The sequence below is a fragment of the Trichocoleus sp. DQ-A2 genome (assembly GCF_039961915.1).
Lineage (GTDB): Bacteria > Cyanobacteriota > Cyanobacteriia > Cyanobacteriales > FACHB-T130 > FACHB-T130.
Genome location: NZ_JAMPKD010000014.1, coordinates 1 through 175334, shown reverse-complemented (window position 1 = coordinate 175334; position 175334 = coordinate 1). Strand labels below are relative to the sequence as shown.

At 46.6% G+C, this 175334-nt stretch carries 139 protein-coding genes, 1 tRNA gene and 2 pseudogenes; 78 read left to right on the top strand and 64 right to left on the bottom strand.

The genetic code is table 11. The features are described 5' to 3' along the window. A partial coding sequence (locus NC997_RS16140) for a transposase (RefSeq protein WP_190524156.1) occupies window positions 1–100 on the top strand: 100 nt, incomplete at its 5' end. Window positions 101–124: 24 nt separating this feature from the next. Beyond that, window positions 125–727 (top strand): annotated as a pseudogene (locus NC997_RS16135) (IS1634 family transposase); the annotation flags it as partial. 33 nt (window positions 728–760) lie between these two features. Here the strand turns inward: NC997_RS16135 and NC997_RS16130 are convergent. After that, window positions 761–3988, bottom strand: coding sequence for a glycoside hydrolase family 15 protein (locus NC997_RS16130; RefSeq protein WP_190530009.1), 3228 nt, complete (start codon window positions 3986–3988; stop codon window positions 761–763). Window positions 3989–4190: 202 nt separating this feature from the next. On the opposite strand from NC997_RS16130, the gene NC997_RS16125 reads away from it, so the two are divergent. After that, window positions 4191–4346 (top strand): chlorophyll A-B binding protein, encoded by a 156-nt coding sequence (locus NC997_RS16125; protein ID WP_190530007.1) that lies wholly within the window; start codon window positions 4191–4193, stop codon window positions 4344–4346. Between the two features lie 146 nt (window positions 4347–4492). Here NC997_RS16125 and rpoD read toward each other — a convergent pair whose 3' ends face one another. Both rpoD and NC997_RS16115 read right to left on the bottom strand, forming a co-directional pair. After that, a complete protein-coding gene (gene rpoD / locus NC997_RS16120) occupies window positions 4493–5695 on the bottom strand; it encodes an RNA polymerase sigma factor RpoD (protein ID WP_190413446.1) in 1203 nt (400 codons plus the stop codon). Window positions 5696–6354: 659 nt separating this feature from the next. After that, window positions 6355–7041 carry a polysaccharide deacetylase family protein gene (locus tag NC997_RS16115; RefSeq protein ID WP_190530005.1) on the bottom strand — a complete coding sequence of 229 codons (687 nt, stop codon included), beginning with the start codon at window positions 7039–7041 and terminating at the stop codon, window positions 6355–6357. Between the two features lie 89 nt (window positions 7042–7130). Between NC997_RS16115 and NC997_RS16110 the strand changes: the two genes are divergently transcribed. Beyond that, complete coding sequence (locus NC997_RS16110; RefSeq protein ID WP_190413766.1) at window positions 7131–7619, top strand: hypothetical protein; 489 nt, start codon at window positions 7131–7133, stop codon at window positions 7617–7619. A gap of 76 nt (window positions 7620–7695) precedes the next feature. Here the strand turns inward: NC997_RS16110 and NC997_RS16105 are convergent, their stop codons facing one another. Both NC997_RS16105 and NC997_RS16100 read right to left on the bottom strand, forming a co-directional pair. After that, window positions 7696–8475 carry a hypothetical protein gene (locus NC997_RS16105; protein WP_190530003.1) on the bottom strand — a complete coding sequence of 260 codons (780 nt, stop codon included), beginning with the start codon at window positions 8473–8475 and terminating at the stop codon, window positions 7696–7698. A 145-nt stretch (window positions 8476–8620) separates the two neighbouring features. Then, window positions 8621–9205 carry a hypothetical protein gene (locus tag NC997_RS16100; protein WP_190530001.1) on the bottom strand — a complete coding sequence of 195 codons (585 nt, stop codon included), beginning with the start codon at window positions 9203–9205 and terminating at the stop codon, window positions 8621–8623. Window positions 9206–9426: 221 nt separating this feature from the next. Between NC997_RS16100 and NC997_RS16095 the strand changes: the two genes are divergently transcribed. Both NC997_RS16095 and NC997_RS16090 read left to right on the top strand, forming a co-directional pair. After that, complete coding sequence (locus NC997_RS16095) at window positions 9427–9654, top strand: hypothetical protein (RefSeq protein ID WP_190667755.1); 228 nt, start codon at window positions 9427–9429, stop codon at window positions 9652–9654. A gap of 354 nt (window positions 9655–10008) precedes the next feature. Beyond that, window positions 10009–10908, top strand: a complete 900-nt coding sequence (locus NC997_RS16090) for an alpha/beta hydrolase (protein ID WP_190529999.1) — start codon at window positions 10009–10011, stop codon at window positions 10906–10908. 54 nt (window positions 10909–10962) lie between these two features. Here NC997_RS16090 and NC997_RS16085 read toward each other — a convergent pair whose 3' ends face one another. After that, complete coding sequence (locus tag NC997_RS16085; RefSeq protein ID WP_190413433.1) at window positions 10963–11490, bottom strand: DUF4330 domain-containing protein; 528 nt, start codon at window positions 11488–11490, stop codon at window positions 10963–10965. A gap of 176 nt (window positions 11491–11666) precedes the next feature. After that, complete coding sequence (locus tag NC997_RS16080; RefSeq protein WP_190413431.1) at window positions 11667–11864, bottom strand: hypothetical protein; 198 nt, start codon at window positions 11862–11864, stop codon at window positions 11667–11669. Window positions 11865–12314: 450 nt separating this feature from the next. Between NC997_RS16080 and NC997_RS16075 the strand changes: the two genes are divergently transcribed. Further along, window positions 12315–13166: a M48 family metallopeptidase gene (locus tag NC997_RS16075; RefSeq protein WP_190529997.1), complete on the top strand. Its 852-nt coding sequence runs from the start codon at window positions 12315–12317 to the stop codon at window positions 13164–13166. Here the strand turns inward: NC997_RS16075 and NC997_RS16070 are convergent. Next, window positions 13163–13924: a metallophosphoesterase gene (locus tag NC997_RS16070; RefSeq protein ID WP_190428811.1), complete on the bottom strand. Its 762-nt coding sequence runs from the start codon at window positions 13922–13924 to the stop codon at window positions 13163–13165. The genes NC997_RS16075 and NC997_RS16070 overlap by 4 nt on opposite strands. A 673-nt stretch (window positions 13925–14597) precedes the next feature. On the opposite strand from NC997_RS16070, the gene miaE reads away from it, so the two are divergent. Both miaE and NC997_RS16060 read left to right on the top strand, forming a co-directional pair. Next, entirely contained in the window at window positions 14598–15197 is a 600-nt protein-coding gene (miaE, locus tag NC997_RS16065) for a tRNA isopentenyl-2-thiomethyl-A-37 hydroxylase MiaE (protein WP_190530026.1), read from the top strand. A 13-nt stretch (window positions 15198–15210) separates the two neighbouring features. Further along, complete coding sequence (locus NC997_RS16060) at window positions 15211–15690, top strand: GNAT family N-acetyltransferase (protein WP_190529995.1); 480 nt, start codon at window positions 15211–15213, stop codon at window positions 15688–15690. Window positions 15691–15693: 3 nt separating this feature from the next. Here NC997_RS16060 and NC997_RS16055 read toward each other — a convergent pair whose 3' ends face one another. The 3 genes from NC997_RS16055 to NC997_RS16045 all read right to left on the bottom strand — a co-directional run bounded on the left by NC997_RS16055 (window position 15694) and on the right by NC997_RS16045 (window position 20611). After that, window positions 15694–18507, bottom strand: coding sequence for a response regulator (locus tag NC997_RS16055; protein ID WP_190529993.1), 2814 nt, complete (start codon window positions 18505–18507; stop codon window positions 15694–15696). 289 nt (window positions 18508–18796) lie between these two features. Further along, window positions 18797–19183 carry a response regulator gene (locus NC997_RS16050; protein ID WP_190413421.1) on the bottom strand — a complete coding sequence of 129 codons (387 nt, stop codon included), beginning with the start codon at window positions 19181–19183 and terminating at the stop codon, window positions 18797–18799. 15 nt (window positions 19184–19198) lie between these two features. Beyond that, window positions 19199–20611, bottom strand: coding sequence for an adenylate/guanylate cyclase domain-containing protein (locus NC997_RS16045; protein WP_190529992.1), 1413 nt, complete (start codon window positions 20609–20611; stop codon window positions 19199–19201). 325 nt (window positions 20612–20936) lie between these two features. On the opposite strand from NC997_RS16045, the gene NC997_RS16040 reads away from it, so the two are divergent. Beyond that, window positions 20937–21101, top strand: coding sequence for a hypothetical protein (locus NC997_RS16040; RefSeq protein ID WP_190529990.1), 165 nt, complete (start codon window positions 20937–20939; stop codon window positions 21099–21101). 118 nt (window positions 21102–21219) lie between these two features. After that, entirely contained in the window at window positions 21220–23730 is a 2511-nt protein-coding gene (locus NC997_RS16035; RefSeq protein ID WP_190529988.1) for a diguanylate cyclase, read from the top strand. Here NC997_RS16035 and NC997_RS16030 read toward each other — a convergent pair. The 3 genes from NC997_RS16030 to NC997_RS16020 all read right to left on the bottom strand — a co-directional run bounded on the left by NC997_RS16030 (window position 23727) and on the right by NC997_RS16020 (window position 26358). Beyond that, on the bottom strand, window positions 23727–24479 hold the full coding sequence (locus NC997_RS16030; protein WP_190529986.1) for a DUF1995 family protein: 753 nt from the start codon (window positions 24477–24479) through the stop codon (window positions 23727–23729). The genes NC997_RS16035 and NC997_RS16030 overlap by 4 nt on opposite strands. 241 nt (window positions 24480–24720) lie before the next feature. Further along, window positions 24721–25911, bottom strand: coding sequence for a cysteine desulfurase family protein (locus tag NC997_RS16025; RefSeq protein WP_190529984.1), 1191 nt, complete (start codon window positions 25909–25911; stop codon window positions 24721–24723). 66 nt (window positions 25912–25977) lie between these two features. Then, window positions 25978–26358, bottom strand: coding sequence for a hypothetical protein (locus NC997_RS16020; protein ID WP_190413403.1), 381 nt, complete (start codon window positions 26356–26358; stop codon window positions 25978–25980). A gap of 296 nt (window positions 26359–26654) precedes the next feature. Here NC997_RS16020 and NC997_RS16015 point away from each other — a divergent pair, with 296 nt between their 5' ends. Both NC997_RS16015 and NC997_RS16010 read left to right on the top strand, forming a co-directional pair. After that, window positions 26655–28394 (top strand): phospholipase D-like domain-containing protein, encoded by a 1740-nt coding sequence (locus NC997_RS16015; RefSeq protein WP_348257806.1) that lies wholly within the window; start codon window positions 26655–26657, stop codon window positions 28392–28394. Window positions 28395–28499: 105 nt separating this feature from the next. Further along, window positions 28500–30131, top strand: a complete 1632-nt coding sequence (locus NC997_RS16010; RefSeq protein WP_190529982.1) for a cyclic peptide export ABC transporter — start codon at window positions 28500–28502, stop codon at window positions 30129–30131. 160 nt (window positions 30132–30291) lie between these two features. On the opposite strand, the gene NC997_RS16005 is transcribed toward NC997_RS16010, so the two are convergent. Beyond that, window positions 30292–31761 carry a hypothetical protein gene (locus tag NC997_RS16005; RefSeq protein ID WP_190529980.1) on the bottom strand — a complete coding sequence of 490 codons (1470 nt, stop codon included), beginning with the start codon at window positions 31759–31761 and terminating at the stop codon, window positions 30292–30294. A 524-nt stretch (window positions 31762–32285) separates the two neighbouring features. On the opposite strand from NC997_RS16005, the pseudogene NC997_RS16000 reads away from it, so the two are divergent. The 7 genes and pseudogenes from NC997_RS16000 to NC997_RS15970 form a co-directional block, all read left to right on the top strand. Further along, window positions 32286–33302: pseudogene (locus NC997_RS16000) on the top strand (aromatic ring-hydroxylating dioxygenase subunit alpha); the annotation flags it as partial. A gap of 254 nt (window positions 33303–33556) precedes the next feature. After that, the gene (locus NC997_RS15995; protein WP_190529976.1) at window positions 33557–34405 is read left to right on the top strand and encodes an SDR family oxidoreductase; all 849 of its coding nucleotides are present in this window, start codon (window positions 33557–33559) and stop codon (window positions 34403–34405) included. Beyond that, window positions 34402–35319 (top strand): ferritin-like domain-containing protein, encoded by a 918-nt coding sequence (locus NC997_RS15990; RefSeq protein WP_190529974.1) that lies wholly within the window; start codon window positions 34402–34404, stop codon window positions 35317–35319. The genes NC997_RS15995 and NC997_RS15990 overlap by 4 nt, the downstream gene beginning before the upstream one ends. Before the next feature lie 29 nt (window positions 35320–35348). After that, a complete protein-coding gene (locus tag NC997_RS15985; RefSeq protein WP_199306308.1) occupies window positions 35349–36551 on the top strand; it encodes a P-aminobenzoate N-oxygenase AurF in 1203 nt (400 codons plus the stop codon). Window positions 36552–36676: 125 nt separating this feature from the next. Next, window positions 36677–37684 (top strand): aromatic ring-hydroxylating dioxygenase subunit alpha, encoded by a 1008-nt coding sequence (locus NC997_RS15980; protein ID WP_190529972.1) that lies wholly within the window; start codon window positions 36677–36679, stop codon window positions 37682–37684. Window positions 37685–37842: 158 nt separating this feature from the next. Then, window positions 37843–38142: a 2Fe-2S iron-sulfur cluster-binding protein gene (locus NC997_RS15975; protein WP_190435637.1), complete on the top strand. Its 300-nt coding sequence runs from the start codon at window positions 37843–37845 to the stop codon at window positions 38140–38142. 55 nt (window positions 38143–38197) lie between these two features. Further along, entirely contained in the window at window positions 38198–39220 is a 1023-nt protein-coding gene (locus NC997_RS15970) for a Rieske 2Fe-2S domain-containing protein (protein ID WP_190435634.1), read from the top strand. 33 nt (window positions 39221–39253) lie between these two features. Here the strand turns inward: NC997_RS15970 and NC997_RS15965 are convergent, their stop codons facing one another. Then, complete coding sequence (locus NC997_RS15965; protein WP_190413389.1) at window positions 39254–39439, bottom strand: hypothetical protein; 186 nt, start codon at window positions 39437–39439, stop codon at window positions 39254–39256. A 139-nt stretch (window positions 39440–39578) separates the two neighbouring features. Between NC997_RS15965 and NC997_RS15960 the strand changes: the two genes are divergently transcribed. From NC997_RS15960 to NC997_RS15950, 3 genes are all read left to right on the top strand, one after another. Continuing rightward, window positions 39579–40310 (top strand): sterol desaturase family protein, encoded by a 732-nt coding sequence (locus tag NC997_RS15960; RefSeq protein WP_190529970.1) that lies wholly within the window; start codon window positions 39579–39581, stop codon window positions 40308–40310. Between the two features lie 59 nt (window positions 40311–40369). Continuing rightward, window positions 40370–40978, top strand: coding sequence for an acyl transferase (locus NC997_RS15955; RefSeq protein WP_190413385.1), 609 nt, complete (start codon window positions 40370–40372; stop codon window positions 40976–40978). Between the two features lie 144 nt (window positions 40979–41122). Beyond that, the gene (locus NC997_RS15950; RefSeq protein ID WP_190530019.1) at window positions 41123–42667 is read left to right on the top strand and encodes a GH3 auxin-responsive promoter family protein; all 1545 of its coding nucleotides are present in this window, start codon (window positions 41123–41125) and stop codon (window positions 42665–42667) included. Window positions 42668–42726: 59 nt separating this feature from the next. Here the strand turns inward: NC997_RS15950 and NC997_RS15945 are convergent, their stop codons facing one another. The 6 genes from NC997_RS15945 to NC997_RS15920 all read right to left on the bottom strand — a co-directional run bounded on the left by NC997_RS15945 (window position 42727) and on the right by NC997_RS15920 (window position 58886). Continuing rightward, complete coding sequence (locus NC997_RS15945) at window positions 42727–44709, bottom strand: diguanylate cyclase (RefSeq protein ID WP_190529968.1); 1983 nt, start codon at window positions 44707–44709, stop codon at window positions 42727–42729. 15 nt (window positions 44710–44724) lie between these two features. After that, window positions 44725–46698: an adenylate/guanylate cyclase domain-containing protein gene (locus tag NC997_RS15940; protein WP_190529966.1), complete on the bottom strand. Its 1974-nt coding sequence runs from the start codon at window positions 46696–46698 to the stop codon at window positions 44725–44727. A 4-nt stretch (window positions 46699–46702) separates the two neighbouring features. Then, window positions 46703–52309, bottom strand: a complete 5607-nt coding sequence (locus NC997_RS15935; protein WP_190529964.1) for a PAS domain S-box protein — start codon at window positions 52307–52309, stop codon at window positions 46703–46705. A 218-nt stretch (window positions 52310–52527) separates the two neighbouring features. After that, window positions 52528–53301, bottom strand: coding sequence for a DUF928 domain-containing protein (locus NC997_RS15930; RefSeq protein ID WP_190413370.1), 774 nt, complete (start codon window positions 53299–53301; stop codon window positions 52528–52530). Between the two features lie 471 nt (window positions 53302–53772). Beyond that, entirely contained in the window at window positions 53773–56271 is a 2499-nt protein-coding gene (locus tag NC997_RS15925; RefSeq protein WP_348257805.1) for a CHAT domain-containing protein, read from the bottom strand. Window positions 56272–56588: 317 nt separating this feature from the next. Then, window positions 56589–58886 (bottom strand): filamentous hemagglutinin N-terminal domain-containing protein, encoded by a 2298-nt coding sequence (locus NC997_RS15920; RefSeq protein WP_348257804.1) that lies wholly within the window; start codon window positions 58884–58886, stop codon window positions 56589–56591. A 742-nt stretch (window positions 58887–59628) separates the two neighbouring features. Between NC997_RS15920 and NC997_RS15915 the strand changes: the two genes are divergently transcribed. Beyond that, a complete protein-coding gene (locus tag NC997_RS15915; protein WP_190435600.1) occupies window positions 59629–60036 on the top strand; it encodes a ChuX/HutX family heme-like substrate-binding protein in 408 nt (135 codons plus the stop codon). 86 nt (window positions 60037–60122) lie between these two features. After that, the gene (locus NC997_RS15910) at window positions 60123–60869 is read left to right on the top strand and encodes a DUF6816 family protein (RefSeq protein ID WP_190529957.1); all 747 of its coding nucleotides are present in this window, start codon (window positions 60123–60125) and stop codon (window positions 60867–60869) included. A 31-nt stretch (window positions 60870–60900) separates the two neighbouring features. Here NC997_RS15910 and NC997_RS15905 read toward each other — a convergent pair whose 3' ends face one another. Next, window positions 60901–63993 carry a CHAT domain-containing protein gene (locus NC997_RS15905; RefSeq protein ID WP_190529955.1) on the bottom strand — a complete coding sequence of 1031 codons (3093 nt, stop codon included), beginning with the start codon at window positions 63991–63993 and terminating at the stop codon, window positions 60901–60903. Between the two features lie 350 nt (window positions 63994–64343). Further along, on the bottom strand, window positions 64344–64778 hold the full coding sequence (locus tag NC997_RS15900) for an SRPBCC domain-containing protein (protein ID WP_190413358.1): 435 nt from the start codon (window positions 64776–64778) through the stop codon (window positions 64344–64346). A gap of 152 nt (window positions 64779–64930) precedes the next feature. Between NC997_RS15900 and NC997_RS15895 the strand changes: the two genes are divergently transcribed. Then, window positions 64931–66322: a malic enzyme-like NAD(P)-binding protein gene (locus tag NC997_RS15895; RefSeq protein ID WP_190529953.1), complete on the top strand. Its 1392-nt coding sequence runs from the start codon at window positions 64931–64933 to the stop codon at window positions 66320–66322. 177 nt (window positions 66323–66499) lie between these two features. Continuing rightward, window positions 66500–67390 carry a hypothetical protein gene (locus NC997_RS15890; RefSeq protein WP_190435590.1) on the top strand — a complete coding sequence of 297 codons (891 nt, stop codon included), beginning with the start codon at window positions 66500–66502 and terminating at the stop codon, window positions 67388–67390. A gap of 163 nt (window positions 67391–67553) precedes the next feature. Here the strand turns inward: NC997_RS15890 and NC997_RS15885 are convergent, their stop codons facing one another. Beyond that, window positions 67554–68255: a peptidoglycan-binding protein gene (locus NC997_RS15885; protein ID WP_190529951.1), complete on the bottom strand. Its 702-nt coding sequence runs from the start codon at window positions 68253–68255 to the stop codon at window positions 67554–67556. A gap of 384 nt (window positions 68256–68639) precedes the next feature. Between NC997_RS15885 and NC997_RS15880 the strand changes: the two genes are divergently transcribed. From NC997_RS15880 to NC997_RS15845, 8 genes are all read left to right on the top strand, one after another. Then, window positions 68640–70055, top strand: coding sequence for a hypothetical protein (locus tag NC997_RS15880; RefSeq protein WP_190529949.1), 1416 nt, complete (start codon window positions 68640–68642; stop codon window positions 70053–70055). 291 nt (window positions 70056–70346) lie between these two features. After that, window positions 70347–70565, top strand: a complete 219-nt coding sequence (locus tag NC997_RS15875; protein ID WP_190413348.1) for a hypothetical protein — start codon at window positions 70347–70349, stop codon at window positions 70563–70565. A gap of 107 nt (window positions 70566–70672) precedes the next feature. Further along, entirely contained in the window at window positions 70673–71134 is a 462-nt protein-coding gene (gene rimP / locus NC997_RS15870; RefSeq protein ID WP_190413346.1) for a ribosome maturation factor RimP, read from the top strand. Between the two features lie 118 nt (window positions 71135–71252). Beyond that, window positions 71253–72581 carry a transcription termination factor NusA gene (gene nusA / locus NC997_RS15865; protein ID WP_190529947.1) on the top strand — a complete coding sequence of 443 codons (1329 nt, stop codon included), beginning with the start codon at window positions 71253–71255 and terminating at the stop codon, window positions 72579–72581. 49 nt (window positions 72582–72630) lie between these two features. Continuing rightward, window positions 72631–72975, top strand: a complete 345-nt coding sequence (locus NC997_RS15860; RefSeq protein ID WP_190427456.1) for a YlxR family protein — start codon at window positions 72631–72633, stop codon at window positions 72973–72975. Between the two features lie 275 nt (window positions 72976–73250). After that, window positions 73251–76313: a translation initiation factor IF-2 gene (infB, locus tag NC997_RS15855; protein ID WP_190529945.1), complete on the top strand. Its 3063-nt coding sequence runs from the start codon at window positions 73251–73253 to the stop codon at window positions 76311–76313. Between the two features lie 112 nt (window positions 76314–76425). Beyond that, complete coding sequence (locus NC997_RS15850) at window positions 76426–77091, top strand: low-complexity tail membrane protein (protein WP_190529943.1); 666 nt, start codon at window positions 76426–76428, stop codon at window positions 77089–77091. A gap of 337 nt (window positions 77092–77428) precedes the next feature. Further along, window positions 77429–77635: a hypothetical protein gene (locus tag NC997_RS15845; protein WP_190413336.1), complete on the top strand. Its 207-nt coding sequence runs from the start codon at window positions 77429–77431 to the stop codon at window positions 77633–77635. A gap of 61 nt (window positions 77636–77696) precedes the next feature. On the opposite strand, the gene NC997_RS15840 is transcribed toward NC997_RS15845, so the two are convergent. Next, window positions 77697–78251, bottom strand: coding sequence for an alpha/beta hydrolase (locus NC997_RS15840; RefSeq protein WP_190529941.1), 555 nt, complete (start codon window positions 78249–78251; stop codon window positions 77697–77699). 170 nt (window positions 78252–78421) lie between these two features. Here NC997_RS15840 and NC997_RS15835 point away from each other — a divergent pair, with 170 nt between their 5' ends. From NC997_RS15835 to NC997_RS15825, 3 genes are all read left to right on the top strand, one after another. Further along, window positions 78422–78568, top strand: coding sequence for a hypothetical protein (locus tag NC997_RS15835; protein ID WP_190427467.1), 147 nt, complete (start codon window positions 78422–78424; stop codon window positions 78566–78568). Between the two features lie 87 nt (window positions 78569–78655). Further along, window positions 78656–80314: a DUF1565 domain-containing protein gene (locus NC997_RS15830; protein ID WP_190529939.1), complete on the top strand. Its 1659-nt coding sequence runs from the start codon at window positions 78656–78658 to the stop codon at window positions 80312–80314. Between the two features lie 117 nt (window positions 80315–80431). Next, window positions 80432–80503 (top strand) — tRNA-Gly (locus tag NC997_RS15825). Between the two features lie 891 nt (window positions 80504–81394). Here the strand turns inward: NC997_RS15825 and cobS are convergent. Further along, window positions 81395–82195, bottom strand: coding sequence for an adenosylcobinamide-GDP ribazoletransferase (gene cobS, locus NC997_RS15820; protein WP_347276162.1), 801 nt, complete (start codon window positions 82193–82195; stop codon window positions 81395–81397). Between the two features lie 324 nt (window positions 82196–82519). Between cobS and NC997_RS15815 the strand changes: the two genes are divergently transcribed. The 3 genes from NC997_RS15815 to NC997_RS15805 all read left to right on the top strand — a co-directional run bounded on the left by NC997_RS15815 (window position 82520) and on the right by NC997_RS15805 (window position 84584). After that, on the top strand, window positions 82520–82969 hold the full coding sequence (locus NC997_RS15815; RefSeq protein ID WP_190432259.1) for a hypothetical protein: 450 nt from the start codon (window positions 82520–82522) through the stop codon (window positions 82967–82969). Between the two features lie 114 nt (window positions 82970–83083). Further along, complete coding sequence (gene tgt / locus NC997_RS15810; RefSeq protein ID WP_190432257.1) at window positions 83084–84196, top strand: tRNA guanosine(34) transglycosylase Tgt; 1113 nt, start codon at window positions 83084–83086, stop codon at window positions 84194–84196. A 250-nt stretch (window positions 84197–84446) separates the two neighbouring features. Further along, a complete protein-coding gene (locus NC997_RS15805) occupies window positions 84447–84584 on the top strand; it encodes a photosystem II reaction center protein K (protein WP_190413748.1) in 138 nt (45 codons plus the stop codon). An 88-nt stretch (window positions 84585–84672) separates the two neighbouring features. Here the strand turns inward: NC997_RS15805 and NC997_RS15800 are convergent, their stop codons facing one another. Both NC997_RS15800 and NC997_RS15795 read right to left on the bottom strand, forming a co-directional pair. Then, on the bottom strand, window positions 84673–85230 hold the full coding sequence (locus NC997_RS15800) for a glutathione S-transferase family protein (RefSeq protein ID WP_190426881.1): 558 nt from the start codon (window positions 85228–85230) through the stop codon (window positions 84673–84675). A 10-nt stretch (window positions 85231–85240) separates the two neighbouring features. Then, entirely contained in the window at window positions 85241–85705 is a 465-nt protein-coding gene (locus tag NC997_RS15795) for a hypothetical protein (protein WP_190413324.1), read from the bottom strand. A gap of 465 nt (window positions 85706–86170) precedes the next feature. Here NC997_RS15795 and NC997_RS15790 point away from each other — a divergent pair, with 465 nt between their 5' ends. Continuing rightward, on the top strand, window positions 86171–86887 hold the full coding sequence (locus tag NC997_RS15790; RefSeq protein ID WP_190413322.1) for a tetratricopeptide repeat protein: 717 nt from the start codon (window positions 86171–86173) through the stop codon (window positions 86885–86887). 50 nt (window positions 86888–86937) lie between these two features. On the opposite strand, the gene NC997_RS15785 is transcribed toward NC997_RS15790, so the two are convergent. Together NC997_RS15785 and psaM are read right to left on the bottom strand one after the other, a co-directional pair. After that, on the bottom strand, window positions 86938–87327 hold the full coding sequence (locus tag NC997_RS15785) for a hypothetical protein (protein WP_190413320.1): 390 nt from the start codon (window positions 87325–87327) through the stop codon (window positions 86938–86940). Window positions 87328–87569: 242 nt separating this feature from the next. Next, window positions 87570–87665, bottom strand: coding sequence for a photosystem I reaction center subunit XII (psaM, locus tag NC997_RS15780; RefSeq protein ID WP_190413318.1), 96 nt, complete (start codon window positions 87663–87665; stop codon window positions 87570–87572). Window positions 87666–87919: 254 nt separating this feature from the next. Between psaM and NC997_RS15775 the strand changes: the two genes are divergently transcribed. After that, on the top strand, window positions 87920–88639 hold the full coding sequence (locus NC997_RS15775; protein ID WP_190413317.1) for a TerC family protein: 720 nt from the start codon (window positions 87920–87922) through the stop codon (window positions 88637–88639). A 75-nt stretch (window positions 88640–88714) separates the two neighbouring features. Here NC997_RS15775 and ndk read toward each other — a convergent pair whose 3' ends face one another. The 6 genes from ndk to NC997_RS15745 all read right to left on the bottom strand — a co-directional run bounded on the left by ndk (window position 88715) and on the right by NC997_RS15745 (window position 95089). Continuing rightward, the gene (gene ndk / locus NC997_RS15770) at window positions 88715–89164 is read right to left on the bottom strand and encodes a nucleoside-diphosphate kinase (RefSeq protein WP_190413315.1); all 450 of its coding nucleotides are present in this window, start codon (window positions 89162–89164) and stop codon (window positions 88715–88717) included. A 232-nt stretch (window positions 89165–89396) separates the two neighbouring features. Continuing rightward, window positions 89397–90527, bottom strand: coding sequence for a D-alanine--D-alanine ligase family protein (locus tag NC997_RS15765; protein WP_190529937.1), 1131 nt, complete (start codon window positions 90525–90527; stop codon window positions 89397–89399). Between the two features lie 122 nt (window positions 90528–90649). Continuing rightward, window positions 90650–91258, bottom strand: a complete 609-nt coding sequence (locus NC997_RS15760) for a hypothetical protein (RefSeq protein WP_190529935.1) — start codon at window positions 91256–91258, stop codon at window positions 90650–90652. A 29-nt stretch (window positions 91259–91287) separates the two neighbouring features. Continuing rightward, entirely contained in the window at window positions 91288–92652 is a 1365-nt protein-coding gene (gene miaB, locus NC997_RS15755) for a tRNA (N6-isopentenyl adenosine(37)-C2)-methylthiotransferase MiaB (RefSeq protein ID WP_190413310.1), read from the bottom strand. A gap of 69 nt (window positions 92653–92721) precedes the next feature. Next, window positions 92722–92871 carry a hypothetical protein gene (locus NC997_RS15750; protein ID WP_190432246.1) on the bottom strand — a complete coding sequence of 50 codons (150 nt, stop codon included), beginning with the start codon at window positions 92869–92871 and terminating at the stop codon, window positions 92722–92724. Window positions 92872–93655: 784 nt separating this feature from the next. Continuing rightward, entirely contained in the window at window positions 93656–95089 is a 1434-nt protein-coding gene (locus NC997_RS15745; protein ID WP_190529933.1) for a carotenoid oxygenase family protein, read from the bottom strand. Window positions 95090–95285: 196 nt separating this feature from the next. On the opposite strand from NC997_RS15745, the gene NC997_RS15740 reads away from it, so the two are divergent. Next, complete coding sequence (locus NC997_RS15740; RefSeq protein ID WP_190529931.1) at window positions 95286–96017, top strand: carbonic anhydrase; 732 nt, start codon at window positions 95286–95288, stop codon at window positions 96015–96017. A gap of 300 nt (window positions 96018–96317) precedes the next feature. On the opposite strand, the gene gloA is transcribed toward NC997_RS15740, so the two are convergent. Further along, window positions 96318–96749: a lactoylglutathione lyase gene (gene gloA / locus NC997_RS15735; RefSeq protein ID WP_190413304.1), complete on the bottom strand. Its 432-nt coding sequence runs from the start codon at window positions 96747–96749 to the stop codon at window positions 96318–96320. Window positions 96750–96995: 246 nt separating this feature from the next. Between gloA and eno the strand changes: the two genes are divergently transcribed. The 3 genes from eno (at window position 96996) to NC997_RS15720 (ending at window position 99371) form a co-directional block, all read left to right on the top strand. Further along, window positions 96996–98285, top strand: a complete 1290-nt coding sequence (gene eno, locus NC997_RS15730; protein ID WP_190529929.1) for a phosphopyruvate hydratase — start codon at window positions 96996–96998, stop codon at window positions 98283–98285. 110 nt (window positions 98286–98395) lie between these two features. After that, entirely contained in the window at window positions 98396–98983 is a 588-nt protein-coding gene (locus tag NC997_RS15725; protein WP_190425659.1) for a hypothetical protein, read from the top strand. Between the two features lie 175 nt (window positions 98984–99158). Next, complete coding sequence (locus NC997_RS15720; RefSeq protein ID WP_348257803.1) at window positions 99159–99371, top strand: hypothetical protein; 213 nt, start codon at window positions 99159–99161, stop codon at window positions 99369–99371. Here the strand turns inward: NC997_RS15720 and argC are convergent. Both argC and NC997_RS15710 read right to left on the bottom strand, forming a co-directional pair. Further along, complete coding sequence (gene argC / locus NC997_RS15715; protein WP_190529927.1) at window positions 99345–100406, bottom strand: N-acetyl-gamma-glutamyl-phosphate reductase; 1062 nt, start codon at window positions 100404–100406, stop codon at window positions 99345–99347. The two genes, NC997_RS15720 and argC, sit on opposite strands and share 27 nt — an antisense overlap. 869 nt (window positions 100407–101275) lie before the next feature. Continuing rightward, entirely contained in the window at window positions 101276–101497 is a 222-nt protein-coding gene (locus NC997_RS15710) for a helix-turn-helix transcriptional regulator (protein ID WP_190413297.1), read from the bottom strand. A 162-nt stretch (window positions 101498–101659) separates the two neighbouring features. Here NC997_RS15710 and ribBA point away from each other — a divergent pair, with 162 nt between their 5' ends. Continuing rightward, window positions 101660–103369, top strand: a complete 1710-nt coding sequence (ribBA, locus tag NC997_RS15705; protein ID WP_339380239.1) for a bifunctional 3,4-dihydroxy-2-butanone-4-phosphate synthase/GTP cyclohydrolase II — start codon at window positions 101660–101662, stop codon at window positions 103367–103369. Between the two features lie 174 nt (window positions 103370–103543). Continuing rightward, window positions 103544–104608 (top strand): tetratricopeptide repeat protein, encoded by a 1065-nt coding sequence (locus NC997_RS15700; protein WP_190529923.1) that lies wholly within the window; start codon window positions 103544–103546, stop codon window positions 104606–104608. A 179-nt stretch (window positions 104609–104787) separates the two neighbouring features. On the opposite strand, the gene NC997_RS15695 is transcribed toward NC997_RS15700, so the two are convergent. Further along, window positions 104788–105264 (bottom strand): GNAT family N-acetyltransferase, encoded by a 477-nt coding sequence (locus NC997_RS15695; protein ID WP_190529921.1) that lies wholly within the window; start codon window positions 105262–105264, stop codon window positions 104788–104790. 231 nt (window positions 105265–105495) lie between these two features. On the opposite strand from NC997_RS15695, the gene NC997_RS15690 reads away from it, so the two are divergent. Further along, window positions 105496–106998 carry an NAD(P)/FAD-dependent oxidoreductase gene (locus tag NC997_RS15690; RefSeq protein WP_190529919.1) on the top strand — a complete coding sequence of 501 codons (1503 nt, stop codon included), beginning with the start codon at window positions 105496–105498 and terminating at the stop codon, window positions 106996–106998. Between the two features lie 41 nt (window positions 106999–107039). Here the strand turns inward: NC997_RS15690 and NC997_RS15685 are convergent, their stop codons facing one another. Genes NC997_RS15685 through NC997_RS15675 form a run of 3 tightly spaced genes read right to left on the bottom strand, consistent with a single transcriptional unit; the run spans window position 107040 to window position 107678 of the window. Then, a complete protein-coding gene (locus tag NC997_RS15685; protein WP_190529917.1) occupies window positions 107040–107387 on the bottom strand; it encodes a type II toxin-antitoxin system PemK/MazF family toxin in 348 nt (115 codons plus the stop codon). Further along, window positions 107374–107559 (bottom strand): hypothetical protein, encoded by a 186-nt coding sequence (locus tag NC997_RS15680; protein ID WP_190529915.1) that lies wholly within the window; start codon window positions 107557–107559, stop codon window positions 107374–107376. The genes NC997_RS15685 and NC997_RS15680 overlap by 14 nt, the downstream gene beginning before the upstream one ends. Next, a complete protein-coding gene (locus NC997_RS15675) occupies window positions 107556–107678 on the bottom strand; it encodes a hypothetical protein (protein ID WP_348257802.1) in 123 nt (40 codons plus the stop codon). The genes NC997_RS15680 and NC997_RS15675 overlap by 4 nt, the downstream gene beginning before the upstream one ends. A 102-nt stretch (window positions 107679–107780) precedes the next feature. On the opposite strand from NC997_RS15675, the gene NC997_RS15670 reads away from it, so the two are divergent. Continuing rightward, on the top strand, window positions 107781–108608 hold the full coding sequence (locus NC997_RS15670; protein WP_199306301.1) for a hypothetical protein: 828 nt from the start codon (window positions 107781–107783) through the stop codon (window positions 108606–108608). Window positions 108609–108691: 83 nt separating this feature from the next. Here the strand turns inward: NC997_RS15670 and NC997_RS15665 are convergent, their stop codons facing one another. Then, window positions 108692–110266 carry a Na+/H+ antiporter gene (locus NC997_RS15665; protein ID WP_190529913.1) on the bottom strand — a complete coding sequence of 525 codons (1575 nt, stop codon included), beginning with the start codon at window positions 110264–110266 and terminating at the stop codon, window positions 108692–108694. 169 nt (window positions 110267–110435) lie between these two features. Between NC997_RS15665 and NC997_RS15660 the strand changes: the two genes are divergently transcribed. Beyond that, window positions 110436–111113: a uracil-DNA glycosylase family protein gene (locus NC997_RS15660; RefSeq protein WP_190529911.1), complete on the top strand. Its 678-nt coding sequence runs from the start codon at window positions 110436–110438 to the stop codon at window positions 111111–111113. Between the two features lie 72 nt (window positions 111114–111185). Here the strand turns inward: NC997_RS15660 and NC997_RS15655 are convergent, their stop codons facing one another. Both NC997_RS15655 and NC997_RS15650 read right to left on the bottom strand, forming a co-directional pair. After that, the gene (locus tag NC997_RS15655; RefSeq protein ID WP_199306300.1) at window positions 111186–111536 is read right to left on the bottom strand and encodes a hypothetical protein; all 351 of its coding nucleotides are present in this window, start codon (window positions 111534–111536) and stop codon (window positions 111186–111188) included. A 455-nt stretch (window positions 111537–111991) separates the two neighbouring features. Beyond that, window positions 111992–112444, bottom strand: coding sequence for a PPC domain-containing protein (locus NC997_RS15650; RefSeq protein WP_190529909.1), 453 nt, complete (start codon window positions 112442–112444; stop codon window positions 111992–111994). Window positions 112445–113001: 557 nt separating this feature from the next. Here NC997_RS15650 and NC997_RS15645 point away from each other — a divergent pair. Beyond that, the gene (locus tag NC997_RS15645; RefSeq protein ID WP_190529906.1) at window positions 113002–116262 is read left to right on the top strand and encodes a CHAT domain-containing protein; all 3261 of its coding nucleotides are present in this window, start codon (window positions 113002–113004) and stop codon (window positions 116260–116262) included. Window positions 116263–116329: 67 nt separating this feature from the next. Here NC997_RS15645 and NC997_RS15640 read toward each other — a convergent pair whose 3' ends face one another. The 3 genes from NC997_RS15640 to NC997_RS15630 all read right to left on the bottom strand — a co-directional run bounded on the left by NC997_RS15640 (window position 116330) and on the right by NC997_RS15630 (window position 121370). After that, entirely contained in the window at window positions 116330–118294 is a 1965-nt protein-coding gene (locus NC997_RS15640; RefSeq protein ID WP_242031500.1) for a ShlB/FhaC/HecB family hemolysin secretion/activation protein, read from the bottom strand. A gap of 1046 nt (window positions 118295–119340) precedes the next feature. Then, window positions 119341–120171: a DUF928 domain-containing protein gene (locus NC997_RS15635; RefSeq protein ID WP_190529904.1), complete on the bottom strand. Its 831-nt coding sequence runs from the start codon at window positions 120169–120171 to the stop codon at window positions 119341–119343. A gap of 233 nt (window positions 120172–120404) precedes the next feature. Then, window positions 120405–121370, bottom strand: a complete 966-nt coding sequence (locus tag NC997_RS15630) for a DUF928 domain-containing protein (RefSeq protein WP_190529902.1) — start codon at window positions 121368–121370, stop codon at window positions 120405–120407. 559 nt (window positions 121371–121929) lie between these two features. Between NC997_RS15630 and NC997_RS15625 the strand changes: the two genes are divergently transcribed. The 3 genes from NC997_RS15625 (at window position 121930) to hisA (ending at window position 125829) form a co-directional block, all read left to right on the top strand. Beyond that, the gene (locus NC997_RS15625; protein ID WP_190529900.1) at window positions 121930–123624 is read left to right on the top strand and encodes a transglutaminase domain-containing protein; all 1695 of its coding nucleotides are present in this window, start codon (window positions 121930–121932) and stop codon (window positions 123622–123624) included. A gap of 409 nt (window positions 123625–124033) precedes the next feature. Next, the gene (locus NC997_RS15620; protein ID WP_190529898.1) at window positions 124034–124978 is read left to right on the top strand and encodes a hypothetical protein; all 945 of its coding nucleotides are present in this window, start codon (window positions 124034–124036) and stop codon (window positions 124976–124978) included. Between the two features lie 77 nt (window positions 124979–125055). Next, on the top strand, window positions 125056–125829 hold the full coding sequence (gene hisA, locus NC997_RS15615) for a 1-(5-phosphoribosyl)-5-[(5-phosphoribosylamino)methylideneamino]imidazole-4-carboxamide isomerase (RefSeq protein ID WP_190529896.1): 774 nt from the start codon (window positions 125056–125058) through the stop codon (window positions 125827–125829). 235 nt (window positions 125830–126064) lie between these two features. Here hisA and NC997_RS15610 read toward each other — a convergent pair whose 3' ends face one another. Then, entirely contained in the window at window positions 126065–128311 is a 2247-nt protein-coding gene (locus tag NC997_RS15610; protein ID WP_190529894.1) for a PAS domain S-box protein, read from the bottom strand. Window positions 128312–128354: 43 nt separating this feature from the next. On the opposite strand from NC997_RS15610, the gene NC997_RS15605 reads away from it, so the two are divergent. Further along, entirely contained in the window at window positions 128355–128504 is a 150-nt protein-coding gene (locus NC997_RS15605) for a hypothetical protein (RefSeq protein WP_190413262.1), read from the top strand. A gap of 565 nt (window positions 128505–129069) precedes the next feature. Here the strand turns inward: NC997_RS15605 and NC997_RS15600 are convergent. Then, a complete protein-coding gene (locus NC997_RS15600) occupies window positions 129070–130038 on the bottom strand; it encodes an Hpt domain-containing protein (protein ID WP_190529892.1) in 969 nt (322 codons plus the stop codon). 519 nt (window positions 130039–130557) lie between these two features. On the opposite strand from NC997_RS15600, the gene NC997_RS15595 reads away from it, so the two are divergent. Beyond that, entirely contained in the window at window positions 130558–130713 is a 156-nt protein-coding gene (locus NC997_RS15595) for a hypothetical protein (protein ID WP_190529891.1), read from the top strand. Here NC997_RS15595 and NC997_RS15590 read toward each other — a convergent pair. Together NC997_RS15590 and NC997_RS15585 are read right to left on the bottom strand one after the other, a co-directional pair. Further along, the gene (locus tag NC997_RS15590) at window positions 130688–136804 is read right to left on the bottom strand and encodes a CHAT domain-containing protein (RefSeq protein ID WP_190529889.1); all 6117 of its coding nucleotides are present in this window, start codon (window positions 136802–136804) and stop codon (window positions 130688–130690) included. The two genes, NC997_RS15595 and NC997_RS15590, sit on opposite strands and share 26 nt — an antisense overlap. A 242-nt stretch (window positions 136805–137046) precedes the next feature. Beyond that, complete coding sequence (locus NC997_RS15585; RefSeq protein WP_190529887.1) at window positions 137047–138192, bottom strand: cob(I)yrinic acid a,c-diamide adenosyltransferase; 1146 nt, start codon at window positions 138190–138192, stop codon at window positions 137047–137049. A gap of 368 nt (window positions 138193–138560) precedes the next feature. Here NC997_RS15585 and fraC point away from each other — a divergent pair, with 368 nt between their 5' ends. The 5 genes from fraC to larE all read left to right on the top strand — a co-directional run bounded on the left by fraC (window position 138561) and on the right by larE (window position 144700). Beyond that, the gene (fraC, locus tag NC997_RS15580; protein WP_190430429.1) at window positions 138561–139097 is read left to right on the top strand and encodes a filament integrity protein FraC; all 537 of its coding nucleotides are present in this window, start codon (window positions 138561–138563) and stop codon (window positions 139095–139097) included. A gap of 106 nt (window positions 139098–139203) precedes the next feature. Then, window positions 139204–140202 carry a DUF5357 family protein gene (locus tag NC997_RS15575; RefSeq protein WP_190529886.1) on the top strand — a complete coding sequence of 333 codons (999 nt, stop codon included), beginning with the start codon at window positions 139204–139206 and terminating at the stop codon, window positions 140200–140202. 169 nt (window positions 140203–140371) lie between these two features. Then, window positions 140372–141199: an ABC transporter permease gene (locus tag NC997_RS15570; RefSeq protein WP_190529885.1), complete on the top strand. Its 828-nt coding sequence runs from the start codon at window positions 140372–140374 to the stop codon at window positions 141197–141199. Between the two features lie 110 nt (window positions 141200–141309). After that, window positions 141310–143586 carry a GAF domain-containing protein gene (locus NC997_RS15565; protein WP_190530010.1) on the top strand — a complete coding sequence of 759 codons (2277 nt, stop codon included), beginning with the start codon at window positions 141310–141312 and terminating at the stop codon, window positions 143584–143586. Window positions 143587–143881: 295 nt separating this feature from the next. After that, complete coding sequence (larE, locus tag NC997_RS15560) at window positions 143882–144700, top strand: ATP-dependent sacrificial sulfur transferase LarE (RefSeq protein WP_190529883.1); 819 nt, start codon at window positions 143882–143884, stop codon at window positions 144698–144700. Window positions 144701–144859: 159 nt separating this feature from the next. Here larE and NC997_RS15555 read toward each other — a convergent pair whose 3' ends face one another. Then, complete coding sequence (locus NC997_RS15555; protein ID WP_190529881.1) at window positions 144860–145036, bottom strand: hypothetical protein; 177 nt, start codon at window positions 145034–145036, stop codon at window positions 144860–144862. Between the two features lie 197 nt (window positions 145037–145233). Between NC997_RS15555 and NC997_RS15550 the strand changes: the two genes are divergently transcribed. After that, window positions 145234–145638 (top strand): hypothetical protein, encoded by a 405-nt coding sequence (locus tag NC997_RS15550; RefSeq protein WP_190529879.1) that lies wholly within the window; start codon window positions 145234–145236, stop codon window positions 145636–145638. A 286-nt stretch (window positions 145639–145924) separates the two neighbouring features. Beyond that, window positions 145925–146611 carry an SAM-dependent methyltransferase gene (locus tag NC997_RS15545; RefSeq protein WP_190529877.1) on the top strand — a complete coding sequence of 229 codons (687 nt, stop codon included), beginning with the start codon at window positions 145925–145927 and terminating at the stop codon, window positions 146609–146611. Window positions 146612–147052: 441 nt separating this feature from the next. Here the strand turns inward: NC997_RS15545 and NC997_RS15540 are convergent, their stop codons facing one another. Beyond that, a complete protein-coding gene (locus NC997_RS15540) occupies window positions 147053–147253 on the bottom strand; it encodes a hypothetical protein (protein WP_190413235.1) in 201 nt (66 codons plus the stop codon). Between the two features lie 388 nt (window positions 147254–147641). Between NC997_RS15540 and NC997_RS15535 the strand changes: the two genes are divergently transcribed. The 6 genes from NC997_RS15535 to NC997_RS15510 all read left to right on the top strand — a co-directional run bounded on the left by NC997_RS15535 (window position 147642) and on the right by NC997_RS15510 (window position 152500). Then, on the top strand, window positions 147642–148022 hold the full coding sequence (locus tag NC997_RS15535; protein WP_190430189.1) for a histidine kinase: 381 nt from the start codon (window positions 147642–147644) through the stop codon (window positions 148020–148022). Window positions 148023–148229: 207 nt separating this feature from the next. After that, window positions 148230–149675, top strand: a complete 1446-nt coding sequence (gene ffh, locus NC997_RS15530; protein ID WP_190430190.1) for a signal recognition particle protein — start codon at window positions 148230–148232, stop codon at window positions 149673–149675. A 151-nt stretch (window positions 149676–149826) separates the two neighbouring features. Next, window positions 149827–150087, top strand: coding sequence for a 30S ribosomal protein S16 (gene rpsP, locus NC997_RS15525; protein ID WP_190413229.1), 261 nt, complete (start codon window positions 149827–149829; stop codon window positions 150085–150087). Beyond that, window positions 150050–150499, top strand: a complete 450-nt coding sequence (locus NC997_RS15520; RefSeq protein WP_190413227.1) for a KH domain-containing protein — start codon at window positions 150050–150052, stop codon at window positions 150497–150499. Before rpsP ends, NC997_RS15520 begins: the two co-directional genes overlap by 38 nt. Before the next feature lie 476 nt (window positions 150500–150975). Next, a complete protein-coding gene (locus NC997_RS15515; RefSeq protein ID WP_190437647.1) occupies window positions 150976–151932 on the top strand; it encodes a PhoH family protein in 957 nt (318 codons plus the stop codon). A 193-nt stretch (window positions 151933–152125) separates the two neighbouring features. After that, window positions 152126–152500 carry a hypothetical protein gene (locus NC997_RS15510; protein ID WP_190529875.1) on the top strand — a complete coding sequence of 125 codons (375 nt, stop codon included), beginning with the start codon at window positions 152126–152128 and terminating at the stop codon, window positions 152498–152500. 13 nt (window positions 152501–152513) lie between these two features. Here the strand turns inward: NC997_RS15510 and NC997_RS15505 are convergent, their stop codons facing one another. Then, window positions 152514–153431: a phytanoyl-CoA dioxygenase family protein gene (locus NC997_RS15505; protein WP_190529873.1), complete on the bottom strand. Its 918-nt coding sequence runs from the start codon at window positions 153429–153431 to the stop codon at window positions 152514–152516. Window positions 153432–153643: 212 nt separating this feature from the next. Between NC997_RS15505 and NC997_RS15500 the strand changes: the two genes are divergently transcribed. From NC997_RS15500 to NC997_RS15490, 3 genes are all read left to right on the top strand, one after another. Next, window positions 153644–154837: an NAD(P)/FAD-dependent oxidoreductase gene (locus NC997_RS15500; protein WP_190529870.1), complete on the top strand. Its 1194-nt coding sequence runs from the start codon at window positions 153644–153646 to the stop codon at window positions 154835–154837. 265 nt (window positions 154838–155102) lie between these two features. Next, window positions 155103–155750 carry an HAD family hydrolase gene (locus NC997_RS15495; protein ID WP_190413217.1) on the top strand — a complete coding sequence of 216 codons (648 nt, stop codon included), beginning with the start codon at window positions 155103–155105 and terminating at the stop codon, window positions 155748–155750. A 204-nt stretch (window positions 155751–155954) separates the two neighbouring features. After that, window positions 155955–156446, top strand: a complete 492-nt coding sequence (locus tag NC997_RS15490; RefSeq protein ID WP_190413215.1) for a hypothetical protein — start codon at window positions 155955–155957, stop codon at window positions 156444–156446. A gap of 143 nt (window positions 156447–156589) precedes the next feature. Here the strand turns inward: NC997_RS15490 and NC997_RS15485 are convergent, their stop codons facing one another. Then, window positions 156590–157315 (bottom strand): DUF4079 domain-containing protein, encoded by a 726-nt coding sequence (locus tag NC997_RS15485; RefSeq protein WP_190529869.1) that lies wholly within the window; start codon window positions 157313–157315, stop codon window positions 156590–156592. Window positions 157316–157339: 24 nt separating this feature from the next. Continuing rightward, window positions 157340–157588, bottom strand: a complete 249-nt coding sequence (locus NC997_RS15480) for a DM13 domain-containing protein (protein WP_199302826.1) — start codon at window positions 157586–157588, stop codon at window positions 157340–157342. Between the two features lie 413 nt (window positions 157589–158001). On the opposite strand from NC997_RS15480, the gene NC997_RS15475 reads away from it, so the two are divergent. Then, entirely contained in the window at window positions 158002–160275 is a 2274-nt protein-coding gene (locus NC997_RS15475) for a glycosyltransferase (RefSeq protein ID WP_190529867.1), read from the top strand. 280 nt (window positions 160276–160555) lie between these two features. After that, the gene (uvrA, locus tag NC997_RS15470) at window positions 160556–163558 is read left to right on the top strand and encodes an excinuclease ABC subunit UvrA (protein WP_190529865.1); all 3003 of its coding nucleotides are present in this window, start codon (window positions 160556–160558) and stop codon (window positions 163556–163558) included. A gap of 349 nt (window positions 163559–163907) precedes the next feature. On the opposite strand, the gene NC997_RS15465 is transcribed toward uvrA, so the two are convergent. Further along, window positions 163908–167915: a PAS domain S-box protein gene (locus NC997_RS15465; RefSeq protein WP_190529863.1), complete on the bottom strand. Its 4008-nt coding sequence runs from the start codon at window positions 167913–167915 to the stop codon at window positions 163908–163910. A gap of 486 nt (window positions 167916–168401) precedes the next feature. On the opposite strand from NC997_RS15465, the gene alr reads away from it, so the two are divergent. After that, the gene (gene alr / locus NC997_RS15460) at window positions 168402–169640 is read left to right on the top strand and encodes an alanine racemase (RefSeq protein WP_190529861.1); all 1239 of its coding nucleotides are present in this window, start codon (window positions 168402–168404) and stop codon (window positions 169638–169640) included. 110 nt (window positions 169641–169750) lie between these two features. On the opposite strand, the gene NC997_RS15455 is transcribed toward alr, so the two are convergent. Further along, the gene (locus NC997_RS15455; protein ID WP_190529859.1) at window positions 169751–170320 is read right to left on the bottom strand and encodes a GNAT family N-acetyltransferase; all 570 of its coding nucleotides are present in this window, start codon (window positions 170318–170320) and stop codon (window positions 169751–169753) included. A gap of 54 nt (window positions 170321–170374) precedes the next feature. Between NC997_RS15455 and NC997_RS15450 the strand changes: the two genes are divergently transcribed. Beyond that, window positions 170375–171163, top strand: coding sequence for a mechanosensitive ion channel family protein (locus NC997_RS15450; RefSeq protein ID WP_190413201.1), 789 nt, complete (start codon window positions 170375–170377; stop codon window positions 171161–171163). A gap of 29 nt (window positions 171164–171192) precedes the next feature. Here NC997_RS15450 and NC997_RS15445 read toward each other — a convergent pair whose 3' ends face one another. From NC997_RS15445 to NC997_RS15435, 3 genes are all read right to left on the bottom strand, one after another. Further along, complete coding sequence (locus NC997_RS15445) at window positions 171193–172842, bottom strand: ATP-binding protein (protein WP_199299568.1); 1650 nt, start codon at window positions 172840–172842, stop codon at window positions 171193–171195. 589 nt (window positions 172843–173431) lie between these two features. Next, the gene (locus NC997_RS15440) at window positions 173432–174712 is read right to left on the bottom strand and encodes a glycosyltransferase family 1 protein (RefSeq protein WP_190529857.1); all 1281 of its coding nucleotides are present in this window, start codon (window positions 174710–174712) and stop codon (window positions 173432–173434) included. A 377-nt stretch (window positions 174713–175089) separates the two neighbouring features. Beyond that, the coding region (locus NC997_RS15435) for a transposase (protein ID WP_190529855.1) at window positions 175090–175334 on the bottom strand (245 nt) is incomplete at its 5' end.

Below are 175334 nucleotides of genomic sequence, written 5' to 3'. Positions count from 1 at the left end.
ACTCAAACAGTATCGAGCGCTCGCTACACGCTACGACAAGCTGGCGGAGAGTTTCCTGGGCGGTATTTATCTAGCTGCTACGGTCATCTGGCTTAATTGATGACACGCCCTAGAACACACCTGGCGCTATCATTGTCTGGCTCAAGTGACGGTCGTGGAACACCCTACCAAAACCCAACACAAACGCTCCCAACCCAACTGTGACCGGCTGAGCCAACTGCGCTTTGGCATACAAGCCAGCGTGGTGGAAGATGCTACGGCAATTGCCATCGAAACCCGACGCTCAGGGCGTTTCATTCTTGCTACCAATGTCTTAGACTCCTCTGAACTGAGCGATGAAGCGTTGCTCACACAGTACAAAGCGCAACAATCAACCGAACGTGGCTTTCGCTTCCTCAAAGACCCGTTGTTCTTCACCGCCAGTGTGTTCCTTAAATCCCCCCAGCGAGTAGCCGCACTGGCGATGGTGATGGGGCTGTGTTTACTGGTCTACAGTTTAGGGCAACGCAAGTTACGCCAAGCCTTGAGCCAGTCCAAGCAGAGCCTCAAAAATCAACTCAAAAAACCGACTCAAACGCCAACCTTGCGTTGGATCTTCCAATGTTTTCAGTCGGTGCATCTAGTAGAGATGGACCACCTCCATCAAGTGGTCAATTTGACCGAGGAACGGCAGCGCATTCTCCGCTTCCTGGGGGCGGCTTGCCAGAAATACTACCTACTGGTTTGAAACCTGCGGAATGTGGGTTCAATCTAAGCAACTTTATGCAGCACTGCGTTGCCCAAATTGAGTCAGGAAGCGGAACGCTTTGACAATAGAAGCCGCACAATCTCTGGGAGAAGTGCCGTAAAAGGCACGCCATGCAGCGGCTTTATACTCGTCATAGCGGTCTGCTCTTTCTGGAAATTTTTCCAACCAAGCCAAGCGCACGGCATGACCAATTAGCACATCTAGCACAATATATTCTTCTACTTGTAGCTCTGGATTCGCTTGAGCAATCGCTGCCAATTCCATTAATGCCTCAATATTTACCTTTCGGTATTCCGGTGCCTGTATTTTATTGAGCAAATGCTCGATTCGCAGGGCAAAATTCTTTTCTCCTGGCGTCATTTCTGACAAAATTAAATGGCTATCCAAACGATTGCGACGCTCTAGCTTATCCCCAATTACTACACCTTTGCAGTGTTTCAGCAATCTCCAAACGCTGGGATAAAAATCTTTCGGGACTCGATTGAGCGCCCCGTCCAATTGTCGCTGTCGCAACCAACCCCCAGCAGTGGGTGCCTCTTCCTCATCGGGTTCCACCGGCACCACCCACTCAATCTCCTGTTCCTGCTGTTTAACGTGTAAAGATTCTTGCTGACGCAGCACTTGATTCATCCCCTCATACCCAGCCAATACTTGGCGCAGCCGCATTCTCACTTCAAAAGGACTTAACTGCATCAAGTGTTCGTAAGCTTCATCCTGAGTCAGGCGTAACTCGTGCGCCAATTCGCTAGTCAACAGCAGGATCAAATATCCCACCCGTAGCGTTAGCAAACCATCAAATAGCTGAGGTTCCCCCTTGATCAGCAGACCTAGGTAAATTAGGATTTCTTGAGTGAAGACGCGATCGCGAATATCCTCCCCACAGAACTCGCGGATCTTGTCCATAATTTCTGTATAAGACATCGGGCGTGCCATCAGCGACGCCTCAGTATACGCCTTGCCCACCGTAATCTGCTTGCCCCGCACCAGGATATCCGTCACCGCATCCGACAAGCCAATATCAACCTTATTCAGTAACCCAGCCGCATGACGTACCACCGTCCAGTGGGGGGACGCTTCGCTGGTGCCTGCCTTGGTGTAAACTTCATCCAGCAAATCCGCCACTGTCACTCGCTGTTCCGGCCCTCCAAAGCCGGTATCAAAATCCAATCCCTGCAACCGCACCAAGGTATGCAACAACTCGATTTGTTCGTAGATGTTTTCCGACTCCCGCAGGCTAGAGAGCAATAACCCCAAATTGGTTTCGCACTCCAGCATAAATTCTTGAGTATTACCCAGCGGCCAATTTTTATCAGGATGGCTGGTCAGGTAGTACCGTCGTGTCGCGGCATCTTGAACCGGCGATTGGGTAAACTCAAAGTCGTGTAGAAAATCAATTCGTTGTGTCCCAGATGTCAGCATCAGCTGATTCAGCCGCCCCAATTTCACTCGAACCCCATTGCATAAACCATCTTTTAGCTCCTGCATCAGTTCCAGAAGCGCCTCTGAGCCGGTTTCCAGCATTGCGTGGGTCAGCAACAACGTCATGGTAGGACGCCCTAGCTCAAACCAATTGCGCTGAATATAAGCAAGTTCGCTCTGAATTTCAGCAACTAAGAAATGGTAGTCAAGGGTCAGGTAAAACTGCTGTTGATCCAAAAATGACGGTAAGAAGACAATCGTCTCGCTGCGAATACGAAAAATCCTCGATGTTGTTAAAGTCCGCAACCGGCGCACGGGCCTGCCCGTGAGTCCCAGCTTGTCGTTCCGCCCAATTTGGGTATAAACCGCTGAGAGTTCTGTTGCTTGACGCACCTGAATCGGCTCCAGTTGTTGCGGCGTCTGGGTTGCAATGCCGTGGACTGCTAATTCAGCCTGTAACTTTTCATCTTCTGCCAGCAGCGCAATTTGTACCATCGGGTTTCCTTCCCGACCCACACTCAGGTGCCGTCCCAGCGGGTCAATATCTCCCACCGCGATTAACTTTTCACTCAGCATTTCTCCTAGCAGGTACAAGCTTTGCGCCCACACCAAGGGGATATTTTCATTCGGCAGGCGCGGTTGGGTGTGGGGGTTCTGTCTCTCCGCCTCAATCTTTTCCGCCGGGACATAATAAAGCTCCGGTAGCAGCCGCAAACCGTCCTGCTCAATCAGCAGAAACTCCAGGCACTCTTGATAGTCCTTAACTTGTTCCATGTCTCCTCGAAACAAGCCATCCAGAACCAGGTAGGTGAAAAATAAAGGCCATTCGCACTCAATATGCTCAAATTGCTGCAATTCCCAAGGTTCGTAGTGCAAGCGGCTGGTATCTTCCAAAACAGTTTGGTGTCCATCTCGCAAAAAGCGTTTGCAGCCGTAGCGTCCCTCCAGCTTGTCGATGATTTTCTGTCGAGTGCGTTCCATCAGCTCCATATTTTCCACCGCAAAGGCTGGGAAACTAATGACGCTTAAGCTAGCCGCATCCACTTCTTTGGAGCTAGATTCTCTTGGTAACAGGGATTTCAGGGTCATGCGGGCGCGAGCAATTTCATCCGGCAGCACGTGAATTACAGAAGCCTGAGAACCTCGCACTCCAAATAAATCCAGTCCGCTAATTGCTTCTAAAGCGGCTTTTGCCATCCCGACCGAACTGGCATTTAGTTCTGGATTCCCCCGGTTTATCTTATTTCCTCGCTCCCAAATCCCATAATCGGGGGTTCGGTAAGTTCTGCCAATGTAATAGACCAGATTTTGGACAAAGTTGACTTCGTCAATGGCGTAGATGATATGTAACCCCGATGCCGTCATCTGAGCCAGCATCAGCAGAAATAGCGAGGTGGCATCCAACTGCAAGTGTCCCCAAGCGTCATCGCCGACTACGACATCACCGCTGCTGGTGTTGTATTTGGCGTGCAGGCAGTCTAGGAGGGATTGGCTTTGTTTAAATTGCTCAACTTTGTGGCTCTGTCGCATCATACAGAACAACAGCCCGCGCATCAGCTTGACGACGCTTTGTTCTAGCTCGTAGGTGCGCCCCTTATCTTCATCGACTTTGCGGTAAGCTAGCGCCAATCCCCAAACGGCGAGAATGCTGTAAACGTTGTCGCGTACCCAGGCATCGGTGTAGTCGCCGTGGGCGTTAATTGCAGTACTGGCGGGCAACAGACCCGTAATCGGATTTTGACGGTTGAGAATGACAGCCTTGATCTGGTGGTAGTAATCGTCTAGGCGATCGCTTAGCGGTTGTGAGGCGTTTAGCAACATATCATTCTCCTAAAGAGAGGGGTGCTGGGGGTCGTCCCCGGCAAAACGAAGAGAGTGTCAGAAATCCAGCCCAAGTGCTTTTTATTTTCGCACCAAAGCTAAAATTCATCTGCCTCGCGAAGCAGATTGCTGCGCGTTCACAATTCTTTAGTTACATTCTTGTACAGATGGTAACAAAAGTTTATTTTACAGAGTTAAGACTATGCAAACTCAAGACCGCAACGATGCAACCAAGATTGGCTTTACGCCCCAAGCTAAAAATTGGAATGGGCGTTTTGCCACGATCGGCTTTTTCATTGCCATGATGATTGAACTCACCACAGGTCAAGGCGTTCTTCACTTCTGGGGTCTGATGTAATATATTTCAATTTTATAAATTTGGTCAATTTCAAAAGCTCGCTGGGAGTTTATCTAGGAACTCCCAGTTTTTTGTTTCCCAAATAATAGTAGGGGCAGGTAAAGAAACCCGCCCCTACTATTATTTATCTCGCTAAAAAGGATTGTCTAGCGAATGTATTCTTTGAGAATACTGTTGCGATTGGGATGCCGCAACTTGCGGAGAGCTTTCGCTTCAATTTGACGAATCCGTTCGCGGGTAACGTTGAAGATTTGACCGATTTCTTCAAGAGTTTTCATGCGTCCATCATCCAAACCGTAGCGCAGACGCAGCACATCCCGTTCGCGGGGGCTGAGGGTGTCGAGGACGCTTTCTAGATCTTCCCGGAGGAGGTTTTTAGAAACTTGATCTTCGGGGGTTTCACCATCTGCTTCGATGAAGTCACCCAGACGGGAGTCTTCTTCTTTACCGATGGGAGTTTCTAGAGAAATGGGTAACTGAGCTGATTTAGCAATGAATCGCAGTTTCTCGATGGTCATTTCCATGCGAGTAGCGATTTCTTCTTCAGTGGGTTTGCGACCCATTTCTTGGGATAGAAGCTTGGTAGTTTTTTTGATCCGAGAAATGGTTTCGTACAGGTGAACAGGTAGTCGAATGGTGCGAGATTGATCCGCGATCGCTCTCGTAATTGCCTGACGAATCCACCACGTCGCATACGTGGAGAATTTGTAACCTTTTTCGTGGTCAAATTTTTCAGCGGCTCGAATCAAGCCTAGACTGCCTTCCTGAATCAAGTCTTGGAAGGATAAGCCGCGATTCATATATTTTTTGGCAATCGAAACCACCAAACGCAGGTTTGACTGCACCATTTTGTCTTTAGCGCGGCGACCTACATAGAGGCGATGTCGGAACGCTGGTAGGCGCTTCTTCACCTCTTTAGACCACTCTTCTTGTTGGGGTTCTCGCCCTAGCTGAGTAGCGAGTTGTTCCCAGACTCGCTCAGATTTCAGCACTCCCTCAGCCCACTCTATATCCTGCGGTTCCCGCTCCAGATTTTCGATCAGTTGCTCGCGCAAACGCTCTAATTCTAGTAAGTCGGCTATCTTGCGTGCGAGTTCAATTTCTTCATCGGCTCTTAAGAGACGAATCCGACCAATTTCTTGTAAATAGAGACGAATCGAATCCTCAGTGTAGTGTTTCTTTTTCGTTTGCACCCGACGACGGGATCTACTGACCTTACCAGGCTTACCTTCGTCTTCATCGGGCGTTACGTCTACAAAGTCGTCTTGATCCGCGTCTTCATCAATTAAGAGATCCAACTCGCTCTCAGGCGGAGTGATGATTTCGAGTACGTCGTTGGCCTGGGTCATGCCGAATTCCTCATGCTCCTTCAGTTAAAGACCAGAAGATGGTGTTAGTTAATCTACAAAACAAGTTAGCCAGTCGTTATACCTTGCCAGCTTTCAACGCTTGCTGACTGGCTCAATGAGAGAAAAGAGAGAATGCGCTTGCGTGCAACGCCAGCGTTCGATAACCGCGTTGAAATAGGTGTTAATGCTGGTAGTGTTCAAAACCTTTCCGATTGTAGCCTTTCTCACAAAACTTGCACGCTTTTGGTTTATTTAAACCTTCAAATATGAAGTTAATGTCAAGGCGGCTTTTCCCAATGGATAATCCGATTGGAATTGATACACCCACTCCGATCTCATCTCCTTCAACTAGCTTGTACAGGATTTACCAGCAACACTCGCTGGTTGATTTGGTGATGCCTCCAGCCAGTTGAGCGCTGTCTTTCTATAAATAGCCTATAGTTAAGCGTCAAAGGTTTGGGGAGAGTAGCACTAAGCAGTAATGAACGTTTAGGCAAAACTAGAGAAAATATTGCTTGATTTCGCATTTTGCTTAAATGCAACTCTATCCTACTGACGCTTGATGGGCGATGGGTTGCGACAAATGGCTGAATTCTATTCCGTCATTCTAATCAACAAGAGCCAAAATGTGACAGAGAAAACATCAATATATTTCCCTTTTAGGTTAAAAAGGTCAACTGACTTTGCTGCCACAGCGCATCGATGGTAACAAATTGATATCCTTGCTGCAATAGTTTAGGCACTAGCTGGGCGGTCGTTTCAGCCACATCTTGACCTCCATAATAGCCATCATGCAAAACAATGACCGAACCATTTTGGACTTGCCGCAAAACTCGCTGTACGACGACGCTAACCCCAGGCTGTACCCAGTCTTCCGGCACCACGCTCCACATGACAGGTCGATAGTTCCACTGCTGCAATAAATCTAAAGTCTGGGGTGTAAACAAACCATTAGGGGGTCGAACGTCACGAACAAATTGTGGATCGAGTTGACAGGCTTGTTGGATCGCCTGCTGTGTCTGTTCCATACTTTGTTTGAGGTCAGATGGACTCAGCTTGGGAAAAGCGCGATGATCGTACCCATGCAGCCCAAGCCAGTGACCTCGCCGGTAGACTTCTTTGGCAGTTGCTGGTGCGCGGTTAACGCAAACACCCAGCCAAAAAAAACTTGCGGGTATGTTGTAGTGGTCTAGCACTTTCAAGAGTTCGGGAGTGTATTGGGGATGGGGACCATCATCAAACGTGAGAGCGATCGCTCGTGAATTTCCAGTACCCGACCACAGACAACGGGGAAAGGCAGGCTGAAGAATTCGGTACACAATAGGAAATAGCGGAGCTAGCTGCATTTGCTCTTTGATGTCGTTTTTCTAATGGGTGTCAACAGACGGTGAGTCTCAAAGGTCAATTTAAACAACAAAGCCCATGTTTTGCCATACTGGCGGGAGCTTCTCTTTTATTTGCTCTCTCTGGGTGCAGCACCGTAACCACTAACCAGTATGAAGCAACCGCCCGGACAACTTTAACTTGGAAAGTCGGTTACTCGACTAATCCGGGTCGCAATCAAGAGCGAATCGAAACTTTTGGCTCTACTTCCTTACTCAACCGCAATGGGGAGAAGCCAGAAGGCGCGGTAATTGGCCCCGACGAACGGGAACTTTGGTGGTCTGCACTGCCACCACGACCCACGCTTGATGAAATTGAACAGCGACTGCAACCTGCCGAAAAGGCAAGCCAGCCAGAGATTTTGCGAGATGTGAATTACCAAATTACTTATCGCAGCAACGGGCAGAGTGTTACCTTGCCGACGAATTACGATGTCTATCGAGAGGTTGTCAAGGCATATCCTTCCCAAACGCCTTTAGAGCTGACGCTAGGAGTCAATGATTCCTCTGTGGAGAAAGCGGAACCCAAGTTTGAGAATTAAAAGAGATATTAAAAAGCAAAAATTAAGGCGGGGGCGATCGCTTCTTCCCTGTCTCTCGGCTCCTCTGCCCCCCTGCTTAATTCTTCCTGCGGACTTTAGCCACAGAGCGCTTCAAAACAACAGGCGTCTTTAACGGTTGACTAGCTTTAATTAACGGCTGGTTACTCTCCAATGCTTGCAGGCCATCGAGAACCGCATCTCGGATCGCCGCTTCCGGTTCTTGATTCAGCATCAGCCGAAAGTATTCGGCAACACTACGTCGATGCTCCCGCTCTAACCGAGCCTCTGTGACTAAGGCACAAAGTCGGCGAACCGCAATCAGACGCTTCAGGGGGTCTACCTGCGTCAGCTCCGTTAACCAATGGTTCAGGTTAGCTTCATCCCGATTCAGTTGACGGCTAATAATTTGCCAGACCAAGAGGATTAGGGTTGCCAGAGTGCCCAGACCTTGAAGAATTGCACCAGCAGCAATCCAGGGACTGTCAGAGTCTACCCAGATGGAAACTGCCATATAGGTGCTGAGGCTGGCAATGCCGCCACTGCCAACGGCAAGCGTTAATTGCCGGTTGGAACCACTAAAAAACCGTTGCAGGCTCGACCAGTGTACTTGCCAGTCCCACTCCTGCATCAGGTAAACCAGCAACATTACTAACACACCAGCGCCGGTAGCCAGTAGGAGCTTCCAGTTCCAGAACAGCATCACCACCACAACGGCGCTCACCACCAGCCAGCTGCCCGATCCCTGACTTGGGTGCCGGGGAAACAGCTTGAGGACTGGCATTTTTAATTGTTTCTGCGACAGAGCCAATTGGATCTGGTTTACGAGTTGTTGTCGCCAAGACGACGCCTGTGCCACGAAAGTTTCCTGCTTAAGTCAGATAGATTATACCTAACGAGTTAACTATCGTAATACCTTTTAGTCCTAAGCTCGTAGCCCGTAGTCATTCGTCCTTTGTTTTACCAAGTTGACCAATGACTACGAACCAATGACCGATGACCGCTCACAAACCAAAGCTCAAGTCATCGACGGTCAGACAGCCATCAAAAGCGTAGAAGGTGATCCGATAGATATTTGGTACTGCGACGCTCAGCTGACTGTTCGGAGGAATATTGGAATCCGTTCCGGCTAGATTTGGCTCTGTTAACTCCGAGCGTCCCAGGAGTTGGTTTTGCTGGTCGTAGGCAGATAAAATTGTTCGCTGAGAACTGGTGACAAAGCCGCTGACAAAGCGAACCGGAAACTCAAAGGAAATTTCTATCAAGCCGTTTTTAGGGGCACCCATGAGGACGGTGGTGCCAGATCGAGGGGGGAAAGCGGGGTTGGAGGGATGGAGAGCGATCGCATTTCTAAACGTGAGACCCCATTGCTGAAACTGGCGCTCCACCACGTCAAAGCATTTCAAGTCTTCCATGTTGAGGCGAACGCAGGTTCCCTTATGTAAGGGGAAGCCGGAGTCAGCGCTAGCCGGCTCCTCGCTAGGAGAAGCGACAACGGTGGACCCACTGAGCGACTCAATTGTTGGTGCGGATGCGGATGCGTTAAAGTCGCTGATTTCATCCCACGGAAGACTGCATTGCTTTGCCATAACATTCTGTGAATGTACTTTTTCAAGAACTGGATCGCCGTTTATTACTCCGACGCAGATATCTCCAGACTTGACGGAGCTATCACTTGGGAGTGACGACCTGAAGCTACTAATCCCCCCTCTGTTCATTCAGCCTCCTTGACTTATGGGGCGTCTTTTACGATCTGATTCCGAGTAATGCTTCTTCCCTCAGGCAAAAAATTCCGCATTTTTAATTTCTTGTGAGGGAAGTTTTAGAAGAAATGTTCCAGTCATCAACATTGGCTGATGACCGATTGCCATCGCGATCGCACACACCCTGTTACTTAAATACGCAAAAACCCGGTGAGGGGTTTCACCCCCTACCGTTTGGATTATCTCTGATTTTTTCTAATTTGGCGGAAAAAAACCAGCGGCTGGATTGGCATAGCGGAAAGTCTTATCAACCGGCTGATGTATTTTTACCTTAATTTACATCTGCCTTTAGGGATAACTATTTGCAAAATCTTTAATTTCAAGACGGTTGTTTTATCGTTTCTTTAAATTGCGGATAAATTACAGGATCGTTGCTCCAGTTAGGCTGGGCGCATTTGCTGCTAGATCGTTTGGTCTGACGCTACCCGATGAGAAATTCTGAAACCACCTATATGCAAGCGTTTCATCGTTCAAAGTCTAAAGCAAAAATCTAAAATAGTATCAGTCACCAGCTCAACTGAGCATCGCCGATTGAAACTGGGTGTTAGGAATCAACCAGTAGTCAGACGTTCTAACACTCAACAATTCGCGACAATGAGCGCTCGTGGCGATAACAATGAGGTTTATTCATGATTCAGCCACCCGGCTTTGAGATGCAATCGATTGTCACTTCCTTGGGAAGAGTGGTGTACTACACCCCCAAGGGGGCACCTTGGCGCTCGGCGGATGCAGCCATGTCAGAGAATCTGCCCACGTTGGTTTTCCTACATGGCTTTGGTGGTGGGTCATCCGCCTACGAATGGTCGAAAGTCTATCCAGCTTTTGCAACCGATTATCGAGTGATTGCACCCGACCTAATTGGTTGGGGTCGGTCTGACCACCCCGCACGCAATTACCAGATAGATGACTACATCAACACAATTATTGAGTTCATCGAGCAGACTTGTAACGAGCCAGTACCCGTCGTGGCATCTTCTCTCACGGCTGCTTTTACAATTAGAGCTGCGATCGCTCGCCCCGATCTCTTTAAGTCCCTGATTCTCACCACACCGGCGGGTCTGTCTGACTTTGGGGAAAATTACACCCGTAGCTTCTTTGCCCAACTCGTTGCTACGCCCATTCTGGATCGCTTGCTCTATAGCACGGGCGTTGCTACGGAGGTTGGCATCCGTAGTTTCTTAGAACAGCGACAATTTGCTCGTAGCCGTCGCGTATATCAGGAAATCGTAGACGCTTATTTGCAATCTGCCCAACAACCCAATGCGGAATATGCAGCGCTCTCTTTTGTTCGGGGAGATTTATGCTTCGATCTATCCCTGTACATCACTCAGCTAAACGCGCCTACTGCCATAATGTGGGGGGAAAAGTCCGAGTTTACGGGTCCGGAAGTTGGCAGGCGGCTGGCAGCTTTAAATCCGCAAGCTGTCCGAGTTTTTCAGGCGCTTGATGATGTGGGATTGACGCCCCAACTGGAACTGCCTGCGGTGACAATCGGCTTCATCCGGCGATTTTTAGACTTGCTGGACTAGAAATGTCAAAGAAACCCATTATTTTAGAAAATAGTGGGTTTCTCTACCGCAAGATTAGTCTGGGAACCGGATATCAATGACTGTGGAATTGAAGTTATAACCTGAGCCGTCTAGTTCTACTGGAATGCCAATTTTGAGTTTGGTACCGCCGACAACCGGCCCATCTTTTGTGATTTGGGCTTTAGTACCGAAAGTCATCAGCATATCGGTACTGAAAGAATCAGGTCTAGGATCGGGGAGCGCTTTGACAGAACCATCCGGTTGCGGGACGGTTACGCTTCGGGGCAGGATCTTGATGGATTTAATCTCCATCTGTCCGGCGGGTTGATTGCGGATAATAATATTCGTTTTTTTGTCCTTCTGGAACTGGTCGATTAAAGCCTGGGGATCTCGCACATTTAAACCCCGGACAATCAAATCCATTTCTACGGGTTTTGTGGTAACGCCGACTTGGGCAACCGAACCGGAAGTGCCGGGAAAAAAGAAGATTCCTACAATAACTGAGAGAATCACTAAGGCAGCACCCACATCTAAGATGCTCACCTTGCCGAATAAGCGACCTTGAGAATCCAAAATCTTCATGCAGAATTGTCCTGGCTCTAGCTAAAAAACTGGGGAGATTCAGTAACCTCTAACTCTACAAATCACAAGGTAGATGATACTTAATCCGGCAGTCTTTTGTCAGAGTACCATGAGTGTAGCCTAGAGAGTGCTGGCAGATGGCTGGTTGTAAAGCCTTCCTGAAAAGACTGCCTAACTTAGTCTACGACACGGATGTAGCCTTGCTTCAGGCTGTCAAATACTCGGTTGACTTGGATCTGCTCTTCGGAGCTGAGAGCGGTCTTCGATAACAGCGCCGCCATCAGCCGTTGTTGGTCATGGCGAGTAATTCTGCGCGTAGTTAATAATTGCTCGACTAATTGAGCGATCGTTAGGGAGAGGCTTTGAGCTTGCATCTGGTTATCGGGGCACAGGATTCTATTTAAATTTTCGGTAAACTTGTCCTCCAGTTCATCAGGACATTCACCGAATCTAGTGATGAAAAATGGCTAAATTTTCAGGAGTACCGAATCAGTATTGTACGGGGATCGATCTTAGTTTGAGGCTCTGCCCAGGCTTGAGCGATCGCAAAATATCTCGATTGCGGTTGAAGCTGCAACTTAGAATTCTCAAATCACGTCTGTTTGTTTCAGACTAATGAAAGTTGTTGTCACATTTACGCGGAGCGATCGCATTCTATAAGATTCTCTTTCTCTGGGCTGATGCTTGGGAAGAAGAACAAGAACCCGAAATTGTGACTTAAAAAATGTAGTGTTGCCTCGCCTGCTTTCAGGGTAGGGAGTGTTGAAATTGTCAAGACTGGTCGCCGATCGCAACTGTCGATTTGATTATCACTCGTATTCGCTATGAAGTTGAACCCCTTGTCATTTTTTTCTCGTCGTTCCTCCCGCCGCTGGTTCTATCCGTTCCTCTCATCTGTAGTGGCGCTGTTTATTTGTGTCGGTTTGCCTCAGCCTGGGCAAGCGATCTCGTTGTTTGACTTGATTTTGCGCGGCGTTCAGGTAATTCAGCTGTCGAGTATTTCTGATAAACAGGAAGTCCAAATTGGTCGGGCAATTAATAACCAGCTGGTCAGTCGGGAGATTCGGCTGTATCGCAATCCGCAAATCGTTCGCTACGTTGAAGAGATTGGTCAGCGGTTGGTGGCGAAGAGCGATCGCCCTGATATTCCTTATACGTTTCAAGTCGTTAACGATAAGGGTCTCAATGCCTTTGCGACAATGGGAGGCTTTGTCTACGTCAACACTGGCTTGCTCACAGCAGCAGATAATGAAGCTCAGCTAGCGAGTGTCATGAGTCACGAAATCGGTCATATTGCCGGTCGTCATGCAATTGAGCAGATGCGAAAAAGTGCGCTAGCTCGCGGCGTAGCGGCAGCAGCGGGGTTGGATCGTAACCTAGCCGTTCAAATTGGCGTGGATTTGGCTCTACGGCGTCCGAACAGTCGGCAAGATGAATTCGAGGCGGATCAAAAGGGACTGCAAACCATGATTAGGGCAGGCTATGCTCCCTCTGGAATGGTGGCTTTCATGGAAAAGCTGCTCAGGGCAAATTCGGTGCCTACATTCTTAAGTACCCATCCGGCAACCTCGGATCGGATAAAAGCTTTGGAACGTGCCATTGACCCGGAAGATGCCAACGTCGGTGATGGGTTGGATAAGCAGGCTTATAAAGCGAAAATTCGCGCCCTGACTTAAGGTTTGAGCATTTGGCGGCGCATCCGACTTACCTGGGATGGATCGATTTGCGTCACTGCTTCTTTCAGGGGTAGTTTGCGAACGCGACGCCGCGCCACATTGACTTGATAAACCAAGTTGTTCGTGAGATCCAAGCCTGTCAACCAGCCACTTTTCTGGTGATAGGCACCCGTATCGATGTCAAGCCAGCCGTTGCCTTGAGCAAGTTTTCCTGGTGCAACTCCAGGCAGGGTAAAGGTGATGGTGTGACCTGTAACGATCAGTTTATCGGGGAAGTAGGGCTGGGGAATGCTGTGAAATTCTTCGCGAATCCAGCAAAATTCCTCAGCGGTTTGCTTCTCGAAGGGAATTTGCGGATGGACGCCTGCATGAACCAACCAGACATCGCCTAAGTCTAAATATGTGGGTAGCGATCGCATCCACTCGATATCCTCTGTTGGAATACCCGCTTCCCCATAACTGTTCACGGTTGCATGACCGCCACTGTAGAGCCATCCTTGCAGCGCTGGGCCGTAAATTTGTCCATCGCCCAACACGTCTAATAACATTTGCTCGTGGTTGCCCAACAAACAATGGTAGGAATTTTGCTTGACAAATTTAACAACCTGAGCGCTGTGAGGCCCTCGATCGATTAAATCCCCCAAAAAATAAACCGAGTCATTTGAGGAAGGAGCGATCGCTTCCAATAAGGTCATCAGGCCTTCGTAGTGGCCATGTACATCACCAATCACAATGCGACGGGGGGTCATTTTGCTCATCCTCAATCCGATTACTCACAACCTTAGATAGCGCCTCAAAGTAAGACACCGAATCACTGTCGATCAAAACTTATACACTCATGGACATCCCTAGTCATGTCGCCCAGGTTATAGCGCGGGTGGGGGAGTGACTTTCAAACGCAGCACAGTATCATCAAATTCCAATGTCTTACCAATAAGCCATTGGTAATATGTTTGTTGCGTCTGCTCCGTTACAGCTAGATGCAACTTATAGCCCGTTAAAACTGATAACCACGCTAAAACTGGGTTGATTAGTAAGTCAATCAAGTAGGAGAATGTCAAAAAAGGGAATGTCCTTGTATTAAGAGTTTCACGGAGCGGATGCACAGCCTGAATAGGGAACACCAAAAAAGCACTGGGAAAACCAACTAGAAATGGGAAGTTAAAAGTCAAAGGTATATTTTTAAAGCTGACTTTTAAGTTCTAAATTCTCTTCTAAGTGGCGGGATGTATCAAATTGTAAGTATGGTAGACTACATTATTAATCATATCTCGCCTAGCTTGAGTAGAACCTTCTGGGATCGGGAATCTCTCTGAAGGCGGTCGAGTGTTGGGTGAAACAGAGCGAGACAATCAATAGAAAAATTCTCTCGCTATCGTTAAATGTCAGGGTTTTTTACCTTAAAGTTCCTTGCCTCCTGTGTCTTCTACTGTGTCTTCTGCTACGCTGCCAGTTATTATTGCCCTGAAACAAGCTAGTAGTATCGCTTGGGTAAATCAGGCGAGCGCTAACGTGGATACTATTCTGCTCGATCATTCCCACTGCGAACGGAAAGCAGCGGGAGTTGCTTTGAATTTGATGTTTCGCTACCCTTCTTATACTCAGTTGGTGCGGCAGCTCACCAGGATCGCCTGCGAAGAACTGGAACACTTTGAGCTGGTTAATCAGTGGCTGGAACGTCGTGGCATCTCCCTCGCTGCCCTCTCTGCGCCTCCGTACGGTGCCGGGATGAAGACGCAAATCCGCGCCAAGGAGCCAGAGCGGTTATTAGATTCATTGCTAGTTTCTGGGTTGATTGAGGCTCGAAGTCACGAACGGCTGGGATTACTCGCCACCCACTTACCCGATCCAGAGTTAGCCCAATTTTATGGCAGCTTGATGGCATCTGAGGCACGTCACTATGGCGTTTATTGGGTGCTTGCCGATACTTACTTTGAGCGTGCTGTTGTCAACCAACGGCTGGAGGAATTAGCCGTCGTTGAGAGTCAGTTGCTGGAAACGCTGCATCCAGAACCGAGAATTCACAGCTAAAGGCAAGAAGCAGATGAAGGCTCAATATCAGGATTTTGTGATTCGTGGCTGGGATAAGCGCGATCGCACTTTTGCAGCTGATGTCATCCATTCGGTGTTAACCGAGTATGGCTTGCCTTGGCAACCAGAGGAGGCAGATAGGGATGTTCTAGAGGTAGAAAAATTTTATCAAGATCCTGGGGGTGAGTTTTGGGTAATTGAAAGAGAAGGGAAAGTGGTAGGGACTGGCGCGTATTATCCAGTGAAACGCGGGAACAGAGCGGTAGAATTACGCAAAATGTATTTATTGCCAGCTGTGAGAGGGCAAGGACTGGGTAAGTATTTGTTAGAACAACTCGAAAATGCGATCGCTTCTCGTGGTTTTCAGGAAATTTGGATTGAAACCGCTAGCGTTCTCAAAGAAGCAGTCAAATTGTATGAAAGTAGTGGGTATGAACCAGAAACAGGTGTTGAGACGGCAAGATGCGATCGCGTCTACGTTAAATTCCTGTAACCCTCACGACTGATTTAGACCATTTACATTTCCGTTTGCGACTAAAAAAAACAAAACATTCTCCAGCCCTTTCTCAAATCGCAATGTTTTGGCAAGATTGTCTCGCTTTGAAAGGATTGAATCGATGATAATCATATCGGGCTTGGCTGAGATTGCCTTTTCAAGACATTCCTGACCGTTAGAAGCTTCAACAACGCTGTAGCCTTTTGCCTGTAACACATCAGTAAGTATCTTGATTGTTGATTCATCTTCATCTACTACCAAAACTTTTTTCTTTGAGGTTTCTTGAGCCAGAAGCGATTCAATAGCATTTAGAAGTTCTTCCTGGTTAATTGGCTTTGCCAAATACCTGTCAATTCCTAAACAATAGCCTCTATCTTTGTCTTCTATAATTGATAAAATGATTATCGGTATGGTTGTAGTTCCAGGGTCATTTTTCAGTACTGCTGCCACATCAAATCCATTCATGGCAGGCATCATCACATCCAGAATAATCAAATCAGGATGTTCTTTTTTAACCTGTGTAATGGCATCCATACCGTCTTTAGCTTGCCTAACAATATAACCTTCTGCTTCCAATTGCTGTGTGAGAAGTTCTCTAATAGATGCTTCATCATCTACTACCAGAATTGTTTTCTTTTGTTTATTAGAAGAGGCTTTAGAAGTGATTACATGACCTTTTAGTTGTTTTAAAAGCGTGTCTAAATCAACTTTTTCAAACTCAAAATTTCCGCCTGTACTGATAGGTAAGGTGAATGAAAAGTTGCTTTCTTTACCCAATTTACTTTCTACCCAGATTCTACCCTGATGATGTTCTACGATTTGCTTGCAAATGGGCAGTCCTAAACCAGTTCCTTTAGGTTTGTCTGTTAATGTATCACCTACCTGCTTAAATTTTTCAAATACTTGCTCTTGGTCAGCCTTGGCGATGCCTATACCACTATCAATAACGCTGATAATAACCTCGTTGTTGATTTTTTTTGCTCTGCAAGTTATGCAGCCTTCTGGCGTAAATTTGACAGCATTGGAAATTAAATTAATCACAACCTGAACGAGTCTATCCTTATCACCCACTAGCTCAGGTAGTTCATTTTCGATATCCTTAATTAACTTTAGCGGCTTCGTTTCAAATAAGGCGGATGTAGCCGCTGTTGCCTGTGCAATTATTTCAGATATATAAATTGGTTCTGTCTTCCACTCAATCTTTCCTGCTTCTAACTTTGCCAAATCAAGGACACTATTGATTAAATTTGTTAGTCTTTCCCCTTCAGACACAATGATGTCAAGGTTTTCTTCTACTTGCTTGATGGTTTTCCGAACTTTCTTATCTTCACTTTGAACTTCAGGAAATATAACGGAATCTAGTTTTTTCTTGATAATTTTTGCGAATCCCAAGACAGAGGTAAGAGGTGTTCTTAACTCATGGGAAACAAGAGATAAGAAATCTGACTTGGCACAATTAGCAACTTCAGCGGCTTCTTTAGCTTGTTGTAACTCTTGTTGCGTCCGCTGGCGCTCGGCAATCTCGCTTTGCAAATTCTGAATAGTATGATTCAATTCAAGAGTACGTTCTTCTACTCGAATTTTTAACTCTTCCTCAGACTTTTTCAGAGTTTCTTCTACCAACTTTTTATCAGTGATGTCTTCATAGGTACCTAGAATACCTACAACATTCCCTGCATCATCATGGAGTGGAATCTTATTCGTTTCTGCCCAAGACTGTTTTCCATCGGATTGAAATTGAGTTTCAACGATGTGATATTGGGGCGTATCTGCCTCCATGATGCGGTTGTCACACTCGCGGTACCAGTCCGCCTCCTCCTTATTCCAAGCCAAGTCGTAGTCTGTTTTGCCAACAATGCCTTCTGGCGTATTAACCCCTGCTACTCGCGCAAAGTTGTAATTGCAACCCAGATAAACAGACTTTCTATCTTTCCAAAAAATTAACTGCGGGATGTTGTTCATCACTAGCTGTAGCATTTGCTTACTCTCTCGTAGTGATGCCTCTGCCTCTTTAGTAGGAGTAATGTCTTCTACTGTTCCCACAAAACCGATGAGTTCGCCTTTATTGGAAAGCAAAGGAGATGACCGAATGTAAGCCCAACGTACAATTCCCTCTCGTGTTTGAAAGCGACATTCGTGCGAATATTCCTTCCGCTGACGAGTGTAGGTATACCATTGTGCGATGACGCGATCGCTATCTTCCGGATAAACTGACCGCAACCAACCATCTCCCAAGCTTTCCTCAAGTGTAAAGCCACAAATTGCTTGACAGCGCGGGTTTGTATAAGTGCATTTACCTTCAATATCTGTCATAAAAATGCCGACTGGCAAACAAGCACTGAAAGAACGAAATTGCTGTTCGTTTTTCTTAAGTTCTGCATTGATGGCTTCCAAGTCCAATGCTTGTTGTTTTACCTGTGCTGTATTCTTAAACAGGTCAACAAACATCGATACTTTTGAGAGTAATATTTCCGGTTCAATCGGCTTAACCAGGTAATCTATCGCGCCTAGGGAATAACCTGTGAATATATTAGTGTCGCTTGTGCCGTATGCGGTTTGGAAAATAATTGGAGTCTGGCGCGATCGCTCTCTAGCTCGAATCAGCCTTGCTGTCTCAAATCCATCCAGTTCTGGCATCTGGACATCGAGCAAAATCACAGCAAAATCCTCATTTAGCAAACATCTTAAGGCTTCCATCCCCGAATTTGCTTTGACTAAATTCTGCCCTAAGCTACTCAATACTGCCTCTAACGCCAGCAGATTTTCTGGATGGTCGTCAACCAAAAGGATATTTGCTTTCGGTTCTGACTGCATATTTTACCCTCAACGTTTAGTGACAAAATTTGATTAAAAAATTAATATTGCTAAATATTTTTGCGATTGATATTACAGGCGCTTGAGCTAGCTCTGTAGGCATTCAACGCCATTTTGATTTTTGCAAAAAGCTTGATTACAGTTACTACTGTGCTATGGCAATCCTACATCTTTTTCTTTTCCTAAGCCCAAAGTACGGGCTACGGCAAGGCGCTCTGATAGCGCGATCGCTACCGCCCAGGCTACACCTACCTACACTTATATAGTTCAACTACATCTATTCACAAAATTAAGCTCTCTCAATTTCTAGAATATTCGATGCTTTTGCCACTACCTCATCTGGATCGAAAGGCTTTGTCATATACATATCCGCCCCTACTTCATTTCCCTTCTGCTTATCAAATTCTTGCCCCTTAGCAGTCAACATGATAATGTAAACGTCCTTAATATCTAGTTCATTTTTAACCGCATTACATACATCAAATCCATTCATTTTAGGCATCATTACGTCGAGAAAAACAAGAGCTGGCTTCTCCGCTTTAATTGTCTCCAATGCTTCTTCACCATTAGTTGCTGTTAGTAACTCCACGCCCTCATCTTCAAGATCCTCAAGGGTTTGTTCTAACAAAAGTCGAATGTGAGGCTCATCATCAACAATTAATATCTTCGGATTCATTCTGTTTCTTACTATTTAATAAAGAACTTCAAAAACTTCTACAGCTTCTTTTTTTCCTTTTACTTGAACGCTCCCAATCTCCTTAAATTCAAATAGATGTTTTGTACTCTCATAAATAGAACGACTAACTAGGATCTGCTCACCCTTCGCCATAGATTGCAGCCTAGACGCTATATTAACTTTATCTCCTATTGCTGTATAGTCCATGTGTTGTGGAGAGCCAACGTTGCCAACAACTACCTCTCCCGAACTTATTCCAATCCCGGTAAGAAAATTATCCCTAATCCAAGCAACTGGGATTGTTTTTATGCGTTTTTGCATCTCAATAGCTGTTTCAATAGCTCGTCGTTCGCTATCAACAAGAGTTGAAGGTGCGCCAAACATGGCAACAATCATATCTCCAACAAACTTGTTCACAGTACCCCCGTGGCTAAATATCACCTCTACCATGTGAGTGAAATATTCATTCAGATATTCTACAATTGCTTCTGGTTCTAACTCCTCGCATTTAGTGGTAAAGTTTCTAATATCAGAAAAGAGAATGGAAATGTCTTTTTTAGCAGGAACTAAAGAAATATCTTCTTGAGGATCTAAAATAGCTTCAACGACTTGTGCAGGAACATATCTTTCCAAATTACTTTTAATCCGCGCTTCTCTAAGTTTATTTTCATGGAGCAGAGCGTTTTCGATAGCTGCTGCGGCTTGGGATGCTAAAGCAGTGAAAAGTTTTAAATCTTGTGCTGTATAATTGACTAATTCCTTGCTACTCAAATTAAGCACGCCAAGAACTACATTTTGTGTCTTAAGTGGGGCGCAAATTAGAGATTTTATCTTATTATTACCTGGAATAAATCTAGAATCTGACTCTACATCATTGACTATCTCTGCGTTTCCTAAATGAAACACGCTGCCAGCGATACCTTCACCTGGAAACAGGGTAGTTTTATGCTGATATTCTTGACCAAAAGCAGCAATAATTTCAAGCTTTCCTGTTTTTTCATTCAGTAACATCGCTGAAGCATTGGTTGTTTTTATAAGTCTCCTAGCTTCATCAATCACTAATTTAGCAATCTCTTTAAGATCCAAGCAAGCTGATAGTTTCCCGGAAATATTATAGAGAAGGTTTATTTCTTTATATCTATCCAGTACTTCGCGGGCAAGCGTCTTTTTTTCAAGCTCTTTTCCAGCTATATAGGTAAGCAACGATGCAAGACTGGATGCTTTGTCTCCGCCAAATACCCATCCAATTACTTCCTCTGAAAGCTGTATAGGGAATTTATTTGATGAAGAAAAAATACTATTCCCGATTAGTAGACTACCGTTGACATCTATAATACTTACAGAGCTATCCAATGTCTCGATTAAGTCAGCGATGAGCGAAGAAATTTCTTTTTTAGAAATCAGCTTTTTTAAACTAATTAGAGTCATAAAATTTTTTGTCTGCCAATGCTAGGAATAATATAGCAACATTAAATGATTTATGAGGGCTAAATTCTCGATTTAGCGAAGAATCGGAGAGCTGAATCCCTGATTTAAGAATAAAATAACATTGCCATTCCCTAGCGAAAAGAATTTAAATCACAATGTTTTAAGAAACATAGCTAGTGTTTCTAATGCCGATTTGTCACCCTAAGCTTAGAATACCCATCAAGACTATGAAAATTCAAAAGAGTATTTTTTTACATTCGTGTTCAGAAACGTGCCTCCCTTGATACATCCACCGTTTGCGCTAATCGTTGAACCACGATTGCCTATGGGATCGCTTCTTCAAGAACGCCGCTACGAGGAAGCCAGCAGCGCTAGGACAAAAATCTGCATCCAAGGGCTAACCCAAGCGATCGCATCCATCCAGCCGCCTCAACTTCAAATTTCAGCCGCCGCTCAGCGAAAGATTAATAACATTTTATGTTTTCTTTAACGATCCTTGGGGCGGATGTGTAAACCTATGGTATGGCATCATTTGCTCAGGGGATCGCTTGGCTACTGTTCTTGTGGAGAGGGGTATTTTTGCGCCAATGGTATTAGGAGTGTAGGAAATGAACCCTCATCAATTAGTACCCTGGGATGACAGTTCTCAGGCAACAACTCCTCGCGGACAGTTAGAGCATTTTGAAGAGCTAGTTGCAGCATTAATAGATCAACCGATCCAGCCGAAGGAACAACTCCAAAAAGAGATTCTCTCACGACAAAGGTTTGAAACAGCGTTAAGCGAAAGTGAGAGACGATTCCGCGCTATTTTTAATCAAACATCCCAATTTATCGCGCTACTGCAATCAGACGGGATTGTCCGAGAAGCCAATCAGACGGCGCTAAACTTTGGTGGAATCACTGCAAGTGATGTAATAGGTTGTTTTTTTTGGGAAGCGCCGTGGTGGAGCGTTTCGCCAGAAATCCAGGAACGTTTAAAATGCGCGATCGCTCAAGCAGCAGCCGGAGAAATCGTGAGTTACGAAGTTGAGGTGCGAGGTGTTGGAAATACTGTCGCCACCTTTGACTTTTCGTTGAAGATTTTGAAGGTAGAAACAGAGTTTGTTGAGGCACAGCATACGCTACCTTTATTGATTGCCGAAGCTCAGAATATTACCGAGTGCAAGCACTCAGAAAATCAGCTCACCCTGTGTAATCTAGAACGGCTAACGCTATACAAAATTTCAGAAATCGCGCAGGGGACTCAATCTCTTCACGCCGCATTTCAAGAGATTGTTGAAGAAATTAGTATTGATACTGGTTTTCCGATTATCACCATCGAACTTTATGACGAAGCAAGGCAAATGATGGTGTTTGCAGGGCTAAAAGGAGTTCCCTTGCTTGCGGATACAACTGTTCTTGAGGTGCCAGTAGACCAGACACTTTCGGGGAGTGTGGTTCGCACGGGTCAACCTGTCGTGAAGACGGATCTTTCGCAGTCAGCCAAGAATAGTAACTTTAATAAAATATTCTCGCAGTCAGAGATTAAAACTTTCATTTGTATGCCGATGATCGTCAACCAACGGTCGATCGGAGTTTTAAGTTTAGCCCATCGGGAAATCGTTCAATGCAATGATTCATTCCTGAAATGGATTGAAAGTTTGGCTAATTCTATTGCTTCCCTAACCGAGCGCAAGCAGGCAGAGCAAGCACTACGGGAAAACGAAGCGAGGTATCGTCGAATTGTCGAAACTACCGTTGAAGGGATCTGGGTTCTCGATCCAGAGGGGAATACAGCTTTTGTGAATAACCAGATGGCACAAATGCTTGGACTAACAGCGGCTCAAATGTTAGGCAAGCCTTTGTTTGCTTTTATGGATGACGAAGGTCGCGCGATCGCAAAAGCTTTCATGGAGCGTCGCCGCCAAGGAATTAAAGAACAACATGATTTTAAATTCTGCCGTCAGGATGGCTCCGATCTATGGGCAATTGTTTCTACCAATCCCATCTTCGATCAAGTGGGAAAATATGCGGGAGTCCTGGGAATGGTAACGGATATCACCCAGCGCAAAGCCACTGAAGAGGCATTGTTGCAGCAGGCAAAGCGGGAGTCGTTGATTCGGGTAATTACTCACCAAATCCGTCAATCTCTGAAGCTGGAGGAGATTCTCAACACGACAGTGACAGAAGTGCGACAATTTCTTGCCTGCGACCGGGTAGTCATTTTCCGCTTTCATCCAGACTGGAGTGGCGTTATCGCAGTTGAGTCGGTCGATTCTCGGTGGACGCCAATTTTAGGATCGACGATGACAGACCATTGCTTTGCACAAACTTATGTGGAGCCTTACAAAAACGGTCGGATTCTAGCGATTGAAGATATTTATACGGCAAAGATAAGTCCGTGTCACATTGATTTACTGGCTCAGTTTCAGGTGAGAGCAAACTTGGTGGTTCCCATCCTCCAAGGGGAGGATTTGTGGGGATTATTGATTGCTCATCATTGTTCGCAACCGCGACAGTGGCAGCAGCTAGAGATTAATTTACTCCAAGAATTAGCAACACAGGCGGGAATCGCGATTAAACAAGCCCAACTTTATCAACAGTTGGAGGAAGCGAATCAGGAGTTGCAGCGCCTTGCCGTTTTAGATGGCTTGACTCAGGTAGCGAATCGCCGTTGCTTTGACCAGTATCTGAATAGTGAGTGGCAGCGGCTGGTGCGAGAGCAAGCACCCTTATCATTAATTTTGGGCGATATCGATTTTTTTAAACTCTATAACGATACTTACGGTCATCAAGCGGGAGATGAATGTTTAAAGGCAGTGGCGAGTGCGATTCGGCGTGCAGTGAAGCGTTCGACGGATTTAGTAGCTCGTTACGGCGGAGAAGAATTTGCGATAATTTTGCCGTATACCGTAGTTGAGGGAGCAATCCGAGTTGCTGAGCAAATCCGCGCTGAAGTGAAGGCGTTAGCGATCGCGCACGTTAATTCTCAAGCCAGTCAGCAGATCGCGCTCAGTTTAGGCATTGCTAGTGTAGTTCCGACTTTAGAATCCTCACCAGCAATGCTGATTTCCGCAGCAGATACCGCCCTCTATCAGGCAAAAGCCGCAGGGCGCGATCGCTATTACGCACACAATTAACGGCTCAGGGTACGAATGAACCGTTGTAAATTGGTGAACAATCCAGGTTTTTTCGGCGCTGGGGTTTCGCTGCTGCGGTTGCTGGGATTGGCAGCGTCCTTAGCCTGAGTTGTTCCTGCCAGGATGTTGTCAAGTTCTTCGCCCACGGGTTTTGTAGAAACTTCGGCAATCAGCTGATAGTTGTCCTTGGTTTCCTGCCAAACTTGCCAGGGGGACGGGTAGCAGCGAAGCACCGCAGCACCGTCGAGGGGTCTGAGATAGTAGCTAGATTCCAGGGTAGTCAGGAAGCGATCGCGCAATTGTCGTCCCGCGTAGCCAATGCCAATAATAGCGGCGTCTTCTAGATTAGGGTTGAGGAGAACAACCGGGCGATCGCCTGCTGCTTCGCACAGTTTTTCCACTTGCAAGACTTCTACTGCGGAAGGTTCAACGAACAAGAAAACCCGATCTTCTGGGTGAATTTTCTCATCTACCGACGCTCGGCTACTGCCAATATCTGTAATTTTAAAGGGTACTTGTCCCCAGTCGCGGCGGGCAAGGGCAGCTGCCCCGGCGTCGGGAAAGAAAACTTTCAACTCCGATGCCATCTCCTCAAAGGCTTCGATAAATTGCAAGGCGACGGGCATCGGTTTGAGTTCTGGGAAGACTAACTCGACCTTGATGCGGGTGTAACCATTGGCGATCGCAGCTTGGGTTGCTTCACGGGATTGCGCGATCGCTTCTTCTAGTGATTTAGGAAGTTCTGCCATCTCGAAAATTGTTGAATTTAAGTGGATTCAGCCAAAATGTCAAATTGATTAAAAACCTCTCCCTAACCCTCTCCTAAGAGGAAAGGGGACAAGAGAAAGAATGTTTTAATTATGTCGGGATTGCTGCTTGCCTCCGTTAGGGAAGTGGCGCGGAACGCGCAGTACGGGAAGGAGGTTGGGGATTAGGTTTAATGTTGTCGTTGATGATTCCCACCTACTGATTACTGTGAGTCGTTAGCATTCAAAATTCTAAACTCAAAACTCGCTCCGGCTGAAAGCTATTCTTGGAAACAGGCATCAATCGCTCTAAAACTTGCTTCAGCACCATTGCCGCCCAGTCTACATCAGCTTCCTCTGTGTCCCGTCCCAGAGTGAAGCGAATGCCTCCCAAGGCAACTGCATCGCTGTATCCCATTGCCAGCAAGATGGGGCTGGGGCTGAGTTTGCCGCTGTGACAGGCGGAACCCGCACTGATGGCAATTCCAGCTAGGTTCATCTGCCGCACCAAGGTTTTTCCGGTGACTTTTTCACTTTCACCGATGAAGCTGAAACTGACGTGGTGGGGTAGCCGATGAAGTCTGTCGCCAGTAGGGATGAGGTGGGGAACATCCGCTAAATGGGAAAATAAGCGATCGCGCAATTTTATCAATCTCGGTGTCTCTGTTCCCAATTCTTGCGCCGCTAACTCAGCCGCCACGCCAAAACCAGCAATGACAGGAACAGCCTGAGTTCCGGAACGCAGTTTTATTTCTTGCCCTCCCCCGCACAATAAGGGCGCTAACTCTACACCAGGGCGGACATAAACCGCACCCGCGCCCTGAATGCCATAGATTTTGTGGCTGGAAAGAGAAAGCATATCCACCGGCAGCTGCTGCACGTCAATCGGCAAGCGCCCAGCCACTTGGACGGCATCAGTGTGAAACAACACCCCGTGGGAGTGGGCAATCTTGCCCAATTCCTCAATCGGTTGCAGCGTGCCGACTTCGCTTTGCCCGTAAATAATCGAAACTAAGACTGTATTCGGTTGCAGTGCCTTTTCTAAATCGGTGGGATTCACCCTCCCTTTAGTATCTACCGGCAACCGCGTCACCTGCCAACCCCACAACTCTAATAAACGCGCCGGTTCTGACACGGCTGAATGCTCGACGCTGGAGATAATGATATGCTGGGGCGTCCTGTAGCTGCGGGCAACCCCCATAATCGCCAGATTGTCTGCCTCGGTGCCGCCAGAAGTGAAGATAATCGACTCAGCCGGTGCGTTAATGAGTCCAGCGACCTGAATTCTTGCCAGTTCCAGAACCGTTGCTGCCCGTTGCCCCCACTCGTGCAAGCTGGAAGGATTGCCCCACTGCTGGGTGAGGACAGTTTGCATGGTTGCGATCGCTTCTGGGCGAGTGGGCGTAGTAGCACTATAATCCAGATAAATTTGCATGGTTGATTAAGCGACAGGCTGTCTCTTCTTTCAGCATATAGCGCCTCTCGCTAGAGCGTCTCTCACCTAACTACCCGGTTTACAGACGTTATATTCTTCGTGAGACATGACTTCTTCTGGCACCAGCTTTGTCCCGCAGTCGCGGCAAATCATCCGGTAGTCGCGGCTCAAAGGGATACTAATAATCAAGCGGTTGTGGCGCATCCGCTTGCCCCGAAATTCGATATAGTTCCGGCTACCCTCCAATCTAGCGATGATGGCACGCGCCTTCACTACCAAATGAGCGGGAAGATGTCTTAAATTAATCGGATCGAGTGAAAAAGATTCTTCCCACTCCTGTTTTTCCTGTTTTCTTTGAATCCAGGTGGCGCGTTCTTGAACGCAGCGATGGCAGGTTTGACCATGACCTTTGTGACCGCACGAAAACGTTTTTTTTCTGGTTGGCATAAAAAATAGTGGTGTGGCTTGGTGCCTCCCACCCCCACAAAGCTTTTATCCTGTGGAAACTCTCCGCCGTGGGCGGTTGGACAAGATCGAATATTTTGTCCGCTTGCAGTTTATGTTAATGCAAGAGGGGCAAGTCTTTGAGAATCGTTTTCGCTTGCTGACGAAAAATCGGTGATGACACCACGAATCCGTCAGGTTATCGTGTGGGTGATGAAAGAAATTTATGCTTCGATGACGTAAAAAAGGGATGGCGAGTTCGCCTATCCTCTCTTATCTATCAGCGAATCCAACTTCCCGTGCATCTTCTTTTTTCCCCGCCGACAATCCGTCTGGGCTTCACGTTACTGCTGGCGCTAACTCTCGGCGCGTGTCAGCGAGTGCAGTCGCAGAATTCCCGTCTCACGCCTCTGCCGCAAGATCCTTTTGTTCAGGTATATTTCAACCACGCCCAAACGGCAGAATATACTGAGCCGTATCGCCAGCAACGACGACAGGGAGATGATTTAGAGCAACAGATTGTCGATGCGATCGCGTCTGCGAAATCCAGCGTTGATGTGGCGGTGCAGGAGTTGCGCTTACCGAAGATTGCACAGGCGCTAGTGGATCGCAAGAAAGCTGGGGTAAAAGTTCGGGTAATTTTAGAAAATACCTACAGTCGTCCTCTCAGTGCGATCGCTTCCGCAGAGTTGGCGAAACTGCCGCAACGAGAACAGCAACGCTATCAAGAATTTCTCAAATTAGTAGACCGCAACGGCGATAATCAGCTCAGTCCAGCGGAAATTAACCAAGGAGATGCCTTGGTCATGTTACACAATGCGGGTATTCCGACAATTGACGATACCGCTGACGGTTCCAAAGGCAGCAGCCTGATGCATCACAAATTTGTGATTGTCGATAACGCAAAACTTATCGTGACTTCCGCTAACTTTACAACGTCGGATATTCACGGTGATTTTGCCAAGCCTAGCAGTTTGGGCAATGCCAATAACTTGCTAAAAATCGATAGTCCGGAGTTGGCAACCCTTTTCACCCAAGAGTTTAACGTGATGTGGGGCGATGGGCCAGGAGGCAACCCTGATAGTAAATTTGGCATCAAAAAGCCCTATCGACCCCCACAGCAAGTCAAGTTGGTCAATACCACCGTCACCGTCCAGTTTTCCCCAACTTCGACCACTCAACCCTGGAATCAAACCAGTAACGGCTTAATTGGCAAAACCTTAAGTACCGCCGCCCAAAGTGTTGATATGGCGTTGTTTGTCTTCTCCGATCAGCATTTAGTGAATATTCTAGAAACCGACCATCAAAATGGGGTGCAGGTAAGGGCTTTAATCGACCCCGATTTTGTCTATCGTCCCTACAGCGAAGCGTTGGACATGATGGGACTTGCCTTGGGCAATCAATGCAAGTATGAAGCTGATAATCGCCCCTGGCAAGAACCGATTACCACAGTTGGCGTGCCTGTGCTGCCAAAGGGCGATTTATTGCATCACAAATTTGGGGTAGTGGATAAAAAAAACGTCATCACTGGCTCCCACAACTGGTCAGAAGCCGCCAATAGCGGCAATGATGAGACGGTGTTAGTCATTGAAAGTCCGACTGTTGCTGCCCATTATGAGCGCGAATTTGACCGCCTTTATAAGAATGCTGTGTTAGGTGTTCCTGATGGGATTGGGCAGAAAATACAGGCACAACAGAAACAATGTTCCCAGCAAACAACAGCTTCTCAACCCTCCCAAACCACTCCAACTGCCAATCCAAAAGCCAAACTTCCGATCCAAAAGGCGCAACCACCGAAAAGTCTCTCTAATTCTCCTCAATCCTCGATTCCTAGCCCTAAGTCCGGTCCCTATCTGGTCAACCTCAATACTGCAACTCAAGAAGAAATCGAGGCATTGCCCGGAGTCGGGCCAAAATTAGCGCAACGCATTATTGAGGCGCGTCAGCAGAAATCTTTTACCTCGTTACAAGACCTTGACAAAGTGCCAGGAGTTGGCCCCAGCTTGCTCGAAAAATTAAGCGATCGCGTGACTTGGTAGCAACTGCTCCTTCTTTCCGGATCGGGACAATTTGCCGACGCTAACGACAATTGGACTAGCATCTGACAGGATAGTGCTGGTCTTAATGTACTGGGGTGTTATGCCATGAAGCTAATCCGCCTTCTCCTCAAAAATTCTTGGGTAACAGTCATTTTGGCTGCATTGACGGGTCTTCTCAGTGGTGGGAGTAGTGCGGGTCTAATAGCCCTGATTAACCTCACCTTAAGAGATATTCAACTACCAACAACGACCCTGGCTTGGAGCTTTGTTAGTTTGTGCTTTCTTCTGTTTGTGACCATGACTGCGTCCCAAGTCCTGATTGCCCGATTAGCAGAGGAGGTCATCTTCAATCTGCGAATGCTCTTAAATCAACGCATTCTGGCTTGTCCCTTGCGTCATTTAGAAGAAATTGGTTCCTCCCGGCTTCTAGCGACCCTCACAGAAGATATTGAGGTAATTTCTAGTGCCTCTATTTCCGTTTCTGGACTATTTGTAAATCTCGCCATTTTAGTGGGGTGCCTGCTCTATTTGAGCTGGCTATCTGTGCCTCTATTCTTTTTCATCCTAGGCTTCATGGTGTTGGGAATCTTTAGTCATACTTTACTGATGACGAAGGGTAGGGATTCTTTCAAGCTTTCCCGTGAAGTGCGAGACAGGTTATACGAACATTTCCGGACTACCACGGAGGGGACGAAGGAACTCAAGCTGCACCACTCTAGACGCCAAGCGTTTCTCTCTCAAGACCTCCAGTCTGCCGCTGCGTCTTCGCGCCATTACCGAGTTGCGGCGATGAGTATTTTCGCTTTTGCTGGAAGTTGGGGGCTACTGCTATTCTTCGTTCCCATTGGGTTAGTGATTTTTGGTTTACCCCTGCTAAGAAATATTCCTGTTGCCGTTCTATCCGGCTATGCCTTAACGATCATCTTTATGATTACTCCGTTGCGGGGGATTTTAAACACTCTTCCCGATTTAAGTAGAGCGAATGTTGCTTTAGATAAGATTGAATCGCTTGGCTTATCGTTGGTAGCCCAGAGAACTGAAGAGCATCTGACGACGACCCTAGATTCACAATTTGAGTGGAGTTCTTTAAAATTAGTGGGGGTGACTCATGCTTACCGTGGGGAACGGGAAGAACATCGCTTCATTCTAGGGCCACTCGACGTAACTTTTCATCGTGGAGAATTAGTGTTTATTGTCGGTGGTAATGGGAGTGGCAAATCTACTCTTGTGAAGCTGCTAGTTGGACTTTATATTCCAGAATCGGGAGAAATTCAGTTTGACGGTAAAGCGATTACAGATAAAAATCGCGAGTGGTATCGCCAACAGTTTTCAGTTGTTTTCTCTGACTTCTATCTCTTCAACCGTCTTCTAGGATTAGACACTCCATCACTAACTGACCAAACCCAAAAGTATTTAGAAAAGCTGGAATTAGATCGTAAAGTGCAGGTAAAAGACGGTATTCTTTCCACTACTGCTTTATCCCAAGGACAGCGCAAGCGTCTTGCTTTATTAACGGCGTATTTGGAAGATCGTCCTATTTATATATTTGACGAATGGGCGTCAGACCAAGACCCAGTATTCAAGGAAGTTTTTTACACGCAACTGTTGCCAGAGTTAAAAAGTAGAGGGAAGACGGTTCTGGTTGTTACTCACGATGACCGCTATTTTGAAGTTGCCGATCGGATTGTGAAGTTGGATTATGGGAAAGTGCAATATGATAAAAGCTTACATGGTTGATGAGATTTTTTCTTAAACCCTTACTTGTAATTCGGAACCCCATCTCAGCCCTCCCCGTTAACGGGGAGGGGAAAATAGCAGGGGAGAATTGATTTTTTTTGTGAATAAAAGGTGATTTTGAAATTTTATTTTATAATTACCAATTACTATATTGGCTTATTTATCCTGTGACAATACCTCTTTGTTTAATAGTTTTTTCTGTGTTCTGAGATAAATTAGGCCAAGGTAAGAAATTCAGCCGTAGAATACGTTTATTCGGAACGTTGTCCCAAGCGCTAAAAACGCGCTTCCAATCATCAAGAAATTCGGGTTGAACTTGCCCTAAGGTTTTTACTAAAGAGTAATAGACGCGATCGCTTACTGCTTCATCGGAGGTGACACCTTGCCGAACTTCTAAATCGAACTCTAGATACTGTTGGTCTTCTTCATAAAGAATTCGGGCGCGGTATAGTCCGGTGAGAATATCATTGAGTTCTTCGCATTTTACCGCTGCATCCAACATATATTCGGTCAGATTAGTCCCTAAAAGAATTAAACAACTATCTGAGCGACCCGTGACTGCTAAAATATTTGGAAGCCAAGGGCTAGATTTTGCAATAATCTTAACTAAAGCTTCATCCTGAGAATCTAGCTTGTCCGAAATAAGAATTGCTTTTCTTAATTTCCTCCAATTATATAACGCAACACGGTCGTAGAGAATGTAGCGCACTAGCGGAATTCCTTGCCAACGAGTTACGCAAAAGTGACCATCAACAAGTTCCACAAAAGTGTCAGAAGCAATGAAATGAAAGAAGTGAGGAATGGGAGATTCTAGACCTAGCGAATTAGCAAGTTTCTGGTTACGATACAGTAGTTTTCGCAAAGCGATCGAAGCGAGAGATTCAGTTCCCAGTCCCCCAGTATCGGCGCTGGCGTACATGGAAAACATAAATGGAATATCTTCTGCTATCCCCGCCCGATTTTGCAAAGAAGTGCGGATACTTTCTGGAAAAGGTTCACCAATTACGATGTATCTTAATTTTTCTAATGGAAGCGATCGCTTTTGCTCACTTGCCTTTAGATGAAGATGCGCGATCGCAGATGGTACAATCAATAAAATAATCTGATCTACAAATGGGTTCATCTTGCAGATCATCTCGATAATATCATCTTGCTGTATACCTGGACAGAATACCCAGAAAGGATAAGGCGTATTCGCTGCCATATTATTTAACGCCCAGGAAAACGATACTCCTCCGAGAGAACTTCCTAAGCTAAGTCCAACAATTGCCAGCGTTTTTTTCTTGTGTACAGCAAAGGTTCGTTCCAGAAATATCCGGGTTTTAAGACCGACAAAACGGCTATTTGATTTTAGAATAGGCCAATAAAATGAGTTTCCGGATGATCCGGAAGAACGAGCGATCGCATAAATTTTATCGGCATCATCCGCTAGTAGTTCCTCAAATGGATAAGCTAAGGCGTAGGATTTTTTGTCTGACAAAGGTAGCTTGTTAAATGGAACTCGTGCTTTAATTCCTTGAGTTTCTAAAAACTGTTTGTAAGCGGGTACGCCTCGTTGGGCACGTTGATATATTTTTTCAGCTAATCTTTTTGAGCCTAAAGATTTTTTTATAAATGATTGAAACTTCATAGGGTAGTGCTAAGGAAGTTGTAAACTTTTTTTACAAGCCGCAAAGGTGCGAAGTATACGAAGGAAAGAGTGAATAGAATAATTTATTAGTAAATTATGGATGGACAATTTATTTTTACGTATACATATTAGTTAATAAATGACGGTTTTTTACATTTGCAACCTTAAACGCAGATTCCTATAAGACCTAATAAAGGGCAAACAAATTTTTAGGGGAATCTTATTTGAGTCGTGATATACCAGCGGTTCAGATACACAACTTTTTAGAGAAGTCGGGTATCTCGCCTTCACGAACCATTCAGGGCTGCTATAGATGTTAATAAATCAAGAATTAACTCGAAACAAAAATTTACTAAATTAAGTCATAGATTCCAGAGCTTTGCGAATTCTTAGTGTAATAAAGAAATAGGAAATCCAAACTAATTTTAGGGGTGGATGGAGGGGGGAAACTTCCCTATGTCAAGCTTTCTAGATCGGCACATTCACGCAGGCGTGAAGTTTTGAACGTTACTACTATATAAATTATGGTGAATCTTAATTTGCAAGCGTCTAATTCTCTTCGCAAAACCCAAACTTTTAACAATCCCGATCGCTTTATTGAGGGATGGTATTGGGCTATTCCCTCTCACAATCTCAAGGTGGGTGAGGTGAAGCCTGTAACCCTTTTGGGAAGGGAACTGGCGATTTATCGGGGCAAGGATGGGAAAGCGATCGCTCTTGATGCATATTGCCCGCACATGGGCGCACACCTTGCCGAAGGAAAAGTCGAAGGCAACGGAATTCGCTGTTTTTTCCACAATTGGAAGTATGACCAAGTGGGGAAGTGTATCGATATTCCGTGTTTGGAAAAGCCGCTTCCAGCAAAGGTGCAAAGTTGGCCTACGGCGGAAAAGTACGGGATGGTGTGGGTTTGGACTGGAGAAGCGCCACGACAGCCTTTGCCGTGTCCTCCAGAACTCAAAGATGAAGAATGCGATGCGGCGATCGCGTCTTGCTTCGTGAAGAACTGTCACCCCAATGTGGTGATGATCAACGCTATCGACGCCCAACACTTCAATACCGTTCACAACCTGCCACTGAAAATTGTGTTTGAGAAGCAGGAAGACGAAAACGCGATCGCCTTCAGTAACACCACGCGGGGAGGGGACGAATCTCTGTTTGTAAAACTAATCCGCCCCTTATATAAAAATGAAGTTACTTATAGTATGTGCTACTGGTACGGCAGCACTGGCACTGTGACACTTGGGCCAGACTTCCTCCATTTCTACATCATGTTTGCCCTTCGCCTCACCGAAGCCGGAAAAACTGAAGGACAGACTTTATTAATTACTAAGAAGCGTCCGGGTGTACTCGGCTGGATGTTTAACCGAATCGTACTTTGGCTGACGAAGATGGTGGGGAATTACTTTGCCAAAGGAGACACCCAAGTTTTCCAAACGATTAAGTTTGACTTTCAGACTCCGACGAAAGAGGACAAGTCGATTATCCAGTTCATCCAGCACGTCGAGAAACAGAAAGCGATCGCTTGGGGAACTTGGGAGGCGGCTTTGCCGGAGGAGGAGCAGCGGCAATATGATTTGGATAAGGCAGTCCTAACCCCCCAACCCCATTCCCTGCAAGGAAAGGAGGTGCAGGACTCCCCAATTCTCGCAGCAGAAGGTCAGGGAAGCCGAGAGGTAAAGGAGAATTCTTCCTCAGTCCTCAGTCCTCCCTCCTCAGTCCTCAGTCCTCCCTCCTCAGCACTCAGCCCTCAGTCCTCAGCACTCAGTCCTGTCTCCCTAACCACGGAGGCGAGATGAGTTCTGTATTGATTACAGGCTGTTCGTCCGGCTTTGGTCGGGCTATGGTTGATGAGTTTCTTCGGCGGGGTTGGCACGTCATCGGGACGATGCGGAACGCACCGCATCGACGGGAAATCCTCGCGGAATCCATAGAAAAATATAGCGATCGCTTGACGATTCTCAGCCTGGAAATCACCGAATCCAGCCAACGAGATGCCGTAGTTGAAGCAGTTCGCCAAAGAGGGCGGCTGGATTGTTTGGTAAATAATGCAGGCTACAGGTTCTACGGCGCTTTGGAGGATTTGAGCGAGGAGCAAATCCGCCGTCAATTTGAGGTAAATTTCTTCGGTGGCGTGTTCCTGACTCGCGCGTTGCTTCCGTTGATTCGGGAAGTGCAGGGAACCCTGATTTTTATCTCCTCCACCTTCGGCTTTACCGGCTTTCCCTTAACCTCGGCTCATTGCGCTAGCAAGTATGCTCTGGAAGGCTTAGCAGAGAGTCTTTATTACGAGCTTGAGTCCCACGGGGTTCGTGTCGCCTTGGTAGAACCTGGAGCCAGCAAGACGACGAACAATGGCAAGAATATGAGCTGGGGGGAAGGGAACGCTGAAACTTATCGAATCCAGACGGAAAACTACCGGAGGTTGAATCAGCGAGTTATCTCAACGGCTCAGGATAATACGCATCTGGTCGCCAAACGGGTTGCTGATATTGCCGAAGGAAGCGATCGCCAACTCCGCCGTCGAGTCGGCTGGGATGCCCATTTTACCCATATTTATCAACAAATCTTGCCAGATAGGTTGCGCCTACCGTTATCAAAAATGATTTATCGACGGCTATTTATGGGGAGACAAAGCCGATGAATCAATACCAAAAAACAGCAGGCTTCGATTTGCCCCATATCCCATCTGACGACAAGCTGCATCGCGTACTCTCCTCAGCCTTGAAGAGTCGGCTGGGTGACGATCCGATTTCCCCAGAATTTATGAGCAATTCCTACTGGGACGCCGCTCACTTTGGTCTTGAGAAAGTCAAGATTTTCCAAGATTCTAGCCAACAAGAGCAAGCAGAAATCCTGCGGCGATGCAGTAGCGGGCTTCTAGAAGAAGCCTATTTCATCGAAAAAGCCGGAGTCGGTTACATGGCAAAAATGGTGCTGCTGGCAGAAACCACCGAGGAGCGAATGCTCTACGCACTCTTCAGCTCCGACGAAGTGACTCACCTTGCCCAGATTAGTCGCTTTTTGCCGGAAAAAGACCTCGTGGGGACAGACGACCCCTTCTTACGCTTCCTGGCAGATTTGGTGGAAACCCAGGATAAAACAGTCCTGCTATTTGTGCTTCAGGTAGTGCTAGAGGGTTGGGGTTTGAGCCATTACAGAAGCCTCGCCAAAGACTGTGTAAATCCTCAAATGGCTGCAATACTTGAGGGATTTTTGCAAGACGAGAGCCGTCACCACGGCACCGGAGTCACTCTGTTCAACCAGATGTCTGTCTCCCAAGCGAGTCAAGCAACCATCATCGAAACCCTAGCCCTATTTTTGCAGATGGTTCGGGTAGGGCCTCAAAGCGTCGTCACTGCCATTGAGCAAGTGAAGGGTCATTTGTCCCGCCAACAAAAGCTGAATATCTTCCAGGAACTCGACACAGAGACTCATAGCGGAATCCGTCTCAATCTCCTGCGTTCCCTGATGCGGGGAGAAGAGGCGGGAATTATCGTTCAAGAACTAGAGGATCGGGGGGCGTTCCAGCCTTTCCCCGCAGAAAAATGCGTATGAATAAAACACTAAACGAACCCAAAGACAACATGCTTCTAGAAGACCCAAAGGTTTACCAACAACTTCAGATTAACGAACCGAAAGGCAATACCCTTCTAGAGAACTCAAAAGTCTATCGCAAGCTTCAGATCAACCACACGCGCAATAAACAGCAGGATCATACGCAACTGCTCGACGAAGCCGCAGCATCTTTCCGATATGAAGACTGCAAAGATGAGTATTGGAATCCGGAAGAATTTTCCTTACTCTACGGAACTCCGCTGTGGGAACAAGCGAGCGTAAGCCAAAGAGTAATCTTAAACCAACTTTATTGGGTGGCTTACTATTCGCAGATCGTTTCCGCAGAAATTGCCACGATTTACTTTAATCAGACTAGCGCCGCCGGACTTTACGCCCAGGAAGACTTCCGCCTAGTTTGCGATACGCTCGACTTAGAATCTGCTCAGGAAAGGGCACATATCAGCGCCTTCCGAAAAATCTCTAGCGAGGTGGAAACACAGCTTTTTGGCAAGCGCGTCTTCAGCTATCCTATGCGCGGGCCGTTTGCAGAGACAATGATTTTTGCTGACACCAACGCTCTCAAGACGTGGTGGAAAAAACTCCAGTTGCAAAGCTTTGGAATGCTCTCAGCAGGCAATACTTTCCTCGCTTGCCAATACTTCACCGTACGGGGTATCCGGACGTTAAACGGTAAGCTGGTGCAGCATAAGCTCAGCAACTACTACCAAAAACATCCCAACTCAGAAAACGCTCCCATTCCCTCGAAAATTTCCTTTTATCACTTCATGGATGAGAGTTTTCACTTTAACAGCTCTACGATTCTTTCCCATAACGTGGTGAAGTGTCTTAAGCCGCCAACTGCTTTCGAGAAGTTAGTGGCCAACTTGGGGATACGCGGCTGTCAGAGAGATCACTATCATTTTTCAGTCGCGATTAACGGTATCTTTTGGTACGACCCCGCCCTCTATTCGGCGATTTACGAGGTATTGCGATCGCCTATTTTTGGAATGAGCGACCCAGAAGCCAAAGAAATGATGCGATTGTGCTTCACAGAGGAATCTGAAGGGCTGCACCTCAGCTACAAAACCCGTACAGAAGCGATGGATTCCTACAAAGTTTACCTCGAAAAAGTTGACTACGCTTGGGCAAGTAACCGGGAGATGTCCATCATGGCTGCTAATTCTATTCCCCAGTACCTCGCTACTCAAAAGAAGGCAATTGGTAATTGGTAATTGGTAATTGGTAATTGGGCTTATGAAAAATTTTACCCATTACTGACTTGACAAATAACCGTGCATATTTCCTACTTTTTCATATGAACGAGTCTCAAAATCTAAACACGCAACCCCTTTTGAAAATGAAAATATTTAACAATTGGGATGTTGTTGCCAAAGGCTGGTATATTGCTTGCCCTAGCCGAGAACTTCCTCAAGGCAAAGCAACATCCTTGGAAATATGCGGACAAAAAATTGTTGTCTTTCGCGGACAAAATGGGAAAGTTCGCGCTTTAGATGCTTATTGTCCTCACCTGGGAACCGATTTAGGAATTGGGCGCGTTGATGGAAATCTCATGCGCTGTTTCTTTCATCATTGGGCGTTCGATGGAGAAGGCAATTGCCAAGATATTCCCTGTCAATCGGCGATTCCTGAAAAAGCTCGCCTTCAATCTTATGCTACTGATGAAAAATACGGTTTGATTTGGGTGTATCCAGATTCAAAAGCACCAGAAGGTGTAGCAGAATTTGATGAACTTAAAGGCAAGTCAATTGTAACAGTATACGACAAAGCATTTGAGCGGAATTGTCATCATCACATTTGTATGATGAATGGCATTGATGCTCAACATTTACAAACTGTTCACAAAGTAGATATCAATATGAATCTATCCTTGCATCAGAATCAATCTGGCAATGTGATAGATTTTACCCTTCAAGGGGAGTTTCCTAAAACGACTCGGAGAGAACGGCTGGGACGAAAAATTGTCGGCGATACTTATGAGTATTCTATGAGATATGCCGATGGCTGCATCGGACTTTTGACGATGATGAAGAATGTTCGGCTTTTTCCTTCACTGCACATGATCTATGCCTATACTCCAGTTGCGCCTGGAAGAACCCGCATTCAACCGATTTATGTAGCAGAGAAAAGAAAAGGAATGTTTGGGTGGTTGGTGACGCAACTATTACTCTTATTCACACGTCTAGCATACTATGCCTTGAAAGGGGAAGATGGGCAAATTTATGACAATATTCGTTATAATCCCAACGCACTTCTGAGTATTGATACGCCATTGGTTAAGTATATGCATTATGTGAATCAACTTAAAGTTTCTCTATGGTCTAAAGATTTTAATATTACAAAATAAACGGTTTTAAATATAGTAACTTTGTTAGCTACAACAACATTTTGTTTACGAACCGCCAAGGACGCGAAGTACGCGAAGGAAGAAGAAGAGAAAGAAGAGGTTAGTTATTATTTTTATTGTTATCAAATTAAGCTTTAATCCCAAATTTTGAATTAAATATGAATGAGCAATGCTGTATCATCCGCTTTCCAGGGACAGATTATTCTCCCCTAACCTTGGAGAAGCACTCTAATCTTTCGGAGCATCTGACGGTGCAAAATTCTCCGGTACTCTTTGGATGTCGTACCGGGATTTGTGGGACGTGCCTTGTAGTTATAAAAGGGAAGATTCCTGCTCCAAGTGAAGATGAAAAGGAGGTGTTGGAAACTCTAGCGCCAGGAAATAATCAAGTAAGGTTGGCTTGTCAGTTGGATCTCAGCAGTGACCTTGAAATCTTTGCTTTTGATAATAAAGAATGAAGCCAAAAAATCTTCTATTTCTTATTGTTAATTTTTAATTTATTGTGGAGGATTAGTGAAATTTGAAGATTTCTGGTATGTTGTGGCACTCAGCGAACAACTAAAGCCGAATACTGTGCTAGAACGCACGGTTTTGGGGGAATGGCTGGCAGTTTTTCGAGGAGATGACGGAAAACCAGTGGCATTGCGCGATCGCTGTATGCACAGAAATAGCCGTCTCTCTAAAGGAAAAGTCTGTCAGGGAATGCTCCAATGTCCCTACCACGGCTGGGTTTACGACAAAACTGGGAAGGTAGTCGCTGTCCCCGCAGAGGGAGAAGATTTTAAGGTGACTCATGCTCGTCGCACTCAGCATTATGACACTAGAGAGCAGGATGGATACGTCTATGTGAGGCTGGCACAAAAGCCGAGTGAGGAGTTTGAGCCTTTTCAAATGCCTTACTACGGAAAGCCTGGATGGGAGACGGTACGGGTTATTAACCGTTTTCGGAACAACGTTACCAACTGTGCGGAAAATTTTATCGATATTCCTCACACCGCCTCGGTTCACCCTGGGGTATTTCGCACCTCTCGCAAGCAAAAGCTGGAAATGATGGTAGAGAGGCGAGACGGCTCAGTTTTCGCAGAATACCGCAACGAAACGACAAATCTCGGCTGGTATACCCGCTTTCTAAATCGGAAAGGTTACGAGATCCGGCACACAGATAGCTTTCATATGCCAAACGTTACCAGCGTGGAATACGATATGGCACCGAAAAGAAGGCTTTTTATTACTAGCCAATCGATTCCGGAAGCGGAGGACTCTACTCTCGTCTATACCGACGTCACTTTTAACTACGGCATTTGGAACAAGATTGCGCGTCCGTTTGTTCGCTGGACTGCCCAATATATTATCCGTCAGGATGTGGAAGCGCTTGGTATTCAGCAAGAGGTAATCGAAAAGTACGGCACCCAGTTTGCCAATACGCCAGCTGACACAATCCACGTCCTAGTTGAATCGATTCGGAGCAAGATTGAAGCAGGAGAAGATCCTAGAACTCTCTTGGATAAGTCTGTTCAAGTAACCTTCTGGGTTTAATTCGGTGGAAGTATATCAATGCTTGTAAAAACATCACTTGGCATCCGGAACCCCACCCCAACCCACCCCGTTAACGGGAAGGGAGAGATCGTACTTCCCTCCGTTAATGGGAGATAAGGGGGGTTCTGTGCAAATTTTCACAATTGAGATGCTCCCAATCCGATTTTGAATTTTGGATTGGGAACTATAAGAGAGCGATCGCGTTTTTTCGGAAGTCATCTCAAATTCGTCGAAGAACCTCACCCCGCCTCCGGTACCCCTCTCCGTTAACGGAAAGGGGTTGGGGGTGAGGTTCTAAATAATGAAGATTCAAACGAATTCAATATCAGGCAACATTCCCTAAATTGAGTGATTAGCGATGGGAGTATTCTTGACTTTTGCGGTCTTAATGACGCTGACTGTGGCGAATCAGCGCAGTTTTACCGCCTTGCGAATGAGAACCTATGAGGACTGGATTTTAGATGCTGTTGGTCTGTTTTTTCAGGGTGTTCTCATCCCAATTCTTCAGCTCACAGTAGTTTACCATCTGTACCACTATCTTCTACCCAGCGATCGCGCCTTGCTTGCTCTGCCTCCAGTCGCGGCATTCTTGCTGAGCTTCGTGTTTGTGGATTACATCTACTACTGGAACCATCGCTTGCTACATAATCGGTGGCTCTGGTCTCTCCACGCGGTTCATCATACCAGCACCGAAATGAATGTCTTGTCTACTTCTAGAAATACTCTGTGGACGAGCTTTTTGATCGTCTACTTATGGGTTCACGCTCTATTTATTTATCTGCTGCAAGATCCCACATGGTACATCGCCGGTGTCAGTCTTAGCTCAGCTTTAGACTTGTGGCGTCACAGCACCATAACTCCAACACCAAACTCTTCGCTGTATCGCTGGTTATCGACTTTGCTGATACTACCTCAAGATCATGCTTGGCACCATGCGAGTAGCTCAGTTTGTGGCAATTACGGAGCCAACTTTAAGCTTTGGGATTGGATGCACGGAACGTATTACAAAAGCGATCGCGTACCGGATTCTTTGGGGGTCAAAATCAACCTCACCTTAACTCAGAAGCTACTGTGGCCTTGGAAGAATTAGCAACTAAAAATTAAAAAATTGGTTTCTTCATTTTTAATGCAAGCATTTTTAATTTCACTATGACTTTCCTCGGCACAATCCTCTCCTGTTTTCCCGCCTTAGTTATCCTGATTGCGATCGCGTCTTTTCTGGGGATCTGCTTCTTTCCAGGAATCTTCAGCATCTCGGCTCTTTTCCTTTCTCTGTACGGGTTTCCCCTGTTGGTGTATCGCCTCCACGAGCGTTTTTACCCAGTCAAGGAAGGGATCAGCTATCTAGGCAGCAAAGAGTATTCACCCTGGTGGGGAAGTCACCAAATCCAAGTTATCTACATTGCGTTTCCAGCGCTGGAAACTCTGCTACGCCTGATTCCCGGTGCTTTTTCTCTATGGCTGAGACTGTGGGGAGCCAAGATTGGTAAAAGCGTTTACTGGACGCCACAGTTAGAAATTGCCGATCGCGGACTGATTGAGGTAGGCGATCGCGCAGTTTTCGGTCACGGAGTAGGCATCTACCCCCACATCATCAAACCTAGAAAACAGGACTTGATGCTGTATGTCAAAAAAGTGAAAATCGGCAGCAATGTCTTCCTAGGAGCCTGGAATCACATTGGCCCCGGAGTTGTAGTTGAGGAAGGAACCTACGTTCCGGTTGCGACCCACATTTATCCCAACAAGAAATTCAAGTGATATCCAACCTGAGACAACGAACACACCGCCTCCGGCTCCCTTTTTGACTCCCGAAGCCCCTCTTGACTTCCGGCTCCCCTCTCCGTCAACGGAGAGGGGCTGGGGGTGAGGTTCCAAATTAATCCCCCAAACAAATTTGATATGATGCGCCCTATTGTCAAGCTTTTCGGACAACTTCTTTCCCCCTACGCCAAGGGCTTCTTGCAAGCACTAGAAAATCCTGAAAGAACGCAGCAATCCGTTCAAGAGGAAATTGTAGACAATCTTGCCAAGAGTGAATATGGCAAATTTTTAGGTATCCGATCGGTTGCAGATTGGCATCGCATTCCGATTGTTAACTACGACGATCTCAAAGAGTGGATCGAGCGGCAAAAAACAACCCAGCAGCCAATCTTGACACCAGAATCGATTCTCTTTTACGAAAAGACTTCCGGAAGTAGTGGCTCGGCAAAATCCATTCCTTACACCAAATCTCTTCGAGCTACCTTTAACCAGATGTTCTGTGTTTGGGCACATGATCTGATTCAGCATGGCCCAGGATTTTCTACGGGTAAGATATACTTCTGCATCTCTCCCCGGCTTGATACTGCAAGCCCAAATAGCATTCCCGTCGGATTGGAGGATGATTCGGAGTATCTGGACGAATGGTTAATGTTATTTCTTCGTCCTTTTCTGGTTTCTCCTCCCGGATTGAATCGCCTTCGCAATGCAGAGGAATTCAAGGAGAAACTTGCCCACGCGCTCCTACTCGAAGAAAATCTGGAAGTTATCTCGATTTGGAGTCCAAGTTTCCTTCGCGTACAACTCGACTACATCCAGACGCATCGAGTACGACTGTGGAAAGAACTCAAAAACAAAATGTCAGCAAAGCGCTCTAAACTCCTCTTGGAGCCAGAGATTCCGTGGAAGCTGCTTTGGCAAGAATTGAAGCTTATTTCCTGCTGGGATAGCGCGAATGCTGCGGATGGTGCAGGATTTTTGCGATCGCTGTTTCCGGGTGTCATGGTGCAGGGAAAAGGACTCCTCGCCACCGAAGCACCGATGACGATTCCCCTAATTGAGGCAAAGGGATGCGTCCCGATGCTCGATCAGGTGTTCTTTGAGTTTGAGGATGGAGAGGGGAAAATCCACCGACTCCACGAGATTGTGGCGGGGATTGACTACGAGATAATTATTTCTCAGAAAGGGGGATTATATCGCTACCGAATTGGCGATCGCGTGCGCGTCAGCCACTTTTATCAAGGAACGCCGTGTCTGGAATTTTTGGGGAGAAATCAGGCGACAAGCGATCTCGTGGGTGAGAAGCTGCATTCTGAATTCGTGCGTTCTGTCATTGAGGATTTGGCGCTAGAAAAAACGTTTTTCAAGAGTTTGGTGCCTGTCAGAAAGCCGGTGGATCGTTATATTCTTTTGCTCGACACTGCCAAAGAATCACCCGATGCGATCGCGCAACGATTAGATGATGCTTTGATGCGATCGCACCAGTATCGACAAGCTCGACTTTTAGGACAGCTGGCTCCAGCGCGGGTGCTGGTCTCAAGACAAATCCCGGAAATTCTCACCCTGTATGGGATGCGAGCTGGCAAGAAATGGGGAGACTTGAAACATCCTCTGTTAGCGATCGCACCCCTTGAGGAAGAATTACTCGTCGAACTAGAAAAAGCCTCTCAGAACAATTGTTTTCGCTGACATCTTCTCTAGAGATTTTGAGTCAGGAGTTGCATACAAAGAAAGGAAAAACCGAGTGCTTACACTCGCGCTACGCGATCGCGCCCCTCTTTTTTGGCTGCATAAAGTGCCGCATCAGCCGCATTAATTATATGTTGCGGCAACAGTTCTAAATTGGGTACACTACTCGCCACGCCTAAACTGACGGTTACATAGCCGCACACTTTAGACTGACTGTGGGGAAGCGCCAAGTTACTGACTGCCTGTCGAATCGCCTCTGCTACGAAAACCGCTCCTTCAATATCAGTATTGGGAAGAATTACGGCAAATTCTTCTCCACCATATCGCGCCACTAAATCCGCTGGACGACGGACAACACTTTTAATCGCACCAGCCACCTGCCGCAAACAATCATCCCCTGCCAGATGACCGTAAGCATCGTTGTAGCGTTTGAAAAAATCCACATCTAACAAAATCAAAGACAGCGGTGCTTGTTCCCGTCTTAGTCGCTTCCAGTCAGTATTCAGACACTCATCAAATCGGCGACGATTCGCAATCTGAGTTAAGCCGTCTAGGTTAGCGAGTTGCCGGAGTTCCCGATTGGCAGACTGCACATATTGGTAGAGTTGGGATTGATGAATTGCGATCGCTACCTGATTTGCCAACTGAGACAACAAATCCACTTCAAATGGCTGCCAGTCACGAGGAGCAGCACACTGGTGAGCAATCAGTAACCCCCACAGACGTTCTTCTTTCAAAACCGGCATTGCTACAACAGCTTTGACCTGATAGCGTTGGAAAAACTCAATCCCATCACCTGTAAAATTAAACTTTTCAATATTGTCCAAAACGATTGGGAATCCCTGAAAAAAAGTGCTAAAACCTTCTTGAATCCAGGATGGATTCACAGTCTGTCCTAACATGTGAGGGTAGTTTTTACCAACTGATTCTGCTACAAAGGTGCCGTTATTGTTAGCGGCGAACTGGTAGATAGCTACCCGATCCGAAAGCAAACACTGTCGAATGCTGTTGACTGTCGCATCCAGAATCTCGTCTAAATTCAGCGATTGGCGAATTTGTTGAGTAACTTCAGCAATTAGCCGTTCCCGTGCTGCTTGTTGTCGCAACACTTCCTCTGCTTTCTTGCGCTGAATCATTGAGCCTAATTGGGTCGCGACTGCATTGACGAGTTGGAGCGATCGCTCATCCGGCGTGATTTCCTGCTCATGAAAAAATATCAAAACTGCCAACACTTGATGGTCGAAGGCGATTGGAATTCCTAAGACTCCTTTAAGTCCCGCTTGCTTGGCAATTTGACTCCGCAAAAAAAGGGTCGAGTTCTCCTGCGTTATGTCTGCGATCCATTCCACTTGTTGGGACAGCCACACTCGTCCTGGCAATCCCTCCCCAAGAGAAAAACGAAACGCCTCACTCTGGCGTCGAAATTCATCAAAACGGATATCCTGGTACCAACATCGACAATATTCAAGTACAGTCCCCTTCGAGGAAGGCATCCATACTTCCCCAATATCCCAACCGAGATTTTGACAAAGATTGATTAAAATGACTTCTAATGCTTCTTCTACATCAGCAGCAGAACTAATTGCTTGAGTTGTAGTCAGTAAAAGTTGTAATTGTGTATTCTGAGTTTGCATCTGTAACTGAAACCGACGCAGCCGTAATTGATGTTCAATTCGTACTAAAACCTCAATCGGCTCAATCGGTTTGGTGACGTAATCTACTGCCCCTAATGTAAAAGCATTCACCTTATCAAAGGTTGCATCTAAAGCACTGATGAAAATAACTGGGATACTACAGGTTTGCTCTGAGGCTTTCAACTGTCGGCAAACTTCATACCCATCCATATCCGGCATTTTGATATCGAGCAAAATCAAATCGGCAGGGCTTGCCTGAACTGATTGCAGCGCTAGCTTACCACTCAGAGCAACACGCACTTTATATCCATGATTTGACAAAATTTTAGTTAACAAACTAACATTTGCTGGAGTATCGTCTACTACCAGTATTTTCTCTTTTAATTTTAAATCTTGACCCTGATCCATAAAGTGTTTTTATCGTTATTTTTGACCAATCAACAGATAAGTCATCATCTCCCCCTTCCCTTTTATTGAAATAGTCCCTCGTTCTTGGAAAAGGAACTGTTCTTTTAAGCGTTCGTAAACGGCAGCCGTTACCTGAGTTTGACCAGGAATCCCACTTGACTCCATCCGGGAAGCCACATTCACGGTATCTCCCCATAAGTCATAGCTGAATTTTGTTAAACCAATTACTCCAGCAACTACAGGTCCAATATTAATTCCTATACGAAGACTGAACTTTTCATTAATTTGGGTATTGAATCTAGCAATAAAACTTTGCATATCTAGCGCTATTTTGGCAATTGATGAAGCATGATCCGCTTTTGGTATTGGTAGTCCTCCTACTACCATATATGCATCTCCAATTGTTTTTATCTTTTCTAATCCATGTCGATTAGACAACAAATCAAATTCAATAAAAATTTGATTGAGAATTTCTACGAGTTCAGTTGGAGTCTTTGTAGATGCAAAGTTAGTAAACCCTACTAAATCAGCAAATAAAACACTAACATCAGAAAAACTATCGGCAATAACTTGCTGCTTTTGTTGTAACCGCTCAGCAATTGGTTTAGGTAATATATTTAATAAAAGTTTTTCTGTTTGTTTTTGAGCCAATTTTCGCTCTGTGATATCAGAAACCGTTCCCTCGTAATAGAGAAGTTTTTCTTTTGAATCACAGACTGAACGCGCGTTTTCAGAAATCCAAATAATTGTCCCATCTCGGCGGTAAACTTGAGACTCAAATCCCCTGACAGCATGATTAGAATTCATTTCTTCTATAAATTCACGCCGTCGATTCGAGTTAACATAAAGTTGTTCTTCAACATTTTGACTACTGTTTATTAATTCTTCTGGAGATTCATACCCATAAATTTTCGCCAGTGCTAAGTTAGCGCTCAAATAACGCCCGCAAGGTGTTGTTTGATAAATTCCTTCTACTGCATTTTCAACAATACTGTGATAGCGTTCTTGAGTAATTCTGAGAATTTCTTCAGTTTGCTTGTGATAGATTAAAGGACTTAATTGTGTAGCTACGGCGGTTACTAAATTAATGGTATGTAAATTAATCGGAACCGAACCTTTTTTATAGAAAACCAGAATAGCTAATACTCGTTCGTTTAGTATAATGGGAACTCCAAAAGCAGATGCTAAACTAGCATTTCCTATTTCCTCGCCTAAAATCGGCAAATCTCCGGAATTTAGAATCTTTTCTACCCATTCTGGTTTTTTAGAAACAAATATTTTACCTGGTAAGCCTAGATTAGAAGCCAAGGCAACTGTTCTATTTTGTTTTTTGAAATCCCAGAAACTAGCGTGGCTAGAATACCAATTCTGACTGCATTCTAAAATATTATTATCTTCGGTGGGCAACCAAGCTTCACCATAATCCCATTGAATTGTTATCCCAACTAAGCGCAGTACAGCTTGTAACACGGAAGGAACATTATTTTTGCGACTAATCGCTTGAGTTGTTGCGAGTAAAAGACGAAGTTCAACTTCTGCTTTTCGCCGTGAATCTAGGTGTTCTTGCAATAACTTATTTTGCTCTATTAGTTGCATTTTTAGCTCTCGAATGCGTAGCTGATTCTCGATTCTGGCTAATACTTCTAAACGTTTAAAAGGTTTTGTGATATAGTCAATACCACCAACTGTAAAGGCGTTTACTTTGTTATTCGTATCATCTAAAGCACTAATGAAAATAACTGGAATGTCGCGAGTTTTCTGAGAAGCTTTTAGACGTTGACAAACTTCATATCCATTCATTTCTGGCATATTGATATCAAGCAAAATCAAATCAGGAGGATTTGAATTGCAAGCGTTGAGTGCGAGTTGACCGCTAGGTGCAACTCGCACTTTGTAAGACTTTTCAGATAAGATGTGGAAGAGAAGTTTTAAATTTGCAGGATTATCATCAACTACTAGGATATTAGGTCTAGCGATAGATATTTCCATTGGATTATAAGTCTTTCACAGATTGAATCAATATCAACAATTGCTCAAACTGGTATTGATTAACTAATGTCATTAAAGTTTTTGACAAAACATCATTTTTGGGATGCAGTTCCTCAATCAGTGTAACGATAATTTCTAAATCTCCCTCAACAAGAGCCTGATAGAAATCTTCTAACCAATTTTTAGGTAAATCAGCCAAGTCGGCAGTATTTAAGACTGGCAGTTCCAGTATTTTTTTCTCAGATGTAGCAGCCATTTCCTCATAAGTAAAAGAGACATCTAAATGCTTGTGGAGAGCATTAAAAATATCTTCTTCTCGAAAAGGTTTGCGAATAAAATCATCACAGCCAGCTTCAATAACAGATGCTTGATCTTCATTTAAGGCGCTGGCAGTCAGGGCAATAATCGCGGTACGAGAATTGGTTAATGTCTTTTGAACTGAAGGTTTCTGATTCTCTCGTTTTCTAATCTGTTTAGTGGCTTCATAGCCATCCATTATCGGCATTCGTATATCCATCCAAATTAGATGGGGTGAACTACGTTCCCAGATTTCTAATGCTTCTTTGCCATTAGAGGCTTCTAGTAATTCAAAGCCAAGAGGCTGGAGGAGTTTAAGCAGCAGTTGGCGATTAAAATCGCTATCATCTGCGATTAGTATTTGATAGCGAGGTTGCTGGGGTGCGAGTGCAATAACGCGGCGGTTTTGGAGGGGGATTGCAATCTCGCTGGTAGCAATAATATTTGCTTGAATGTTAAATTTAAACGTTGTTCCCTTTGCAAATAAAGCACTTGTATCGTCACTAAATTCCCTGATGGGGGTTCCCGGAGTGAAAACTTTGCCACCACTAATGAGGGTGATTTCACCTCCCATTAAATGGATAAATTGACGGCTAATTGTCAATCCTAAGCCAGTTCCTTCTTGTACTTGTTGACCGGCGGCTGTTTGCTCGAAAGCTTTGAATACTTTGTCAAGTTCGTCGGAAGCAATACCGGCTCCCGTATCGGAAACTTCAAAAATAATAGAGAAAAGGGTAGAGAAAGAAGGAAATTCGGAATTTGTTGTCCCTAATTTCACTTTAACTAAGACTGTTCCGGAATCGGTAAATTTAACGGCGTTACTTAGTAGGTTAATCAACACTTGACGCAACTTGACTTCATCTGTGCGGAGGTATCGGGGAACATCAACATCACAATCAAATTTTAGGTTTAAGCTCTTTTCTGTAGCTTTCAAAGAAAACATCGCTTCGACATCATTTAGCAAACTGTAAAGATTGAAGTTATTTTCACTCAGCGTCATGCGTCCAGCTTCAATTTTGGATAGGTCAAGGACTTGGTTAATCAGTGTCAGCAGGTGTTCTCCACTGCGACGAATGATCGTGAGATTTTCTTGCTGTTCTGTTGAAAGATTGGGGGCACGACTCATGAGGTGGGAAAAGCCTAAAATGGCATTGAGGGGGGTTCGGAGTTCGTGACTCATGTTGGCGAGAAAGATGCTTTTGGCGCGGTTAGCAGCCTCAGCGGCTTCTTTGGCTCGTTCAAGTTCAGCTTCTACTATTTTACGAGTGGTAATATCGACTCCGATTCCTAAAACGCAGACTTTATCGCTTGCAGGTGGATGCAGAGGAATCTTTTGCCACTGAAACCATTTATCTTGGTTATTTGCGCCTGTCACTTTTTCTTCGGGAATAAATAAGGCTTGACCCGTTTCAATGATAGAGCGGGTTTCTTGGAGGAAATGCTCAACATCCTCTAAGAATGGATGGAAGTCTACATCCCGTTTACCCACCAGTTCTTCGACAGTCGTGTTGTAGAGCTTGGCAGCAGCTTTGTTAAGCAGCACAAAGCGTCCTTCCCAGTCTTTTACAAAAATGGTGTTGGGGTCATTATCAATTACCTTTCGCAGGAACTCTTGTTGCTGCCGAAGAGCTTCTTCAGCAATTTTGCGATCGCTAATATCTAGAAGTACCCCCCGCCAAATTATGCTGCCATCAGCTTGGGATTCCGGGCGAGAGCTAGCTGCCAGCCAACGAGCGCTCCCATCTGGGTGTAGATACCGCCACTCATAATAGAAAGGCATTAAATTGTCGAGGCTGATTTTTAAAGCGGCGTTATAACCAGGGAGGTCTTCTGAGTGATATCGAGCTAATATGGCAGAGAAATTTTCCATCGCCTCGTGAGCGGAAATCCCTAAAAGTTCGCCACACCCTTCACTGATGTAGTCTAGAAAATGTCTGCCGTCAGCACAGTAAGTGTAGGTGAAAACCGCACCGGGAAGGTTATCGGCAAGGCTTCGCAAGCGAGCTTCGTTCTCCCGTAAAGCTTCTTCTATTCGTTTGCGATCGCTAATATCGATAGCATGACCGACGACTCGAAGTGCCTGTCCGTCTGCATCTCGCACAACCACCCCATAATCCACCATGTGAGTGTAGCGATCTTCTCGGTGACGGAACCGATATTCAAGCATATACTCATTTTGATGAGCGATCGCCTGGGAAAACGTTCGCGAAACCTGCGGCAAATCCTCCGGATGGACGCGATCAACCCACCACTGACCTGTGAGTCCGGCTTCTTCGGGACGGTATCCACTCGTTTCATAGAGTCCCTGCGTCCGCAGAACAATATTCTGCTTCAGATCCCAGTCGTAAACATATCCTTTAATTGCCGATGCCGCTAGCTCAAAACGTTCGTTGCTCTCTTTGAGCGCTTGCTCTGCCCGTTTGCGCTCGGTGATGTCAATCGCCACACCTCCAACAAGGCGTTCTCCAGAGAGGTTCGCCAGCGGAAACTTGTATACCAGAAAATCCCCGATTGTGCCGTCCGTTCTGGGAGCTTGTTCGATCGCCTCTACTGACTGATTCGTTTGGATGACTTTCCGAATGTTTTCCAGATACTGTTGCGCGAATTCATCACTATAAAGCTCTGTAACAGTTTTTCCAACTACATAGCCGTCTGGGATTTGGAGTATCTGGCGGTAGGTTTTGCTAGAGAAAACAATTCGCCCATTTTCATCCGTGATCCAAGAAGCCGCCGGACTGTTATCCATGAACCCATGAAAACGGGCTTCGCTTTCTTTTAATGCCAGTTCTGCCTGTTTGCGAGCCGTAATATTCGCGAATGAAGATACCACTGCATACGGCAGAGATTCGCCAGCCCGAAATAGAGGTTGGGCGTTAATAGAAATCCAGGTTAAGCTACCATCTGGCTTGTAAACTCCCATCACTACATCAGAGCAAGGTTCGCCAGTTCGTAGCGTCACCATTGCTGGGTGTGCCTCTCCTGGGAAGGGCGAACCATCTTCACGAATGGCTCGCCAGCTGGGATCGAGGGAAGTTCGCCCCATCATTTGCTCGCGAGACAAGCCGAGAATTCTGTTAGCACTGGCATTACAGGTATGGATAACACCGTTGGCATCCTGCAAAACAATGCCTTCTGCCATCGTTGTCACGACTGAACGATAGCGTTCTTCGCTTTCCTCTAAAGCAGCCGTGAAACGTTGGCGTTCTGTGATATCTCGCACGATACAAACCACTTCATCAGCACCACTTTTGACGATGCGTGTCTCGTAGTTGTGAATGCCATCGGGTTTTTCCACCTCGTGTTCGTAGGTTTGTCGCTCTCCGGTTTCAACTGCTACCCGAAAATACTCTAGCAGGTCATTTTTAACCTGTTCGGGCAACGGTAAATCCCATAAGTTTCTGCCAATTAAAGCTTCAGGCAGCATCTGAAAGGCTTCTTCGCCTGCTTTTACGTCTAAATAAGTGCCGTCTATCCGGTGCCGGAACATTGCATCGGGAATCGCGCTCAAAAGCGCCTGCATTCGTTCTTCATTCTGATGCAAGGCTGCTTCTACCTGCTTTCGTTCGACAATCTCCTGCTCTAGCTGGGCATTGGTTTGGGCTAGTTTAGCAGTGCGCTCTTGTACTTGGCTTTCTAAAGTACGGTTGTAGTCGGCTAGCAGATGTTCTGCTTGCTTGCGCCAGGTGATGTCAACGAGCAAGCCATCCCAAATAATGTCACCATTGGCTTGCTGTTCCGGGCGGGAAGTGGCTTGCACCCATTTCAAGTGACCAGAAAGCGAGGTAATGCGACCTTCCCAGTACCAAGGCTGCAAGTCTCTAGCAGAAACTAGGATGGTTTCATTTAGCAAAAGCAGGTCATCGGGATGCACCGCATTCCAGGCAATCTGAGGATTTTGGACGATCGCTTCTGGTTCATATCCATAGATATCACGAGCGCCAGAACTCATGTAAGTAAACTCATGGCTGCCGTTTGGATGGAGGATGTACCGGAAAATTACGCCCGGTACATTTTCCGCGAGATGGCGAAACTTCGCTTCGCTTTCCCGCAGCGCGGCTTCTGCTTGTTTGCGCTCCAGGTTTGCTATGTGCTGGTCTTCCAGACTGCGATAAGCGATCAGCGCAACCGCAGAGCCAGTCATGCCGATTAGCGGGGCAACGACAGGGAGCCACCAGCTGGCTAAAAAAGCTAGGTAACTGCCACTTGTCAGAATTCCCCCGATTAAGCAAATGCTAACCCCAGAGACGATCCATCTGGCAGCAACATTCTGTTTCAAGGGGTTGAAGCGAAGTAACGTCCAACTCACTCCACCACCAATCAAACACCAGACCAAAATCCATAAGGCTTCTTTTGGTTGAGACCAAACCTGGATCAAAGGACGACCCTCTAAAGCACCACTCAAAATTTGACTGATTAAATTGGCATGAATGACGACGCCCGGTAATCGTTTGGGAGTCGCAAAGAGACTACTACTATAAGGGGTGAAGGAAAGGTCATTGAAGCTAGAGCCGATTGCGCCGATTAAGACAATGCGATCGCGTAAAAGATTGGGCGGGATGCGGTTCTCTAGAACATCCGTCATCGATACCGTGGAGAAATTTTCTAACATCCCCCGGTAGTTCAACAAAATCTGGTACCCACCAGAATTGGCACGAACGTAACCGCCTTCATTTCCCGTAAATGGGGTAAATACAGCGTTCCCTAATCGCAATTTATTAGCACCAATGCTCTGGAGGCTAATCTTTTCTTTTTCCAGATACATTAAAGCCAGCTTTGCGCCTAAGCTCAGATGGGTTTTACCATCAGATGTTCTAATAGATAGCAACCCTCGACGGACTTTGCCATCTGCATCTAACACCAAATCCGCGAGTCCCACTTGGTTCAGACGATTCAACGCTGGGGGTGGAGCAACCGGATTTCCTACCGCTTTTTCGACACCCACTAGATTAGGCGTAGATTCAAATACTTTCACCAGTGCTTGATGACCAGGAGGGACTGGCAAATCTCGATAAATATCCAAGCCAATGGCTCTGGGTTGCTGAACTTTCAGTTTTGCGATCGCTTCAGCTAACAGAGCATCAGAAATAGGCCATCGTCCGACTTTTTCAATATCTGATTCATTGATAGTAATAATTACAATACGGGGATCGATTGGTTCGCGAGGTCGCCAGCGAAAAAATTGATCCAATATCGCCAAGTCAAATATTTGCAGGACGCCTAAAGAACTTGTAGCGATGACTGTGCAAGCCACAATCGGAGCTGTAATCAGTAGCCCGCGCCATTGCCGAACTTGGTTTTTAAGTTTTTGTACCATTAATTTATGAGCATCAAAAATAAGAGGAAGGGGAAAAGGAAAATGCTTCTTCTTTCCCCATTCCCCTTATCGATTTTGGCAATTGATTGATGCTTGAATTTGATTTGGCAGCATCCGACTCAACTCGCCTGCTTTCCGTCCTACGTATATTTACTGAACTAATTCAATCCTTTTCTGCCCTACTCTTAAATCCTCAAAACCTTAGATTTTCCCATAGCCTAGTTTAAAAGTGGCTTGGTAGCGATCGCTTGTAGTCCAATTGAGTTTAACAATTCCTGCCATGTTGAAGCCAAAGTTGCTTCACTCGGCTCTAAGCGTCTAGCTTCAGCTAAACTTGCTACGGTATCGAACCAAATCCCGTGTTTTCCATACAGAGCAGCACGCTCTAGTAGAGGTTGATTCTGAAGCTGGCTCATTACCTCGGAAGTGAGTTTAACTCGTCGAATTTCTCCTTGTACCCCAGGACTACCGGGTCTGAGTCCTTGTTCGCCAATGATGATAAAAGTCCACCGATACTTCTTGTCAATTTCTAGAGGTGGCGCATTATCTGGAAGTTTGAAACTAAGAATGCCTTCTTGACTCGAAATCGGAATTTTTGCTTGGTAATGAAAATTGTTATTTTCGTCTACTAATCCAAAAAATATTTCCTTAGCAGAAGTTGGAGGTACATAAACTAAGAATGTTGGATGCTCTGCTACTGTCAACTTGCTTGTAGCTATTGGCACCAGCGGAGTCACGCACTCGCCTGTAGCGATTACTGCTTGAGGACATTCATCACCACGAGATGCACCTCCTGCGGTGTCATCTGGTTGTCCACTTCCTGGAGGTTCAAAGGTTACGCGACCTATCGAAGTACCCGCTAGAGTTTGAGATTGGTTAACCGACTCGGATTGGGCGATCGCTTTAGTCAAAAAGCTAGGAGCAATAATCAGTCCTAGTGATAAAAAAAATGCAACTAGCGTTTGAGTGGTAAAAGATTTGTGCTGTACCATTTTCTTACCTCAAAAAAAATATTGTACTGAATTTACACCTAATTATTACTGTAATAACACGTAGATTTCTTCAGTAGAAATACTTGGTTGTTGTAAGAAGTTCCCCAGCGAACAGTAATCATGTTTATGGACTTTTAGAGTTTCTATCGAAAGTTAAGGCTAAAAATAGGCAGATAAAGGGTTCGTGAATGCGAAATTCCTGACTTGGTTAAGAAGTTCGGAATCTGAACCGCTAGCTCATAACTCCAATAGGATTGCCATCAATACGGTTCAATTAGTAGAAATATGCAATAATTTTCGCTGCCTAGAGACAAGGCTTATCGAGGCTTTTTAATCTATTGCTGTTTAAGGAATCATCTTATCCGAACCGTTTTGCGATTGCTATGTTACCTGGGGGTAACTCTCTGTTAGCCTTATAGAAACAGAACCTCCAAAAATTGCAAAGTAAGTGGACGGAAAACTCCTACCTATTCAAAGCCAACTTCCTACTAAAATAAAAGATGACCAGTAAAAAGGATGAGCATATTTTGGCTGTTTTAGCAGAGCTATCTGTGCCTGACGAAGGGCTTTAACTTTGCTTTCTCCTTGTAAGAGTTGCTGATAAAATTCGCCCATAAGCTTAGCCGTGGATTCATCTTGCACTGACCAGAGAGTTGCTAAAGTACTGCGTGCGCCAGACCGCACGGCTACTCCTGCTAATCCTAATACCGCTCGCTTATCACCAGTTGCAGTTTGGCAAGCACTCAGAACTAATAGTTCAATCGGATTAAAAGTACTCGGATCTCTAGAACGTAATAAATTCTCGAATTCTTTGACATTTATCCTACCATTCCACGTCAGAATAAATGTAGAATCTGAGCTAGAGCTAAACTGCCCGTGAGTAGCTAAATGAACAACCGTAAAAGAATTTTTATTCAGATAGTTTTGTAAGTTTACTTCGGTAAAATCCTCATTTATAAATACTTTGGAAGGAACTTCAGACGCGATTTGGCTGACTTCAGCTCCTACTCCTGGCAATGCTGGAAAACCTTGTCGAGCTTCGGTAATTCCGCCTGCTAAAATTTTGTTTCGCTTTTGGGCAAGTAACTGGCTTAACGACGCACTTCCCACTCGTGGTGCAACCAACTGTAAACCCGGAGCTACTACTATATTGTATTTTTCAATGAGATATTGTTTACCGTCGTACAGCGCTGCCATTGGTAAACTTCGCAACGAACCGTCTAGCACAAATACTAAAGTGGCGATATTACTTTTAGTTAATTCTGTTTCAACAGGTTGGATTAACCAGCGATAAACTTGCTGAGACAGACGCAAACGAGCTTCACTTGAAAAAAATGGATTAAGAGATTCTAATAACTGCTCCAGCGTTTCTTCAATATCATTTTTCACTAGCCTAGTCGAGTAATGGCTGAGAGGTTTTCCGGGTAAAGATAAGATTACCTCTAAACGATTTGACAAAATAATAGGGTAGATGACTGCTGCTTGAGGATCGAGTTGATCGATTTGCTGGGGTTGAACATCTAAACAAGCTTCTCGAAAAAAGTTATCTAATTCTGCTAGATGTAGCGCTTCAATGACTTCGCGAGCTTGTTTAATATTGGTTTGGCTGGGATTAGATTCTAACAGTAACTCTACTAACTCACGATAAATGGGTTCGACGTTTTCGCGAAAGGAAAGTTGAACGTCGGGATTCAGCGCGATCAAGTCGCTGCGGAGGGATTGTAAGGTATTAACAGCTTTGGTGTAAGCCGCGATCGCATTCGGAATATCGCCTTGCTGTTTGAGAAGTTTGCCGAGTTGTCCTTCCCAACGAGCCACAATACTAAAAGCATTAATTTCTTGCGCGATCGCGAGTGCTTGTCTCGTCAGCTCCTCCGCTGGTTTCCATTGCTGCGTTTGTTCGTACAGGTATCCGAGTTGACCCAGCGCGTAAGATTCAGCACGCGAGTCTTTAAGCATTCGCGCTTGTTCGACAGCTTTTGCTAATATCTGGGCAATCTCTTGAGAATTGACAATCTGCGATCGCTCTCCCCGATTTCCCAATTTTATGAGAGTTCTAGCCAAGTTCACTCGACTGTAAACAGCAGCGCGACTAGGTAAGATACTCTCTAATTGAGACTGGATTTGGGGTAATAATGCTTGGGCTGCGGCTGGTTGTCCAGTTTCTACTAAAAGGCTTAATCGGTTCAGTTGGACTTCTAAAACTAAAGAATTGGGAGAACTCTCTACTATCTTTCGGTAGATTTCCAGCGCTTCCCTCGGTTTTTGTAAAGCTCTAAGAGTATTTCCCAAACTAAATAAACTGGCATTAATTTCTAAGGGAAAGTTTAGCCTTTGGGCGAGTGACAAACTTTGTTCTAAAACCTGCTGGGACTGAGTTAAATCTCCGACTACTTGTAAGGTAACTCCCAGACTTCGCAATCCTGATACTTTCAGCGAGGAATCTGGCAAGTTTTGCAACTGAGTATTTAATTGTTCTAAGTTTGTTTTAGCTTGTCGGTAGAGTCCTAATGCTTGCAAAGCTTGAGCTTGGTTTATCAAACTGCCTAATTTCCCAACGTCGTCGCCTGCTGAACCGTAAGCTTTTTCAGCTTGTTTCCATGTATCTAAAGCCGCTTCCGTTTGTCCCAATGCTAGCTGGAGGCTGCCTTGAGTATTCAAAACTTGGGCAAGAGTGGCTGCATCGGGTTGGGTTTGCAATAAGTTGAGACTTTGAGCGATCGCGTTTTTCGCTTGCTCCCATTGACCCAATTCTTGATAAGCGTTCGACAGATAGCTTAAAACGAGGGCAGCGTGGAGGCGATTGCCCTGCGCCTCCAGGTTTTCGAGCGCTTGTTGCCAGAATGCGATCGCTTCATTAAATCGTCCTGCTTCATACAGGGTTCTGCCTTGTTCTAGTACAAAGGCATCATTCTGTTTAGATTCTGAAGGAGCATCAGAATCCGGAATATTTTTAACAATTGATACCAATTGTGAATCAAAATAAGAAAATTTAAGATTAGTCTGCGCTAGTGCCGGTAAAAATGCTGTCACCAAAAAAAGTGTCAACAAGCTTAGCAAAATCCGATAATGAATACTTTTTATAAGCCACCTTATTTTTAGCATAAAAGTTTTTGCAAAATTAAAGGGTTATTCATATTTCTCTGTTTTTATCTGCGGTTCAAAAGATAAAACTTCTTTTGCAATAAGTCTCTAGCAATCTAAAGTTAGTTTTAAAATTTAATAAACCGCAAAGGACACTAAAGAAAAGAGACGGAAGATTCCATGAATAATTGAAGATTGTTATATTACTTAGAAACACTGCAACTAGCAATTTCATCCCAGGAACTTTGAGCCACACCATTGATAGATTTGGAAACCAACTCTACCTCACCATTAGAATTTTTTACCCATCCAGTTGCCTCCACCATTGGAGTACGTGCAGAGGCAGTCTTGGAAACGGGGACAGGTAAGGAGGTATTACCCCTAGGGAGGCGCAAATCCCGCCATACTGTACTTCCTAACAAAGTTTCATTGGGATCTGCTGGCAAGCCGCCGCGTCCAGTGACAACAAAACTATTCCCCCTAGAAGCCAAACAACCTTGGGAAATTTGTTTGCTAATGTCAGTAAAATTTTCTGGTAGTGCAACTAAGCCAGAAGAAGGGTTCACATCAGCAGTATTAATTTGGACAATCCCACTGAACTGAGTTCCTCGACTAGAAGTGGCGGTGATATCGCTATTTGAAGTTTTAAAGATGCCGCTAGCATTGATTCTTACTTGACCCCCAAAGCTTTGTTGAGCATTGGCAGTAATATCGCTATTTTCTAACGCGACTAACGTTTTTGTATTAATAATGATGTTGCCACCATTGGTACTGATATCATTATTTGCAATTGTCTGACCCGTATCAAACAGGATGATGTTACTGGCATCAGTCGTAATTAGGCTGTTGCGCCACAATCGCAAATCTTGAGATTCAATCGTAATATTTCCCTGTTCCGCCTGTCGCTGAGTCGCTCTAATAATCGAGTTATTATCTAGCTCAACTATGGCAGCGCGAATATTAATATTACCAGCATTGCCTTTCCCAAAATTAGCAACATTAATTGTTGCCCGCTCCCGAAAGCTCAATCTGTTAGCAATTACTGTTACGTTGCCCGAATTTCCCGTCAACGGCGGTGGAGAACTCGCAATATTGCTTAAGCTAGTCCTAGCATAAAAACCGCTACCAATTCCCCCAGTTGCAGAAGTTCCTCGTATTTGTACGTCATTGGCTCGAACTGTTATGTTGCCACTTTGACCTGCGCCAAAGGTAGACACAGAGATCACCGCTCCATTTTCAAGAGATAGTTGTTTAGCATCAATAATCACATCACCGCCAACTCCAGTTGAGGCAAAAGTAGGATTAGAAAAAATACCCGTCAGACGCGATCCATTTGCTGAAAGACCGCCCAAGAGAACATTCCTCGCTTGCACTCGTAAGGTACCAGAATTCCCTGAAGCGTTAGTCCCCATACCAATGGATGCTCCATCTCTTAGTAGCAACCGATCTGTTGTAATTGTTAAATTGCCGCCTTTTCCCTCACCATTCGTCTGAACAAAAAAGCCGCTACCGATTCTGCCATCGGCTGTTCTACCAATCAGTTCTACAGTATCCAAAACATTGATGGTGGCGCTTCTCCCCGGTTGAGATCCTTCTGTGAGGGATACGATGAGCGAACCTTGTTCTAGTTTCAGATTTCGGCTTTGTATCTGAAACGAACCTCCCTGTGCGCCGCTGCTATCCACTGAAGCAGCACCCGATAAATTAATACTTCCTAATTCTGCAAGTTGTTGTTCATTGTTGAAGTTGATTTGTTCGCTGCTGACTTGCATTGGCAATGAGCCACGAGTAACTGACCAAAGCTCAATTGCTCCCGACTCAGCTTTTAAATTACCGCCCTCTAAGGCGATTTCTCCCCCGACTAAAGCTAAGGTTTTCCCAGGTTGCACCGCTAGACCCTCGGTTTTCGTATTCGGCTCTAGTCCGCCTGTTTGTCCGAACCTGAAATTGTGTCCCGATCCTTGAATGCGAATAACTCCTGCGTTTGAAGCGTTAAATTGTAAGCCTATCGGAACATTTATCGTTAGCAATGGGGGGGCGCTAGGCTTGGTAGCGCTAAACTGAGTTCCATTGCTAAATTGAATGCTGTTAGCAGTCGAGGCGAGAAAGGAACCACCTATATTGAGTTTGGCATTTGAGCCAAAAGTAATGCCGTTGGGATTGATAAAAAACAAATTAGCTGTGCCGTTGGCTCGAATCAATCCATCAATATGAGAAAGATTGCTACCTGTAATGCGACTGAAGATGTTTTGAGTGTCTAGGGCATTGTTGAAGAAAGCTTCAGTATTTATAGGAACAGAAAATTCTGTAAAGCTATGAAATAGATTGCCGCCTACTTGCGTGCCACCCTCAATTCGGATGGCGTTCCCTTCTGGGATAGTAATAGTATTATTTGGCAGCGTAGCATCCGGAATAATTTGTGCTAAGGTGCAGCTAGAATTATTTAACCATAAAAGGAAAATCGTACCAGTCACCCAGAGAAAATGACCAGGCTGGCTCACAGTTTTTAAACTCAAAGGTAGCGCTTGCCTACAGTATACGCGATCTACAACTTGCCCTAGGGAAAATACACCCTAAACTTCTAGGGAAAGGTAGATTGTAATACAAAATGTGGGATGGATAGCTCCTATAAAATAGTTTATCATTACCGTGTTTTCCTGAATAGATGACCTATTAAAAAAAGGGATTTGCGCTCAAAGATTACAACAACAGGAATTTAGATGGAGAGGTTTAAGTTGTGTTAGTCAAAAGATAAATAGACGGATTAGAGAGAATGTTGGCAATTTGGTTCTGGCTAAAACCGAATTGGCTGAAGCTATGGAAGAGATTCGCCTTGTCGCCTGAAAGAGTACCGCCAGTGATGTCGAAGTGAACCGGAAATCGTCTTTTAGGACATCGCCCTTCTATATAATATGGATGCCAGTGCCATCGGTCACAGAGACAATCGACTGTGCCTGTGCCGCTGCGCTGAATGCAAAAGCATTCCCATGCAAAAGCTAGAACAAGGGTAGAAGGAAAACCGAAAACAATTGTGCTGGGTTTTAGTTGCTTGGTGGCTTTGTTCGGAGTTTCAATAAATAGCTAATTTGATGTGTGGATGATTTTGTATGCTTTAAAATGAGGGAAATTGATTATCTAACATGAGGTTTTTGCCAAAAACCTCAAGATTACTTAGAGAATCAGTCATCCTAATGTCACATTAATGTCAACAAAGCTTTACTTTTTCCAACATTCAAATTTACCATGAAAGCTAACCTGAAAGAATTTTTAGAAGCCTGCGAAAATTTAGGAACACTGCGTCTGATTGTGACCAGCAGTGCTGCTGTTTTGGAAGTACGCGGCCCGCTGAAAAAGCTGTTTTATGCAGAATTACCTAAGGGTAAGTACGCTAATATGCACGCTGACATATTCGAGTTTCACCTGAATATGGATGCTATTAAGCAGGTAAAATTTGAGATGGGCGAATCAAAACGCGGTAACTTTACTACCTATGCTATTCGCTTTTTAGATGAGAAAAATGAACCCGCCTTGAGCGCATTTCTCCAGTGGGGCAAACCAGGAGAATACGAACCAGGACAAGTAGAAGCATGGCAGTCTCTTCAGGAGAAATATGGAGAAGTTTGGGAACCAGTACCCGTTGATTCGGTGTAGTCGAAATGCTTGAAAACCCGGTAAGTTGAGGATATTTCTGTGTTTAAAAGCTATCTAAACCGACAAACAAACCGACGCTTACCGTGATGCAACGAGTCTTTTGGGGTTGTTTCCTAATTTTGGGGTTGCTGCTATGGGGAGGGGAAGCGCAGGCGGGGGTTTTAGCTGACCGTTTGGCGCAGTTTCCTCACTGGGACAGTAAACCACTCGTCAGCGCCGCGAAGGGTGACTTAGTTTATCCTGACTGGATGGAAGGTACTTGGAACGTTACCAGTACGTTAGTGGATTTAGTGGCACCCTTAGCGCCAGAAATTGTGACGCCTGGGTTTGAAAGTAATCGTCGCCAGCTGAATCAGCCCGTTAGTTTCCCCGTGCGATTCAAAAATCAAGACGCGATAACTGTCTCAACAAAAGGCAAAAATCAGCCGGTAGTGGCAGATCGGGCGTTTAACGGGTTGAGTATCGGGAAGGCATATTTAGGCGATCGCGCGATCCTCTCGGTCAAAGTCGATCCCAATTCTCCCAATCGTCAGGTGACTTTACTGCGAGGCGATCGCCAGCTAGTCTCAATTGTCACGAGTCGAGGCACCGAAACACTCGCCCCGGATCGATTTATTGCCACAGAAGTGTCTCAGCAAGTCTTTCGCGGCACCCCTCAGCCGTATTTCAATACAGTGGAAACCACAACTGCTTATCACCGGATTCACTCATCCATTGAAGCCGATCAAGTAACAGCAATTTACCTCTCGCCTCAAGATCCAGACTATTTCAAAGCTGTCGATCGACCCGTTGCACTTTATCGCTATCAACTACAACTTTTGCCAGTTCAATAGCCAAACGCGAGAAATAGCCTCTTTTAAAACTTTATTGTGCTTCGCCAATGAGGGTAAATGCAGCCCAATTTTTGGGATCGGGGTGTTGTTTCATTGTTGTCAGCATAGCTTGACGGAGTGCAGTGGCTTTGTCAGAATTTTGCTGCATTTGGCGATAAAATTCGGTCATCAAGGATGCTGTGGGAGAATCTGGTACCGACCATAGGGAGACAATTACGCTGGGAACTCCTGCGGAAATCAAAGAACGAGATAACCCGATGACGCCATCACCAGTAATTTTGCCTCTTCCCGTGTCACAGGCACTCAGGACGGCTAATTCGGCGTTTAGCTTCAAGTCGAAAATTTCAGCAGAAGTCAGCAAACCGTCATCTGTTCCCGCAGGTGCCAGCGCGATCGCCCCCGGTACGCCCAACCCTTTAAAATCATCTAGTAGTCCGTGTGTCGCTAGATGAATAATCTTAGCTTTAGACATCTGTGGCAAGATAGCGGCTTTGGTGGCGGCATTGCCGATAATGGGTTTGGTATTGAGGAGTTGCGCGATCGCTTGTGCTTCTTTTTCTGCACCCGGTAGCTGAGATAATTGCTGCGGCGGTTCTCCTACCTTGGGCGAAATTTTAGGCATTGTGGGATTTCCGACCACCAGCACCTGTGTTCCTGAAACCTCTCGCCGTTGTTGCTGTGTTAGCTGTAATACTTGAATTGCCGGTGCTGTCACTATTGTGTGTTTTTCGATTAAGTATTTGCCATTGGCATCTTGGAGTGCTGCGAACGGCACCAAAAATAGGGATTCTTGGGGAATGAAGATAACGCGATCGCTAGGATTAGTGGGGAGGAATTGCGCGATCGGTTCTATCAAGAGTTTATGCAGTTGCTGTAAGCGTTGAGTTTGGTCTGATTCAGGCTTAGCAACTACGTCTACATCAAAAATGTTACGACCTCTGACGCCGATGGAGTTACGGCTGTTGGTAACAAGGTCTTCTAAGGAGCTTTTTAGCGATTTAAGGTCAACTTTCTTAAATGCTACTTCTCCTGTAGGCTTGATGACCCAAATGTAAAGTGCTAATTCTAAGACTTTTTGTCTATCTTCGAGATCAACAATTGAATATTCAACTATGGTGGCATTTTGTTCTTTGGCAATTTGTTGAATTTCTTTAATACTAGGTGGCTTAATAGTGACTTGAGCAGTTGGATTAGAGGCTAATCGATTAGCCAATAACTCCACAAATGCCCTTGCTCTACCCCGTTCGGCAATTTCTATAGCAGCTTCAGTCTTATTTTGAGCGATGAGGGCTTTTTGCAAAGCCATGTAATTGTTAACCTGCTTTTCAAAAATCGCCACTTTATCGGCATCACTTAATTGCGATCGTACAGATTCCATAACCTTAACTGTAGTAAGTAGAGTTTCTGTTGCTTCTGCAAAATTGCCAGTTAGAAGGTGTACAAAGCTTATAGCTCTGAGGGTTTCTGCTTCGTTAGGCTTATTACCGACTTCCCTGGCAATAGCTAAGGCTTGCTGATAGAATTCTAGCGCTAGTGGATACTGACTTAGAGTGTAGTGGTAAATGTCCGCAATCTGTGTGAGAGTAGAGAATTCTCTCGTTTTGTCGCCGACTTTTCTGGCAATGGCTAAAGCTTGCTGCAATGGTTCCAGGGTTTTGGAATTTTGACGTGAGATTAAGTAAATATCACTAATCTCTCGGAGAATGGTTGCTTCTTCTAATCGGTCGCCAACTTCTCTGGAAATGGCTAAAGCTTGCTGAATTGATTCCAGGGCTTTGGAATGTTGACCTAAGGCTAAGTAAATAAACTCAATACCCTTGAGAGCTTCAATTTGTGCTGACGTGTCGCCGACTTTTCTGGCAATGGCTAAAACTTGCTGACTTGATTCCAGGGCTTTGGAATTTTGACGTGAGGTGACGTAAATAGCCGCAATTATCTTGAGAGCTTCAATTTGTGCTGACGTGTCGCCGACTTTTCTGGAAATGGCTAAAGCTTGCTCAGCTAATTCCAGGGTTTTGGCATCCAGACGTGGTGGGATGTTAATTTCCCCAATCGGGAAGGGAGAGCTTATCTTTGCAGCTTGCTGCTCAAATTCCTGGGCTTTGGAATCCCGACCAAGAGTTTGGTAAACCCAGGCAATACGGCTGAGAATTGCACTTTCGAGGAATTTGTTGCCAACTTCTCTGTTAATGGCTAAAGCTTGCTGAAGTGATTCCAAGGCTTTGGCATACTGACCTATATCGCTGTAAATTTCCCCAATATCTAGGAGAGTGTGGTACTCATTAACTCTGTTACCCAATTCTCTGAAGATAGCTAAAGCTTGCTGATGAATTTCTAGGGCTTTGGGTTTTTGACCTTGCAAACTGTAAATTCGCGCAATAATGCCAAAAGTTTCTACTTCGCCAGTCTTGTTATTCACTTCTCTGTTAATGGCTAAAGCTTGCTGAAGTGATTCAAGGGCTTTGGAATACTGCCGTAGTTGGAGGTACGCCTCCCCAATATTGTTGAGAGTTACCGCTTTGCCTTGGCGATCGCCAATAGCAATGGCTAAAGCTTGCTGAAGTGATTTCAGGGCTTTGGAATCCTGCTCTAGTTGGAGGTACGCCTCCCCAATATTGTTGAGAGTTACCGCTTCGCCTTGGCGATCGCCAATAGCTCTGACAATGACCAAAGCTTGCTCAAATGTTGCTAAAGCTTGCTGAAGTGATTTCAGGGCTTTGGAATCCTGCTCTAGTTGGAGGTACGCCTCCCCAATATTGTTGAGAGTTACCACTTCGCCTTGGCGATCGCCAATAGCTCTGACAATGACCAAAGCTTGCTCAAATGTTTGTAACGCTTGTTGAACTCGAAACTTCCTTGTATTCAACTGCCGAACACCTAATGTTTGTAACGCTCGTTGAACTCGAAACTTACTTGTATTCAACTGCTGAACACCTACCTGGTTCAGCCGCAACGCTTCGGCTTTTCGCTCTTGAGTTGTTTGTACCTGTGCTGATGCTGGTAGGGGTGCATAGGGATGGGATGAACGCCCATCAATGGATGAATTCAGGCAAATGAGAAGTGTTGCAGCGATTGTAGAGACAAGAGATATCGCGTCTCTACCAGATTTCAAACGTGGGTACATGGGTAGACTCCACAAGCAAGCTAGACAATTTCTCGCCTAATCTAGCCCTACTGCTTCCGTTCCGGGAAGTCCGTACCTAATATTCCGTGCCTAAACATAAAGTAAAAAACCGTGGGAGTTGGAGTTCCACGGCTTCTGAAGGAGTCTTATCTTAAAACAATCTTATTCGGCAGCAACTTGTAGAAAAGGGCTGGTAACAGTTTTTGTAACCGAGTTGCCCCAGCGAGTAGCAGCTGCGGCTATATAGCCAAAACCCGGATGGTGCGCGGGTTTTAATTTCATCAGTCCGCGACGGGGACTGAGTTTATATCGCCGCAATTTTTAATCGCCAAGGCAGGCGTCCCCAGAATTTACATCCGTTCCACATAACGCTTCAACTCCCGCGCCATCCGCTTGATGCCTTGCTGCTCATCATCCCGAATGAAGGGCATAAATACACGAGTCAGCACCCCTGAGAACGTGTTGCGGTGGAAATATTTAGTCCGTCCAATACCAATCTCTTGCAACTCAAAGACATACTCATTCTTAAAGCCAGGAATCGAGGAAACCCAAGCGAGGCATAGTCCAGACTGCACTCTAGTAATCAACGGCTGAAACTCTGTTTCCTCCTCACCCGGTACGCGCCGCACAGAGAGTAAAACTTCTTCCCCCTGCTTAAATGGCACCGTTGGATCGAGGTCAAATAAAAAAGTGTTCCACTTGTACCACTTTTCTTTTTTCAACAGAACCTGCCAAACTTCCTGCTTCGGAGCATTAATTTCAATTTCGGTATAGAGACTCGCCATTATTGCGGCAGCTAATCCGGTAGTGTAACTGGGTACAATTGGAAACTTGCAGCTCCTTTAGGCTAGGAGCGAACAATTTTGGATTTTGGAGGAAAGGATTTTAGATTCCCAATCCAAAATCTATCATCTTAAATCTAAAATCCTTAGTCAGCATGGTCAACCTAACACCCAACTCTAGCTTCAGTTTAACGATTCGCCTCCAGATTCCCAATCGCACTGGGATGTTAGCAAGCATTACCACCGCGATCGCTAGTGTCGGCGGTAACATCGGTCAAATTAGTTTAATCGAGCGGACTCGCAATATCGTGGTGCGAGAAATCACCGTCGATGCTGCCAGCACGGAACACACCGAACAAATTGTGCAAGCCGTGAAAGGATTGCCAGATGTCAAGGTAATCGATGTCTACGATTGCACCTTTAACTTGCACCGCGGCGGCAAAATCGCGATGCAGAGTAAGATTCCGCTGAAAAGTCAAGCCGATTTAGCAATGGCTTACACTCCCGGCGTCGGTCGCATCTGTATGGCGATCGCATCGGACCCGGAACAGGTTCACACTCTCACGATTAAACAAAACACGGTTGCGATTGTTACCGATGGTAGCGCTGTACTGGGATTGGGCAACTTGGGCGCAGCCGCATCATTGCCGGTAATGGAAGGCAAAGCGATGTTGTTTAAAGAATTTGCCGGGATTGATGCCTTTCCGATTTGCCTAGATACCCAAGACACAGATGAAATTATCCGCACGGTAAAAAATCTTGCCCCAGTCTTTGGCGGCGTTAACTTGGAAGATATTGCTGCCCCCCGTTGTTTTGAGATTGAAGCGCGACTGCGGCAGGAACTCGATATTCCGGTGTTTCACGACGATCAACATGGCACCGCAATTGTTAGCCTTGCCGCATTGATTAACGCCCTCAAGTTAGTGAAAAAATCCTTAGCGGATGTCCGAATTGTGATCAATGGGGCGGGTGCTGCTGGGGTAGCGATCGCTCGTTTGCTCAAGAAAGCGGGCGCACAATCCATCTGGATGTGCGATTCTAAAGGCATTCTGTCCAGCCAACGCACCGACCTCACCCCGGAAAAGCAAGAATTTGCTGTCGAAGCCAGCGGTAACTTGGCAGATGCCATGCAACAATCTGATGTCTTCTTAGGCGTCAGTGCGCCTGGAGTTGTAACGCCGGAAATGGTGCGTTCGATGGCAAAAGATCCGATTGTCTTTGCAATGGCGAATCCCATTCCTGAAATTCAGCCGGAATTAGTCACAGAAGATGTCGCGGTCATGGCAACCGGACGCAGCGACTACCCGAATCAAATTAACAACGTCCTCGCCTTCCCTGGCGTTTTTCGCGGGGCGCTCGATTGTCGTGCAGAGACCATTACCACCACGATGTATCTAGAAGCCGCTTACGCGATCGCTTCTTTAGTCAAACCCTCCGACCTCGACCGGGAAAACATCATTCCCTCCGTGTTCGACCCGCGCGTTGTCAATGCCGTCGCCGGTGCTGTGCAAGCCGCCGCCCGTCAAGAGGGCATCGCCCGCCATTAAGCGAGAAAAGCAGCTGGTTCCAGGCGCAATCTATCGCGTCTGGAACTGGAAAGCGGGGAAGCGACCAACAATCGACTCCCCATTTTCATCTTTGAAATAGTTTGCTCTACAGATAGAGTTTCAATTTTCTAGATATTGGAAGAATAAGGGGAAATACTGCGTTCTTGCTAGGGAATAATGAGCTTTAGTTTCTTTGACCTCTTCTGGGTATTTCTGGCTGTCAGCTCGATCTTGCCCGCCTTCCAACAACGCCGCTTGGCTTTTCAGCGAGTGCAAGCCTTGCGGAATTTCGAGCGATCGCGCAATAGTCGAGTGATTTTGCTAATTCACCGGCAAGAATCGATTAGTTTCTTAGGAATTCCCATCTCGCGCTACATTAGCATTGAAGATTCAGAACAGGTGCTACGGGCAATTCGCCTCACACCTCCCGAAGTTCCCATCGATCTAATCTTGCATACCCCAGGTGGTTTAGTGCTAGCAACCGAGCAGATTGCTCGAGCGTTAATTCGCCACCCTTCCAAAGTCACCGTGTTTGTACCCCACTACGCCATGAGCGGCGGCACCATGTTAGCTTTAGCATCTGATGAAATCGTCATGGATGCCAACGCTGTCTTAGGCCCAGTCGATCCCCAGTTGGGAAATATGGCAGCGGCGAGTGTCCTCAAAGTCATCGAACAGAAGCCAATTAGCGAAATCGACGACAACACGATCATCATGGCAGACCTCTCGCGCAAAGCGATGGATCAGGTGCAGCGCTTTGTCCGAACCCTCCTAAAAGACAATATTCCCCAACCGAAAATTGCTCCCGAAAACATCGAACGGATTGTGGACGCTATCACTACAGGGCGCGTCACCCATGACTATCCGATTACAGTCGAAGAAGCCACAGAGCTTGGTATGCCAATAACGGTAGGGCTGCCAATGTCAATCTATAACTTGATGGATTTCTATCCGCAGCCCCAAGGCGGACGTCCAAGCGTGCAGTACATTCCCATGCCCTACGAACGTCCCCCAATTTTACCCCCAGCGCCAAAGGGCAGACCAATCCCAGAGAATGCAAAGTCTTAAGCTGCCCTGAGATTGAATTTTCCCAGAAGTTGAGTCTGGATAATTGTCAGTAGTCAGTAGTCATAAGTCTTTTAAATAATGATTCCTAACCACTGACTGATTATCCATTCCCAACTCAGCGCGATCGCTATGCGATTTAGACCCACAGCACCTTAAAGATTTATCAGCTGGAAGGCGATGGACTTGGGCTGGGAGCCGGGGATGGGCTTGGACTCGACGTTGGTCTTGGCGATGGGCTAGGACTCGGAGCCGGTCTTGGGGATGGCGATGGACTCGGACTCGGCGTTGGGGTGGCGCGGGGCGTTGGCGCGGGACTCGGTGATGGCGATGGCGCTAGTGTTGGTTCTGGCGCTGATTGGGGTGTTGGTGTTGTCGCTGGCGCTGGCGATTGCTGTTCAAATCCGAGGATTCTTCTTGCTTCTTGGTCGAGTCTCTGACGAACTGGTAACGTAGCAATGCCAGTTACCGGCAAATTAAATTGTCTCTGAAACTGCCTGATAGCATCTTCAGTGCGCGGACCATAAAACTGGTTACGGGGAAGGGGCGGATTTGGCTTAACGGCAAGATTCAAGTTTGCCTGAAGAATTCTAACGATATTTGCGGCATAATCCTGTGTCTTCGGCCCCGCTGTAGCATCAACAGGTGTTAGCTTATATCCCTGCTGAAACTCGCGGATAGCCCTTATCGTGGCTTCATCCGTCAGAGTATCTCCAACTGTGACGTTATACCCAAAGCCGCGCAACAAGGAACGAAATTCCCTTGGCGTGTAATCGCGGCTGCGTTCGGCTATAGCTACTTGATAACTAACTAAGCTGGCGGTTATGGTTATCACCGCAGCTAAAGGCATTCCAAACCTATTCCACATAGCTCAATCTCCTCACTCACTCACTGATTAAGCGCGATAGCGATTTGAACAGTTACAGTTTAAGCTGAATTGGGCATTCTACCGTTTATTTTTCGCAAGCGATCGCCATAACAGCTAATTGCGATCGCGTCGCGTGCGCTACCGGGTTCGACCTTTCAGCGTGCTGATATCCAATAGAATCCTTCTATTTTGAAGGCAACATCAGCAATTGGTGAACAATTAGTGGTATCAAATATGACTGAAGCTTCAGAGGGTCTGTCAAGCTGATAATTGGTAATTGAAAATTGTGATGGATGCTAGCTAGGTAGTAGGTAGCAGCTTTTTCGCCATTCCCTTTTTTTCCATTACCGATTCCCGATTACCAATTACCTCATCTTCCTTTCCATGTCACCTCAAAAATTGGCAAAGACTCCCCAATCCCGCCGGAACTTGTGGTTTGAACGTGTGATGGCACTTTTGGCAGTGGCTAACTTGGGCTTAGCGCTGTTCGACTTAACTTACATTCCGCTGCGCGATTTCTACCTGCGGGAATTTCGCAGCATTACCCGAATCTATGACCCCATCAAAGGTATTGAACCCCATCGAGAAACCCAGCAGTACCTAGAGACAGTAGAAAAACTCAAAGCACAGCTGCAACAGACAGAAGGATTGCAGTCGCCAGAGGTGGCAACTTTACTGGAGGAACTGCGCCAACAAAGTGTGGAAATGATTGAGACAAACCCGTTTGCAGAGGCGAATAAGACAGGGACTCTGGAAAAAATCAAAAATCGGATGCGTCAGCGCGTTGGCAATGTCTCTGCCAAACAATCTTTTAGCACCTTTTGGAGTCTGCCTTATTTATCCCAAGCTGGCGTGGAAAAAGAAATTACCTTTTATAACCAAGAAATTCAGCCTTTGATGGCAAGAAATTATTTTCGCCCAGTTGGGGAAACAGGTAATTTCGTTGACTACTTCTGGAAAATCGATCTCTGGTTTATCATTTCCTTTGGCATTGAGTTTCTACTTCGTACCTACTATATCCACCGACGTCACCATAGCCTCACTTGGCTCGAAGCAATGATGTGGCGCTGGTATGATATTTTCTTGCTGCTACCTTTTTGGCGGTGGCTGCGCGTCATTTCAGTTTTCATGCGCCTACACCAAGCACAATTATTAAATTTAGAATCAATCCGGGTGCAAATTAACCGAGGATTTGCGGCAAACTTTGCAGAAGAATTGGCAGAAGTTATTGTGATCCGGGTAATCAACCAGCTACAAGGGTCGATTCGTGGCGGAGAACTGACTCGGTGGTTATCAGGACGGGAGGCTCGTCCTTATGTTGACATTAACAATGTTAATGAAGTAGAAGCGATCGCTACTTTACTGATGAAAGTAACTGTCAATCAAGTGTTACCAAAAATTCAGCCAGATCTAGAGGCAATTCTACAGCACAACATTGAAAAAATTCTCAGCCAATCTCCCCTCTATCGGGGACTCCAACAAGTACCTGGAGTGGGTACTATCCCCACACAGATAACTGAAAAACTGGTCAAAGAAATCTCACTTGCAGCCTACAACACCCTCACCGCCTCTCTGGAAGACGATCCGGTTGGCGCAGAACTTTCCAAACACCTGATAGAACACTTCACTGAAGCCTTAGGATCGGAGGTGCAAAGACAGCAGACTGCTCAGAAAATTCAATCTTTACTTTTCGATATGTTGGAGGAAATGAAACTCAACTACGTCCAACGCTTGTCCGAGCAAGATTTGGAGCAAGTGTTAGAAGAAACACGGGCGATCCGTCAGATTGTCAAGCAATAATTTGAATTTGTATGTCAATTGCTGATGTCAATCTCTAACTTGAACTCCTTATTTAGGATTCAAATTTAGTCTTGGCTTGTGCTAGGACAAGACCGAGACTGTTGAGCTTGGATACGAAGATGTTTGAACAGTAGTATTGGCATCTGGGAAGGATTATTTATTTAGTAAACTACCTGCCACAAATTTTGATAGATTGTCGCAAAAACGCCAAATTCCCGATAGATAAGGAGTGTCATAACCAATTTTTCAGACATTCTCTACCAATCTCAATTTCTAGCATTTCTTTCATAGATGTTTCTAGAGAGTTTCCGATCGCGATCGCGCCGCCACCCAGAAGAAAAATTGTTCTTCTACAGAGTCTTCATCCCGCGCTTGCACGCGCCTACGTTAATAATCCTCAGTCCAATTTTCCTAGCCCTTCAGGCACCGAGCATCGGTGCCTATCTCTTTTTTCTTATCTTCCCTCAGCGCTCGGTTGACGACTCGCCACTGGCATACCGCTTGAGTTAAACTCAAAGTTAGGAAGGCGAATCCATCAGGATTCGTCCAGAGACTTCTTGGAATATAGTGTTCGCAGGAAGTGGGGCAGCACCCACTTTTTTTATTGGAGTTTTCCAATGACTCATCCCCTGATTCCACAAATTATTGATTTAGCAGCGCCAGTGGCAGAAGCCTTGGACTTGGAAGTAGTCGGGGCGGTTTTTCACACCAACCAACGCCCACCCGTGCTACGCGTGGACATCCGGAATTGCAACGCTGACACAGGGCTGGATGACTGCGAACGAATGAGTCGGGCATTGGAGGCTGCTTTGGATGCAGCGGATTTCATTCCTGATGCCTATGTCCTGGAAATTTCTAGTCCCGGTATTTCGCGTCAGTTGACGACAGATCGGGAATTCATCTCCTTCAAGGGATTTCCCGTAATTGTCACCACATCCGAACCCTACGAAGGTCAGCAAGAGTGGACAGGGCAACTGATTCGTCGGGATGAAGAGGGTGTTTACCTCAACCAGAAAGGTCGAGCGATCGCCATTCCCCGCCAAATGGTCAGCCGAGTGCAGCTGGATGAAAAACGGTAATTGAGCTGTCAGCTTAGTAGTTAGTCGTCAGTGGTTCGCAAGGAAGTTGCCACTTGACCACTGACCGATTACCAATTACCAGTTACCAATTACCAATAGCAATTAGCGAGGTTTTTTTATGTCAATGGTTAGTCTACGCGGACTTAAAGAGCTAATCGATAAAATTAGTGTAGAGCGCAATTTACCCAAAAGTGCCGTACAAGCAGCCCTACGAGAAGCTTTATTGAAAGGATACGAGCGATATCGTCGTACCCAGAACCTCGACAAACATCATTTTGATGAAGAGTACTTTCAAAACTTTGAAGTCGAACTCGACCTAGAACAAGAAGGAGAAGAAGGCTTCCGCGTTTTGGCGACCAAGACCATCGTTGAAAAGGTGAGTAGTGGCGATCATGAAATTGGTCTAGAAGAAGTGCAGAAAGTCGCGCCTGAAGCAGCGATTGGCGACACGGTGGTTTTAGATGTGACCCCCGATCAAACTGAGTTCGGTCGCATGGCAGCAATTCAGACCAAGCAAGTGCTATCGCAAAAACTGCGAGATCAGCAGCGCAAACTCGTCGCAGAAGAGTTCCAAGAACTGGAAGGAACCGTTTTGCAGGCGCGGGTACTGAGATTTGAGCGGCAATCCGTGATTCTAGCTGTCAGTAGTGGGTTTAGTCAGCCAGAAGTAGAAGCCGACTTACCGAAACGGGAACAGCTACCCAACGACAATTACCGTGCCAATGCAACCTTCAAGGTATTTCTCAAAAAAGTACGCGAAGGCCCAGCGCGGGGGCCACAATTGCTAGTGTCTAGAGCTGCCGCAGGTTTAGTCGTTTATCTCTTTGCCAACGAAGTCCCAGAGATTGAGGATGAGGTGGTGCGGATTGTAGCAGTGGCGCGGGAAGCAAATCCTCCGTCTCGTCACGTTGGCCCGCGAACTAAAATCGCGGTCGATACCCTGGAGCGCGATGTGGACCCCGTCGGAGCTTGTATTGGTGCCAGAGGATCGCGGATTCAAGTGGTAGTGAATGAATTACGTGGCGAAAAAATTGATGTAATTCGTTGGTCGCCCGACCCATCTACTTATATTTCCAATGCTCTCTCGCCCGCACGAGTGGATGAGGTGCGTCTGATTAACCCAGATGCTCGTCAGGCTCATGTTTTGGTAGCGGAGGATCAATTAAGTTTGGCGATTGGTAAAGAAGGCCAGAATGTCCGTCTAGCAGCCCGCCTGACTGGTTGGAAAATAGATATTAAAGATATTGCCAAGTACGATTACGAAGCGGAATCTCGGAACATGGCAGCGATCGCAGCCGCTCGGCAAGCCCAAGAAGAAGCTGAATATGACGAAGCCGACGATGAACTCGAAGAACTGGAAAGACCGGCAGCAGTTTCTAGCTGGCAGCAGAACGGTGACGATTTTGATGATGTAGATGTAGATGAGGTGGAAACCACGGAAGTTTAGATTTGAGATTAAATCTTCAATCCAAAATCTACACTCCCCATTGCTTGAGATGGAACCAAACTACCGCCGTTGTGTGAGTTGCCGCCAAGTCGCGCCAAAATCGGCGTTTTGGCGAATTGTCAGAGTCTATCCGTCCCAGCAGTTACAATTAGATCGGGGGATGGGGCGATCTGCCTATCTTTGTCCCCAAGAAAGTTGTCTGGTAGCAGCTCAAAAAAAAAATAGGCTGGGCAGAGTGCTCAAAGTACCTGTTCCAGAAGCACTGTACCAAACCCTGTGGCAGCGCCTAGCTACTAAACTTGAAGGCTGCGATCGCTCCTTGTCAAGAAGCGAATCCAGCCCTCAAGAACGTTGCCTCCCATCCGCATCAGACCTAAAACAGCCGTCCGAATGAGATATTGTAGGAAAGAAGCCCAAAAAAAGCGACGTGCCCCAAATTGTAAAGATTTGTGCAAAATTAGAAATAGAAGTGTTTCACTATCCTTAGGGATAGGGAATTTACTTGGTGATAAACAGACTTCCCATAAGTAGCTTGGATATCATTAGTAGAAGTATAGGCAGCAAGTTAAAGCTTCACACCCATTAGGCAGTAAGCAAATGATCAACAAGTTGTCGTTCAAGCAGATGGTTATGGTGTAAAAACTGGTAGGATTCGAGGGGAAAGACTGGATGAACAACGGCAAAGTAAGAATTTACGAGTTATCGCGGGAATTGGATTTGGAGAATAAGGATATTCTAGGAATTTGTGAGCGGCTCAATATTGCAGTCAAGAGCCACAGCAGCACAATAACTGAATCGGAGGCGGAGAGTATTCGCTCGGCGGCAGAAAAACAGGCAGCAGCCCGACCAGCTTCACGTGCGCGGGCTCCAATGGATCAACGTAAAACAGCACCGCCAGCCGCTCAATCGGTGCGACCCCGGCTAGAAAACAAGCCGCAAATTCTGGAGATTCGTCAGCATAAATCTGGGTCTGGTTCTAACGCACCACAACAGCCGGGAGAACAGGTCGCGATTCCTCCCCAACCACCAGTAAGACAGCAGACGCCATCACCCATGAAGCCGACAAGTCTGAATAAACCAGTGCGTCCTAGCCAGCGGGATAATCCTCCTGTAGTAGAAGTAGTAGAAGCAGAAAAACTACAGGTAGACCCAGTAGAGGCTCCTCCTATTCCAGCTCCGAAAGCTGTTGAACCAGCTCCCCATCTGGTTGAACCTCCCATGCGACAAGCAGGGGAGCGTCCTGCGCCAAGTAATGTGGAGCGGCCTGTATTAAAACGTGCCAAGGTAGAAACAGCTACTAGCTCGCCTGTCAGCGCACCCCAAAGAGTAGGACCAGCGAGCGGGGCACCCGAAAGAACTAACGCCTCGGCTCCTCCGGCCCCCGTCAGAACGGAGCGACCTGCTGCCCCGGCTCCACCACGAGTTCCAGAACTGCACTCGCCCCCCCAAAGGCCAGTGCGACCTTCCATGCCTGTTGGTAGACGCCCAGGCGGTGCTGGTGACACGCAACTAGAACCTGGTTCCAGTCGCTCGAAGCTACTACGGGACGAAAATGATGAAGGTTTGGGAACGCCCGATACTCTGGGAGAAGAGGCAAGAAAACCGAATCCCCCCCGTCTCGTCGGTCCCAATAAGCGAAAACCTGAGTGGGAAGATGAGGAAGAAGAAAACCCAGATAAAGCAGGCAAGGCAGGTGCTAAAGCCAAGCGTCGGGTTCAACCCCTCATTGATGACGACGAAGACTTTGACACGGATTTAGAGGAATTGCCAGCAGCATTACAGGTGAGTCTATCTGTGGCTCGTCCTCCCAAGCAGCAGAAAGCTCGTCCAGCCAGCCCAGTCGTGGTGGCAGCGGAAAGAGAGAAGCGGAAGCCTCAAATGCAGCGCGGCGAAGGGCAAAGCAACGATCGCGATCGCCGTCGCGAACCTGCTGCTAAAGCAGAACGTCCGGAAAATCTGGTGTTAACGGGCAGTATGACCGTTCAAGAACTTGCTACGGCCTTAGCAGTTCAGGAAACAGAGATTATCAAAACTCTGTTCTTTAAAGGCTTTGCGATTAATATCACCCAAACCCTAGATATCCCAACCATCACAATGGTGGCGAAAGAACTGGGCGTAGAAGTGGAGACGCAAGAAGAACAAGCTGCGGCGACAAAAGTAACGGAGATGGTGACAGAGGAAGACCTCGATCACCTGCAACGCCGTCCGCCAGTGGTGACGATTATGGGTCACGTAGACCACGGGAAAACAACTCTGCTCGATTCCATCCGCAAAACCAAGGTAGCGCAGGGAGAAGCTGGGGGAATTACTCAGCACATCGGTGCCTACCATGTGGATGTGGAATATGAAGGAAAAACTCAGCAAGTTGTGTTCCTAGACACCCCCGGTCACGAAGCCTTTACAGCAATGCGGGCGAGGGGAACGCGAGTCACCGACATCGCTATTCTGGTGGTTGCAGCCGATGATGGCGTCCAACCCCAGACAATTGAAGCAATCAGCCACGCGAAAGCTGCTGAGGTGCCAATTGTCGTGGCGATCAACAAAGTTGATAAACCGGATGCCCAGCAAGACCGTGTGAAGCAAGAGTTGACCCAGTACGGTCTGCAACCCGAAGAATGGGGCGGCGATACCATCATGGTTCCCGTGAGCGCCATCAAAGGGGAAAACTTGGATACCCTGCTGGAAATGATTTTGATCCAGGCCGAAGTTTTAGAACTCTCTGCAAACCCAGACCGCGCAGCTAAGGGTACGGTAATTGAAGCCAATCTAGATAAGTCGAGAGGCCCAGTTGCTACCTTGCTGGTGCAAAATGGTACGTTGCGAGTTGGTGATGTCCTGGTAGTTGGCTCAGTATTGGGCAAAGTCCGGGCGATGATCGACGACCGGGGAGATCGGGTAACGGCAGCGGCACCATCGTTCGCGGTGGAAGTGTTGGGCTTGAGCGATGTCCCAGCGGCTGGCGATGAGTTTGAAGTCTATCCAAACGAAAAAGAAGGTCGCGCGATCGCAAGTGTCAGAGCCGACGAGCAACGCCAGTCACGCCTGCAACAGGTCATGGCATCCCGCCGAGTCACTTTGAATACCCTCTCAGCTCAAGCGCAGGAAGGCGATCTCAAAGAACTCAACTTGATTCTGAAGGCAGACGTTCAAGGTTCCGTAGAAGCTCTTCTGGGCGCGCTCGGACAGCTGCCACAAAATGAGGTACAAGTTCGGGTGCTGTTAGCGGCTCCTGGAGAAGTCACCGAGACAGACGTTGACTTAGCGGCTGCCAGTGGCGCTGTAATTGTTGGATTTAATACCACCCTTGCCAGTGGTGCGCGGCAAGCAGCGGATCAAGCAGGAGTCGATGTGCGCGAATACAACATCATCTACAAACTGCTAGATGATATTCAAGGTGCAATGGAAGGTCTGCTAGAACCGGAGCAGGTGGAAGAGCCTCTGGGTCAAGTCGAAGTCCGGGCTGTCTTCCCAGTCGGTCGTGGCTCCGTCGCTGGTTGCTATGTGCTGTCGGGTAAAGTGGTTCGTAACTGCCGAGTGCGGGTGCGCCGCAACAGTCAGATAGTTCATGATGGCGTCTTAGATTCCCTCAAGCGGATGAAAGAAGATGCCAAGGAAGTCAATGCTGGATACGAATGCGGCATCGGAGTCGATCGTTTCAATGCCTGGGTAGAAGGCGACATTATCGAAGCTTACCAAATGGTTAGCAAGCGCCGTACCCTCTCGCCAAATTAAGGCAAAAGTCAAAAGGCAAAAGTCAAAAGAAAGAAAAAAGGAAATAATCTCCTTTGCCTTTCTTCTGACTTTTGCCTTTTATTTTGCTTTTTGCCTTTTTACTACTTGTAATATGCGCTCTTTTTGGTTGGAACCGTTCTTGTGGATTCATCTTGCTGGTCTGGCGACAGTTCCCATTTGGTTGGAACTATGCTGGCTGGGTTTGGCAGTTGGCGATCCCGTGTTGCCGGTGTGGTTGGAACTTTTTTTGGTTGCCACTGTAGGTATTGCACCCATACTGTGGATGCAGTTGAGCCGTCCTTTTAACATTTTTAGCATCCTGGCAGTGGCCTTGAAGCCAAGTCAACTGACGCTTAACCAGCGACGCCTGTTGTCACAGTTCAAGTCCCCTACGAACCAATTATTAGCCGTTCTGGCAGCTGGTTTCATGCTGTGGGTATTGTGGCTAATCTATCAAGCAGCACCCCTAGCGGCAACTGTTACACCACTTCCCCCAGAGTGGCGGTTCGCTGGACTGCTAGTAGCGTCACTGGCATTTCTGGCAAGCAATTTGTTCTTGCAGATACCGCTGAGCGTGGCGCGAGTCCTTTTGACTAACGAAGCGGCATTTTCTGCTACGCAACCCTGTTCAGCAGAAGAAATTCCGCAACAATTTACAATTCCGGGACTACAGGTAAATCAAATCTTACCTTCGGAAATTTCCGAGACATCGGCGATATCAGCCAACTCTGTAGAACCAATAAATGCAGGAATAGAAGCCCCAGCGTCCTCCGACTAATCTAAAAAAGAGATTTTTCTTCAAGGTTCTTGGTTTTTCAGCACATGGGTGTCTATGTAGAAAAGCTTTCAGCAACTGGCGTACCCCAAAAAGTTTTGGCTGGTTGACTAGCAAGATGTTACTGACAGCACAAATCCCCCCAACCTAACTGCGTTATCCTAAGAATAGACATAGAAATTTGTTAAATAGTCATCAGCGGGCAGTCAATTTTAAAGATTAGATTTAGAGATTAGATTTTAGAGTGGGTTGTCAATCCATAATCTAAAATCAAAATCTAAAATAGAATTGCTGAAGGCTGATAGCTGAAAACTCCTTGTTCCCTTAATTTAAGGTGCATATGATCAGGTTTCCTGCTTCATCAACCAGCCAATTCTCCGGCAATACCAAAATCTGGGAAAGCCTCAAACAAGCGATCGCATCCAGTTCTGGGTTTCAGCGCTGGGAGATAGAACACCCGTTGGATAACGACCGCCTTCAGGAGTTCAACCTTGATTATCGGGTTCGCCGGTATCTGCGCGAAACCCTAGAAACCCTTGCTTATTAGTCATTCATTTGGCATCAGTCATTCGTTTAGTAGTGAGGAACGAATGACTGATCACCAACCGCTACTGACCAAGCCTGATTAAATCACTTAGATTGGGCAATCCCTGTCCCAATCGCTTGAGTTTGCCAAAAACCTCAGCAAGGCGATCGCCCTCCACATGAACTTCTGAGGTTGGGTAATTTTCTAAAATTTCAATCAAGGTAATCTGATTGTCTGGAAGCGCTGAACTCATCACAGCTCCTCGCAAAGACTGAATGTTTGCGCCATTTCCGGGAGTATGAACCACGTCACTGACTTGACCCAAGACTAATTCCCCAATCTGGTTATTGAGTACCCGATCTAAAATGAGGGCATTCACCTTAACTTCTTGCGTTAGGGTTTTTCGCAAATCCTCAGGTTTTCTTCCTGCCATAGCCAAATAAGCACGTAGCGCTGGCGAAAGTTCACCCGTTTCAGCAAAAGTTGTGAGTTCGGGAACAGATACCGATTCCCTTAGAAAGCGGTACTTCAGCACGACTGTATTGGCAGCATCCGCACGAGAGGGGCTAAACAAAATACCCGTAGCGGCGGCTAAAGAGAACACGAAAGGTAGCGATCGCAGCAGTAGAGAGCGCATAAGGAACCTGAAAACAGCTTAGAGATAGCACAACTGTGCTATCTCTACTTTGACGATACTGGATGCCGATGGGTTGCATCCTCCTGCTCAAGTAACAACTGCTTTTGAATCATCCCTCTCGCCTGGATTAGCCTAAGCCAACGCTCTTAAATTTATAAAACCTCAGCCCTATGAGCATTTCAGGGTTTACATCGCCTGAATTTTCTTTGCAGGGGCAAGTTGCCATGTTGGGAACTGATAATATTCGCAACTTGTCATCAAACGTAATTGTGAATATTAATATTAGCGACGCAAGTGCATACACCAAGTATGTATAGCTTCCAGCGTAAAAAAATATCCCAATTGGTGAGTCTCTAAGTTACTAAATCGTACAGTTAATAATGCACATCAAAAGCATCAAACGTATGACACCCCAGGGTTTTCCCGATCGTTTCTCCCATTCTTCTAGCATCCGTTTCGCCAAACGTTTCGCTGGTGTCGTACCCGTCCGGGCGTCCCTGCTAAGCGCTTTGTTACTTTGGTCTGGCGGGGTCATGGCACTTCCTGCGGCTACCCTTACCCCGCCATCAACGCAGATAGCTCAACTTCCTGCAAGCGCGAACGTTGTCTACGTCAACCAATCCACGGGCAACGATACTGCCAGTGCTGGCACCAGTGAAAACACACCCTATCGCACTATCACCTACGCCCTCCAGCAAGCCCGCTCTGGCACAGTCGTACAATTAGCTCCAGGTTCCTACACGGCTGATACGGGTGAAGTTTTCCCCCTCCTTGTCAAACAAGGCGTCATTTTGCGCGGCGATGAGCAAAGCAAAGGGCAGACTGTAGCGATTATTGGCGGCGGCGGCTATGTTAGTCCCACCTTTTCCGGTCAGAACATTGCAATACGAGCAGAGAAAGACAGTGAAGTCAGAGGATTGACCATCACTAACCCGAATCGTCGGGGAACTGGACTGTGGATTGAATCTACCAATGCAACAGTCAGCAACAACACCTTTTCGAGCAACGACCGGGAAGGAGTTTTCGTCACCGGGACAGCTACCCCCAAAATTGAAAGCAATATCTTTACCAGAAATAAGGGGAATGGCATTTCAGTCGCTAAGACAGCGCAAGGAGAAGTCCGCAACAATCTGTTTCAAGAGACGGGGAATGGGATTGTCCTAACTGAGACGGCATCGCCTTTGCTCGCAGACAACCGCATTGTCCAAAACGTTGATGGAATCGTCGCCTCCAACTCCGCTGCCCCAGTCCTGCGTAACAACATTATTGAGGCAAACACGCGGTATGGAGTCGTAGCAAGCGGAGATGCCCAGCCCAATTTAGGGACTCAAGAGAATCCTGGGCAAAATCGGATTCGCAACAATGTTCGTTTCGATGTTGCCAACCTAACGCGCACGAATACTATCATCGCGGTCGGCAACGATATTGATTCTAAGAAGATTTCCGGGCGCGTGGATTTTGTGGCGACGTCGATACCTAGCGGTGGTTTTGCCGATGTTCAAGGGAACTGGGCGCAAGCCTATATCGAAGCTTTAGTTGCTAAAGATGTAATTGCTGGTTTCCCTGATGGGACTTTCCGCCCCAACGAACCTGTCACCCGCGCTCAGTTTGCCGCGATTATCAACAAGGCTTTTTCACCAGCACAGATACAGCCTGGGATTAATTTTGTCGATGTCAAAACTAATTATTGGGCTTATCAAGCGATTCAAAGCGCTTACCGGGGAGGCTTTTTGTCTGGGTATCCGGGTCAAGTTTTTAGAGCCGAACAGCGCATTCCCAGAGTGCAGGTTTTAGTTTCTTTAGCGAGTGGTTTGAAGTTGCGCTCTGAGGATACAAATGTACTGTCTGTTTACAACGATGCCACCCAGATTCCTAGCTGGGCCAGCACAGCGATCGCTGGCGCAACTCAGAAACAGCTGGTGGTCAACTATCCCACACTGGCTCAGCTCAATCCTAGTCGTGATGCCACCCGTGCTGAAGTCGCCGCTTTTGTCTACCAGGCGCTGGTGAATGCCGGTCGTGCTGAGGCGATTTCTTCACCTTATCTAGTCAAGGCTCCATAATCGCGACTCAACGTTAAGATGTATCGCGCCAGTTTTCCAATTACTGGATGCTGGCGCTCGATCGGTCGTATAATAAAAGTTAACCATCAGTAGACTGCTGATCGTTAACCTCAAAATGCGGGTATAGTTCAGTGGTAGAACGTCACCTTCCCAAGGTGAATGTCGTCGGTTCGAGTCCGATTACCCGCTTTTCTTGTACAGTGACTAATTAATTGTCATCAGTGACAGATTGCTGTCGTTGTGACTAATTGTGTGTCGTTGTGACAAATTAATGTCGCTAAAGTAGTAGTGACAAATTAGTGTCGTCTTGATGCATAAAAACACCTGAACAAAAAAATGCCAGATTGGGAAGCTGACGTTCCTTTCAATCCACTCTAGCACTTGTAAGTTTTGTTAAGTATAGTTGTTAAAACCATGAGTAGGAAGAGGAATGGTTGCATTAAAAATTATCAACCCACCCCTAGGTGGGATGGTCGTTGAAACTTCTGGCTGTTGCTGCCAACCCGCAACTGTACCATCCTTTCAGCCCACCCCTAGGTGTGATGGTCGTTGAAACTAGAAGAAAAGCTTGCCTATACCCAAGGCACTTTAGACTTTCAAAGCACCCCTAGTTGGGATGGTCGTTGAAACTCGAGTGTGGGCGAGGAGTGGCATTTTAACTCGGTGTCTTTCAAACCACCCCTAGTTGGGATGGTCGTTGAAACTTCGCCTTTTTGAACTTGGCGAACTTCTTTGATGACTTTCAAACCACCCCTAGTTGGGATGGTCGTTGAAACCAAGGAAAGTGCTAAGGCAACAGAAGAGCTTTATAACTTTCAAACCACCCCTAGTGTACAGTGACTCATTAATTGTCGTCGTTGATAGATGAATGTCGCTTTGACAATTAGGGATGTCGTTAAGGCTAAATCATCCAATTTGCCGAAATGATTCGCAGTGGCTTGGGCAGTTGAGGCAGTGGCAGGCATTTTTACAAGGCGACTTGGAATATCGAAAAAAACCTCAATTGGGATTCAAGTTTTCTGACGCCGTTGGCTGAAATTGGAATTTCTATGTAAGGCTTGGCAACTTGCGACAGAGAACTTAGCCCGAAAAGTGAGAGTAGAGGCTAGCGATCGCGCACAATAACAAAGCTTCTGTCCACTCTACAACTGCCCCGTAGGTATCGCCGGTATGACCGCCTAGCTGGCGGTGAAACCAGACTCCTGTTAAAAACGCGATCGCGCATCCTGCGGCGGCTGTTCCCACCGCTGCGGGCCACCGAGTCGGCGATAGGACGATCTGTAATCCCATCAGGGCAAATAGCACCAGCAATCCCAGCAGGATGTCTTGAGGCGTCCGAATGGATTCTTTATGGAAGGCACCTTTACCCTCCGCTTTGAGGTAAGGATAGCAAGCGATCGCTACTACTTGTCCCCAGCGCCCCCATCCAGCCGCTACCATTAGCGCCGACCACCGATAAGATTCTAAATCACTCAGAGCAGATGTTTTTAATAACAGCAGCGCGATCGCTGCCATCGCCCCAAACGCACCCATGACGCTATCTGCCATCACCTTTAGACGCCGCTGCCGTTCGCGTAGCTTGTCCGAAGAAAAATCCTGCACTGCCAGTCCATCTGCTGTATCCATAGCCCCATCCAGATGCAGACCCCCGGTGAGGGCAATCCAAGCAACAACGACCATTGCAGAGCGAGTCAGCATTGGGACACCCAGCAGTTGAAAACAAGTATCCAGAAGAGCGAGTAACCCTCCAATAAATAAACCCACCAAAGGTGCCCAACGCGCAATGCCGCGAAATTCTAATGTCCATCCAGATGGAATCGGAATACAGGTGTAAAACGCGATCGCACCCAGAAATCCTTTCCAAAATGAGAAAATTTGCACCACAAACAAACTTAATGACTTTTCAATAACAAATTCAGCAGATTAGCGTATGAACAGGGGAGAAATGTTGGGCTAAGATTGTCTCGTAGCAGTTCCGATTGCCATAGGCGTATGCCGTTAGGCTCCTCGCGCTTTGCTGAGTGTTCGCGTTCGCCATAACCGTCGAATGCGTATGCCGTAAGGATTCGGATTCTTGCCCAAAGCGCGTATACCATTAGGTTATGAAAGCTACCTACTTCCCTAAGTAGTGTATATCGCATTATTCTGTTGCATCTACGCAGCGACCAGGCAAGATCGGGCTTGTTTGAACCAGAGGCTGTTCCCATGACTTATGACCAATCTCCGCCCCACTTACCGGCTCCATGTATTATTGACAGCGGCATTATTGTTAATAAACAAGATATGCGACGACTGTTGACCGATCTAGGTCGCGTTCGCTACATCCACACCCTCGATGGCAAAGTTCAGAGCGAGGGCGAAGGATGCGTACTGGACGTATTTGCTGAACCACAGCGGTCTACGATGATTGCTAACCAGGCAATCTATCTTAACGTCCATAGTTTTGATTATCTGCAACTGCACCAGTCGAGCGAACAGGAATCTTATTTTGACTTGATTCAAGATCATCGTCAGTTACGTTTGATACCACTTTCTAGCCCACTCCAAGAGCAAAGCACGCCGATCATTAACGCCGCTGCTTTAGAGGCAATGGTGACACAAGTTCTGTCTGCTAAGTGGGATGTCCAACTTGACGACGACGATTGCTTATTCTAAGTAATCTTTAGTTAGGAAGTCGTTAGTCATCAGTCATTAGTCAATAAAAATCGACTAATCATCTAAAAACTAAAGACTAAAGACTATTGTTAGTAGGACTCGCAGCTAAAGTAAGTGGGATTTTCGTTTCAATGTCAGGCGCGTTGTCGCCATACGCAGGCACGAGCCGGGACTTTTTTGACACCACATGGCTTAGTAGAAACACCTAAGTTTATGCCGGTAGGGACGCTGGCGACTGTCAAATCTGTGACAATCGATCAGCTGGAGGCAACGGGTGCCCAAATGGTTTTGGCGAATACCTTTCACCTCCACTTGCAACCTGGAGAAGCAATTGTGGCGGGTGCAGGTGGGCTGCACCGCTTTATGGGCTGGAAGAAGCCGATGCTGACAGATTCTGGCGGCTTCCAGGTGTTTAGCTTGAGCGAGTTGCGGAAAATTACTGAAGAGGGTGTAACTTTTCGCTCTCCCCGCGATGGGCGGATGATTCATCTAACGCCGGAGCGGTCAATCCAAATTCAGAACGAACTGGGAGCAGATGTCATTATGGCATTTGATGAGTGTCCGCCTTATCCAGCGGAGCGCTCAGAAGTCATGGCGGCAACAGAGCGGACTTATCGGTGGCTGGAACGATGTATAAATGCTAACCAACGTCCGAATGAGCAAGCTTTGTTTGGGATTGTTCAAGGTGGCGTTTACCTGGATTTGCGAGTTGCGGCTGCTGAGTCATTAGCGGAGTTAAATTTGCCAGGATACGCGATTGGCGGCGTCAGCGTGGGAGAACCGGCGGAACTGATTCACCAGATTGTGCGGGCGACTGCGCCAGTGTTACCCGCCGAAAAGCCTCGTTACCTGATGGGTGTGGGCACTTATCGAGAAATGGCACAAGCGATCGCTGCGGGTATCGATTTATTTGACTGTGTGATACCCACTCGCTGGGCGCGTCACGGTACTGTGATGGTACAGGGAGAACGCTGGAATTTGAAAAACGCTCAGTACAGAGAAGATTTCAGTTCCCTGGATGCGAGTTGTCCTTGCTACACCTGCCAGAACTTCAGTCGCGCTTACTTGTGTCATTTAGTGCGAACGCGAGAAATCCTCGGTTACACCTTACTCTCAATTCACAACATTACTGAATTGATTCGGTTTACCCAACGAATCCGGGAAGCAATTTTAGGCGATCGCTTTGTCACGGAATTTGGTCACTGGCTAGACACTCCAACAGAATAATTAAAAATTAAAAAACTTTAAGCATGAGCGTAAACGTCTTTCGGATCGAGTCGGCCTTTTTAGAGATAGCGATCGCAATTTTGGGGAATTTTAGCGATCGAGGATCGTTAAGAGCGATGTTAAGAGCGATCGCCACCGTTTAGTAAAAGTAAATTTTCCATGTAGGCTGAAATCGCGTCCAGCTAACAGCCGAGTCATGTTAAGATACTTGTCAATTCTTAAAACTGTGTTGGAAAGGTGGATTTTAAATATGGAAGCAGCACTGCTGTTGGCAAAACTGCCGGAAGCTTATTCCTTCTTTGACCCCCTGGTAGACGTTCTCCCGATCATCCCCGTGTTCTTCTTGTTGTTGGCTTTCGTTTGGCAAGCATCTGTGGGTTTCCGCTAAACCCGAACTGCCAAAAAATTGAAAGGGCACCCACATGGGTGCCCTTTTAGGATTCAGGGTAGGCACAAAGCCGCTTCCTAAAACTTGTTTAACCCTGCGATCCCATTGCTTTCTGAAAGGCAGGACGTTCCGAGAGTCGCTGGATATAGGTAACAACTGCTGGATATTCGCTCAGGTCGAGCTTCAGCATCATGGGTATATAAGCCAGAATCGACCCTACTGCTACATCGACGACCGTTAGTTCCTCGCCTAATAAAAATGGTTGCCCTGCCAAAATTTCATTCAGCGGTGTCAGCAACTTAGGCGTTTCGCGTTCCCGACTTGCTTCCACAAAAATCCCTGGTCCCAAAGTGGCATTGCCAAATATTACCCATTGGGTGGTTTGTGCTTGTTCCTCCAGAGTGGCTGGCATCTTGCCGTACTTTTGGGCGAGATACAGCAGAATCGCCCCTGACTCCCAGAGTTTAAAATCTCCATCAACAATTGCCGGGACTTTTCCGATCGGGTTAATTGCCAGAAACTCTGGTTGGAGATGAGCGCCTGCCTGCATATCGAGCTGGACGAATTCGTAAGGAACGCCCAACTCTTCAAGATACCACTTAACAATGGATGCCCGACTACGGGCACCGCCATACAGTTTCAACATCGCAGATATCCTAAAGGACTTTATGGGTGTGAGAGTGTTGTTTCACGTTGTCTTCTTTGCGGACAACGCGCTGAGCATTCAGTACTCGCTTGCGTTCGACGGAATAGTTAAAGTCATTGCGGGTAGTGCCCAGAGGAATATGAGATTTGGCCTCTGGTTTGTTCTTATAGGTGCGAACAGATGCGATCGCCCGAAAAGTGAACTCATCGCTAAATTGCGCCTCTTCTGGAAAATCTGCTGGCTTGTAGAGGTTATCGCCGACGATCACTGCACCCATTGTGGTCGCAACAGCCATCTTGTAGGAGGTCGGAATCCCTTTCAGAAGTGCTTCCAGAGCAGCTGATGGGATGGGTTCAATAATGTTGACTTCTTGGACTTCGCCATCTTCCTTGAAGAAACAAGTGGCTAAGCCAAGTAGCAGGTAGTCATTTTCGCTGAGATCGGGAGCATTGGGATAAGAAGTTGCAGTTGTCATAAGACCGTTTTAAGGAACGATTGCCAAACACCGACGGGAGCGCGTAAGTATCGCTTGCATTCTACCAGCATCCATTCAGTTGGGGCAGTGGGGAGAGGTGTAATGGGGAGCATCGCTTCAATTTTCCCTGCTCTTTTGCACCTTTGCATGGTTGTAGGATTTTCACCCCTCGCATCCCCCGCTCAAAATCCATAATTTTTTCCTATGCCAATCCTGCAAGCTTCACAGTCGTCAGTTCTCCTAGACGGGTAAATACGAGATTTAGGGAGTCTCTACAGATAGTTTCAGTAATGCTCTGGATTGGGGCTGTAGATTTCCTAAAGGACATCCAAACCGAACTGAAGGTATAGGAGATCGCTCCAGTGCTGGAAGACGCTTTAAGCAGTGACACAGAACACCCCGGCAACGAATAGGAAGCCGCTAAAGTAGATTCCAGAGAAGTCCAAGGTACCCTTGAGGATGATTATGAACGCTCGCGCAATCAATTTTCAAGACCAGGCAAAACACCAAAACGGTTCGCCGGTTTCATTGACCACCGGCACAGTTCCAAGGCGTTTTAATCTAGTCACCTCGGTATCTGGAGGACACCAGAACCAATCCCTGCGCTCTCTACGCGCTTTAGCAAAGGAAAAAGCTCAACATGGCGATCGCAACGGCGCGATCGCTATCCTGACGACTCTCATCGAACTGAACCCCAGCAGTGCCACTGACTATAACAACCGGGGGTTGATTTATTTCCAGAACGGTCAAAAGGAGCAAGCGATCGCCGACTATAACACGGCGTTGGAACTCGATCCCCACTTGGACAGTGTTTACAACAATCGCGCCAACTACTACGCTTCTTTAGGACAGTTGGCAGAAGCGATCGCGGACTACGAGATGACCCTGGATCTCAACCCTGGCAACGTTCGGGCTTGGATCAACCAAGGGATCACCTTTCGGGATCTGGGACTTTACGACTTGGCGTTAGAAAATTTTGACCTAGTGCTGAGATTAGGTCAGCTACAAGGGAATATCTACGCAGAGCGGGGTCGTACCCATCATCTGCACGGCGACTGGAACTGCGCGATCGCTGATTATCAAAATGCTTTGGCTGTGCTTGCTCCTTTTGGTTCTGCCGGACGCTTGCGCTTGCAAGTCGAAAATTGGATGAACCAACTGCTGAAACCTATCAGCGCTTGAGGAACCATTTAAAATTCAAAAAAATTCAAAATTCAAAATATTTTGAATTTTTACTCATCAGTCGTATTGTTATCCAGCCACACAACTGGACGCTGAGAAGGGTCAACTCGATGGCTTTGTTCCTGCATCACGCTTTTGGCTTGCTGGGGATCGAAGTAGCGGCTGAAGTTATTACTTAAACGATTGACTCGTTTTTCTGTGCGCTTCACTTCTTGTCGGATTTCTCCTAGCTTTGCCTGCTGGGACAGGTGATAAGGCAAAAGTTGCACGAGAGCGGCGATCGCTGCCGATGAAAGCACTACATTTACTGCTAATTTAGCTGTCGTTTCTATTGCGATCGCTCGGTTAGGATGGCGTCGCGGTTGTCGCCGCGTCCGAGGAACTATCCGGCTGTTTGGTGCCGGTTGCTGATGAGGTTGTGAGGGTTCAATAGCATTCATGGTGTCAGGATACCACTCTGGACGCAAGCGCCACTATGTCTGTCGATAGATGTCAAAGGCTTTAAGGGAGGTACCCCTGCCTAGAGTTGCTGCAAGTGAATTAAGAAGCTAGGGATTGGATGCTAAGGACTAGAAACCAGGGGAAGAGGGAGCGGGAGAAGGGGAGCCGATGTGTACTAAAGCCCTCTCATTCCCTCACTCTCTCTTGCCATCAGCGGCTATTCCCTAGCAAGGGGTGACATCTACTTGTACAGTTCCGTTGATAGCCGGAATGCCATGATGCCAGCAAACAGCGCCACAACTAAAGCAATATACACTTGGGTATCGGATATCGACATCGTTTACCAACTCCTTATTTCAGGTTTATAGTTCAACAATTTCGGCTAAATTATGCCCAATATAACCATCTTGTAACAAGATGCAACACAGCCGCGTAAAAATTCTAGCTCCATTGTTTGGCTTGCTTAATGGAATTTTCGACTAAATTTTCCCGACAAAGGTTAAGCTTAATTAAGACAGCAATCATTTTGGCACAATTTAGCCAGTTAATTTTTGCTTTTAGTTTGATAGTTCCAGTTTGAAGCTTGCGTGAATGCTAGACCAAATCCTGAACTCTCCGCTCAATCCGGGACTTGAAGCTCCCCTTGTACTGCTTGTTCTAGTTGTATTAGAGGCAGTGCTGTCAGCGGATAACGCGATCGCCCTAGCAGCTATTGCCCAAGGCTTAGAAGACAGCACGCTCCAGCGTCGCGCCCTCAACTTTGGATTAGCAGTTGCCTACATCCTCCGAATCACTTTGATTCTGACAGCAACCTGGGTAATTCAGTTCTGGCAGTTTGAGTTATTAGGGGCACTCTATCTGCTTTGGCTGGTGTTTCAGTATTTTACTTCTGATGAAGGGGAAGCTCAGGAACATCATGGGCCGCGATTTGCTTCTCTATGGCATGCAATTCCGATAATCGCCGTCACCGATTTAGCTTTTTCCCTCGATAGCGTCACTACAGCGATCGCAATTTCTAAAGATACCTGGCTGGTTCTCACCGGAGGTACGATTGGAGTGATTACGCTGCGGTTTATGGCTGGCTTATTCATCCGTTGGCTGGATGAATTTGTCCATCTTCAGGATGCTGGCTATATCACCGTTGCCCTTGTCGGATTGCGATTGCTCTGCAAAGCGATTCAACCAGATTTAGTGCCGCCAGAGTGGTTAACCATTGCCTGTATTGGGGTGATATTTGCCTGGGGATTTTCTCAGCGCGTCCCCGCTGAGCAAACCGCAGAGATTCAGCAGAAGGAAGAGCAAAAGCGTTAGGCAAAAAAAGATTGAAAATGGCTAATCGCCGATGGCACATTGTTTAAACGCCGTTCGCGATTAGCCGTTGGTGATTTACTCGTAGATCCAGGAAGTCAAGCTCGGCTTCCAGCTCACCAGTTCTTCATCTTTAAACCACAGAGCAATCTCGCGCTGCGCGGTTTCGATAGCGTCGGAACCGTGGATGAGGTTGCGACCAATACTGACTCCATAATCGCCGCGAATTGTACCCGGTTCAGCGGTCAGTGGGTTAGTCGCCCCAATCATTTTTCTAGCGGCTGCGACCACTCCATCGGCTTCCCATACCGTCGCGACTACTGGGCCAGAGGTGATAAACTCGACCAGACCCGCAAAAAACGGTCTTTCTCGGTGTACGTCATAGTGCTGCTCTGCCAGTTCCCGGCTCACACTCATCAACTTTAAGCCAACCAGAGTAAAACCTTTGGCTTCAAAGCGCCGGATGACCTCACCCGCGAGGTTGCGCTGTACACCATCAGGCTTGACCATGACAAATGTCCGTTCCAAGTTTATCTCCTTTAGATTTTACAAACTGATACAAAACACAGATTAGACTAGAAGGCTTTTTAACGCAAAGGGCGCAAAGGTTTACGCAAAAGGATAAGAAGATCAACTTTAAGTAAATTCCCACCGCGTTGACACTGCCAAATTGAGCATCTCACCCAAATCCCCCTTGGCGTTCCTTTGCGGTTTCCTTCGCCTACCTTTGCGTTAAAAGTTTAAATGGATTGCTGCCGATCTACCCGTTATGACGTTCTAAGGCTAATTGAATCAGTTGATCGACTAATTCTGGGAAAGCAACACCCGTCGCCCCCCAAAGTTGGGGATACATACTCGTTGCCGTGAAACCAGGCATGGTATTAATTTCATTAATCAATACTTCGCCAGTGGCTTCAACGTAGAAAAAGTCCACCCGCCCCAAACCAGCCCCATCAACTGCGGCAAACGCTTGAAGAGCCATTTCTTGGATTTGAGTGGCAACGGCATCTGGCACTCTCGCGGGGATCGCTAAATCCGCGCGTCCCTCGGTGTACTTCGTTTCGTAGTCGTAAAAATCACTGTCAAAGGTAATTTCTCCAACGACAGAAGCTTTGGGATTGTCATTCCCCAAAACGGCACATTCTAACTCCCGCGCCACCACGCCTGCTTCCACAATTAAGCGACGGTCGTAGCTGGCAGCGTTATCGAGGGCGGTTTCTAACTCAGCACGCGATCGCACTTTGGAAATTCCCACCGATGAACCTAAATTCGCCGGTTTCACAAAACAGGGATAACCGAGTGTCGCTTCAATTTGTTCGCAAAGCTTGGGGAAAACACAGGGATTCGACCACACTTGCGAGCGATTAACGGTGATGTATTTCACTTGAGGCAATCCTGCATTGGCGAATGCCATTTTCATGGCAATTTTGTCCATTCCCATCGCAGAACCTAAAACCCCAGTCCCGACAAAAGGCACTTGCATTAATTTAAGCATTCCCTGAATGGTGCCATCTTCCCCATTCGGGCCGTGGAGGATGGGAAACCAGACATCTACCTCAGCAGCTTGGGGGGGAGATTGCCAACGATTGAGGCCTGGCGATGGGATTGTAAGTTCGGTATTCGGTGATGCGTTTTCGTTACTGGGTAATTTTTGCGGAGAATTTTCTGAGGCCAGTTGGGATTCCGGGGGTCTTCCAGATGCTAAAACTTGTTGAGCCACTTCCCCGGCTTGCCAACGTCCATCTTTGTGGATGTAGAAAGGCAGGAGTTCGTACTTAGCGCTGTTTTGGTCGGCACTCAAAGCTTGCGCGATCGCCCGTGCCGAACTTAGCGAAACTTCATGTTCTCCCGAACAGCCCCCAAACAGCAATCCCACCCGCATTTTATTCATTTCGGATATTCCTGACACTGCACACCGCCGATAGTTTACTACAGCCTAGAGGCGTGAGACGAACTCCGATACGGAAACTCCCTCAACCCTCTTTGTTATGATGCCAGTGTTATTTGCCTCGCTCAGGAGCGGACAACGAGTTTCCAGGGACGTTGGACAGTCATCGCTTCTTCCGGCTCCAGCACGGCAATCCGCCATCCTCTGCCCCAAGGTCGCGCCAGGACGACCCGATCGGGATTTGCTGCTTTGACCTTTTGAGCCGCCGTAGTGGTCAACTCGCTCAGTGCGATTTTTTCCACGGCTAGAGGTGCGCGAGCGACTGGCGTCAGGTCTGGGGGAGCCTGAATGGTGGGTGTTGCCGTGGGGACTGGGGTTGTGGCGGTGGAAGCCTGGATGCTTGGTTTAGCGGTGGGGAGGGGTGCCGTGGCGGTGCCAGTCTGAATCGCCTGAACCGGGGGTTTTTTACCCTTGAGCTGAAGCGGTTCCTGTTTAGGAAGAATCAGTTGACGAGTGCTAACACCGAGTAAGTAAGTAAAGCGGCAAGTCAACCAAGCAATGCTTCCCGTAGCAATTGCCGTCCAATACACCAATATCAGCGCGTTGTATAAAGTGTAAGCAATGCGAGGGGGAAGATAAACCGCTTCTTGCAAGTCTCGCCGGAGGAGTGGGAGGCGGGAGCTTACTTCAAGTTTCCACAAGGTGATAAATGTTTTCATAGCAGATGCTAGCACCGCGAAATCCTCCGATCCACCTAAAAATCTTATACCGGCACTGGCTGATGCACTTCCAATGGTTCCCCGGTCAAACTAAACGCGCGAACTTCGGTGATTTTGACTTTCACCACTTGACCTTTGAGTTCGGCAATGTTGCCGGTAAAGAAGGTGAGACGGTTGCCCCGCGTACGTCCCATCACCTGGGTGGGATCTTTGGTATTTTGATCTTCTACCAAGACTTCTTCGATGCGACCGAAGTAACGCTGGGACGCTTGAGCCGCTTTAATTGAAACTAAATGATTGAGACGTTGAAGGCGATCGCTTTTTACCTGTTCGCTCAGCTGATTCTCCCACAGGGCTGCTGGCGTTCCCGGACGCGGAGAATAAGCAGCCGTATTTAACAGGTCAAAACCAATATCTTCCACCAGCCGCAGCGTATTCTCAAACTGTTCCTCGGTTTCTCCAGGGAACCCGACAATCGCATCCGCACTAATCGAGGCATCTGGCATATACCGGCGAATCGTGTCAATGATGCGGCGATATTTCTCGTGGGTATAACCCCGTCCCATTGCCTTCAGAATCTCGTTATCTCCTGACTGGAAGGGAATGTGGAAATGTTCGCACACGTTGGGCAATTCGGCACAAGCTCGAATTAACCTTTCGGTGAAATAGCGCGGATGGCTGGTTGCAAAGCGAATCCGGTCAATTCCCGGCACATCATGAACGTAATAAAGCAAGTCTGTGAGCGTATTCTGGTGACGCCCTTCTGCCGTGATTCCTGGCAAATCCCGCCCGTAGGCGTCGATATTTTGCCCCAGCAGGGTGATTTCCTTATATCCTTGCCGCGCGACTTCCTCCATTTCGGCACGAATCGCTTCTGGAGTCCGCGATTGCTCGACGCCGCGAACGCTGGGAACCACGCAGTACGTACAGCGTTCATTGCAGCCGTAAATTACATTCACCCAAGCTGTCACTTTACTGTCGCGGCGCGGCTTGGTGATGTCTTCAATGATATGAACTGCCTCAGTCGCCACTACCTGATTGCCGTTGAAAACTTGTTCCAGCAAATCTTGGAGGCGATTGGCGTGTTGTGGTCCCATGACTAAGTCTAATTCTGGCACCCGCCGCAACAGTGCTTCCCCTTCCTGCTGAGCGACGCAACCCGCAACTACCAGTGTCAAATCTGGTTGTTCGTGCTTGCGCTTCGCCTGTCTGCCTAGATAGGAATAAACTTTTTGCTCGGCGTTATCCCGAATGGTGCAGGTGTTGTAGAGGATCAGGTTTGCATTTTCAGGTTCTTCTGACCATTCAAAGCCCATATTTTCCAGGATGCCAGCCATACGCTCTGAGTCGGCTTTGTTCATCTGGCAGCCAAAGGTGGTGATGTGATACCGGCGGGGAGAAGTGGTCATGGACGGCTACAACAAATCAATGAAAATAATCGGAACTGTATATCTATAGTACCTATCTGGAGAATACAGCTATCGCGTCTTTACATCTAAAACTGCCAGAACTGCCCGTAAGCGTTGCCAAAGTTCGAGAGCGATCGCTCTCACGGTGCCCAAGCACCCACGATCCAAGCACCTATAACCCAAGCAGCGGTGAGTCAGCGTTCTTGAATCTTCAGGCAAGCCTATATTTTCTGACGCTTGTAAAAAATTGCGGGAACAAAGTAGGACGTTTATTCTACGAATTCCGCAATAAATTACAGCATCCTAAACTCAGTTATTCAAATTGTTTTGCAATTTTATCCTGATTATGCATCAGAGAGTCCGAATCAGGCAATAGAAGCTCTGACGAGACATCTACTATGCGCCTTTACAGCTCCCTCTTCTTATCAAGCCTATTAGTTACTGGCTTCGCGGTGAATTTACCAAACCTTCGGGATCGCTCGGAAAATTTGCACCAAGCAGATTCAACCCAAAAACACTTATTTACTCATGATTCAAGGCAGGACAGTGCCCATCGCGGTAGCGGACGAAGAGGAAGAGGAAATTCTGAAGCCGCTTTGAGGGGGTTGTTTCATCTTGATTTGACATAGAATCGCAACCCAGCTTCCCCTAGTTCTACAGGTCGGTTTTTCTATTTTCTGTGAGGATTAAAACAGTCAACATCAGCCAAATAATCGCCAAATTTTAAAAGCCCGTTTTCTTGAATAAAGCGGGCTTTTTATATTATCTTTTTGAATTCGCCTACTTTGCCTTAGTTTATAAAAATCAGCTAATTACTTAGCAAAAAAATTGTAGATGTAACCCTGGAAATTAGCGAGGCGGGCGATCGCTCTCTGGGTTGATGAAAAAGTCGCCAGATGATAAAAAAAGGCGAGATTTCGCGCCTTAAGAGTCTGTAGAGGCACTCTTGCTTGCGCCCCTACAGAGGACTTCAAAGAGACTTCAAAACAACGTTGATAGACTCCTAAGCTGGTTTCCAGGTGCCGTGGAAGCTAGGGGGGATGACACTGGGTAATCCCAAACGACACGCAGGTTGCTCCGAAAGGCGATCGCTATTCAGAATCCAGACTTCGCTAGTGTCGGTGTTGCCGTCATACACCACCGTTAACACCCAACCCTGTTCGGGATTCAGGGCATCAGGGGCATAGATGGGTTCTGAGGGATAGCGATTCTCACCCAAATCGGCTTCCTCTAGGGTGCCAGTTTTGGCGTCAAAACGAGCGATCGCGCCAAATTGTTCTTGGCTAATCTCTACACCTTGCCGATGTACCGATAGATAGGTTTGGGGCGAAGCTTGACCAACCAGATGCTGTGGTACAACCGGGAACTCACAGTGCCGATCTAAGACTTCTTTGATGCTTGTTACCTGGCTAATTGCCGGGTTGAGATGGATTTGCCACAGCGTACTCTTGGCAGGAGTCCGAGTTTCACCCGTCGCGACTTCCTTGAGATACTGATTGGTCTGAAAGTCTTCGTAGCGGACAACATCCACAATCACTGACCCGCTGGCATCTACATAGCCGTTCGCAAAGTGCCACTGATACCAGGGTTCAGTTTCGCCACGACTCACCAACGACAGGGTTTCGCGGTCAAAAACCAAAAACTGAGTACCGAGGTTTGGTTGCCACTCCAGCGCATCGCTATAGCTGCTCATGCCTGTTAGCAACGGCAGCACGTTCACTCGCACTGGCGGCACGAAAAAGACTAAATACTGCCCAGCGAGGACAAAATCATGCACCATTGGGATGCCATCTAGTTGAACTGCCCCCTTTTGCAGAATTTTGCCTGTAGAGTCACTTTTATAAATATTCAGCGTTGCATTCCGTCCGGGGGAAACCCCAAAGTTAAAAATTTCCCCAGTTTGGGCGTCGCGCTTGGGATGAGCGGAATAATGTAATCCGTCACTCAGTCCCGATAAATCATCTAATCCCCAAGTTTCCAGGGTTTGCAGGTCGAGGGCGTGGGGTTTGCCGCCTTCCCACAGTGCCAGCAGTTTATCCGGCAAAGCGAGTACCGAGGTATTGGCGGCATTTTTAATCGGTTTGAACCATTGATTCCAGATGGGGCCTGGTGCGGTCATGCCATAGTTGCCATAGAGCAATTGATTCGCTTTGGCTTCCTCTTGGTATCCCTCTGATTGAACGTAGCGATAGACACCAGAGGCACCAGCATCGCTGAAATGCACCCCTAGAATCGCACCATCCCCATCAAACCAGTGTCCCACCCGGATGCCGCCACGTTCTAAGCGGGCTGGGCCGTTGCGGTAGAGGGTGCCGCGCAAACCTTCCGGTATGTTGCCGGAAAGGAGTGGGAGGGGAGTCAGGGGAAATTCTTGTGCAGGTTGGGCGATCGCATTTGCCCAAGCTTTACGGGTTGACGGTTTCGTGGCTGTGGTCATAGTTCAGGAATAGAAAGCAACAGAAGAAGGGTAAAATTAAGAACTGTTAAGCAAAGTCTTTCTTGAGTGTGAACGATTTTGCGGGAATGTTGGGATATCAGAGGAAGCGCGATCGCGTAGCGCCGACCTGTGTCTCGCGCTCTCCTATGATTTAGAGGGAAGGGATCGCGATCGCTAGAGCAAAAATTGGCTTTATATGAAGAAACTGATTAGAGGGCTGCGTGAGTTTCAAAGTAACTACTTCAGCGAACACCAGGAATTGTTTGAGCAACTCGCTCACGGTCAGAAACCGAGGGTACTGTTCATCACCTGCTCTGATTCTCGCATCGATCCGAATTTGATTACTCAAGCGGCTGTCGGCGAACTGTTTGTCATCCGTAATGCTGGCAACCTGATTCCGCCGTTTGGGGCAACGAATGGCGGCGAAGGCGCAAGCGTTGAATACGCCGTTCATGCTTTAGATATTCAGCAAATTGTTGTCTGCGGTCACTCTCACTGCGGTGCAATGAAGGGACTGTTAAAATTGGACAGTTTGGCGGCAGAAATGCCCTTGGTTCACGACTGGTTAAAGCACGCAGAAGCGACACGTCGGCTAATTAAAGAGAACTACACAGACCTTTCAGGTGAAGAACTTCTGGAAGCCACGATTGCTGAGAATGTGTTAACGCAAATTGAAAATCTGCGGACTTATCCAGCAATTCGCGCTAAACTTCACCGAGGCAAACTGTCTCTCCATGCCTGGATTTATCACATTGAAACGGGAGATGTTTGGGGATACGATCCGATTCGTCAGGAGTACCTGCCACTCTACAGTCAACTTTCCACCAATCAGGATGAATCTGTAGAGCCTAAACCTGAGCGAATTGCCTCAATGCTGTTATCTCCGGAGCAAGCAGAACGAATTTACAGGGGTTCTGCCGCGAGATAAAGGTGTGGGTTATCAAGCGTTTATCTGCTGGTATCTGCAATTTCAATTATTAGGAACCAGCAACCTGAAAATCCTTGCCTCTAATAGGGGTTGGATTTTTAGGTATTTTTACTTTCATTTGTGCAATGGTAATTTGTAGCCTCCACATTAAGGGGGCTATCGGCTTCAAAATTACGCCTCACGGTCTTGATATTAAAAAGGAATTTGAGATCAAAAATTCCAACTTGATCGGCGTTAAAAGGAAATCTGCGATCGCACGTCTCAAAGGTTTAGAAATATGCGATCGCTTACTTTTAAAACCTACCGACTTGCTGCTTCAGCGGTTTCTGACTTCTGGGCAGATCCCTGAGTTCCTAGCTGAATTAGCTCAATCTTGTAGCCATTTGGGTCTTCCACAAAAGCTATCACCGTGGAACCGTGCTTCATTGGCCCCGGTTCCCGCGACACTTTGCCGCCACGCGCCTTGATTTCGTTACAAGTGGCGTAAATATCATCAACGCCAAGAGCTATATGACCGTAGGCATCTCCCAGGTTATACTGCTCTACGCCCCAGTTGTAGGTTAGTTCCACAACTGTATGGTCAGATTCGTCACCGTAACCCACAAATGCCAGCGTGAACTTCCCATCCGGATAATCTTTGCGGCGCAGTAACTTCATGCCCAGCACGTCGCAGTAAAATTTCAAAGACTCTTCTAGGTTGCCGACTCGCAACATCGTATGTAGCATTCGCATCGTTTTGATCCCGAATTCCTTTTTAATATGACGTTTGAGTGTCCGCTCAGGACGTATTCTATTTCAATCCCCGATCGGGATCTTTACACAACAACCCACGCCACCATAGAAACCATATTACATTCAGCCACGCTAGGTGTTTTCGACAAGGGATGACCACCGCTATAACCAGCTGGCTAAAAAGCCTATCTAAGGTTTGCTGATGTGTGAGACACTTGCAATTTTGCTACTGAAGGGTGAAACGGAATGATTAACACGCCAGATACTGCCATCGACGCCATTGTGGCTCGTGAAATTCTCGACTCGCGGGGGCGTCCCACAGTGGAAGCCGAAGTCTATCTGATCAACGGTGTGATGGGATTGGCTCAGGTTCCCAGCGGCGCTTCTACAGGGACTTTTGAAGCCCACGAACTGCGGGATGAGGATGCCAGCCGCTACGGTGGCAAAGGCGTCCTCCAAGCCGTCCAGAATGTCGAGGAGAAAATTGCTCCTGAGTTGTTGGAGATGGATGCGCTCGATCAGGTTTTGGTTGACCGCACGATGATTGAGCTGGATGGCTCGGAAAATAAATCGAATTTGGGAGCAAATGCCATCCTCGCCGTCTCCCTGGCAACTGCCAAAGCGGGTGCAGCGGCTCTGGAATTGCCGCTCTATCGCTATCTTGGGAGTCCCTTATCGAATGTGCTGCCGGTGCCGTTGATGAACGTGATCAATGGCGGTGCCCACGCGGATAATAACGTGGATTTCCAAGAATTTATGATTGTGCCAGTCGGGGCGTCTTCGTTTAAAGAAGCGCTGCGTTGGGGTGCCGAGGTGTTTGCGGCTCTCAGCAAAGTTCTAAAGGACAAAAACTTGCTGACTGGCGTTGGCGATGAAGGCGGTTTTGCTCCTAATTTAGAGTCCAATCAAGCGGCTTTGGAACTATTAGTGGCGGCGATTGAAAAGGCTGGCTATAAACCCGGACAAGACGTGGCGCTGGCGCTAGATGTTGCTGCCAGTGAGTTCTATAAAGAAGGGCAGTATGTCTACGATGGCTCATCTCACTCCCCGGCTGACTTTATTGAGTATCTGGGTAAGTTGGTAGGACAATATCCGATTGTCTCAATTGAGGACGGACTGCACGAAGAAGACTGGGAAAACTGGAAACTATTAACCGAGAAAATGGGCGATCGCGTTCAACTCATCGGCGACGATTTGTTTGTCACGAACCCCATCCGCCTGCAAAAAGGCATCGAGCAAGCCGCCGCTAACTCGATCCTGATTAAACTCAACCAAATTGGTTCTCTCACGGAAACTCTGGAAACCATTGAACTCGCTACTCGCAACGGATTCCGGTCAATCATCAGCCATCGCTCCGGCGAAACTGAAGACACCACGATTGCCGATTTAGCCGTAGCCACGAGAGCCGGACAAATTAAAACAGGTTCGCTTTGTCGCAGCGAACGGGTGGCAAAGTACAACCGACTGCTGCGAATTGAAGATGAATTGGGCGATCGCGCAGTTTATGCCGCTACCATTGGGCTAGGCCCCCGCTAAAGCGGATTAATTCGGGCAGTTTGTGCCAGATAATCGGGTGGCTCGTTCAGGAATTCAGTCAATTTGTCTGTTGTCTATAAAAGGATTGACCGACTTTTGCACAACTCAATATGAAACTAAAAATCCTAGCGATCGCCACCCTATTTGCTCCCCTGTCTGTGTCAGCAGCCGTCCGCGCCGAAGCAGTTAGACCATTACTTCAAATCCAACCCTGTAATAACTGTCAGCTCATCGGCGCTGCTGAAACGACGCCAGACGCTCAAGAGGATTGGCAGGAGTTTTCTTCCTCTGAAGGAGGCTTTGTGGTGCTAATGCCGGGAACCCCAGAGGAAGAAACACATACCGAAAAAGCTGAAGAAGGTGACGTTGAGCAGCATTTGTTTACAGCCGCTACGTCGGATGGTGTCTTTTTAGTCTCCTATGCTGACTTTGCCAACGAGATCGATCGGCTAGAGGCTAAAGAACTCTTGGATGCGGCGACTGAGGGTTATATAACGGATGGCGCGAAGTTAATCGCTCAGCGCCCAATTTCACTGCATGGAAGTCCCGGCAGAGAAATTAAGTATAAAGATTCGGACGGTTCTATTGGTCAATGTCGGATTTTTCTGGTGAACAAGCGGCTGTATCAAGTCAGTACGCTTGGTTCAAATACCAAGGATGTTCAAAAGTTTTTCGGCTCATTTCAATTAGTGCCGTAATCAAAGCATTTGGAGTATTTTTTCACATAAACTCATTCACATTTTGTAGGGGCGTGTTTGTGCCATGCCCCTACACCAGGAATTAGGGGTGAATAAGTACTACAACCAGCGATCGCTGTTTGCCAGCCAATTATTTTAGATACCCGTTTTCTAGACTAGAAAACGGGTTTTTGGTATGTACCTAGCGATCCAATATTTTATTGGGCTGCTACTGAGTCGCGCGATCGCGTCAAATTTTTTCTCGTCGCAGCTAACTTCAGTAAGCCCCTCTGATTGCCAACACCAGCCGCTCATTCGACGACTCCGAAAAAACGATCCCTCAGCCATCCAACTCAACACCCAAAAATCTAAAAGGCGATCGCTACGGGTAAAAACCGAGTTGAGGTAACCCTAGGGTTTCTTCCATACCCAGCATCAAATTGAGACATTGGAGAGCTTGACCAGCTTGACCTTTGATTAAATTATCAATCGCTGACATGACAATGACCCGATCCGTGCGGGGATCAACTTCGATGCCGATATAGCAAAGATTAGTCCCGCAAGCCCATTTCGTTTGAGGGTAGATGCCGCCTGGTAATATTTTCACAAAAGGCGAAGCACGGTAGAAAGCTGAAAAGATGGTAATTAAGTCTTCTCGCACTAACCCCGGATCGCGCAAGTTGGCATAAACGGTTGATAGAATCCCGCGCACCATTGGAATCAAGTGAGGGGTAAACTGCACTGTAACTTCGTGACCGGCGAGATCGCTACAAACTTGCTCAATTTCGGGGGTATGTCGGTGCCGTCCGCCAACACCGTAAGCTCCTAGCGTATTATCTGCCTCAGCCAGCAACAAATTGGTTTTCGCTTGCCGTCCGCCGCCGGAGGTGCCAGATTTGGCGTCGATAATCGCAGTTTCTGGTAAGACTAACCCTTGCTTGAGTAGCGGCGAGAGTGCTAGCAAACTGGCGGTGGGATAGCAACCCGCACAACCTACTAACTGGGCGTCGGCAATGCGATCGCGGTATAGTTCCGGTAAGCCGTAAACCGCCGTAGTTGCGAGTTCTCGGTCTTGACGTTCTCCCCCGTACCAAGCTTGATAGGTTTCCGGGTTGGAAAATCGGTAATCGGCGGATAAATCCAGCACTTTGCACCCCTTCGCCACTAGCGTCGGTGCCATCTGATAGGCAAGACCATTGGGCAAAGAGAGAAAAACGGCTTGACAGCGATTGGCAATGGTATCTAAATCAAGCGGTTCTATCTTTAAGTCAACGCGATGACCTAAATGGGGGTAAAGGTCGGAAAATGACTTTCCAGCGCTACTCTCACCACCTAGGTAAACCAGTTCGACTCCTGGATGCTCCATCAAGAGTCTTACAAGTTGCACACCACCATAGCCTGACGCGCCAACAATTCCAACAGGCACGCGCCCTAAATCACCCATGATGCTTGTTCCCTAAAAAGTTTAAATTTTAAACGCTCAGCGGTCAGCAAAGCGCAGTCAACCAAAGTCAGTACTGAGCGATCAGGATACGGCATTGCCACGTCCCTAATGGTTGCTGAATAGAATTTCTTTGTCATTGCTTATTCCTCAGTCCTGCTAAAAGCTGATGGCTGAAAGCGACTTTTGCTGCATTGTAGTATTAAAACCAAGATTTGGTGGTAGAAATATCAGCGTCATCATTTAGGGTTACAAGGTTAGCTGCGGGGAATTCAAGGTTGGCTAGAGCAACTGTTCGGGGAGTGACCGACTCTTTTGGGAATTTATCCTTATAGAAAAGCACCGCTCCAATTGATATTTTGGGCGGTGCTGCGTGGTCTAATTAGCGTTATAAATCAATATCATGACATATTGCGCTTCTCACTTGAACCAAATGTGGCAGAAGAACCTAACGCCCTAACTCTCTTTTAGGCAAGGTGCGAGGGAATCCTTCTTTCCCTTAATTCCTACTTATAGCAGTCATAAATGATTCGTGAAGGCGAGATCCTCGACAACTCTTACAAATTCGGGGAGCTGAAGGGCTGACATCACACAACTCAATTTGGAGCGCTATAGCAGTCCGAGGGGATTTCTACGAGATATTTTAAACGAATCGTCTTAGCGATCGAGCATAGCTGAGGGCGTCCGCGCTATAGAATATAGAAGATAAAAAAAATCAGTTTTTTTAAACTACTATCTATGAATCTCAATTTAGTTATTTATATAATCATTTTCTAAGCTTATATTTTAATCTCAAAACGGTAATATTTTGTATTTCAATCGAATTACTTTCATAGAGATAACTTTAAAAAAACTAATAATGTGAGATTCATTTATTCAATTTGTTTTAACAACTCGGAGGGAGATACGCTTAAAGCTTTTGCTAAACGGACGATATTAACAAGGGAAACATTTCTCTCGCCCCGCTCAATACCACCGATGTAAGTGCGGTGTAACCCGGTTAATTCTGCTAATTTTTCCTGGGAAAGTTCGCGTGTCTTTCTTAATTTTCGGAGTTGTTTGCCAAATTTTTCGAGTTCGGGATTAGCCGCCATAATTGAGAAAGAAGGTTGTTTTAGATAACGATAAGTCTACAGACGATAAGTATCAATTTGAGCGATCGCCGTCGAATTCGCGCGATCGCGCCGCTGGGGGCTGCCCACAGGCTACTCTCAAAAAGAGATACTGGATCTATGGTTTATTGCGCTAATTAATCTGTGGAATTGTCTCAAAGCAAAGAGGCGCAAAATCGCGCTTCTTCAACCCAACCGTTTAAATTTGACGCGATTGACGCCGCCTTGGCAGACCTGAAGGCTGGGCGGGTGGTCGTGGTAGTAGATGATGAGAGCCGGGAAAACGAAGGCGACTTGATTGGCGCGGCTCAGTTCGCCACGCCCGACATGATTAATTTTATGGCGGTGAATGCAAGGGGTTTGATTTGTCTGGCGCTGACAGGCGATCGCTTGGACGAACTGGATCTGCCCTTGATGGTTAGCAACAACACCGACAGCAACCAAACTGCCTTCACCGTCAGCATCGACGCCGCACCGAATATGGGAGTTCGTACCGGCATCTCAGCGGAGGATAGGGCGGTGACGATACAAGTCGCCCTTAACCCAGCAACCCAGCCGAATGACTTGCGCCGTCCCGGTCACATTTTCCCCTTGCGGGCGCGGGAAGGAGGCGTCCTGAAACGAGCCGGTCATACAGAAGCCGGTGTTGATTTGGCAAGATTGGCGGGATTGTACCCGGCTGGGGTGATCTGTGAAATTCAAAATCCCGATGGGTCGATGGCGCGGTTGCCACAGTTAATCGAGTACGCCAAGACTCACCAACTGAAAATTATTAGCATTGCTGACTTAATTAGTTACCGCCTCAACCACGAACGGTTTGTCTGCCGGGAGACGATTGCTGAACTGCCGACTCAGTTTGGGAATTTTCAAATTTACGCCTACCGCAACAGCCTGGATCAATCCGAACACGTCGCAATTGTCAAGGGAGACCCAGCCGAGTTCTCAGACCACTCAGTGATGGTGCGGATGCACTCGGAATGCCTCACGGGTGACGCTTTGGGTTCTATGCGCTGCGACTGCCGCATGCAGTTGCAAGCGGCGCTGAAAATGATTCAGAATGCCGGGTCGGGGGTTGTGGTTTACCTGCGCCAAGAAGGACGGGGAATTGGGCTGGTTAATAAATTGAAAGCATACTCGTTGCAAGACATGGGGCTGGATACCGTCGAAGCAAACGAGCGCTTAGGTTTCCCTGCTGACTTGCGGGATTACGGGGTGGGGGCGCAAATTCTCAACGATTTGGGAGTGAAAAAAATTCGCCTGATTACGAATAATCCCCGCAAAATTGCAGGTTTAAAAGGTTATGGCTTAGAGGTGGTGGATCGGGTGCCGCTGTTGATTGAGGCGAATGATTATAATTCCATCTATCTAGCGACCAAAGCGAAAAAGCTGGGTCATATGCTGTTGCAGACGTATTTAATCACCGTAGCGCTGCACTGGCAGGATGAGCCGGAGTCAGTCACGAAGCGCTACGAACGATTAGAGAAACTACGGCATTTGGCAAAAACTCACGATTTGTTGTTGCAGGAAGAAACGCGACCTGTTGGGATCGCTCTGTTCGGCACGCCATCGTTAACCGTTCACTTAGGTTTTGACCAACCCAATCTGGCGTCACCGGATTGGTATCAGCAGACAGGACATCCTTATGTGCGAGCGATCGCGCAAATTCTGGATGCTTTGAGCGCGTGGCCTCAGTTGCAATATCTAGAATTTATGGTTTCGACTGGAATAGACCCCCTGACAGGCTTACAAATCCAGCTAGACCGGCAGAACTTCCCCGCAAGTACCCTGCCTTCGTCAGTTTGCCATCAGTTAGAAACCCAGAAAATCTACAGCTTTCAGAGTGGTGAGGGCTAAGTAGAGTGAGGACTGAGTAGAGTTAGGAAGGTTTTCAGCTAACGTTTGTGAGCTTTTACTTGATGAGCGTCTAAGTAGATTGGGATAAATAAACTTAACGGATAGGACTGTTTATCGCTCATGGAAAATTGAAAATTACCATGAACAATCAACGATAAACGGGCTTATTGAGTTATGTTTATTTTCACCGAGTTACTTAATTCCGTAATTTCTAGTAATGAAGCGATGCACTACAGATATAAAGCTATCACCGTTATAGGAACTGCCGCCTTACTTAGTGGAGGGACGACAGCTATCTATGCACAGGCTCAGCCCCTACTCTTTCCTCAGCACTCTTTCCCTAGCACTCTTATAGTGGCTCAGTCGAGTGCAGAGGAATTATTCAATCGGGGGATGGAGAAGTATAACCAAGAAAACTATAGCGGCGCTTTCAATGATTTCACCGCTGCAATTCGCCAGGATGCCAACCTGACTAAAGCCTACTACAGCCGAGGGTTGGCAAGGCGGAAGCTAGGAGATAATCAGGGAGCGATCGCAGATTACACGGAGTTGCTAAAGCGAAATCCCCAGAATGCCGATGCCTACCTCAATCGGGGTGTAGTTTATGCCGACCAAAAAAAGTATGGGGAAGCAATTGAGGATTACACCAAGGCGCTGAATCTCGACCAGAAAAATGCGATCGCTTATTACAACCGGGGGAACGCTCGCAGTGCCCTAGGAAATCCTAGAGGAGCCGTTGAGGACTACAGCAAAGCGATTCAGCTTCAGCCTAGGGATGCCACCGCCTACGTGAATCGGGGGAATGCTCGCGTTCAACTGGGAGAAACCCAGGAAGCGATCGCTGATTTTACGAAGGCTCTGGGTCTGAACCCTAATCTAGTAGAAGCTTATTACAATCGCGGGATTGTCCGGCGGCGGCTGGGAAATATCAAGGAAGCGATCGCGGATTATGATCAAGCCATCCAGCGCGATCCCAACAATGCAGCAGCTTACTACAATCGAGCGATCGCTCGTCAGCAAATAGGCAATCCTCAAGCAGCCATTGCCGACTATACCGAGGCGATCTCTATTTCTCCCAACTTTGCTAAAGCTTATGGCAACCGGGGGCTGCTGCGCTACGAAACCGGCGATGCTAGAGGCGCAATTGAGGATTTACAAGCATCTGCGCGACTTTTCTCCGAGCAAGGATTAACCGCTGACTCTCAAAAGGCATTGCAATTGCTGAGACAGTTAAAATAGACCGCCTCCGTCATCGAAATGAGCCAGTGCCCATCTTCTGCCAGATCCCAACCACGTTCTGAGGTGAAAGTCGGTCAGGGTTGTTATTTTTCGCAAACACCGCTGGAATTTTGTACACCCTTTTTCAGAGGAGATAGGGTAGAGATCGTGTGCCGCTTCGCAAGGATACGTCTCTTTAATTACAGCAAATCCAACCGCATCTCATTACTTTCGCTAAAGCCAAGACTAGAGTAGACTGGCTTACCTGGTGGGGAGGCGTGTAGGATAACCCTTGTGCAGTTAAGCGATTTTAGATGGTCGATCGCACAAAGCGTAAGTTTCTTGGCAAGTCCCTGTCTGCGGTGAGGCGGTTCAACGTAAACTCCCCAGATGTATCCATATTTGCGAGATTCCGGTTTGAGGATATGCGGGTAAAGACCAGCAAACAGCTGACAACTTGCTGAAGCGATCGCTCTCCCATCAATCTCCGCCACAAAAGCTTTGTAGCATCCCTCTTTTCGAGCGCCTTCTATAAACTGGAGCGTAATGTTGAGCCAGTCAGACTCAATAGAATCAGAAGGAACATGATTATCCAGCCACATTTGATAAAAATGTTGAGCAATTAGAGAATCTTCCTCTGGAAAAGCCTCTCTGATATGGGTTTCTTTCTCCATCATGTGTATTATCTGAACAAAGAAGTTTAGCAATTGTTAGTAATCTGGTTTCTGGATTGTGCCATACCATAAAGAGCTGCTCCACAAGCTATTAATAAAATAATCTAAAGGATACTCCTAAATCAATCAAATTTCTTTAAAAAATCAGCTCTTGTCTCTTCCTCTATAGTCTCAGTATTTCGGCGGTTGTTCAAAAGAAATAGTTTTTATAAATCAAATAGAAATTACCAAAAAATGAGTTTCGATGTAATTGTTATCGGTAGCGGAATTGGCGGATTAACCGCAGGGGCGTTACTTGCCCGTTACGGAAAACGAGTGCTAGTGTGCGAAAGTCACGCGATCGCTGGTGGTGCTGCACACAGTTTCTCGCGGCAGGGATTTCATTTTGACTCTGGCCCCTCATTTTATTGCGGACTCACCCCTGAAAGCGGTCTAAATCCATTACAGCAAGTGTTAGAAGTTCTGGGAGAGTCGTTGCAAGCTGTTCGCTACGATCCTATGGGTCACTATCACTTTCCTGAAGGCACTTTTCCCGTTTACAGTAATGCTGAACGGTATCGGCAAGCTGTTGCTGAAATTACGCCTCAAGGTGCAAGAGAATTAGAACAATTTGAAAAACGTCTACTACCTCTTTACGAATCGCTGCGGGGGATTCCTACCATTGCTTTGAGAGCAGATTGGCAGATAATACCAGTAATTTTGGGGCAATATTTACCATCTGTATTGAAACTGCTACCGCATCTGAGAATCGTCCAAGGTTCTGTTGGCGATGTGATGGATCGAGAGGTGCGAGATCCTTGGGTGCGGCGCTTAATTAACTTGGAATGTTTTCTACTTTCTGGTCTTAAGGCACACGGTACAATTGCCCCAGAGGTGGCATTTATGTTGGGGGAACGTTCTCGCGCCGGTGTCGAGTATCCTGTTGGGGGAAGTGGCGCAATTGTGGATGCTTTGGTGCGCGGTTTAAAGCGTTGGGATGGGGAATTAAAATTGAACGCTCATGTTGAGCAAATACTAATTCAATCGGGAAAAGTAACAGGCGTTAAGTTAAAAAATGATGAAGTTATTAACGCGCCCGTAGTAATTTCTAATGCTACTCTTTGGGATACTTATACTAAGTTATTGCGCCCCGAAGATTTGCCGCAATCTTATCGTCAGCAGTCTTTAGAAACCCCGGCGGTTGATAGCTTCATGCACTTACATTTAGGCATCCGTGCTGAGGGTTTGGAAAATCTAACGGGACATCATGTGGTAGTTCACGATGCGAGTAAAGATATTACCGAACCGGGGAATGCTTGCATGATTTCTATCCCGTCGGTGTGGGATGCTAATCTTGCACCAGGGGGACATCATGTAGTTCACGCCTACACGTTGGAACCTTATGAGGGATGGCGGCGAGATGAAGGGTATGAGGAGAGGAAAAAAGAGCGATCGCAATCTCTATTCCGTGCATTAGAGAGAGTGATTCCGGATATACGCGATCGCATTGTATTAGAACTTATTGGCACACCGTTAACTCACGCTTACTACTTACGCCGCTATCAGGGAACATATGGCCCGGCAATTGCAGCTGGTAAAGGGATATTTCCAGGCACACAAACGCCGATTTCGGGATTGTATCGCGTGGGGGATAGCACAATGCCAGGAATTGGCGTTCCCGCTGTTGCTGCTTCGGGAATTTTGTGTGCGAATACTTTAGTAACTCCGCAAGAAACAGCAAATTTATTAAAGTTATGAAATACACAAACATATTTTTTCATGTTTAATTTAACGAGACTTTAAAAAATACAAAGAGCCTTTTTCAGCGCTTCGTGTACTAACATCAGTATGTCTGATGGTAAAATTCCCAACTGCCTCTGAAATACTGATTCATGGACAGTTGCAATCTTATCAGCCCTAATCAAAGATGTTTTTTTCAGACCTACTTGTAAAAACTCCGGATGGTCTTCTTCAATCACAACCCAAGTTTCACGCAAAGCATCGACAGGCATTTTTGAGAAAATACCCAAAATAATCAACTCTTCTCTATGAACTGCTAAAACAAGAGCTGGTCTAACTTTTGTGGCAGTTAGATCGCTAAATGGGAAGCGCACCAACCACACTTGTGCTGGCTTAGGCTTCGTCATTATAGATATCTTCCTCTGGGTCGTTCCACTCCTGAAAACCTGTTTCTGCCAGCTGCATCATCGTAACGGTTTCCACTCTTTCTTCAATATCTGCCATCAGTGCTACAAGTTCCTCCACTGGTAGCTGGAAGATCATGGCTTTAATTTCTTCAACATTTTGATTCGATGTCATAAAGATCCTTCTTTGAAAACGGACTTTGTTTGTGTAGAGGCGATCGCACCTTTCCCCAAAATGCGATCGCGTTTTGAGAAATGAATCACTCCAGGCGCTCCAGAAATTTGCACAATCACCCGTATAACTGCAACTTTAGTCGTAATTAGTGCGTCTTTGCCATAGGGAGATACACCTACAATATCTTACCTGAAAGGAAAATATATTTTTCAGGAAAAGCTATGGAACAACTCTCGAAGCGGCAAAAAGAGGCTTTGGCTATGGCGTTGTTGATGAAGACAACTGCTAACAGAGATCCGCGTTTTGAGCGTCGCCTGAAGCAAATATTGTTACGCGGTTATGTTATTTATAAAAGACGCGATCGCTTAGAAGCAACCATTTTTTATCAATATCAATGCAACTTAAAGCGCCGATTAAAAGAGTGTCTGGAATTTCAGACCGATACTACCGAAGTTCCTTATTATTCGTTCCTATTATTAAAGGAGCAGTTTCTAGCCCCTAGTGATATGAACTACGAGTTAACCGTAGGTGCGAGTCAAGTTAATCAAAAATATTTTGATCTTGATAATCAACACAAATTTTCTTTATTTCGATATCATATCGCGTGGGTAAGGTTGTGTTTAGCAGTATGCACAACAAATCCTCTAGTTGTCAGATTAAAGAAGAAACTTGGCTGTATTAGCTTAATTCCGATTAAAGTAAGGAAAGAGCCTGTGAAAGTCCGAAATATTCGGATTCATTATCACGATTTATACCATCGTGAGGTTGCTCAACTAGAAAGAATCCAGATGGGAAGATACATGGTAAGCGGCGTTCATGGAATAAAAGCGCCAGTGTTTCATGATTCTCCGATTTTACAAGAGTATTACGGATTTCTAGATGAAGCTAGAATTGCAATTTACGAGTGGTTAACTCGACCTACAGCTTTTAGTAAAATTAAGGCAATTTGCTGGATGAGTTTGCTAATATTACACGGCATCAATCCTTTTGCAGTTGTCATGCGTCACGTTAAGAGTATGAAGAAAAAGCAGCAAGAATTATGGTGCTGATTCGATTTTAGAAACAAACCACAAAGCGGGAAGAAAAAAGGGTAAAAATGGTTTTGTTTGGGGTGCGATCGTACCCCATTTTATTACCTTTCATCCTCCGTGGATTCAGCTAGGATTTCCTGCAATACGGGCGATAGTTGATTATTCAAACGTCCTGCACGGATAAGTTCAGCGTAGGTGTCGGCTTCAATATCTAAGAGTTTTTCTCGCAGTTGTTGCATATTAAGCGATCGCAACTCAGGATATTGATTTTGCAGCTTCTCAATTTCCTCCTCAATACTTTTGAGTTGTCCTTGCACCAGATTTAACTCGTAACGATAAAACTCCGGATCGATTTCCGATTCTTTGCCAGCTTCCAATAAATAATTCAACACTCGATTTAAGGCGATGCGACGGGCAATTGCCTCTGAATATTGCTGGCGTATCGGCTGATCTCCAACCAGTCCTAATCTTTCCAAAAACCACTTAGTTGTCAAACCTTGAACTAACAAAGTAAACAACACAACGCCAAACACCATATCAATAATTTCGTCTCTTCCTGGCAAGATAATGGGCACGCTTATCGCCAAGGCAATTGAAACTGAACCTCTTAAGCCACCCCACCAAAGTATTGTTTGATCTCGCCAACCTATTTGAGATTTAACTAACCAATTGCTCAAGGCACTGAGTCCATAGATAGCAACTGCTCGCGTTACCAATACCGCCCCAATTGTCACTGCAATCAGACTAAAATTCTCTACCAGACGGGAGTAGTGGATTTGATCGCCAATCAAAAGAAAAACGATCGAATTGACAAAAAATGCTAAAAATTCCCAAAATTCAGACACCAATAACCGGGTGCGCGGGTTCATGCCAATGCGAGAGCCAAAGTTACCCAAAATCACGCCAACCGTGACAACCCCAATTACACCAGAACCACCCAACTCTTCTGTTATCAAATAAGTGCCGTAAGCAGAAACAAGCGTAAGTGATTGTTCTACTAATGGCAAGTCAAAACGTTGTGTAAGGTAGGAAATTTCAAAACCAACTAAGCTGCCAATTCCAATCCCAACACCAACAAATACTAAAAAACTAGCAACTGTAGTGTCTAGTGCAAACTCATTGGTTCCCAGCGGGATTCCCACTAGCAACGTAAACGCCACCACCGCCACGCCATCATTAAATAAACTCTCTCCCTCCATCAACATTGTTAAGCGTTTGCCAGCACCCAGTTCCCGAAACAAAGCTACTACGGAAACGGGATCGGTAGCAGATAAACAAGCACCGACCAGGAGGGCAGTTGTAAGAGGAAGTCCAGTCAGCCAATTAAGGGGAAATGCAATACCAACAACGGAGATGATGACACCGACGATGGCAAACAAAGTGACGGGAAATATATCATCTTTCAAGTCTCGCCAACGGATATTCCAGGCAGCTTCAAATAGTAGGGGAGGCAAAAAAATCTCTAGAATTAATTCTGGCGACAGATTCACCAACCGCACATCTACAAATGCTAAAAATAACCCAACAATTACCAGCAGCAATGTGTAGGGGATTTGGCGTAACCAACTGAAAATACGCGAGAGTGTCGCCACACTCAAGGAAATAGACAACACTAGCAGAAATTGCTCCAAGCTTTGCTTAATGGAAGCTTCATCTAGGGTGGTTTCTATCGCCATAGGAAACTCCAAATCGTAATTAGTCGTTAAAACACTGTAGCTTTTAATTTGCCTTTTAATCTAGACGTTGTATAGGATAGTCTCTTAAATTGCCAACATCGTATCATTCAATAGATTTGGTGTTTGCAAACATAATTTATTGCATCTATCTTAAGTAAGATAAAACGTTATGTCAGACATTAAACAGTTAATTGCAGATATCCAGCAGGAAGCGCAACGGGAAACATTTCCCGTTGATGAACCTGTGTATCTGGCAGCGAGTTTGGAGCCTACGCAGCCAATTCTCTATGCAGGCAATCTAGAGAGCAAGCTATGCTTTTTTGCCCGCGATTTGGGAAAAGATGAAGTACGGGCACGTCAACCGCTTTGCGGTGCTGCTGGTGGCTTTGTGCGTCGGGGTTTGTACCGTGCGATCGCAGCCACCGAACCCAATAAGGATACCGATTTACAGGTTGTCCTCGATCGCGTTTTACTGACAAATACCGTGCCTTACAAACCACCGGGTAACAAAGCATACGCTGAGGCTGTGAAAAAACGATTTCGCCCCTTTTTAGAACGATTATTGGTATTGCATTGGCAAGGGGATAAAATTATCACTTTGGGAAATGAAGCGTTTAATTGGTTTGCCCCTTATGCGGCTAAGGGTGAATTGAAGCAGTTTTTTACAAGAAGCGATCGCTACTCTGCCAGCATTCAAGTTACGCTTCAGGCGAAGGACACAGAAGGCAATATACATCAACGTTCAGTGATGCTACTGCCACTCCCTCATCCTTCCCCACTCAATCAAAAATACTACGCCCAATTTCCCCAACTGCTTCAGCAACGCCTCGCTGAAATAGTGCCGTAACACATTAACCCCAGCTATCGAATGGTTGAGAAAAGCGCTCTGTGTATTTATTTAAAGGGGGTATATATTCAGTTAATCATGATTAATGTAGCGTTTTTTCCCTATTACTTTGCCTTCTTTATCAAAAGACATTTCAAACGAAATCCAAACAAAATCACCCCAAAGAGCTGCACCATCTACACCAGAACTCCAATTGTCACGATCGAGGCTATGTTCGGGAGCAGGTAAGATTTTTAAAATTTCATCTTTGCCCATTCCTAATTGGATACTAGAGAATTTTTCTTCTGAAAAGCCTAGAGGTAATTTTGTATCAATTAAAGGATAAGGCAGAACATAACTCTCGGTATGGCAAACAAACCAGGCTAAAGTAAAAATTCCGATTCCTGCAAAAAACAAAGAGTCGATTCTAAGAGGGGATTTCATGGATTTCCTCAATTCATGAATAGACATATTGAGGATATCGGAATTGATGACTCCCCTGACTACCCTATAAAATTTAATTTCACAGAACCAAAGTTAATTAGTCTCCGCTGAATTTTGGATTTCTGTTAGTTCCTTGCACTTAGAAGATTAGGGGCGAGATAAGTAGCGATCGCGCTTGGGTTGGAAAACATGGCAAACGTATCGAAAATTCAGACGTACCCATCTCTCCATCATCCTTCCCTCTACTTCCTGATGACTCATTCCCGCTACCAACTGATAAGAAGTTCTAACAGTTTGGCTAAACTTCCGTTAGATAGGTATTGTCAGACTTGCCGGGGAAAAGCAGGCTAAATGTTGAGCGAATTCGAGAAGCATAAATTATAAGTATTGAGTTAGTGTTTAAATTTAAAACTCAACACTTATAATTCAAATAATTCAAAACTTCTGCTTTCTACTCACATCGGTTTTAGGCGAGTTACCTTGAGCTTAAAAGAACCGCCGCTTGTTTCCCCAAAAGCCCGAACCCGAATAATATAATCACCCGGCTCAGTAATGCGGGAAAATAAAAGCGAGTTAGTGCTGCCGTCGGGACCGTCATCATTTTCCGCCACAGTAGCGCCATCCGACGACATTAGCGTCACAATCGTGTCAAAACTATCAGAGATCAAGTCAACCGCTACCTGATCTCCAGCATCCAGACTCACCACGTAATCACGAGCAAAACCTCCCTCACCAGTCGGAATATCTTTTTCAGTCAGCGTGTCGGAAACTTCGTTGTTTGCCGGTACAGGAATTGGGCTGTACACCTTATTTTGCGCTTTGGCTGATATAGTGGTCAGACAAAGAGCCAGCAGCGTGGCAGGAACAATCAGGGTGCGGTGCCATCTAAGGGCAAAAGCGTCAGTCATAAAAATTTCCGCTGGACACCCTTCCCTTTTGAGGGTTGGGGGAAAGCGGGGCGGGGTGTACCGCTTCCCAAACAAAGAATGTTTCTACTATTTATTGTTTACTTTCTTTGGCACCCGGAAGCGATTCGATAGAAGCGATCGCTTTGCTTTACGCAATTTGTGGATAGTCCGGCACTTGGGAAGAAACCGGAAAATCCGATCGGTAATTGCTCTGTCCGTGTTACCGCCCGACTTGAGCTTTCTCCAGATGGGCAGGCTGGAGCTGGCTAATTCACTAGCTTATCTCCTAAAAGCGATGAGTTGGCGCTCAAACTCCTGTTCATTGATTGAGTGGTGGTGAAATCCATTCTTTTTATATCCTTCCTAATTAGTTTTGGCGGACAGGACGATACGGCAATTTACCGCAGAGCGAGGACTTCTCCCTTTACACTGTCCAAACACTATAAACAAAAGCCTGTAGCCATTTCAACACTGCCTCTAGCGCAAAAGTTGCCCCAAAAGCTAGCGTTGAAAAATCTAAAGACTTGAGGAACGTGTTTCCTTTCAGGAGCGGCCTTATGAAATCAATTGTCAAAAGAATTAATTTGTTGCTAGCACGACAAAAGGGAAAAGTCAAAAGGAAAAGGTCAAAATCTATCGCCTTTTTGCTTTTTGCCCTTCCACATCTGGCGTTGGGAATATCCGTTTGCTTTCTGAGCGTGCAGGCACAATCGATCGTCCCGGCGACTGACGGCACCGGCACCATTGTGAAGCCCAATGGAACCCAATACGACATCCAAGGCGGCACGACATCCGCTGATAAGACCAATTTGTTCCACAGCTTCACCCAATTTGGTCTTAGCCAAGGTGAGATTGCCAACTTCATTTCTAGCCCCTCCATTCAAAATATCCTGGGGCGCGTTACGGGGGGCGATCCTTCAGTCATTAATGGGCTTCTCCAAGTCTCTGGCGGCAATTCCAACCTCTTCTTGATGAACCCCGCTGGGATCGTTTTTGGCGCAGGAGCTAGTTTGAACGTACCTGGAAGCTTCACCGCTACCACAGCGACTGGAATTAAACTTGACTCAGGATGGTTTAATGCCATCAGTTCTAATAGCTATGCGGCGCTGGTAGGGACGCCGAATACCTTTGCCTTCGCCACCCCTCAAACTCCCGGAGCGATTGTCAACGAGGCACAGCTAGCCGTTAAAGATGGGCAGGATCTCAATCTACTCGGTGGCACGGTTGTCTCCGTCGGTAATCTCTCGGCACCTGGGGGGAAGATCGCGGTTGCATCTGTACCAGGTGAAAAGATGGTTCGCCTTTCTCAGGCGGGAAACCTGCTGAGTTTAGAGATTCAACCTCTCTCGCCTTCTCTCCCCCTCTCCATCGCTTCTCCTCTCTCTTTGCCGCAGTTACTCACAGGTGGAGGCGCTAACAATGCGACAAAAGTAACGGTTAGCGGCACTGGGGAGGTGAAACTGTCTGGAGCTAACATCCAGGTAGACGCTGGTGATGTCGTGGTGCAGGGAGCCACTTCTAAAACTTCCTTGCCCTCCCTGGGGAGTTCTGTGAATTTGGCTTCTGCTAACAACATTACAGTCCTCGGAAAAATCGATACCTCTGCCACTTTTTTAGGGGCACATGGGGGTTCTGTAACGATGTCCGCTTTTAAGGATATTAATATCCTGAGTTCGCCCTTAGATGGGATTTTGACAACTTCTGATTCAGGTAATGGCGGCAATATTTTTCTAACGAGTACAGCAGGTTCAATTAACATTAAAAGTTTTTTAAATTCTTCATCAAATCTTGGGAATGGAGGTGCAATTACTCTTTCTGCACTTGACAAAATTAACCATATTACTTCACCCAATAGTCCGACAGGGACAATTAATATTGCTGGTTCTATCAATTCCTCGTCCAACGCTGGAAACGGCGGTGCGATCGCGCTTTTGGCTCTGAACGAAATCAACGCTGGAGTCATCAACTCTAGTTCAGCCATTGGGAATGGGGGAGCTGTCACCCTCGATCCGCTTGGAGATATTCAAGTTGCCTCCATCAATGCCCAAGGGGGAACGAATGGCGTGGGGGGAAACGTTAACATTGCAACTGGTCAATTTTTCAAAGCCACGGGCACTTTTCTAGACCAAGATGGGATCTCTGCCAGTATTTCTACGTCCGGAGGAATTGGAGGAGGCGCGATCGCTATCCAGCATAGTGGCGGCAACAATTTAGTTCCTTTTTTAGTTGGAAATCCCACAACGAACGGGACAGCCGGAGCGCTGAACAATGGACAATTCACGATTCCGACCTTCCAATCTTTTCCTGGGCCAGACACCCAGGGAAATATTCAATTAATTACTGCCGATCCCGATCAAATAATCGATCCCACAATCTTAATCGACGACCCAGAAGAGGAGCCACCCACAGAACTCCCGCCGGATATCCCGGCAATTGAAATTGACGCGGTCGTGACTGAACGCGAAGAAATTTTTACCCGTCAATTTGCCGAATATTTCGGTCTTAATAATCTTCCCACTCGTGTTAATTCTCTGCTTGATGCTCGTCAGACTCTCGCAAGAATTGAAACAGAGACGGGAGTCAGACCAGCGCTGATGTATGTTGCTTTTGTTCCCAAAACTATTGCCCCAGAGGTGCAGGAAAGTAGGAGAGTACAAGGGACTGAAAAATCCCTCTCACTCAACACTCAGCAGGGGCAGGAAACCCCAGCCTCTACAGCCGTTAGCCCTCAGAGCGACGAGCTGGAAGTAGTGCTGGTAACGGCAGAGGGTCCACCCATCCGCAAGCGGTTATCGGGAGCCGTGCTAGGAGCGCAAGGCGCATACGCTTCGCGAGGAGCGCAAGGCGCATACGCTTCGCGAACGCAAGTTCTCAAAGTCGCCGAGCAATTTCGCAAGGAAGTCATTCGGATCAGACGCACTCCCACTTACCTAACCTCAGCCAAGCAACTGTATCAGTGGCTAATCGCTCCGCTAGAAGGCGATTTACAAGCTAGAGGCATCCAAAATCTCGTATTCGTGCCCGATAGTGGGTTGCGTTCTGTACCATTTGCTGCTTTATATGATGGTCAACAATTTCTGGTGGAGAAATACAGCGTCAGCTTGATCCCCAGTCTTAGCCTAACGGACACTCTCCAACGCAACCTAAAAAACTCTCAAGTTTTGGCAATGGGAGCATCGGAATTTCCCGACCAAGACCCGCTTCCCGCTGTGCCAACCGAGTTATCAATCATTACACCTGAGTTGTGGCCTGGTAAATCCTTCCTCAACAATGCTTTCACTCTCAAGAATCTCAAGACTCAGCGCCGTCTACAACCGTTTAGAATTGTTCACCTGGCAACCCATGCAGAATTTGAACCAGGAGATCCGAGTAACTCCTACATTCAGCTATGGGACACGAAGCTGTCCTTGAACCAACTGCCACAACTTGAGTGGAATGACCCGCCGGTGGATTTGTTAGTCTTGAGTGCCTGCCGCACTGCGCTGGGTGATGAGCAGGCGGAGTTGGGTTTTGCTGGGCTGGCAGTGCAGGCAGGGGTTAAGTCAGCGCTGGCAAGTCTTTGGTACGTCAGCGACCAAGGCACCTTGGGACTGATGACGGAATTTTACCAAGAATTGAAAAAAGCCTCCGTGAGAGTGGAGGCACTGCGGCAAGCACAGGTAGCGATGCTGAAAGGGCAAGTGCGAATACAGGGAGGTAAACTGCAAACTCCCAGAGGGGATGTGGTTCTAACGCCCGAACTCGCGAAGCTGGAGAATCAAAATTTATCTCATCCTTATTATTGGGCAGCTTTTACGATGATTGGCAACCCGTGGTAATCCATGCAAAATGCAGAATTAAAAATTAAAAATGAGGAGTTCTTCAATTTTTAATTTTTAATTCTTTCTAAAATTGATAGTTAACGCTGAAATAAAATCCCCGATCTTGGGCATTTTCGCCACGGTCTTCAATATCAACCAGTGGAATGCCATAGTCTAGTCGTATATTTAGCTTGGGCAGAGGTTGCCAGATTAGCCCTAAGCCAGCACCTGCTAAAAATCTTTCATCCTGTAACGTGGCATCGTTGGGATTATCAGACACATTCCACACCCAACCCACATCCACAAAAGGAGCAAACTGCAATGTGGCGGCACCGGCTTCATCTCGCTGAACGGTAATGCGATCTTCAATTGAAAGTCGCACTCCATTGTCACCAGCACGCACATTTTGTCGGTAGCCGCGCAACGATTGACCGCCGCCAATTACAAACTGTTGGGAGGGTAATAAGCCACTGGTTGATAGCTGAATATCTCCTTGCACAATTAAGAAATTATTGTTATTCAGGACTTGAACTCGCTGCACTTGGCCCAGCCAGCTTAAGAACCGACCATCGGGTATGGGGTCGGGATTGATGGTGGCATCCAATAAGCCAGTGCCAAGACTGAAAAGCGATCGCAATGCCCAAGCACCCTTAACATCCCGACGCAGATAGTCTTGCCCAAATTTAATCACGCTGGTGCGGCTGCGACCTTCTTCGTCGGGGCCAAAACCAAACGGGGTTGGCCCTGCAAAAGTAAAAGTCTGACCATTCTGGTGAGTAAAGCCTAAAGAAAGGGCAAATTCTTCACGCGGTGAGCGGATTAACGGCTGTCGATAACTAATTTCATAAAGCTGCGATTCTCCCCGAATGTCGAAAACTTCAAAAGGGGCTTGGGTGACTCTATTTCGGTTGGGAGCATATCTCAGTTGCAAGGTGCCGTTCATGGCGTTGAGTGGCACCCGATAGTTTAAGTCAAGAACATCAGCGCCGCCTGTGGTCGTATGGTAGTAGGAGCCAGCAAATTCATCTCCAATGCCGGTGAGGTTGCGATAACCCAGATTGATCCCCAATCGTTCTGAACCAACGCTGGGAGGCGAGTAGTTATCGACGCCGAAGCTGCCATAAAAGGGGTTGGCTTCGGTAACGCGAACGACGAGAATACTTTGACCCACCCCGCTCCCAGAGCGGAGGCTGGCTTCTACATTTTTAAATAGGGGATCGACGCGCAATAGCCTTAATTGATCTTCTAGCTTGCCCGTATTGAGCGGTTTGCCAGCCCCCAAACGCACGCGCGATCGCACGTAATTTGAATTCAACCGGCGCGTTCCTTCTACCCTAATCTCTTCTAGGCTGCCTTCAATGACGCGAATCTGGACGACACCATCCGTAATGGCTTGGTCTACCAGGATGGCTCTTGAGGTGATGAAGCCTTGATTGAGGTACAACTGGGTAATCGCATCGGCAACGTTTCTGAGTTCTTCTAGGGTGACAGTCCGCCCCTCTACAGTTTGAGTAATCGAGTTCAACTGTTCTGCCCCAAAGATGGTGCTGCCAGTGACTTGAATCTTTTTCACCTCAAGCGTGTCTGAGGACGGTGCAGAATCGGGCGCTGGTGTTGGGGGCGTCAGTACGGGCGACGGTGACTCTTCCGGCAGAGGTTCTGGGAGAGGTGCAGGCTGCGGAAAGCGATCGCGGTTAGGATCGGATTGGGGTTGCAGGGGTTGATTTAGCTGTGGTTGGTTCTGCGGTGAAGCAGGTAGAGTCTGCGCTTGCAGCCGTCTATTTTCAGACCTCTCTGGCTCAGGCTGAACAACTCCCACGCGCTTTTGCTGTATGCCCTTTGACGGGGCAACTGAACGCCTAGCGGGTTCTTTTTTTGCTCTCTCGTCGCTGGAAAACGCTTTCATCGTTTCCATTTCGCGATGAAAATTCAATCCATTCAGATCGGGCGTTGCCGGTAGTGTTTTGGCATTAGCACCGCTGGCAGAGACACAAGCGATCGCACCCTCAATTAACACTCCACACCAAAACCATTGAAATTTTGAACGCATGGTAGCTGTGTTCTCCACGGGTTGAATTGTCTAAAAACTTCAATTAATACAATTTTTTTGTATCCAATCCGTATTTTCTTTACTTAATTCAACTTTTTTCCTTTTCTCTCTCCAAAAGTAACATTCTCGCTTTTAGGAGCGAGAATGTTACTTTTGCAAGCAAACGAGCGGCATGATTTTGCGATTTTCACCAAAATTGCATCTATCTGAAGACTCAATTTTATGTTTTCATTATGCCATCATCTGTCAATGGCGTCGCCTCTTTGCTAGTTACATTGTGCCTTCGGAAGGCGAGCTAATTTGCTCGCGAACAAGATCGGTTTGCTACCACACTCAAACGCCCAATCAATGACTTTTGCACCTGACTTTTGCACCTGATTGCACGCGCACTCTCATTTCAGACTGGATTCGCGATCCCCAAGACAAACGGATCGATATCACCTGCGGCACTATTATTCAGCCAGGGAACGTATTTTCCTGACAGCTTTACCCAGTTTGGGCTAAACCAGGAGGGAATTGCTAATTTTCTCCCCTAGCCTGCTATCCAGAATATCCTGCTGAGAGTACGAGGTAATAATGGCGAGAGGGTAAAAGTGTGATGCGTCCCTCTATAAGATTTGAAATTTTGAATTGCCGATTTTGGATGGTACAAGTCTTGCCAGTAGCCACTTTCAGCAATCTATTTTAGGCGATATTAAGGTAAAAGGTTATAGTACCATTTCACAAAAGATGGTACATCAGAGACCCCAATCCCTGCAAAGAGAGTGCATCTGCGCCACAACGCGATCGCTAGAAAAAAGGGCTGCGAGAATTAAAGTACAGCCCCAATAAAGTGAATTGGTATAAGCCGGGACACTTGTGGAGTTTAGATATCCAGCCTTCAGCTTTATCCTGTCCTTTAGCTGTTCATTTCATATTTACAGAAAATTGCAGTGCTAAGTGGTAGGGGCATAGGCTTTTTCCCTGCCCCATTGCCTGCTGAGTCTTCAAGGATGAGAAATTAAGTATATTTTCATCCTTAAAGTGAGGGAGCAGTTCATTCAAAACTATTGATTTTCTCTCAAGCGCTGAAAGGGTGTCGTTTGGCTAGCAGATGTCGTCATACTGGGAAGCAAAGGCTCTTTGGCAATGTTGTCCAGTCCAACTGCCTTCAAGAGTTGTTCCCACTCAGCAGAATAAGCGGAATTGTTCGGATTGGAGCGGCGCAGTTCTGCCAGAGTAGTTAAGGCATCAAACCACATCCCCGCCTCTGCATAAACATCTGGGCGCTTATTCGGTGTAGCCACCCTCAACTGATTATCAAGCTGCGCGGTTTGTGGAACCCGCTGAATCGAACCTTGTACAAAAACATCGAGCGATCGCTGTTCGGAATCGCAAACCATCGACAAGAACCACTGATAATTCTTACCGACTTCCAAGGGTGGTAATCCAGCATAAGTCGGAAGACTTATGCTGACAATACCCCCCTTTCCCATAGTCATGAAGGTTGTTGTATAAATCTCTCGATCGTTTTTTTCATCCTTTAGTACGAACTCTAGTACCAGTGGCGACGCTTGGGCAGGCACTGGAGGGACGTAGAATGAAAAGCTCGGATATGCGGCGACGGTAAACCCAATGTTATTGGCAGGAATCAGTGCAGTGAGGGGCTTGCCTGCCGCCGGACAACTTCCAGGACTGCGAGTTCCGCCCCCTTCTCTGCGCCCTGGGGCCCCAACGGTTTTAGGTGGATTATATCCAGCAACTATCCACCGATCGGGCATTCCTTGGGCGAGTAGTGTTGGTGGTGTCCCTATCAGAGTTGAGAAACCCGTGAGCAGTGCCACTTCCATAGAGATAGCTAAGGCTCGTTTTAACCTAGGGGACTTCATCCAGTCCATAGCAGAACTGCTCCAAAGAGTTTTGAGTTTTGAATAGATAGGTGCGGTTCAACCAACAAGATTCGATTGTCCCGCCCTAGATTGACTGACTACCCAACCCCTACATCGTTTTCTTCACGATCCGAACTCGGCTTTCTGCCTTCATCGAGTCGCATTTTGGAGTTGAAAACTCTGAACAAGTGGGTCAAATATTCCTATTTTTAGCAGATATAACAACCCAAAGACTGGTTGTTTTAGTTTGAGCCAGTCGTTCTTCGACTAGCTGCGCTCTGAACTAGAGGCTCGCTCGCAACCTTGTTCAGTTCAACTGACAGTAACAGCTTTTTCCAGTCAGATGCCAGGGTAGAATCGTTAGGATTCAAGCGGCGTAGCTCCAGCAGGGTAGCGAGTGTCTCATGCCAAAGGCGAGCTTGTGCATAAAGACCAACGCGCTCTTGTAAAGTGGCTCGCTGGATTTGTCTGACTAAGGCTGAATCTGGTGCGATGCGCTTGATCGCACCCCCTACGACCATATCTTTCTCCCGGTTGTTAGCATCACAAATCACCGAGACGTCCCAATGATATTCCTTGTCCTGCGCCAAGGGTGGTAAATTGGCGGATGGAGGAAGGTTGAGGCTGTAAATGCCAGGTTTTCCGGCGAGCGCAAACTTCGCTTTGTAGACTTCTCGATCGTTTGCATCCCTCAGCAAAAATTCTGCTTCCCGAGCTGACGTTTCAGCCATGTACCATGAGAAAGTTGGATACTCTGCAACCGTTAACCCAACATCCAAGGGTGTTAAGGCAGCGAGACTAGCACTTTTAGGTGCCAAGGCGGGATTCTGGCAACCGCCGCGGGTTGCACCTCGTTCTCTGCCATCAGGGGTGCCTCGCTCTGGCGGCTTGAAGTTTAAATTATCTGGTAGTAGGCTGCGGCTGAGTGAGGCAGGCTGTGCCTGTGCCTGGGAAGGCACGTTCAGAACCAGTCCGAGCGTTAAGGAAACAGCCAGTGTTGTAATCTGTGAGTAGCGTTTCATCCAAATCATGCTAGAACTGTTTTCTGTTGACACTCCCCAGAACTTAAGCTGTGGGATTTTTACTTCAACGAGTCTACTTAAAAAATTGAAATTGGGTTGAATTTTGCCAAGGGTTTCTCCTTTAGGGAGCGTATCGCGATTGATCCCTAATTTTTGCGGCACTGTAGTTTCTTGTGTAGACCTCATCGATCCGGTCTCTTTCAATTTCCAGACCTTTTCAAGCGGAGTGCCTGAAGATTTTGCCCATCCAGACAGTTGTGGATGGCTCTGCACTCTGACACTTTTGAAGGTTCTGTTTAACAACCAATCGCTAGATTGATATCGCTTTGGAGCAGCAAGCTCGTCCGATCGCGTGTCCATAATTATATATCAAACTCATGTACGGAAAATTTGTTTTTCTATTCGGACATCGAGTCATGAAGTCTGCCCTTCTGCAAGAATCCCCAGAGGGGGCATCTAAAGGCAATGGGTCGGCTCAATCCTTAGTTGGGTCATTAATTAAAGAAGTCCTAACCGTTGTTAGAGTTCCCGGCTGACACAGACAAATAAGATCGTACTCAAGTTCGTATAAAGCAGTTGTCTTGGTTGCATTTTTGGTAACTTGGGCTAAGACTAGGTCAAACCAATTTGAGAGTGGCGATCGCTATTCTAGATTGACTAAATCCTCATAATCCCAAATCCCAACTTTCAAACCCCTCTGCCTCCCTGGGTATCCACTTCTACATAAACTTCACTGAGATTTGAGATGATTCCTGATTCAGCGGCTCTACCACTCAAAGAAAATCCTTGGCATCGGACAATTAGACCGATTGCAGCTGCTGCCATACATGGCATTGCTTCTCAGAAAGATACACTTATCGCCATTGACGCCACTAACGGGTATCTGCTGCAAATCGATCCGAAGAGTGACAACACTACTATACTCAATGCCAATCATCTGCCAGATTTTCTGGGCGTGACTGGGTTAGCTCTTTGGGAAGATACTCTTTGGTGTACCCAGGAAAATGGTATTTTCTTTTGTCCAAGCGCCATTAATGGCATCTCTACCACTGATTTGACGCCTCAGTCTTTTGTCACCTTGCCCTACCTAGCAAATGGGGTTGCTGTTTGGGAATCAACTGTTTACGTGACTTCCCAGAAGGCGGGATATATTCTTGTTTTTAGTCGTGAGACAGGTCAAGAGATTACCCGTTTTTATGCCCCTGGAGTAGGGGTAGAAAATATCACAGTCAAGGGTGAGGAACTCTGGGTTTCCGATAGCATTGAGCAAACAGTTTACTGCCTTGACCGAGCTACGGGTGAGATCAAATTCAGCGTACTGACGCCTTTTGAGTGCCCGACAGGGTTAGCTTTTTACACAGATCCTCAGACGGGGAAAGATATTCTCTACGTAGCTTATGCGGGTGAGGAGCCTTACCTGCGCGATAACCCGAACGCTGACCCGAATTACGAATTACAGTACCGCGATCGCACGTTTATTCACCCGTTGTATTTTTACTACAACGAGGCTGAACGCTACGCTCTCTCAAATGGTTATCTGATGGAAATTTCCTACGTCGAGGAACTTTCCCCCCTCGACGAGGTGGATTTAGAAAATGTGGAGTGGCGAATTGCTCTACCCTCGGAGACTCATCGACAGAAGATCAGAAAAATTGAAGCGGTCGGATTGCCTTTCACGGAAGAAATTCAAGACGGACAGCGGGTGGCTGTATTTAAATTTAACAGCCTCAAAACTGGCGATCGCTATATATTTGGCTGGAAAGCCCTGATAGAAGTCTGGAGCATCAAATATCGCCTGACGCCCAGAGATGCCGAAAAACTTCCCGACCTCCCGCCTGAGTTACGCAGCAAATATCTGACGGATGATGATGATTTGGCAATGGACACCGATATCATCCTCAAGGCCGCCAAGGAAGCGATTGGCAGCGAAACGAATATGCTGCGGAAAATTTTCAAAATTCGCAACTATGTCTATGACCGTCTTTCCTACGGGATTAAGCCCTACATTGACCCGCCAGATGTCGCCTTAGAAAGGGGTGTTGGTTCCTGCGGTGAGTACCTGGGGGTTTTACTTGCCCTGGCGCGGCTGAATGGCATTGCCTGCCGCACGGTAGGTCGCTACAAGTGCCCTCCCCATCCTGAATTGATGAATTTGCCCCTGCAACCTGATTTTAATCATGTCTGGATGGAGTTCTACCTGCCTGGATTTGGTTGGTTGCCGATGGAATCTAATCCGGATGATGTGGTCGAAAAAGGCCCCTATCCATCGCGGTTTTTCATGGGTTTAGCTTGGTATCACGCTGAAATGGGCAAAGGTATCACCTTTGAAAGCTTGATGAGTCATGGGGAAAGAGTCAATAAGCAGTCCGTTTCTATTGGAGAATTATCTCTAAATCATGTGAGATTTACGATTTTGGAGGAACTAGCACCGTCCTCATAAGGGTGAATAAAGTCAGAAGGGTGGGCACTGTCCACCCTTTTTCACTGGGTACTCATTGCTAATTGTCCGCTATTCCCTAGTAGGTCGCTGCTTAAACTGTCACAAGCTGTTCTCCGTTTTTACCAGAAAGCAGCAGTTTAGGGAAAATGGTATCTATCGCCTATTAAAGTAATTGGAAATCGGTTAACGATCGCTAATTTAAGACTTTCACAGTAGGTCAATATTTTAACTGTCACAAAATTTAGAAAAAATCCGGATTGCTCTTCGATACTAAATTTGTCCTAGAAGCATCAATCTTTATCAAGAATCTAAGCTTTTGAATATCAGAATGCTGTTACAAAGATACTTGCTAGAGGGTTGAATAGGTACTTATTAATCAAGGCTAAAGCAAGAAGGAAGCACTGAATCTATGAATAATTCTAGCATTAAAGAGCGCTCGGTCGATCTAGCTGGATATCAATATCCCCAGCCGCATTATTTACAAACGCGATCGCGCATTAATTATCTGATTGAGCGCTATCTATCGTTGGAGATTCTCCAGCAGAACCTGTCAGACTTACCGAGACAGTTTAAAAATCCTCATCAGCGCCGCTGGGAAACGATTGATTGGCAAGCAATTACTTCTAATCAAATTATCGGTGTCGCTCCCGAATTATTTATTGCAACAGTTGCAAATGCGGTGGAGATTGAAACGCCGATTCGCGCTTATGCGATGGAAAGCTGGAATTATTTGCAGGCAGCCCACTTTCCAATGGCGCGATTTGTGGGCGGTACCTTTGCAGCGGATGGCACGATGCTAGAAGTCGGAATATGGGAGAAAGAAGAACGGCAACACCGCCCCACTTTTAGCAAAATCTATCAACAATTAACGGGTGATAAACTACAATCCCATCCGAACTCAGTAAAAGGCTATGAATCGAGTGGAAATCTACGAGAAGATGTTTATAAACACGCGATCGCCCGGATCGCAACCGAGTGGGGAGCAACGTCTGTATATCTCTGGTTAATGGCTCATTCGACGGGGGCATTGCAACAAGCGATCGCGCAACCCATGCAAGACGAAATCAATCACCTAGCAAAGTTCTGGGGGATTAGCCGTTGGGCGTTTGGAGATTCCTATCTCACCCGCTTGCAGGGCACCACTAAAAATTTAATGGGTCTTCTCAAACATCACCAGGGCGAACGCCCGAAAGGGAACGATGTCTTGCAAATTGGCTATGCCTTATACGCGGTGGAATTAGTTTTCACATTTGCCCGACTCATGGTGCAGCTGCGTCACTGGAACCAAATGCTTACGCCTGATTATCTCGAAGAGTTGTTTGGGCTGCCGCCACAACAATTAGCTGCTAGCTGATAGCTGTTAGCTGATAGTCTGGACTGAGTAGGGGGGCGCTGCCCACTCTACTCATTTGATTATTTGAATAGCTGAAGATGAATGTAATTCCAGCGATTGATTTGCTAGAAGGTCGGTGCGTACGGTTATATCAGGGAGACTACGCGCGATCGCAAGTTTTTGATAACAACCCCGCTAATATTGCTAAACAGTGGGTAGAACAGGGGGCAACCCGGTTGCATATCGTAGACCTCGACGGTGCTAAGGCGGGTCAACTGGTCAACCGACAGGCAATTGAGGCGATTTTACAGGTAGTGCCGGGAGAAATCCAAGTAGGGGGCGGCTTGCGCGACAAAAGCTCAGTCTCTCAGCTGCTAAACATGGGTGTGAAGCAGGTAATCTTGGGAACCATAGCCGTAGAACAACCCCAGTTGGTCGAAGAACTTTGCCAGGAATTTCCAGGGCAAATTATCGTAGGAATTGACGCCCGGAATGGACAGGTTGCCACAAGAGGCTGGTTAGAAACGTCTGAAGTTGCGGCAATCGACTTGGCTAAGCAAATGCAACAATTAGGGGTTGCTGCCATTATCTACACCGATATTCATCGAGATGGCACGCTTTCTGGCCCTAATTTAGAGGCATTAAGAGAACTCGCCAATGCTATTTCCATCCCCATTATTGCCTCTGGCGGTGTTAGTTCGGTTACTGACTTGTTGAGTTTACTAACACTCGAACCTTTGGGAGTTAGCGGTGTGATTGTGGGTCGTGCCCTCTATACAGGTGATGTTTCGCTCAAAGCAGCCCTGCAAGCGATAGGGTCGGGACGTATTCAAGATGTCCCGCCAGATTTGGGCTTTTCCACTTTTGCTTGACACTTCAACGAGCTAAAGACGCGCAGTTGCGCGTCTCTACATTTCCTTCTTTTTATCCCCAAAACTAGAGGTTTAGTTAATTAGCCTATAATAAGCCCGGAGGTTGGGTTGAGGCTCGAAAACTAACATCTAGTAAGTTTAGCGAGTAATTTGGTGAATCATAGTGAAACCCAACCAACAAATTACTTTTTCTGTTTAAGCTTTTTATGCTTAAGTAAGTGCCATTCGCTAATTTTTACACTCCTTCCGGCTGGGGAAGATTTACGGGCAGCTCGATACAGAATTCCGTTCCTTCTCCCGGTGCCGACTGACACTTCAAGACGCCGCCATGTTTTTCTACAACAACCTGGTAGCTGATTGACAACCCCAAGCCAGTACCTTGACCGACTGGTTTAGTAGTAAAGAAAGGGTCAAATATATGTTGCTGCACTTCCGATGGTATGCCAGGGCCATTATCAGTAATCTGAATGACCACCTTATTGTCATTTGCCAGTTCGGTGCGAATCCGGATAGTAGGAATGTCAGTTGTTTTTCTACTGGCAACTGACCATTCACCATTAATGATTGACTCTTCTAGGGCATCAATCGCATTACTCAGAATATTCATAAATACCTGATTGATTTGCCCAGCATAGCAATCTACACGAGGCAGGTTGTCATACTCTTTAACTATCTGGATCTCGGTGCGTCCTGCTTTCGGCTTCAAGCGATGTTGTAACAAAAGTAAAGTGTTATCAATTCCATTGTGAAGATCGAAAGGCTCTCTTGCCGCTTTATCTAGACGAGAGAAGTTCCTCAAGCTCAGAACAATTTGGCGAATGCGTTCAGCTCCTACTTGCATTGAATTCATCAGTTTTGGAAGGTCTTCACTGAGGAAATCTATGTCCAGTGCTTCTGCTGCTTCTTGAATGGCGGGTGTTGGTTGTGGATATTCCTGCTGGTAGAGGTGAACGAGGTGCAGCAGGTCTTGAGTATACTCCGTCGCGTAGGGAAGATTACCGTAGATAAAAGAAACTGGGTTGTTAATTTCGTGAGCAACACCAGCGACTAACTGCCCCAAACTGGACATTTTTTCTGTTTGTACCAGTTGACTTTGAGTTTGTTGCAGTTCGTATAAGGCTTGTTCCAACTGAGCTGCTTTGTCTCTCAATTGTGCTTCCGATTGAATTAAAGCTGTCTCAGCCAGTTTGCGATCGGTAATGTCCCGAGAGTTCACAACAATACGAACCCCTGGTGCATCCATTACCAGATTGCTGTGGGTTGCTTCGATATAACGCCACGAGCCATCTTTGTGCTGAAACCGGAACTCAATGGATAAAGCAGTTGTTGAATTTTCGAGGACGCCTTGAAAATCGTTTTTGACTAAAGAAACATCCTCTGGGTGAACAAGGTCAAAGGTATTTTTGCCAATTAATTCTTTTTGCTTGTATCCTAAAATGCCCTCAATGGCAGGGCTTGCGTATTTGATGGTGCCATCGGCTTCCAAAATGGTGATCAAATTGGAGCTGTTTTGCAGTAGCGATCGCCATTTCCCTTCGTTTTGCGCCCACACCACTGCTTCCCTCTTGCGTTCCTCTTCTACACCGATCGCCGCAGCCATGATCCCGATCAGCTTCTTATCAGATTCTGTGGGAACAAACTGGTTCTGATAGACCACGCAAAGCGAGCCGATATATTCACCCGCGCATCTAACTGCTTGTCCAACGTAGGTTTGCAGTTGGTAAGGAATGACCCAAGGATCTCTCTGTGCGTAGGGGGTGTTGGGTAAATCCTGAACGACATAGGGCTGGTTGCTTCCCTGCTGAATCACGTCATAACAGAGATGTCCGTCCGGATCGCCTACATTTGGGAACTCCGACGGCGTTTGCCATTGACCCCAAGACCACAGTAAGCCTTGATGCAGTCGATTGTAGACTGCCCAAGCACCGCCTAGTAATTCCCCTGCGGATGCCGTGATGCGGTTAATATTCTCATCTGGGTCGGAACCAAGACCCGAAAAACATTCATTGATTTTTGAAAATTGTTCGCTTGCCTTTTGGTTGGTGATTTCACTCAGCGTACAGACGACTTGCTCGACGCAACCGTCTGGATCTAACTGCGGTTCGGTGTTAACAGATATCCAAATGCGATCGCGCTTTGTCGGTCTATAAACCCCTAGCACCAGGTTTCGCAGCGATTGTCGGGTCGAAAGCAGCAACAATGCTTGCTTTGCCCGGACTGGTGCCGTGTGGAGTTTCATCTGAAATGGCGTTCCATTCTCCTGGATGACGTGCCAAGCGGGATCGAGCGGCGTTTGATCCAGCATCTGGTCTGCCGTTAAATCCAGCAAGTCCAGTGTCGCCTGATTCGTAAAGCGTATTTCCCCCTGCGCTCCCATCACCAAGACGCCAACTGCTAGTTCGCTCAGAAGTGCCTGAGGGAGGGTATCCATCCTGGGCGCTGATTGGGCAGCGCCTTGCTGATTCGCTTGTAAACTTCGCATAGCTTTCAATCAAGGCACTGGCTGAGTACCTGGAGTTTTTATTATGGCAATCTTTGTTAACTCGTTCAGCCGTTGGACTGGATACACCCTTTTGTCTCTACTCTGGTATAGCCTTTCTAGCTGTGGAGCTGCATACACCCTGAGTCGTAACTTTCAGACTATTTTATTTAAGTCTTTGAAGCCACCAGATTAACAAGTTTGTCTACAAATAGATAGATGCTTATTTTTTCTAAAAGTTACACTCTAATCACTGTAGCTAAGGGTTTTGAGTTTGTATTGGTATCAGTTTTAACAAGTAATGAGAATTTCTGGCCTAAAAGGAGTTATTTTCCTAAAACTCGGTTAAAAAATCGAATAGGATATTTAGATTTCTGTATATATTTTTAAATATTTAAATAATACTTGTCTTTTCTTAATGTCCAAAAAGCTAAATTGTTGCTAGTTGTTCTCTGGAATTAACCACAAGGACTATTCCTAAGGATTAATCGGTTATTCGCCAGTCAGTATTCGTTATTTTTTACACGCAAACATACTGAAAGTTTTGACCTAATCAAAAATTAAAGTAAAAGGAAAAAGCAGTTTTTATACCTATTTTTGAATCGCAAAAGACAGCTTAATGATGAATGTTCGTCTAATTGCAAAAAAAACGATGGGGCAGTGCTTCGGGGACTGCCCCATCGTTTTATTCTGTAGCTGGTTGAGCAAAGGAAAAGTATCCGCGTGCTTTGTGCAACAGCCGCGTTTTGTGGTAGAGAGAATCAGCGAGAAGCTTGGTGGAGTAACTTTGCTAGCAGCAGCAGTTGCTCTTTATTAAACACTTGAGCCAAAACCTTTGCCGCCGCCCTAGGTTCTACAGGCACGGCGATTTGTTTGATGGATGTCGGAGTGGGTTTTGACTCCGTTGGACTGGGTGCGCCTTCCCCAACTGTCACCTTTACCGTCGGAATTGGGGCGGTAGTTGCTTCTGGGGAAGCTGCCAACAGCCGCAAACTGGCACTCGGCGCGATCGCGTCAGTTTTTCCGTGTGGCAACAGATCGCTAGCCTGCTTGAGTTCCTTAATTACAATCGGTGCCAAGGTGGCATAAGTATTTTTGGGATTAGCGATCGCTCGATTTGCAGTTCTTACCAGCACTTGCCAGGTTTTTATTTCAGCACTCATCTGCACGAGACGACTGCACAAAGCGCAAAGTTGTTGACGATTTGCGGGTGTTTCTGCTTGTTTAAACAGCGGCAACATTTGTTTTAGCACCCCAGTCACCTGAGCAGAAATATCTGGAGTTGACGTTTTGCTCGCTTCTGGCGCACTTCCTGCCGCCCCAAGCAGGCGGTTAAGGTGTGCCTGTAACTTAACAAAATTAGGTTCTGCTGCTTGCACGATTTTCTCGCCTTCCTCTTCTCGGAGACCAAATGGCCCCTGAAGCTGGTCAACTAAGTGCTTAAGGGTGTCATACCCTTCTAAAAACATGGACTCCAGATCGCTATCGATATTGACTGGATGTTCCTTGAGGAGCTTGAAACAATCCTCAAACCGATGGGAAACTTTTTGAATACTGTTAAAGCCCAGCATCGCTGCCCCTCCCTTGACAGAATGGGCGGCGCGGAACATTTCATTAATCCTTTCTTGATCTGCCATTACGCCTCGCAAATCCAGTAGCCCTTTTTCCAGGGTTTCGAGGTGTTCTTTTGCCTCCTCGATGAAAAAGCCTAAAATCTTTCCCGACTCCACGGCAGCATTCCTCAAAACAACAATTTTGTGTAGTCACCTGGTTATGGGGGAGTCGTTCCTGGCAGTGGATTTTTCCACTAGGCACTGTTTACCCCTGTTCCTGTCGGCACGCCTCAGGTTGAAGCGCAGCTAAGTTTGATATACGTTGGAGACTGTTCCTAAAATAGCCGAAACCACCAATTTAAAGCTTGGTAGCAATACTTAAATTAGCAAGTGCTAATTTTGCCATTGCGTGAAAGTATTTTATAACTAAGCTTCAAAAAGCTGAAAGGCGAACCAGTGGCTTCTAAAACAAACAACACTTCACAGTTACCTGTTGACGGGCGAAGTCACCGGGTTCGATTGTCGCCTTCCTTGTGTTTTCCAGAGAATACCAGTGCATGGAGGGCGAACCCGTAACCTCTGGCGAAGCCGATAGCGGCGCGGATTCGCTTAGTCGTGCGCTGTCTGGGCTATAGGACGCATAGAAACGTAGAAAAAAATAGAGTTTCCAAATCAGTTACGAATGCGAAGGGCTGAATGCAAGTACGATTTTCTCTGCCTCAGTCCTCAGCCCTCAGTCCTCAGTTCTCAGTCCTCAGTCCTCAGCCCCCAGCCCTCAGTCCTCAGTCCTCAGCCCTCAGTCCTCAGTCTTTACCCCTTACTCCTCTTACCAAGGATTGCCAATCATCGTGAAAGCTGCCCAGTAGTAAGGATGCGTTAGCTGCGTGTCGCCCCGGTTGGCGAGTTCGGGTGGCAGCTTGATGTTTCCTGTGGGGAGGTGCAGTTCGCCCGCCTCCAAGCGTACCTGCCCCTTGAGCATTGCTATCTGCGCTTGCCGTAAAGCTTCTGACTTGATCGGGGCTTTCTTCAATTGGGCATAGAAATCCGCCATCAATCCTTGAGTTCCCTCGTCGCTGACATACCATAAACTGGCTACAACTGATTTCACCCCTGCCAGCACTGCTATGCCCCCAAAGCCTAACTCTGCTTGTTCATCTCCCAGGGCGGTGCGACAGGCACTCAGTACCAACAATTCCACTGGCGGGTCATTCCAGCCCAATTGGCGCAGCTGGTTGAGTCGTAGCTTGGTATCCCATAACTGAATGTAGGAGTTTTCGATTTTCCCAGGTTTAAATTCGCCATGCGTTGCCAGGTGGATAATTCCATAAGGCTGTTGCTGACGCTGTGCCTTGAGATTTCCTAGCGTAAATTTCTCGTTGAGGAAAGATTTCCCCGACCACAGCGTCGGAGTGATGATAGATAATTCAATCGGCACGGCTGGTAAGGAATTCAGTTCGGTAAACTTTGACGCGCCCATTGCCAAAACTTGAGTGTTTTTGATATTCACGTAGCGGGTATCGGTGAGGCTGAGACTGGGCATCATGCCGATGCTGTAGTTTTCCACCAGGAACTGTTGACCATTGTGGAGGGCAGCCATTGGCAGCGATCGCAAACCTGTATCCATCAGAAATACTAGGTTTTGGATACCTCTAGCTTGTAAATCGGCTTCTAAAGGTGCCACCATCCACTGATAAAGTTCCTGAGATGGTACCAGGTAGCCATTGGGTTTTTTAAGGTTAGTAACTTCGCTGCGGAATTGTTTAGCGACTGTCAGAATTTCCTCGCGCGTTGTCCCCTGCACCCGTTTGCGAATTGGTTGACCCTTGGCAGTGATGACAACTAATTCGAGTTGGTCGTTGTCTTGGGCGGGGGGACTGGTAGCGGGAGTAGCGGCGGATTGCGGGGATGCTTGGCTGAGGGCAAAGCCTTGGGGATTAAACTGCCAAAGGATGTCTGATTCTGGCGATGTTGCAGGTAATAGAGTCTTATCGGTAGCTGAAGCAGGTGCCGCCGTGGCAGGAACAAAAGTGATGTAGATAAGTGCCGGTTTTATCCCAGTCGATTTTTCAATGTTTTGAAGAATATCGCGGGCTTCGGTGAGGGTTCTAATCGGAGTATCCGCACTTCCACTAAAATATTGCTCAAACTGGCGCGTGAACGGTTCGTCTAGGTCAGCGAACAAGGTGTCAACTTCCGCGAGAGCCGAACTGGCAGACACCGACAATTGGGGCGTTAGCGTTTCCTGTGGAGGCTTGATTTCCTCTGGCAGGGGACTCGGTGAAGACGGTGTATCAGGTTGATCGGCTTGATCGGCAGTAATGAGCTGAATCTTGCCCTGAGTATAGCTGCCGGGGAAAGATCCTGAAGCAATTGTATTGCCTGACCCAGTTGTCAAGACTCCGGCTGTGCCGTTATTACTAGCGTTGCTGACAACGAAGGGAACGTTTTTGGAACCGCCTCCGTGGCGCAGGATGATGGAACCTTCACTAGCACCCCCAGCGGCGGAAATACTTGCTTTTTGCCCATTTTGGTCAGTGAAGGTGCCCGTAGCTCGAAACAGACTTTCGGTGGTAATGTCAACGATGCCCCCTTTGCCTCCCGTTCCGCCTTGGGCATTAATGAAGCTAACTTGAATGTCGTTTTCGGGGTCAAGGGTGACATTACCAGCATCTCCGAAGCTAGCGCTGGAATTAATTCCCAGCGTTGTAATGCTGTCAATGGCAGATACAAAGATATTCCCGCCTTTCGTGGTGCCTGAGGCAGTTAAATTTCCGGTTTTTATCGCGGCTGTTTGGCTGATGAGGGTAATATTTCCGCCAACCCCATTATCAGAATGAGAGTCGATGTTAGCAGTGGCAAGGTTGTTTTTAGCAGTCAGAGCGATCGCGCCCCCATTTCCCGTCGTCTTGCTAGTATTGAGCGAACCTGTACTGATACTATTGTTCGCTGTTATTTTAATCCCGGTAGCCGTAATATCTTTTGCGATGACATTGTTGCCGCTATTTACTGTCAGATTATCTAGAAAATAACCATTTCCTCCCACTGCATCCTGGAAAGTGACATCACTGCTGACACTGATAGTTAGGTCGGTAGCATTGCCGCTATTAGCGAGGATACCGCCAAAGGTAATCGAGTCAGCGCTACTGCTGAGTTCTATCGGGTTTTGACCGACGAGGTAAACATCGCCGCCATAGTTTTGAATTCCACTGGTGGTGACATTCCCGCCGATGACGCTACTCCCCTGTATTGTCACGCTGGCTGCATTGACGCTGCCATCCAAGCTAGTGAAGCCACTGGTGTTAGCAGTTAAGGCTCCGATGGAAGTGCTGTTGCCCACTGTATCAGCGATTTTAAGGTTGCCGGTACCGGCAGTTAAGGTGAGGTTTTGACCGCCTGCGCCCGTTCCATTCGTCTTCCCACCGAGAGCAATATCACCACCCCCTTGAGCGCCGGTACTGAGGGTGATGTCTTTACCCAGAAGCGTATCGCTGTTGATAGTAATGTTTTGATCGGCGGTAGTGATATCTGCGTTGAGGGTAGTTAATCCAGCATCAAGGGTGATGGAGGCGTCCCCCGTGCCTGTCATGGCTCCATTCACCGCCACTGAGCCAGAGGGTGCTTGAACGGTGAGAGGATCTTTGAAGGTGACACCTGCACTGTCGATTGCAATGGCACCACTGCCGTCAAGGCGTCCAATTGTAATAGAGCTAAAGCCATCTTGCAATTGTCCCAACTTTGCGGCGGTCAGATTCAAACTATCGGTTACAGGAGTCGCATTCCCAACCTGAATATTTTTCGATGCTGTTGCGGGTGCCAGTCCAATTTGGTATCCCGCACCGCTGACTGCCCCATTAAAGTTAATCTCGTCTGCGGTTAGGGTTGCATTGTTACTCAGCGTCACAGGGGTATTGAAACTGAGGGTGCTGCCGCTGGTTGTGGTAACGTTGCCGTTCAGGGTGAGATTGGAGGCACTATTGACGCTCAAATTTCCAATAGGTGTAATATTGCCGACAGCGTTCCCAAATGTAATGTTACCCGTGTCTGCATTCAGCGTCAGATTTTGATCGCCTGCACCCGTGCCATTGACCGTTCCGGTGATTTCGATGTTACCGTCCCCATAACCAGAACCATAACCATAACCAGTACCACCGATTGTGGTGAAGGTGGCGTTGTTACTGAGCAAGACATCGCCAGTAAGGGTGATAGCAGATCCGGAACCATAAGCACCGCCAGAGGAATTGAGATCGCCTCCAATTGCGATTTTGCCACCTGCACTCGTTATCAGGTCAATATTTCCACCATTAAAAAAAGTAGAACTGGCGTTGAGGAAGCCTGTAGTAATGTTGCCAGTAGCATCAATGTTGATATTCCCGCCTTGGGTGGTAATGGTAGTAGCGCTACTGTTGAAAGTGTTGCTCAGGCTACTGAAGTCACCGCCGTCAGTGTCAATCAGACCATTAATTGTTACATTGTTTGCTCTAGTTCCCGCACCCCCTTGACCTCGAAGCACGACATTTAGGGCGTAGCCATTACCGCCGATAGAGCCATTGAGGATAATGTCATTGGCTGCCTCAAGAGTAAGAGTGACAGGACCACCAAAAAAATACCCACCGCCAATCGCTGCATCAGCATTCTGCGTAATATTGCCTACCTGGGTGCCAGAAGGATTATTCGTGGAGATGATTACGCTACTGCCAAAGTTGAGGGCGTTGTTGATTGCGCCATTACTAATCGTAGAATTGTCGGCATTCGCCGTGAAATTTGGTGAAAAGCTGTCCAAGCTACCGCTATAACCGCCGCCATTGATGATAGTGATATTCGAGGGATCGAGCAGCCAAGTGCCGGGAAGACCTTTGGGGGCGCTGGCATCCGCTGCTTTGGTGACATCCAGGTAAACTTTCCCGGAAGTTTCGATAAATCCGCCGTTACCACCTTGTGCGCCGCCACGGGCGCTAATGGTGCCATAGGTACGAGTGGCTTGATCTGACCAGACAATGACTTTACCGCCATTGCCATTAGTAATGGCATCGGCATTGAGTGTCACATCTGCGCCGACAAAGGTGAAAGCAGCATTGGGTACGCTACCTTTGCCCAGATAATCTCCGCCAATCAATACTTGACCGCCGCCTGCATCTCCGGAGGCATTCACGCTGGCGTTCCCGACTAAACCAACTTGATTACCCAATACAGCGACTGCGCCGCCAATACCGGCTTGAGTGTTGGCGGTATCCAGCTTCCCGGAGACAATTGCAGTTCCCGGTTCTGTGGGAATGGTAATACCCGATCCGCTTAGCACCACTTGTCCGGCACTGTTGACGGTCATTTTGGTGGCATTGGCGACACCTCCACCGGAGAGTAATTGCGGCAGTGAGGGAGGATTTGATAACTGGGCATTAAAGCTGGAAGGTAAGACGGATGGCTGAATTTCTAAACTCAGCACGTTTCCCGCTTGCGAAATCTGTACCGTCTTCTTGCCCGGTACGGCGGCTACGGTGATATTACCTGCTGGTGCTTTGAGTTCTCCGGTGTTGACGATAGTTCCGCCGATAAGAGTGAGATTTTTTCCCTCTCCCACCGTTAAATTCCCAGCGTTGATAATGCTACCCGGCTGGGATGTGGTAAAGGCAAAGAGATTGGGCGTGCCTACCAAGTTGGCGTAGTTATTAGGATCGAAGGCATTGAACCAATTGTCACCAATCCCTATTCCGGTGGCGGTGGTGGCGGTGAAGCTTCCTGGTACGTTCAAAGTGGCACCCGAACCAAACACAATGCCAGCCGGGTTCATCAAGTATAAGTTGGTGGAGTTGCTGCCGGAAACTTGGATAAGTCCGTTAATAATAGAAGGGTTGCCACTCGTGACGCGACCCAAAATATTGTGGATAGATGGGTTAGAAAGAAAGTTGGCAATTTGATTTTGTTCTAAGCCAAATTCGTTGAAGCTGTGGAAAAGATTTCCTCCATCGGCTGAAAGTTTTCCACCAGTAATATTGAATTGATTGCCAGAGGTGGTGACATTGGTGTTGGTGCCGTCAGGTGCGGTGGTAATTGATTGTGCTTGGGCAAAAGTTGGAGAAAGGCTACAGGTGAGGGCGAGAAGGCAAGAGGCGATGTTTTTAGCAATCGGTAATCGAGAATTAATAATTGAGAATTGGTAATCGAGAATTGATTGCTTTTTGCGAACTAATAGGACTTTAGAGTTGAAAGGGAAATGGCTGAGGATGTGCAGTTTTACAGAGAAGCGATCGCTTAATCCTCTCCTTTGCAGTGCCCGCGCGATCGCTTTGCAGGCGTTTTTCGCCTGTTGCTTGGTATAGGTGTGCGAGTCACTCGCCTGATGGCAACGATAGTAGTAAAGTGGCTTGTTAATATGCCGTACTTCGGCAACTTCTGACAGCTTCAGGCACAGATCGTAGTCTTCAACGTAGTCGAAGGACTCTTCGATTCCCCCTACTTGGTCGAAGAAACTGCGACGGATCAACCGGAAGTGAAAGGTCATAAAATCGAGCAAAAGCCGCTCTTTTGAGTAGGGAATGCGACAGCGCTTCCCGTAGTCGATGACTTTGCCGCTTTGGTCGATGTCGATGTAGTCAGTGTAGACAAAACCTACCTCCGGGTTCGCCTCCAGCACGGTTGCTGTCTCTTGCACTGCTGTGGGGGCAAGCAAATCGTCACTATCTACCAAACCGATGTAAGTGCCGGTAGTCTGCGCGATCGCTGCTTGCAAGGCGCTGACTCGTCCTTGATGTTCTGCTGCAACTACCCGAACTCTGCGATCGCGGGCTTCGTATTCACGGGCAATTTCTACAGTTCTATCTGTAGAACCGTCATCCCACACCAGTAGCTCAAAGTCTTGCCTAGTCTGCGCCAGAATACTTTCAATCGTGGCAGCGAGATAATGCTCCCGGTTGTATGCCGTGATAACTAAGGAAATAGGTACGAGCATGGGAAGACTCCGGAGGTGCTAACTCTCGTTGCCGAAAGTCATGCGAGTGCTAACTAAATTATTTTCTTTTCTAGAATACTCCTATGGATAGTTGCCTTGGTGAAATTCTTAATACAATTCCGCGTGGAGATTTACCTTGCATCATGCTCCGGGCGGGCGGTTGAAACCGTACAGCGACAGCAAGCACACAAACGAAACCTGCCGGGAGCAGGTTACATTTGTATCGATCGATCGCTGAAACTCTAAAAATCTACGCCACGCTTCAAGTCCACCCCTCTGTCAGCGTAATGCTTATGGCAAATCATCTCTGAATGGACGCTGGCAAGGTCAAAATACGCCGGACGATTTAGACAGCGCCCCGTGATAATCACTTCCGTGTCGCGGGGTTTGCGTAGCAGTGCGTCTACGATTGGTTGTTGATCCAGCAGTTCTAAGTCAACTGTGGGATTGAGTTCGTCCAAGATAATTGTCTTATAAAGCCCAGACGCGATCGCTGCCCTAGCAATTTCCCAACCGCGTTCAGCCTCCACATAGTCTAGTTCTTGCTGTTGTCCGCGCCAGACAATCGCATCTTGTCCGCAGCGCTGATGATCGACTAAGTTTGGGTAACTTTGTTGCAAAGCTGCGATCGCGGCATCCTCAGTATATCCAGTCCCACCTTTGAGCCACTGCATAATCAGCACTCGGTGCGACTGATCCTGACTAATCCCGCGCCCAATCGCCTGCAATGCTTTACCCAATGCGCTAGTAGACTTGCCTTTACCAGCACCCGTGTAGATTTCTATCCCCTGTAAAGGCAGAAAAACCCCGTCCCTACCTTCGGTAATCGGGTGGTGCGGCTTCATCTCAGAGTGCAAATCCGCAATTTCTAGCAGTTGTTGGGGGGCAGCCCGACCTGTAACAATTACTTCCAACTCCTGCGGTTTATGCTTGAGCGTCCGAACCACTTCCTCCACTGGCAACAAACCCAAGTCCAGTAACGGGTTCAGTTCGTCCAGAACTAGGACAGAATAGAGGTCAGATGCGATCGCGCCTTTTGCCACATCCCAACCGCGCTGCGCCTCCTGTCGGTCAAAGCGCGTTATTTCCTCCGCACCAAAAAATTCTGACCGCCCTGTGCGAACTTGGTCAATCAAGTGAGGGAAGCCCTGTTGTAAGGCTGCGATCGCCCCATCTTCATCGTAGGAGCGTCCCGGTCCTTTGAGAAACCGCAACAGCAGCACTCTCGTTGCTAAATCAGTATTAATTCCCAGCCCAATTGAGCGTAACACCACGCCCAGCGCTGCCTGGGACTTTCCCTTCCCCGCCCCATCGTAAACATGAATCTGACCGACGAGACGCTCAGAACGCACTTGAGCCGTGCGAATGCCGATCCCCATTCTACTCATAATTCTCATGAATCTTAGCTGTCACAAACTGTTAACAATAGCAGCTTAGAAGGGTAAAGTGAAAAGAATCAAGAGTAGCCGTTCCACAAAAGCTAAAGTTGAGACTAGGAATAGGTAGTAGGGGATAGGGACTCAATTATCCATCATTCAGTTGTCAGTTCTTTTTTCTCTTCTACTGAGTTATTTTTCGCGCTAAACTACCCATCCCTCTACTTAATTTATGAGTATTTCAAATATGCTTTCTTTACATAAAAGGTTTCTTGATATTCCCAAATTCGCAGGATAATAGAAGTAAAGAACAAGCTGCCATCAACAACATCAAAATTTACGTTTAAACTTAATTAAACAGGTGTCAGAGAGACAACCTTATGCTTGCAAATGTTTTCCCGCTTCAAACGATTTTATTTCAATTTTTATTGCTGTTGGTTGGAATTGCAATTGAATCATTCATTTTATACCGACAATTAAATCTTAGCCAAAGAAGAAGCATTGACTATGCCATTTCGATTAATTTATTTTCAACAATTTTGGGTTGGGTAGTTTTCTTTTACGTACATCCTTGGCTTCCCCGGTCACTGAAATCTCAGTTAATCAGTTATATCTTTTTTGATCGATTCTTTCCATTTGCTCAGTCGTCCAATATTGTAACAGAACTAATCTTAAGTGGCTTTGTTGTCTTCTTTGCCACCTTTATCGTTAAACTAAAAGGATTAGAACTTTTACAAATGTTACTGGAAACACCGTCTTATGGGGAAAGACAAAACCAAGAAAAGTTTAACCTACAAGATTTTCGACTTCTTACTTTTAATTCCAACCCTCTTTTAACTAATACTATTTTTCAGGCTAATATCTACAGTTTTGGGGGATTCGTGTTGCTTCTATTTATTCGGACTCAATTTAGTTAAACTACAAACATTTTTTGAGTTAATCATCTTTTGATAGATGAATTTAAATTTTAGTTGCGACCAATTTATCAAGTTAGGCTTAACTTAATAAAGACTTACAAAGAATATGGCATCAATTCTTGACTTTTTTATTTTCAAATACTTAATCAATACTTTTAAAGTATTATGGAAATCCCTAGCTCCTTCCCGTGCTTATTCCTGGAAAACGTTTATTTATCTCAGTTTCTTTTCTTGGGTGATGTCATTTTTTGCAACTGACTTAGTACATGATATTATCACTCATTGCGGTTGGTTATTTTTAATTATTGGAGTGAGCTGGGCTACAACAGAGAATCCAATAAAAATTTGGGGTATTCCGATTGGTCCTTGGATTACGGGTGCCTTAATCTGTATGTTTTTATTTGGCGATTGGACTGGGAGTATCCCACCGATCGCTTTAATAGTTTGGCCTACGCTTTCATCAGTGATTGCTGTGTTTCCAACCTTTTTTGATGAAAGATTTAGATTAAAAGTACCGGCGCTGCAATTTCGTCAAAGAAGTGTTATTTTGATTGGCAGCAATATGGTAATTAGCTGCTGGATTCAATTTTATTTTATTAGTCAAGATTGGTTAGAACAATATCCTACCTTGCTGTCGGATCATTTTGGGAAAACCACGATGGTATCCCAATCAGCATCTCAATCAACAAGGACTCTTAGAGGTACGGTTATTTTAGAATTTATGGAACCCTTGATCGTACAAGAATTAGAAAATAAACCTTGGTCGGAAGTGGAGCGATGGCTGCTAGAACCACAACCGCGTATAGAAGCAATTCGGGCAGAAGCCGCAAAAAAAATTCCGCTTGTGGAAGAAGATTTTTGGTGGCGTTATACCTATAATATTGGTTCGATTAACTCAGGATACAATTTACAATTACGCGCAATTTGGCAAGGTCCTCGTTCGCAAACCGAAGCATATTATGTGGAAAAAAACTGTCAAATTACTCAAGGCTATCAACCAATAGTAACTGGAGCAAGGACGACGTCTAGCCAGACAGCAGCACAAAATATTGCGGTTGCACAAGTCAATTGTCAGCCTATCAGCGAACTAAAAAGCTATGAATGATGAAGACTCTCTCTAAAACTTATCAATAGAGCTAGGAAGTGGCTGCTCGTGGAAGATAGTTGAGCGCATAAAGAATTAACTATTAGTAACAAAAGAGTTATTTTGTATTCGTGCAAAGGATAAAATATAAATCGTTGAGAGAAATCATCAATGATGATTTAGAAGGACGATGAGTTTAAGCACAGTAAAATCGAGGAAAATAAATGTGTTTCGGGCAGCGATCGAGAGTTTAAAGAGAATTTGGGCGATCGCAGTGAATGGGTTTCGGGAAGTCATCCGCGATCGCGTTCTCTATATCATCGGTTTGTTTGCGCTGTTAATGGTGGTGGCGTGGCGACTGTTGCCAGAAGTGGCAGCAACAACAGAGGATAAAATTCTTAAAGATGTTGGATTAGCAGCAATGGATGTACTGGGAACCATTGTTGCTGTATTTGTCGGGACTGGATTGATTAACAAAGAAATCGAAAAGCGCACTGTCTTAGTGTTAATTCCCAAACCGCTCAGTCGCGCCGAATTTATTATTGGCAAACATCTGGGGCTATCAGCCGTTTTAGGCGTCTCGCTCGCTGCTATGACGGCAATTTATCTTGGCATCCTCAGTTTAAGTAAGATTTCTTACCCGCTAGGTAGCATTCTGATTTCGGCGCTGTACTTGTTTTTTAAGCTATCTTTACTGACTGCTGTCGCGTTGATGTTTGGCGTCTTTACAAGTTCGCTGTTAGCGACCTTGTTTACATTTGCAGTGTATTTGATGGGACATTCCAGCCGAGATTTAGTAGAGCTGGGAAAATTAAGTCGGAATGTAGACATCGAACGGATCGTAAATGCTTTATATGTGGTACTGCCAGATTTATCTCGGCTAGACCTCAAAAATCAGGCGGTTTATGGTCTTTTGCCTTCTTCCTCGGCGCTCCTAACCGATGCTTTGTATGGTTTGGTGTATACCGTCCTCCTCTTAGCGATCGCTATCATAATTTTTTCGCGACGTGAGTTTTGAGCTGCCTCGCGATACAAACTAGCTAGAAGAAGCGCGAAAGTAAAAGAAGCAAACCCGTCCCTAATCCTTCGTCCGTTACTCCTTGTTTCCAGCTCGTACTTCGCCTCGTGATGCCACAACTGCAACAAGCTCCGTCCCCAGATGCCCTCCGCCTCTTGATCGTGATAGCTTCAAGCGCGGATGTCGGGCTGATTACAAATCCACTGCGGGAAGCGGACATTGATTTTACTTACGAAATTGCCGCTACATCTGCCGCTTGTCGAGAACAATTGCAGCAAAACACCTACGATGCAGTGTTGTCAGTCCAGGGGAGCGGGGATGCTAGCTCAATGACAGATAGGAAGGCTGGGAGGCAGGGAAAACTAGAAAATTCCCCTTCTCACCCCCTCACAGATGCCCCAAGCTCCTTAGAAGCATTGGAGTTAGTCCAACAATCCGGGCAGTTTATTCCTTTGATTGCGATCGCGCCGGAAGCTGAAATCGCCGATGCTGGCTCAGAACAGATGAAACATCTGCCAGAGATTTTGATGCGATCGCTCCACGAATTTGAACAACACCGAATCGAGCGCGATCGCATTGTCAAAATTCAGCAGCAAGCTCAGCGAGAGGCAATTATCAACCGCATTGTGCAAGCAATGCGAGAAACGCTGGTTCTGGAGGAAGTGCTGCAAACCACCGTCAATTTGCTGCACGAAGCGCTCAACCTCAGTCGGTGTCTAATTTTTCTGCCCGATCCCAATCAACAAATGCAGGCTTGCCTTGCCAGCGAATCTACCCCTCAAAGGCAGAGCCTGATTGGCGTCTATTGCGACTTCTATTCCTATTACCATTCCTCCCTTGCTCAAGGTGAGCCGCTGATATTCAACCAAATTGACGACCGCATCCCGCTCAAACTGCAAGAATTAGCCAGAGAGTATGAAGTTTGCTCCATGCTGACGATGCCGATGTTGTATCAGCAATCCTTGGTGGGGGGGATTAGCCTGCATCAATGTGTTCGCGAACGGCAATGGACAGAAGATGAAATCGCTTTGGTAAGTGCGATCGCCAATCAATGCGCGATCGCCATCCACCAAGCGCAGCTGTTCGCTCAAGTTCAACAACAAGCAACGCGGGAGCGATTGTTAAATAATATCTGTCAGAGCTTAAATTCCAGCCTCGATCCACAATATATTTTGCAGGAAATTGTGAATCTAACTGGAGAGTTCTTCGGCGTTGATCGAGTCGCTATCTTTGCCTTAGAACCAGAGGAAATAAAGATTCTCAAAGAATGGCGAGTCAGCGAACAAGTGGTTTCTCTGTTGAACCGCAAATTTCCTCTATCGAAAAACCGCGATGTATTAGATCCTGCCTCCGAGTATTCGGTTCAGCGGGTTTTCCATGCTCCCAAACTCGCAGACGTTCCTTCTTCTTCCACCCGCCAAGAGCAAATTCAACAGTTACAAATCCTGTCTATGGTAAGAGTGCCAATTTTTATTCGCGGTCAGCTTTTTGGTGGCATTTCGTTACAATCCACAACCCGTTACCGAACTTTCACCGAAGACGAAATTCACCTTCTCGAAAGAATTGCTGACCAAGTGGCGATCGCGCTTTACAATGCCCAAAGCTATGAAGCAAGCGAGCAACTTGTCAAAGAACGTACCCAACAATTAGAGCAAGAAAAACAACTCTCAGAAGCCGCGAATCGTGCCAAAAGCGAATTTATCGCTACGATGAGCCACGAACTGCGAACCCCTCTAACTAGCATTTTGGGGCTTTCTCGCCTGCTAGTCGATCAAATTGTCGGATCGATCAATGACAAACAGCAAGAATATCTTACTTTGATTACATCCGGCGGCGAACATTTATTGGAACTGATTAACGACCTTTTAGATTTATCCATGATTGATGCCGGTCGAGAAGAATTCAGCCTAGAAATCCTGTTAGTGGAGGAAGTTTGTCAGGCGTCCGTTTCCGCCGTGCGCGAACAGGCGCAAAAGAAAGGATTGCAATTAATTGTAGAGATTTCCCCAGACATCACCACCTGCGTAGGCGACCATCACCGCTTGAGGCAGATTTTAGTCAACCTGCTCTCTAATGCGGTGAAATTTACACAAGTTGGCTCAGTTACCCTAAAAGTGGAAAAAACCGCAGACACTATCTTATTTTCAGTGATTGACACCGGAATTGGCATCGCCAAAGCCAATCATGCCACCCTCTTTGAACCGTTCCTACAGATAGATAGTGGTTTAAATCGTCAATATGAAGGAACGGGTCTCGGCTTAGCTTTATCCCGCAAACTGGCATTCCTTCATGGCGGCAATATCACCGTAGATTCAGAACTGGGACAAGGCAGCTGCTTTACTTTACACTTACCGATCCAGCCACCAGACGAATTGAATAAAGCTTGAAATTCGTTACGATCTGGAGAGTGCTGAGGACTTAGGACTGAGGACTGAGGGAAGGATGAAAAACTTCTCCCCATCTCCTCTGCACCATTTGGAGAGTGCTGAGGACTGAGGACTTAGGACTGAGGACTGAGGGAAGGATGAAAAACTTCTCCCCATCTCCTGTGCACCATTTGGAGAGTGCTGAGGACTTAGGACTGAGGACTGAGGGAAGGATGAAAAACTTCTCCCCATCTCCTCTGCACCGGAAGCACCTGAAGCACCTTTGCGTCCTCTGTGATTCGATTTTAAACAAACCATGATAAAGCAGAAACTTGAGCAACTAAAAACCCTCTTTGCAGAAATGGATCGGGCATTAATTGCCTATTCTGGGGGCGTCGATAGTACCTTGGTTGCCAAGATAGCTTACGACGTTTTGGGCGATCGCGCTTTAGCCGTTACCGCCGTTTCTCCCTCCCTCCTCCCGGAAGAACTCGAAGACGCCCAAATCCAAGCAGCCGCGATTGGAATTGCCCATCAAGTGATACAGACGCACGAAATGGACAATCCTAATTACACCTCGAATCCTGTCAACCGCTGCTATTTTTGTAAAAGCGAACTTCACGACAACCTTAAACCCCTGGCACTTCAACTGGGTTATCCCTATGTTGTAGATGGCGTGAACGCCGACGATTTGGGGGATTATCGTCCGGGAATTCAAGCGGCAAAAGAGAGGGGTGCGCGATCGCCTTTAGCAGAATTAGGCATTACCAAAGCTGAAGTCCGCCAACTTTCTCAACACCTCGGACTTTCCTGGTGGGATAAACCCGCCCAACCTTGCTTGAGTTCCCGCTTCCCCTACGGCGAAGAAATCACCGTCAGCAAACTGCAACGAGTCGGACGCGCAGAAATCTATCTGCGTAAATTAGGATTAAAAAATCTCCGCGTTCGTTCCGAAGGTGATACCGCCAGAATCGAGTTACCGTCAGAACAAATTAAAGAATTTGTTCTTACCACCGATTTATCCACCCTGGTTTCCGCCTTTCAAGAATTCGGCTTTATTTACGTCACCCTCGATTTAGAAGGCTACCGCAGTGGCAAACTCAATCAGGTGTTACCGCTGGCAGTAAAAGCCTAAAATTCTGGCGTTGTACAAAGTTAAGTTGTACAAAGTTAAATAGATTCTAGGGGATGGGGACGTGTCTACCCCCTCAACGCCGATCGAGATTCCGATCCCCCATCCTCTCAAAAGTTGCGATCGCTTCTAGCAACTAAATTAGGTTTTAATACAAATCCATCAACAATAATCACTCATGCCATAAGATAGTAGTTTTCTTGCAACATGGGCACGACGCCCAAGAATGCGAACAAATGGCATGAAAGCTTCGGCTTTGTCTACATCATCTTCGATCGAGAACGAGCGATCGCTCTGACAAGCAGAATCAGCTTGGAATCGGGAAGTATTGTACGTCAAAGTCTGACTTCTCAATTTACAACTCAACCAAAAAGTAGGGGTACCTGATTGCCGTACCCTTAAAATTGAAATATACGAGGCGAAGTGCGGCGACGATACTACCCGATTATAAGCTTAGGCAAAAAGGCAATTCCTGCCAAACAACGATTCCTCATGAGTTAGCTGTGTGGCAACCAATGGAGGGCAAGGCTAGGGCAATGCATAAACTTTCAGAAATGGTATATTCGACTGTATTTTGGTTAATTTCCGGCTTACTTGTGTGGCTGGTAGTTCTGCCCGCAGCACTCATTACTTTACCCATTATCTTACTGGGAAAAGTAGTCAAACAGCTACTTTTCAAGATACCTCAACAAAATCTGACAGAGGTCGAAATCTCATTAGAAAATCACTCCGAACAGAAACCTAAAAATGCAGGAGAATTGCTTTTGACTTCGTTGCTCATGACAACGCTTGTGGGAGTGCCCGCTCTACTCGCATCAGCCATTTCTTTGCAGCCAATGAGAGTTATTAAAAGAGAAACAGAACTTACCCCAAAGCCTCCGCTACAGCCAACAACAGCACAGACAACCTCATGGATAGAGACTGAGGAAAGTGAAACTTAAACTAGAAAGGCATCAGTGACATTGCCAGACACAGAAAAAATGCTAGTCATCTTATAAATTGGAAAGTCCAGTTTGAGGTACGGAACCCGGCATTTCCTGTATGAGGATGGCACAAAAACGATCTACTCAAAATCTCTTATATTTATTAAAATTTTGTGCAGCAAATTTAAATAACTTACTCAACTATCTAACCATCACCAAGTCAATTTTCCATCTTAGTTGGTTGATTACAGAGCTTTCAGTCATTTTATAATCAGCCAAGGAAAGTATGCGCTCGCTCGAAAAAATGGGATTAAAACTTGAAAGCGTCATTCCTTGGGGACGTTCCCTGGCAGAATACATCAGGATGTTCAACTTAACGCCTGACGACCTCCAGTTAAAAATTCTAGATTGTGGCGGTGGCCCTGCCAGCTTCAATATTGAGATGACACGCCTAGGCTACAACGTCATCTCTTGCGATCCGGTGTATCAGTTTTCCAACCACGAAATTCGAGAACGTATCCAGAAAACCTATCAAAAAGTGATTGATGGACTCCAAGCCAACCTCGATAGCTACGTTTGGCAGGAGATCCAGTCACCAGAGGATTTGGGGCAAATCCGGATGTCAGCCATGCAGCAATTTTTAGAAGATTTTCCACAAGGAATTCAACAAGGACGCTATCTAACTGCTGAGTTACCTGTTTTACCCTTCAAGACTCAGCAGTTCGATTTAGCCTTATGCAGTCACTTGTTGTTCACCTATTCGGATTTCTTCTCAGAAGATTTCCACCTCGCCTCCATTGTGGAATTGTGCCGCGTTGCTGCTGCGGTACGGATTTTTCCTCTCTTAAATATTTCTGGAGAGGTGTCGCCAGTCCTTCAGCCAGTAATGGAGAAATTAAAAGCGCAAGGCTACAGTGTAGAAATCCAGCCCGTACCCTACGAATTCCAAAAAGACGGCAATCAAAGGTTGCAGATAAAGTCAGTCGTGTAAATATGTACTGCAATCTGTCGCTCCTTTGAACCTAGATGATTCAAGAAGGCGAAATCCCCGACTTCTTAAAGAAGTCGGGAATCTGAAGGGCTAGTATTTCACAATTTAAATAGGATTGCTGTATATGCCTGCTACACATCATGCAGGTTAGCGGTAATGGATAAAAGGTCATACGATAACGTGAAATGGTATAAGAAACACTTTTTTCTCTAATTACCTATTCCCAAAAACCGATGAGTCGCGCATTTAGAGAGAAATCCTCAAAAGGAGATACTATTTTTTCAAAAAAAAAGTTTCAGGGTGTTCTTATTGAAAAGAACACCCTGAATTAGGTTAATTATTTATTTAGCAGCCTTTGATATATCAAATAAAGCTGCTACACCACTATGCAAGCGAGATAATACAAAAAACTAACTCTAGCCGGTTAACTTTAGCTCAAACCTAGCTCAGCGAGGCACCGCTGCGGTCGTAGCTAGAGCGGAAGCTTGGGTGTGGTTGTCCTTGAATGTGATTCCAGTATTCAGATGATTCAACATCTAGACCCACTTCAGCAGCGGCGCGACCCAGCATAGACTGCTGACGGTTCTTGATGAGGTGATGATGACGCATCATGAGGGCGCGAGCTTGTTCTTGAGTAGACATACCAGGTTTCTCCGTACTGCTTCAGTGATGTTTGACTAACTTATTTTCTCTTACCTATTTAATATAACAGAAAATTCTGTATCTAAATTTACAAAATGCTTTTAAAAACAAAACTTTACAAAAAAATTAAGGTTAGGTGCGGCACTCATCCGATAGAGCGATTCTAAATGAGGAAAAAATCGGAATTGCTGATTCCAATTTTGCATAGGGGATAATAGCCAGACGCAGAAACTGTAAAATTTGACAAACATCCTGAAAGTTTAAACGGCTACATCCCCCAAAAGTGTGATTTAGTAGTTGCCTTGGGCAGGCTAAAAGCATCATGGATGATGTGGAGTTCGTGCGCCAATCAAAAACCAAAAGAGACAGCCGACCAGGAGATAAAAAAATGGCTACCCCCTGTCACATTCTTGTAGAAGGCAACCCGGTCATCATCTATGCTTCCCGGAATGGCAGCCCTAAAAAAGTTTTGCCTATCCTCAATCGCTTTTTAGAGAAGTTTTGGCAAGAGAGAGAAACCTGCGGAGAATACTGCGATACACCTGGGTGCTTAGTGGCTCAGATTCTGGTTCGCTTTGGCTACGAGATATGCGAAGATGATTTTTCTAACCTGCGAGTGGGAGTGAATTTTGACTCAGCGGTGGAATACATCTACTGGGTTTCTTTGGATTACAAAGTGAGTATCTGGGTTCCAGAGGTGTCCTACCGCAATAATCCCTCTTTGGGACTGCAAGGCTGTCGCCAGGATCTCGTTTTGAGTACTCTCTAAATACTGCGTGCGCGATCGCACATTTTGTTTGCATTTTATTATTTGCACTCCTCACCCCCATTCCTGACCTGGCTGCACGCCAGATAACAGCGAAAACGACTAATCTGTATACAGATGGATAAGACCCACAAACTCACAAATGTGGGCTTTCTTCAGCCGATTTTGATAAGCAGATAACTATCTAGCCGCCCAAAAGATACACATATTATGTTCGACGCACTTGCTGAACGCTTAGAATCTGCCTGGAAAAGCCTGCGGGGTCAGGACAAAATTTCCCAATCCAACATTCAAGATGCCCTGAAGGAGGTTCGTCGCGCTTTATTGGAGGCGGATGTCAATCTCCAGGTCGTCAAAGATTTTATTGCCGATGTTGAAACCAAGGCACAGGGAGCCGAGGTCGTTTCTGGGGTGCGCCCCGACCAGCAGTTCATCAAAATTGTCTACGATGAGCTAGTCCAGGTGATGGGGGAAACTAACGTCCCCCTGGCTTCAGTAGATAAGCCGCCCACGATTGTACTGATGGCTGGGTTGCAGGGAACGGGTAAAACCACAGCTACAGCAAAGCTAGCTTTGTACCTACGCAAGCAAAATCGCAGTACCTTGCTAGTCGCAACCGACATCTATCGCCCAGCCGCCATCGATCAGCTAGTGACGCTGGGACAGCAAATTGAGGTGCCAGTGTTTGAACTCGGCACCAATGCTAACCCGGTAGAGATTGCGCGGCAAGGGGTTGAGCGAGCTAAAGCAGACGGCATAGATACAGTCATTATTGATACTGCCGGACGCCTCCAGATTGACCAGGACATGATGGCGGAATTAGCCCGCATCAAACAAACCGTCCAGCCGCACGAGACGCTGCTGGTGGTCGATGCCATGACCGGGCAAGAAGCGGCAAATCTCACCCGAACTTTCCACGAACAAATCGGGATCACGGGTGCCATTTTGACGAAGCTGGATGGCGATAGTCGCGGCGGTGCAGCCCTATCAGTGCGACGGATTTCCGGTCAGCCGATTAAATTTGTCGGCGTCGGAGAAAAAGTCGAGGCGCTGCAACCGTTTTATCCAGAGCGCATGGCTTCCCGAATTCTGGGCATGGGAGACGTAATCTCCTTTGTAGAAAAAGCCCAGGAGGAAATAGACCTGGCAGATGCCGAGAAGATGCAGGAAAAAATGCTCTCGGCTAAGTTTGACTTCAGTGATTTCCTCAAGCAGATGCGGCTGCTGAAGAATATGGGTTCTCTGGGGGGAATCCTGAAGATGATTCCAGGGATGAATAAGATTTCCGACGAACAGCTGCGCCAAGGAGAAACCCAGCTAAAGCGGGCTGAGGCGATGATTAATTCCATGACGAAGGAAGAACGCCAAAACCCAGACTTATTAGCGAAGTCTCCCAGTCGTCGTCGCCGGATTGCTCGCGGTGCTGGCTATCAGGAAACGGATGTCAGCAAGCTGGTAACTGATTTCACAAAAATGAGAACCGTCATGCAGCAAATGGGTCAAGGCGGTTTCCCCGGTATGCCCGGAATGGGCGGTATGCCCGGAATGGGTGGCGGCAATCGTCCTTCCCAAGCCGGTTGGCGGGGCTACGCACAAGGAAGTCCCGGCAAGAAAAAGAAAAAGGAGAAAAAGAAGAAAGGCTTCGGCACTCTCTAGCTGGAACCGTTAATGCAATTAGCTTTTAGCTTGGAGGGGTAGAACTTGATGCCAAAAAATGGTACAATCAATGACTCTGCGTCTAAAGTCTAAAAGCTAATCGCTAAAGAGCTGATGGCTTAAAATCCAAACAGGAACATTCTTCATCAACATGATCAAACTGCGATTAAAGAGATACGGCAAAAAGCGGGAAGCTAGCTACCGGATTGTGGCAATGCAAAGCACTTCCCGCCGCGATGGGCGTCCTTTGGAAGAACTGGGCTTTTACAACCCCAGAACCGATGAAGTCAGACTAAACGAGCCAGCACTCACCAAGCGCCTCCAACAGGGAGCGCAGCCTACGCCAACGGTGCGCCGGATTCTTCAAAAAGCTAATGTCTTGGAACAAGTCAGTGCCCCAACTACCGCATGAGTCCGAGTTGGATTCCCCAGATTCAACCAGCCAGCCTGTAAGGTCATCCCACGGGAGTTCCCTACCGGATTATGCTGCTCTGGTGAAATTTTTGGTGCAGCCGTTTTTAGAATCACCAAAATTGCTGAGCGTGGACTGCGAAATGTCGCAGGGAAATACTAAAGCGTGGGTGCGGCTGGCTTTTGAAGGCGAAGACAAGGGAAGAGTTTTTGGTCGGGGAGGACGTAATATTCAGGCAATTCGGACGGTGATTGAAGCGGCTGCGAAAGCTGCCAATCAATCTGTCTACCTGGACATCTATGGGAGTTCGGCGCGATCGCTTGAAAGTACGTCAGGAAGTCCAGAAGTTGCGAAAAAAGATCCACCCCGCCGGTCTTCCCCAGTATCTGCTCCCAAATTCCGCTCCCGTTAAAACTTTAGACGGTTAGCATTGAGGAGGTGATGGATCGCCTCCGATTATGAATATCTCCTAAGTAAATCGCCTGTTATCTTTGGCAAAGGGGGCTATCAGCTTAGTATTGGCACTAACCAAAAGCTAGGGTTGATGGTTAACTTAAGCAAAAAACAGCGAGTGGCTGCAAGTCCGTTTGGTTGAACACAAGTTGATTAACTCGGCGTGAAGATGCAATCAACCAGAAAATCTAGCAATGCGGAATTTTCTGGGGTTAAATCTTGCCAACGGTACGAAAAGCCGAGTATTCGTCGAAAGCGGAAGCCTCCCGTCAGCGCCTACGCTCTCATTGAGGATCTGTAGCCAATTAAATTGGGACGCCTGAGCTGTTATGGAAAGTCATATATCGGGCGTCTTTTCGCATCAAAGGGACGGATTTTACTAATTAATTCCGTCCTCTCACCGACGAATGCTGTAAACTCGCCCATAATATTACGATGACCGAGGCATTTAAAACAATACATCTACCAAATGCTAATAGCGCGATCGCTTTAGCAGGCGATCGCGAAGAAAACCTCAAAACCCTGGCAAAAACGACTGGCGCAGTTCTAGTGTTGCGGGGTCAAGAACTGATGGTTTCTGGGACTCCTAAACAAGTAGATCGCACCAACGATCTGGTGAACGCCCTCAAACCTTTCTGGAAAGACGGGAAGCGGATCTCCAAAGTAGATATCCGCACGGCTTGCCAAGCCCTGGATACGGGACGCCAGGTGGAATGGCAAGCAATGCAAGAGGAAGTTCTAGCACGAAACCGTCGCGGCGAAGAAATTCGAGCTAAAACATTTCCTCAGTTGCAGTATATCCAAGCAGTACGCACCCACGACCTCACCTTCTGCATTGGCCCAGCAGGTACCGGCAAAACCTACCTAGCAGCCGTTCTGGCAGTTCAGGCGCTGCTTTCCGATCAGTACGAACGACTGATTCTCACCCGTCCAGCAGTGGAAGCTGGGGAAAAATTGGGCTTTTTGCCTGGGGACTTACAGCAGAAAATTGACCCGTTTCTGCGTCCCCTTTATGACGCGCTCTATGAATTTATCGATACAGATAAAATTCCTAGTTTGATGGAACGCGGGGTGATTGAAGTTGCTCCCCTGGCTTATATGCGGGGTCGAACTCTCAACAACTCCTTTGTAATTGTGGATGAAGCCCAGAACACCACCCCAGCACAGATGAAAATGGTGCTGACTCGCCTAGGGTTTCGTTCTCGCATGGTTGTCACGGGTGACATTACCCAGACCGATTTACCACTCAACCAACAATCTGGGTTAGCCGTTGCCCAAAAAATTCTCCAACGGGTTGAAGGCATTGCCTTCTGCAATCTCTCCAAAACTGATGTTGTCCGCAATCCGTTAGTTGAGCGAATTGTAGCGGCATACGAAAATGATGCGTTGTGAGGGATGAGTGAGGAGAACTCTTCGGATTTTCTAACCAGGAGAATGTCGGTTCGCAAACTATTTGAAAATTTGCTCGCAGTTCTCTACCCAAACAATCAGGGAAGAAGTTCTCGAATGCGTGCGTTGAGACTAAAGATAAAACTAGAAAATTTTGCCTTTTTCAGCAGCTGATAGAGGTAAAAAAAGTAAAAGAATGAACGATACCACAGTGCTATTTCGTCCGGTGGGTCAAAAAGAGCTAGATTTAATCGGAGAAAGCGGCTACACTGCCTTTCCACCTCGGCTTCCCTACCAACCGATATTTTATCCAGTGCTAACTGAGGCGTATGCCGTGCAGATTGCTAGAGATTGGAATACGAAAGATGAAGCTTCTGGCTATGTAGGTTATGTCACCCGCTTTTATGTCAAAACGGAATTTCTAGCACAGTATGACGTGCAGACGGTGGGTAGTTCTCAACACCAAGAGTATTGGATACCGGCGGAGGATTTAGCCGAGTTCAACCGGAATATTGTTGGGAAGATAGAAGCGATCGCTAAATTTCAACCCAAACCAGAAACCGCATCATAAAATGTTTTTTGTCTTAGCAGATACGACCTCGCTTCCCTGCGGCTGAGTGACCAACAGGGTTGCTCCCCACCCATCTTTCATCCACGGGTTCCGAAGCTAGCTGATAACGGCTATCTGAAGAAAGCCGAATTTGCTGGGAGTGGTTATCTAAGCTGGCATGAATTGTAAACATACCGAAAATCAAAACATCTCCAGCTTTGAAATCGGCGGTTAGCCAACGTCCTCCGTATTTTTTTCGCAGAGAAACTGGATTTTTTGATAACGCCCCATTCCACCACTTTTCACCAAATGCATACAATTGGGCAGTCTTTCGGTTGGAACAATAACTATCTACATCCTTGCGCCCATAATCGTTTTTAATTCTTTCCAGGCAATGAGAGTTTTCCAAAATGATTAACCCTCCCATTTCCAGAGATACATCACCTAGCGGTGTCCAAGTTGTGTAAAGGTCATGAGTTCCCCGCCCCATGTACACGATATCGCAGTGGGCATAAGTACCATGACCGGGGGCAACTGCCCTTAACCAGGTGTAATCGAAAGGTCGAACATCTCCGCCTAAAAAAACTTGATAAAATTCCATCATTCGACCGGAATAAAGCAGTTTTTTAAGCGCTTGACTTTGGGCTGCTAAATCGGGTCTAAAATGCATTTTCAATCCCGGTTTTGCCACGCATTCTAGAATCGGGTGTCCGGGTTTGAGACAATCTTCTGCGGCTAAGAGTTCGGCAATTTCCTGACGACTTTGCCAAACTTCTTGGGGATTTAGAAGTGCCCGAAGGTATAAATACCCGTCCTGTTGCATCCGCTGGCGCAGTTTTTGGGGCTGATTGAGTAAATTTGAAGAATCGCTTAAATAACCAAAAGCTTCGCTGCTGCAATCGAGTTCGTAACCTAAAGAAGTGAGGACGGTTTTCTCAGGTAAGACGATCATCACTCAGTATTTAAAGTTGCTATTCTCACATCTTATTCTCGTTATCAGGCAGCAGCCCAGGAACGAGAGGTGCGAGGCTACTGCCGCCCCAGCGCCAGCGATTAGACGAACGTTATCAAATCACATAATTGGACAACCCACTTGCTTGAAGGATTGTATTGCTATCCTGTAAGTTAGTTGCCCTGCGCTTGAATCGCCCACTCACTAGAACCATGACCCAGCAACCTACACGCATTTGTATCCTCGGTGGCGGCTTTGGCGGTCTCTACACTGCCCTGCGCTTGAGCCAGTTGCCTTGGGAAAAGTCGGAACGTCCGGAAATTGTCCTGGTGGATCGAGATGACCGCTTTTTGTTCACACCGCTGCTGTATGAACTACTCACCGGGGAACTGCAAACTTGGGAAATTGCTCCACCGTTTCAAGAGATTTTAGCGAACACGGGTGTGCGCTTCTGTCAGGGTGTTGTGGCTGGAATAGATATCCAAGAAAAACTGGTACATTTGCATGATGGCCCTGCCTTCTCCTACGATCGCTTGGTGTTAGCCCTGGGTGGAGAGACGCCGCTAGATATGGTGCCGGGGGCTGCCGAATATGCGTTTCCTTTCCGGACGATTGCTCACGCCTACCGCTTGGAAGAACGGCTGAGAATTTTGGAAGAGTCGGAAACAGATAAAATTCGCATCGCCATTGTGGGGGCGGGTTATTGTGGGGTTGAATTGGCTTGCAAGTTGGCGGATCGCCTTGGCGAACGAGGTCGCATCCGGTTAATTGAACAAGCTGATATGATTCTCCGGACATCGCCAGATTTTAACCGGGAAGCGGCGCGAAAAGCTTTGGAAGAAAGGGGCGTGTGGATCGATTTGGACACGGCAGTGGAGTCGATGTCACCGACTACGATCTCGCTAGTGTACAAAGCACAGGTAGACCCAATCCCAGTGGATTTGGTGCTATGGACGGTGGGAACGCAAATGGCAGAGGCGGTGCGATCGCTCGAACTCAAACACAATCAACGCGGTCAAATTACCACTACGCCGACTCTACAAGTGGTTGACCATCCAGAAATCTTTGCCCTTGGCGACCTTTCGGACGCTCGCGACGCTGACGGTCAGCAAATACCGGCAACTGCCCAATCTGCCTTCCAGCAATCAGATTATACTGCCTGGAATATCTGGGCATCGCTGACCGGGCGTCCTTTGCTTCCCTTCCGCTATCAGAGTTTCGGCGAAATCATGACCTTGGGGACGGATAACGCTACTTTCACCGGCATGGGAGTAAAGCTGGATGGTTCCCTCGCCTATCTCTTCCGGCGTCTGGCATATCTGTATCGGATGCCAACGCTCAACCATCAGTTGAAAGTCGGATTCAATTGGATTGCCCAACCTCTGTTGGAAATGTTCTCGAAGTAATCCGGAATGCAGGGTTATCGGCTTGGAGTCAAAGGTGGGCAATGCCCACTTATACAGTTTCACTATATTTATCTCTTAGATTCTCATGTAGGGGCGCGAGGCTTTGTCTCGTGCCCTTACGTTTAGGAAGGAATTGACGCTCCCACGGCTTTAAGGAAGTAGAGCTGTGGGAGCATCAATACTGAGATAGGATTTATGACATGATGATGAATCTAATCGCTGGTTTTGTTAGGTTTGCGATCTTGAGATGGAACGCTAAGGTAGCATGAAGCGCCCCAAAGTTATTTTTCTCGATGCCGTGGGCACCATGTTTGGTGTAAGAGGTAGTGTAGGAGAGGCGTATAGCGCGATCGCCAGTCGGTTTGGCGTCCAAGTCTCTGCTGAGGTGGTGAATCCAGCCTTTTACCAAAGCTTTAAAGCCGCACCGCCGCCAGTTTTTCCAAGCGCAGAACCCCAAGAAATCCCGGATCAGGAATTTGAGTGGTGGAAAGCGATCGCGCTTTCCACATTTGAACAAGTTGGCGTCTTGCCCAAATTTTCCAACTTTCCCAGTTTTTTTAACGAACTCTACGCCTACTTCTCCACCTCTGAACCTTGGTTTGTTTATCCCGATGTTCTTACAGCTTTGGAACAATGGAGAGAAATGGAAATTGAGCTGGGTGTATTGTCAAATTTCGATTCGCGTATCTATTCGGTTTTGCAATCGCTGAATTTAATCGAATTTTTTACTTCTGTGACCATTTCCTCGGAAATTGGTGCTGCCAAACCCGATCCAAAAATTTTTGCCGCTGCGTTGGAGAAACATAACTGCTCGCCTGAGGAAGCATGGCACATTGGCGACAGTCATAAAGAGGACTATCGAGGAGCAAAAGCAGCCGGACTCAAGGGCATTTTTTTAAAGCGCACTGAGTAGAGGGTTGGGACATGATGTAACAGTGTAGTTGTGGCAGCGAAAGGCCACGTATAGCGCGATACGGCCAGCGATGGTTTTTCTCAAGTGCTACTGCCTGTAGTTTCACCATCGTGACTCAAGAGCAACTGTGCTAATCGAGCCATGCTACTGCATCATTTCTACTTGCTTGGAGCGATCGCGTAACTCGTCAACAAGGAGTCATAGATGTCTTTTCTACCTTATGAAAATTTCACTATTACAACTAATCTAGATTCAGAAGAAGTCAAGAGAATATTGGCTGATGTCATTGAACCGCCTAAGACGTTTAGAAATTCTTGGTCTTCGGCATCAAGATCGCATAAACCCTATGAAGGTAAAATTTATGATGATAGTTTCCAAATATCTAGAATTATCCATACCCGAAATTCATTTTTACCAATTATTAAAGGCAAAATTTCCCCTCAAGTTATTGGTTGCTCAATCAATATAACGATGAAATTGCATATTTTTGTATTAATATTTATGGGCTACTGGTTGAGTATGACTGGCAGCATCGGAGTAGGATTTCTATTGGCATTGCTATCAGATAGTCGAATGGGCATAGCTGGTTTGATGCCCCTTGGGATGTTTGTATTTGGTTGTCTTTTATGCATAATTCCTTTTAAAATTGAAGCCAAAAAATCTAAGGAGTTTTTATACAAGCTGTTCAGCGCTTAGTTTACATAAAAATCACACGACAAAAGTATCTAAGAAAAATCCTTCGTTCCATTTGACTAGGAAGAAAGAGCATCGACCAACATTCAAGCAGTTTGATGGGAGCGATCGCGCTAATTTTGTAGCCAGATTAAAACTTGAGTCACTTAATTTTTTGCAGGTGTTACTTGGATGATGCAAGGCTGACTGTTGCACTGCTGGATGTAAAGCCGATCCACATAAGGTTTCTGCCACCTTAAAGGAATCTCTAGTAAATCTCGCGTACCAGTCATGCTTTGTCCTACAAACATTAAGAGTGCAATGCAGCTCAAAATGATGTGAATGGTGCGCCAGCGATTTAACCGATCTTTGTAGATATCTTCAATAATTGCTAACGAAAAAATCATCAGCATTGCCGCTGCGATGCCGATGTAGTAGTGAGACACCAACCACTCGTTGTCCCGACGATAGACGCCTTCTTGGAAGCCGAGAATAATTAAACCTGCGCCGGTTAAGGTTGCAAAAACGCCGCGCCAAAGCCGCTGTTTGGCTTTGTAGAGCAATACTAAGGAGCCAATGGTAGCCGCAAACATTAGGACGATAAAGACAACTTGAAAAGGTTTCTGGCTCCAGATTTGCTTGCTCAAAATATGCTCAAAAATTGGATAAGCAAGTCCGATAAGGGTAACTCCAACAATGGCACCAGAAAGCCATTTGCCTAATTGGACGTGTTCTTGCCCAACTACTAGCGGAATTTTACTTTTGCCTTCTAAATTTTGCAAGCGGCGTTGGCGAGTCTGCCAAGCGCGGTTGACGACAATGCCAATCAGAGGGAAGACGACTGCAATTGCGATCGCAGGATGAATTAAAGCCGCCAAATCTGCAATTTCCATAACAACCTCAGTATGCGTTGATTTTTAACTACTGAAAGGGGCAAAGCCAAAGGTAGGGTTGAATAAGCGACACCAAATCACCACCGATCCAAACTCTGCTGGATTGACACTAGCAGGAATAGCATAGCGTTGAGCACCACTTATTTTTTGCAAGCGACCGATACTTGCATAATCTTTCTCTTTAATGCCATTTGTTGGAGGTTTTTCAGAACGATACAGAATGACGAATAAATCCAGGCCATTGTCAGTTTTGAAAGCTCGATCTAACTCCAGATAGCGTTTTCAATTTTCTATCACCAAGCGCACAGTTCCTTGGGTATGATGTTCTGATCCCTGAAAAGTCCCAGATTTTGTAGGCGTCTGTGCTACCGATGTAGCAGATGAGCCAGTTAATGGTGCAGGCTAAACATTTGGCTGATTAAAATTGGTTTCTATTGTATTACCTTTTAGCTTCAATGATTACTAAGCTTATCTGGTGCTTAAACAGTCTTATTAACCCCCAGTAATTAGGTAAAACTTTAGAGCATATATAAAAGTTGTAATTACTATAAAGATAAACAACATTACGTATTGTCTAATATTTTTTTTAGTTAGTGCATAATTGAAAATTAGTATATTACTTTTAATTTAAAAAAAACCTATAATTAACTGATTATCAAACAACTTTGAATTAGGAAAGTACAGCGATGACGACTTCATACATTAAAAATAAAATCTCAAAGCGTCAAGTCCTAAAACGAATTTTCCGCCTTCGGATGGCAACGCTGCTCATGGTAGGAATTGTTGTCTTCGCAGCTGCGATCGCTACTGCGTGGTTTGCGGGTGAAGGGAAAATTAGTCAGCTGTTTGCCGAACTCAATACTTTACAAGAGAATCCACCCCTGTGGCTGCAAGCGCCCATGAAGAGTGAATACTTGCTAGTTCCTACGGTTGCTCTGCTAGTAATTGTTTTGATAGTAATGAAAATCTCTCCAAAAACCGACGCTTGGTCTCGGTTTCTTGTAGTAGGGATTTTGCTGGGGTTAACAGGTCGATATATTGTATGGCGATCGCTCTCTACTCTGAATGTTGCCGACCCTCTGAATGGTGTCTTCAGCTTGGGGTTATTTTTCATGGAAATGTTGATGTTAAGTAGTAGTACGATCCAGCTTTTTTTGATGCTAAACGTAAAGGAGCGACATCGTGAAGCTGACCAGATGGCGAAAAGTGTGATTGATGGCAGCTTTCTGCCAACTGTTGATATTTTTATTCCTACTTACAATGAAGCTGTATTTATTGTTAAACGCACAATTATTGGTTGCCAAGCTTTAGATTATCCCAATAAAACAGTTTATTTGCTAGATGATACAAAACGCCCAGAAATGCATAAATTGGCTGAGGAGTTGGGCTGCGAATATAAAACTAGACTTGATAATAGACATGCAAAAGCCGGTAATTTAAATCATGCATTCCCTCAAACAAGTGGAGAATTAATTGTTGTATTTGATGCAGACTTTATTCCGAATAAAAACTTTCTTACTCGCACTGTAGGTTTTTTTCAAGATGAAACAGTTGCCCTGGTACAGACACCCCAAAGCTTTTATAACTCCGATCCAATTGCCTACAATTTAGGATTAGAACACGTCCTAACGCCAGAAGAAGAAGTGTTTTACCGACAAATTCAACCGATTCGGGATGCAGCTGGTAGTGTTATTTGCTCTGGAACTTCTTTCATTGTTAGGCGTAGTGCTTTAGAAGCAGCGGGTGGCTTTGCCACCAACTCCTTAAGCGAAGATTACTTCACCGGCATTTGTTTATCTGCCCAAGGCTACCAATTAATTTACCTAGATGAAAAGTTAAGTGCTGGATTAGCCGCAGAAAATATTGCCGCTCATGCTACTCAGCGACTACGGTGGGCACAAGGCACTTTACAAGCGTTTTTTATTGAGGAAAATCCGTTAACGATTTCAGGACTTAGTCCTCTGCAAAGGCTGGCTCATTTAGAAGGATTATTACATTGGTTTACCAGTTTGTCGCGGGTTTATTTCCTGTTTATACCCTTGGCTTATTCGTTTTTCGGTGTTATTCCTGTTCGGGCAATGATTGGTGAATTATTATATTATTTTTTACCTTACTATGTCGTACAACTTTCAGTTTTTTCCTGGTTAAATTATCGTTCTCGATCAGCTTTGCTCACGGATATTTACACGTTGGTGCTTTGCATTCCTTTAGCACTAACTGTACTTCAAGCAATGCTGAAGCCTTTTTCTAAAGAGTTTAAGGTAACGCCTAAGGGAATATCACGCGATCGTTTTTCTTTTAACTGGAATTTAGCATGGCCTTTGATTATTTTGTTTATAGCAAGTGTTGTCAGTTTGTGGCGAAATTTAGGAATGTGCATAATAACGGGTAATTGGCAAAGGCTAGAAACTTACGGAGCAACTGAAGTGTATAAAGGTATCGGTTTGGGTTGGATTTGGAGCGGTTATAACTTGTTAATGATTGGCATTGCGTTGTTAATTTTATTAGATGTCCCTAAACCAGATATTTATGAATGGTTTGATTTACGAAGGGTAATCCGCCTGAATGTTGCTGGGCAGAAGTTTTGGGGCATTACTACAATAATTTCGGAAGCAGGTGCCCAAATTGCCTTAACCCACGGAGGCCTAGCGAATGATACCAGTGAAATGTTGCCAGTGACATTAGAAATTATGGAAGAAAAATTAGAATTGCAAGGCAAAATTATCCACACAGGATTTAGAGATGAGTATCCAACGGTGCAAGTGGCTTTTGAGAAATTAAACCTCAAACAATATCGGTGTCTGGTAGAAATGCTATTTTGCCGCCCAGGTCAATGGAAACGCCGGGAGGCTCCTGGAGAGTTTGGTTCTTTGTTGCTGATTTTAAAAATTTTACTTCGCCCACGAATTTTGTTTGATAGGGAGCCACAAGTGAGAGCGATCGCTGTCTCCAAAATTTAATGACTGTCCGCAAAAGCGATATCTACATTTCCCCAAAAGACTGTTTAGAAGGCGATCTGAGGGGCGATGGGCTCCCGATCCCTACGGCGGAGAGGAAGAAGTTCACTTGGCTAGTGTTGATTTTAGGTGCGCGATCGCAACCTTGTATGAAGATGTATTAGCGCTTAGTTGATCGCTGAGTTACCCGCCCGGTTAGCGATAAATTGATTAATCGGCTAACTCATCAAGCGCTTTCCCTTGCCAACGCTAAGATCGTTAAGCACTGTTTCGCTCTGCCCTCATGTCTGACCGTGTCAATCTTTCGGATGCTTTACTAACTGAGTCCTCAAATGGGCATCATTCCACAGGCGTAAATCAAAACAGCCAGAACGCGATTCGCATTCGTGGCGCTAGGCAGCACAATCTAAAGAATATCGATCTAGAACTACCGCGCGATCGCTTGATTGTCTTTACTGGCGTCTCTGGTTCTGGCAAGTCTTCCCTCGCCTTTGATACCATCTTTGCAGAAGGACAACGGCGCTACGTGGAGTCCCTGAGTGCCTACGCGCGGCAATTCTTAGGGCAGTTGGATAAGCCAGATGTGGATGCGATTGAGGGACTGAGTCCGGCAATTTCAATTGACCAAAAATCAACCTCTCACAACCCCCGCTCAACGGTTGGCACGGTAACTGAGATTTACGACTATTTGCGGCTGCTGTTTGGACGCGCGGGTGAGCCTCACTGCCCTCTGTGCGATCGCTCGATTGCACCTCAGACGATTGATGAAATGTGCGATCGCATCCTGGAACTGCCTGATGGCACCCGTTTTCAAATCTTAGCGCCTGTAGTGCGCGGCAAAAAGGGCACCCATCAAAAATTGCTCTCCAGCCTGGTTTCTGAAGGATTTGCTCGCGTCAGAGTTGATGGAGAGGTGTTTCAACTGTCCGATTCTATTGAATTAGATAAAAATTATACACACACGATTGAAATTGTCGTTGACCGACTGATTAAGAAACCCGGTATTCAGGAGCGTCTAACCGATTCTCTCAGCACTTGTCTGCGTCATGCCAGTGGAATTGCGGTCATTCAGTTATTAAATGATACATCGAAACCTAACGAATCCGACCAGATAAATAATTCGTACACGGAACATACCACAAAAAACGAAAGTGGGCAAGAAAATTCTACAAACGCTGAGAATTCCTATCAGGAAAGCTCCAATGAATTAGTCTTTTCAGAAAACTTTGCTTGCCCGGAACATGGGGCGGTGATGGATGAACTTTCTCCGCGATTGTTCTCCTTTAACTCCCCTTATGGTGCTTGTCCTCAGTGTCATGGATTGGGTAGCTTGCGGACATTTTCACCAGAGTTATTGGTACCTTTTCCGGAGTCGCCGGTGTATGCTGCGATCGCGCCTTGGTCAGAAAAGGATAATTCTTACTATCTCTCCCTTCTATACAATGTCGGACAAGCGTATGGCTTTGAAATTCAGACACCTTGGAATCAGCTAACAGCAGAACAGCAGCACATCATTATGTATGGTGCTGACAAATCAATCTGGAATGAAAGTCGAAATGATTTTAGACGGTATGCAGGCGTTATTGCTATCCTCCAGAAACAATACGATGAAACGAGTTCCGAACTCATTAAACAAAAAATGGAGCAATATCTCGTCGAACAGCCATGTGAAGTGTGCGCCGGGAAGCGATTGAAACCGGAAGCCTTGGCTGTGCGATTGGGACAGTATCGGATGCTCGACTTGACGAGCGTTGATATTGGGGAAAGTCGAGAACGAATTAATAATTTAAAATTGAGCGATCGCCAGTTTCAAATAGGCGATTTGGTACTTAGAGAAATTAAAGCTAGGCTGCAATTTCTCCTTGATGTTGGCTTAGATTATCTGACGCTTGACCGTCCGGCAATGACACTTTCGGGCGGAGAAGCGCAACGAATTCGCCTTGCAACCCAAATTGGTTCGGGTTTAACCGGCGTCCTCTACGTGTTAGATGAACCGAGTATCGGACTGCATCAGCGAGATAATGGACGCTTGCTGCAAACTTTAATTAAACTCCGCGATTTGGGCAATACATTAATTGTGGTCGAGCATGATGAAGAAACGATTCGTGCGGCTGACCACATTGTTGATATTGGCCCTAGTGCGGGCGTTCATGGTGGAAGAATTGTTTCTCAAGGTGACTTAGAGACATTGTTAGCAGCAGAAGATTCCCTAACAGGTGCTTATTTGTCGGGACGGCAAGTGATTGAAACACCTGCACAGAGGAGAGAGGGAAATGGGCGATCGCTAATTCTCAAAAATGCCTACCGCAACAACTTACAAAATATAGATGTCGAAATTCCACTGGGTAAACTTGTCTGCATCACCGGCGTTTCTGGTTCCGGCAAATCTACTCTAATTAACGAATTACTTTACCCAGCCTTACAACACCACCTCACCCGCAAAGTTCCCTTCCCGAAACATTTGGAAGCCATCAAGGGATTGAACGCAATTGATAAAGCAATTGTCATCGACCAATCTCCAATTGGACGTACCCCTCGTTCTAATCCAGCTACCTATACAGGTATATTTGATGCAATTCGAGATGTGTTTTCCCAAACGATAGAAGCAAAAGCGAGAGGGTATAAACCGGGGCAATTTTCTTTCAATGTTAAAGGCGGACGCTGCGAAGCTTGTGGCGGACAAGGCGTGAATGTGATCGAGATGAATTTTCTGCCAGATGTCTACGTGCAGTGCGAAGTTTGTAAAGGCGATCGCTACAACCGAGAAACTTTACAAGTCAAGTACAAAAACAAGTCTATTTCTGATGTTCTCAACATGACCGTAGAAGAAGCTTTGGAATTTTTTATAAATATCCCTAAAGCATCAACACGGTTGCAAACTTTAGTAGATGTGGGACTCGGTTATATCCGTTTAGGGCAAACTGCACCCACTCTTTCTGGTGGTGAAGCGCAACGAGTGAAGTTAGCCTCGGAACTCTCTCGTCGTGCTACCGGGAAGACGCTTTATTTAATCGATGAACCGACAACGGGTTTATCTTTTTACGATGTCCACAAGTTGCTAGATGTGTTACAGAGATTGGTAGATAAAGGCAATTCAATTTTAGTCATCGAACACAATTTAGATGTAATTCGTTGCGCCGATTGGGTTATCGATTTGGGACCGGAAGGGGGGAATAAAGGTGGAGAGTTAATTGCGATGGGAACTCCAGAAAAAGTGGCGGACAATCCGAGGTCTTATACCGGGCAATATTTGAAACAAGTGTTGCAGCAGCATCCCCCAAAATGACAACTTTTAATTTGTCAATCTACTAACCGCGATCGCGCAATACCAGTCCAGAAATCGACAGATTTTTAATACTGGCTTTTCGCCAGATGCCTGTCTGGAAAAAGGTGAATTTTCTTAAGGAAGTAACTAAAGGAATTCAGCAATGGGCTTTGATAGCTGAAAATCTAAAACTTGCGTTGGTTGTTTTTTTCCTCAACCCAAAACACATAAACAATGGTTGGGTTTCACTGTCGTTTAACCCAACCTACTCGCTAACATTTCGCTAACATTCGGTAGGGGCTTTTGATTGCCATACCCCTACAGGTGTACCGCACCCAGCCGAAAACTGCAATATTGAAAGCAAAGTAAGTCAAGTTTTTCTGCCAATTAGAAGATAAGTTGTCATCTCACCTTTGCCTTTGACATGGATAAGACCCCGTTCCTCAAAAACATATTCGTCTCGTAATAACTCATAGGTAGTGGCAGTGACTTGAATTCGACCCGCAAGACCGTGAGATTCCATCCGAGAAGCTGTATTTACCGTATCGCCCCACAAATCATAGATAAACTTTTTGATACCAATGACGCCAGCAACGACGGGTCCCGTACTAATGCCGACTCGAATCTGAAAATTTTTCGCATTTTTGAGGTTAAATAGCCCGATCGCATCTTGCATATCCAGCGCCATGTCAGCGATCGCCTGGGCATGATCGCTGCGGGGCATTGGCAAACCGCCGACAACCATATAGGCATCCCCAATTGTCTTTATTTTCTCCAAACCATGCAGTTCGGATAGGCGATCGAACGCAGAAAATATCTTGTTGAGTAATTCGACAAGTTCGGTGGGTGATGTATCGGCAGAAAGTTGGGTAAAGCCAACAATATCAGCAAACAAAACGGTAACTTCGGCAAAGCTATCGGCAATTGTGCTTTCCTGAAGTTTTAATCGCTCGGCAATCGGGGCAGGTAAGATATTGAGCAGCAGCAGTTCCGATTGTTCCTGTTGATAGCGCAGTGCTTCTTCTGCGACCTTGCGATTGGTAATATCTTGGACAGTGCCTTCGTAGTAAAGGATTCTCCCTTGAGAATTCTTTACCGTGCGGGCGGTTTCCAAAATCCAGATAGTGCTGCCGTCCTGGCGGTAAATTTGAGACTCAAACCGAGATACAGAATCATACTTTTGCATGGCAGCAATAAATTCCGTTCGTCGGTTTGGGTCAACATAAAGTTGCCGCTCAACGCTCGTCACATTGGCGATTAATTCCTCCGGGGACGAGTAGCCATAAAGGCGTGCGAGGGCAGGATTCGCACTGATGAAGCGTCCATCCGGTGTCGTTTGAAAAATGCCTTCAACTGCGTTTTCAAAGATGCTGCGATATCGTTCTTCGGCTTGCCGAAGTGCGCCTTCCACTTGCTTGCGCTCGGTAATGTCGCGGGAATTAACCACGATGCCTGCCACGAAGGGATCGGCTAGCAAATTGCTCCCAGTTGATTCTAGAAAACACCAGGAGCCGTCTTTTCGGGGAAAACGATATTCGATGGAAAAAACACTCTGAGGGTTGTTAAGCGCCTCATGGAAAGCTTCTAAAACGCGGCGACGATCCTCTGGGTGAATCATGCCCAAGGTGTGTACCCCGGTCAATTCCTCTGGTTGGTAGCCCAAAATACTCACAATCGAAGGACTTTGATAGCGGGTAATGCCATCTGCGTCATAAATGGCGATCAGATCCGAACTGTTGAGAATCAGCGAGCGAAATTTCGCTTCACTGTTAGCGAGGGCGGTTTCTGCTTGTTTGCGATCGCTCGCTTCCATTGCCAAAGCAGCCATATACGCTAAATAAGTCGCAAAGTTCTGATCCTCCAACGCCCACTGCCTTTGCGTACTCATGTGTTCCAGACAAAGCACCCCCATCGTCCGTCCACCTACCCGAATCGGGACATCCAACATCGAAGCAATGCCTAAAGGAGCTAAATAAGCCGCGGAAAACTCCTTCGTCCGAGGATCGGTATGGGCATCAGAAGCCGCGATCGCGCGTTCCTCTTCTAGTGCTTGGAAATAGCCCGGATAGTCTACTCGGTACAGCTCCATGCCCCAGCTATGCCGCTCCTGAGTGACTTCGTACAAGTCAACACAGAGCAATTTTGGATTGGGTTGGGATGTGGTAGAAGCCGGTTCCTGAGTCTCAACGATTTCTTGTTGATAAAGCCAGATACTTGCTCGTGCGACGCCCAGTGTGTTTGTGGCTGTCTCGGTAATCTCCTGCCAAGCCGCGCTCAAATCGCCCGTGTATAAAGCCTGACACGTAGCCAGTTCCATCAGCGCCCGCTGCTGTCTGCAAAGCCGAGTCTCGCTTTCTTGGAGTGCGGCTTCCGTCTGCTTGCGCTGAATGACGGAAGCCAGCTGAGCCGCAACGCCCGATACTAGCTCCACCATCTGCCGGTCTTCTTCCTGGCTGTCGAAGCTGAAGAAAACCAGAACAGCTAGCACTTGTGGCTGCTGTAGGGGCACCCCAGCGCTTTGCCCGTCCTGAATCGGCAGGGGGGACGATTCCCAAAACGTTGCCGCAATAATCGGAATGGCGAAACTTGCTTTCAATCCGCTTTCTCGTGCAATTGCGACACGATCAAAAACGGCTGGTGGCTGAATTGAAACATCATCAATCCACTCTGGCTGCTGCGATGACCAAACTCGTCCCGGCAATCCGTTCCAGGATGCAAAAGTGAGCTTCTGGCTGAAGTGTCTGAATTTCTTCAAGGCGGGGGATACTTTCTCCTTACCGCCATACCAACCCCGACTGCATTCGAGAAAGTCACCCGTTGGGTGGGGAATCCAAGCTTCCCCAAAACTCCAGCCGATTGTCTCGCAAACCTTGCCCAGCGTGACTTGCAAAGCTGAGTGAAAATCTGAGGCATCCGCGATCGCTTGCGTCGTCGTCTGCAACAAACGGATTTCTTCTTGGGCTTGTTTGCGATCGCTAATATCTCGAACCACGCCACACACGACCTCTCTGCCACCATAGGAAATCGAGTTGGCACTCACTTCCACATCCACCAGCGTTCCATCTTTACGCCGGTAGCGTCGTTCGCCTAGGTAGTGCTGTTTATCGGCTAGGATTTGGTTGATATTTAAGTCAGCGCTGTCTTGGGTGTGGGGAATGAGATCGTAAAGGGTCAGATGTAGAATTTCTTCATGGCTGTAACCGAGCAAGCGATTAAAGGCAGTATTGGCTTCCAGAATTTGAGAAGAGCGAGCATCAATCAGAACAATCCCTTCTGAAGCTTGCTCAACCACGGCGCGGTGACGTTCTTCGCTTTCAATGCGATCGCGTCCAGATTTTTCCAACGCTTCTAGCATCCCATTAATCGTCAGTGCCAAGCTGGACAATTCATCCTTTCCGGGAGTCGATACCCGCAGCGAAAGATCGCTACTCGCGCCAATTTTCCGAACTTCCCCACTCAAAGCTGCCAACCGAGACAGCACCAATCGCTCTATCAGCAGCAGCGTTACTCCACCAAATACCAGTCCTACTACTAACAGACACAAGATGAGATAGCCTAGGCGAATCTTTCCTTGCTTATAGATTTCTCTGGGGACATCCACCCGCAACAGCAAAGCCGGTTTGCCATAAATGTCTTTAATCTGGGCGTATCCAGAAATCGTGTCTTCATTGCGCGATCGCACCAGAATTGGGCGTTGTTCTGACAAAGCAGAACGCACGGCTTGAAAGTCCGCAGGCATTTGAGGATCGTTCATCCCGTACATCATCACGGGCAAACGGTTGATTCTTGCCAACTTCTCGATCGTCCGATTGTCTATATAGCGCCCGAAGATCAAAGTTCCTCGGATAGAACCTTTGCCATTTGAAGGCAAAATCGGCTGCGAACTAATCAGCATTGGCCCTTCCGGAAGCAGAATGATTCCTGACAGGATGCGATTAGAATGGGGACGCTCTAAAAGCCGGTCGTTGAGAGCCAGGTGTTGTTTGAGGGCCGGTGGAATCGGTGTTTTTTTCTGATTTTTTAGATCGAACCCAGTCCCAAAGACAATTTCACCCCTGTTATTGATAAACAGCACCAAGTTGATCTGCAAGTTGTAGAGCGATTCTGGATTTAGATTCGACTCCCGATAAGCTTGGTTTGGTTTGTTAATAAAGTTATAGGTGTCATCCCACGATGACCAATCGCGAAATCTAGAACTAAAGTCATCGCCAGTTTGGCTAAAAACATTCAGAACTGCCTTAACCATCTGACGGGTATTTTGATCCTCAGCGTGTTTGAGGCTCCGCAACAAAACGATGGAAGAGGTAGCATATAGCACCCCTACCAGACCGACGAGTGTCGCGCCAATGACCATTAGTGTCTTCGTTCGCAGTCTCATGCTTTAGTGCTGAGTCCGTCCTGTAAAGGCGGGTTGACCCGTCCGAGCTAAGTGTTGAGAGGGGAAGTCAAATTATCTCCTTTATTGTTCCTCGTAAACTCGGCATTCGATACGATTTCTGCCAAAATCTACCTCCAGACGTTTGACGAAAAGCGGGATCGCTAAATACTGCGTCAACAAGCTGTGTTCGAGAAGCACCCTGGATGGCGAAAACCCCGAAACCCAACAGGAGGAAGGTTAGGGGTGAATGCCAACATCCTAGCTACGTTCAGAACGACAGCTACAGTCTCTAATCAATAACAACGAGAAACTACTTGACGATCCGGACGCGAGCGCTCACTCTAAGTTGTTAACTGTAGGACTTCTCCTAGAGTTTTCTCTAGACGGAATCGATGAACGCTAAAGCTAGATATACCAATAGTGTAGTAATGGCTTGAAGGCGTAAGTCCTAAACTAACAGGTGTGAGTGAGTGAGGAGTGAGTCTAATGCTAAGTTGGGAGCCGACTCCTGTCGGGATGCCTTCCTCTGGGTACCCCAATCTTTCCCAAATACAGCGAGAAAATTTTACAGCGCTCAAGGAACGGGCTTGGGTAGAAATTGATTTAGCCGCTTTAGCTCATAATGTGCGGCAGCTGAGGCGTTTTCTCTCCCCAAAAACGGCTCTGATGGCGGTGGTGAAGGCGGATGCTTATGGTCATGGTGCGATTACGGTTGCCGAGATTGCTTGCCAAGCCGGTGCAAGTTGGCTGGGTGTTGCCACGATTCCAGAGGGAATTCAACTGCGAGAAGCCGGGATTCAGGCACCGATTTTGATTTTAGGTGCCAGTAATACGTCTGAGCAAGTGCAAGCGATCGCTCACTGGGATTTGCAGCCGACGCTCTGTACGCCTCAGCAAGCTTTAGTCTTTTCAGAGACGCTGGGCACTTTAAATCGTTCTTTAGCGGTTCATGTAAAATTAGATACCGGGATGTCTCGCCTAGGCACTCCCTGGCAGGAAGCGGCGGAGTTTGTCGCCTTGGTGCAGCGGTTGCCCCAGCTCAAAATTGCCAGTATTTATTCTCATCTAGCAACGGCTGACAGTCCAGATCCCACGGGAATGAGACAGCAACAAGACAGATTTGAGGAAGCGATCGCTCTTATCAAAACTACAGGAATGACGCCTCCCCGTCTGCACCTCGCCAACTCAGCTGCCGCTTTAAGCGACCCAAGCCTACACTACGACATGGTGCGAGTGGGTTTAGCAACCTACGGTCTTTACCCCGCGCCCCATCTAAAGTCTGTCATCGACCTCAAACCCGTCATGAAAGTAAAAGCACGGGTAACGCAAGTAAAAAATATTTCAGCAGGTACGGGAGTCAGCTACGGGCATCAGTTTGTCGCTAGCCGGGATATGCGCCTCGCCGCGATCGCCATTGGCTACGCCGACGGGGTTCCCCGCAATCTCTCCAACAAAATGCAAGTTTTGCTTCGAGGTCAGCCGGTACCGCAAATCGGCGCGATTACAATGGATCAGCTAATGCTGGATGTCAGCGCCATCCCCGATTTACAAACTGGCGAAGTCGTCACTCTGCTGGGGCAAGAAGGAAACGCCGAAATTTCTGCGGATGACTGGGCGGCGACTTTAGGCACGATTTCCTGGGAAATTCTCTGCGGCTTCAAGCATCGCCTCCCTCGCGTAGCAGTCGGTCAACCCCTGGAATCAGAACAGGCTAGACCGTCTTGACGCAACTTGACAACTCGCAAGTCGTTCCTTCTAGATGCCGGGGTACGGCACTGCCGTACCCCTACCGAGAATAAGAATAGCCGAGAATAAGAATAGTGGCAGACAAAAATTCATTTCCTCTGCCAATTTTTATTCGTTAAGCTGGTCAAGATATGGTCTTGCCATTCACCTTGAATAAATAAATATTCTTTAGCATATCCTTCAACAACAAATTCTAATTTCTTCAGTAAATTAGCACTCCGGTGATTGTGGGGTAGATAATTTGCCATCACCCGGTGCATATCTAATTGTGCAAAGACATCATTTATGGCAAAGTGCAATGCTTCCGTCATATACCCTTTACCTTGTTCAAATTCTGCTAAATTATAGCCCAAATAACAAAATTGGGCAGCACCCCGCATAAACCCGTGAAAACTAACATTGCCAATAATTTCTGAGAAATTCCCATTCTTGAAAATAAATAATTTTAAAGAGCGATCGCATTCAAATTCTTTAATGTTTTTCTCAACTTGCTCTTGCCAAAACTCATGGGTTAAAAAATTATCAGGCCAAAAAGGTTGCCAGGGAGATAGATGCCCTTGATTATTCCGGTAAAATTTGACAATCTCAGGCACATCTTCTTGAGTTCCCATCCGTAATAACAATCTAGGCGTATAAATTAGCTTAAATTCCGAATTCATTCCAGTATTCTTATAAAAAAAGATATATTAATTGGAAGTGAAAAACGATTGAAAATGGATATTATTTCTGTTGAAGCTGCATCGCAGTTATGGAACTACCTGATTGGCCAAGCGTATTTTAAGATTCTACAGAACCTTCTCTGGGCAGCGACAATTCTGCTGCTCACCCGATTAGCTGTAGGTTGGGTAGGAGGTCTTACCCGCAAAGCGCTAAGTCGCACAGAGCCAACCTTACGCAAGTTCTTGATTCAGGTAGCCGAGATTTTCACGCTGGTCGTCGGGATGGTCGCCGTTCTCAACAGGTTGGGAATCGAGACGACCAGCGTTGTCGCGGTAGTGGGGGCGGCTGGTTTAGCAATCGGCTTAGCATTGCAGAATACCTTATCTCACTTTGCCGCTGGTGTGATGCTGATTAGTTTGCGCCCGTTTGAGGTAGGCGATTTTATTGAAGGGGCGGGGGCTGCCGGAGTGGTGGATGCCATCGGCATTTTCTCGACTACGCTAGTAACGCGAGACAACGTAGTAATTACAGTGCCGAACGGGCAATTATTCAGCGGGACGCTGAAAAATACCACCGTACTCGGCAAGCGACGAGTCGATTTAGACATTGATATTGGCGATCGCCCGATCGAACCGACTATCACCCTACTTTTGTCTTTAATTCAACCCCATCCCTTAGTTTTGGAAGAACCAAAAACGACCTGTCACGTTGCTTCCATCTCAGCAACCGGAACAATTTTATATCTCCGTCCTTGGTGTGCATCTGAAGCCTACGATCACGTCCGTTCCGAAGTACAACAGCTGGTGAAAGAAGCTCTGCGAGAGCCAGAATTGTCACTGTAGTCTTCTGCCTACTCCTGAAGGACGCGGGATCATTCTTGCTCCTTCATCTTCATTATTTTCCCGTGAATCGGCAGTTCAATCCGAAACTCTGTTCCTTGTCCTGGTTCAGACAGACACTTCAGTACCCCGCCATGCTTCTCAACGATAATCTGGTAGCTAATCGACAATCCGATTCCCGTGCCTTTCCCTACAGGCTTCGTCGTGAAAAATGGATCGAATATCTTTGCCCTAATCTCTTCCGGTATGCCAGGGCCATTATCCGCAATGCGAATTACTACATGAGATCGGTCAGAAGAAAGGCTGGTGCTAATGCGAATCCAAGCACTGCTAGTGGGTAGAGACACGATTAATCGTGTCTCTAGGTCAGTTGTTGTTTCACGAATGATTGACGGCTGACTATTGACCATTGACAACTCTAGAGCATCCACCGCATTACTCAAGATATTCATAAATACCTGGTTCAAGGGACCTGCGTAGCACTCAACGGGTGGAAGGACTCCGTACTCTTTAATCACTTCAATGCCGAGATTTTGGGCTGTGGGTTTAAGCCGATGCTGAAGGATTAAAAGCGTGCTATTAATCCCTTCGTGGATATCAACTCGTCTCATCTCGGCTTCATCCAATCGGGAGAAGTTTCGCAACGAAAAAACAATTTGATGGATACGGTCAGTACCCACTTTCATAGAAGCCAAAGTTTTTGGTAAATCTTCTACTAGAAAGTTCACATCAATTGTTTCTGCTTTTTTTTGAATCTCGCCATCGGGATGGGGATATTGCTTTTTGTAGAGGTTTAGCAAATCGAGGAGATCCCGAACATAGGCACTAACATAGGGCAGGTTGCCGTGAATAAAGTTGACAGGGTTGTTAATTTCATGGGCGACACCAGCAACCAATTGACCCAAACTCGACATTTTTTCGCTCTGAATCAGTTGGGCTTGAGTATTTCGTAATGTCTTGAGGGTTTGCAGCAGTCGTTGATTACTGCGGCGAAGTGCTTGCTCTACTCGCCGACTCTTACTGACAGTCCGTTCTAATTTATCCAGATTAATCCGTAACTCCATCTGGCTGACCACTTGACGCCCCAACGCCCGGAGTGCCTCCATCTGTTCGGGGGTGAGATGACGTGGAATCCGGTCAATCGCGCAGAGGGTGCCGACAGCATAGCCATCAGATGTTACCAAAGGGGTACCCGCATAAAACCGGATATTGGTGTCTGAAGTCACGAGCGGGTTGTTGGAAAACCGCCGATCTTCTAAGGCGTTGGGCACAATCAACAACTCATCTGGTTGCACCAAGGCATGGGCGCAGAATGCCACGTCTCTTGGCGTTTCCGTTGCTTCTAGACCGATTTTTGATTTGAACCACTGCCGATTAGAATCGACGAGGCTGACTAAAGCAATGGGAGTGCCACAAATATAGGCTGCCAGAGCCGTCAAATCGTCAAATGCTTCTTCAGGAGCAGTATCAAGAATCTTGTAGCGATTCAGCGCTTTGAGCCTATCTGCCTCATTGATGGGGATGGGTGGGCTACTGCTGATTTCCTCTGTCGGTTTCGATGGGGTGAGGTTGATTTGATTCAATTCAGAATCGATTGAGGCGTCTTGTCGGAGGGGCTGACGACGTAACTGGCGACGTTTTTTTCTAAAAAGACGACTGTAAATGGTTTGAATAGCGTTCAAAAGAAGGTTCCATGCTGTTGTAAATAGCCGTTTCACGCTGGTATTCTGCACGCTTAATTAGAGATTATCATAGGTCATTCATACCCTTTCTTTAATTGATTGTAAGTATATGAACGTAGGCACACGACTATGCGCTCTTACTAAAGTCACAAGTACAAAGTGAATTGGTATCAACGTGAATTGGTATCAACGTGAATTACTATCAACGCCACGAGCGGTACTGTGTTACTTGAGGTTAACACCATTTTAGGTTGAGGATTTTGGATGGGAAAAGGGAACTTAGAATCGGATTGTAAAATTTAAATAAAGTATATATATAACAACATCATCCAATTCCAACCCATTATTTTATTTATTCCATCACTAATAAATTGCAGCCAATCTCCTGAAAATCCGGATAATTTGAGAGCGAGCAACACTCAAATGGTTGCTTTAAAAAGGGAATTTTTCTAAATAATCATTCTGTAGATGTAGAATAATTTTTATTTGGAAAAAAGTATACAGTAAAATAAAAACTTCTAGTTGTACTAATCTTACTCGTACAACTAGAAGTCTTTGTAGGGTATTTCCAGGACAAGCTGCTGCGTAATTAGGCGCTGACTTGAGTGACCAATTCTAATTCTGGTGCAGGTTGTTCTTTCAATAACTGGATGTAAAGGTCGCTTAGTTGAGTCGCTACGCCATCCCAACTAAACATCTTCTCTACCCGAACTCTTGCCTTCTCACCTAGCTGCTTGCGCCATTCTGGATTGGCGAGAATGCGGTCAATCGCGGCTGCAAACGCTACGGCATCTTTCGGGGGTGCCAGTAAACCCGTTTCTTCGGGGACGACGGTGAATTGGAGTCCGCCGACATCACTAGCAACGACGGGCGTTCCAGAAGCCATTGCTTCAATTGCCACTAAACCGAAGGGTTCGTAATGACTGGGTACGACACAAACATCAGCGGCGGCGTAGTAAGCGGGCAGGGTGTCGTCACCCAAGCGTCCGGGGAAGGAGGTGATGTCTTGCAGTCCCAGTTCGCCGACAATTTTTTCAATGCGATCGCGTTCGATACCGTCACTTTGACCGGGACGAGAACCCCCGCCGATAAATAGTTTTAGGTTGCCCTGCTGGCGCATCTGGGACTTGCCAACGGCGCGAACGAGTGTTTCAATTCCCTTGCGGCGATCAAATCGACCCACATAGAAGACCACGTTGGTATCGGCGTCGATTCCCAGTTTCTCTCTTGCTGCTTCGCGGGTGACGGAACCAAACTTGCGAATATCGGTGCCGCAGGGGATGATATCGATGTTGCCTTTTGTGGAAACGAGCGATCGCATATGTTCTTTCTCTTGCGGACTGGTGGCAACAATCCGTTCCGCTGTCTCTAAAACCTTTCTTTCTACCTCTAGCCGCGTGGTAGCAATCAAGGGAATCGTCGAAACTGACTTATATTTGACGGCTCCCAAAGAGTGGTAAGTATGAATTTGTTTGATGGGTTGAACTTTCTTCAGCTCCATTCCCACCCAAGATGAGAGCCAGTAATTTGTGTGTACTATAGAATATTCAATGCCTTCTTGCTGCTGAAACTTGAGCATCTGTTCGACAAACACTGGCAGATACTCAAACAAATTGTCTCTTGGGACAAACTCTTCAGGACCAGATGTCAAGCGAATTGTTCGACAATTAGCACTATGTTGAACAATCGTGGGTTGATCGCCACTAACTTTGCGGGTAAACATATCTACTTGCCACCCCTGTTGAGCAAGTGCCTCACCCACCTGACGTACATAAACGTTTTGACCGCCAGCCTCTTCTTTACCGATTTCAATTGCTGGATCTCCGTGGACGGAAATTAGAGCAATGTGCTGGTTGTTTGTGGAAAGCATATATTTATATCGATTTTTTCACTCAACGACGTTCAGGGCGAAGCAGGGGTTGACTATTCTACTTAGTTGCCTGTTTAGCCCACCGGAACTTAAGGAATCTTTACTTGTGCTAATAGGATAAGCTTCGCCGTTGATGATGAACATCAACTACGGGAGAGAATCTACTACCTGACTATATTCAACCTTCCGGGGGACGGGTGGGTATCATTGGGTATCATGACCTCCTCCCAAAGAAATAAAATTTTAAGCCAAAGGGCATATAAATCGCCAGAGTAGCGAATGGATTCCCATTTTTCCGTCCTCCAACGGTCAGGGAAGTGAAGATTTATAGATTTAATTGTGGAACGCGAGAATATTTATAGCAATCGCCAAGGTAATTAGGACGACAAGCATAAGACATGCTCGATTGCATCTCGCAAACAATTAAACTGGTCGAGTTGTTTGCGGATGCGGCTCTTGAGCCAAGACCAGCAGTTCTCAATTTTGTTGAGGTCGGGGGAGTAAGGTGGTAAATACCAAAGTTGAGCACCAGCCGCTCGAATCAACTGCTCAATCCGCCCGCCCTTGTGAAAGGTAGCATTGTCCATAATCACCACTTGTCCAGGTTCCAGTACCGGGATTA

Excerpts from the sequence above, each read along its gene's own strand:
- NC997_RS15655 (WP_199306300.1), bottom strand. The coding sequence starts at position 111,536 with ATGAAATCCCCTCTTAGAATCGACTCTTTGTTTTTTGCAGGAATCGGA.
- NC997_RS15930 (WP_190413370.1), bottom strand. The coding sequence starts at position 53,301 with ATGGTACAGCACAAATCTTTTACCACTCAAACGCTAGTTGCATTTTTT.
- NC997_RS15935 (WP_190529964.1), bottom strand. The coding sequence starts at position 52,309 with ATGGTACAAAAACTTAAAAACCAAGTTCGGCAATGGCGCGGGCTACTG.
- rimP (WP_190413346.1), top strand. The coding sequence starts at position 70,673 with ATGACTCATCCCCTGATTCCACAAATTATTGATTTAGCAGCGCCAGTG.
- NC997_RS15650 (WP_190529909.1), bottom strand. The coding sequence starts at position 112,444 with ATGACTGACGCTTTTGCCCTTAGATGGCACCGCACCCTGATTGTTCCT.
- argC (WP_190529927.1), bottom strand. The coding sequence starts at position 100,406 with ATGGGTGATTTAGGGCGCGTGCCTGTTGGAATTGTTGGCGCGTCAGGC.
- eno (WP_190529929.1), top strand. The coding sequence starts at position 96,996 with ATGATTAACACGCCAGATACTGCCATCGACGCCATTGTGGCTCGTGAA.
- NC997_RS16050 (WP_190413421.1), bottom strand. The coding sequence starts at position 19,183 with ATGAATCCGAAGATATTAATTGTTGATGATGAGCCTCACATTCGACTT.
- NC997_RS15620 (WP_190529898.1), top strand. The coding sequence starts at position 124,034 with ATGAATAATTCTAGCATTAAAGAGCGCTCGGTCGATCTAGCTGGATAT.
- NC997_RS16115 (WP_190530005.1), bottom strand. The coding sequence starts at position 7,041 with ATGCAGCTAGCTCCGCTATTTCCTATTGTGTACCGAATTCTTCAGCCT.
- NC997_RS15585 (WP_190529887.1), bottom strand. The coding sequence starts at position 138,192 with ATGAGTAGAATGGGGATCGGCATTCGCACGGCTCAAGTGCGTTCTGAG.
- NC997_RS15485 (WP_190529869.1), bottom strand. The coding sequence starts at position 157,315 with ATGGAAATTGCAGATTTGGCGGCTTTAATTCATCCTGCGATCGCAATT.
- infB (WP_190529945.1), top strand. The coding sequence starts at position 73,251 with ATGAACAACGGCAAAGTAAGAATTTACGAGTTATCGCGGGAATTGGAT.
- NC997_RS16085 (WP_190413433.1), bottom strand. The coding sequence starts at position 11,490 with ATGAAGATTTTGGATTCTCAAGGTCGCTTATTCGGCAAGGTGAGCATC.
- ffh (WP_190430190.1), top strand. The coding sequence starts at position 148,230 with ATGTTCGACGCACTTGCTGAACGCTTAGAATCTGCCTGGAAAAGCCTG.
- NC997_RS15605 (WP_190413262.1), top strand. The coding sequence starts at position 128,355 with ATGGCAATCTTTGTTAACTCGTTCAGCCGTTGGACTGGATACACCCTT.
- NC997_RS15440 (WP_190529857.1), bottom strand. The coding sequence starts at position 174,712 with ATGCTTTCCACAAACAACCAGCACATTGCTCTAATTTCCGTCCACGGA.
- NC997_RS15905 (WP_190529955.1), bottom strand. The coding sequence starts at position 63,993 with ATGTACCCACGTTTGAAATCTGGTAGAGACGCGATATCTCTTGTCTCT.
- alr (WP_190529861.1), top strand. The coding sequence starts at position 168,402 with ATGCTAAGTTGGGAGCCGACTCCTGTCGGGATGCCTTCCTCTGGGTAC.
- NC997_RS16060 (WP_190529995.1), top strand. The coding sequence starts at position 15,211 with ATGAAGGCTCAATATCAGGATTTTGTGATTCGTGGCTGGGATAAGCGC.
- NC997_RS15990 (WP_190529974.1), top strand. The coding sequence starts at position 34,402 with ATGAATCAATACCAAAAAACAGCAGGCTTCGATTTGCCCCATATCCCA.
- NC997_RS15545 (WP_190529877.1), top strand. The coding sequence starts at position 145,925 with ATGGGATTAAAACTTGAAAGCGTCATTCCTTGGGGACGTTCCCTGGCA.
- NC997_RS16035 (WP_190529988.1), top strand. The coding sequence starts at position 21,220 with ATGAACCCTCATCAATTAGTACCCTGGGATGACAGTTCTCAGGCAACA.
- NC997_RS15840 (WP_190529941.1), bottom strand. The coding sequence starts at position 78,251 with ATGCGCTCTCTACTGCTGCGATCGCTACCTTTCGTGTTCTCTTTAGCC.
- NC997_RS15700 (WP_190529923.1), top strand. The coding sequence starts at position 103,544 with ATGTTTATTTTCACCGAGTTACTTAATTCCGTAATTTCTAGTAATGAA.
- NC997_RS16005 (WP_190529980.1), bottom strand. The coding sequence starts at position 31,761 with ATGAAGTTTCAATCATTTATAAAAAAATCTTTAGGCTCAAAAAGATTA.
- NC997_RS15540 (WP_190413235.1), bottom strand. The coding sequence starts at position 147,253 with ATGTCTACTCAAGAACAAGCTCGCGCCCTCATGATGCGTCATCATCAC.
- NC997_RS15915 (WP_190435600.1), top strand. The coding sequence starts at position 59,629 with ATGAAAGCTAACCTGAAAGAATTTTTAGAAGCCTGCGAAAATTTAGGA.
- NC997_RS15845 (WP_190413336.1), top strand. The coding sequence starts at position 77,429 with ATGATCAGGTTTCCTGCTTCATCAACCAGCCAATTCTCCGGCAATACC.
- NC997_RS15765 (WP_190529937.1), bottom strand. The coding sequence starts at position 90,527 with ATGAATAAAATGCGGGTGGGATTGCTGTTTGGGGGCTGTTCGGGAGAA.
- NC997_RS15725 (WP_190425659.1), top strand. The coding sequence starts at position 98,396 with ATGAAACTAAAAATCCTAGCGATCGCCACCCTATTTGCTCCCCTGTCT.
- NC997_RS15515 (WP_190437647.1), top strand. The coding sequence starts at position 150,976 with ATGACCGAGGCATTTAAAACAATACATCTACCAAATGCTAATAGCGCG.
- nusA (WP_190529947.1), top strand. The coding sequence starts at position 71,253 with ATGTCAATGGTTAGTCTACGCGGACTTAAAGAGCTAATCGATAAAATT.
- NC997_RS15505 (WP_190529873.1), bottom strand. The coding sequence starts at position 153,431 with ATGATCGTCTTACCTGAGAAAACCGTCCTCACTTCTTTAGGTTACGAA.
- NC997_RS15490 (WP_190413215.1), top strand. The coding sequence starts at position 155,955 with ATGTCTTTTCTACCTTATGAAAATTTCACTATTACAACTAATCTAGAT.
- NC997_RS16090 (WP_190529999.1), top strand. The coding sequence starts at position 10,009 with ATGATTCAGCCACCCGGCTTTGAGATGCAATCGATTGTCACTTCCTTG.
- rpsP (WP_190413229.1), top strand. The coding sequence starts at position 149,827 with ATGATCAAACTGCGATTAAAGAGATACGGCAAAAAGCGGGAAGCTAGC.
- NC997_RS15945 (WP_190529968.1), bottom strand. The coding sequence starts at position 44,709 with ATGGATCAGGGTCAAGATTTAAAATTAAAAGAGAAAATACTGGTAGTA.
- NC997_RS16020 (WP_190413403.1), bottom strand. The coding sequence starts at position 26,358 with ATGCCAACCAGAAAAAAAACGTTTTCGTGCGGTCACAAAGGTCATGGT.
- NC997_RS15595 (WP_190529891.1), top strand. The coding sequence starts at position 130,558 with ATGCAAGTACGATTTTCTCTGCCTCAGTCCTCAGCCCTCAGTCCTCAG.
- gloA (WP_190413304.1), bottom strand. The coding sequence starts at position 96,749 with ATGCGAATGCTACATACGATGTTGCGAGTCGGCAACCTAGAAGAGTCT.
- NC997_RS16030 (WP_190529986.1), bottom strand. The coding sequence starts at position 24,479 with ATGGCAGAACTTCCTAAATCACTAGAAGAAGCGATCGCGCAATCCCGT.
- NC997_RS15450 (WP_190413201.1), top strand. The coding sequence starts at position 170,375 with ATGGATATTATTTCTGTTGAAGCTGCATCGCAGTTATGGAACTACCTG.
- NC997_RS16080 (WP_190413431.1), bottom strand. The coding sequence starts at position 11,864 with ATGCAAGCTCAAAGCCTCTCCCTAACGATCGCTCAATTAGTCGAGCAA.
- NC997_RS15790 (WP_190413322.1), top strand. The coding sequence starts at position 86,171 with ATGAACGCTCGCGCAATCAATTTTCAAGACCAGGCAAAACACCAAAAC.
- NC997_RS15495 (WP_190413217.1), top strand. The coding sequence starts at position 155,103 with ATGAAGCGCCCCAAAGTTATTTTTCTCGATGCCGTGGGCACCATGTTT.
- NC997_RS15980 (WP_190529972.1), top strand. The coding sequence starts at position 36,677 with ATGAAAATATTTAACAATTGGGATGTTGTTGCCAAAGGCTGGTATATT.
- NC997_RS15610 (WP_190529894.1), bottom strand. The coding sequence starts at position 128,311 with ATGCGAAGTTTACAAGCGAATCAGCAAGGCGCTGCCCAATCAGCGCCC.
- NC997_RS15455 (WP_190529859.1), bottom strand. The coding sequence starts at position 170,320 with ATGAATTCGGAATTTAAGCTAATTTATACGCCTAGATTGTTATTACGG.
- NC997_RS15550 (WP_190529879.1), top strand. The coding sequence starts at position 145,234 with ATGCATAAACTTTCAGAAATGGTATATTCGACTGTATTTTGGTTAATT.
- NC997_RS15850 (WP_190529943.1), top strand. The coding sequence starts at position 76,426 with ATGCGCTCTTTTTGGTTGGAACCGTTCTTGTGGATTCATCTTGCTGGT.
- NC997_RS15950 (WP_190530019.1), top strand. The coding sequence starts at position 41,123 with ATGCGCCCTATTGTCAAGCTTTTCGGACAACTTCTTTCCCCCTACGCC.
- NC997_RS15975 (WP_190435637.1), top strand. The coding sequence starts at position 37,843 with ATGAATGAGCAATGCTGTATCATCCGCTTTCCAGGGACAGATTATTCT.
- NC997_RS15985 (WP_199306308.1), top strand. The coding sequence starts at position 35,349 with ATGCTTCTAGAAGACCCAAAGGTTTACCAACAACTTCAGATTAACGAA.
- NC997_RS15740 (WP_190529931.1), top strand. The coding sequence starts at position 95,286 with ATGAAGAAACTGATTAGAGGGCTGCGTGAGTTTCAAAGTAACTACTTC.
- NC997_RS15785 (WP_190413320.1), bottom strand. The coding sequence starts at position 87,327 with ATGAATGCTATTGAACCCTCACAACCTCATCAGCAACCGGCACCAAAC.
- NC997_RS15895 (WP_190529953.1), top strand. The coding sequence starts at position 64,931 with ATGGTCAACCTAACACCCAACTCTAGCTTCAGTTTAACGATTCGCCTC.
- NC997_RS15835 (WP_190427467.1), top strand. The coding sequence starts at position 78,422 with ATGAGCATTTCAGGGTTTACATCGCCTGAATTTTCTTTGCAGGGGCAA.
- NC997_RS16040 (WP_190529990.1), top strand. The coding sequence starts at position 20,937 with ATGGGATCGCTTCTTCAAGAACGCCGCTACGAGGAAGCCAGCAGCGCT.
- NC997_RS15695 (WP_190529921.1), bottom strand. The coding sequence starts at position 105,264 with ATGATGGAGAAAGAAACCCATATCAGAGAGGCTTTTCCAGAGGAAGAT.
- NC997_RS15710 (WP_190413297.1), bottom strand. The coding sequence starts at position 101,497 with ATGGCGGCTAATCCCGAACTCGAAAAATTTGGCAAACAACTCCGAAAA.
- NC997_RS15965 (WP_190413389.1), bottom strand. The coding sequence starts at position 39,439 with ATGACTTCCGAAAAAACGCGATCGCTCTCTTATAGTTCCCAATCCAAA.
- NC997_RS15940 (WP_190529966.1), bottom strand. The coding sequence starts at position 46,698 with ATGGAAATATCTATCGCTAGACCTAATATCCTAGTAGTTGATGATAAT.
- NC997_RS15660 (WP_190529911.1), top strand. The coding sequence starts at position 110,436 with ATGTCAGACATTAAACAGTTAATTGCAGATATCCAGCAGGAAGCGCAA.
- NC997_RS15885 (WP_190529951.1), bottom strand. The coding sequence starts at position 68,255 with ATGTGGAATAGGTTTGGAATGCCTTTAGCTGCGGTGATAACCATAACC.
- NC997_RS16075 (WP_190529997.1), top strand. The coding sequence starts at position 12,315 with ATGAAGTTGAACCCCTTGTCATTTTTTTCTCGTCGTTCCTCCCGCCGC.
- NC997_RS15880 (WP_190529949.1), top strand. The coding sequence starts at position 68,640 with ATGTCACCTCAAAAATTGGCAAAGACTCCCCAATCCCGCCGGAACTTG.
- NC997_RS15535 (WP_190430189.1), top strand. The coding sequence starts at position 147,642 with ATGGCTACCCCCTGTCACATTCTTGTAGAAGGCAACCCGGTCATCATC.
- psaM (WP_190413318.1), bottom strand. The coding sequence starts at position 87,665 with ATGTCGATATCCGATACCCAAGTGTATATTGCTTTAGTTGTGGCGCTG.
- NC997_RS15575 (WP_190529886.1), top strand. The coding sequence starts at position 139,204 with ATGGCATCAATTCTTGACTTTTTTATTTTCAAATACTTAATCAATACT.
- rpoD (WP_190413446.1), bottom strand. The coding sequence starts at position 5,695 with ATGACCCAGGCCAACGACGTACTCGAAATCATCACTCCGCCTGAGAGC.
- NC997_RS15890 (WP_190435590.1), top strand. The coding sequence starts at position 66,500 with ATGAGCTTTAGTTTCTTTGACCTCTTCTGGGTATTTCTGGCTGTCAGC.
- NC997_RS15690 (WP_190529919.1), top strand. The coding sequence starts at position 105,496 with ATGAGTTTCGATGTAATTGTTATCGGTAGCGGAATTGGCGGATTAACC.
- NC997_RS16010 (WP_190529982.1), top strand. The coding sequence starts at position 28,500 with ATGAAGCTAATCCGCCTTCTCCTCAAAAATTCTTGGGTAACAGTCATT.
- NC997_RS16130 (WP_190530009.1), bottom strand. The coding sequence starts at position 3,988 with ATGTTGCTAAACGCCTCACAACCGCTAAGCGATCGCCTAGACGATTAC.
- uvrA (WP_190529865.1), top strand. The coding sequence starts at position 160,556 with ATGTCTGACCGTGTCAATCTTTCGGATGCTTTACTAACTGAGTCCTCA.
- NC997_RS15465 (WP_190529863.1), bottom strand. The coding sequence starts at position 167,915 with ATGAGACTGCGAACGAAGACACTAATGGTCATTGGCGCGACACTCGTC.
- NC997_RS15625 (WP_190529900.1), top strand. The coding sequence starts at position 121,930 with ATGATTCCTGATTCAGCGGCTCTACCACTCAAAGAAAATCCTTGGCAT.
- NC997_RS15680 (WP_190529915.1), bottom strand. The coding sequence starts at position 107,559 with ATGACATCGAATCAAAATGTTGAAGAAATTAAAGCCATGATCTTCCAG.
- NC997_RS15815 (WP_190432259.1), top strand. The coding sequence starts at position 82,520 with ATGACTTATGACCAATCTCCGCCCCACTTACCGGCTCCATGTATTATT.
- hisA (WP_190529896.1), top strand. The coding sequence starts at position 125,056 with ATGAATGTAATTCCAGCGATTGATTTGCTAGAAGGTCGGTGCGTACGG.
- NC997_RS15630 (WP_190529902.1), bottom strand. The coding sequence starts at position 121,370 with ATGAGGTCTACACAAGAAACTACAGTGCCGCAAAAATTAGGGATCAAT.
- NC997_RS15665 (WP_190529913.1), bottom strand. The coding sequence starts at position 110,266 with ATGGCGATAGAAACCACCCTAGATGAAGCTTCCATTAAGCAAAGCTTG.
- NC997_RS15500 (WP_190529870.1), top strand. The coding sequence starts at position 153,644 with ATGACCCAGCAACCTACACGCATTTGTATCCTCGGTGGCGGCTTTGGC.
- NC997_RS15995 (WP_190529976.1), top strand. The coding sequence starts at position 33,557 with ATGAGTTCTGTATTGATTACAGGCTGTTCGTCCGGCTTTGGTCGGGCT.
- NC997_RS15745 (WP_190529933.1), bottom strand. The coding sequence starts at position 95,089 with ATGACCACAGCCACGAAACCGTCAACCCGTAAAGCTTGGGCAAATGCG.
- NC997_RS15955 (WP_190413385.1), top strand. The coding sequence starts at position 40,370 with ATGACTTTCCTCGGCACAATCCTCTCCTGTTTTCCCGCCTTAGTTATC.
- NC997_RS15645 (WP_190529906.1), top strand. The coding sequence starts at position 113,002 with ATGAAATCAATTGTCAAAAGAATTAATTTGTTGCTAGCACGACAAAAG.
- NC997_RS15520 (WP_190413227.1), top strand. The coding sequence starts at position 150,050 with ATGTCTTGGAACAAGTCAGTGCCCCAACTACCGCATGAGTCCGAGTTG.
- NC997_RS15900 (WP_190413358.1), bottom strand. The coding sequence starts at position 64,778 with ATGGCGAGTCTCTATACCGAAATTGAAATTAATGCTCCGAAGCAGGAA.
- miaB (WP_190413310.1), bottom strand. The coding sequence starts at position 92,652 with ATGACCACTTCTCCCCGCCGGTATCACATCACCACCTTTGGCTGCCAG.
- NC997_RS15685 (WP_190529917.1), bottom strand. The coding sequence starts at position 107,387 with ATGACGAAGCCTAAGCCAGCACAAGTGTGGTTGGTGCGCTTCCCATTT.
- NC997_RS15960 (WP_190529970.1), top strand. The coding sequence starts at position 39,579 with ATGGGAGTATTCTTGACTTTTGCGGTCTTAATGACGCTGACTGTGGCG.
- NC997_RS15640 (WP_242031500.1), bottom strand. The coding sequence starts at position 118,294 with ATGCGTTCAAAATTTCAATGGTTTTGGTGTGGAGTGTTAATTGAGGGT.
- NC997_RS15875 (WP_190413348.1), top strand. The coding sequence starts at position 70,347 with ATGTTTCTAGAGAGTTTCCGATCGCGATCGCGCCGCCACCCAGAAGAA.
- NC997_RS15570 (WP_190529885.1), top strand. The coding sequence starts at position 140,372 with ATGAGTTTAAGCACAGTAAAATCGAGGAAAATAAATGTGTTTCGGGCA.
- NC997_RS15635 (WP_190529904.1), bottom strand. The coding sequence starts at position 120,171 with ATGGACTGGATGAAGTCCCCTAGGTTAAAACGAGCCTTAGCTATCTCT.
- NC997_RS15565 (WP_190530010.1), top strand. The coding sequence starts at position 141,310 with ATGCCACAACTGCAACAAGCTCCGTCCCCAGATGCCCTCCGCCTCTTG.
- NC997_RS15910 (WP_190529957.1), top strand. The coding sequence starts at position 60,123 with ATGCAACGAGTCTTTTGGGGTTGTTTCCTAATTTTGGGGTTGCTGCTA.
- fraC (WP_190430429.1), top strand. The coding sequence starts at position 138,561 with ATGCTTGCAAATGTTTTCCCGCTTCAAACGATTTTATTTCAATTTTTA.
- NC997_RS16100 (WP_190530001.1), bottom strand. The coding sequence starts at position 9,205 with ATGGCAAAGCAATGCAGTCTTCCGTGGGATGAAATCAGCGACTTTAAC.
- NC997_RS15720 (WP_348257803.1), top strand. The coding sequence starts at position 99,159 with ATGTACCTAGCGATCCAATATTTTATTGGGCTGCTACTGAGTCGCGCG.
- NC997_RS15860 (WP_190427456.1), top strand. The coding sequence starts at position 72,631 with ATGGAACCAAACTACCGCCGTTGTGTGAGTTGCCGCCAAGTCGCGCCA.
- NC997_RS15805 (WP_190413748.1), top strand. The coding sequence starts at position 84,447 with ATGGAAGCAGCACTGCTGTTGGCAAAACTGCCGGAAGCTTATTCCTTC.
- larE (WP_190529883.1), top strand. The coding sequence starts at position 143,882 with ATGATAAAGCAGAAACTTGAGCAACTAAAAACCCTCTTTGCAGAAATG.
- NC997_RS15670 (WP_199306301.1), top strand. The coding sequence starts at position 107,781 with ATGGAACAACTCTCGAAGCGGCAAAAAGAGGCTTTGGCTATGGCGTTG.
- NC997_RS15830 (WP_190529939.1), top strand. The coding sequence starts at position 78,656 with ATGACACCCCAGGGTTTTCCCGATCGTTTCTCCCATTCTTCTAGCATC.
- NC997_RS15475 (WP_190529867.1), top strand. The coding sequence starts at position 158,002 with ATGACGACTTCATACATTAAAAATAAAATCTCAAAGCGTCAAGTCCTA.
- NC997_RS15800 (WP_190426881.1), bottom strand. The coding sequence starts at position 85,230 with ATGTTGAAACTGTATGGCGGTGCCCGTAGTCGGGCATCCATTGTTAAG.
- NC997_RS16125 (WP_190530007.1), top strand. The coding sequence starts at position 4,191 with ATGCAAACTCAAGACCGCAACGATGCAACCAAGATTGGCTTTACGCCC.
- NC997_RS15510 (WP_190529875.1), top strand. The coding sequence starts at position 152,126 with ATGAACGATACCACAGTGCTATTTCGTCCGGTGGGTCAAAAAGAGCTA.
- NC997_RS15795 (WP_190413324.1), bottom strand. The coding sequence starts at position 85,705 with ATGACAACTGCAACTTCTTATCCCAATGCTCCCGATCTCAGCGAAAAT.
- NC997_RS16055 (WP_190529993.1), bottom strand. The coding sequence starts at position 18,507 with ATGCAGTCAGAACCGAAAGCAAATATCCTTTTGGTTGACGACCATCCA.
- NC997_RS16025 (WP_190529984.1), bottom strand. The coding sequence starts at position 25,911 with ATGCAAATTTATCTGGATTATAGTGCTACTACGCCCACTCGCCCAGAA.
- NC997_RS16070 (WP_190428811.1), bottom strand. The coding sequence starts at position 13,924 with ATGAGCAAAATGACCCCCCGTCGCATTGTGATTGGTGATGTACATGGC.
- NC997_RS15590 (WP_190529889.1), bottom strand. The coding sequence starts at position 136,804 with ATGCTCGTACCTATTTCCTTAGTTATCACGGCATACAACCGGGAGCAT.
- NC997_RS16045 (WP_190529992.1), bottom strand. The coding sequence starts at position 20,611 with ATGACTCTAATTAGTTTAAAAAAGCTGATTTCTAAAAAAGAAATTTCT.
- NC997_RS15775 (WP_190413317.1), top strand. The coding sequence starts at position 87,920 with ATGCTAGACCAAATCCTGAACTCTCCGCTCAATCCGGGACTTGAAGCT.